At 71.6% G+C, this 230,686-nt stretch carries 177 protein-coding genes, 1 tRNA gene, 5 pseudogenes and 1 riboswitch; of the genes and pseudogenes, 107 read left to right on the top strand and 76 right to left on the bottom strand.

Annotated elements, in window-relative coordinates; translation table 11 throughout:
* Nucleotides 1–408: 408 nt before the first annotated feature.
* The 3 genes from ACLJWH_RS21985 (at nt 409) to ACLJWH_RS21975 (ending at nt 5,146) form a co-directional block, all read left to right on the top strand.
* Entirely contained in the window at nt 409–1,650 is a 1,242-nt protein-coding gene (locus ACLJWH_RS21985) for an IS256 family transposase (protein ID WP_411143448.1), read from the top strand.
* A 1,073-nt stretch (nt 1,651–2,723) separates the two neighbouring features.
* Entirely contained in the window at nt 2,724–3,902 is a 1,179-nt protein-coding gene (locus ACLJWH_RS21980) for a pyridoxal phosphate-dependent aminotransferase (RefSeq protein ID WP_411143447.1), read from the top strand.
* A gap of 221 nt (nt 3,903–4,123) precedes the next feature.
* On the top strand, nt 4,124–5,146 hold the full coding sequence (locus tag ACLJWH_RS21975; RefSeq protein WP_411143446.1) for an alpha/beta hydrolase family protein: 1,023 nt from the start codon (nt 4,124–4,126) through the stop codon (nt 5,144–5,146).
* A gap of 99 nt (nt 5,147–5,245) precedes the next feature.
* Here ACLJWH_RS21975 and ACLJWH_RS21970 read toward each other — a convergent pair whose 3' ends face one another.
* The 6 genes from ACLJWH_RS21970 to dnaK form a co-directional block, all read right to left on the bottom strand.
* Nucleotides 5,246–5,782 carry a YbjN domain-containing protein gene (locus ACLJWH_RS21970; RefSeq protein ID WP_052858429.1) on the bottom strand — a complete coding sequence of 179 codons (537 nt, stop codon included), beginning with the start codon at nt 5,780–5,782 and terminating at the stop codon, nt 5,246–5,248.
* A gap of 234 nt (nt 5,783–6,016) precedes the next feature.
* Nucleotides 6,017–8,650 (bottom strand): ATP-dependent chaperone ClpB, encoded by a 2,634-nt coding sequence (clpB, locus tag ACLJWH_RS21965; protein WP_411143445.1) that lies wholly within the window; start codon nt 8,648–8,650, stop codon nt 6,017–6,019.
* A gap of 408 nt (nt 8,651–9,058) precedes the next feature.
* The gene (locus tag ACLJWH_RS21960) at nt 9,059–9,511 is read right to left on the bottom strand and encodes a heat shock protein transcriptional repressor HspR (RefSeq protein ID WP_411143444.1); all 453 of its coding nucleotides are present in this window, start codon (nt 9,509–9,511) and stop codon (nt 9,059–9,061) included.
* A 1-nt stretch (nt 9,512) separates the two neighbouring features.
* Complete coding sequence (gene dnaJ, locus ACLJWH_RS21955; RefSeq protein ID WP_411143443.1) at nt 9,513–10,685, bottom strand: molecular chaperone DnaJ; 1,173 nt, start codon at nt 10,683–10,685, stop codon at nt 9,513–9,515.
* A gap of 45 nt (nt 10,686–10,730) precedes the next feature.
* Nucleotides 10,731–11,402 carry a nucleotide exchange factor GrpE gene (gene grpE, locus ACLJWH_RS21950; protein ID WP_411143442.1) on the bottom strand — a complete coding sequence of 224 codons (672 nt, stop codon included), beginning with the start codon at nt 11,400–11,402 and terminating at the stop codon, nt 10,731–10,733.
* Nucleotides 11,399–13,258 carry a molecular chaperone DnaK gene (gene dnaK / locus ACLJWH_RS21945; protein WP_411143441.1) on the bottom strand — a complete coding sequence of 620 codons (1,860 nt, stop codon included), beginning with the start codon at nt 13,256–13,258 and terminating at the stop codon, nt 11,399–11,401. Before dnaK ends, grpE begins: the two co-directional genes overlap by 4 nt.
* Before the next feature lie 277 nt (nt 13,259–13,535).
* On the opposite strand from dnaK, the gene ACLJWH_RS21940 reads away from it, so the two are divergent.
* From ACLJWH_RS21940 to ACLJWH_RS21925, 4 genes are all read left to right on the top strand, one after another.
* On the top strand, nt 13,536–15,794 hold the full coding sequence (locus ACLJWH_RS21940; RefSeq protein WP_411143440.1) for a (Fe-S)-binding protein: 2,259 nt from the start codon (nt 13,536–13,538) through the stop codon (nt 15,792–15,794).
* 285 nt (nt 15,795–16,079) lie between these two features.
* Nucleotides 16,080–16,916 carry a trypsin-like serine peptidase gene (locus tag ACLJWH_RS21935; protein WP_411143439.1) on the top strand — a complete coding sequence of 279 codons (837 nt, stop codon included), beginning with the start codon at nt 16,080–16,082 and terminating at the stop codon, nt 16,914–16,916.
* A 515-nt stretch (nt 16,917–17,431) separates the two neighbouring features.
* Entirely contained in the window at nt 17,432–18,115 is a 684-nt protein-coding gene (locus ACLJWH_RS21930; RefSeq protein ID WP_411143438.1) for a transglycosylase family protein, read from the top strand.
* Between the two features lie 604 nt (nt 18,116–18,719).
* Entirely contained in the window at nt 18,720–19,679 is a 960-nt protein-coding gene (locus ACLJWH_RS21925) for a Yip1 family protein (protein ID WP_411143437.1), read from the top strand.
* Between the two features lie 154 nt (nt 19,680–19,833).
* On the opposite strand, the gene ACLJWH_RS21920 is transcribed toward ACLJWH_RS21925, so the two are convergent.
* The 3 genes from ACLJWH_RS21920 to dcd form a co-directional block, all read right to left on the bottom strand.
* Nucleotides 19,834–21,387, bottom strand: coding sequence for a ricin-type beta-trefoil lectin domain protein (locus tag ACLJWH_RS21920; protein WP_411143436.1), 1,554 nt, complete (start codon nt 21,385–21,387; stop codon nt 19,834–19,836).
* 245 nt (nt 21,388–21,632) lie between these two features.
* Entirely contained in the window at nt 21,633–22,130 is a 498-nt protein-coding gene (locus ACLJWH_RS21915) for a phosphoribosyltransferase (RefSeq protein ID WP_411143435.1), read from the bottom strand.
* 153 nt (nt 22,131–22,283) lie between these two features.
* On the bottom strand, nt 22,284–22,859 hold the full coding sequence (gene dcd, locus ACLJWH_RS21910; protein WP_411143434.1) for a dCTP deaminase: 576 nt from the start codon (nt 22,857–22,859) through the stop codon (nt 22,284–22,286).
* Nucleotides 22,860–23,459: 600 nt separating this feature from the next.
* On the opposite strand from dcd, the gene ACLJWH_RS21905 reads away from it, so the two are divergent.
* The 14 genes and pseudogenes from ACLJWH_RS21905 to ACLJWH_RS21840 all read left to right on the top strand — a co-directional run bounded on the left by ACLJWH_RS21905 (nt 23,460) and on the right by ACLJWH_RS21840 (nt 34,704).
* A tRNA-Gly gene (locus ACLJWH_RS21905) sits at nt 23,460–23,533 on the top strand.
* Nucleotides 23,534–24,279: 746 nt separating this feature from the next.
* A complete protein-coding gene (locus tag ACLJWH_RS21900; RefSeq protein WP_411143433.1) occupies nt 24,280–24,774 on the top strand; it encodes a hypothetical protein in 495 nt (164 codons plus the stop codon).
* A 2-nt stretch (nt 24,775–24,776) separates the two neighbouring features.
* Nucleotides 24,777–25,280: a glycosyltransferase gene (locus tag ACLJWH_RS21895; protein WP_411143432.1), complete on the top strand. Its 504-nt coding sequence runs from the start codon at nt 24,777–24,779 to the stop codon at nt 25,278–25,280.
* A complete protein-coding gene (locus tag ACLJWH_RS21890) occupies nt 25,277–26,869 on the top strand; it encodes a hypothetical protein (protein ID WP_411143431.1) in 1,593 nt (530 codons plus the stop codon). The genes ACLJWH_RS21895 and ACLJWH_RS21890 overlap by 4 nt, the downstream gene beginning before the upstream one ends.
* A 43-nt stretch (nt 26,870–26,912) precedes the next feature.
* Complete coding sequence (locus ACLJWH_RS21885) at nt 26,913–27,395, top strand: NUDIX domain-containing protein (RefSeq protein WP_411143430.1); 483 nt, start codon at nt 26,913–26,915, stop codon at nt 27,393–27,395.
* A gap of 26 nt (nt 27,396–27,421) precedes the next feature.
* Nucleotides 27,422–27,985: pseudogene (locus ACLJWH_RS21880) on the top strand (phosphotransferase family protein); the annotation flags it as partial.
* A gap of 585 nt (nt 27,986–28,570) precedes the next feature.
* Nucleotides 28,571–28,969: a hypothetical protein gene (locus ACLJWH_RS21875; protein WP_411143429.1), complete on the top strand. Its 399-nt coding sequence runs from the start codon at nt 28,571–28,573 to the stop codon at nt 28,967–28,969.
* Nucleotides 28,970–29,785 carry an MFS transporter gene (locus ACLJWH_RS21870; protein ID WP_411143526.1) on the top strand — a complete coding sequence of 272 codons (816 nt, stop codon included), beginning with the start codon at nt 28,970–28,972 and terminating at the stop codon, nt 29,783–29,785.
* A 198-nt stretch (nt 29,786–29,983) separates the two neighbouring features.
* Nucleotides 29,984–30,070 (top strand): annotated as a pseudogene (locus ACLJWH_RS21865) (IS5/IS1182 family transposase); the annotation flags it as partial.
* A gap of 361 nt (nt 30,071–30,431) precedes the next feature.
* Entirely contained in the window at nt 30,432–30,635 is a 204-nt protein-coding gene (locus ACLJWH_RS21860; RefSeq protein WP_411143428.1) for a cold-shock protein, read from the top strand.
* Between the two features lie 313 nt (nt 30,636–30,948).
* Nucleotides 30,949–32,466 carry a DEAD/DEAH box helicase gene (locus tag ACLJWH_RS21855; RefSeq protein ID WP_411143427.1) on the top strand — a complete coding sequence of 506 codons (1,518 nt, stop codon included), beginning with the start codon at nt 30,949–30,951 and terminating at the stop codon, nt 32,464–32,466.
* A 46-nt stretch (nt 32,467–32,512) separates the two neighbouring features.
* Nucleotides 32,513–32,920 carry a CBS domain-containing protein gene (locus tag ACLJWH_RS21850; RefSeq protein WP_411143426.1) on the top strand — a complete coding sequence of 136 codons (408 nt, stop codon included), beginning with the start codon at nt 32,513–32,515 and terminating at the stop codon, nt 32,918–32,920.
* A 55-nt stretch (nt 32,921–32,975) separates the two neighbouring features.
* Nucleotides 32,976–33,287: an SCO5918 family protein gene (locus ACLJWH_RS21845; protein ID WP_411124576.1), complete on the top strand. Its 312-nt coding sequence runs from the start codon at nt 32,976–32,978 to the stop codon at nt 33,285–33,287.
* A 1,078-nt stretch (nt 33,288–34,365) separates the two neighbouring features.
* Entirely contained in the window at nt 34,366–34,704 is a 339-nt protein-coding gene (locus ACLJWH_RS21840; protein WP_411143425.1) for a MerR family transcriptional regulator, read from the top strand.
* Between the two features lie 394 nt (nt 34,705–35,098).
* On the opposite strand, the gene ACLJWH_RS21835 is transcribed toward ACLJWH_RS21840, so the two are convergent.
* Nucleotides 35,099–35,584 (bottom strand): DUF5994 family protein, encoded by a 486-nt coding sequence (locus ACLJWH_RS21835; protein ID WP_411143424.1) that lies wholly within the window; start codon nt 35,582–35,584, stop codon nt 35,099–35,101.
* A 281-nt stretch (nt 35,585–35,865) separates the two neighbouring features.
* On the opposite strand from ACLJWH_RS21835, the gene ACLJWH_RS21830 reads away from it, so the two are divergent.
* The 3 genes from ACLJWH_RS21830 to ACLJWH_RS21820 all read left to right on the top strand — a co-directional run bounded on the left by ACLJWH_RS21830 (nt 35,866) and on the right by ACLJWH_RS21820 (nt 37,324).
* Nucleotides 35,866–36,447 (top strand): DUF5994 family protein, encoded by a 582-nt coding sequence (locus ACLJWH_RS21830; protein ID WP_411143423.1) that lies wholly within the window; start codon nt 35,866–35,868, stop codon nt 36,445–36,447.
* 264 nt (nt 36,448–36,711) lie between these two features.
* On the top strand, nt 36,712–37,014 hold the full coding sequence (locus tag ACLJWH_RS21825) for a hypothetical protein (RefSeq protein ID WP_411143422.1): 303 nt from the start codon (nt 36,712–36,714) through the stop codon (nt 37,012–37,014).
* Nucleotides 37,015–37,051: 37 nt separating this feature from the next.
* A complete protein-coding gene (locus ACLJWH_RS21820; protein ID WP_411143421.1) occupies nt 37,052–37,324 on the top strand; it encodes a hypothetical protein in 273 nt (90 codons plus the stop codon).
* 453 nt (nt 37,325–37,777) lie between these two features.
* On the opposite strand, the pseudogene ACLJWH_RS21815 reads toward ACLJWH_RS21820, so the two are convergent.
* The 3 genes and pseudogenes from ACLJWH_RS21815 to ACLJWH_RS21805 form a co-directional block, all read right to left on the bottom strand.
* Nucleotides 37,778–38,293, bottom strand: a pseudogene (locus ACLJWH_RS21815) (site-specific integrase); the annotation flags it as partial.
* A gap of 190 nt (nt 38,294–38,483) precedes the next feature.
* Nucleotides 38,484–38,810 (bottom strand): hypothetical protein, encoded by a 327-nt coding sequence (locus tag ACLJWH_RS21810; RefSeq protein WP_411143420.1) that lies wholly within the window; start codon nt 38,808–38,810, stop codon nt 38,484–38,486.
* The gene (locus ACLJWH_RS21805; RefSeq protein WP_411143419.1) at nt 38,807–40,024 is read right to left on the bottom strand and encodes a Shedu anti-phage system protein SduA domain-containing protein; all 1,218 of its coding nucleotides are present in this window, start codon (nt 40,022–40,024) and stop codon (nt 38,807–38,809) included. The genes ACLJWH_RS21810 and ACLJWH_RS21805 overlap by 4 nt, the downstream gene beginning before the upstream one ends.
* A gap of 844 nt (nt 40,025–40,868) precedes the next feature.
* On the opposite strand from ACLJWH_RS21805, the pseudogene ACLJWH_RS21800 reads away from it, so the two are divergent.
* The 7 genes and pseudogenes from ACLJWH_RS21800 to ACLJWH_RS21770 all read left to right on the top strand — a co-directional run.
* A pseudogene (locus ACLJWH_RS21800) lies at nt 40,869–41,003 on the top strand (hypothetical protein); the annotation flags it as partial.
* Nucleotides 41,004–41,112: 109 nt separating this feature from the next.
* Nucleotides 41,113–41,286 carry a hypothetical protein gene (locus tag ACLJWH_RS21795; RefSeq protein ID WP_411143534.1) on the top strand — a complete coding sequence of 58 codons (174 nt, stop codon included), beginning with the start codon at nt 41,113–41,115 and terminating at the stop codon, nt 41,284–41,286.
* 77 nt (nt 41,287–41,363) lie between these two features.
* Entirely contained in the window at nt 41,364–41,681 is a 318-nt protein-coding gene (locus ACLJWH_RS21790; protein WP_411143525.1) for a WXG100 family type VII secretion target, read from the top strand.
* The gene (locus ACLJWH_RS21785; RefSeq protein ID WP_411143418.1) at nt 41,681–42,997 is read left to right on the top strand and encodes a hypothetical protein; all 1,317 of its coding nucleotides are present in this window, start codon (nt 41,681–41,683) and stop codon (nt 42,995–42,997) included. Before ACLJWH_RS21790 ends, ACLJWH_RS21785 begins: the two co-directional genes overlap by 1 nt.
* 22 nt (nt 42,998–43,019) lie before the next feature.
* Entirely contained in the window at nt 43,020–43,403 is a 384-nt protein-coding gene (locus ACLJWH_RS21780; RefSeq protein WP_411143417.1) for a hypothetical protein, read from the top strand.
* A gap of 1,560 nt (nt 43,404–44,963) precedes the next feature.
* Nucleotides 44,964–46,940 carry a hypothetical protein gene (locus ACLJWH_RS21775; protein WP_411143416.1) on the top strand — a complete coding sequence of 659 codons (1,977 nt, stop codon included), beginning with the start codon at nt 44,964–44,966 and terminating at the stop codon, nt 46,938–46,940.
* Between the two features lie 29 nt (nt 46,941–46,969).
* Nucleotides 46,970–47,344, top strand: a complete 375-nt coding sequence (locus ACLJWH_RS21770) for a hypothetical protein (protein ID WP_411143415.1) — start codon at nt 46,970–46,972, stop codon at nt 47,342–47,344.
* Nucleotides 47,345–48,081: 737 nt separating this feature from the next.
* Here the strand turns inward: ACLJWH_RS21770 and ACLJWH_RS21765 are convergent.
* Entirely contained in the window at nt 48,082–48,780 is a 699-nt protein-coding gene (locus ACLJWH_RS21765; RefSeq protein WP_411143414.1) for a TetR/AcrR family transcriptional regulator, read from the bottom strand.
* Nucleotides 48,781–48,868: 88 nt separating this feature from the next.
* Here ACLJWH_RS21765 and ACLJWH_RS21760 point away from each other — a divergent pair, with 88 nt between their 5' ends.
* The 3 genes from ACLJWH_RS21760 (at nt 48,869) to ACLJWH_RS21750 (ending at nt 53,174) form a co-directional block, all read left to right on the top strand.
* Nucleotides 48,869–50,320: a purine-cytosine permease family protein gene (locus ACLJWH_RS21760; protein WP_411143413.1), complete on the top strand. Its 1,452-nt coding sequence runs from the start codon at nt 48,869–48,871 to the stop codon at nt 50,318–50,320.
* Between the two features lie 119 nt (nt 50,321–50,439).
* Complete coding sequence (locus ACLJWH_RS21755; RefSeq protein WP_411143412.1) at nt 50,440–52,071, top strand: amidohydrolase; 1,632 nt, start codon at nt 50,440–50,442, stop codon at nt 52,069–52,071.
* Complete coding sequence (locus ACLJWH_RS21750) at nt 52,068–53,174, top strand: C45 family autoproteolytic acyltransferase/hydolase (protein WP_411143411.1); 1,107 nt, start codon at nt 52,068–52,070, stop codon at nt 53,172–53,174. The genes ACLJWH_RS21755 and ACLJWH_RS21750 overlap by 4 nt, the downstream gene beginning before the upstream one ends.
* A gap of 61 nt (nt 53,175–53,235) precedes the next feature.
* Here ACLJWH_RS21750 and ACLJWH_RS21745 read toward each other — a convergent pair whose 3' ends face one another.
* The 8 genes from ACLJWH_RS21745 to ACLJWH_RS21710 form a co-directional block, all read right to left on the bottom strand.
* The gene (locus ACLJWH_RS21745; protein ID WP_411143410.1) at nt 53,236–54,918 is read right to left on the bottom strand and encodes an ABC transporter family substrate-binding protein; all 1,683 of its coding nucleotides are present in this window, start codon (nt 54,916–54,918) and stop codon (nt 53,236–53,238) included.
* Nucleotides 54,919–55,036: 118 nt separating this feature from the next.
* A complete protein-coding gene (locus ACLJWH_RS21740; RefSeq protein WP_411143409.1) occupies nt 55,037–57,124 on the bottom strand; it encodes a dipeptide ABC transporter ATP-binding protein in 2,088 nt (695 codons plus the stop codon).
* Complete coding sequence (locus tag ACLJWH_RS21735; protein ID WP_411143408.1) at nt 57,121–58,074, bottom strand: ABC transporter permease; 954 nt, start codon at nt 58,072–58,074, stop codon at nt 57,121–57,123. The genes ACLJWH_RS21740 and ACLJWH_RS21735 overlap by 4 nt, the downstream gene beginning before the upstream one ends.
* 1 nt (nt 58,075) lies before the next feature.
* Complete coding sequence (locus ACLJWH_RS21730; RefSeq protein ID WP_411143407.1) at nt 58,076–59,059, bottom strand: ABC transporter permease; 984 nt, start codon at nt 59,057–59,059, stop codon at nt 58,076–58,078.
* Between the two features lie 294 nt (nt 59,060–59,353).
* Nucleotides 59,354–61,105 (bottom strand): ABC transporter ATP-binding protein, encoded by a 1,752-nt coding sequence (locus tag ACLJWH_RS21725; protein WP_411143406.1) that lies wholly within the window; start codon nt 61,103–61,105, stop codon nt 59,354–59,356.
* A 109-nt stretch (nt 61,106–61,214) separates the two neighbouring features.
* Nucleotides 61,215–61,475 (bottom strand): lasso peptide biosynthesis PqqD family chaperone, encoded by a 261-nt coding sequence (locus ACLJWH_RS21720; RefSeq protein WP_411143405.1) that lies wholly within the window; start codon nt 61,473–61,475, stop codon nt 61,215–61,217.
* 78 nt (nt 61,476–61,553) lie between these two features.
* Nucleotides 61,554–61,991 (bottom strand): lasso peptide biosynthesis B2 protein, encoded by a 438-nt coding sequence (locus ACLJWH_RS21715; protein ID WP_411143404.1) that lies wholly within the window; start codon nt 61,989–61,991, stop codon nt 61,554–61,556.
* Entirely contained in the window at nt 61,988–63,889 is a 1,902-nt protein-coding gene (locus ACLJWH_RS21710; protein ID WP_411143403.1) for an asparagine synthase-related protein, read from the bottom strand. The genes ACLJWH_RS21715 and ACLJWH_RS21710 overlap by 4 nt, the downstream gene beginning before the upstream one ends.
* Nucleotides 63,890–64,721: 832 nt before the next feature.
* Between ACLJWH_RS21710 and ACLJWH_RS21705 the strand changes: the two genes are divergently transcribed.
* Entirely contained in the window at nt 64,722–64,859 is a 138-nt protein-coding gene (locus tag ACLJWH_RS21705; RefSeq protein ID WP_411143402.1) for a lasso RiPP family leader peptide-containing protein, read from the top strand.
* A 464-nt stretch (nt 64,860–65,323) separates the two neighbouring features.
* On the opposite strand, the gene ACLJWH_RS21700 is transcribed toward ACLJWH_RS21705, so the two are convergent.
* Nucleotides 65,324–66,622 carry an erythromycin esterase family protein gene (locus ACLJWH_RS21700; RefSeq protein WP_411143401.1) on the bottom strand — a complete coding sequence of 433 codons (1,299 nt, stop codon included), beginning with the start codon at nt 66,620–66,622 and terminating at the stop codon, nt 65,324–65,326.
* Between the two features lie 590 nt (nt 66,623–67,212).
* On the opposite strand from ACLJWH_RS21700, the gene ACLJWH_RS21695 reads away from it, so the two are divergent.
* A complete protein-coding gene (locus ACLJWH_RS21695) occupies nt 67,213–67,893 on the top strand; it encodes a lytic transglycosylase domain-containing protein (protein ID WP_411143400.1) in 681 nt (226 codons plus the stop codon).
* Nucleotides 67,894–68,003: 110 nt separating this feature from the next.
* The gene (locus ACLJWH_RS21690) at nt 68,004–69,104 is read left to right on the top strand and encodes a TerD family protein (protein WP_411143399.1); all 1,101 of its coding nucleotides are present in this window, start codon (nt 68,004–68,006) and stop codon (nt 69,102–69,104) included.
* 162 nt (nt 69,105–69,266) lie between these two features.
* On the opposite strand, the gene ACLJWH_RS21685 is transcribed toward ACLJWH_RS21690, so the two are convergent.
* The 5 genes from ACLJWH_RS21685 to ACLJWH_RS21665 all read right to left on the bottom strand — a co-directional run bounded on the left by ACLJWH_RS21685 (nt 69,267) and on the right by ACLJWH_RS21665 (nt 75,751).
* Nucleotides 69,267–70,124 carry a carbohydrate-binding protein gene (locus tag ACLJWH_RS21685; RefSeq protein ID WP_411143398.1) on the bottom strand — a complete coding sequence of 286 codons (858 nt, stop codon included), beginning with the start codon at nt 70,122–70,124 and terminating at the stop codon, nt 69,267–69,269.
* 39 nt (nt 70,125–70,163) lie between these two features.
* Complete coding sequence (locus ACLJWH_RS21680; RefSeq protein ID WP_411143397.1) at nt 70,164–71,036, bottom strand: AraC family transcriptional regulator; 873 nt, start codon at nt 71,034–71,036, stop codon at nt 70,164–70,166.
* 298 nt (nt 71,037–71,334) lie between these two features.
* Nucleotides 71,335–72,054, bottom strand: a complete 720-nt coding sequence (locus tag ACLJWH_RS21675; RefSeq protein WP_411143396.1) for a DUF4232 domain-containing protein — start codon at nt 72,052–72,054, stop codon at nt 71,335–71,337.
* 595 nt (nt 72,055–72,649) lie between these two features.
* The gene (locus tag ACLJWH_RS21670) at nt 72,650–73,768 is read right to left on the bottom strand and encodes a beta family protein (RefSeq protein WP_411143395.1); all 1,119 of its coding nucleotides are present in this window, start codon (nt 73,766–73,768) and stop codon (nt 72,650–72,652) included.
* 522 nt (nt 73,769–74,290) lie between these two features.
* Nucleotides 74,291–75,751, bottom strand: coding sequence for an alpha/beta hydrolase (locus ACLJWH_RS21665; RefSeq protein ID WP_411143524.1), 1,461 nt, complete (start codon nt 75,749–75,751; stop codon nt 74,291–74,293).
* A gap of 399 nt (nt 75,752–76,150) precedes the next feature.
* Here ACLJWH_RS21665 and ACLJWH_RS21660 point away from each other — a divergent pair, with 399 nt between their 5' ends.
* A complete protein-coding gene (locus ACLJWH_RS21660; protein ID WP_411143394.1) occupies nt 76,151–76,678 on the top strand; it encodes a DinB family protein in 528 nt (175 codons plus the stop codon).
* Between the two features lie 15 nt (nt 76,679–76,693).
* On the opposite strand, the gene ACLJWH_RS21655 is transcribed toward ACLJWH_RS21660, so the two are convergent.
* Complete coding sequence (locus ACLJWH_RS21655; RefSeq protein ID WP_411143393.1) at nt 76,694–77,098, bottom strand: hypothetical protein; 405 nt, start codon at nt 77,096–77,098, stop codon at nt 76,694–76,696.
* A 405-nt stretch (nt 77,099–77,503) separates the two neighbouring features.
* Here ACLJWH_RS21655 and ACLJWH_RS21650 point away from each other — a divergent pair, with 405 nt between their 5' ends.
* Nucleotides 77,504–78,112, top strand: coding sequence for a DUF6058 family natural product biosynthesis protein (locus ACLJWH_RS21650; RefSeq protein WP_411143523.1), 609 nt, complete (start codon nt 77,504–77,506; stop codon nt 78,110–78,112).
* A gap of 28 nt (nt 78,113–78,140) precedes the next feature.
* Here the strand turns inward: ACLJWH_RS21650 and ACLJWH_RS21645 are convergent, their stop codons facing one another.
* From ACLJWH_RS21645 to ACLJWH_RS21635, 3 genes are all read right to left on the bottom strand, one after another.
* The gene (locus ACLJWH_RS21645; protein ID WP_411143392.1) at nt 78,141–78,389 is read right to left on the bottom strand and encodes a hypothetical protein; all 249 of its coding nucleotides are present in this window, start codon (nt 78,387–78,389) and stop codon (nt 78,141–78,143) included.
* A gap of 85 nt (nt 78,390–78,474) precedes the next feature.
* Nucleotides 78,475–79,215, bottom strand: coding sequence for a PP2C family protein-serine/threonine phosphatase (locus ACLJWH_RS21640; RefSeq protein WP_411143391.1), 741 nt, complete (start codon nt 79,213–79,215; stop codon nt 78,475–78,477).
* A gap of 288 nt (nt 79,216–79,503) precedes the next feature.
* The gene (locus ACLJWH_RS21635; protein WP_411143390.1) at nt 79,504–80,772 is read right to left on the bottom strand and encodes a site-2 protease family protein; all 1,269 of its coding nucleotides are present in this window, start codon (nt 80,770–80,772) and stop codon (nt 79,504–79,506) included.
* A 408-nt stretch (nt 80,773–81,180) separates the two neighbouring features.
* Between ACLJWH_RS21635 and ACLJWH_RS21630 the strand changes: the two genes are divergently transcribed.
* From ACLJWH_RS21630 to cas2e, 9 genes are all read left to right on the top strand, one after another.
* Nucleotides 81,181–81,474 carry a hypothetical protein gene (locus ACLJWH_RS21630; RefSeq protein WP_411143389.1) on the top strand — a complete coding sequence of 98 codons (294 nt, stop codon included), beginning with the start codon at nt 81,181–81,183 and terminating at the stop codon, nt 81,472–81,474.
* 620 nt (nt 81,475–82,094) lie between these two features.
* Nucleotides 82,095–82,280, top strand: coding sequence for a hypothetical protein (locus tag ACLJWH_RS21625; protein WP_411143388.1), 186 nt, complete (start codon nt 82,095–82,097; stop codon nt 82,278–82,280).
* A 262-nt stretch (nt 82,281–82,542) separates the two neighbouring features.
* On the top strand, nt 82,543–87,270 hold the full coding sequence (casA, locus tag ACLJWH_RS21620) for a type I-E CRISPR-associated protein Cse1/CasA (protein WP_411143387.1): 4,728 nt from the start codon (nt 82,543–82,545) through the stop codon (nt 87,268–87,270).
* Entirely contained in the window at nt 87,267–88,022 is a 756-nt protein-coding gene (casB, locus tag ACLJWH_RS21615; protein WP_411143386.1) for a type I-E CRISPR-associated protein Cse2/CasB, read from the top strand. The genes casA and casB overlap by 4 nt, the downstream gene beginning before the upstream one ends.
* A 74-nt stretch (nt 88,023–88,096) precedes the next feature.
* Complete coding sequence (gene cas7e / locus ACLJWH_RS21610) at nt 88,097–89,302, top strand: type I-E CRISPR-associated protein Cas7/Cse4/CasC (RefSeq protein WP_411143385.1); 1,206 nt, start codon at nt 88,097–88,099, stop codon at nt 89,300–89,302.
* Nucleotides 89,299–90,042: a type I-E CRISPR-associated protein Cas5/CasD gene (gene cas5e, locus ACLJWH_RS21605; protein ID WP_411143384.1), complete on the top strand. Its 744-nt coding sequence runs from the start codon at nt 89,299–89,301 to the stop codon at nt 90,040–90,042. Before cas7e ends, cas5e begins: the two co-directional genes overlap by 4 nt.
* Nucleotides 90,042–90,758 carry a type I-E CRISPR-associated protein Cas6/Cse3/CasE gene (cas6e, locus tag ACLJWH_RS21600; RefSeq protein WP_411143383.1) on the top strand — a complete coding sequence of 239 codons (717 nt, stop codon included), beginning with the start codon at nt 90,042–90,044 and terminating at the stop codon, nt 90,756–90,758. The genes cas5e and cas6e overlap by 1 nt, the downstream gene beginning before the upstream one ends.
* A 3-nt stretch (nt 90,759–90,761) precedes the next feature.
* Entirely contained in the window at nt 90,762–91,712 is a 951-nt protein-coding gene (cas1e, locus tag ACLJWH_RS21595; protein WP_411143382.1) for a type I-E CRISPR-associated endonuclease Cas1e, read from the top strand.
* A complete protein-coding gene (cas2e, locus tag ACLJWH_RS21590; protein WP_411143381.1) occupies nt 91,709–92,086 on the top strand; it encodes a type I-E CRISPR-associated endoribonuclease Cas2e in 378 nt (125 codons plus the stop codon). The genes cas1e and cas2e overlap by 4 nt, the downstream gene beginning before the upstream one ends.
* Before the next feature lie 573 nt (nt 92,087–92,659).
* On the opposite strand, the gene ACLJWH_RS21585 is transcribed toward cas2e, so the two are convergent.
* Together ACLJWH_RS21585 and ACLJWH_RS21580 are read right to left on the bottom strand one after the other, a co-directional pair.
* Nucleotides 92,660–93,217 (bottom strand): GNAT family N-acetyltransferase, encoded by a 558-nt coding sequence (locus tag ACLJWH_RS21585; RefSeq protein ID WP_411143380.1) that lies wholly within the window; start codon nt 93,215–93,217, stop codon nt 92,660–92,662.
* A complete protein-coding gene (locus ACLJWH_RS21580) occupies nt 93,214–94,470 on the bottom strand; it encodes an XRE family transcriptional regulator (protein ID WP_411143379.1) in 1,257 nt (418 codons plus the stop codon). Before ACLJWH_RS21580 ends, ACLJWH_RS21585 begins: the two co-directional genes overlap by 4 nt.
* 650 nt (nt 94,471–95,120) lie before the next feature.
* Here ACLJWH_RS21580 and ACLJWH_RS21575 point away from each other — a divergent pair.
* On the top strand, nt 95,121–95,435 hold the full coding sequence (locus tag ACLJWH_RS21575) for a hypothetical protein (RefSeq protein ID WP_411143378.1): 315 nt from the start codon (nt 95,121–95,123) through the stop codon (nt 95,433–95,435).
* 576 nt (nt 95,436–96,011) lie between these two features.
* Here ACLJWH_RS21575 and ACLJWH_RS21570 read toward each other — a convergent pair.
* The 5 genes from ACLJWH_RS21570 to ACLJWH_RS21550 form a co-directional block, all read right to left on the bottom strand.
* Nucleotides 96,012–96,905: an NAD(P)H-binding protein gene (locus ACLJWH_RS21570; protein ID WP_411143377.1), complete on the bottom strand. Its 894-nt coding sequence runs from the start codon at nt 96,903–96,905 to the stop codon at nt 96,012–96,014.
* A gap of 178 nt (nt 96,906–97,083) precedes the next feature.
* A complete protein-coding gene (locus tag ACLJWH_RS21565; protein WP_411143376.1) occupies nt 97,084–97,764 on the bottom strand; it encodes a response regulator in 681 nt (226 codons plus the stop codon).
* Complete coding sequence (locus ACLJWH_RS21560; RefSeq protein ID WP_411143375.1) at nt 97,689–99,011, bottom strand: sensor histidine kinase; 1,323 nt, start codon at nt 99,009–99,011, stop codon at nt 97,689–97,691. The genes ACLJWH_RS21565 and ACLJWH_RS21560 overlap by 76 nt, the downstream gene beginning before the upstream one ends.
* Before the next feature lie 203 nt (nt 99,012–99,214).
* Complete coding sequence (locus ACLJWH_RS21555) at nt 99,215–101,842, bottom strand: FtsX-like permease family protein (protein WP_411143374.1); 2,628 nt, start codon at nt 101,840–101,842, stop codon at nt 99,215–99,217.
* A gap of 8 nt (nt 101,843–101,850) precedes the next feature.
* Complete coding sequence (locus tag ACLJWH_RS21550; protein WP_411143373.1) at nt 101,851–102,597, bottom strand: ABC transporter ATP-binding protein; 747 nt, start codon at nt 102,595–102,597, stop codon at nt 101,851–101,853.
* A 420-nt stretch (nt 102,598–103,017) separates the two neighbouring features.
* Here ACLJWH_RS21550 and ACLJWH_RS21545 point away from each other — a divergent pair, with 420 nt between their 5' ends.
* From ACLJWH_RS21545 to ACLJWH_RS21530, 4 genes are all read left to right on the top strand, one after another.
* Nucleotides 103,018–104,031, top strand: coding sequence for a class I SAM-dependent methyltransferase (locus ACLJWH_RS21545; protein ID WP_411143372.1), 1,014 nt, complete (start codon nt 103,018–103,020; stop codon nt 104,029–104,031).
* A 35-nt stretch (nt 104,032–104,066) separates the two neighbouring features.
* Nucleotides 104,067–105,089 (top strand): histidinol-phosphate transaminase, encoded by a 1,023-nt coding sequence (locus ACLJWH_RS21540; RefSeq protein ID WP_411143371.1) that lies wholly within the window; start codon nt 104,067–104,069, stop codon nt 105,087–105,089.
* Between the two features lie 95 nt (nt 105,090–105,184).
* On the top strand, nt 105,185–105,394 hold the full coding sequence (locus ACLJWH_RS21535) for an MbtH family protein (protein ID WP_411143370.1): 210 nt from the start codon (nt 105,185–105,187) through the stop codon (nt 105,392–105,394).
* 66 nt (nt 105,395–105,460) lie between these two features.
* Nucleotides 105,461–106,435, top strand: a complete 975-nt coding sequence (locus ACLJWH_RS21530; RefSeq protein ID WP_411143369.1) for a TauD/TfdA family dioxygenase — start codon at nt 105,461–105,463, stop codon at nt 106,433–106,435.
* Between the two features lie 66 nt (nt 106,436–106,501).
* On the opposite strand, the gene ACLJWH_RS21525 is transcribed toward ACLJWH_RS21530, so the two are convergent.
* Nucleotides 106,502–107,410 (bottom strand): ArsR/SmtB family transcription factor, encoded by a 909-nt coding sequence (locus tag ACLJWH_RS21525; RefSeq protein ID WP_411143368.1) that lies wholly within the window; start codon nt 107,408–107,410, stop codon nt 106,502–106,504.
* Nucleotides 107,411–108,303: 893 nt separating this feature from the next.
* On the opposite strand from ACLJWH_RS21525, the gene ACLJWH_RS21520 reads away from it, so the two are divergent.
* Nucleotides 108,304–109,023: a DUF4097 family beta strand repeat-containing protein gene (locus ACLJWH_RS21520; RefSeq protein ID WP_411143367.1), complete on the top strand. Its 720-nt coding sequence runs from the start codon at nt 108,304–108,306 to the stop codon at nt 109,021–109,023.
* Nucleotides 109,024–109,155: 132 nt separating this feature from the next.
* On the opposite strand, the gene ACLJWH_RS21515 is transcribed toward ACLJWH_RS21520, so the two are convergent.
* From ACLJWH_RS21515 to ACLJWH_RS21480, 8 genes are all read right to left on the bottom strand, one after another.
* Nucleotides 109,156–110,511, bottom strand: coding sequence for an MFS transporter (locus ACLJWH_RS21515; protein WP_411143366.1), 1,356 nt, complete (start codon nt 110,509–110,511; stop codon nt 109,156–109,158).
* Nucleotides 110,512–122,964: an amino acid adenylation domain-containing protein gene (locus tag ACLJWH_RS21510; protein ID WP_411143365.1), complete on the bottom strand. Its 12,453-nt coding sequence runs from the start codon at nt 122,962–122,964 to the stop codon at nt 110,512–110,514. It lies immediately after the preceding gene.
* A 59-nt stretch (nt 122,965–123,023) separates the two neighbouring features.
* A complete protein-coding gene (locus ACLJWH_RS21505; RefSeq protein ID WP_411143364.1) occupies nt 123,024–132,737 on the bottom strand; it encodes an amino acid adenylation domain-containing protein in 9,714 nt (3,237 codons plus the stop codon).
* Nucleotides 132,738–132,959: 222 nt separating this feature from the next.
* Complete coding sequence (locus ACLJWH_RS21500; RefSeq protein WP_411143363.1) at nt 132,960–134,285, bottom strand: serine hydrolase domain-containing protein; 1,326 nt, start codon at nt 134,283–134,285, stop codon at nt 132,960–132,962.
* A gap of 882 nt (nt 134,286–135,167) precedes the next feature.
* A complete protein-coding gene (locus ACLJWH_RS21495) occupies nt 135,168–135,737 on the bottom strand; it encodes a DUF6344 domain-containing protein (protein ID WP_411143362.1) in 570 nt (189 codons plus the stop codon).
* 387 nt (nt 135,738–136,124) lie between these two features.
* The gene (locus ACLJWH_RS21490; RefSeq protein WP_411143361.1) at nt 136,125–136,547 is read right to left on the bottom strand and encodes a DUF5994 family protein; all 423 of its coding nucleotides are present in this window, start codon (nt 136,545–136,547) and stop codon (nt 136,125–136,127) included.
* A 140-nt stretch (nt 136,548–136,687) separates the two neighbouring features.
* Nucleotides 136,688–137,590, bottom strand: coding sequence for an acyl-CoA desaturase (locus ACLJWH_RS21485; RefSeq protein ID WP_411143522.1), 903 nt, complete (start codon nt 137,588–137,590; stop codon nt 136,688–136,690).
* A 185-nt stretch (nt 137,591–137,775) separates the two neighbouring features.
* On the bottom strand, nt 137,776–138,039 hold the full coding sequence (locus ACLJWH_RS21480) for a hypothetical protein (RefSeq protein ID WP_411143360.1): 264 nt from the start codon (nt 138,037–138,039) through the stop codon (nt 137,776–137,778).
* Between the two features lie 284 nt (nt 138,040–138,323).
* Here ACLJWH_RS21480 and ACLJWH_RS21475 point away from each other — a divergent pair, with 284 nt between their 5' ends.
* Complete coding sequence (locus ACLJWH_RS21475; RefSeq protein ID WP_411143359.1) at nt 138,324–138,779, top strand: tellurite resistance TerB family protein; 456 nt, start codon at nt 138,324–138,326, stop codon at nt 138,777–138,779.
* A 93-nt stretch (nt 138,780–138,872) separates the two neighbouring features.
* Here ACLJWH_RS21475 and ACLJWH_RS21470 read toward each other — a convergent pair whose 3' ends face one another.
* Entirely contained in the window at nt 138,873–139,448 is a 576-nt protein-coding gene (locus ACLJWH_RS21470) for a TerD family protein (protein WP_381674801.1), read from the bottom strand.
* A gap of 470 nt (nt 139,449–139,918) precedes the next feature.
* On the opposite strand from ACLJWH_RS21470, the gene ACLJWH_RS21465 reads away from it, so the two are divergent.
* The 4 genes from ACLJWH_RS21465 (at nt 139,919) to ACLJWH_RS21450 (ending at nt 143,416) form a co-directional block, all read left to right on the top strand.
* Nucleotides 139,919–140,341 (top strand): BlaI/MecI/CopY family transcriptional regulator, encoded by a 423-nt coding sequence (locus ACLJWH_RS21465; protein ID WP_411143521.1) that lies wholly within the window; start codon nt 139,919–139,921, stop codon nt 140,339–140,341.
* A gap of 3 nt (nt 140,342–140,344) precedes the next feature.
* Nucleotides 140,345–141,310: a M56 family metallopeptidase gene (locus tag ACLJWH_RS21460; protein ID WP_411143358.1), complete on the top strand. Its 966-nt coding sequence runs from the start codon at nt 140,345–140,347 to the stop codon at nt 141,308–141,310.
* Between the two features lie 213 nt (nt 141,311–141,523).
* The gene (locus ACLJWH_RS21455; protein WP_411143357.1) at nt 141,524–141,772 is read left to right on the top strand and encodes a hypothetical protein; all 249 of its coding nucleotides are present in this window, start codon (nt 141,524–141,526) and stop codon (nt 141,770–141,772) included.
* A gap of 306 nt (nt 141,773–142,078) precedes the next feature.
* Nucleotides 142,079–143,416 (top strand): LCP family protein, encoded by a 1,338-nt coding sequence (locus ACLJWH_RS21450; protein WP_411143520.1) that lies wholly within the window; start codon nt 142,079–142,081, stop codon nt 143,414–143,416.
* 33 nt (nt 143,417–143,449) lie between these two features.
* Here ACLJWH_RS21450 and ACLJWH_RS21445 read toward each other — a convergent pair whose 3' ends face one another.
* Nucleotides 143,450–143,722 (bottom strand): DUF1876 domain-containing protein, encoded by a 273-nt coding sequence (locus tag ACLJWH_RS21445; RefSeq protein WP_411143356.1) that lies wholly within the window; start codon nt 143,720–143,722, stop codon nt 143,450–143,452.
* A gap of 210 nt (nt 143,723–143,932) precedes the next feature.
* Nucleotides 143,933–147,592 (bottom strand): cobaltochelatase subunit CobN, encoded by a 3,660-nt coding sequence (gene cobN, locus ACLJWH_RS21440; protein WP_411143354.1) that lies wholly within the window; start codon nt 147,590–147,592, stop codon nt 143,933–143,935.
* A gap of 53 nt (nt 147,593–147,645) precedes the next feature.
* A riboswitch (cobalamin riboswitch) is annotated at nt 147,646–147,718 on the bottom strand.
* A 163-nt stretch (nt 147,719–147,881) separates the two neighbouring features.
* On the opposite strand from cobN, the gene cobG reads away from it, so the two are divergent.
* The 3 genes from cobG to ACLJWH_RS21425 all read left to right on the top strand — a co-directional run bounded on the left by cobG (nt 147,882) and on the right by ACLJWH_RS21425 (nt 151,703).
* The gene (cobG, locus tag ACLJWH_RS21435) at nt 147,882–149,435 is read left to right on the top strand and encodes a precorrin-3B synthase (protein WP_411143352.1); all 1,554 of its coding nucleotides are present in this window, start codon (nt 147,882–147,884) and stop codon (nt 149,433–149,435) included.
* Nucleotides 149,436–149,499: 64 nt separating this feature from the next.
* On the top strand, nt 149,500–150,126 hold the full coding sequence (locus tag ACLJWH_RS21430; protein WP_052861114.1) for a precorrin-8X methylmutase: 627 nt from the start codon (nt 149,500–149,502) through the stop codon (nt 150,124–150,126).
* Complete coding sequence (locus tag ACLJWH_RS21425) at nt 150,123–151,703, top strand: precorrin-2 C(20)-methyltransferase (RefSeq protein ID WP_411143351.1); 1,581 nt, start codon at nt 150,123–150,125, stop codon at nt 151,701–151,703. The genes ACLJWH_RS21430 and ACLJWH_RS21425 overlap by 4 nt, the downstream gene beginning before the upstream one ends.
* Before the next feature lie 3 nt (nt 151,704–151,706).
* Here the strand turns inward: ACLJWH_RS21425 and ACLJWH_RS21420 are convergent, their stop codons facing one another.
* Genes ACLJWH_RS21420 through ACLJWH_RS21410 form a run of 3 tightly spaced genes read right to left on the bottom strand, consistent with a single transcriptional unit; the run spans nt 151,707 to nt 152,976 of the window.
* Complete coding sequence (locus tag ACLJWH_RS21420; RefSeq protein WP_411143350.1) at nt 151,707–151,916, bottom strand: DUF397 domain-containing protein; 210 nt, start codon at nt 151,914–151,916, stop codon at nt 151,707–151,709.
* A gap of 17 nt (nt 151,917–151,933) precedes the next feature.
* Nucleotides 151,934–152,158, bottom strand: a complete 225-nt coding sequence (locus ACLJWH_RS21415) for a DUF397 domain-containing protein (RefSeq protein ID WP_411143349.1) — start codon at nt 152,156–152,158, stop codon at nt 151,934–151,936.
* Nucleotides 152,155–152,976, bottom strand: a complete 822-nt coding sequence (locus ACLJWH_RS21410; protein WP_411143348.1) for a helix-turn-helix domain-containing protein — start codon at nt 152,974–152,976, stop codon at nt 152,155–152,157. The genes ACLJWH_RS21415 and ACLJWH_RS21410 overlap by 4 nt, the downstream gene beginning before the upstream one ends.
* Before the next feature lie 197 nt (nt 152,977–153,173).
* Here ACLJWH_RS21410 and ACLJWH_RS21405 point away from each other — a divergent pair, with 197 nt between their 5' ends.
* Entirely contained in the window at nt 153,174–153,329 is a 156-nt protein-coding gene (locus tag ACLJWH_RS21405) for a hypothetical protein (protein WP_411143347.1), read from the top strand.
* A gap of 281 nt (nt 153,330–153,610) precedes the next feature.
* Here the strand turns inward: ACLJWH_RS21405 and ACLJWH_RS21400 are convergent, their stop codons facing one another.
* A complete protein-coding gene (locus ACLJWH_RS21400) occupies nt 153,611–154,402 on the bottom strand; it encodes a cobalt-precorrin-6A reductase (protein WP_411143346.1) in 792 nt (263 codons plus the stop codon).
* Nucleotides 154,403–154,515: 113 nt separating this feature from the next.
* On the opposite strand from ACLJWH_RS21400, the gene ACLJWH_RS21395 reads away from it, so the two are divergent.
* Nucleotides 154,516–155,757 (top strand): cobalt-precorrin-5B (C(1))-methyltransferase, encoded by a 1,242-nt coding sequence (locus ACLJWH_RS21395; protein ID WP_411143345.1) that lies wholly within the window; start codon nt 154,516–154,518, stop codon nt 155,755–155,757.
* Nucleotides 155,758–155,979: 222 nt separating this feature from the next.
* Here the strand turns inward: ACLJWH_RS21395 and cobM are convergent, their stop codons facing one another.
* Together cobM and cbiT are read right to left on the bottom strand one after the other, a co-directional pair.
* Nucleotides 155,980–156,795, bottom strand: a complete 816-nt coding sequence (gene cobM, locus ACLJWH_RS21390; protein ID WP_411143344.1) for a precorrin-4 C(11)-methyltransferase — start codon at nt 156,793–156,795, stop codon at nt 155,980–155,982.
* Nucleotides 156,792–158,396: a precorrin-6Y C5,15-methyltransferase (decarboxylating) subunit CbiT gene (gene cbiT / locus ACLJWH_RS21385; protein ID WP_411143343.1), complete on the bottom strand. Its 1,605-nt coding sequence runs from the start codon at nt 158,394–158,396 to the stop codon at nt 156,792–156,794. Before cbiT ends, cobM begins: the two co-directional genes overlap by 4 nt.
* A 395-nt stretch (nt 158,397–158,791) precedes the next feature.
* On the opposite strand from cbiT, the gene tsaD reads away from it, so the two are divergent.
* The gene (gene tsaD, locus ACLJWH_RS21380; protein WP_411143342.1) at nt 158,792–159,946 is read left to right on the top strand and encodes a tRNA (adenosine(37)-N6)-threonylcarbamoyltransferase complex transferase subunit TsaD; all 1,155 of its coding nucleotides are present in this window, start codon (nt 158,792–158,794) and stop codon (nt 159,944–159,946) included.
* A 303-nt stretch (nt 159,947–160,249) separates the two neighbouring features.
* On the opposite strand, the gene ACLJWH_RS21375 is transcribed toward tsaD, so the two are convergent.
* The gene (locus ACLJWH_RS21375; protein ID WP_411143341.1) at nt 160,250–161,008 is read right to left on the bottom strand and encodes a DeoR/GlpR family DNA-binding transcription regulator; all 759 of its coding nucleotides are present in this window, start codon (nt 161,006–161,008) and stop codon (nt 160,250–160,252) included.
* A gap of 334 nt (nt 161,009–161,342) precedes the next feature.
* Here ACLJWH_RS21375 and ACLJWH_RS21370 point away from each other — a divergent pair, with 334 nt between their 5' ends.
* The 3 genes from ACLJWH_RS21370 (at nt 161,343) to ACLJWH_RS21360 (ending at nt 164,648) form a co-directional block, all read left to right on the top strand.
* The gene (locus ACLJWH_RS21370) at nt 161,343–162,482 is read left to right on the top strand and encodes an MFS transporter (protein ID WP_411143519.1); all 1,140 of its coding nucleotides are present in this window, start codon (nt 161,343–161,345) and stop codon (nt 162,480–162,482) included.
* A gap of 247 nt (nt 162,483–162,729) precedes the next feature.
* The gene (locus tag ACLJWH_RS21365) at nt 162,730–164,010 is read left to right on the top strand and encodes a hypothetical protein (RefSeq protein WP_411143340.1); all 1,281 of its coding nucleotides are present in this window, start codon (nt 162,730–162,732) and stop codon (nt 164,008–164,010) included.
* Entirely contained in the window at nt 164,007–164,648 is a 642-nt protein-coding gene (locus tag ACLJWH_RS21360; RefSeq protein ID WP_411143339.1) for a hypothetical protein, read from the top strand. The genes ACLJWH_RS21365 and ACLJWH_RS21360 overlap by 4 nt, the downstream gene beginning before the upstream one ends.
* Here ACLJWH_RS21360 and ACLJWH_RS21355 read toward each other — a convergent pair.
* Nucleotides 164,641–166,809 (bottom strand): tetratricopeptide repeat protein, encoded by a 2,169-nt coding sequence (locus tag ACLJWH_RS21355; RefSeq protein ID WP_411143338.1) that lies wholly within the window; start codon nt 166,807–166,809, stop codon nt 164,641–164,643. The genes ACLJWH_RS21360 and ACLJWH_RS21355 overlap by 8 nt on opposite strands.
* 238 nt (nt 166,810–167,047) lie before the next feature.
* On the opposite strand from ACLJWH_RS21355, the gene ACLJWH_RS21350 reads away from it, so the two are divergent.
* From ACLJWH_RS21350 to ACLJWH_RS21335, 4 genes are all read left to right on the top strand, one after another.
* Nucleotides 167,048–170,401 (top strand): AfsR/SARP family transcriptional regulator, encoded by a 3,354-nt coding sequence (locus tag ACLJWH_RS21350; protein ID WP_411143337.1) that lies wholly within the window; start codon nt 167,048–167,050, stop codon nt 170,399–170,401.
* A gap of 138 nt (nt 170,402–170,539) precedes the next feature.
* Entirely contained in the window at nt 170,540–170,734 is a 195-nt protein-coding gene (locus tag ACLJWH_RS21345; RefSeq protein WP_411143336.1) for a hypothetical protein, read from the top strand.
* A gap of 249 nt (nt 170,735–170,983) precedes the next feature.
* Complete coding sequence (locus ACLJWH_RS21340) at nt 170,984–172,012, top strand: cation diffusion facilitator family transporter (protein WP_411143335.1); 1,029 nt, start codon at nt 170,984–170,986, stop codon at nt 172,010–172,012.
* Nucleotides 172,013–172,094: 82 nt separating this feature from the next.
* Nucleotides 172,095–172,604 (top strand): hypothetical protein, encoded by a 510-nt coding sequence (locus ACLJWH_RS21335; protein ID WP_411143334.1) that lies wholly within the window; start codon nt 172,095–172,097, stop codon nt 172,602–172,604.
* A 195-nt stretch (nt 172,605–172,799) separates the two neighbouring features.
* Here ACLJWH_RS21335 and ACLJWH_RS21330 read toward each other — a convergent pair whose 3' ends face one another.
* The 5 genes from ACLJWH_RS21330 to ACLJWH_RS21310 form a co-directional block, all read right to left on the bottom strand.
* The gene (locus ACLJWH_RS21330) at nt 172,800–173,741 is read right to left on the bottom strand and encodes an NADP-dependent oxidoreductase (protein WP_411143333.1); all 942 of its coding nucleotides are present in this window, start codon (nt 173,739–173,741) and stop codon (nt 172,800–172,802) included.
* A gap of 239 nt (nt 173,742–173,980) precedes the next feature.
* Entirely contained in the window at nt 173,981–175,177 is a 1,197-nt protein-coding gene (locus tag ACLJWH_RS21325) for an ABC transporter permease (RefSeq protein ID WP_411143332.1), read from the bottom strand.
* The gene (locus tag ACLJWH_RS21320) at nt 175,174–176,091 is read right to left on the bottom strand and encodes an ABC transporter ATP-binding protein (protein ID WP_411143331.1); all 918 of its coding nucleotides are present in this window, start codon (nt 176,089–176,091) and stop codon (nt 175,174–175,176) included. The genes ACLJWH_RS21325 and ACLJWH_RS21320 overlap by 4 nt, the downstream gene beginning before the upstream one ends.
* A complete protein-coding gene (locus tag ACLJWH_RS21315; protein WP_411143330.1) occupies nt 176,088–177,194 on the bottom strand; it encodes a peptidoglycan-binding protein in 1,107 nt (368 codons plus the stop codon). The genes ACLJWH_RS21320 and ACLJWH_RS21315 overlap by 4 nt, the downstream gene beginning before the upstream one ends.
* Nucleotides 177,184–177,696, bottom strand: coding sequence for a hypothetical protein (locus ACLJWH_RS21310; RefSeq protein ID WP_411143329.1), 513 nt, complete (start codon nt 177,694–177,696; stop codon nt 177,184–177,186). Before ACLJWH_RS21310 ends, ACLJWH_RS21315 begins: the two co-directional genes overlap by 11 nt.
* 203 nt (nt 177,697–177,899) lie before the next feature.
* Between ACLJWH_RS21310 and ACLJWH_RS21305 the strand changes: the two genes are divergently transcribed.
* The 3 genes from ACLJWH_RS21305 (at nt 177,900) to ACLJWH_RS21295 (ending at nt 181,211) form a co-directional block, all read left to right on the top strand.
* Nucleotides 177,900–178,637 carry a response regulator transcription factor gene (locus ACLJWH_RS21305; protein WP_411143328.1) on the top strand — a complete coding sequence of 246 codons (738 nt, stop codon included), beginning with the start codon at nt 177,900–177,902 and terminating at the stop codon, nt 178,635–178,637.
* Entirely contained in the window at nt 178,634–179,893 is a 1,260-nt protein-coding gene (locus ACLJWH_RS21300; RefSeq protein WP_411143327.1) for a sensor histidine kinase, read from the top strand. The genes ACLJWH_RS21305 and ACLJWH_RS21300 overlap by 4 nt, the downstream gene beginning before the upstream one ends.
* 160 nt (nt 179,894–180,053) lie before the next feature.
* On the top strand, nt 180,054–181,211 hold the full coding sequence (locus tag ACLJWH_RS21295) for an ABC transporter ATP-binding protein (protein WP_411143326.1): 1,158 nt from the start codon (nt 180,054–180,056) through the stop codon (nt 181,209–181,211).
* 56 nt (nt 181,212–181,267) lie between these two features.
* Here ACLJWH_RS21295 and ACLJWH_RS21290 read toward each other — a convergent pair whose 3' ends face one another.
* The 3 genes from ACLJWH_RS21290 to ACLJWH_RS21280 are packed head-to-tail and all read right to left on the bottom strand — an operon-like array spanning nt 181,268 to nt 183,659.
* The gene (locus ACLJWH_RS21290; RefSeq protein ID WP_411143325.1) at nt 181,268–182,239 is read right to left on the bottom strand and encodes an ABC transporter substrate-binding protein; all 972 of its coding nucleotides are present in this window, start codon (nt 182,237–182,239) and stop codon (nt 181,268–181,270) included.
* The gene (locus tag ACLJWH_RS21285) at nt 182,236–182,910 is read right to left on the bottom strand and encodes an ABC transporter permease (protein WP_411143324.1); all 675 of its coding nucleotides are present in this window, start codon (nt 182,908–182,910) and stop codon (nt 182,236–182,238) included. The genes ACLJWH_RS21290 and ACLJWH_RS21285 overlap by 4 nt, the downstream gene beginning before the upstream one ends.
* Nucleotides 182,907–183,659, bottom strand: a complete 753-nt coding sequence (locus tag ACLJWH_RS21280) for an ABC transporter permease (RefSeq protein WP_411143323.1) — start codon at nt 183,657–183,659, stop codon at nt 182,907–182,909. Before ACLJWH_RS21280 ends, ACLJWH_RS21285 begins: the two co-directional genes overlap by 4 nt.
* A gap of 277 nt (nt 183,660–183,936) precedes the next feature.
* Between ACLJWH_RS21280 and ACLJWH_RS21275 the strand changes: the two genes are divergently transcribed.
* Nucleotides 183,937–184,764 (top strand): polysaccharide deacetylase family protein, encoded by an 828-nt coding sequence (locus tag ACLJWH_RS21275; protein ID WP_411143322.1) that lies wholly within the window; start codon nt 183,937–183,939, stop codon nt 184,762–184,764.
* A gap of 187 nt (nt 184,765–184,951) precedes the next feature.
* On the opposite strand, the gene ACLJWH_RS21270 is transcribed toward ACLJWH_RS21275, so the two are convergent.
* Nucleotides 184,952–186,238: an alpha/beta hydrolase gene (locus ACLJWH_RS21270; RefSeq protein ID WP_411143321.1), complete on the bottom strand. Its 1,287-nt coding sequence runs from the start codon at nt 186,236–186,238 to the stop codon at nt 184,952–184,954.
* Nucleotides 186,239–186,862: 624 nt separating this feature from the next.
* Between ACLJWH_RS21270 and ACLJWH_RS21265 the strand changes: the two genes are divergently transcribed.
* The 9 genes from ACLJWH_RS21265 to ACLJWH_RS21225 all read left to right on the top strand — a co-directional run bounded on the left by ACLJWH_RS21265 (nt 186,863) and on the right by ACLJWH_RS21225 (nt 199,349).
* Nucleotides 186,863–188,467, top strand: coding sequence for a VWA domain-containing protein (locus ACLJWH_RS21265; RefSeq protein WP_411143320.1), 1,605 nt, complete (start codon nt 186,863–186,865; stop codon nt 188,465–188,467).
* A 458-nt stretch (nt 188,468–188,925) separates the two neighbouring features.
* Complete coding sequence (locus ACLJWH_RS21260; RefSeq protein WP_411143319.1) at nt 188,926–190,635, top strand: MFS transporter; 1,710 nt, start codon at nt 188,926–188,928, stop codon at nt 190,633–190,635.
* 249 nt (nt 190,636–190,884) lie between these two features.
* The gene (gene metG / locus ACLJWH_RS21255) at nt 190,885–192,615 is read left to right on the top strand and encodes a methionine--tRNA ligase (RefSeq protein WP_411143318.1); all 1,731 of its coding nucleotides are present in this window, start codon (nt 190,885–190,887) and stop codon (nt 192,613–192,615) included.
* A gap of 215 nt (nt 192,616–192,830) precedes the next feature.
* Entirely contained in the window at nt 192,831–193,547 is a 717-nt protein-coding gene (locus tag ACLJWH_RS21250) for a helix-turn-helix transcriptional regulator (protein ID WP_411143317.1), read from the top strand.
* A 55-nt stretch (nt 193,548–193,602) separates the two neighbouring features.
* Nucleotides 193,603–194,283 carry a DUF4255 domain-containing protein gene (locus ACLJWH_RS21245; protein WP_411143316.1) on the top strand — a complete coding sequence of 227 codons (681 nt, stop codon included), beginning with the start codon at nt 193,603–193,605 and terminating at the stop codon, nt 194,281–194,283.
* Nucleotides 194,280–196,505 carry an ATP-binding protein gene (locus tag ACLJWH_RS21240; RefSeq protein WP_411143315.1) on the top strand — a complete coding sequence of 742 codons (2,226 nt, stop codon included), beginning with the start codon at nt 194,280–194,282 and terminating at the stop codon, nt 196,503–196,505. The genes ACLJWH_RS21245 and ACLJWH_RS21240 overlap by 4 nt, the downstream gene beginning before the upstream one ends.
* Nucleotides 196,506–196,814: 309 nt before the next feature.
* On the top strand, nt 196,815–197,102 hold the full coding sequence (locus ACLJWH_RS21235; RefSeq protein WP_411143314.1) for a polyprenyl synthetase: 288 nt from the start codon (nt 196,815–196,817) through the stop codon (nt 197,100–197,102).
* Nucleotides 197,095–198,150 (top strand): polyprenyl synthetase family protein, encoded by a 1,056-nt coding sequence (locus ACLJWH_RS21230; protein WP_411143313.1) that lies wholly within the window; start codon nt 197,095–197,097, stop codon nt 198,148–198,150. The genes ACLJWH_RS21235 and ACLJWH_RS21230 overlap by 8 nt, the downstream gene beginning before the upstream one ends.
* Nucleotides 198,151–198,170: 20 nt before the next feature.
* Entirely contained in the window at nt 198,171–199,349 is a 1,179-nt protein-coding gene (locus tag ACLJWH_RS21225) for an oxygenase MpaB family protein (protein ID WP_411143312.1), read from the top strand.
* An 82-nt stretch (nt 199,350–199,431) separates the two neighbouring features.
* On the opposite strand, the gene ACLJWH_RS21220 is transcribed toward ACLJWH_RS21225, so the two are convergent.
* Both ACLJWH_RS21220 and ACLJWH_RS21215 read right to left on the bottom strand, forming a co-directional pair.
* On the bottom strand, nt 199,432–200,808 hold the full coding sequence (locus ACLJWH_RS21220; protein ID WP_411143311.1) for a hypothetical protein: 1,377 nt from the start codon (nt 200,806–200,808) through the stop codon (nt 199,432–199,434).
* A gap of 154 nt (nt 200,809–200,962) precedes the next feature.
* Nucleotides 200,963–204,658 carry an AfsR/SARP family transcriptional regulator gene (locus ACLJWH_RS21215; RefSeq protein ID WP_411143310.1) on the bottom strand — a complete coding sequence of 1,232 codons (3,696 nt, stop codon included), beginning with the start codon at nt 204,656–204,658 and terminating at the stop codon, nt 200,963–200,965.
* Nucleotides 204,659–205,687: 1,029 nt separating this feature from the next.
* Between ACLJWH_RS21215 and ACLJWH_RS21210 the strand changes: the two genes are divergently transcribed.
* The 14 genes from ACLJWH_RS21210 (at nt 205,688) to ACLJWH_RS21145 (ending at nt 222,255) form a co-directional block, all read left to right on the top strand.
* The gene (locus ACLJWH_RS21210; RefSeq protein ID WP_411143309.1) at nt 205,688–207,214 is read left to right on the top strand and encodes a hypothetical protein; all 1,527 of its coding nucleotides are present in this window, start codon (nt 205,688–205,690) and stop codon (nt 207,212–207,214) included.
* Between the two features lie 92 nt (nt 207,215–207,306).
* Nucleotides 207,307–208,896, top strand: a complete 1,590-nt coding sequence (locus tag ACLJWH_RS21205; RefSeq protein ID WP_411143308.1) for a phage tail sheath family protein — start codon at nt 207,307–207,309, stop codon at nt 208,894–208,896.
* A gap of 145 nt (nt 208,897–209,041) precedes the next feature.
* The gene (locus tag ACLJWH_RS21200) at nt 209,042–209,485 is read left to right on the top strand and encodes a phage tail protein (protein ID WP_052860100.1); all 444 of its coding nucleotides are present in this window, start codon (nt 209,042–209,044) and stop codon (nt 209,483–209,485) included.
* On the top strand, nt 209,485–209,898 hold the full coding sequence (locus ACLJWH_RS21195; protein ID WP_411143307.1) for a hypothetical protein: 414 nt from the start codon (nt 209,485–209,487) through the stop codon (nt 209,896–209,898). Before ACLJWH_RS21200 ends, ACLJWH_RS21195 begins: the two co-directional genes overlap by 1 nt.
* Complete coding sequence (locus tag ACLJWH_RS21190) at nt 209,895–210,062, top strand: DUF6760 family protein (RefSeq protein ID WP_411143306.1); 168 nt, start codon at nt 209,895–209,897, stop codon at nt 210,060–210,062. The genes ACLJWH_RS21195 and ACLJWH_RS21190 overlap by 4 nt, the downstream gene beginning before the upstream one ends.
* A 2,283-nt stretch (nt 210,063–212,345) precedes the next feature.
* Nucleotides 212,346–213,977, top strand: coding sequence for a hypothetical protein (locus tag ACLJWH_RS21185; RefSeq protein WP_411143305.1), 1,632 nt, complete (start codon nt 212,346–212,348; stop codon nt 213,975–213,977).
* A gap of 63 nt (nt 213,978–214,040) precedes the next feature.
* Nucleotides 214,041–214,478 (top strand): phage tail protein, encoded by a 438-nt coding sequence (locus ACLJWH_RS21180; protein WP_411143304.1) that lies wholly within the window; start codon nt 214,041–214,043, stop codon nt 214,476–214,478.
* Nucleotide 214,479: 1 nt separating this feature from the next.
* Complete coding sequence (locus tag ACLJWH_RS21175) at nt 214,480–215,250, top strand: LysM peptidoglycan-binding domain-containing protein (protein ID WP_411143303.1); 771 nt, start codon at nt 214,480–214,482, stop codon at nt 215,248–215,250.
* Nucleotides 215,247–217,094 (top strand): VgrG-related protein, encoded by a 1,848-nt coding sequence (locus ACLJWH_RS21170; RefSeq protein WP_411143302.1) that lies wholly within the window; start codon nt 215,247–215,249, stop codon nt 217,092–217,094. The genes ACLJWH_RS21175 and ACLJWH_RS21170 overlap by 4 nt, the downstream gene beginning before the upstream one ends.
* 152 nt (nt 217,095–217,246) lie before the next feature.
* Nucleotides 217,247–217,684: a GPW/gp25 family protein gene (locus ACLJWH_RS21165; protein ID WP_411143301.1), complete on the top strand. Its 438-nt coding sequence runs from the start codon at nt 217,247–217,249 to the stop codon at nt 217,682–217,684.
* Complete coding sequence (locus ACLJWH_RS21160; RefSeq protein ID WP_411143300.1) at nt 217,684–219,639, top strand: putative baseplate assembly protein; 1,956 nt, start codon at nt 217,684–217,686, stop codon at nt 219,637–219,639. The genes ACLJWH_RS21165 and ACLJWH_RS21160 overlap by 1 nt, the downstream gene beginning before the upstream one ends.
* A complete protein-coding gene (locus tag ACLJWH_RS21155; RefSeq protein ID WP_411143299.1) occupies nt 219,636–220,298 on the top strand; it encodes a phage tail protein in 663 nt (220 codons plus the stop codon). Before ACLJWH_RS21160 ends, ACLJWH_RS21155 begins: the two co-directional genes overlap by 4 nt.
* A 2-nt stretch (nt 220,299–220,300) precedes the next feature.
* Nucleotides 220,301–221,644 carry an NADase-type glycan-binding domain-containing protein gene (locus ACLJWH_RS21150; protein ID WP_411143298.1) on the top strand — a complete coding sequence of 448 codons (1,344 nt, stop codon included), beginning with the start codon at nt 220,301–220,303 and terminating at the stop codon, nt 221,642–221,644.
* 80 nt (nt 221,645–221,724) lie between these two features.
* A complete protein-coding gene (locus ACLJWH_RS21145) occupies nt 221,725–222,255 on the top strand; it encodes a DinB family protein (protein WP_411143297.1) in 531 nt (176 codons plus the stop codon).
* 12 nt (nt 222,256–222,267) lie between these two features.
* Here ACLJWH_RS21145 and ACLJWH_RS21140 read toward each other — a convergent pair whose 3' ends face one another.
* Together ACLJWH_RS21140 and ACLJWH_RS21135 are read right to left on the bottom strand one after the other, a co-directional pair.
* Entirely contained in the window at nt 222,268–222,699 is a 432-nt protein-coding gene (locus ACLJWH_RS21140) for an ATP-binding protein (protein ID WP_411143296.1), read from the bottom strand.
* Complete coding sequence (locus tag ACLJWH_RS21135) at nt 222,696–222,950, bottom strand: hypothetical protein (RefSeq protein ID WP_411143295.1); 255 nt, start codon at nt 222,948–222,950, stop codon at nt 222,696–222,698. The genes ACLJWH_RS21140 and ACLJWH_RS21135 overlap by 4 nt, the downstream gene beginning before the upstream one ends.
* Nucleotides 222,951–223,062: 112 nt before the next feature.
* Between ACLJWH_RS21135 and ACLJWH_RS21130 the strand changes: the two genes are divergently transcribed.
* The 3 genes from ACLJWH_RS21130 (at nt 223,063) to ACLJWH_RS21120 (ending at nt 225,305) form a co-directional block, all read left to right on the top strand.
* Nucleotides 223,063–223,938, top strand: coding sequence for a helix-turn-helix domain-containing protein (locus ACLJWH_RS21130; RefSeq protein WP_411143294.1), 876 nt, complete (start codon nt 223,063–223,065; stop codon nt 223,936–223,938).
* Entirely contained in the window at nt 223,895–224,278 is a 384-nt protein-coding gene (locus ACLJWH_RS21125) for a DUF397 domain-containing protein (RefSeq protein WP_411143293.1), read from the top strand. The genes ACLJWH_RS21130 and ACLJWH_RS21125 overlap by 44 nt, the downstream gene beginning before the upstream one ends.
* Before the next feature lie 214 nt (nt 224,279–224,492).
* Complete coding sequence (locus tag ACLJWH_RS21120; RefSeq protein WP_411143292.1) at nt 224,493–225,305, top strand: heparin lyase I family protein; 813 nt, start codon at nt 224,493–224,495, stop codon at nt 225,303–225,305.
* 14 nt (nt 225,306–225,319) lie between these two features.
* Here the strand turns inward: ACLJWH_RS21120 and ACLJWH_RS21115 are convergent, their stop codons facing one another.
* Entirely contained in the window at nt 225,320–225,463 is a 144-nt protein-coding gene (locus ACLJWH_RS21115; RefSeq protein WP_411143291.1) for a hypothetical protein, read from the bottom strand.
* A 74-nt stretch (nt 225,464–225,537) separates the two neighbouring features.
* Here ACLJWH_RS21115 and ACLJWH_RS21110 point away from each other — a divergent pair.
* A pseudogene (locus ACLJWH_RS21110) lies at nt 225,538–225,660 on the top strand (XRE family transcriptional regulator); the annotation flags it as partial.
* A gap of 88 nt (nt 225,661–225,748) precedes the next feature.
* On the top strand, nt 225,749–225,976 hold the full coding sequence (locus ACLJWH_RS21105; protein ID WP_411143290.1) for a DUF397 domain-containing protein: 228 nt from the start codon (nt 225,749–225,751) through the stop codon (nt 225,974–225,976).
* Between the two features lie 82 nt (nt 225,977–226,058).
* Here the strand turns inward: ACLJWH_RS21105 and ACLJWH_RS21100 are convergent, their stop codons facing one another.
* On the bottom strand, nt 226,059–226,409 hold the full coding sequence (locus ACLJWH_RS21100; protein ID WP_411143289.1) for a hypothetical protein: 351 nt from the start codon (nt 226,407–226,409) through the stop codon (nt 226,059–226,061).
* A 486-nt stretch (nt 226,410–226,895) separates the two neighbouring features.
* Nucleotides 226,896–227,681, bottom strand: coding sequence for a DUF4232 domain-containing protein (locus ACLJWH_RS21095; RefSeq protein WP_411143288.1), 786 nt, complete (start codon nt 227,679–227,681; stop codon nt 226,896–226,898).
* Between the two features lie 435 nt (nt 227,682–228,116).
* On the opposite strand from ACLJWH_RS21095, the gene ACLJWH_RS21090 reads away from it, so the two are divergent.
* Complete coding sequence (locus ACLJWH_RS21090) at nt 228,117–228,854, top strand: VOC family protein (RefSeq protein WP_411143287.1); 738 nt, start codon at nt 228,117–228,119, stop codon at nt 228,852–228,854.
* Between the two features lie 407 nt (nt 228,855–229,261).
* Here ACLJWH_RS21090 and ACLJWH_RS21085 read toward each other — a convergent pair whose 3' ends face one another.
* Nucleotides 229,262–229,468 carry a hypothetical protein gene (locus ACLJWH_RS21085; protein ID WP_411143286.1) on the bottom strand — a complete coding sequence of 69 codons (207 nt, stop codon included), beginning with the start codon at nt 229,466–229,468 and terminating at the stop codon, nt 229,262–229,264.
* A gap of 179 nt (nt 229,469–229,647) precedes the next feature.
* Between ACLJWH_RS21085 and ACLJWH_RS21080 the strand changes: the two genes are divergently transcribed.
* Together ACLJWH_RS21080 and ACLJWH_RS21075 are read left to right on the top strand one after the other, a co-directional pair.
* Nucleotides 229,648–230,154, top strand: a complete 507-nt coding sequence (locus ACLJWH_RS21080) for a hypothetical protein (RefSeq protein ID WP_411143285.1) — start codon at nt 229,648–229,650, stop codon at nt 230,152–230,154.
* A complete protein-coding gene (locus ACLJWH_RS21075) occupies nt 230,151–230,525 on the top strand; it encodes a transcriptional regulator (protein WP_411143284.1) in 375 nt (124 codons plus the stop codon). Before ACLJWH_RS21080 ends, ACLJWH_RS21075 begins: the two co-directional genes overlap by 4 nt.
* Nucleotides 230,526–230,686: the final 161 nt, after the last annotated feature.

The raw sequence follows: 230,686 nt of genomic DNA, 5'->3' as shown, positions 1-230,686 counted from the left end.
CCCCAGACCCCTCCCCATTGCTCTGCGTCGAACTCGCACCGACCTGCACTGGCTACCAGGGCGTCGCAGGGCGGCCCGTTTTCACGCTCAGTAGGGGGAGGCGGTCAGGGAGGGAGGGAGTTCTCCCTCACCGCCTCCCTCACCCCCACCTCCCCAGCCTGATCAGCGCATACACCCACCGAGGGAGGCAAGGGAGGCCCCCCGCCACACCCCCGGAAGGGCCTGAAAACCGGGCCTCGGAAGGGTGCCCCGCCTCCCTCCCGATGGTGTCCCGCCGGTTGGTGCAGCCGATCAGGGTGAGGGTGTGCGCCGGGGCGCGTGCTTGTGTGGGTTGCGCTCCCTGCCTGTGGAGCGGGCCACCGTGCAACTCTCCGAAGTGAACTGCCAGTTCAACGCGGGAGGTGCAGGGTGGCCCTGTCCCAGCATGACCTACTCCGACTACTGGAGTCACTACGCTCAGCGGACGGGCTCGAACTCGTCCGGTCGGTGGCCGAGCGGATGCTCCAAGAACTCATCGAGGCCGAGGCCACCGCGAAGATCGGTGCGGAGTGGAACGAGCACACCGAAACACGCACCGCCTATCGCAGCGGCCACCGGGACAAGACGCTGACCACGCAGGCCGGGGACCTGGACCTGGCGATCCCCAAGCTGCGGTCGGGGAGCTTCTTCCCCGTACTGCTGGAGCGGCGGCGCCGGATCGACCAGGCCCTGTACGCCGTGATCATGGAGGCATACGTCCACGGCGTGTCCACCCGCTCGGTCGACGACCTGGTCAAGGCCCTCGGCGCGGACACCGGGATCTCCAAGAGCGAGGTCTCGCGGATCTGCCAGGACCTGGACGGCCAGCTGACCGCGTTCCGCACCCGTCCCCTGGACCATGTCCGGTTCCCGTACATGTACCTGGACGCGACCTACTGCAAGGCAAGGGTCGAGCACCAGATCGTCTCCCGGGCCGTGGTCATCGCCACCGGCATCACCGAGGACGGCGGCCGCGAGGTACTGGGCGTGATGGTCGGCGACAGCGAGACCGAGGTGTTCTGGAGCGAGTTCCTGCGTCACCTGCGCGAACGCGGACTGGCCGGCGTCCGGCTCGTGATCGGCGACCACCACAGCGGCCTGGTCAAGGCCATCCGCAAGGTCATGCTCGGAGCCGCCTACCAGCGCTGCCGCGTTCACTTCCTGCGCAACGTCTTCGGCGTGATCAACAAGGACGCGGCGGAGATGGTCGCCGCGACGATCCGCACGATTTTCGCCCAGCCCGCCGCCGACCTCGTGCGCACCCAGCTCGACACCGTCGCCGACATGCTCGGCACACAGTTCCCCAAGGTCAAAGCGATGCTGATCGAGGCGAAGGACGACCTGACCGCCTTCGCGGTCTTCCCGGACCGGCACTGGAAGAAGATCCAGTCGACCAACCCGCTGGAGCGGCTCAACCGCGAGGTCAAACGCCGCACCGACGTCGTCCAGGTCTTCCCCAACGACGCCGCCCTCCTGCGGCTGGTCACCGCCGTGCTCTTCGAACTGCACGACGAATGGATCGCCTTCCCCCGACGCTACCTGCCCGAGGGAAGCATGGACCAGATCTACCCCACCGAGCGCCCCGAAAGCGCCCCCGCACTACCCAACACCACCAACACGCCCACCAGCTGATCGCTTACACCACACCAAGGGACACGATCTCCCTCCCTGCCACGGAGAGTCAGCTGCGGGCATCCCGGCTGCCAGACACGGCCGGACTTCGTTCGGCAGTGGACGCCGGACGAAGTCCGGCGCGACAGAGCGACAAGACAAGGGCAAGAAGGACGCCCTTCGGGCGACATCCCTTGGGGCGCCCGCGGCCGGGAGGGGCTGGGCCCGGCCGGCGGCGTCCGGCCCTGTGTTGAGCCGGGCTGAGCCGGGCATGAGCCGGGCAACCCACACTCGTGATCATGCCCCTGACCTGGGGTTGAGCCGGGTGAGCCGGGTGAGCCGGGCAAATCCAAAAAGTTTCCGCCGCAAGAGGAAGAACCGCCAGCCGGCACGACAGCGGGGGTGCTAGACCTAGCGGGGCTGGGTGCTAGGTCTAGCACCCCCGCTAGCACCCCATACCGTGCCTGACCAGCGGCCTAGCGTCTAGCAGCGCCCGCTCCAAGACCCCAGCTCTGCGCCGAACCGGGGCCTCGGAGGCGGCGGACTGTTGCTAGCAGGCCAGGCGGGTGTCACTGAGGCAGGAAGCCAGGCACGGCCGGACTCGTTCGGCAGCGGGTACTGAACAAGTCCGTCGCGACAAGCGACCGGACAAAGGCAAGAAGGACGCCCTTCGGGCGACATCCCTTGGGGCGCCCGCGGCCGGGAGGGGCTGGGCCCGGCCGGCGGCGTCCGGCCCTGTGTTGAGCCGGGCTGAGCCGGGCATGAGCCGGGCATGAGCCGGGCAACCCACACTCGTGATCATGCCCCTGACCTGGGGTTGAGCCGGGTGAGCCGGGTGAGCCGGGCAAATCCAAAAAGTTTCCGCCGCAAGAGGAAGAACCGCCAGCCGGCACGACAGCGGGCCGATGCTGGATAGCTCTCCGGGCCTTTACCGGGCCGTCTGTGGGCCGTGGAAGGGCGCCCAACAACGACCAACAACGACAAGTGACGACGGCTCTTCCCCTGCTCAGAATTGGCGACTTGGGTTTCGGCGCAGTTGCCCATCCGTGAAGCACAGTTGAGGAACTCCAGAGGTTCGGCGCAGGATGGCGCGCATGGACCGACCGCTGCTCAACCGCCGCCTCGCCGAGTTCGGAACGACGATCTTTGCCGAAATGTCGGCACTCGCCGTACGGACCGGCGCCATCAACCTCGGACAGGGGTTCCCCGACACCGACGGGCCGGAGGAGGTCCGGGAGGCGGCGGTGCGCGCCTTGCGCGACGGCCGCGGCAATCAGTACCCGCCGGGCCCCGGAATCCCCGAACTGCGCACCGCCGTCGCCGCCCACCAGGAGCGCTTCTACGGCCACCTCGGCCTCTCCTACGACCCCGACACCGAGGTCCTGGTCACCGCGGGCGCCACCGAGGCCATCGCCGCCTCACTGCTCGCGCTGCTGGAGCCCGGCGACGAGGTCATCGCCCTGGAGCCGTACTACGACTCGTACGCCGCCTGCATCGCGATGGCCGGCGGCACCCGCGTCCCGGTCACCCTGCGCCCGGACCCCGAAAGCGGCTCGTACGCCCTCGACCTGGACGAACTACGGGACGCCGTCACCGACCGCACCCGCCTCATCCTCCTCAACACGCCCCACAACCCCACCGGCACCGTCCTGACCCGCGACGCACTGGCCGAGGTCGCCCGCCTCGCCTGCGAGCGCGAGCTGCTCGTGATCACCGACGAGGTCTATGAGCACCTCGTGTTCGAGGGCGAGCACCTCCCGCTCGCCTCCTTCCCGGGGATGCGCGAGCGGACCGTCACCATCGGCTCGGCCGGCAAGACCTTCTCCTTCACCGGCTGGAAGGTCGGCTGGGTCACCGCCACCCCGGAGCTGGTCGGCGCCGTCCGCTCCGCCAAGCAGTTCCTCACCTATGTCTCCGCCGGCCCCTTCCAGTACGCCGTCGCCGAAGCGCTCGCCCTCCCCGACAGCTACTACACCGGCCTCCGCGACGACCTGCGCGCCAAACGCGACATCCTCGCCACCGGCCTCACCGACGCCGGTTTCCAGGTCTTCCGCCCCTCCGGCACCTACTTCATCACCACCGACATCCGCCCCCTCGGCTTCGACGACGGCTTCGCCTTCTGCCGCACCCTCCCCGAGCGCGCGGGCGTCGTCGCCATCCCCAACGCCGTCTTCTACGACCACCAGGACCAGGGCGCACCGTTCGTCCGCTTCGCCTTCTGCAAGCAGGAGAAGGTGCTCCAGGAGGCCGTCACCCGCCTCCAGCGCCTCTGACGGATACCGCTCCGGCCCGTCCCCCACGGCCCGCCGCCCCCACGGGCGGCGGGCCGTCGTATGTGGTGCCGCCGTCACCACCGCGCCCGCACTTCGCCTCCCCCTCGGACCCGGACCACCGCCGCCACCAGCGCCCGTCCGACACCTCGGGCGCGCCCGCCTCCATAGTATGCTCAAATAAAATACGAACGTTTTTAATACGAGCGATTGAGGTTGGATAGATGCGAAGGCGTAGATGGATCTGGGGTTCGCTGCTCACCGTGGTGGTGCTGCTGGTCGGCGCCGGCGGCTGGGTGGTCTACCAGAACGAGTACGACATCAAGGAGGAGCAGGTGAAGATCACGGGCGGTAAGCAGCCGCTGAACGGGGTCCTCGCCCGCCCGGCCGGGGGGAAGGGTCCGCACGGACTGGTCGTGTTCGTGCACGGGGACGGGCCGCAGAACGCCACCCACGACACCTTCTACCGGCCGATCTGGGAGGCGATGGCCAAGGCCGGTTACGCGACCCTGTCCTGGGACAAGCCGGGCATCAACGGCGCGCCCGGCAACTGGCTGGACCAGAGCATCCAGGACCGGGCCGACGAGACGGTGGCGGCGATCGCCTGGGCCAAGACCCAGCCCGGCATCGACCCCGAGCGGATCGGTCTGTGGGGCGCCAGCCAGGCCGGCTGGGTCATGCCCAAGGCCGCCCGGCAATCGTCCGACGTGCGCTTCGTCATCGGCGTCGCGCCCGCCATGAACTGGCTCGAGCAGGGCCGCTACGACCTGGTCGCCACGCTCCGGGACCGGAACGCCTCGGCGGACGAGATCAAGAAGGCGGTCGCCGAGAGCGACAAGAACCTGAACGCCCTGCGCAGCAGTGAGACGTACGAGGAGTACAAGGCCAAGGGCGGCGATGTCACCGGCCTCACACCGGACCGCTGGGCCTTCAACCGCCGGAACTACCTGTCGGACGTGAGTGCCGACCTGGCCGAGGTCAAGGTGCCGGTACTGCTGTTCCTCGGCGGGCGTGACATCCACGTCGACAGCGACGACACCGAGGCCGGGTACCGGAAGCTGCTCACCGCGCCGGGGCAGCTCACGGTGAAGCGCTACGAGGACTCGACCCACAACATCGTCCCCAAGGACATCGAGGACTCGGAGCTCAAGAGCACGTTCCTCGCCATCGCCGCGCCGCGCTCGCTCTTCACCCCGGGCTATCTCGACGAACAGGAGAAGTTCCTGGCCTCGATCGGCCGGAAATAAGTGGCACGCGCTGTCCCGGCCCATCCCCCGTACAGCACGCGGGCCCCCGGAGCCGATCGCTCCAGGGGCCCGCGCAGCCGGGATCCGTGCCGTCGGGACTCAGTCCTCGTCGTCGTCCGGCTTCTTGTCGGAGTCGCCTTCGAGCTCGGACTCCAGGCCCAGCTGCTCGACGATCCACTTGTCGAATTCGATCGAGGCGCGAACCCAGCTGACCGTGCTCGACACGAAGTGCTCAAGGGCGACACCGGTGCCGATCAGCATCGATGCCTCACCGATCAGACGGACGGTGCCGTCGTCGTGGGTGTGGGTGTACGCCTTGGGCCACAGCGTCCGGCGGTTCCAGTCGTCGATCGCCTCCAGCAGCTTGACCTTGTCGTCGATGCCGTGGGCGCGGTCGTAGAACGTACGGACGGAGAAGATCTGCTGCTCTTCCTCGCCACGGAACATGAAGTACGTACGGAACTGCTCCCACGGGGCAGCGAGGTCACCCTCCTCGTCGACTACGTACTTCAGCTCCATCTGGTCGAGGAGCTGCTTCACCAGGTCCTGGTCGGGCACGACGGGACCCTCAGGCCCCGACGGCTGCGGTTCGGGCTGGCCCCCGAAATTCGGAATCGAGGACGGGTCGATGCTCACCGTGGAATTCCCTTCGTATGGTCTGCGCCATCCTCCACCATCTCCGCCCCATCCTGGCAAGCCCGGTCCCGGCTGGGGTCGGCGCTCCATCCGTTGGGTGAGCTGCCCCACCCCACCGGACGGGTCGCGGAAGCGGCCGGACGGGAACGGGGCCGGGCCCGCCGCCCACCAGGACCGCGGGCCCGGCCGCACAGTTTCCGGCGGGCCCAACCGCACGGCTTCCGGCGTGCGCGGTCAGCGCACCGGCCGCACCGACAGGTGATCCCCCGCCACCTCCACCCGTACCGTGTCGCCGTCCTGCACCTCGCCCGAGAGGATGGCGCGGGCGAGCTGGTCGCCGATGGCCGTCTGGACCAGGCGGCGCAGCGGGCGGGCGCCGTAGGACAGGTCCGGCAGGGACGTCGCGGCGGCACCCGGGGCCGGTTCCTGGCCGAGCCAGGCGAGCCAGGTCAGGGCGCCGTCGGTGACGTCCAGGGTGAGCCGGCGGTCGGCGAGCCGGCGCTGGAGGTGGTCGATCTGGATCTGCGCGATCCGCTGGAGCTGGTCCGTGCCGAGCGGGTGGAAGACCACCAGGTCGTCCAGCCGGTTGAGGAACTCCGGACGGAAGGAGGCCCGTACGGTCTCCAGCACCTTCTCCCGCTTCTGCTCCTCCTTCAGCAGCGGGTCCATCAGGAAGTTGGACCCGAGGTTGGAGGTGAGGATGAGGATGGCGTTACGAAAATCGACCGTGCGGCCCTGGCCGTCGGTGAGCCGGCCGTCGTCGAGGACCTGGAGCAGCACATCGAAGACCTCGTGGTGCGCCTTCTCCACCTCGTCCAGCAGGACGACGCTGTACGGGCGGCGGCGGACCGCCTCCGTCAGCTGACCGCCCTCCTCGTAGCCGACATAGCCGGGCGGCGCGCCGACCAGCCGGGCGACGCTGTGCTTCTCGCCGTACTCGCTCATGTCGATACGGACCATCGCCCGCTCGTCGTCGAAGAGGAAGTCCGCGAGCGCCTTGGCCAGCTCGGTCTTGCCGACGCCCGTCGGGCCGAGGAAGAGGAACGAGCCGGTGGGCCGGTCCGGGTCGGCGATACCGGCGCGGGTACGCCGCACGGCGTCCGACACGGCCCGTACCGCCTCGGTCTGGCCGATCAGCCGCTTGCCCAGCTCGTCCTCCATGCGCAGCAGCTTCTGCGTCTCGCCTTCGAGGAGCCGGCCGGCCGGGATACCCGTCCAGGAGCCGACCACGTCCGCGATGTCGTCCGGGCCGACCTCCTCCTTGACCATCGACTCCTTGGACGCCTCCTGCTCGGCCTCCGCCTCGGCGGCCTCCGCGAGCTCCCGCTCCAGCCCCGGGATCTCGCCGTAGAGCAGCTTGGAGGCGGTGTCGAAGTCACCGTCGCGCTGCGCGCGCTCGGCCTGGCCGCGCAGATCGTCGAGCCGCTCCTTGAGCTCACCGACGCGGTTGAGGCCCTGCTTCTCCTTCTCCCAGCGGGCGGTCAGGCCGCGCAGCTCCTCCTCCTTGTCGGCGAGGTCCTTGCGCAGTTTCTCCAGCCGCTGGACGGAGCCGGCGTCGGTCTCGTTCCGGAGCGCCAGTTCCTCCATCTTGAGCCGGTCCACGGCGCGCTGGAGCTCATCGATCTCGACGGGTGACGAGTCGATCTCCATCCGGAGCCGGGAGGCGGCCTCGTCGACCAGGTCGATGGCCTTGTCGGGGAGGAAGCGGGAGGTGATGTAACGGTCGGAGAGGGTGGCGGCGGCGACCAGCGCGGAGTCCGCGATCTGCACCTTGTGGTGCGCCTCGTAGCGCCCCTTGAGGCCGCGCAGGATCGCGACGGTGTCCTCCACGCTCGGCTCGGCGACCAGCACCTGCTGGAAGCGCCGCTCCAGCGCCGCGTCCTTCTCGATCCGCTCGCGGTACTCGTCCAGCGTCGTCGCGCCGACCATCCGCAGCTCACCGCGGGCCAGCATCGGCTTGAGCATGTTGCCGGCGTCCATCGCGGAATCGCCGCCGGCGCCCGCGCCCACGACGGTGTGCAGCTCGTCGATGAAGGTGATGATCTGGCCGTCGCTGGACTTGATCTCGGCGAGGACGGTCTTCAGCCGCTCCTCGAACTCACCGCGGTACTTCGCGCCCGCGACCATCGCGCCCAGGTCCAGCGAGACCAGGCGCTTGTTGCGCAGCGACTCGGGCACATCGCCCTTGACGATCCGCTGGGCGAGGCCCTCGACGACGGCGGTCTTGCCGACGCCCGGCTCGCCGATCAGCACCGGGTTGTTCTTCGTGCGCCGCGACAGGACCTGCACCACCCGGCGGATCTCCTGGTCCCGGCCGATGACCGGGTCGAGCTTGCCCTCGCGGGCGGCCGCCGTGAAGTCCGTACCGAACTTCTCCAGCGCCTTGTACGTGCCCTCCGGGTCCGCGGTGGTCACCCGCTGCCCGCCCCGGCTCGTCTCGAAGGCGGCCAGCAGCTTCTTGGCGGTGGCCCCCTGCTGCGCCAGCAGCTCGCCGGTCCTGCCGCCCTTCGCGGCGATGCCGATCAGGAGGTGCTCGGTGGAGATGTACGCGTCGCCGAGCTCCTTGGCGCGCTGCGCGGCGTCCGCGATGACGGCGAGCAGCTCGCGGTCCGGCTGCGGCGGCGCGACGGTGGAACCCTGCACGCTGGGCAGCCCCGCGAGCTGCCGCTCGGCGCCGGAGCGCAGCACGGCGGCGTCGGCCTCGACGGCCGACAGCAGGTCCATGATGTTCGCATTGTCTTCGGCCCGCCCGGCCAGAAGCGCGAGCAGCAGATGCGCGGACGTCATATCCGCATTCCCGGCGGTGATCGCCCGCTCATTGGCGGCGCTCAGCGCCTCCCGGCTCTTGTTGGTCAGCTCGGCGTCCACGTCCTCGCGATCCTCCTCGTACTCGTCCTGTACTCGTTCCGCCGCCAGCCGCGGCCATCACACCGACTCTGCACTTACCACCGTGCGATAAGTTGAGCCTACTCCACTCAAGGTTGAAGCGCGACGTCAACATCACCTTCAGCGACCCCCTACTGCGAGTGAATCGACCCGAACGCGCCTTCGCCACCGCTGCCGCCCGGCAACAGTGCATCAAGATCAAGAACAACCGTCGCCACCGGCGCGGGCCGCCGTGTGCCGGGTGGGCCGCAACCGCCGCGCGACGCGGGAAGGCATCGCACGGACCGGGACCGGCCACAGATCGGCACGGACCGGAAAACGCGAACAGGGCCGGGGATCACCCGGCCCTGCTCGCGTGTGTCACGGATGCGCCGTACGGCACCCGGCCCGTTACTCGGGCCGCTTGGGCCGCCACACCACCAGCGCGCTGGCCTGCTGCACATCCTGGTACGGCACCAGATCGCGGCGGTAGGACGCGTGCACCGCCGCCTCCCGCTGCCGTATCGCGCTGGCCGCACCCTCCACGGCGCCCTGGAGCTCGGCGACCCGCTGCTGGAGCGCGGCGACCTGGTTCTCCAGCTCGATGATGCGCTTGATGCCGGCGAGGTTGATGCCCTCGTTCTGGGACAGCTGCTGCACCGTACGGAGCAGCTCGATGTCCCGGGCCGAGTAGCGGCGGCCCCGCCCGGCCGTCCGGTCGGGTGAGACCAGACCCAGCCGGTCGTACTGCCGCAGGGTCTGCGGATGCAGGCCGGAGAGCTGAGCCGCGACGGAGATGACGTACACCGGCGACTCATCGGTCAGTTCATAGGGGTTACGACGCTGCCCGCCCCGGCTGTCCATCTCAAGCTCCCTTCGCGGCCTTGAAAAGCTCCTCCCGCGGGTCCGCTCCCGCGGTCGCCTCCCGGTAGGACTCCAGCGACTCCTTCGCCTTGTCGCCGAGCTCCTTGGGGACGGTCACCTCGATGGTGACCAGCAGGTCACCCCGGGTGCCGTCCTTGCGGGTCGCGCCCTTGCCCCGGGCCCGCATGGTGCGGCCGTTGGGCGTCCCGGCCGGCAGCTTCAGCGTCACCGGCGGGCCGCCCAGCGTCGGCACCTTGACCTCGCCGCCGAGCGCCGCCTCCGGGAAGGTGACCGGCACCGTGACGGTGAGGTTGTCGCCCTTGCGGCCGAAGACCGGGTGGGCGTCGACATGCACCACGACATAGAGATCGCCCGCCGGACCGCCCTGCTCACCGGGGGTGCCCTTACCGCGCAGCCGGATGCGCTGCCCGTCGGAGACACCCGCGGGGATACGGACCTGCATGGTGCGCGAACTCGTCGCGCGCCCGCTGCCCTTGCAGACCTCGCAGGGGTCCTGGGCGATCAGGCCCCGGCCCTTGCAGTCGGCGCACGGGTCGGTGAGCGAGAAGCCGCCGCCCGCGCCCCGGCTGACCTGTCCGGTGCCGACGCAGGTCGGGCAGACCCGCGGCGTACCGTTCTTGTCGCCGGTGCCCGAACACGCCTTGCACGGCGCCTGGCTGGACATCCGCAGCGGAACCGTGGCCCCGTCGACCGCCTCGGTGAAGCTGAGCGTCACCTCGGACTCGACGTCCTGACCACGGCGCGGCTGCGTACGGGTGCCCGCGCCGCCGCGGTTGAACAGACCGCCGAACACGTCCCCGAGCCCGCCGCCGAAGCCGCCGGCACCGCCGCTCTGACCCTGCGAACCCCCGAAGAGGTCGCCCAGGTCGAAGTTGAAGCTGCCGCCCCCGCCGGGACCGGGACGGTAGCCGCCGTTGCCGAACAGCGCGCGCGCGTCGTCGTACTCCTTGCGGCGCTTGGCGTCACCCAGGATGTCGTTCGCCTCGGAGATCTCCTTGAAGCGCTCCTCGGCCTTGTCGTCACCCTTGTTGGCGTCCGGGTGGAACTCGCGGGCGAGCTTGCGGTACGCCTTCTTGATCTCCGCCTCGGTGGCATCCTTCGGGACGCCGAGGACCTTGTAATAGTCCTTCTCCACGAAGTCCTTGGTGCTCATCCTCGACGTCCCTCCTCTCGCACGGTGTTCTCTGGTGTCCTCACGTCAGCCCTCTTCCGGGCCACCGCTCTCCTCGTCCGAAGCCTTCGCGTCCTCTTCGGCGGGGGACTTGGTGGCCTGCGCGCCCGGCTGCGGCTCGGCGACGGCGACCCGCGCGGGGCGGATCGTCCGTTCACCGATGCGGTACCCGGGTTGCAGGATCGCGACGCACGTCGTCTCGGTGACATCCGGTGCGTACGAGTGCATCAGGGCCTCGTGGATCGTCGGGTCGAAGGGCTCGCCCTCCTTGCCGAACTGCTGAAGCCCCAGCTTGGCGACCGCGGTCTCCAGCGAGTCGGCCACCGACTTGAAGCCGCCGACCAGTTCGCCGTGCTCGCCGGCGCGGCCGATGTCGTCGAGGACGGGCAGGAGCTCGGCCAGGAGGTTCGCCGCGGCGATCTCCTTGACCGCGACCCGGTCCCGCTCCACCCGACGGCGGTAGTTCTGGTACTCCGCCTGGAGCCGCTGGAGGTCCGCCGTACGCTCGGTGAGCGCCGTACGCGCCTGGTCCAGCTGCGCCGTGAGAGCGATGTCCTGAGCTTGCTTGTCGTCCCCGGCCGGGGCCGAGCCCGCCTTGTCGGCGGACTCGGCACGCGCCGTGCCGTCAGAGTTACCTGCGGACTCGGTGTCGGAGGGGACGTCGGGCTTCTTCTCGAAGCCCGGGGTCTCCTCCGTCACGCGGCACCGTCCTTCTTCGGCTTCTCGTCGTCGACGATCTCGGCGTCCACGACATCGTCCTCGGCCTTGGCCTGCTGGCCACCCGCGGCACCGGCGGCACCCGCGGCACCGCCACCGGCGGCCTGGGCGTCGGCGTACATGGCCTGGCCCAGCTTCTGGGAGACGGCCGCGACCTTCTCCGTGGCGGTGCGGATCTCGGCCGAGTCCTCGCCCTTGAGCTTCTCCTTCAGCTCGGCGACGGCGGTCTCGACCTCGGTCTTGACCTCGGCGGGGACCTTGTCCTCGTTGTCCTTGAGGAACTTCTCGGTCTGGTAGACGAGCTGCTCACCCTGGTTACGGGACTCGGCGGCCTCGCGGCGCTTGTGGTCCTCGTCCGCGTAGCGCTCGGCTTCCTCGCGCATCCGGTCGACCTCGTCCTTCGGCAGCGAGGAGCCGCCGGTGACGGTCATCTTCTGCTCCTTGCCCGTGCCCAGGTCCTTCGCGGTCACGTGCATGATGCCGTTGGCGTCGATGTCGAAGGAGACCTCGATCTGCGGGACACCGCGCGGGGCCGGCGGCAGACCGGTCAGCTCGAACATCCCGAGCTTCTTGTTGTACGCCGCGATCTCGCGCTCGCCCTGGTAGACCTGGATCTGCACGGAGGGCTGGTTGTCCTCGGCGGTGGTGAAGATCTCGGACCGCTTGGTCGGGATCGTCGTGTTCCGCTCGATCAGCTTGGTCATGATGCCGCCCTTGGTCTCGATACCAAGCGACAGCGGGGTGACGTCCAGCAGCAGGACGTCCTTGACCTCGCCCTTGAGGACACCGGCCTGGAGGGTGGCGCCGATGGCGACGACCTCGTCCGGGTTGACGCCCTTGTTGGCTTCCTTGCCGCCGGTCATCTCCTTGACGAGCTCGGCGACGGCCGGCATACGGGTCGAACCGCCGACCAGGACCACGTGGTCGATCTCGGACAGGTTGATACCCGCGTCCTTGATGACGTTGTGGAACGGGGTCTTGCAGCGCTCCAGGAGGTCCGCGGTGAGCTGCTGGAACTGCGCCCGGGTGAGCTTCTCGTCCAGGTGCAGCGGGCCCTCGGCGGAGGCGGTGATGTAAGGCAGGTTGATCGTCGTCTCGGTGGAGGACGACAGCTCGATCTTCGCCTTCTCGGCGGCCTCGCGCAGGCGCTGGAGCGCCATCTTGTCCTTGGCGAGGTCGACGCCGTGGCCGTTCTGGAACTGCTTGACCAGGTAGTCGACGACGCGCTGGTCCCAGTCGTCACCACCGAGGTGGTTGTCACCGTTGGTGGCCTTCACCTCGACGACGCCGTCGCCGATCTCCAGCAGCGAGACGTCGAAGGTGCCGCCACCGAGGTCGAAGACCAGGATGGTCTGGTCGTCCTTCTCCAGGCCGTAGGCGAGCGCGGCCGCGGTGGGCTCGTTGACGATACGCAGGACGTTCAGTCCCGCGATCTCGCCGGCCTCCTTGGTGGCCTGACGCTCGGAGTCGTTGAAGTACGCCGGGACGGTGATGACCGCGTCCACGACCTTCTCGCCCAGGTACGCCTCGGCGTCACGCTTCAGCTTCTGCAGGATGAAGGCGCTCATCTGCTGCGGGTTGAAGCCCTTGCCGTCGATCTCGATCTTCCAGTCGGTGCCCATGTGGCGCTTGACCGACCGGATGGTCCTGTCGACGTTGGTGACCGCCTGGCGCTTCGCGACCTCGCCGACGAGCACCTCGCCGTTCTTGGCGAAGGCGACGACGGACGGCGTGGTCCTGGCGCCCTCGGCGTTGGTGATGACGGTGGGCTCACCGCCTTCGAGAACACTGACGACGGAGTTCGTCGTGCCCAGGTCGATGCCGACCGCACGTGCCATTTCGATTCCTCCAGCTGACTTGAGTGGAACAGGCTCAAGCATGCGACACGGAGAGGAAACCTGTCAACAGACCTGAGCGGAGCCCGCTCAACTTTTATATCGCGCTTATCGTCACCGCTGTGTCACCGAAGACGCCAGGGGCGCTCCTCAGGGTTGCCTGCGCGACGCAGATCACCGGCCGGGCGGCTTCATGGGGCCCGGGATACTGGGTAATCTCAGCGCAGACCTGAAAAGTTACCGCTTAGTAATTCCGCTCTCGCAGGCACGAGGAGCCCCCATGCAACTCGCCGCGATCATCGTGTCGCTGGTCCTCATCGCGGTCGGCGTCGCACTGTTCTGCCGCGCCATCTTGCAGATCTACCGCTTCGTACGGCTCGGCCAGCCCGTACCCGCCGGCACCCGGACCGACGACCCCAAGCAACGCACGGTCACGGTGGTCAAGGAGTTCCTCGGCCACACCCGGATGAACCGCTGGGGCGTCGTCGGCGTCGCGCACTGGTTCGTGGCGGTGGGCTTCTTCTCCCTGCTGCTGACGATCGTCAACGCCATCGGCCAGCTCTTCCGGGCCGACTGGCTGATCCCGGTGATCGGCGACTGGCTGCCGTACGAGATCTTCACCGAGTTCCTCGGCCTGATGACGACGGCCGGCATCCTCGTCCTGATCGTCATCCGGCAGCTGAGCAAGCCCGGCAAGGCGGGCCGCAAATCCCGCTTCACCGGCTCCAACTTCGGCCAGGCGTACTTCGTCGAGGCCGTCATCCTCATCGTCGGCCTGTCGATCATGACGCTGCGCGCCCTGGAAGGCGTCCAGCACGGCGTCGAGGGTTACGAGGCCGGGTTCTTCGCCTCCTACCCGCTGATCCTGGCGTTCAAGGGACTCAGCCTCGGCACGATCCAGAACCTCACCTACCTCGTCGCGATGATCAAGATCGGGACATCCTTCATCTGGATGATCACGGTCGCCCTCAAGACCGACATGGGCGTGGCCTGGCACCGCTTCCTGGCCTTCCCCAACATCTGGTTCAAGCGCGAGGCGTCCGGCGATGTGGCGCTCGGCGCGCTCCAGCCGATGACCAGCGAGGGCAAGCCGATCGACTTCGAGGACCCGGGCGAGGACGACCAGTTCGGTGTCTCACAGATCGAGCACTTCTCCTGGAAGGGCCTGCTCGACTTCTCCACCTGCACCGAATGCGGCCGCTGCCAGTCGCAGTGCCCCGCCTGGAACACCGGTAAGCCGCTGTCGCCGAAGCTGCTCATCATGTCGCTGCGCGACCATGCGCACGCCAAGGCGCCGTACCTCCTGGCGGGCGGCGGCAAGGACGCGGAGGGCAACGAGAAGGCGAGCGCCGAGCAGCTCGCCGACGTACCGGCCGCCGCACTGGCCGAGGCCGAGCGCCCGCTGATCGGCACCCTCGAAGAGAACGGCGTGATCGACCCGGACGTCCTGTGGTCCTGCACCACCTGCGGCGCCTGCGTCGAGCAGTGCCCGGTCGACATCGAGCACATCGACCACATCGTCGACATGCGCCGCTACCAGGTCATGATCGAGTCGTCGTTCCCCTCCGAGGCCGGGACGATGCTCAAGAACCTGGAGAAGAAGGGCAACCCCTGGGGCCTGGCGAAGAAGCAGCGACTGGCGTGGACCAAGGAGGTCGACTTCGAGGTCCCGGTCGTCGGCAAGGACATCGAGGACCTCACCGAGGTCGATTACCTCTACTGGGTCGGCTGCGCCGGCGCCCTGGAGGACCGGGCCAAGAAGACCACCAAGGCGTTCGCGGAGCTGCTGAACATCGCGGGCGTGCAGTTCGCCATCATGGGCGGCGACGAGGCGTGCACCGGCGACTCCGCCCGCCGCCTGGGCAACGAGTTCCTCTTCCAGCAGCTCGGCCAGCAGAACGTCGAGATGCTGAACGCGGCGTTCGGCGAGGACGCCGACGAGGGCGTGACGGTCCCCCAGGCCAAGAAGAAGATCGTCGCGACCTGCCCGCACTGCTTCAACACCCTCGCGAACGAGTACCCCCAGCTGGGCGGCGAGTTCGAGGTCATCCACCACACCCAGCTGCTCCAGCACCTCATCGACGAGGGCAAGCTCGTCCCCGTCACCCCGGTCGAGGGTCTGATCACGTACCACGACCCCTGCTACCTGGGCCGCCACAACAAGGTCTACACACCGCCGCGCGAGATCATCGCCAAGGTGCCGGGCCTGCGCAACGAGGAGATGCACCGCCACAAGGAGCGCGGCTTCTGCTGCGGCGCCGGCGGCGCGCGGATGTGGATGGAGGAGCGGATCGGCAAGCGCGTCAACAACGAGCGCGTCGACGAGGCCCTCTCCCTCAACCCCGACATCGTCTCCACCGCCTGCCCGTTCTGCCTCGTCATGCTCACCGACTCGGTGAACGCCAAGAAGAACGACGGCGAGGCCAAGGAGTCCATCCAGGTCGTGGACGTGGCCCAGCTGCTGCTGGACTCCGTCAAGACCCCCGCCGACCCGGCGGACGACCCGGAACCGGCGGACACACCGGAGCCGGTGAAGTAGGCGAAACAGCGGCAGCACCCCTTGCCGACGGCCGGTCCCGCAGCACGCGGGACCGGCCGTCGGTGCGTACGGCGCGGGCACATCGGCGAACATGGCGGTACGCATGACGGCGAACCCGACGGCGGACATGACACCGGACATGACAGCGAACCGGCAACGAACCCGGCAACGAACCCGGCAACGGGCACAACAACCGGGCACCACAACTGATACGGCAGCAGAGCAACGGCAGTGACAAGCAGTAACAGCGGTAGCAGCGGCAGCAGGGTGGGGCACGGCACGGGTATGCGTACGGACAGGCCGCTCGGCGCCCTTCTCACCCGCCCCTTCGGTATCCCGCTCGCACTCCTCGCCGTCCTGCTCACCGCCTGTGCGGGCACCCCGGCACCCCCGCCGTCCGACACCCGCCCCAGCCCCCGCCCGTCGGCCACGCCCGTCGCCGCCGTCCCCTCCGTCGGCGTCCTGACCAGCGAAGGCGACCACTGGTGCACGGCGAGCGTGGTGGACAGCCCGCAGGGCAATGTGATCGCCACCGCCGCCCACTGCGTCTTCTTCCAGGAGGAGGACGAGCAGGACGGTTACGAGGCCGGGTACTTCGACGGCGACCTGGAGTTCGCCCCGCAGTACTCCGGCGCCGCCCCCGGCCGTTACCCGTACGGGAAGTGGCGGGTCACCGGCATCCACGTCAACACCCTGTGGAAAGACGAGAACGAGGACCAGGGCGACTACGCCTTCCTGACCGTCGCTCGGGACGCCCGCGGCCGCACCCTCCAGGAGGTCGTCGGCGCCGCCGTCCCCGACTGGTCCTCCGGCCCGCGCCGCCGCGTCACCGTCATCGGCTACCCCAACGAGGACCACAACCCCGGTAACCGCCCCGTCTCCTGCACCACCCGCACCCGCCGCGACACCGACGAGCCGTACATGGTGCGGATGGACTGCGCCGGTCTCTGGAGCGGCACCAGCGGCAGCCCCTGGCTCGCCGACCACGGCGGCCCGGACCGCCCCGGGCGCCTGATCGGCATACTGAGCGGCGGCGACACCGACCGCGAATCGGTGGCGGTGCTCTTCGACCACCGGGCCCACGACCTGTACGAGCGGGCGGCGCGGGCCGGCGCGACCTGAGGATCCGGGTGGCGGCCACGGGACGGGACCGAGGCGCGGTACCCCGTCGCCGGCCGACGTCACCCCCGTACCGGGTGCCCCAGCCGCACCGGCAGCCCGAACGGTGTGCGGCACTGCGCCGCCCGGAGGGGACCGTGCGCGGTGTGTGGGGACCCCCGCCGCGCGCGTGCCCCGAGTCCGGCGAATGCGCTCGGCGGCCGGCCCGGTTCGCCCGGATGATCGATACGCCCGGGGCCCTTACGCCTCCGCCCGTACGGGTGCGCCCCTACGGTCAGGCGGGTGCGCGACGCGGAGGCATCGCCCCGTCACCGGCGTCAAGAGGGCAGGCCGAACGGCGACGGCGCTACCGCGCGCTCTGCCGAGGCGAACTCCGGGCGTGGTTGTCTCTGGACCGTCGAATTCATGGCGTCCCGCATAACTCACCGCACGGACAGCGAAAAACGGTGCACCGCGGCGGCGTCACGTTTCCTGAATAGCCGCCAGGAAACTGCGCGGCGAGCGACGGGAGCAAGCGAATGGAATTTCCTCAAGCATCGGAATCGACCGTCCGGAGTGAATTCCGAAACCGCGGGGTCCGGAGCGTCACGGCGGCAGCCGTCCTGCTGGCGGCCGGCGCACTGAACCTGGCGGCCGAAGGGCCCGCCGAGGCCCGGAGCGGCAGGACATGGGACCTCCTGGCCGGGTGCGAGAGCGGCGGAAACTGGCATACCGATACGGGGAACGGATTCTCCGGAGGGTTACAGATCGCCCATCCCACCTGGCGCTCCAACGGCGGCAGCACGTACGCGTCACGCGCGGCGCGGGCGACCAGGCAGCAGCAGATCCAGGTGGCGGAACGGGTACTGGCCCGGCAGGGGTGGCGCGCCTGGCCCGCCTGCTCGGCCTCGCTGGGGCTCGGCTCGGCCACTCCGCACGGCGCCACGCCGCACACCACCGCACCGTCCCGAGAAGCCGCCGAGACCGCCCCCGGGCCGCTCCGGCACTCGCCGTCCCGGAAAAGCCGGGACGAGGCGGGGCGCCACCGGAAAACCGCCGAATCCGTCGTCGTCAATGCGGGCGACACGGTGAGCGGTATCGCGTACGCGCACGGAATGGACTGGCAGGAATTCTACCGCCAGAACCGCCGGACAATCGGCGCGGATCCGAACCTCATCTTCCCCGGCATGCGGCTGAACGTACGGCACACCGGCACCGACTGAACGCATTCCGGAACACCCCGGCATTCCCTCGTCCGCCTTCGGGGGAATGCCGGGAGGGGGGTCCTGGGCGGGAGCGCAGGCCGGCCGTCCGCTGATCGGCGGATGGTCGGCCCGCGCTCCCGCCCACCAGCACCATCCCACTCCAACTCGCATGCCGCACCCATGAGTTGGCGCCCCACCCGCCTCGGCATGAGCGTTCAGCACGTCGATATCGGTTGCCCGGCGCCACACCGTGCCCCGACCATCACCACACCCGGCCACGCCCCACCGCCACCGCCCGGCCGCCCCACCCCCGCCCCGGCCCCGCCTCCCGCTCTCCCCCCAGCACCGGCCGCCCCCCACCTCACCCGCACAGCCCAACCCCACAACCCGCCCCGCCCGCCCCGGAGCGGCCGCCGCCACCCCGCCCGCTCCCGCAGAGCACGCCCCTCCCGTAGCACTCCCGTACCCCTCCTCCCGCAGGTCCTCCTCCCCCGGACCCGTCCCCCCTCCCGGATTCCCCTAGGGGATGTCACAGGTCGGCGGCAAACCCCCGCCCGATGTCCCAGCTCCCGCACCCAGGTTGCGCAGACCAGGTAGTTTCGATGACGTGGCTGGATTCAGGATGGGTCGCGGACGGGATGCCCGCTCCGCGCAGGACGGACAGCAGCAGGGGCAGCAGGCGCCGTACGGACAGCAAGAGCCGTACGGACAGCAGCCCCCGCCTCCGCACGGACAGTGGCAGCAGCAGCCGCCGCCGCAACCACCGCAGCAGTACGGCGGCCAACCGCAGGGACCGCCCCCGGGCCGGGCCTACGGGCAGCAGGGCGAGCCCGAGTACTTCGGCGACGGCGGTTACCCGCCCCAGCCGCAGTCCTACGCGCCGTACGCCGACAGCGGCGCCCCGGGTCACACCCAGCAGTTCAGCGTCGGCGAGGCCCCGTACGCCGATCAGTACGCCGGCCCCGGGGGGAACGGCCCCGACAGCCAGTACGCCGACGGCGGCGTGTACCGCGCCGGTCAGACCACAGCGCCGCCGGCCGGGCCCCGGCTGCACTGGAAGCAACTGCTGTCCGGCATCGTGCTGCGCCCCGATCCCACGTTCTGGCAGATGCGGGACCACAAGATGTGGGGCCCGGCGCTGACCGTCACCCTGCTCTACGGCCTGCTCGCGGTCTTCGGCTTCGACCGGGCCCGCGAGGACGTGCTGCACGCCACCCTCTCCAACAGCATCCCGTGGGTGCTGATCACCGGCGTGATGTTCGTCATCGGCGGCCTGATCCTGGGCGCGGTCACCCACACCATGGCCCGCCAGCTCGGCGGCGACGGTGCCTGGGCCCCGACCATCGGCCTGTCCATGCTGATCATGTCGATCTCGGACGCGCCCCGGCTGCTCTTCGCGATGTTCCTCGGCGGCGACAGCACCCTGGTGCAGATGCTGGGCTGGCTGACCTGGCTCGCGGGCGGCTATCTCCTGACCTCCATGGTCGGCAAGTCGCACGACCTGCCGTGGCCCAAGGCCCTGGGCGCCTCCGCGATCCAGCTGGTCGCCCTGCTCGCCCTGGTGAAGCTCGGCACGCTGTAGGCCCCGCCCACCGCGCCGCCCTCCCCACCCCCGCCCCGGCCCCACGACAAAGGGCCCCGTTCCGAGGACTCGGAACGGGGCCCTTCGCCATACCCTCCGGACCGCGCTCTTCCCGTTCGCCGCCGGGCGGGCCGCCGACCGTCCGCGCGCTCCGCTAGGCGAACCGCTGGCCCGCCGACCCGTCGCACGGCTGGAGCCGCAGCGGGTCCTTCGCCGCGCCCAGCGTCAGGCAGAGCGACTGCGCGGCCGCCGGCCGGACCGTACCGCCGTCCGCCCGTACGAACTGCTGGTTGGCCGCGCCCGAGCAGTTCCAGAGAATCAGCCCGGCGCCCCGCTCATACCGCGCGCCCGGCACGTCCAGGCACCGGTCCTGGGTCAGCTCCACATGCAGCGACCGGTGATCCTGGTCGTACCACCAGCCCTGATTGCGCTGCCCGTTGCAGTCCCAGCCGCCGACGGCCGTACCGTTCCCGCTGGCCGCGCCGTTCGCGTCCACGCAGCTGCCGGTGGCGGCGTTCTTGATCGGCCGGTACGCGTCGTCCCAGGCCACGGGGTACAGCTTCGGCTGCCCGGTGCTCGCCGAATCGGCGCAGGACGCCTCGCGCAGCCCCGCCGCGTACAGCTGCGTCAGGCAGGAGGCGAAGGCGCCGTGACCGCGCGCGTTCGGGTGGAAGGACTGCCGCACCGAGTTCGCATCCGGCGGGAAGGGGTTGGAGATGTTCACGTACAGCCCGCGGGCCCAGGTGTCCTCCATGCACACCTCGTGCCCGTGGAAGAGCCGCGAGGCATCGAGGTAGGTGGCCCCGGAGTCCGCCGCGGCCTTCCGCACGCCCTTCTCGAAGGCGGGCACGGCGGTGTTGCGCCCCCAGGCCGAGTCGGAGGTGTAGCCCGTGCAGCCGCCCGGGATCTTGCCGGGAAAGTTCGGGTTGTCCGTCACATCCGGCCCGATCGGACTGGGATACGACATCACCACGAGCTTGTAGTCGCCGTCCGCGTACCCCGCGTCCCGCATCACGGTCCGCAGATCGCCGACTGTCCCCTCGACCTTCGGCACCAGCCCGTCGACCCGCGCCTGCCACCCCGGTGTGTACTTCGGCTCGCAGGTGCCCTGCAACAGGAACCACCGCGTGACGCAGTCCGTCATCACGGGCCCGAACTGGAGATCGTCATTGGCGCCCGCCACCAGCAGGACCATCTTCAGCCGGGTGTTGCGGGCCGCGATCGCCAGGCTGTCGCTCTGCACCAGCTCATCGGCGTACTGCTTGCTGCCGCCGATCCGGATGTTGCCGGTGTACGCGCCGGAACAGGCGACGTTGTACGTCACATCCGCCGCGATCCCGGTCCGGTGGATCGCCGAGTCCGGCGACCGGTGGCACCAGTTGGCCGGCCCGTCCGTACCAGGCTCGTACGTCCCGACACCCTCACCGGAGATCTCGCTGTCACCCAGCGAGATCAACGAGGTCTTGCGCTCGCCGAGCGGCCGCTCGGCCGGGTCGCCGTAGAGCTTCGCCGCCTGCTGCGCCCGGATCTTCTCCAGCTCGGGCGGCAGCGGTTTCACGGCCGCCGCGGAGCCGGGCGCCGCGACCGCCGCGGTCGCCGTGGCCTCGGCGGCGGTGCTCACCCCGCCCATCGACGCCGATACGGTCAGTGCCGCGGCCAGCGTCGCGACGACGGTCATCAGCCGTCGCCCACGTCTCGGACGCACCATGGGGCCTCCCCTCCGGTCTGCTGTTACCGCCGGTTTCTACTCGGAGGTAGTCACCGGCGGAACACCCGGAACGGAAATGGCCGAAAGCACACCGCGACGGACGGCCGCCCGCCCCGCCCCTGCGCGGATCGCCCGCCAACTCCCGTACGCGGCACGGGAGATCACCCGCGCCACCGCACTCCACCTGCCGGGAGCCCGGCCCGCCCACCGCGCCTCAGGCGTCGAGGGCCGGCGCCGCCCGCACGTCAGGCGTCGAGGACCTGGTTCTCCCGCCGCACGACCGGCGGCTCGACGCTCCACGGGAAGTTGATCCACTCGTCCGTGCGCTGCCACACGTACTCGCACTTCACCAGCGAATGCGACTTCTCGTAGATCACCGCGCTGCGCACCTCCGCCACGGTTCCCTGGCAGAAGTCGTGCACCAGCTTCAGGGTCTTGCCGGTGTCGGCGACGTCGTCCGCGATCAGTACCTTCTTCTGCGAGAAGTCGATCGCGTTCGGCACCGGCGCCAGCATGACCGGCATCTCCAACGTCGTCCCGACCCCGGTGTAGAACTCCACATTCACCAGGTGGATGTTCTTGCAGTCCAGCGCGTACGCCAGGCCACCCGCGACGAAGACGCCACCGCGGGCGATCGACAGCACGACATCGGGCTCGTAGCCGTCGTCCGCGATCGTCTGCGCCAGCTCGCGGATCGCACCGCCGAAGCGCTCGTACGTCAGGTTCTCCCGCACGTCACTCACGTATCTCTCTCAGATCTCTCAGATCCCTCGGACCGCTCTCCGGCCTTCGCCGGCCGCCGAGACCGCTCCCCCTGCTCCCGGGACCATTCCTTGGTCTCCGGGGCCCTGCCTTCTTCTCGTCCGGCGCGCGGGTGCCCACCCGCCGGCGCCTGCTCACACCTGCGTACGGTGAAAGTTCTGGAACGACCGCGACGGGGTCGGGCCGCGCTGCCCCTGGTAGCGGGAGCCGTAGTGCGCGGAGCCGTACGGGTGCTCGGCCGCCGAGGTCAGCCGGAACATGCACAGCTGCCCGATCTTCATCCCCGGCCACAGCTTGATCGGCAGCGTCGCGACATTGCTCAGCTCCAGCGTGACGTGCCCGCTGAACCCGGGGTCGATGAACCCGGCGGTCGAATGCGTCAGCAGCCCCAGCCGTCCCAGCGAGCTCTTGCCTTCCAGCCGCGAGGCCAGGTCCTCCGGCAGCGTGATGACCTCGTACGTCGAGGCGAGCACGAACTCACCGGGGTGCAGGATGAACGCCTCGTCCCCCTCCGGCACGACCTCACGGGTCAGATCGGCCTGCTCGACGGCGGGGTCGATGTGCGGGTAGCGGTGATTCTCGAACACCCGGAAGTAGCGATCGAGCCGCACGTCAATGCTCGACGGCTGCACCATCGATGCGTCGTAGGGGTCGATGCGCACCCGACCTGCGTCGATCTCGGCCCGGATGTCCTTGTCTGAGAGAAGCACGCAGACGAGGATACGCGCCCGCACCACCCCCACCGCACGACGAGGGCCCGGCCCCCACCGGGACCGGACCCTCGCCCACAGCCTCCACCGGCTTCCGCCCGCTTCGGTCTGCTTCCGCCTGCTTCCGTCTTCCGCAAGCTCCCGCTACGGCGGCGCCGCTACCTCACTCCGGCGCCGCTGCACCACCACGGCCGACTACCGCTTCGCGTACTCCACCGGCACCGAGTGCCGCAGTCGAGCACAGCGTGGGCAGCGCAACAGCCGTCCGGGCCCGAGCCGGTCAGTGGTCTGCATGGGGAACGAAGCGGTGCTGAACACGTGCCCTTCGGCACAACGTACGACGGTGCGCTCCATCAAGTCCCTCTCCCAAGTGCGTGGACAACAATTGCCACATTAGGGGATGAACTGGGCGCCGCCACACGCGGCACTCCGACGCCCCACCGTACGCCCCAACTCCCGCACCCCACGCCCGCATCCCACCCCGCACCCCCGGGCCGACCACCCCTCCCGGACACCCCCACCCGCACCCATCACACCGCGACCAGGCCATGGGGTAGAGTGTGCTGCGATGCTCCGCCTTCAATCGAGGCGGCTCTTTACGCGGGTGTAGTTTAATGGTAGAACATGAGCTTCCCAAGCTCAGAGCGCGGGTTCGATTCCCGTCACCCGCTCCATATGGAAGCCCCAGGTCAGCGGCCTGGGGCTTTTTTGTTGTCTAGACCTCCCAGGGGCCGGCGTGCCCTCCACGTGCCCCAACTCGCCTGCGTGCCCCGGCTGGAGAGCCGCCAACGCATCAACGTCGCCCCCTCACCACGGTCTACGTCTCAAATCGCGAGACGCGCTTTTCGTGACCTGCGCCACTCCGTCGTGGCTAGTCGGCAAATTCGCAGAACTAAACGGCGGTTGCCCACGTGAGCCGTTACCCGATCCCCGCCGGCGGGTCGGGGGGAGTTGGGCACGTCATGTGCTCTGCAGGGGCCGCGACTTCATTCGCACTGGGCCCTGCGGAAACGTCGAAATCCACGCGCGATGAGAACTGCTTGCGTCGGCTGATCACGAGCAGAACTCCCCGCCGGGATGCCTTCTGGCTCGACTTCCCCGTGCGCACCTGCCTGCCCAGGCTCCTCAAGCGCTCGTTCCAGCGCGCAGCCCGCGGCGAGGAACTGTTCGCCGGAAACAGGGAGACCTTCCGGCACCTGTTCGCCCGCGACTCGATCCTCATCTGGGGCCCGGCCCACCACCGCAAGCACCGCCAGCGCTGGCAACACTGTCGCGACCCCGCCGGGGCCCCTGGCCTGCCCGTGCTGCGTCTCGTCCGGCCCCGAGCCGTTGCACCATGCCTCCGTGGCCACAGCTTGTTGCCTGATACTCCGAATCGGGAGACGTCGTGCCGCACACCGTGATCGCTTCAGCTGTCCGAGTGCCGTGGCACAGCCGGCACGGGGGTTACGACCGCCTTCTCGACTACTTGCCCGAAGCCCGCCGCATCACCGTGCCGCGGAGCACCACCGGCCAGAAGACCGCCGCAGCAGCCCACCACCTCGTACGCCGCCGGTGCCCCCTGCCCTTCTACCCCGCCGAACACTTCGCCACGGACTGGCGCGTCCTCACCCGCCGAGGCCCCGCCCATGTCCTCTACGGGGACGAACAATTCTGGCTCTCCCGCCACCGGCCAGGCCCCACCGCCGTCACCTACCACCAGCCACCCGCGCAACTGGCCCGCTTCATGACGGCCACGGCCTGGCGGAAGCTCGCCCCGCGCGCGAACCAGATCATCACCCTCGCCCCGACCAGCAGGCGTTCTTCTGTGATTACCTGCCCGCAGAGCGCGTCCGCCTCGTCCCCCACGGCATCGACACCGGCGCCTTCACCCCCGCCGGCCTACCTGCCGTCTCCTCCCGGCCGCTGGTCCTGACCGTGGGCTGGTGGCTACGCGACTGGGAGGTCCTGGACACCGTCCACGCCCAGCTCCACCACCGATACGGCCACGACGTCGAACTCCTCGTCGTCACCCGCCAGGCCAACCAACGCACCTGGCACCCGGCAGCCTGCGTACTGGAAGGCATCACCGAGCTCACCCTCGCCCAGCTCTACCGCCGCGCCGCGGTCGTCCTGCTGCCGCTCACCGACGCCACCGCCAACAACGCCCTCCTGGAAGCCCTGGCCTGCGGCACCCCCGTGGTCACCACCGACGCCGGCGGCATCCCCCACTACACCGGCGCCGGCCCAGCCGCCGTGCTCACCCCACCCGGCGACGGACCGGCCGCCACCGAGGCGGTCGACAAACTCCTCAGCGAGTTCGGCACCGCCGACCACGCCCTACGACGAGCCGCAGCCCGCGAACGCGCCGAACTCTTCTCCTGGCCACGCATCGCGGAGCAAATCCGTGCCGTCCACCGCCTACTGGAGGCCGAACGATGACCGCCGCCGGCCTCTGGCTCCACCTCGCCGTCCCAGCGCTGCTCACCCTGCTGCTGGCCCGCTCGCTATGGGCACTTGTCGCCGTCGAACTCTCCGCGCGCTGGCTACTGGCCAACTCCAACCAGGGCCACGCCCCTGCAGGGGAGGAAACGCCCTGGCTGGTCGTCCTGCTGCCCATGCTGCGCGAACAGGCCATCGCCGACGAGACGATCAGCGCCTTCAGCTCTCTCGATTACCCACCAGGCCGTGCGGCCGTCGTCATCATCACCACGGAGCGAGAAGAGAACGCCCGCCGCCGCGACCGCGCCCGCCTCCCCGCCCTGAGCGCCACCCGCCACCTCACCGAGGCACAGCTGCACGGACTGTTCCCCCGCCCCCGCTGCCGCCACATCGCCCACGAGATCAACACCGCCCCCGCCGACAAACGCCTCGCCATCCTCACCGAGCTGTACGACGCCCAGCCCACCACCCGCGAGACCGTGGCCGCCCTCGTCGAACACCGGCCAACCACCGGCCTACGCCTGGTGCACCGCCACCAGCCCGACAGCGGCGGCCGCAAAGCCGGCCAGCTCAATCACGCCGCCGAACACCTCGACGAGATCCTCGGCCCACTCGGCTGGCACGACGAGCACGACGCGGACAGCACGTACCTCTGCGTCTACGACGCCGACGCGATCCCCGACGTCCGCACCCTCCACGCCTTCGCCAAGGCCGCTACCTGCCACCAGGCCCACACACGCCGACCACCTGCGCTGATCCAGCAGCAGCGGCTCCCCCTCCTGGCTCGCCACCCGTTCCCACCCGGGCCCACCGGCCTGCTCCTGACAGAGGAATGGATCTACCAACTCCGCCGCTCACTCGGCATCGAGCTCGCGCGGATCCGCCTCAACCACTGGCTCTCCTCCGCCCGCCTCCCACCCGCCATGGGCGCCCTACTGCGGCCGATGATCTACGGCGTCGGCTGCGGCATGACGGTCCACCTGCCAGCCGTCCGAGCCCTGGGCGGTTTCCCCGAACCGATGGAGGACCTCGGCACCGGCCACCGCTTGTCCCTCCTCGGTGCCGGCATCGCACCAGCCACCGTCGCGGTCCTCGATGAGCCCTACACCGAGCCACACGGCCTGGCCAATCTCCACGCCCTCGCCTTCCGCACGTCAGCCCGCCCAGACCGACACGCGAAGGCCATCGCCCACCTGCCCAGCACCCTCTCCCGCACCAGCAAGAGACTCCTGATATTCCGGGAATGGGCCGACGAGATCGCCTGGGTGGCTGGCGCCCCACTGATCACCGCCGCGGTCATCACCTCATGGTGGGCCGGTCCCGTGTGGGCCGTCATCGCCCTCGCCGGCGTCCTGCTGCACGGTCCCGTCGTCACCGCCCGCCTGCTCCATCTGACCCCGCCACTCCACACCGCTGTACTCCCCACCACCAGCCACATCGCGGCAGCTCCGCAGTCCACCCGCAGCCGCCGCGCCGCGCTGATCGCCGCCAGCCCCGTCCAACCGTTCATCCGCCTCGTCGGCCCCTGGCGGATGATCCTCCGCCGCATCGCTCGCCGCCCGACCACCTTCGGCAAGACTGAACGCTGAAACACCCATCGCCCAGAGGACAAAAGGAAGTTGGACCAGCACCGTGACCGACCCCGTCACCCCGGAAATCCGCACCTCCGCCAAAGCCGTCGTCCTCCACGACGACCATGTCCTCCTCATGCGGGCCAAGTGGGACGACCAGGAGTGCTACTTCCTCCCCGGAGGCGGTCAACACCCTGGGGAAAACCTCAGCGACGCCGTCCGCCGCGAAGTCGACGAGGAAACCGGTCTGACCGTCAGCGTCGACCGGCTGTTGTGGCTGCGCGAATACATCGGCGCCAACCACGATCACCCCGTGCAGGAAGCCAAGACCCACCGCATCGAAGCGATCTTCCTGTGCACCGCGACCAGCGACCCTCACCAACTCGGCGGCCACGCCCAAGACGACGTCCAAACCGGCCTGGAATGGGTGCCGCTGCACAAAATCGAGTCCCTCAACCTGCTGCCACACGCCATCCGGCAGCCCATCGCCGCCCTCACAAAACCGCTCCCGACCCCCGATGCCTATCTCGGCGACGTCTCCTGACGCCGCCATGCACGGCATAGACGAACGTGTGCCGCCCAGTGCGCGTGAAATCACCACCGGCCAGGCCAACCGCGTCTGGTCGGTGGACGCACCCACCCCGTACATCCTCAAGCACTACGGCGACCCCACCCGCGCCCGCCAACGAAGCCGCCGCACTACGCCTCCTCGCCACGCACCACACCCCAGGTCCACGCCTACTCGCCGCGGACCTGGAAGCCACCCCCGCGTGGACGGCACAGACCGCAGTCCCAGGTAAGCCCGTGCCAGCCGACCGCTTCCTGGATGAACTCGCTGAACCACTGGCCGTCGTGCACCGCATGCCGGGCACCCACTTCGGCCGCCTCGCAGGCGCCCGACGACACCGCACATGGTCCGGCTACCTCCACGGCCGTCTGCGACGGTACGCAGAGGTCGCACCAGACCTTGACCCCGTAGCTCGGCACCTTCACCAGAGGATCGAGCTCGCCGACATGCACGTCCGGCCAGTGCTCCTGCACCACGACCTGCAGCCGAGCCACCTCCTGCACGAAGCGGCGGGCGGCCGGCTCCTCATCGACTGGGAGCTAGCCATCTGCGGCGACAGGCACTCCGACCTAGGCCGCTTAGCCGTACGCCTCGGCCTGGACGACCCCACGCCCGTCCTCGCGCTGGCCGAACACTCCGATCCCTCTGCCGAAGGCCGGCTCCATCTCTACTGGCATATCCATCTACTCGCCGACGCCGCGCTGAGTACCGACCCAGCCGTTCGAGAGCGAGCCGTTGCGAGGATGCCGAATACGGCCTGAGTCCAGGCTGGCCCGTCCTGCCATGACAGGGACGAGAGCCCCTGGCGGCGCGGCCGGACTGGGTCCCAATACCAGCCTCTGCCTCGGCGAGCACGATGTCGAGTGCGTCCCAGAATGCGCTTGGCGTGCTCAGCGACTGCCTGCTGGAGGTGGTGAGCGTAGTGGCGCTTCGCCTGCTGGGCGTGCCGGTGCTTGCGGTGCCACGTCGACCATGTCGCCATCCCGTTTCTGCGGTGCCTTTGCTCAATCGGAGCGTGTGCGGGCTGAACTTGGTGTCCAGTTCGGTGTGTAGTGATCAGGGTGGCCCGCGGAATGGCCGTGGCGGGATTGCCGTAGCGCGTTTCCTGGCGCACCAATCATCTGGGAGAGCTCGTGTTGACGAGGGGCCTTGTGCGCAAATACCGGCTGCTTTTCGCGGTGCCGGGTTCCCGGCTGTCGGCCGTCGCCACCTTGACCGGTAGGTTCCAGCCGGGCATGTATGCAGTGGCCTTGCTGGCGCTGGCTTCGAGTCATCTCGACTACGGCGCCGCTACCTTGGTGGTAGCGGCCTCTTCGATTGGCGCGATGACCAGTCCGCTACGGGGCAGGCTGCTCGACCGGTATTCCTACGCTGTGGTGTTGTGGCCGTTGCTCGTACTGCACATCGGTGCTCTGGTGTTGTTCGTCGTCGGCGCGCAGGCAGATGCCGGGGCTCCGGCGCTGTTCTGCCTCGCGACGCTGGCGTCCGTCAGTCTGCCGCCCGTCGGAACCTTCAACCGGGTGATCTGGCGAAGGAAGCTCCCGGGTTAACTGCGGACGACCGCACTGGCCCTGGATGCCGTCCTCACGGACTTCGGTTTCATGGTCGGTCCGGTCGCGGCGGTTGCCCTGGCGCGCGGTATCGCGCCGGAAGCCGCTGTGCTGGTTTGCGGGCTGCTCGTGACGACCGCGGTGCCGCTGGCCTTGTACGGGGCTGGCGCTCGGGCCCCCGAGGAAGCCTCTCCGCGCAGGCACTGGACGGGCCCTTTGCGGTCATCTGCCTTGTGCCAGGTTTTCAGCGTCGCGTTCTGTTTCTTCCTCGGCGTAAACGTCCTGGAGGTCTCGTTGGCGGCCTATGGACGGGAGGGCGAAGTGACCTTGGCCGGCGGGACACTGCTGAGCCTCATCGCCATGGCCAGCATGGCGGGCGGCGTGCTGCTCGGCGGGCTCCCCACCCCGGCTGCCCGACGCCTGACACAGCCCACCGTGCCGCTGGGTGGAAGCGCGGTATGTCTTCTCTTTCTGGTGGGTGCCTACTTCATGCACCCCATCCTGGTGGCGTTGGCCTGCCTGCCCGTCGGTTTCTGCCTCGGCCCTTGCTTCGCCTCCGTGTACGGTGCGGCCGCAGATCACGCATCCAAGGGCGAGAAAGCGGAGACGCAGTCCTGGGTGGCCAGCGCGATGATGGCCGGTGGTGCGCTCGGAGCGGCAGTGGGCGGCTGGATCCTGGCACACGGCGGGCCGACCGGCGCACTGCTGCTGACGACGGCGGCATGGGCGGCCGGGGCCATCTGCGGGGCGCGCCTCACATCCCTGTGCCCGGCCGCGGAAGGTGTACACGTCGCCCCAGTAGTGTCGGCCGGCTGAGAGGCCGCCTTCCCTCGCGTTCCCGTTACGTGTGATGGACAGCCCCCAGGTGGCGCATCCGCACGATTTCGACGAGGAGGACCGGCTCGGTGTCGCCGGGAAAGGCGATGAACAAGGTCGCTGCCTCGGCCGCTCATCCGCGTGCCCTGAACTGCCGGACCGGTGCACTCGCGCCCCGCGCGGCGGGCCGGTGGCGCCGGTCAACGCATTGCCCGCAATGGCATCGAACCCTCACACCGGCTCGGCAGGCACCGCTGGGTCGTCGAGCGCACGGTGTCCTGGCTGGCCGGCGGCCATCAGGTCACCTGGGCCATCGACATAACCGGCGGTGAGCCCGCCCTGCTGCTGGCCCTGCTCGTCAACCAATATCTATGCCCGCGGTCCAAGAATTTGATGGACCCCGCGAGGAGACTTTTTACCACCGCACATAGGGTGGAAATATTTAGCGCACACAAGCCACCGCAGCATGCTACTGTCGATCTCGGTTGCAGTTTTGGTTCCCAAAATCTTCAAGCGTCTCCAGCCGGCCTCCGCGCCACTGAGGAGCGCTTTATATTTCCCGGCCATTCTCCGGGCGGGGCATCATCGCGGCGACACGGTGTCCGCACGGTGCGGATTCCGGTGTAATGCCCCAAGGAGATATGACATGGCCACTGGCACCGTGAAGTGGTTCAACGCGGCAAAGGGCTTCGGCTTCATCGAGCAGGACGGTGGCGGCGCCGACGTGTTCGCCCACTTCTCGAACATCGCAGCCGAAGGCTTCCGTGAGCTGCTCGAAGGCCAGAAGGTGACCTTCGACATCGCGCAGGGCCAGAAGGGCCCGACGGCCGAGAACATTGTTCCCACCTGACACTGACGCGCATTTTGTAGCTGGGGCCCGCATCCCTCGGGGTGCAGACCCCAGCTGCACACATTTCCCCGCGGTGGTTTCTCCTGCGGGACGCAGGATTTCGGGTCGCGCCCTCCCCGCAGTCGCGCCCCTCGACCGCCGTCACTGGATTTCACATCCACCGGACGTCGCCTATTTCAGCGCCTGGGCCTGTACGGATTTCCCGTAGGCCAAATACGCTTTCGCATTCCATTCGGCCCGGTCTCGCAATTCCCAGCGCCGCTTTTCTGCTGCGGGAGTTCCTTGATGCGTGCCGTATCAAGGAAGGTTCTGAATGAACCCCGCACGTAGGAACGAGCGCTCCTCTCGCACCCGCAGCCGCACCGGCGGCCCCACTTTCGGCACGGGCGGCTCCGGTTCGCCTCGGGGCGGCCGCTTCGGCTCGTCCACGCCGAGCCGTTCCGGAAGCCCGAGCCGCTCGGGCGGCCGCGGCCGCCGGCCCGCCGCGGTCCAGGGCGAGTTCGCCCCACCCAAGACGATCACCCCCGCGCTGCCCGCGGTCGACGCCTTCGCCGACCTGGACATGCCCGGGGAACTGCTGGCCGCCCTCGGCGCGCAGGGCGTGACCGTGCCCTTCCCGATCCAGGGCGCCACCCTGCCCAACACCCTGGCCGGCCGTGACGTCCTCGGCCGCGGCCGCACCGGATCCGGCAAGACCCTCGCCTTCGGCCTCGCCCTGCTGGCACGCACCGCCGGGCAGCGCGCCGAGCCCCGCCAGCCGCTCGCTCTCGTACTCGTCCCCACCCGCGAGCTGGCTCAGCAGGTGACCGACGCCCTCACCCCGTACGCCCGCTCCGTGAAACTGCGTCTGACCACGGTCGTCGGCGGCATGTCGATCGGCAAGCAGGCCGGCGCGCTGCGCGGAGGCGCGGAGGTCGTCGTGGCCACGCCAGGCCGGTTGAAAGACCTCATCGACCGCGGTGACTGCCGGCTGAACCAGGTCGCAATCACCGTCCTCGACGAAGCCGACCAGATGGCCGACATGGGCTTCATGCCCCAGGTCACCGCCCTGCTCGACCAGGTACGCCCGGAAGGCCAGCGAATGCTCTTCTCCGCCACCCTGGACCGCAACGTCGACCTGCTGGTGCGTCGCTACCTGACCGACCCGGTCGTGCACTCCGTCGACCCGTCCGCCGGCGCGGTGACGACGATGGAGCACCACGTGCTGCACGTCCACGGCGCCGACAAGCAGCGGATGACGACGCAGATCGCGGCGCGCGAAGGCCGGGTCATGATGTTCCTGGACACCAAGCACGCCGTCGACCACCTGACCGAACACCTGCTCAGCAGCGGAGTACGAGCCGCCGCGCTGCACGGCGGGAAGTCCCAGCCCCAGCGCACCCGAACGCTCGCCCAGTTCAAGACCGGCCACGTCACCGTGCTGGTCGCGACCAACGTGGCGGCGCGCGGCATCCACGTCGACAACCTCGACCTCGTCGTCAACATCGACCCGCCGACCGACCACAAGGACTACCTCCACCGCGGCGGCCGCACCGCCCGCGCCGGCGAGTCCGGCAGCGTCGTCACCCTGGTCACCCCGAACCAGCGCCGTGACATGACCCGTCTGATGGCCACCGCCGGGATCACCCCGCAGACCACCCAGGTCCGCCCGGGCGAAGAGTCACTACACCACATCACCGGCGCCCAGGACCCTTCCGGGATCCCGGTCACCATCACCGCACCCGTGACCGAGCGGCCCCGGCGCAGCAGCGCATCCCGCGGCCGACGCAGGCCCCTCCCGGCTACCCGGCGCATGAACGGGCGGCAGTCCTCCTTCGACGCGGCGGCCTGAGAACCACTTGATCAGGAAACTGACCCACCTCTGCAGGAGGCACGTTGTGACGTTGATCCAGATGCAGGACCGCTCGGCACAGGGCAACCCCGTGCACCGGATGGTGGTCGACGCCATGGAGTCGGACGTTCCGCAAGTCTGTGACGACATGACCGTCGAAGTGGCCTGGTCTGTCATGGCCGGCGCCCGCACGGGTCATCTGCTCGTCTGCGACGAGGACGACCTGTGCACCGGGGTGGTCACCCAGGCCCAGCTCGCCGCCGTCCATGAGCGCGACACGTACACGGACCGGCTCCGGCTGCGCGATGTCCTCGGCGAACGCGAGCCGTTCGCCTCACCCCTGACCACGACGGTCGAGGCCGAGCACGTGATGCGCCATCGCCGGCCGGAGTCGGCCCTGCCCGTTGTCGACGAACAAGGCTGCCCTTCGGTCGTCCTCGCCCTCGCACGCTGAACCGCCTCACGACCGCAGTTCCGACGTGACCGTCCCCTTCCTCCTGTGAGGCATCATGCGCTGTGTCATCGCCCGTTTCCCGTTCGACCTGACCAAGAGCGGTGTCCTGGAATCGATGAAGGGCGTCAAGCCCGAGCAGGTCACCGGCGAGTCCGTGACCATAGGCCGCCGCACCTACCCCGCCAAGCAGGTCGGCCAGATCATCACCCGCCAGGACCGACGCGACTTCAGCGCCGGCGAAGTTCTCCGAGCCATGACGCAGCTCGGCTTCACCTGCCGCGTCCTGCCCAGGGCCACCGTGCCGACGCGCCCCCTCACCCCGCTCCAGCAGGCGTCCGCGATGCTCGGCGTACCGGTGACCGTCTGACGCCTGAGCGATGGGCACGGCACTGGCTGCCACCCGAGCAGCGAGGAGGGCCCGACTGGCACGTGCCGGTCGGGCCCTCCTGCGACCCCGCCAGCGGTCGCGCCCCTGGCGAGTAGGGCACTCCACGCCTCGCCGCCAGAGGCGCGCCGGGTGACCGCAGTCGCTCGGGCGAAGCGATGGACCAAGCCGGAAGTAGTAGTCGAAGCACTGTGCATCGGCGACACACCGAGCCCCCGCGTTCGGCTGCCGCCACGCCCGTGGGCCTGACCAGCAGTGATGGCCGCCCTGCATACCTGGGACCACCATGGGCAGCTAGCTCAGCCCGAGGCGCACGAAAATCTATGATGACCGAAGTAGACATTGGGCGGTGGCGTGGTTATGGTTTCTCTCGTAGCCAGAGAGACCGAAGGGCTCGGCAGAGACGAACTGCCGGGCAGCAGTACATGCAGTTGCAGTTCGCAGGGCGGTGCGGTGGTGGAGTTCCGAAGCCAGGGTTGTTGCAGGACGGCGACGGGGCTGACGACCGGACCGGGTGGCCCGCAGTCATCAGGGGCTGCCAGGAGCAGTACCGCAGTTAACGCAGTGGCAGTACCCGCAGTTCGCAGTACCAGCAGTGCAGTCAGTGAGCGGTACCTCGGTAAAGGCGTCGGCTGCGGGCGCGCGTACCGGGAAGTTCGGCAGTGGGGTTCCAAGCCAGAGCAGATGCAGGATGGGCAACGGGGCTGGCTGCCGAAGAGTGGCGCTGTGACAGGCCACCAGCAGTGCGCAGTAGAGCAGCACCAGCAGTACGCAGTACCCCGCTTCACCAGCAGTTGATCAATGAGGAAGAACGGAGGAGCCAGACGCCATCAGGATCGCCCGGGCCGAAGGCTGAGCCCGGGTACCGCAGGACATCGATAGTGAGGTGGTCTCCGGTCAAGCAACCGCGATCCCCGCACTCCCGGCAGCAACTCGGCCGGGGCGGCGGAAACAGGAGGTCGGCGCAGTATCAGGGCCGACAGATGGTGTAGTAGTTCCTTCGGGGCCCTGGTGCCGTACGGCACCAGGGCCCCTCCATGCGTTCCATGAGAGAGGTGCAATGACAGCAGACGACTCGTTCGGCCGTCTTGACGACGACGACTACCCCGCCTACACGATGGGCCGGGCCGCCGCCATGCTCGGCACCACCCAGAGCTTCCTGCGCGCCATCGGCGAGGCCCGCCTGATCACCCCGCTGCGCTCCGAGGGCGGACATCGTCGCTACTCCCGCTACCAACTGCGCATCGCGGCACGCGCCCGGGAACTCGTCGACCAGGGCACCCCCATCGAGGCCGCCTGCCGCATCATCATCCTTGAGGACCAGCTCGAAGAAGCCCAGCGCATCAACGCCGAATACCGCCGCGCCGCCGAGTCGCCCCCGCCGCCGGCCTCGGACTGAGGTGAACTCGCCAGCCGTCGGATACGACCCGGAGCCCTGACGAAGGCGTACTCATGCGCGGATGCCCGTGGGAGATCCGCGCCCGTGGCAGCGCCGCGCATGGTGCCAGGTGGGTGCCGTGCACCGCCCGGCTGGAGCACTTCCCGGTTCCTTCCGCACCCCCGACACCCGGGACGACCCAACCCATCGGCCCCTCGATGGGCGCCAATTACGCCGTAGACCCGCCCTCTCCTGGCTCACCACCGCAGACCGTCCATCGGCACCGGCGCTCACGGAGAAGGGGCTGATGGATGATCAGCCCCGTACGAACCGAACGAGAGGCAGGACCGAGGCGGGCCTCCGGTCGCCCCAACTCCCTTAAGAGTCCTGGACGGAAGACCTCTGGCACCACGTGTCACGCGTCAGGCCCCGGATCGTCAACGGTGGCGACGAGGAGTTGCGTGGCCTGGGTGAGGTTGTCGGCGCGGACCGCTCGGGCCATGGCGATGCGGGCGGCGTCGGGCGTGGTACCCGGGGGGACGACCAGGAGTGCGAAGTGGTCGTTGTGGCCGCGGGTGATGAGGACAGTGTCGTCGCCGACCGGGTCGGAGTCGATGTGTACGACGCGGTCGTCGATGACCAGGCGGGTCGGGAGTCCGGTCCAGGCGTCGGCGTCGAGGCCGACGCGGGTGATGGGGCCCAGGTATTCTGTCAGGGCCTTGATCAGGGCGGGCAGCTCGGCCGTGATGTCCTTGGACCGCGGCCACCACGCACCGTCGAGGATGCCGGTCCGGGACTGGGTGGTTTCCATACGGAGCACGGCCGTACCCAGTTTCACCGCCTGGTGGATCGAGTCCGGAAGAAGCAGCGGTGCGGGGCGGGGAGTGTCGGAGTCGGCCATAGCGGTCCGCCCCTCTCGGAGACGCGGGCGCGGCCGTCGACAGCACGACGCCCTGCCCGTGCCTTCACGGTACGCCTCTCACCTGCTCGATGCCGCTGCCGGCGGCCCGCGGTGACCGGGCTCCCGGAAATTGCCTGATCACGAAACGGTTCGGGCCCCTCTTGCAGGAGTATGTTCGAAGAACCGGGAGCAATTCGAACACCAGCTCCACGCAGGTGCCGTTCCCGGCGATCGCCGAACACCGGGCTGCCGACGGGCAGCCCGGGGGCAGGTTTCGCGCCATGACTACGCTCCTCGACCTCACCACGCCGCGCGACCTCGCCCCCGTACTTCCGGCGCGTCTGTCGCTCACCCCGAAGACCACGCTCGCGGGCCAGCTGGACGGCACCTGGTGGCCCCACTCCCGCGACCTCGCCGCCGAGCTCCCGCCGCTGGCAACAGCCCTGGACGAACCCTGGGGCCGTATCACCCGCGTCACCGTGAACCCCACCCGCTGGCCCGTCATCCCTCATAAGGTCCCCGCCGCCGGCCACACCCTGCACGTCGCATGGTTCACCGAGCAGGACCCGGACAAGCTGATCCTGCTCTCCCTCACCATGGGCCGCTGCGATCTCCTGGTGATCCCGCCCGAGACCGAGCCCGCCGCGGCCGCCCGGCTGATGGCTGCCGCCGCGATCCCCGGGAGCGTCCTCAAGGCCGGAGCCCTGCTGGCCAACGAAGCCGCCATCGGACGCGATATGAGGGACACCCGACGCCCGGAGGACAGCTGGGAGGACGAGGGCGGCTCATGCATATCCCTCTACGGGCGGCCGCTCGGACTGCCCGTCATGCCCTTCCCCGTGCCAGGCGACACGTGGAGGTGAGGGGCAGGGAGCCCGTCGTCCTCATCACGGCTCCCCAGCACGACGCACGCCTCGCCGCCTGCCACATCAGCGTCGCGCTGCGGGGTGCCCGCAGATGGAGCCACCGCACGCGGCAGCGGTCGGTGCCGGGAGATGGCGGGGCTGCCGACCCTACGCGCACCTCCCGATGACCCGTACCTTCCTCCGATCCGGGGCAGCGCCTGGTGGGCCCAGGCGCCCACCCGCCGAAGCACCGCCTCCAGCCGAAAGGGCCACCCCCCCCTCTTGAAACTGATCGAGACCTACACCGACACCGGCGCCGGCACCGACGCTCGCACCCTCCCGGCGGCTGGCCATGCGGAAGTCCGCATCGTCGCGGCCTCCTCCGAGGCCGCCCGCGCCGTCGCCGAGGTCCTGCGCCGCTGCTTCGCCAGCACCGAACAGCGCAGCTACCCGGCTCGGCACGGCGGCACCCGGCTTCACCTCACCGTCGACACGGAATCCGCCCCCGAACCCGCCCTCCCCTGGCTGGCCAGCAGCACACCGCCCGCCGGCAGCCGCATCAACACCCACGCCGACGAGATCTGACGGCCACGGGCCCCGAACCTGCAGGAGAGGAGTGGTCATGGCGACCCTCCGCGAGCGAAAGAGCTACCGCGAGCAGATCCTCGGGGCACTGTACGAAGCCGGCGAAGGCAACCGCCTCCTCGGAATGACCGGAACCCGGCTCGCCCACGACCTCGACATCCCGGAACAGGACCTCGCCGCCGCCTGTACCTACCTGGCGAGTGAGGGCCTGATCACCGTCGACTGGGACCCCGGCAACATCCCCGCCATGGTCACGCTCACCCACCAGGGCATCCGGCTCATGGAGGCCGAGGAGGAGAAGCGCGGCTGAGAGTGCCAACGCTTGCGCCCGCAACGCGGGCTCACGGACGATGCGGGAAGAGTCACGGCGCCCCACACGGCGGGCGCGGTGAACCGTGTCATCCCGACGTCCGCCGGGGGCGTGCCCCAAGCGTGCCCTTCGGAGTGGTGAACAGCGGTCAACACAGGTGCCAGGAGTACCCGCAGACAGCACATACACCGGAAAGAAATACCAGGTCAGCAGCCCTATCGACCACCAAGGCGGCAATGATTCCCAAGCTCAGAGCGCGGGTTCGATTCCCGTCACCCGCTCCACAACGAAGGCCCTGGTCGGAGACCAGGGCCTTGTTTGTCGTCTAGACCGCTTCGGGCCCGCGTGCCATACGCGCTGTAACGGGACGTCAGATGGAGTTCCCACGCGCGGTCCGCGACCAGGCAACATTGCGCGGTCTCGAACACCGGGACGCGCATCGAGTGATCCACGTCACCTCCTTCGTGCGCTTTCCGGCGACGCCGGGAACGGGGGTGGGAGCTGGTGAACGGTGGCAGCCGCGCCGTCCTCCGGGCCTCGGGCAGCCACCGCACGCCGACGGCGGACATCGGCGTCGATGTCGTCGGCGAGCTTACGCTGGTGGGCCTTGGTGGAGTGCTGGTAGATGAGCTGGGCCCGCTCGGAGGACTGGCCGGCGCGGACCATGAGGTCCTTCAGCTTGGCTCCGGTGTCGGCGGCCAGGGTGTTGCCGGTGTGCCGGAGGTCGTAGAAGCGGAACTCCTTCGGCATGCCGACCGCGTCGCGGGCCTTGCGCCACTTCCGGCCGAAGGTCGTGCCTCGGAGGGCCGCCCCCTTCTCACCCACGAAGACGAGGCCGTCGGGACCGTCCTGGGCGAACCACTCCAGGTGCCGGCGGACATCGAGGAGGATGAAGCCGGGCAGCATGATCTCCCGCTTGCCCGCACGGGACTTGGGGTCGCCGATCACCCGACGGCCGGTGTTCAGCTGTTGGTCAAGGCAGGCGGGATCAGCGAAGACGCGTCAGCAGGCACGCTCTTCCACTCGGATCACGGGGCGTAGAGAACTCCATGATCTTGGAAGCCGCGCCTGTCCCACTCCGGCCCCGCCACTCACCTGACGGACCACCACGAACCGGGCGTCACGCGACTACGCCGAAGCCCTGTCTCAGAGCGGCGTGTCAGCCACGCTTCTGACGCAGGTGGCGGGAGGCAGCAAGGCATGAGGACAGCCATGTCGCCTCATTGCGATCAATGATCAGGTCGCCGACGGTGATCACCCCGTCCATCACGCTGCCGACCCGTACTGAGTGGTCGCCGACGCGGAACATCTGCCAGTCGGCGTCGCTGTGCCAGAACCGGGCGGTCTTCTCTCCCCGGCGCTGGGCGAAGACGAGCTCTTCTCCGTGCTCGTTGAGAAAGTAGCCGACGTAGTCCTTGCCTGTAATCACGCCACCGCACAGGCGGGCCAGCAGCTGTTCGATCGCAGGCCGGTTGTCTTCGGTCATGCCGTGGGCTCCTCGGTCTGGTCAGGATCCTGCTGCGCCGACGCGAGGGCCAGCATCCGGGCTGCTGACTCCAGCAGGGTTTCGTACGTGATCACTTCAATGCGTGCCGCGTGTGTGTTGTAGGTGCGGAGTGTCTCCGCGATGTCCTGGGGGGTAATGCCCCCACTGACGAAGCGCGGGTGCCCGATCACAACCGTCGCCGAGGCTCTACGGGTATCGACTCCATGGTCCGCGAGAATGGCCTTGCGGTTCTCGTCCATGGTGCGGAGGTAATTCTGCGCCTGCGACACCGCGTGGTGGGCCGCGGCACCCAACATGAGGTGGCCGCTGCGGCGAATCACCAGGTCCTTGATGTTGGCACGCTTGAGTTCCACCACGTGAAGAGACCCATCACCACGCAGAAGCGGGATATCCAGAATCGTGTCCGCGGTGTACTGCCTACGTGCCAGTTCTGCCACGTAGGCACCGCCGAAGATCCACTCCTGATTCTTCAGACGGGCGTGGAGGGCGGTCTCCGAGCTCGTCTCGTCCTCCACCACAGCACGCAGAGCGTCGAGACCCGCTCGCCGGGCCTTCAGCTCCAGCAACTGAGCGAGCAACCCCGCGTCGGCATCCGCGAGGAAGTCGCCCACCATCCGCGCCGCCTCGGTCGAGGCCGGTCGCGGCAGGTTCCTCAGGACCAGCTCCATGTGCCCGTACTGCTGGAGTCGCCTCCTCTCTCGAGTGGGCAGCCGAATCCCACCCTCCCCCGTACCGAGGCCCAAGTAGTCCACGGACAGGGCTATACCGCGAAAGAGGTCCCGCGCATCGGCCACCGTCGCCTCGGGGTTGTCCTTGGAGAGGGCGTCCAAAACGGCCACCGCTCGATCGGCGCCCATGGCCACCAGCCTGCGCATGCCTTCCTCGCTACGATGCCGAGCATTCTCGTCGTAGTAGTTCTCCAGGATTTCGAGGAACAGTTCGCCTCCGGCGTAGGCGGCGAAGCGCTGGAACCGCTGCGCAAGAGCGAAGTCTCCGAGCAGGAGCGATTCTTGGGCAACATCCTCCAAAGCGTTCACCAACGGCCTGCCCTTGCCGTACCCGGTCCCGCCGAAGGCAGGACCCATGATGCGCAGCACTGCATTGATGCGCTCCAGCACGCTCGGGTGCTCAGTGAGCTCCCGAGCCCCGCTGACCATCTGCCAGAGCGTGAAACCGGAACGGAATGTCGTCATGCGGTGACCTTAGAAGGAGGCACTGACAACGACGCCGGGTTGAGTGGATCGTGGCCAGACCGGCTCGATCAAACGAGTCTCCGCAGGGTGGGAGACCCTCCGCGCTCTGTGCCCCAACCGTGTCCCTGGGAGCGGTGAACAGCAGCCCCAGGTCCGAGACCTGAGGTTCCGCCGTTGTCTCGATCTGACGTCTCGCCCCGGCAGGAGGTGTCACCGACGCACCCGCGCGCCACCCAAGGGGGCGTGCCACTACGTGCCAGTAGAGGCGGTGAACAGCGGACAACAGGGGAGCCGCCAGACGCTGAAGAGACGGACCGAGTCGACATTTCCGCAAGTCAGGACCCATGCATGGGTCAAGCGCCGGGTGCTTCCCAAGCTCAGAGCGCGGGTTCGATTCCCGTCACCCGCTCCAACGACTAAGGCCCAGCTAAGGGACTGGGCCTTCGCGTTGTCTAGACCACGCTAGGCGTTTCGTGCCAGTTGCGTGCCCGATGAGATCCCGGCGGTCGAGGCGGTCGAGGCGGTCGAGGACAAGCTGGTGGATGAGGTTGTTGAGCGGCTGATGGACCGCGTGGATGCCTCGGGCCTTTCCTGCTGGGTGACGGCGGGCTGCTGGCGGAGGCGAAGCGGGTCGTGCTGGAGCGGGCCTGGGCACGGAGATGACCGGCCACCTCGGATACGGGAAGCGGGATCCGGCAGACCGCGGCTCGGGCAATAGCCGCAGCGGAACATCGCTGAAGGCGGTGCTGACCGATGCCGGGGGCAGTAGCGCCGGCCGTTGTGAGGGACCCTGAGGGGGCCTTCGAACGCCAGGCGGTTTGCAGGCCAGCGGTATCCCGCTATCGTGCGGACCTGGCAAGCTGCATGGAGCGAATTCACCGCCTACCCCGCCTTCCTGCCGGAGGTAAGGAAGGTCGTCTACTCGACGAACCCGGTCGATTCGATCGGCTCACGGATGCGGAAAGCGGGCTGCACCTGCGGGCACTTGCCCTCCGAGCAGGCCGCGTTGAAGGTGCTCCACCTCGCCGTCCGCGAACAGGTCACCCAAGGCACGCGATATCACATACGCCACGGCACACTGCAAGAAGGTGCAGAACCAGCTCTCACTCTTCTTCTTCCTCTTCCTCTTCCTCTTCCTCTTCCTCTTCCTCTTCCTCTTCCTCTTCCTCTTCCTCTTCCTCTTCCTCTTCCTCTTCCTCTTCCTCTTCCTCTTCTTCTTCTTCGAGGACCGACTCAACACCAGGCAAAAATCAAGGACTTAGACAAAGTTCCGTACACGCCCACTATCATCAGCGGCTCGCGATGGGTTACGAGAACAAGGCCAAGGGGGAAGCACGGCATGGCTGGCGACGGCTTTGACGTCGATACCGATCAACTCAAGACTGCCACTCCGACGTTCCACCGGGAGTCGGTCGTTTTGGAACGGGCGACGGCCAAGCTCCGGCAAGGGCTCGACGGGCTGGGGGAGCCGTGGGGCGGTGACGAGCAGGGCGAGATGTTCGAGCACGTCTACGCCCCGCACCGGGCGCAGATCGAGAAGGCGTCCGCGGCCTTGGGCAAGGGCCTGTCAAGCATCACCAAGGCCATGAACGACATGGCGGCCAATCACGAGGACGCAGACCGGTCGGCCAAGTCCGGCTTAGCGGACGGTAAGTGATGGGCGCTGCCGACAAGGCCAAAGAGATCGTCCAGGACCTCACCGGCATGTGGTGGCCGGAGTGCGATGAGGACGAGTTACGCGAAGCCGCGCGGGCCTGGCGTATGTATGCGGACGATGTCGAGGACTGCACGGCGGCCTGCCACAAGAAAACCCAGGATGTCATCGACAACAACAAGGGCGCCGGCATCGAGGCGTTCTGCGCGTTCTGGAAGAAGTACCACGGTGGCGGCAAGGGCTATCTGGGCGATGTCGCCTCCGCTGCACGGGACATGGCCAAGGCCCTGGACAAGTTCGCCGACCAGATCGCCGAGGCGAAGAAGAAGATCGAGCACGAGCTGGAGATCGCCGGGGCGGTGCTCGTGGCCGGGACGGCGCTGGCCCTCTTCACCGGCGGTATCAGCGAACTCGCCGCCGCGGGCGCCACCGAGGCGATCGTCGCCGCGGCCGGCACGGCAGGCGTTGCCGTCTCCGCAACCGTCGCCGAGATCGCCGGCACCGTTCTGGCCACCGCCGCCATCGGCGGCGTCGAAGCCATCACGGTGGATGTGGTCGTCGCCCAGGGCGGCCGGAATCTGCTCGGGGAACAGCGCGGCATCAACCTCCAGGAGGCCAGCGCCGCCGGCACGGCTGGCGTGCTCTTGGGTGGGGCCTTGGGAGCTGGGGCCCGCGTGGCATCAGGTGTCGCCAAGGGGGCGAGCGCAGAATCTGCCCTCGGCGCGACCAGGCTCGAATTTGAGGGGATCGACTCCCTGCACGTGCCAAGGGCTGGCTCGCTCAATATGAGCCGCCACTACGATGCCCGGGTTGCCCCTGACTCCACGATTCCCGAGCCGCCCAAGAACGAAGGCGATGCTCATCTTGCCGCCGGTGACCCTGTGTACTACCACCCCGGCTCGACGGGAATCGGCTACGACTCGGCAACCCTGAAGAACCTTGACTGGGTGAAGCCGAAGGACGGTTTCCACGACGTCGTCATCCATGGCAATGATCGCGGATTCTTCGAGCCGGGCCGCGTCAACGCGCACGGCAACGGATTCTCTGGAGGAAACACACATCCGGCGCAGATCGCGGAGGCTATCCGGAACAACCCCAGCTACGACGGCGGCCCGGCCAGGCTCGTATCCTGCCATTCGGGAACGGCTGGTGAGGGCGTGAGCGTCACGCCGGCAGCGCAACAGGTAGCAAACGAACTGCGCGTCCCTGTCATGGCACCCACCAACAAGGTGGGCGTGATGAGGGGCGCCGGTGCCGGCCAGGAGCCGATCATCTTCGGCGGCGGCTATTGGCGTACCTTCCTTCCCATAGTCCAGTGAGCACAGACACCAAGGACCCTCGATGAAGATTCTCGGTCATTACGAAGAGCTGTGGTTGGAGCGCGCTGGCACTCCCGACGGGAAACTCCAGGACTTCACGCGCGAGACAGGCGAACCGGACGAGGACCAGATCGTGCAGTATCTCCGTGCCGGTGAAGAGCTGTTCTCGGCGATGGGAACCGTCGGCGACATCCTGGGATCGGACGAGCGCATCCTGGGCGGGGACTCCGTCTTCACCGATGGCGAATGGATCTGGCGCGGGGACCTGTGGTTCTACCTGGGCCGCTACCACGTGCGCCTGCCGGACGAGTTCGTCACCCGAGTCCGCGAGCAGCGGTACGCCCTGCCCGCCCTGGATGAGGCGCGCCTGATTGCCCTGTCTGATGAGTTGCACGAAATTCTCTGAAACTGGCGACGAAATCGAGAGCAGTACCGGCACGCCTCCGCTCCGGCGACATGGCCGGAGCGGAGGCGTCTTTCGCCTCGCGCACCGGGGCCGCTCAGGAACTCTGCGAGTGCCCGCGTCGACGGCAGTGGATACGGCCGAGGTTCCGGGTCACGCAGCGCATCCGCGATCAGTTCATCGGCGCACTGTCCGAGCCAGAAGCCGACTGCCGGAGCCGTCCGGTCGGACCGGACCCGGCCTTCTCCTAAGCGATGATGCCGGCCCGATTCGACTCCAGGAGCGTGAGCCACACCATGCGCAGCGAGACGAGCGCATGCCGAACACGGCAAGTTGAGCGCCGCGGTCGACGACCGTGCGCACCAGCCGCTGCGGCTCGGGCCCCACGGTCCAGAGGGGCGGATCGTCCCAGATGAACCGTGCGCCCGCAGGAACGACAGACCGCCCGCCAGGCGCGCATACTCCGAACCACCTCATTCCCGTCCCCCCGTTCATTGGGCTGCAACGAAATGGCGGCCTCCCCCACGGGAAGAGCCGCCACCGAATTCATCAGCTCTACTGGTACCGCTTGTTTTCGGTGCTGCCCCCTGGCGGTGCTATCGGCCCGAGGAAGGGGCATTCATTCTCGGGCCGGTCGGGCCCAGCCCCGACGGCGGCGCCGAGTGCCCGGACTGTCGAGATCTGGAGCGTGTGCCCTACCGCCTGCACGGGTTCGATATCCGGTGCGGAGAACCGATGCCGCCCCCTGCTCACCGATGGCCACGGCACCAGCCGGTGCATGCGGAGACTCATGGGGGTCACTCCCGTGCTGCTGTGGGCAAGGGCCCGCCGGCACCGGCCACGCGCGCACGGTGGGTAGGCCATGCACGCGGGTAGCGGCTCAGCACGAGCCCACGGCGCCGTTACCACACTCAACGCAATTGAAGGCATCGCAGACGGACTTCGCATCCTGGGGCGCCATTCGGGCTGAGCCGCGCGCCCCGGGGTAAGCCGTAGCAGTGCCGCCCCTGTCCGCATGGAGCACCACGATGGAGGCGATGAGATGAAGCGCCGCAGCCCGTGGTCCGGCGGGCACGGAGCCGAAATGACTTCGCAGTCGCGAGCTGCGGGCTCAGCTGATCCGCAAAGGTGATGCCTGGCACGCCCATGTCAGCCGTGGCGGGCCTTGCGCCCGCACGTATGGGGCGTCGCTGCTCGAGACAGTAGAGCTTCCCTGATCTAGCCAGCGAACGAACGATCTCGGCCGGTTTCGTTCACGGACCGTCAGTCGCTTCCTACGCCGAGTAGCGTGCTCCCGTCAACGCCGCCGATCTTGACGTACCTGATGCCTGCGCTTGCGGACTGCGATCCGCAACCGTACGCGCCCTGCTCATCGCGCATGCCCCCACGGCGAACGGCACGAAGGCTTCCGGACTCGCCAGTTCGACGCCGCCACCGCGCGCAGCGACCGAGGTCCTGCGGGCCGGGGACGGGTGCGCGGCCTCCTCGATGGTCGCCGCAGCACGCGCTCTTTTTCCCCTGGGGCGCTTGGGTGCGTACCGGGTCGTTCGTAGGAGCATGCGCATGAGCAAGGCCGCCGATCGGAACCGCAGTGGGCCAGACGAGATTCCCGTCATCCCGGTAACCGGACCGCGCCACGCCGGCAAAGACTTCGTGCACCGAGTCCCGCCCACCTCGCAGACTACGAAGAGCCAGCGGCACCTGGCAGATCTGGCCCAGGTAAAGCTCTCCTCGGAATTGCTGGAGCGGCTGACTCACATCGCCGTGGAGCCCGATGCCTTGGCCAGTGTCAGGCCGGAGCGCCACCGTGTGGAGTCCGGCTGGCTGTACTCCATCAGCACCCGGGTCTACAGCCCCCTGATCTCCATCGCAGTGGAGAACGATCGGCTACTGGCTGATGCCCAGTACGCCGCGGACCCGGACGGAAGGAAGTCTCGGCCCGCCCTGTCCATGCCTGAACCGCATCGCGAACATGCTGCCTTGGTTCACGGTGACGCGTTCGAGGACCTGATGGAGTCCGTGGACCGGGCCGCAGTCAAGGTGAGAAACGAGAACCCTCAGGAGGTCGGCGAGCGGCTGGTGGAGCGCCCGCTGATGCTTGTCGCGGCCCTGCTCCGTATGCCGGGAGGCCAAGGAGGGACCGAGTTCACGGCGGTGGACGGCAACTCCCGGCTGGTGTCCTGCTGGGCCAAGATCTCGGTCGAACAAGGCTGGCTGGACGACGGCAAGAGCGCTGCGCCCACTCTGCCGGCTCCCTCCGACCTGATGCGACTGCCGCTGGCGAAGCGGCGGGATCTCGTACGGAAGATCATCAAGGCGGCCTATCGGAAGTTGGACGAGCCCCGATCCTCGATCGAGGGCCGCAACAAAGCCGCTATGGCCCTCAATGCCCTGACCGTCCCGGTGCAGATCATCGTTGGCTACGAGGACGATGACGCCACCCTTGGGATGAAGCGCTTCCCGGCCGCGGTGCGCTCTCTCCTGTTGAGCATGAACGTGGGAGTCAAGCCGTTTGGAAACGGGGCGCGCAACGCCGTTGTGGCGGAGGAGATCGTGGCGGGTTTGTACGCCGAGGGGCACCTTGGAGACCTGTTCACTGATCCTGAAGCCACTCGCGACGTGCTCCTGGGGCGGGGTCGGGTAGCGGAGGCCATGAGCAAACTCAGACTCGACCCGTCTCTCCGTGACCTGCGGTTTGCTTTCGTCATTCAGCAGTTCACGCGCAAGGATCCCGAGTTCACCGCGCTGATGCGTACAAAGCTTCAGGTGCCGGGCGCCTACATCAAGTATCGCAATGGCCCCGTGGTGGAGCTCGCTCTCCGTTCCTACTCCGTGAGCAAGGAGCCAAGGGAGATCACTTCGATCCGCGCGGCGCTCGAAACCCAGTGCCTGTGGCAGGAGTTGGTGGATCATCCCTGGTCGCTGGAGAATCTCGGTTCTGACGAGGCAATAGACACCCTGCACATGCGAGCGAGGAAGGGCGAGCAGGAAGCACTGGCACAGCTCGGCGTCCTGGGCATGATTGCGATGGTGACAACCGGGCATCTCAATGCCCCGCGTGGGTCGGCGGAGGAGATCGTGGGCGGCAAGACCATCTCGCGTGGACCGGTCGCGCAGATCGTCACGAAGCTGTTGGAGACCGAGGCGGGCCATGCGCTACTGGCTGACGCGGTGAAGCGATCTCGGGCAGGGCAACCTCTGCGCTGGTGGGATGCGGAACGCAGGGAACTCGTGGAGCAACCGGACGGCTGGAGAGGCACCACTTTCGACGCGAATCTCCGCTACGCGGTGCGTCATGGGTTCGATGTGAATGGCGATGTCCCGAACCCGGCCAAGCAGGAGGGCACTCGGTTGACGGTGTTCCAGCAGTCCGTCGTCACCGCCAAAGAGAGACTGATGGATCTCATCGAGCTGCGTGAGGAGAACGGCACGGTCGAGAAGCTGGCTTGGGTGGAAGTCGAGGCGCATCTGAAGATCCTCGACCGGATGAAGGAGAAGTTGCTGGCGATCACCGAGCAGTCCACGTTGGGGCGCTGGTGACGGATTCGCTGTGGACTGGTGTTGTCCCAATGACCCAGGAACGTTATGCGCTCCTGGCCCAGCATGCGGGGCCCTGGCTCGAAGAGTTTCGGGACGCGCCGGTCCCCGTCGGCACTGACACCGGGTACGAGATTCGAGCCCTCTACATCGCGGTTGCGTGGGACGGCACCGCCATCTACTGCGGACGCACCCGCCCCCGGCGTCCGCTGCGGAGCGGGGCAGCGGCAGCGCGGATCGGCCAACACCTGCGCGAGGAATCCAAGCGCGCCCAGTGGACTGCGTACTGGGTCCTGCCACTGCGCGCCGACACTCCGGATGCCGAGGTCGACCGTCTGGAAGCAGTGGTCGCCCCGAGCCTTGGCCTGCCGCGGCGCCGACGCTCCCGACGCCGTCGGCTCACGTAGCCGAGCCCTGGGGCCGCCCGGTTCTCCATAGCTGGGCGGCCTACGGGATTGCTGGTCAGTCACCCGCTGCGTGAGCGGCTGGTGTGCAACAGATCGTTCAGCGGCGGATCCTGCGTCGGGGTAAATGCCCTCTGACCAGGTGAAGACCGCCCGCGTCGGACCATGAGGGAGCGTCGATCACGGGCCGCCGGGACTTTCGATCCACTAGCCCCCGCATTCGCGCACCTCACCACCGGCGCAGCCCCGCCGTACCCCTCAGCACCTGGATCAGGCCCACACGAGTCGCCTACGCCCCCATCCCATCGCAGGCCAGCCCCCTCCCCAGCCCTTTACCGTGGTGCACCAGGATCGGCAGCGGTCAAATCGGCTGCCTCCGGCAAGGCTCCCGCACCCAGATAGTCACAGTTCAGAGGGGCATGGCGCCCTGAGGCGCCGTTGCTTCCCAAGCCCGGACCGCAGTTTCGATTCCCGCCACCCGCGCCAAGCGAAAGCCCCAGGTCAGCACCTGAGGCTTAGCTGTCGTCCAGACCATGTCCGGGCCCCATCGCCTCGTCCGGGACCTCGGCGTCAAGCCGGCCATCGCCCGCCGTGGCGCCGAACACGGCTCCGGCTCGGTGCCCAACACCGGTTCGTAGAAGGCGCATTCGCTGTGACATGGTTTTTCTTGCTCCATCACCGCCGAAACCACGACAGAGCCGTTGACCGGGCAAACCCGCCATTCGCCAGCGTTCCGCGGCTCAACCCAGCGGCTGTTTCCGCGCCCCACGCCGCCCCCGGATGGGCCGTTCCGTCGGCTCCGGCGATGTGGCGCGCATGCGGAGGGTGCCCTCGGGGAGGTCGAGCAGGCGTTCCGCGGTGGTGATCGCCATGTCGTCGAGTGCCGGGTGGTCCAGCTGGGTGTCGTCGTTGGCGTAGGCGCCGAGGCCGTCGATGGTGACCAGGAGGTGCAGGGCGACGCCGAGGGCGTCGTCGGTCGTGAAGTCCCCGGCCCGGTGGCCTTCTTCGAGGAGGTCGGCGAGGGCGGTGCGTGTCGCCGACTCCTGGGTGGTCACCGCCGATCGCAGTCCGGGCTTGAATCTGCTGAGGTGCCGCGCGTTGAGCCACAGGCGGCTGAGGTCGCGGTACTCGCCGTCGGTGAGGCGCACGAGGAAGCGCGCGAGCCGTTCGACCGGGGGGAGTTCGTGCTCGTCGGGTGGCAGGAGTGACTCGCGCTCGTCCGTCGCCGCGTGGGTGAACGCCTCGCTCACGAGGTCGTCCGCGGCCGGGAAGTAGTGGCCGATGAGTCCGGGGCGGACGCCCAGTTCGTCGGCGATGCGCCGGAGCGTGATGCGCTCCAGCCCCTCCGCCAGCGCGATGCCCGCCGCGGTCCGCACGATTTCCGCGCGGCGCTCGCCGGGCGGCTTCCGGATTCGGGTCGCCTCAGGTCTTGACGTCATGGGGGACACCGTATTGGGTAATCGACCAACACACAGTTGGTCGCATACCCAATAGCGCTGCACGGTCGGCGCCCTCCGAGAGGCCCCGATGACGACGACACCACCCGCCTCCTGTACGAGGTCCCTCGGCGAGCGCGGCTCCGAGCGCGCGGGGCAGCTGGAAACACGGGGCATCGAGCTGATCCCCGCGGACGAGCGCGGCGGGCGGCCCCGTCAGCTGTTCGCGGTCTGGGCGGCGCCGAACGTCAGCTATCTGAGCTTCGTCGTCGGCGCCACGCTGATCCTCATGGGGCTCACGCTCCCGCAGGCCATCGGCGTGATCCTCGTCGGGAACCTGCTGTGGATCTGTACGGGCACCGTCGCGGCGAGCGGCCCGGTGGCCGGTACGAGCGGGTCGGTCATCTCGCGTGCGATGTACGGGGTGGTCGGCAACAAGTTCGTGCTGGTCCTGACCGGTTGGCTCATCGCCGCGGCCTACCTCGCCCTGAACTGGTCGGCCGCCTCGGTCGCGGGCATCGGGCTGGCGGGCCGGTTCGGCCTGCCCAGCGATTCAGCCACCGACGCGACCGTCATCTGCGTCATCGCCGGGGGAACACTCCTGATCGCGATCTTCGGGTACGCGACGATCGTCCGCCTCTACACCGCACTCAGCGTCCTGCTGACCGTCGTGTTCGTCGTCGTCACGGGGTACGTGCTCGCCGGAACCGACTGGTCCTACGCGCCGGCCGAGCCGCTCAAGGGGACCGCCCTCGCCGCGGCACTCGGCGCGGGGTTCACGATCATCGCCTCCACGCCGCTCTCGTACAGCAACAGCCCCGACCTCGCCCGCTATCTCCCCCGCGGCAGCAGCCCGGTCGCCATCGCGGGGTGGACGGCCTTCGGCGCGTACCTGCCGAGCACCGTCTTCACCACCGTCGGCGCGCTCGCGGCCACCGGCCTCGACATGAGCGACCCGGAAGCCGCGCTGGAGAGCGTCCTGCCTGGCTGGTTCATCCCCGTCTTCGTCATCGCGGTCGTCGTCAGCACCATGACGAACAACGGCATGACGGCCTACAGCGCCGGCCTGTCCATCCAGTCGGTCGGCGTCCGTCTCGCGCGCATCCCGGCGGTGCTGGTCATCGGCCTCCTCGGCACCGCCATGACGCTCTACGCGATCCTCGTCTTCGACTTCCTGACCAGCGTCAACGCCATGCTCCAACTCGTGGTCGTGGTGACCGGACCGGCCATGGCGGTGGCCGTGACCGACCTGGTCCTGCGGCGCAACCGGTACCGCGGGGCCGACCTCCTCGGACAGCGGCGCGGTGGCCCGTACTGGTACCACCGCGGCGTCCACTGGGCCGGCGTCCTCGCGCTCGTCGCCGGTGGCCTCGCCTCCGCGATGTGGGCGCACACCAGCCTCTGGACCGGCCCGGTCGCCAGGGCGCTGGGCAATGTCGACCTGGCGATTCCGTCCGGCATGACCGCCGCTGCCGCCGCCTACTGGGCGCTGACCCGCGCCCTTCGCAGCATCCCGCGCGACGGACGCGCGTCCTCGGGGTGATCCCGCGCGCACCGTCGCGCCGCGTACCGTCCCCCGCGAAGGAGCCGCCCCCGTCCACCGAATCCGCGCATCGACCGCGGCAAGACCAGCTCGACCGCAGCAAGACCCGAAGGAAACCTGTGCACGCCGACGTCATCCTGTTCGCCCGCCACGTCGAGAACCTGACCGGGGAGACCCACCGTCCGTCCGCGAACGCGGTCGCGATCGCCGACGGCCGCATCATCGCCGTCGGCGACGCGTCGTCCGTCGCACCGCTGCGCGGTCCCGGCACGGCCGTCCACGAGTTCCCGGGCGCCGCGATCCTGCCCGGCCTCACCGACGTCCACGCCCACCCCGTCTGGGGGTCGATCGAGATCGGCAGCGGCGTGGACCTGTCCGGCGCGTCGACTCTCGCCCAGGTGTGCACCCGCCTGGCCGAGGTCGCGGACGCACGGCCGACGGACGAGTGGATCACCGGATACGACCTCGATGTGAACGTATTCGACGGCGACCCGGCCGGGCGCGTCCTCGCGGAGCGTTTCCCCGGGCGGCCGGTCTCGCTGATGACGCGCGACGCGCACGCGCTCGTCGTGAGCCCCCGCGCCGTGGAACTCGTCGGCCTGACCGGCCGCGAGACGTTCACCGACGCCTCGTCGATCGAGGTCGGACCGGACGGCCGCCCGACCGGGTACGTGGTCGAACTCCAGGCGATGGACCTGGTGTTCGCCCACTATCCCGAGGTGCCCGTGGCCACCGCCGCCGAGTACGTACGCCACCAGCTCGAACAGCTCGCCCGCAGCGGCCTCACCGGCCTGCACGCGCTCGACTTCGCCGACCCCTCCGAAGCGGTGTACCGGCACATCGAGGAACACGGGGACCTGCCGCTGCGCATCCGCTGCTCTCCGCTGGTGCCGGCCGACTCGTCCCCGGACGTGTGGCAGCGGATCGCCGGTCTCCAGGGCCGGCACGGGCGGCGCTGGCACGTCGAGGGTGCGAAGTTCATGCTCGACGGGACGGCCGACAACGGCACGGCGTGGTTCGAGACCCCGGACACCCACGGCGAGAACCGCAGACCGCTGTGGCGCGACATCGACGCCTACCGCGCCGCGATGCGGTTCTTCACCGACCGCGGCATCCCGACCGCTACCCATGCCATCGGCGACCGGGCCGTCCGGTTCGCCCTGCACGTCATCGAGGAAGCCGGCCGGGCCGCCCGCGCCCCGCACCGTATCGAGCACCTGGAGTCCCTCCCCGACGACCTGCTGGGCCGGTTCGCGGAACTCGACGTCGTGGCGAGCCTCCAGCCCGTGCACGCGACCCGGCACACGCGCGCCGACGGCACCGACAACTGGTCGCGCCGCATCGGGCCCGACCGTGCCGCGCACGGCTGGCGCACCCGCGATCTCCTGGACCACGGCGCCGTCGTGGCACTCGGCTCCGACTGGCCCATCGGCCCCGGCGACCCGCGCATCGGCCTGGCCGACTGCCAGTTGCGCCGCCCGGTCGAGGAGCCGCAGGTGGCACCCGTACAGCCCGGTCAGGCGCTCTCCGCGCGGGAGGCGTACACCGGGATGACCGCCGCCGCGGCGTACGCCGCCGGTGCGTCCGGCGAACTCGGGCGGATCGCCCCGGGCTGCCTCGCCGACCTCACCGTCTTCGCGGCCAACCCCCTCGGCCTCGCCCCCGACGCACAGCCCGGCAACGCCGTCCTCGCCACAGTCGTCGGCGGTGCGGTGCAACTCCACCCGAACACCGCGAAAGGACGCTCATGACCACCACGTCGATCCCCCGCCCCGCACACCGCCGCCATATCGAGGTCGCCGACGCCGACCCGCACGAGCGCGGCGTCGCCCGCGGCGCGCACCTGCGCGACGGCATCCCCGCCGCCATCGAGGTGTACGACCGGCTCTTCGCGCTCGGCGGCATCACTCCCGCCCAGGTACGCGAGGACGCCGAGCGCGCCCTCGACACCATCGGACGGTTCCGCGCGGGAGCGCGCGCCGAGATCGAAGGCGTCGCACGGGGGTCCGGCACCGAGCCGTGGCGTATCGCCGCCCTCAACGCGCGCACCGAGATCCTGGCCCGCAGCGCCACCGTGCCGCCCGGCGAATGCACCACGATCGTGCGCCACGTCGTCGGCGACAGCGGCTCGGCGCCGCGCACGTTCGGCGTCCAGACGTGGGACTGGCACATAGAACTGAGCGCGCTGTGGCACACGCTCGACACGCGCGGCGGCCGGCACGGCTACGTCGGTCTCACGGAGAACGGCATCCTCGGCAAGATAGGCGTCAACAGCGCCGGTCTCGCCCTGCACTTCAACATCCTCGGGCACACCCGCGACGGCATCGGCGGCATCCCCATGCATGTGCTCGCGGCGATCGTCCTCGAAGAGGCGGGCGGCGTCGCCGAGGCCGTCGAGATCATCCGTGCCGCGCCCCTCGCCTCGTCCGGGTCGTTCGCACTCTTCGACGCGACGGCGGCGGTCCTCCTCGACCTGAGCCCCGTCGGCGTCTTCGCCGTGCGGCCCGAACACGGCACGCTCGTGCGCACCAACCACTTCCTGACGCCGGCCCCCGCCGCGGCCGAGAAGACCTGGCTCTACCAGCCCGATTCGGGCGAGCGTTACGACTTCGTCCGCGCCCGTCTCGCGCGCACGGAGCCGCCGGCCACCCCCGACGAGCTCGCGGGCTGCCTCGTGACGGGGGACGGCGAGCCGCCGGTGACCTGCGTGCCCGACCTGGACCAGCCACTCGGCCAACGCTGGGCGAGCCTCGCGACCGTCACCCTCGAACCGGCGACGCGCACCGCCAGGGTGCTCGACGGCACACCCGCAGATATCGGCACCCGTGACTGGCGCGTGCTGACCGCCGGCTGATCCCGGCCGGTGCCGCCCGCGGGCGCGCGGCCGGTGGTGGCAGGGCGCCCGCGAGCGCGCGTCACTTCTCCCAGCCGACCGTCTCCGGGAGGGGGGTGTGGAAGATGGTCGCGCCGACGTTGGCGAGGCCCTTCTTCACGCCGTAGGTCGAGGGGCCGCTGAACAGCGGGAGGAAGGCGTACTGCTGGAGCGCCTTCTTCTCCACCTTGTTGACCGCCGCGGCCTGCTTGTCGAGGTCGGCGATCCCGGTGGTGGCGCGGATCTCCTTGTCCAGGGCCGGGGTACCCGAACCGGAGATGTTGGCGTCCCGGTCCGAGCAGTAGAAGTCGCACAGATAGCGGGCACCGAACGGGTCCATGGAGCGGTTGCCCGAGAGGAAGAGGTCGAACCTGCGCTCGCTGATGGTCTTGGCGAAGTCGGCGTCGTCGCCCTTCTTGATGACGAGGTGGATGCCGGCGGGCTTCAGCATGGCGGCGAAGGCACCGGCGGTGGCCTTGCCCAGCGGGTCGTCGCCGAGGAGCGTGTAGCCGACTTCGAGCTTCTTGCCGTTCTTGACGCGGATGCCGTCCGCCCCGGGCTGCCAGCCCGCCGCGTCGAGCGTCTTCCTGGCCTCGTCCGGCGCGTACTTCAGCACGGCCGCGACGTTGTCCTCGTAGCCCTTCTGGAAGCTGTACAGCACGGCCGAGCCGGGCAGCGGCTCCTTGTAGTCGAGCCCCTGGAACTGGATCCGCGCGATCTGCGGGCGGTCGATGCTCTCCACGACGGCCTTGCGGACGGCCTGCTCCGAAAGGACCGGGGATTTCGTGTTGAAGTGGAGCGAGTACTCGAAGGGGCTGCCGCCGCTGCGGATCTCCGTGCCCTTGAGTCCCTTGATCTGCTTGAGGCTCTCCGCGTCGACGGCGGAGGTGTAGTCGACCTGACCGTTCTTGAACGCGTTGACCGCCGCCGTCGACTCCAGGTTGACGTAGACGCGCTTGTCGAGCTTGCCCTTCTTGCCCCACCACTTCGGGTTGCGGACGAAGGTGATGTTGCCCGAGTGCGTGTCCCACGTGCCGACCGTGTACGGACCCGCGCCCCACTCCGGATGGGCCTGCTTGACGTACGCCTTGTTGAAGTTGTCGACCGTGGCGGCCTTGGGGTGCAGGAAGGTGGTGAACAGGGTCGGCCAGGAGGCGTTGGCACCCTTGAAGCTGATGACGGCCTGCTTGGCGTTCTCGCCCTGCTCGACCGAGGTGATCCGGTCGTAGCCGTCCGTGGAGGAGGCGGCGAAGTCCTTGTCCGAGCCGTTGTTGGCCTTCCAGGTGGCGTCGATCGCAGTCCAGTCGATCGGTGTGCCGTCGTTGAACGTGGCCTTCGGGTTGATCGTCAGGGTGACCTTCTGGTCGCCGCCCTCGACGGTGACCTTCACGTCGCTGTAGTAGTCGGGGTTGTACCGCACCTCACCGGTGGGCGAGTACGTGATCGCATCGGCGTTGTACCAGCCCCAGACCCGGGACGCGGTCAGCGTGGCATTGACGTTGAACGGGTTGCCCTGGTCGTCGAAGGTCCCGACCGTGGTGTAGGTGCCACCGTCCTTGACCTTGTCGTACGGCTGGGGGTTGTAGTCGACGGCGGCCGACGCGGCCTTGGGCACGCCGTTCTCGTCCGCCCCTGCCGCGTCCTTCCCGGTGGGGGACTGGCACGCGGTGGCGGCGACGGCGATGGCGGCGACGAGGGCGACGGGGAGGACCAGCCTTGCGCGCATGGCGAAATGGTTCCTTCTGGTTCGGTGGAGCGGAAAGAGCGGAAAGGGGCAGCCCGGTGGCGGGCCGGGCGCCCGCCCGGAGCCGGGGAGGAGCGGTCCCGGCAGGTCGGAGGTGGTCTCAGACGGCGTGACAGGCGTACTGGTGGCCGGGCTGCTCGGCCACCGGGACCGGCACGGGGCGTTCCGTACGACAGCGCCGGCGCACGTCCTCGCCGGCGAGCCGGTAGAGCGGGCAGCGGTCCACGAAGACACACCCCGCGGGCACCCGGGTGGCGCTCGGCTGCTCGCCCGCCAGCACCACGCGTTCCCGGGTGCGTTCCCGCTGCGGATCGGGCACCGGAATCGCGGACAGCAGCGCCCGGGTGTACGGGTGCCGCGGATCGGAGAAGATCGTCTCGGTGTCCCCGGTCTCGACGATGTGCCCCAGGTACATCACCGCGATGCGGTCGGAGATGTACCGGACCACGGCCAGGTCGTGGGCGACCACGAGGTAGGCGAGCGCGAGTTCGCGCTTGAGCCGTGCCAGGAGGTTGATCACCCCGGCCTGCACCGACACGTCGAGGGCCGAGAGCGGTTCGTCGAGGACGAGCAGCCGCGGCTCCGTCGCCAGGGCACGGGCGATGCCGACCCGCTGGCGTTGGCCGCCGGAGAGCGCGGCCGGGAAACGGTCGCTCACCGCCTCGTCCAGACCGACCAGGGCCAGCAGTTCCCGGATACGGGAGCGGATCGACTCCCGGTCCCGTCCGATGGCCTGCAAGGGTTCGGCGAGCAGCTGGAAGACGGGCAGCCGCGGGTCCAGGGCGCCCAGCGGGTCCTGCATGACGATCTGTACGTCCCGCCGCAGCTCCCGTACCCGCGCGGCCGAACCGACCGCACCGACATCGGTGCCGGCGATCTCGATCCGCCCGCCCTCGGGCCGCTTGAGCCGGAGGATCTCCAGCAGTGTCGTGGTCTTGCCGCTGCCCGACTCACCGACCAGGCCCAGGGTCTCCCCGGCACGCAGCTCGAAGCTCACCCGGTTGACGGCGTGCAGCGTCCCGACCCGGCGCTTGAGGACGGCGCCCCTGGTGACCGGGAAGGTCTTGACGAGGTCCTCGACGCGGAGCACCACATCGCCGGTCCCGGCGCGCTCGGAGTGGGCATCCCGGTCGCCGCGCGCGACGGTCCCGGCGGGGTCCAGCGATCCGTCGGCCACCTCGTCGGCGCGCAGGCAGGCCACGTCCCCGTGCCCGGTGATCTCGCGCAGCTCGGGTTCGGCGGCCCGGCACGCGTCGAGTGCGACGGCACACCGGTTCGCGAAGGGGCAGCCGGCCGGGAGTCCCACCAGGGCGGGCGGCTCCCCGCCGATCGGGACCAGCGGCCGGGGCACCCCGCTGTCCACGGTCGGTACGGCGGCGAGCAGCCTGGCGGTGTACGGCATGACCGGCCGGCGGAACAGTTCCGCCACGTCCGCCCGCTCCACGAAGCGGCCCGCGTACATGACGGCGATGTCGTCCGCGTGGCCGGCGACGACCCCGAGGTCGTGGGTGATGAGGACGAGCCCGGCGCCCGTCTCCTCCTGCGCCAGTCGCAGGACGTCGAGGATCTGGGCCTGCACGGTGACGTCGAGGGCGGTGGTGGGCTCGTCGGCGACGAGCACGGACGGTTTGTTGGCGATCGCCAGGGCGATGACGACGCGCTGGCGCATCCCGCCGGAGAACTCGTGCGGAAAGGATCTGGCCCGGTTGCGCGGGTCGGGGATACCGACGAGATCGAGCAGTTCGACGGCCTGTTCCCAGGCTGCCCGCTTCGTCAGGTCCTGGTGGATCCGCAGGGTGTCGGAGAGCAGTCTGCCCACGGAGAAGATCGGCGTGAGCGCGGAGAGCGGGTCCTGGAAGACCATGCCGATGGACTTGCCGCGGACGTCGGAGAGCGCCTTGTCGCCGAGGCCGGCCAGGTCACGTCCGCCGAGCAGCACCTGGCCCGTCAGGTCTGCGGAGGGCGGCAGCAGACCCATGATGCCCATCGCGGTGGCCGACTTGCCCGAGCCCGACTCGCCGACGATGCCGAGGGTACGGCCCGGCAGGAGGTCGAAGCTGACGCCGCGCACCGCCTCGACGGGCCCGGCCTCGGAGGGGAAGGAGATCCGCAGGTCCCGCACCGAGAGCACGGGAGTGGTGGTGCCGGCCGGCGGTGCCGTCCTGGGCAGGGTCGTCGCAGGTGTCATCGTCGGCCTCCAGCGGCGCCGGTCACGGAGGTGGGGTCCAGGGCGTCCCGCAGTCCGTCGCCGACGAAGGTCATCGACACGGTGAGCAGGACGACCAGGCCCGCGGGGAAGGCGAAGAGCCAGGGGGCACTCGTGACGGTGCCCGCGCCGTCCGCGAGCATCGTGCCGAGGGAGACGTCCGGGGTCTGGACGCCGAACCCGAGGAAGGAGAGGGCGGTTTCGCTCAGTACGGTCGCGACGACCCCGAGCGTCAGGTTGACGATCAGGAGCGAGCCGAGGTTGGGGATGAGGTGCCGCAGGATGATGCGCGGCGCGCTGACGCCCATGAACTCGGCCGCCGTCACATAGTCCCGTTCACGCAGTGAGGTCGACACCGACCAGATCACCCGGGCCGTGGACATCCAGCCGAACACCGTCAGGACGACGATGAGGACCCGCCAGTCGCCGGCGAGGCGGTGGGACACCAGGGCCAGGATGAGGAACGAGGGGACGACCAGCAGGAAGTGGATGACGGCGAGCGTCACCCGCTCGACACGGCCGCCGAAGTACGCGGCGCCGGAGCCGATGACCGCGGCGACGACGACGGTCAGCACGGAGACGCTCACCGCGATCACCAGGGAGCGCTGGAGTCCGTGCACGGCGGAGGCGTAGACATCGTTGCCACCCTGATTGGTGCCGAACCAGTGGAGGGCGCTCGGCGGCTGGGTGAGTGCGGCGAAGTCCGCGTCGGAGTAGGTGTACGGCGTGAACAGCCCGCCGAACACGCTGAACAGCACCAGCAGGACGAAGATCAGCACACCCGCGACCGCGAGGCGGTTGCGCAGGAAGCGCCGCAGATAGAGCCGGCCGAGGCCGAGGTTCCGGCCGTTCTTCCGCGTGGGGGGCGCCGCTCCCGGCGCCTGGTCCGCCGCCGCACCGGATGCGGCACCGGCGGTCACGTCCGTGGCCACGTCAGCTCACCCGCACTCTCGGGTCGAGGAGGACCGTGGCGATGTCCGCGAGGATCGCGCCGATCGCGGTCAGGGCGGCCGCGAAGGCGGCTGTCGCGACGGCGCCGTGCACGTCGTTCTTGCTGATGGTCTGGATGAAGTAGCGGCCCATACCGTTCCAGCCGAAGATCGTCTCGGTGACGACGGCCCCGGTGAAGATGGCCGGGACGCTGAACGCCACGGACGTCGCCGTCGGGATGAGCGCGGTCCGCAGGGCGTGCCGGCGGATCGCCTGGGCCCGGGTGAGCCCGCCGGCGCGGGCGGTGCGGACGAAGTCGGCGTTGATCGTGTCGAGCAGCAGGGAGCGCTGCGTCAGGTGATATCCGACGTACCCCATCAGGGTCAGGGTCAGGGTCGGCAGGATCAGATGCAGGAAGCGGTCCCCGATCGTCGGGAGCAGCCCCTCGACGTTCGGTGAGTTCTCCCCGGCGACGTAGAGGAAGTGCAGCCCGGCGTGCTGGTTCAGCCAGATGGCGACGAAGACCACGGCGAGCGCGGCGACGGACGTCGGGATGTTGAACACGGCGATGGAGACGGCCTGGGACACCCGGTCGGCCCAGCCGTACTGCCGCGATGCCGTGTACACACCCAGCGTGACGCCGATCACCACGGACAGGATCGTCGCGATGACGACCAACTCCGCGCTGACGAGGGACCGGTAGCCGATCTCCCCGTTGACGGAGACACCGGTGGGGGACTTTCCCCAGTCGAAGTCGAGGACCACGGAGGTGAGCCAGTCCCACCACCGCCGCACCACCGGCACCTGCGGGTCCAGGTTGTACGGCGCGAGAGCCCGGCCGATCTGCGCCTCGCTCCGGACGGGCCGCAGCTCCTTGAAGTTCGACCGCGGGTCCAGGAACCAACTGGCCAGGAAATACGTGGCGTTCGTCGCGACCACGATCATCAGCAGCCACCCCGCCGCCTTGCGCGTCACATAGCGCACCACGCGCGCCACCTCCCCCGCCCACGCACGAGGCGCGCCGCGGAGGCGCCGGGTCTGAGGGACGTATGCATGCGCCGTGGAGCCTTCTGGGGAGACGGAATATAAGCACAAACGTGCGATCGCCAGTCTGGTCCGCGCTCCGGCGCCGGCACCAGACCTGGACTGTTTCTGCCACGAGGCTGAAATACGGCTGTAGCAAACGGTGAGATCCCGCTGATCTCGGACAATGCGTGGCTACGGGGCCGGGGCGGAACGGTCCGTGTCGCAGCCCGGCCCGGGTTCCGAGCGGGGTGGCGGTCAGGACCGGCGTACTCCGTTGACGCCGGCGGTGCCGCCGACGAGTTGCTGGAATCCCGGGTGGCTGCGGAGGAGTTCGGCGTACGTTCCGGTGGCGTGTGCCGTGCCGTCGGAGAGCATGACGACGGTGTCGGCCGCTTCGATGGTGGACATCCGGTGGGCGATGACGAGAAGGGCGCATTCCCGCCGCAGGTCGTGCATATTGACCGTCAAGGCAGCCTCGTTGGCGGGGTCGAGGTGGGCGGTGGGTTCGTCCATCAGCAGCAGGCGGGGACGGGCCAGGACCGCTCGGGCGATGGCGATGCGCTGGCGTTCGCCGCTGGACAGCCGCACACCGCGCTCACCGACCTCGGTGTCGAGCCCGGCCGGCAGACGGTGGACCTTGTGCGTGAGGTTGACGAGGCCGAGGACCTGCCACAGCCTGTCGTCGGTGGCGTCCGGGGCGGCGTAGCAGAGGTTGTCCCGCAAGGTGCCGTGCAGGATCGGGCAGTCCTGTTCGACCCAGCCGATGTGCGAGCGCCACTCCTTGAGGCCGAGGTCCGTGGCCGGCTGACCGTCGATCCGGATGCTGCCGCTCCACGGCTCGTAGAACCGGTTGATCAGCGCGAAGGCGGTCGACTTGCCGGCCCCGGACGGGCCGACCAGGGCGACCAGCGCATGAGGGGGAACGGTCAGCGACAGTCCCCGGAGCACCGGCGTGTCGGGGCTGTATCCGAACCGCAGATCACGGATCTCCAGCGACGCGGCCGAGGGTGCGCGGTGGGGCGGTTGCCGCCACCGCGTGCCGCGGCTGACCGTGGGGGTGGTGCTGTCCTCGGTGGGGAGCGCGTAGACCTCCTGGATGCGCTCGGTGGCGCCCTTGGCCCTGTTCACCGAGGCGATGCCCGCCATCAGCTCGGTGAGGGGCCCCCCGAGCTGGGTGGCGTACAGCAGCATCGCCACGAGGGCGCCGAGCGAGAGGGCCCCTCGGTCGACCCGGGCCGCACCGACCAGCAGGATCAGGACGAAGGCGGCGTTGATGGCCAGCTGGGCCGCGGGAGCGATCGTCGCCGTGAGCCGGGCGCTGTGCACCGCGGCGTCGTAGGCCCGGTGGGACAGTGCGGCGAGGTGGTCGATCTCCCGTTGTTCGGCGCGGTTGGCCCGGACGGTGCGCAGGGCCGACAGGGCTCGTTCCAGTCCGGCCGAGATCGCTCCGACGGCGGTCTGCAACGTCATCGACACGCGGCCGATCCTCGCCGACAGCCCGTTGATCACGATGCCGGCGGTGAGCAGTACGCCCAGGATGAGCAGCATCAGCACCGGATCCATCACGAACATGGCGACGACGCTCCCCAGGGCGACGCACAGGTTGGTGGCGATCTGGACGGAGACATGCGTCAGCGCCTCGCGCAGCGCGGCCACGTCCGTCGAGGCGCGTGCCATGAGGTCGCCCACGCGCAGGTGGTCGAAGGCCCGCATCTGGATCCGCAGCAGGTGCGAGACCAGTCCGGTGCGCATGCCCAGTACGAACCGTTCGCCGGTGCGCTCCAGCAGGAAGGCGGCGAAGGCGCCGATCATCGCCTGGGCCAGCAGCAGCAGGACGAGGACGGCGACGGGGCGGAGGAGCGGCCGGTGCGCGGTGAGCGCGTCGACCACCCCCTTGGCCGCCAAGGGCTGCGCGACGCCCACGGCGGCCGCGATCAAGGTGAGGAGGAGGGCTGCCCCCAGGGGGCGCCGCTGCCCCTGGGTCAGGGTCCACAGCTGTCGAAGCATCGCGTGCGCGGCTCCTTTTCCGGCCCGTCGCCGGGCCGTCGCGACGAGCGGGTTCGGGGCGGGACGGCCGGCACCGCGCGGGGCGCGGTGCCGGGGCCGGGTCCGGGTGTCAGCCGGCCTCCACCAGTCCGGACGTCCGGAGCTGTTCGGTCACCGCCGTGAGGTCCTCGTGCGCCTGGGCCGGTGCGATGTCGAACCGGTCCGCGAACTCCTCGGCGACCTGATCCATGGTGCATCCGGCCAGCAGGCGCCGTAGTGCGTAGGCACCGGTCCGGTTGAGCTGCCAGTAGTGCCCGGTGCGCTCGCTGAGCAGCACCGCGCCGTCGTCGGTGTCGGTGGCGACCGTGTGGGCGGTGAGACGGAGCGTCATGTGGTCCTCCGGGCGTGGGAACGGCGCGGGAGCGGCATGGGAGCAGTGTGGGAGCGACGTGGCACGGCCTGGGCGCGGCTATCGGGCCGCGCGCTTGGGCGGGCGGGGGGCGACGGTGAGCAGCGGCCGGTAGTAGCCGTCGGGGTACGGCTCGTCGATCACCTGGCCGTCGGCCTCGATCCAGGCGTGCGCGGCGAACGGCGTCGTACGCACACCGGTCTGCCAGGTGGGCCACACTCCCCTGAAGCGGCACAGCACGGCTGCCGCGACCGACCGCTGTAGGCAGTTGTGGACGGCGCAGTGCAGGCTGACCGCGACGACCGCGGCGCGGGCCGCGGATGCCTGCGCCGCGGTACCCGGACGGGCGCCGACGCGCAGCACCTCAAGGATGGCGCGCAGATACCTGGGCGGCAGTTTGGCCAGCGGCAGGGCGATGGCCACGGCGGTCAGCGGCAGCACGCGACGGTGCAGGGGCAGCCGGACGCGCGGCGGCAGCGCGCAGGGCGGACTGGTCATGGCCTCTCCTCGGAGTTGGGGACACGGTGCAGGCGGCGGGCGTCGTCACGGGCGGGGCCGGCGGGCGCCGGTGTGCCGGTGGGGCGGGCCGCGGTGGGGCGGGCCGCGATCTCCCGCAGCCACAGCTCGGCGCCGAGCGTCGCTTCCAGCTGGGCGGACCAGACGTCGCCGGATGTGGGCGGTGTGAGCAAGGTGGTCCGCAGACCGGCCCGGTCGATCAGGCCGCGGCGCGCCAGCAGCGAGTCCTCGAACAGCTCCAGCAGGTCGGGAACGTGGTCCTGCAAGGCACGGTCGACGGACTCCTCGCAGTCGCCCTTGGTGGTCCGGTCCAGGATCACGTCGGGTACGAGACCGCGCAGCGCCGTGGCCAGCACCGGCTTGTACCGCCAGGGGGTGTAGCGCTCGTGGGGACGGATCGCCAGCACCGCCTCGACCACCCGGTCGTCCAGGTAGGGCAGCTCCAGACGCAGCCCCTCGGCGGCGTACTCGCGGGAGAGCAGCCGGAGTGCGGGTCCCGCACTGCGCAGCATGGTGAGGGCCTCGTGCTGCCCCCGGTCCGGCGCCAGGGGGGCGACCTGATCCGCCACGCCGTAGAAGACCGTCCGCGTGGTCTTCACCGCGTCCGGGGTGGCCCACGGCGTCGCCGGGATCCGCTCCCCCCAGCCCAGCGACGGAGCCGGGCTCAACGGCATGGGACGGCCGAGGTGATCGGCGCACCGTCGCCACCACGCGCCGAGGCTCTCCCCGCGCAACAGCCCGGACAGACTGGCCCCCAGCGGCCAGCGGTGCAGCGCCCGATGGGCGCGCAGTTGCCGCAGGGCGGTCACCGGGCGGCGGCGGAAGAGCGTGTGCAGGTAGGCGCCGCTGCCGGTGAACAGCTCATCGGCCCCGTGCCCGGCCAGGTGCCGGGTGGCGCCGTGCTCGACCAGCAGCAGGATCTCGGAGCGGATGGCGTTCATCCCCCGGGTGAGCGCCCGCGGGGCTTCCGTGTCCGGCAGCGAGTACGGCGGGGCGAACACGGGGGGCGCGTCGGCCTCCGGCACGGTCAGGTGCTCGGCGTGCTCCAGCGCACGCTCGGCCTGGGCGGCGTACCGGGGGTCGTCGTTGATCGCGCTGCCGCCGGTCCAGCGGAAGGTCAGCAGGTCGGGGCGGTGTTCGGCGGCGAGAAAGCACAGCGAGGTGGAATCCATGCCGCCCGACAGATCCGCGGACAGCCGGCCCCGGTGGGGTTGTCGCTGGGCCACGGCCTCCCGCAGGCTCTCGCGCACCCGGGCCGCTCCCTGCGCCAGGGACAGCTCCGGCTTCGGCGGATGCCACCAGCGCACCGTACGGGCCGCGCCGTCACTGGGCATCATCAGGTAGGAGTCCGAGGCCACTTGGTCCACGCCGCGCCACCAGCTGCGCTCGTTCAGCGGCGCGAAGAACATCCCGTACGTCACGCTCGCCGCGAGCAGGTCCTCGTCCGGCTCCGCACCGATCGCCCCGGCCAGCACGTCGGCCCGGTCGCCGGCGACCGGCACATCGCCCACCCGGGCGGCGAACACGCAGCGGGTCCCGGTGACGGTGCCCTGGAACCGCACCTGGCCGTGGACGGACGCCACCAGGTGAGCGCTGCCGGGAAGCCGGCGGGCCAGCCGGTCCAGATCCGGCAGGCCGCGTACCGGGGAGACCAGCGCGGACAGCCGTTCCGGCGTGATCAGGCTCGCACCGAACACCGCCACCCGCACCGGGCCCGCATCGGCCACCACCAGGTCCTCCGGGGCCCACGAGCCGGCCAGCCACGGCCGCCCGGAAGCATGGGTCACCCGCCGCGGCGCCTCGGCACAGACTTTGCGGTGCGCCCACGCGCCGCCCGGTGAGTCCGGGAAGACCACAAGGTTGTCGTTCAGCAACTGCACATACCTCACCACCAGGTATCAAGGCGCCATCCGCGCCGCCGGCATCGCGTCCACCGCCACCCGCACACCGGTCCCGGCCGGCCACGCGGCTGCCCTGTCAGCGCCTCACCCGCAGGCGGCGACACCAACACCGCACGCGGGCAACGCGCGCGGGCCCTGCACCGCCGCACCGCGCGACGAACGCCGTACCGCCCTGGCGACGCCGTGGAAGGCGGCCCCTGCGACCGGCCTGCCGCCGAGCTGACCGAGGCGATCGATCGGCGCGGCGATCCCGGTCGACCGCCGCTTCGGCCAGAGCGCGACGGCCGCCGGAGAACCGTGCGCCACCGAAGGAAGGCCGCGCAACTGGGCACAGTTGACATCGCGCCATAAGCGTGACGGAAAGGAAGTTGACCTCTGCCACTACCGTGACGGAAAGAGACTCATGGGGTTTCCTTTTCGATGACTGATTCCATCGAGTCCGCGCCGGCGGTGCGCGCATGGAAAATAATTTAAATACCGTTCAATATGCCATTCGGACACCCGGCCGAATCTCGTTTCCCTTTTCCCCGTCGGACGAAACGGCAGGCCAGCGGGCGGGGTGACACGGACTTCCGGCCGCCGTCCCGGCGTTCCCCGCACACCGCACTTCGACCACACCCGGACCCGCCTCCCGCCTCGTTCGATGCACACATGAACGGTCAACCATTTTTCTGGCTGCTCCACGCAAGCGGGAGCGACGCCGGATTCATGGATGGCGGAAATTACGATGATGAGGTGGACACCCCGAATGGAAGCCGGTTACATGATTCAGCGTCATTCCGGGCTCAACCGAGTTGTATGGGAGAAAGCCATGGCAAAGAACAAGCAGCGGCCGGAGCGTTACGTGCCGCCCGCCCTCGCCAAGGTCGGCCACTTCACCAAGGACACAGACGGAACCGTCTACACGCTGAAGGACGCCACGACCCTCGGCTTCAAGAAGCCCAAGTAACACAGCCGGCGGGCATCGACTGACCGACGGACGAACGCCTTACCCGGCCCTGCACCGGACTTCGCCCTCGTACTTCCGCGAAAGTACGAGGGCGAAAGCTTCCGGAGCAGGGCCGGGTATCGCACAACAGCCTTCTTACGAGCCCGACTTGCAGCGCGGCCGCCGCATCGATTCGTTCACCGGGGCGTAGGAAAAAATTCGCGTAAAAGTCACGGCAATGGGATTTCTTGCGCCATCGGGCGGCGGGGCGAACGGGCCGTCGGCAAAAGGGCCTTGCACCAGAATTCCGCACGCGCGTATGCCGCTCCTGGACGGATAATTGACAGCGCGCCGAGTGCCGTCTCGCGCGAGTGCGCCTCCCACGACCGGTAGCGGCTACTCCGAGGCCCCGCCCCCAACTCCGTTCGTACCAGGGCGGGCGGCGACTCCCGGGCAGAGGCCCCGCCCGCCCTGGTGCGAGGCGGTCAGAAGGGCACCGTGCGGTCCCGGGTGACCGTCGGAACGGCGAGTACGGCATCGAACGCCGCGGGGACCTGAGTGCTCAGAGTGGAACTCTGGGACCGGATCGCGTTGAGCAGCGGTACCCCCTGGGCGTCGCGCGGTGCGTGGCGCAGATCGGTCAGGGTGATCCGGTCGGCGAGTCCGGCGTCGGTGAGAGCCGCCTCGACACTGCCGGGCCCGGCGGGCTCCAGGTCAGCTTCGGCGAGGGTGAAGCCGACCGCGGCACTCTGGTCCGGGTACATCTCCGGCACATGGTCGGCGGTGTGGACGAAGGCCACCGTGCGGTAGTCCCGGCCGAGCATCCGCTGAAGATGCAGCCCCATGGGCAGCGCGGTGAGCCCGCCGCCGAGCTCCAGCTCCGTCTTGTGGATGTGGCTGTTGTGCGCCGCGAGGACGATCCGCGTCCCCGGTTCGGCGTGGTCCAGGTGCCAGCGCACCGATTCGGCAAGGTAGATCTCCCGTACCGACAGATCCGCTGCCAGGCCCCGGCCGGCGAGCAGGGCGTGCATCGCCTGGAACATGTAGTCGGTGTGGCAGGCCGCCGCCACCTGACGCCTGGCGATGTCGAAGCGGGTCTGGCCGCTGCGGGCGACATGGAGCGGTTCGGCGGCGCGCAGCCGCAGCGACAGCCGCGCCAGTGTGGCGGTCAGCTCGTTCTGCTCGGCGGTCGTCAGACCGGCCCACGCCGGCCCGGCCGCGGCGCCGGAGCCGCAGCCCCGGAGGAACCGGTCGCTGATCTCCAGGACCGTCTCGACGAGCGGGAGCGCGTCGGGGTCGACCTCGCGCAGGTAGCGGGCCACCGGCTCCAGGGCGGGCCGTAGCGCCCCGCCGGCTCCGGGGAGGTCGAGGCCGGCGAAGCGCAACGGGTGGGCGCCGGTGCGGTTGTGGTGGCGCAGCCAGTGCATGAGGTCGGCGGCGCCCCATTCGGCGGCGGCCCGGCTCACCTTCGCCAGGTCGCCGTCGTCCCCCTCGCCCCGCAGCCAGCGGTCGAGCGGGAAGGCTTCGCTGAAGCCGAACTCCATGGCGAACACGGTGAATCCGCAGCGCTCGGCGAGAAAGCGCAGCACGCGTCGGCGGGCGCGGGAGAACTCCTCGACGAAGTGGGCGCCCTCGCCGATCGCGACGACCCGGGCATCACCGACGATCTCCCGGAGCCCTTCGAGGTCGTCGAGGGGCTGCCGCGGATCGAGGGTGGCCAGGGTGGCGGAGTGCGCGCGGAACCAATCGGCGAGCACGGCACGGGAAGAAGGCTGAACAGGCACGGTGGGAGCTCATTTCTCGGCTCGGGGGTTCAGGACACAGCCGCTCGTCCGCACGCGGCGTACGCAGCGACCCGACGATGCGCAGACGCGACCAACCGACGCCGGGCCACCGGGCCAACGGCGCACCGCGTCTGCCGATGAACCCCGTCAGAGAAAATTGCTGAATAGTGCCATGCCCGGAACCTAACATCGGGCTTCGAACGCACCCACACGGATATTCCGGCGCTGGTTCGCAGGGCGGCAACGCCTGACCCGCAAGAACCACACCCTGGATCAGAGGGCCAACTCCCCGGCTGCGCCCCTGCGTTGTCCGGACCGTTCCACGCCACTCGGGCCTGCCGCATGGCCGCCGCGCGCAGGTCGCATGGCCGATTCGACCCGGCCCGGATCCTCCCTCCCCCCACTGCTCACAGGAGCGTCGCGGAGACCACGAACGCGTCGGTCCGGAGCGGCCGTGCCGAAGAGCGTTCCACGCGCTCTCCCCCGTCCGCATTCCGTGCATCGCCTCCCCCTCGCCATAATTCACCCCTTGCGCAATCCTGGGACCAGCGGCGACGTCACCGTGGCGGACGCCTGAGAGAGAGCGGCAGATGGCTGAGGCACGGATGCGATGGCGCTGGATCGCTGTGCCGGTCCTTGCCCTGGCCGTCTGGGCCATGGCCCGCACGGGTCAGACCCCACAGTCCCCCGCCACACCCCACGCGGCGGCGCCCACCGCCTCCCCCACGCCCACCCCCTCCACCACACCCGGCGCCGGCAGCCACACCACCCCCTCCCCCTCCTCGGTCTACGACCCCGCCGACTACGCCGCGCAGGTCCGTGACCACGCCGACAAGGCAGGCATCGCACCGCGGCTGCTGATGGCGATCCTGTACAACGAGGCGTACAAGCCGCACGACCCGGACCTGGAGCGTGCCTGGCAGCGCCACAAGCCCGATGCGGCGTTCGGCATCGCCAACATGCATCGCGCCGCCTTCGAGGAGACCCGGCGGGGCCGGGATTTCGCCGGCCGGAAGTGGGAGGAACTGCCCGATGACCGGGACCTGGCCATCGAGGCGGCCGCCTGGCATCTGCACGACCTGTCACGCCGGCTGCCCGCGCGGTGGCCCGCCTCGTACTCACGGGATGAGTTGCTGGCACTGGGCTACAACGCGGGGGCGGGCAACATGCTGGTGTTCGCGCGTGGTGTGACGCCCGGCGCACAGGCCCAGTCGTATCTGGACCGCCTGCACGACAACTGGGGCAACGCCGGGAAAGCCGTCGCCTCCTGAGCCACGATCCGGCCGTTGCTTCAGGAATTGCGCAGACCGGGAACCATGCCGTTTTCCGCCGCGTTGGAGCCGAAGAACACCGGACACCAGGACAGTTGTGGAGGAAGCACATGAGTGTTGCCCTGGCCAAGGGCGGCAATGTGTCGCTCGGCAAACAGGCCCCCGGCCTGACCGCGGTGACCGTCGGGCTGGGCTGGCAGGTGGACGCCACCGGAGGGGCCGGCTTCGATCTGGACGCCAGTGCCCTGCTGTGCGCCCAGTCCGGCAAGGTCCTCTCCGACCAGCACTTCGTCTTCTTCAACAACCTCCGCAGCCCCGACGGTTCGGTGCGGCACTCCGGGAGCGACCGGACAAGCGGGAGCGGCGGGGACGACGAGCAGATCCACGTCGACCTGAGCGCGGTTCCCCCCGAGGTGGCGAAGATCGTCTTCCCGGTCTCCGTTTACGAAGCCGAGCAGCGCGGCCAGAACTTCGGCCAGCTCCGCAGCGCCCACATCCGCGTGGTCGACCGGACCAGCGGCACCGAAATCACCCGCTACGACCTGCGGAGCGAGGCCGCCACCGAGACCGCGATGCTCTTCGGTGAGCTCTACCGCCACGGCTCGGACTGGAAGTTCCGCGCCGTCGGCCAGGGCTACGCCTCCGGACTCGCCGGCATCGCCCAGGACTTCGGCGTCGACGTGCTGCGTCCGGAACCGGCCGCCGAAGCCCCGGCCCCGGTTCCCACCCCGCCCCCCGCACCGCCCGCTCCCCCGGTGGCGGCGGCCGCCACCGGCTCTCCGGCGCTCGGGCAAGGCTCCGCCACCACACCACAGCAAGTGACAGGGAGTTCCCCCATGACGTGCTTCTTCGACCCCGGACACGGCGTCGGCATATCGCCCGTGACCTGGTCCCCGCAGTGGGGTGTCCCGCGTCAGATCCAGGCGTGCGGTGGCTGCGCCCAGCGTGTGCAGACCACGCCGCCGCCGTACTACACCGCGCCCCAGGCGGGGTACCCGCAGCAGGGCTATGCGCAGCCGGCACCACAGGGCTACGCGCAGCCGGTACAGCAGGACCACCCGCACCAGGACCAGCAGCAGGGCCGCCGCTTCGGCACCGGCGCGCTGATCGGCGCCGGCGCGGCCGGCCTGGTCGGCGGCGCGCTGCTGAACGAGGCGTTCGATGACGACGAGCCCCACACGGTCATCAACAACTACTACGACGAAGACTGAGCCACCGTCCGGCGCCCGGCCGAGGTGGGCGATTCGGCCCGCCGGCCCGGCCACCGACCGGCCCCCCTCCGCCGCCCGCACGCCATCGGCGCCCCGGCGGGAAGAGCACGGCGCGCCCCCGTCCCGTGGGTGGGGCGCGCCGCGCGTATCTGCCGGCCGGGGTCAGACGCGCTGCCAGAGGGCCGGGGCGGACGGCGGCTCCCAGCCCGTGCGGGCCGTGTGCGTCTGGCGGCACCGGTAGGTCGTGCCGGCGTAGGTGACCTGGTCGCCGGTCCGGTAGTCGGTGCCCGCCGCCCACGTTCCGCCGGGGGCCGTGGGCCCGCCGGTGGGCTGCTGGCCGACGTTGAGGACGACGTCGAAGGTCGCCTCCTTGGCCGGGCCGGCCTGGCGGACGTTCATCACCAGGGCCGGGTCGAAGATCGGGTCGGTCTGGTTGCGCGGCTCGCCGGGGAAGTACAGCTGGGTGGTGAGGATCTCCTCGTGCGGCGCCTGGACCTTGACGTGGAGGTGCCGGGTACGGCCCGGATACAGGCCCGGCACGATCGTCTCCAGCGTGAAGGCGCCCCGCGCGTCGGTGAACTGGTGCCCGCGGAGCCGGAACCCGGTGTTGTCGTACTCGCCGTTCGTGTCCGCCTGCCAGAAGTCGAGCAGGGCGTGGGCGATGGGCCGGCAGGTCACGCCGAAGACGTAGCCGCTGACCGTCAGGCGGGTACCCGGCAGGCCCGGCTCCAGCAGTGACGTCCGCTCCGGCGAATCCGGCTTGAAGTAGGGGCCTTCGATCTGCGGTGGCGTCGGGTCGTCGCCGTCGTCGCAGAACGGCGTGGGGGTCAGCGGCTGCTGTGCCGTCCCCGCGTCCCGGGCCAGGGCGACGCCGCCGAGCAGCATCGGCAGCGGCACCGCCGCCAGCGCGGCCTTGAGCAGTCTCTTACGGCTGATCCCCGGGCGTTCGTCCTGCGATGACACGTGTGCGTCCTGCGGTGGTACGGATGCGTCCTGCGGTGGTACGTGTGCGTCCTCCATGGGGTCCTCCTCGGAAGTCGTTGACGTACCCGGACGACGCTAGGCGGACAGGCCGGAGGGGTCGATGGACTCGCTACGGTGAACGTGGTGAATCCCCGGTGACCCGCGGCGGAACTCGCCGGGGCTGACGCCCGTCTCGCGGCGAAAGAACCGGCAGAAGTAGGCCGGATCGGTGAATCCCGCATGGCGCGCCACCTGGCGGACGGTCAACTCCGTGCTGGCGAGCAGGCGTTTGGCCTCCAGTGTGCGGGCGGCGCGGATCAGCCGGCCCGGGGTGCGGCCCGTGCTCTGCTTGACCGCCTCGGTCAGATAGCCGACGGTCACACCGAGGTGTCCGGCGCAGGCGCTCACGGACAGTTCGGCGCCGCCGGGCCGGGCGATGAGCTGGGCGAACTCCCGTGACACCACGGAGGCCCGGCCCGCCTCCAGTTCCGCCTCCGTTCCCGCGCGGCGTCCGCCGGGGAGCCGTACCGCCCGGGTGAGCAGCACATGCAGATGCGCCTGGAGCACCGAGATGAAGCCCTCGTCCCGCTGGTCGAACTCCTCCCGCATCTCCCGCACCAGCGCGCGGAGCCGGGCCGCCTCCCCGCCGTCCAGGCGCAGCCAGGGGCGTTCACCGAGCCGGCGCAGCAACTGCCGGTCCTCCGGGTGCGCGAGCAGGAAGTCGTCGGTGAACAGGATCACCCAGCCGCGCAGTCCCGACGCCCGCTCCCAGTAGTGCACCTGACCGGGGGAGATGACGCACAGCTGCGGAGGCAGCAGCGGCAGCCGGGTGAGATCGACGACGTGGTGGCCGGTGCCCCCGGTGACGTACACGATCTCGTGGAAGGTGTGCCGGTGCGGGAAGTCGGCCCGGGAGAGAGGCCCGATCGTGTCGAAGGACCCGATGGCGAACGGCAGGATTCCCGGCATGGGCACTTCCAGCCGGTGTAACGGCACGGGGTCGTCCGACCGGAGCCGCGCCTGCTCCCGCGTCCCTCGCATCACCCGCACAGCGTACGGCGGCGGAGCGCGGCCGTCCGTAGGGCAACCGGTCAGGTCGTCCGTCGTCGCCCGTTGTCGCCCGTTGTCGCCCGTCATCAACGGTCGAGGAGACGCGGGACCGCACGAGCGGTGCCGGGGCCCCTCCCGGACACCCACCCGTTCCCGGCACTCGCCGCCGTCACCATCATCGCCGTCGCCGTCGCCGTCGCCGGGAGCGGAGCCACGGTCAGTGGCTGTCGATGCCGTCGAAAGGCACGGCGTCCTTCGCGGAGGTGTGCCAGTTGGTGACGATCGGCCTGTCGACGGTCATCGCGTCGACCGGGAGGCTCACCGGGTTCGGGTCGCCCTTGCCGACGCCGACGATGATGCTCTTCAGTTCCTTGCCGTTCTCGTTGTTGGTGGTCTTCGGGTTCACCCCGGCATAGGCGGTGGTGCCCCCGCTCAGCGTCACCTGCTGCCCGACGGACTGCTCCGCCGGGCCCGCCTCGGTGCCGTCGGATCCGAAGGCCACCACCGGAAGCTCGGCGGGCAGCGAGCAGGTGATGCCCGGCTTGGCCTTCGCCATGACCAGGATGTAGCCGCCGGCCTGGCTCTCCGACCGGGTGCTCCAGGAGATGTCGTTGGCGCCGCAGACCTGCCCGTAACCGCTCTTGTCGCCGCTGCCGGAGGAGTGGACGGTGCCGGAGCCGGTGCTCTTCCTGCCCGACTTGCTCGACTTGGCCTCCGCCTCGGAGCCCTTGGCGGAGTCGTGACCGCTGCCCGTACCGGTGGTGTTCTGGCCGGTGTCGGCGGCCGACTCGGGCGCGGCGGCCTCACCGGCGACGGACGCGGCGGAAGAAGGGACCTGCGCGGCGCCCGTGTCCTTGTCCTGGCAGGCGGTCAACGACAGGGCCGCGGCGAGGGCGGTGGCGGCCAGGACGGTGGTGCGGATGTGGTTCTTGCGCATGGATGTTCTTCCCGTGTTGGTGGAGAGGGGGTTGGAGAGGGGGTTGGAGAGGGGTCTGCCGGGCGCACCCGACGGTGTGCCGGTGGCGCGGTGTGCTCGGCGAGGAGCCGGAGCGCGTCGACGGCGAGGAGGCGGCCGTATCGCGTCGGCCACGGCATCGGGTCGTATTCGGTGCCGAGGGGGTGAGCGACACTGCTTCCCGAACCGGGGCTGCTGTCGGGTCACAGCTTTCGGGGTGCCCGACCCGGGGTGCAACGGGCCACCGGAAGAATGGGACACCGGAACGGCAATATGCCCTCTGACCTGCGGAAACTACCTACTCCTGGAATGGCGTTCGGGTACGGTCCGGGAGCGGAGGAGGCGCGGAGGGGAGATCGCGGCGGAGCGGCAGGCGCGCCGAGGAACGCCAGGTGCCGCGGCGCCGGGTACGGAATCCCGGTCGCCCACCCGACCTCCTGCCCGTCTGCCCGCCTGCCCGCCTGCCCGCCTGAGGAGAGGCGCGCCACACCCGGCTCTGGAGAGATGCACCGACTTGCCCGCACTGTCCGCACTGTCCGCGCCGTCTGCGCCGCCTGCGCCGCCTGCGCCGTCCGAGTTACCGGAGTTGCCGGAGTTGCCGGAGTTGTTCGGGGACGTAGGTCAGATGCTGGATATGCCCTTGCTTCACCCACGTTTCGGCGTTGCCGGGGTTCTTGTTGGACGGATCGGCCGCTCGCTCTTCGAGCCAGCGCTCCGCCGCACTGGCGCCCGGCCGGAAGGGCGCGTACTTCGTGATCTTCCGGGCGATGCGGTCCAGGCAGCTCGCCTCGCCCCGGGCCCGGTAGGCGCCCTTACCGACGAGAAAGTGCTCGTCGAGGGTGTAGCGGAGCTTCTCGAAGATGTCGAGCGGGCCGGTCTCGACGGGGTCGTCGCAGCTGCGGGGGTGGAGGGTCGAGTAGTCCCCGTAGACGAGCCCGCCGCCCCGCAGGCCGTCACCCGTCCCGCCCGAGCGCAGCGCCGTCCATACCAGCCACTCGGCGCGCGCGACCATGACGACCTCGTGACGCTTCAGCCCCTCGTCGCTGTACGGGAAGGATCCGCCGGTCAGGACGGTGGTCCGCCACGGAGCGAGATCGGCGAGCAGGGTCAGGGCACGGCGCGCCCGCGCTTCGGCGGTATCGGCATCGGACACATGGCGGAGGTCGATCAACAGGTCGGTCCGCTCGGGCCGCACACCGGTCCGGTTCAGCAGCTCGGCGCACCGGTCCCGCACTTCGTCGGCCAGGGCGGCCGACGAGTCCGCGGGTATCCGTACACCCAGTGCGCTGTCCCATTTCCTGGCCGCCGCACCGGCCGCCGCCTGCTGGGCCGGCCCGCGTTCCGGGCCGGTCACGGGGCGCAGCGCGGTCCCGAACAGGTCGGACGCGAGGACGTCCCATACGTGTTCCTGGACGAGTTCCGGGGTGTCCTCGGCCCATCGCGCGTCCACCCAGCCGGGGCGCATGCCGTGCCGGATGCGCAGGGTGTCGGCGATGGAGTGGAGGTGGCGGGCCAGGGCCACCGGGTCGTCGGGGATGCGGCCGCCCGCGGACAGCGGGTCCGCCGGGCGTTTGATCCGCGGCGGAATCACCCATAGGGGCTCGATGCTCGGCTCGCCGGGAGACCCGGCCTCCGCGAGGGCCGTGAAAGCCGCGCGTCTCGCCGGGAGGACCGGTACGTACGTCCGTACGTCCACCGGAACGTGCCGAGGTGCCCCCGACGCCGACGCCGCAGCAGACACTGCCGTCCCCCCGCCCGCCCCTTACCGGAAGGTGCCTGATCGGAGGGTGCCCGCGCCGGAACAATCACGAAAGGGCGCGTTTCAGGTCATGGTCCCTAATACGCCAAGATCGGGCGCAGTACGTCAAGATCGGGGCGTAGTGGGCCGGAAGCCGGGCGTAGTAGACCGGGAGCCGGGCGTAGTAAGCGGGGTGCCGGGCGTAGTAGCGGAGAGCCGGGCGAAGTAGCGGGGAGCCGGGCGAAGTAGCGGGGAGCCGGGCGAAGTACACGGGGACGCTCCGGGCCGGAGCCCAGCGAATCCGTGGCCCCGGCCCTGGCCCTGGCCCTGGCCCTGGCCCTGGGCCCCCTTTCCGCCGGGCCCCCTCACCCGTCCCCATACCGGATCAGCACAACGAACCAGCACAACGAACCAGCACAACGAACCAGCACGCCGGAACAGCACCCCGAATCAGTCGGCCCAGAATCGGTCCGCGCGGGATCAGTCGGCGCAGAACACGTCCCCCGTCGGCCGTCGGCCGGTCGTGAGGAAGGCGGTGACGGCGCGGTCGGCGCAGGCGTTGCCGTTGGCCAGGTAGACGCCGTGGCCGCCGTGGCCGACCGTCACGAGGCGGGCCCGGTCGCCGAGGGCCGAGCGCATCTTCAGGGCGCCGGAGTACGGGGTGGTCGGGTCCCGGAGGTTCTGGATCATCAGGATGTCGGGCGGGCCCTCGGCGGTGATCCGGGTGGGCTTCTCCGCCGGCGCGTCCTTCCAGAAGGCGCAGGGCGAGACGTTCGCCGTCATCCCGGCCGTGAGCGGGTGCCGGACGCGGTCGGTGGCCACCGCGCGCGCATACGAGGGGACCGTCCCCCGCCAGCGCACGTCGTTGCAGATGGTCGCGATCACGACCGCCGCGTCCTCGTCCCGCAGGGGCTCGGCCAGGTCGGCGGGCAGGACCGGTTCGCCCGCCGGGTCCTGGGCCGCCTGGACGAGCCGGGCCAGCTGGGGAAAGGAGCCATTGCCGGACAGGGCGTTCTGGAGGGCCTGCCGCAGCAGGTTGCCGGTCAGCGGAACCCCCGCCGTGGTCGAATCCTTCGGTTTCCGGTCCAGCTTCGCCGCGAGAGCGAGGAACAACGACCTTACGTCCTCGGGCCGTTCGGCCAGCCGCAGCCCCTCGCCCTGCCGGGCCGGGTCCGCCGCCCAGGCCGCGAAGTCCGGGAACCGGTCGTCCACGCCGACCGCCATGTTCGCCAGCCAGCCCTGCGCCACCCGGCCCGGGTCGGGGTCGCCGTTGCTGTCCAGGACCCAGCGGTCGGTGTGCTGCGGGTACTTCTGCGCGTACACGGCCGCTACGTACGTCCCGTACGAGACGCCCCAGGCCGACAGTTTCCGCTCGCCCAGCGCCTGGCGGAAGCGGTCGATGTCGCGCACCTCGTTCGCGGTGGAGAAGCCGCGCAGCACGGCGCCGCCGTGTCGGCCGCACGCGTCGGCGATACGCCGGGACCGGGCGACGTTCTCCGTGATCTCGCCGTCCGGTCCCGGCCAGGACCGCAGGTTCACCAGATAGCGGTCGTCCGGGGCGAGTTCGCAGCTCGCCTTCGTGCTGCCGCCCAGCCCGCGCGGGTCGAGCGCGACGATGTCGTACGCGCCCGCCATCTCCTTCCGCAGCACCTCCCCCCTCTGCGCCAGCTGCCGCGCCCCGGACCCGCCCGGCCCGCCGGGGATCACCAGCAGCGTCCCCCGCCGCGCCGCGGGCCGCTCACTGCGGAGGCGGTACACCGCGAGGGTGAGCTGCGGGCCGTCCGGATCGCGGTAGTCGACCGGCGCGGGCAGCTCCGCGCACTCCCGCCCGGCGGGGCCGTTGGGCTCGTCGCAGGGGCGCCAGGTGAGTGCCGGGGCGGCGGCGGTGGCAGCGGCGGGGACAGCAGTGACGGCAGTGACGGCATCTTCGGCGCGGGACATCGGCGCGGTCGCGGTCGCGGACGCGGACGCGGTCACGGACGCAGCCGCAGGGGCAGGGGCAGGCGTACGTGTAGGCGTAGGCGCATTCGTATGGGTAGGCGCAGTCGTATGTGCAGGCGCAGTCGTATGTGCAGGCGCAGTCGTATGCGCAGGCGCGGTCGTATGCGCAGGCGCAGTCGCGGCGACGACCGTGGCGGAGAGCACGAGGAGAAGTGCCGTACTGGGGTAAGTGGGCATGTCACAAGGGTTGTTGAGGGGATTGCCCACGCCCATCCGGCAGCCACCATGCCAGTGGTGGGGTTAGCCCCCGCGCGCGGACCGCCGGACCATGACCCGCACGACGACTCCCTGCGCCCGGTCCCGTGTGCCCGCGCCGGTACCTGTGCGAGGGTGGCGCGTATGGGCACGACACCGGACGGGCGGCCGATCCCGCCCCCGCACGCCGATGAACGGGCCATGCTGGAGAGCTGGTTGGAGTTTCACCGCGCCACGCTCGCGCTGAAGTGCGCGGGACTCGACGACCGACAGCTGCGGACGGCCTCGGTGGCGCCGTCATCGATGACGCTGCTCGGCCTGGTCCAGCATCTGACGGAGGTGGAACGGAACTGGTTCCAGCGGGTGTTCGCGGGCCGGGACGTGCCACTCGTCCACGCGTCAGAAACGGGGGACAGTTTCGCGCTCGCCCCGGACCGCAGCGCCGACGAGGTACTGGCCGCCTGGCGCACGGAAGTCGCCCGGAGCCGTGCGGCGATCGTCGCCGCTTCGCTGGACGACCCCGGCGAGCTCTCGGCGCAGCTGGCCGCGCACGTCGGGAGCCGGGAGGTTTCGCTGCGCTGGATCCTGGTCCACCTGATCGAGGAGTACGCGCGTCACAACGGCCATGCGGATCTCCTCAGGGAGCGCATCGACGGCGCCACAGGCGCTTGAGACGCCCCCGCCCCCTCAGTCCCACACCACGGACCATACGGCCGCCCCGGCCGGCACCGCGGGGACATCCCGGTAGGTGTCCACCAGGCCCGGCAGGACACCGCTGGCCGCACATCCCTCGGCCCACGCCGCGCAGGACGCCTCGTCCGCCGTGGTGCAGACAGCGACGGCCTCGGCGGTGAGCACCTCCATATCGATGGTCTCCGGGTGCGGTTGGACCCGTACCCATCGGACGTCCGGACGCTGTTCGATCGCGCGCAACCGCGCGGCCAGCACCGCCAGCGGCGGGCGCCCGTATCCCCATTGGTTGGGCGCGAGGGACTCCTCGTCCGTATTGCCCTCGAAGAACTCGTCCAGCGTGAGCAGGGGCATCGGGCCTCGCTCACCGGAACGCTCGACTACCTGAGTCGCGGAGATCACGAACGCGATCGTCGCACATGCTTTCGATTTACGCCATGGATGAGAACTACGGATGAGGACTCTGGGTGAGAACTGCGGATGAGAACTGTGGACGTGCACCGGTCCGCGGGGAGCGGACCGCACCGGGAGCCGTCCCCGCCCCGCATCCACGCATACCGGCCGCACGGTTCGGCGGGGACCGAACCATCAGGTCGGTAACGTCCGGACACGGCGCGGGAAGCGTCCGTATGCGAGATGCGCAATGACCGCCGATGGCCGCTGATGGCCGCCGACGGCCACTGATGACCGCTGATGACCGCTCATGGCCGCGTAACGGCCATGAGGGCAGCCAAGAGGGCGGCGAAGACGGTGACGAAAGGGATGGTGACGAAAGGGATGGTGACGTGGACGACGGAGGGGATCCCCCTGCCGCAGGCGGACCTGAAGCGGCAACTGGCTAACCGCTTCCGCGAGGTCAATGGTGATCACCCGATGACGGCGGCCGACGACGCGTACGTCAGCGCGCAGTACGCCGTCCTGGCGGAGCTGTGCACCGACCGCCGTGACGCCGTGGAGGTCCGCCGCCTCATGCTGGAGCGGCGCCTCCCGCTTCCCGGGTATCTGCGCTCCGACGGCGCCGAGATGGTGCCGGCCGATCTGTTCGCCCTCGCCGACGAGGCGGGCGGTACGGAGCGGCTGCCCGCCTGGTTCACCGCTCACTGGACCGATCCGGCCACTGCCGAGGAGGAGTGGCAGGCGTACCTGAGCGGGCAGTACGTGTGTCTGCGCTCCGTCACCCCGGCCACCATCCAGCGCAAGGGCCGGCTCACGGCGGCCATCGGCGCCGCGCCCGGCGAGCCCGATGCCGGGACCACCCGGTGGGCCGTACGACTGCACGCCCTCATCGACGAACTCGACGCGCTGGAGCCCGCGTTCACGTCCTATGACCGCCTGCGCTTCGGCGGCCCGACATCGCGTGACACCTGCATCGACGCGATGCGTGCGCGTTTTCCACGCCCTGCGCGAGTGCGGTAGCCGGCGTTCCGTCCGTCCCGGGTACCGCTCATTCCCAAGTACCGCTCCACTGCCCCGTCACGCGGAACCAGAGCCCCGGGGCATAGGTCGAATCGACAACAGGGGCTTCGCCCTTCGCCACCCGCAGGACCCGCACCGCGCCACTGGGGAGTACGTCGTACTCGTAGCTGACCTGCGCGGCGCCCTCCGTGACGTCGACGTAAGAGACATCCACGGCGCTCGGATCCGCGTATTCCCCAGGAGGCCGGTTCTCCACCAATTTTATGAAGACGCCCATGTCTTGACGGTAAAGCCGGCGTGGCCTTCTCGCACGGCGGGCGGTCTCCGATACGGCCGGTCCGGCGCCGTCGGCCGCTGTTCGCCTACTCACCGATGCGGATGAGCGCGAGCGTGATGTTGTCCGGGCCGCCCGCCTCGATGGCGGACTTCCACAGTTCGAACGCGGCCCGGCCGCCGTCGTGGGCCCGCAGCAGGTCGTCGATGGCCTCCTCCGGCACCGGGTCGGTCAGACCGTCCGTACACACCAGATAGCGATCGCCCACGGCGAGCGGTGACGTCGTGACGTGCGGCGTGATGGCGCTGAACCGGGGAGCCCCGCCGAGCGCCTGCGTGACGATCGGCGTGCTGCGCTGCCCCGGCGGCAGCGGCGGGCTGTCGTCCAGGCTCACCTGCCGCAGCCCGTCCGGCGACGCACCGAGCACCCGGCTGTCGCCGACGTTGAACACCAGCAGGGACTCCGGCAGTACGACGGCACCCGCGACGGTGGTGCCCATGGTGAGCAGCGCCGGATCGCGGTCGGCGGCCACGTACACCGCGTGATTGCAGACCTTCAGGGCGTCACGGACGGCTTCCTCACTGTCGAGGGCGGGACCGGACGAGGCCAGTTGCCGGACGACCAGCGCACTGGCCACCTCACCCGCCGGCTGGCCGCCCATACCGTCGGCGACCGCGACGACGAGCGGACTGCCGAGGGGGAACACCAGCGTCTGCGGATTCTCGGTCACGGTGCCGCACAACGTCCATGGACCGGCCACCAGGCTGTCCTCGTTGTGATCGCGGATCAGCCCGGTGTGGCTCAGAGCAGTCACTGTGATGTACGGCATCGGCGTGTCCCGCCTCTCCACGACAGCAGTCGCGTCCCGCACCACCATTGTGGCGCCGCGAACGGCCGACCGCCCTCGCAGTGGTGGGCGAGCGCCCTCGCAGGGTGGCGACGAGCGTCCTCGCAGGGTGGCGGCGACCGCTTTCGCAGGACGTCGGCTCCCGGGCACCCGGGCGCCCCGGTTGCCGTCGTGCCGGGGCAAGGTCACGTACCCGGTCCCGTACGCCCGGCCCCGCGCGCTCCGCCCCGTCCCCCTCCCGCACCCACGCGCTCAGCCCCGTCAGCCCTGTCAGCCCCGCCCGCTGCCGCCCCAGCCCCAGCCGCTGCCGCTGCCGCTGCCGCTCTGATCGCTATCACTATCGCTACCGCTCCGATCGCCGTCACCCCGGTGTTCACCCCGGTGTCCGGCTCCCCGTCCGCTGCCTGCCCGTCCCCCGTCGCCGAGTCTCAGCGTGTGCCGCTGCATCAGCCGGGAGATGTCCTTCCCGGTGACGATCCCCACCAGCTGCCCCGCCTCCACGACGAGGATGCGCATACCGGTACCCAGGCGGATCTTGTCGAGTGCCGCGCTCAGCAGTTCGTCCGGAGCGGCGACCGCGCACTGGGACAGCGGAGTCGCCACCTCGCGCACCCGCAGCGTCTCCCGGCGCACTCCCGGTACCGCCGCGAGCCTGCGCAGCTGCACGATTCCGCTGGGACGGCCCTCGAAGTCGAGCAGCGGCAGAGCGGAGTGGTGGCTCTTCACGGCCACCTCGTCGATGAACCGCTGGGCGGTCAGCCAGTCGGCCCCGGTCGCCACCGGGCTGGACATGGCATCGGCCACCCGCACCCCCCGCAGCGCGGTGTCGAGCGCCGTACGCCGCCGTTCCGACGCGGCGGCGAGCATGATGAACAGGCCGACGAAGACGAGCCACAGCCCGCTCGGCGCACCCCGCAGGACGGATATCCAGCCGACGGCCACCAGCAGCACGCCCATGACCTGGCCGGCCCGGGAAGCCGCCAGATCCGCACGTTCCCGGTCTCCGGTGCGCCACCACAGCAACGCCTGCACCACCCGTCCGCCGTCCAGCGGGACGGCGGGCAGCAGGTTGAACACTCCCAGGAACAGGTTCGCCCAGCCGAGCCACACCAGGACGACGGCGGGCACCGACCAGCCGTACAGCGCGTGCAGCCCGATCGCCGCGCCGACCGCGGCGCCCCCGATGACCAGGCTGGTCAGCGGCCCGCTCACCGCCACCAGGAACGCCGCCGCGGCGGTCCGCGGCCGCCCCATCCGCGTCATACCGCCCAGCGCCCACAGCGTCACGTCCTCGACGTTGATCTTCTTCCAGCGGGCGGTCGCGGCGTGCGCCGTCTCGTGGAGCAGCAGGCTGCCCATGAGCAGCGCGGCCCCTACGACACCGGCGAGGGCGTATACGGCGTCCGAGCGCCCCGGAGTCCACAGGGGGAGGGTCTCCCGGCCGAGCCCGTACGCGAACAGCACCACCAGCAGCGGCACACTCCAGTGCATCCGCAGGGGTACCCCGACAACACGTCCGACACGGACCGAGCCGTTCATCGTCGTCTCCCGCCCGCTCGGCACCCGGCCCCTCCGAGCAGGACCTGGCGACCTGCACTCCGTGAACCGGGCAGCACGGCACTCACCACAATTGTCACTCGCGCGGCCGCACACGGTCGGCCGACGTCCCCGGGAACCACGCCGCACCCGCCGGCCCGGCGATTTCCCCTGCTTCCCGCCGCTTCCCACGGCTTTCCGAAGCTTCCCGCTCTGCCACGTCGCCGCTCCGCCACGTCGGTGGTCTCCGTTCCGGCACCCCGCCACGCGAGCGGGCACCCGCCCGGGTACGCACCTGGGCACCTGGATACGCGCCCGGGAACCCACCCCATCCGGACCGGACGTATCTACGCTGGACGTAACGCGGCTGAACGTACGGACGGCAGCGGACGGCACTACGGGAGGTGCGTCATGGCCACGGGCCGGAGCCACCACTTCCACCTGGATCTGGGTGACCACTCGATCACCGTGAACATCGGACCCGGCAGCGACGGAGAGATAGAGCTCCTGGTCAACGGCAAAGTCGTCGCCTACCAGAAGGAGCACGGCCCCGGCGTGACCCTGCTGACCGGCGAACTCCCCGACGAGCCCGCCCGCCCCTTCCGCGTCCGCGTACGCGAACCGCACCTCATCCCGTCCGGCCCCCGCTCCACGCTGGAACTGGACGGCACGGAATGGCCTATGCCGGAGCGGGCTGTGCTTTGAGACGCCGCGCGGGGGCCGGGGGCTCCGGCGGGTGCGCTCCAGGCGGCGGCGCTGTGCGTTCCCGCAAGCGCGCTGGTCTCCGGGGTCGTACTCGCTTACGTTGGTGACGGACCTGTCCCCGCGCGCGGGGGTGGTCCCAACCCGATTCTCACCCGGACTGTCGTCGTCGGGTGGTCCCCGCGGGTGCGGGGGTGGTCCCTTGAACGCCATTCCCATTTAGAGACGACCGAAGTGGTCCCCGCGGGTGCGGGGGTGGTCCCTAGGGCGGGCAGTGGTACGTCGTCACTGGTACACGTCATCCCCGCGCCTGCGGGGCTTCTCCCCACCGACGAGGCTTCACTCCCCACGAGCCAATTCAACTATCGCAACTAGGGAGCGCATTGCTTACGTGGCAATGAACCCAAGAATTTGAAGATCGCCAGTGGAACAGTACCTCCAAGATCTTCAGCCAAAGTCAGGACACCCCCAGAGGCCACCCCCTACCGTCAGTTGAGTACGCAGCGGCACAGGCGGATCGCAGCCTCGCGCCGGATCGACCACGCCTGAAGGCAGCTGATCCGTCACGGCGAGCGCAAGGTCCCGGCCGCATCCTCACAGTGCTCAGCACCCAAGGAGAGATCTTGTTAGGCAAAATCGCCCACGACGATCAGGACGGCGGGCGTTCCGCCGACGTCCTTCAGCTGCTCATGGCCCTGGTCGCAGCAGGGCCTTTCACTCCCTCACCCCTCGCACCATGGGTCTGGGGTATCGCGGTGATCGTGGTGGTGGTCCTGGTCGTCCCTGGGGCGAGGCAGTGCCGCAGCTGAGCGGCACGGCCCCGTTGCGGCCGACACATCCGTAACACCCGAACCACTACGGGCACGGGTACCGGTACGGCACGGGTCGGCAGCCACCGCCGGGTGTGGCTGCCGACCCTGCGTGGCGTCGGGTGAGCGTCAAGTGAATCGCTCACCCGCCCCCGAGATGAATGTGATCAATTGCAGCCATCTTCTTTCGAAGCATGCCCTTTCCATGCCCCTTTTCGGAACATCGATCACCGGCGAGGGTCCAGCCATGTCCAATACGCCTATGAATCAGGATCGCCCCACGTCCGGGGCGCCCTTCGATCGCCTGTCCGCCGCCGCACGGCTGGCCTGGGGCAAGCACGATCGAGGGACCGAGGAATGGCTGCCGTTGTGGCGGCATATGGCGGACAGCGCCGCCGTCGCGGGGAAGTTGTGGGACGAGTGGGTTCCGGGCAATGTCAAAGCGCTCGTCGCCGAGGTACTGCCGGACGGGGCGGACGACGCGCGTCGGCTCGCGGTCTACCTTGCGTGCGTACATGACATAGGCAAGTGTTCGCCCGCCTTCGCCTGCCAGGTGGACGGCCTCGCGGATCGTATGCGGGCGGCGGGCCTGGACATGCCGTACCAGAAGCAGTTCGGCACCGACCGTCGCATGGCACCGCACGGGCTGGCCGGTCAACTGCTGCTCCAGGAGTGGCTTGCCGAGCGGTTCGGGTGGAGCGGCCGGGCCTCCGGGCAGTTCGCCGTCGTGGCCGGTGGGCACCATGGGACACCCCCGGATCACCAGCAGATCCACGACCTCCGCCTGCATCCGCGCCTGCTGCGCACCCCGGGAGCGAGCGAGAACAACTGGCGTGCGGCGCAGTACGAGTTACTGGATGCCTGCGCGGTGACCGCTGGGGTCACGGACCGGTTCCCGCACTGGCGGTCCGTGCGCCTGCCGCAACCGGTGCAGGTGGTGCTGACCGCCGTGGTGATCGTCTCCGACTGGATAGCCAGCTCGGCCGAGTTGTTTCCGTACGACCCGTCCTCGTGGTCGCTGCCGGACGGGTCCGGAGAGGCGCGGCGGCTCGCGGCCGCCTGGGCGGGGATCGACCTGCCGGGACCATGGGCGCCGGGCGAACCGGCCGGGTCCGCGGCCGAGTTGTTCACATCCCGTTTCGACCTGCCGGACGGCGCGGTGATCAGACCGGTGCAGGAGGCGGCCGTGCGGATGGCGCGCCAGTTGCCCGCCGGGGGGCTGCTGATCATCGAAGCGCCCATGGGCGAGGGCAAGACGGAGGCGGCCTTCGCGGCGGCGGAGATCCTGGCGGCCCGGACCGGGGCCGGTGGCTGCCTGGTGGCGCTGCCGACCCGGGCCACGGGAGACGCCATGTTCCCCCGCCTGCTGAACTGGCTGGCGCACCTGCCCTCGGACGGCCCCCGGTCCGTCGTCCTGGCCCACGCCAAGTCCGCGCTCAATGACGTCTGGGCGGGGCTGTTGCGAGCCGGTCACCGGACGATCGCCGCGGTCGAACCGGACAGCCCGGACGCGGTCGCGGCCGCCGGCCGGGCCCGGCGGTCCAGCCCCGCCGGGCTGCACGCGCACCAGTGGCTGCGAGGGCGGAAGAAGGCGCTGCTCGCCTCGTTCGCCGTGGGCACCATCGACCAGGTGCTCTTCGCGGGACTCAAGAGCCGGCATCTGGCCCTGCGGCACCTCGCCGTCGCGGGCAAGGTCGTCATCATCGACGAAGTCCACGCCTACGACGCCTATATGAACGCGTATCTGGACCGGGTACTGGAGTGGCTGGCCGCCTACCGGGTGCCCGTGGTGCTGCTCTCCGCGACCCTGCCCGCGGGCCGGCGGCGGGAGCTGGCCGCGGCGTACGCCGGGGAGGCCGACGCCGGGCACGTCGGCACCGGAGACGTCGGGGGCGGAGCCGACGGGGGTGCGCTGGACGTACCCGACGACGCCTACCCCCTGATCACCGCCGTGGCACCCGGCGCACCGATTCGGGTGGCGCGGCCGCCGGCCGCCTCGGGACGCCGTACCGAGGTCGCCCTGGAGCGGCTGGACGACGACCTGGCCTCGCTGGTGCGACGGCTGGGCGACGAACTGCGCGACGGCGGCTGCGCGTTGGTGGTGCGCAATACCGTCGACCGGGTACTGGAGGCGGCCGGGCGACTGCGGGACCACTTCGGTGCGGACGCGGTGACCGTGGCGCACTCCCGGTTCCTGGCGGCCGACCGGGCCCGCAAGGACACCGAACTGCGGACGCGTTTCGGACCCGGTGGCGAGCGTCCCGCCGGGCCGCACATCGTCGTGGCCAGCCAGGTGGTCGAGCAGTCGCTGGACGTCGACTTCGACCTGCTGGTCACCGATCTGGCCCCGGTGGACCTGGTCCTCCAGCGCATGGGACGGCTGCACCGCCATCCGCGCCCCCGCCCGCCCCGGCTGGCACAGGCCCGCTGCCTGGTGACCGGCGTGGACTGGCAGGCCGACCCGCCCGAGCCCGTACCCGGCTCGCTCGGCGTCTACCAGGGGCCGCACACCCTCCTGCGGGCGCTCGCCGTTCTCGGCCCGCACCTGGACGGCGCGCCGCTCGTACTGCCGGACCACATCAGCCCACTGGTCCAGAGCGCCTACGGGGACCGGCCGGTCGGCCCCGAGCGCTGGGCCACCGCCCTGGCCGACAGCCGTCAGGCGTATCTGACCCGGCTCGCCGGGAAGCGGCAGTGTGCCGAGGTGTTCCGGCTCGGCCCCGTACGCCGGGCCGGGCGGCCGGTGTTCGGCTGGCTGGACGCGAACGCCGGGGACGTGGACGACAGCCGCGCCGGCCGGGCCCAGGTACGGGACAGCGAGGAGAGCCTGGAGGTCCTGGTCGTCCAGCGGCAGCGGGACGGCGGGCTGACCACCGTCGGCTGGCTGGACGGTGGGCGGGGCGGGCTGGCGCTGCCCGAGCACGCCCCGCCGACGCGCCGGGCGGCCGAGGCCGTCGCTGCGAGCGCGCTGACCCTGCCCTGGCAGTTCTCCAAGCCATGGGCGATCGACCGGACCATCGCCGAGCTGGAGCGATTCCGGGTTCCGGCCTGGCAGGTGAAGGAATGCCCTTGGCTGGCAGGCGAGTTGCTGCTGGTTCTCGACGAGGATTGTCAGACCCGTCTGGCAGGCTTCGACGTGCGATACAGCCGTGCCGACGGACTCGTGGTGACACCTGTCGGCGAACAGGAGGCAAACGTGCCGAATCCCCCGCCGCCCCCCTTACCGTCCCCCTCCTTCGATCTGGTCTCCCGGCCCTGGCTGCCGGCCCAGCGCCTGGACGGGACGACGGTGGAGCTGTCGCTGCTGGAGGTCTTCACGCAGGCGAATGAGCTGCGGCGCCTGGTGGGCGATCTGCCCACACAGGAGTTCGCGCTGCTCAGACTGGTGCTGGCGATCCTCCATGACGCAGTGGAGGGCCCCGCCGAGCTGGCGGACTGGGAGGAGCTGTGGGAGTCGGCGGACCCCTTCGCGGCCGTACCGGGCTACCTCGACCGGCACCGCAACCGCTTCGACCTGCTCGCCGCGGAGCGGCCGTTCTTCCAGGTGGCGGGGTTGCACACGGCGAAGCACGAGATCGCCTCGCTGAACCGCATCGTCGCCGACGTACCCAACGGCGAACCGTTCTTCGCCATGCGCCGGCCCGGCGCGGACCGCCTCGGCCTCGCCGAGGCAGCCCGGTGGCTGGTGCACGCCCACGCTTTCGACCCGTCCGGCATCAAGTCCGGTATGGCGGGCGACGACCGGGCCAAGGGCGGAAAGGTCTACCCGCAGGGCGTCGGCTGGGCGGGCAATCTCGGCGGCGTCCTCGCCGAGGGCCGCACCCTGCGCGACACACTGCTGCTGAACCTGATCGCGACGGACGAGGGCATCCTCACGACGGACCGGAAACAGGACCTGCCGGCCTGGCGCCGCGAACCGCCCGGTCCCGGCCCGTCCCCGGCGGATCCGTCCGTCCGCCGGCCCAGCGGCCCGCGTGACCTCTACACCTGGCAGTCCCGGCGTCTGCTGCTGTACACCGAGGACGGCACCGTCACCGGCGTCGTCCTCGGCTACGGAGACCCGCTCGCCCCGCACGACCGCTGGATGTCGGAGCCCATGACGGGCTGGCGGCGCAGCCCGGCGCAGGAGAAGAAGCAGGGGCGTCCCCTCGTCTACCTGCCGCGTCAGCACGACCCCGCCCGCGCCGCCTGGCGGGGCCTGGCGAGCCTGCTCTTCGCCCAGCGGTCGGACACCGACGACGCAGGGCGGGGGACCGCGCAGAGCCTGCCGCCGGGCGTGGTGAAGTGGCTCGCCCTGCTCACCACCGAAGGGGTGCTCCCCGAGGAGTCGCTCATCCGTACCCGCCTCATCGGGGCGGTGTACGGCACCCAGCAGTCCGTGGTGGACGAGGTGGTCGACGACGGGGTCACGCTCCCCGTCGTACTCCTCCACGAGGAGCATCCGGTCTACGGCGCGACGGCGGTCGCCGCGGTCGCGGATGCCGAGCAGGGGGTGACCGCGCTGGGGCATCTCGCGGGCAACCTGGCGCGCGCCGCGGGATCGGAGCCGTCCCCGCCCTCGGCGGCCGCCCGGGACCTGGGGTTCGGGGCGCTCGACGGTCCGTACCGGCAGTGGCTGCGGACGCTGGGCGAGCACGCCGACCCGGACGCGGCTCGGGCCCGGTGGCGGACCACCGCGCACCGCATCATCCGCAGTCTCGGCCGGCAACTGCTCGACACCGCCGGCCCGGCCGCCGCGGAGGGCCGGGTCACCGAGGTACCCGGAATCGGCAGACGGTGGGTAGACGACTCCCGTGCCGACCTGTGGTTCCGGAGCCGCCTCAACAAGGTGCTGCCCGCAGCAGAACCGCGCCCGCAGAAGCATCCACAGGGGCATTCTCCGGGGCATCCGCAGGGGCAGGAGGTCTCGCGGGACGCACCCCCGGACGCGTCATCCGCAAAACCCCCGGCCACCCACCCCGACGAGAACCCCACGGAGCCCGTCGTATGACCACCACCGACCAACGGCCCGAATCCGCACGGCCGGCCGGCTCCGCCCCGCCCGGCCGCGACCGCTCCCCCTGTCCGGCCGGACAGGCCACCGCCCGCTGCATCCTGCGGCTCCAGCGCCTGTACCGCCAGGACAACCCCGCCGCCGTGGCGAACCTCGCCAGGCTGCGGCGCGGTGCCGGACGGACGGCACACACGGTCCAGGACCACTGGGGACTCGGCGGGCTGGAGGAGCTGGCCGACATCCTCGCCGACGGCCGGACCCCCGTACGCCGTGCGCACGCCGAGGAGGCGGTGTACCTCGCCGTGACGCTCTGGGCCCTGCACCAGCAGTCCATCCGCGACGGCGATATGCACCGCCCCCGGTGGACCTTGGGCCGCGCGGTCCGCACCCTCATGCAGGAGAAGAACGGGTCCGGCCCGGACGACGAACTGAACGATCCGCTCCGCAAACGGCTCGTCCGTGTCGGTACCGCCGAATCGATCGAATCGATCGCCGTACGGCTACGGGAGATCGTCCTGCTGCTCCGGAACGCGCAGGTACCGCTCGACTACGGGCGCCTCGCCGATCAGCTCTACCGCTGGCAGTCGCGCACCGAACGCGCCGCCGTACGGCGGGAGTGGGGCCGGGAGTTCCATCTCGCACCGCGCACCGGCAAGAGCGCGTCGCCGAGCGAGGGCGACACGGGCGACGCCGTCGATCTGTCCCTGGGCCCCGACGAGGAAGACGACGGTTACGGCCCCGGAGAGTGACCGCTCCCCCACCGACCATGAATTCCTTGTCCCCGCAATCTCCCGCACTGACCGCGAAAAGGAACTGAGCATTCGTGACCCGGACCATTCTCGACATCCATATCCTCCAGACCGTCCCGCCGAGCAATCTCAACCGGGACGACACCGGAACGCCCAAGTCCGCCGTCTACGGCGGCGTACGGCGGGCCCGCGTCTCCAGTCAGGCGTGGAAACGTGCCACGCGCCGGGCGTTCGTGGACCTGCTCGACGCATCCGAGCTGGGTGTCCGGACGAAGAAGGTCGCCGAGGTACTGGCCGAGCGCATCACCGCCCTCGACCCTTCGGTGTCGAAGACCGCGGCGTGGGAGCTCGCCGCGGAGACCATGCGCACGGCGACCGGATCCAAGATCGAGGTCCCCAAGCGCAAGACCAAGGACAAGGAAGGCGCGGAGAACGAAACCGCTCCTGAATCCGCGTATCTGATGTTCCTGAGCGGGCGCCAGATCAACGCTCTCGCCGGGCTGGCGGTCGAGGGCGCCGAGGGCGGTGACCTCAAGTCGCTCAAGGAATTCCTCAAGGCAAAGGAGAACAAGGCGCGCGCCCGGCAGTTGGCCGACACCGAGCACTCGGTGGACATCGCCCTTTTCGGCCGTATGGTCGCCGACTCGACCGACCTCAATGTGGATGCGGCCGCCCAGGTGGCGCACGCCCTGAGCGTCCACGCGGTGGAGGTCGAATCGGACTACTTCACCGCCGTGGACGACCGGAACACCGACGCCGAAATGGGCGCCGGCATGATCGGCTCCGTCGACTTCAACTCGGCGACCCTCTACCGCTATGCCGCGGTCGACGTCGACCGGCTCCAGGAGAACCTGGGCGCCGGCCTGCGCGAGGGCCGGTCGTCCGCCGAACCCACCCGCCGTGCCGTAGCCGCCTTCCTCGAAGGTTTCATCACCTCGCTGCCCACCGGGAAGATCAACACCTTCGGCAACCACACGCTGCCCGCCGCCGTGGTCGTCAAGCTCCGCTCCCGGCGCCCGATCAGCTTCGTCGCCGCCTTCGAGGAGCCGGTGACGGCAGGCGAGGCGGGCGGCTTCCTGCGCCGGAGCTGCGATCAGCTCGCGAAGCACGTACCCGATCTGGAGCGCATGTACGGACTCGCCGATGGCGGCCAGAGCTGGGTGCTGCGGATCGGCGCGGAGACCGAGGCACTCGCCGCCCTCGGCACCGAGGTGACACTGCCCGGCCTGGTGACGGCCGTGGGCGATGCCGTGACCGCCCGGCTGGAGCCCGGGGCATGAGCGTGCTGCTGCTGCGGCTCGCGGGGCCCCTCCAGGCGTGGGGGTCCGCGGCCCGCTTCACCCGCCGTACCACCGAGAACGCGCCCACGAAGAGCGGCGTCCTCGGCCTGCTCGCCGCGGCCCAGGGTCGTACCCGGGACGCGGGCCTCTCCGACCTGGCGGCGCTGGAGTTCGGCGTACGGATCGATCAACCCGGGGTCCGGCTACGCGATTTCCAGACCGCCCACCACGCCGACTCGGACAAGGCCATGCCGCTGTCGGAACGCTTCTATCTCGCGGACGCGGTCTTCGTGGCGGGCGTGGCGGGTGAGCCGCAACTCCTCCACGCGCTGTATGAAGCGCTGCTGGAGCCGGTCTTCCTGCCCTATCTCGGGCGCCGCTCCTGTCCCCCCGCGCAGCCGGTGACGATATCGGAGCCCCTGGACACCGACCTCGAAACCGCCTTGCGGGAAGCGCCCTGGGAGGCATCCGAGCGGTACCGGAAGCGATATGCCAACTCCGTTCGCCATGCCCATGGTTCACGCCCCGGCCCACCGCAGCTGGAGATCCTGCTCGACTGCCCGGCCGGCGAGGTCCCGGACATCACGCTGCGCGACCTTCCACTGAGTTTCGACCCGCGCCATCGGCAGTACGGGCTGCGCGGTATCCGCGGAACGCACGGAACACCGCCCTCGTCGTCCCCACCCCCACCGCACGATCCGACCACTGTGCTTCTGCCCGCCGCACCGAGGAACACCTGATGTACCTGACCCGCTTCCGCGTCAACACCGCGCGATCCGAGGCCCGGCGGCTGCTCGGTTCCCCCCACCTCCTGCACGGCGCGGTGAACATGTCCTTCCCCACGCCCCCGCCCCGGGACGGATCGGGCCCCCGGGTGCTGTGGCGCGTCGACCGCGACTCACCCGCCGAGACGCTGCTGTTCATCGTCAGCCCGGCCCGGCCCGACCTGACCCATCTGGTCGAGCAGGCAGGCTGGCCGGCCTCGGACGGCCCCGGCTGGACGACGTTCGCGTACGGGACGTTCCTCACCGCACTCACCGAGGGGGACACCTGGGGGTTCCGACTCACGGCGAACCCCGTGCACCACATCCATCACCCGGACGACAAGGAGGGCGCGCGCACCAAGCGGGCCGCCCATCAGACCCCGTACCACCAGATGCGGTGGCTACTGGAGCGGCAGGAACGCGCGGGATTCGAGGTGGTGCGGAAACCGGTGGAACGCCGGCTCCTGGAGCGGGGCGACGAGCACGAACTGATCGTCCGCGACCAGCGCCCCTTGCAGTTCCGCAGGCCCCCGTCGAAGACGGGCCGTGATGACGTCCGCTTCACCAGGGTCACCTTCGACGGACGGCTCCGGGTCACCGATCCCGACACCTTCCGCCGCACGCTCACTCATGGTCTGGGCAAGGCCAAGGCGTACGGCTGCGGTCTGATGACGCTCGCCCCGGTGCGGTGACCGATGAGCACTGTCAGCCGCCGGGGCGCCTCCTCGCCCCGTGAACTCGCCCGGGTCGGCGACCGCCTCTCCTTCGTCTACCTGGAGCGGTGCACCGTCCATCGCGACTCCCACGCGATCACGGCGGAGGACGCGGACGGCACCACGCACATCCCGTCCGCCACCATCGGGACGCTCCTGCTCGGCCCGGGGACGCGTATCACCCACCAGGCGATGGCCGTCCTCGGTGACTCCGGCGCGGGTGTGGCGTGGGTCGGCGAGCACGGGGTGCGCTACTACGCGGGCGGACGGGCCCTGACCCGTTCGTCGGGCCTGGTCGAGGCCCAGGCCACCGCGTGGGCGAACCGGCGCACCCGGCTGGAGGTGGCCCGCGCCATGTACCGCCTGCGCTTCCCGGACGAGGACCCCGCCGGCCGTACCCGGCAGGATCTCCTCCTCATGGAGGGCCGGCGGCTGAAGGACTGCTACCGCCGCGAGTCGGCCCGCACCGGAGTCCCCTGGCGCCGCCGCGAGTACCACCGCGACGACTTCTCGGCCGGCGACGCACCGAACCAGGGCGTCACCGCGGCGGCCCAGTGCATGTACGGAATCGCCCACGCCGTCGTCGCGGCCCTCGGCTGCTCCCCCGGTCTCGGCTTCGTCCACTCCGGTCACGAGCGGTCGTTCGTCCTCGATGTGGCCGACCTGTACAAGACCGAGATCGCCATCCCGGCCGCGTTCGACGCGGCGGCCGAGGGCGCGGAGGACGTCGCGACGCGGACCCGCCGCATGCTCCGGGACCGCATCAACGAAGCCGGCTTGCTCGACCGCTGCGTCCGGGACATCAAGAGCCTGCTCGGCTACGACGGGTCGCGCGACACGGCCGACTCGTCCCAGGACCGCGTAACCCTTCAGTCCGACGGCGACCGCCACGTCGAGGGCGGCCGCAACTACGGGGACGAGATCATCTGGTGACCGTCATCGTCCTCACCAACTGCCCGGTCGCCCTGCGCGGTCTGCTCACCCGCTGGCTCCTGGAAATCTCCCCGGGCATCTTCCTCGGCGCCCCCTCCACCCGCATCCGCGAGTCCCTGTGGAAGGAAGTCCGCCAATACGCGGGCCAGGGCCGCGCCCTGCTCGCCTACCAGACCAACAACGAACAGGGCTACACATTCGAAACCCACGACCACTCATGGCACCCCACCGACCACGAGGGCCTGACCCTGATCCACCGCCCGGCCTCAAAGGCACCACGCGCGGCGCAACGGACACCGGATGGGCCGACGCCGGATGTCCCACGCCAAGGCTGGAGCAAGGCATCCAAGCGGCGGAGGTACGGGGGGAGGTAGAAGGGCACGGTGCCGCGCTGGGCGGTAGGGGCGGGGGAGCGGCATATGTCGAGGGGATGACGGGGGTGGTGTTCGGCGGGGATGGTTGCTGGGGGTGTCGGGAGTTCCGTGTTGTCTGCGAGGTGAGGAGATGGGGGGTATGTCGGAATCCGTGAAAGTGAGTAAATAGGGGTGCATGGCTGGTTGAAAGGCCAGGTGAGGGCTTGTGGTCCCCGCGGGTGCGGGGGTGGTCCCCACCCCCTGACGTGAACTTTGTTCGCGAAGTAGTGGTCCCCGCGGGTGCGGGGGTGGTCCCTGGCCAACGATGGAGACGAGTGGACGCAGCTTGTGGTCCCCGCGGGTGCGGGGGTGGCCCCGGGGTGCTCGCCCCGGTGGGGTGGGTCCTGATGTGGTCCCCGCGTGTGCGGTGGCGGCCCTCAACGCCGCAGATATTGGAGAACCCCAAGCGCAAGGGCCTCTATGGCCGCTTCGAAACCGAGAAGCATCGGTGGGAGGAGGCGACTACGGGCCTCGGCCGGGGCGAAGAATTCAATCTCCGATAGGTCGTCGTCGTGTGGGCAAGACAATGGTTGGTCAGGGATTCTGGACGCGATGGGATACCGGGCGTCCCATGCACGTCAGTTGCGGCGCGTCCGGTGACAGCGGCTGCTGATGGCCGATCGTTTCGTACCCCCAGCGCTCATACAGCGCCTGGACCTTCCCGCCTCCGGCCGCTCCGTTCACGCAGAGAGTGGTGTAGCGCTCGGCGCGAGATTTCAGTAGGTCGTCGTGGAGCCGTTGAGCAATACCCTGGCCGCGCCATTTCTGTACCACGCCGATTTCCTTGATGGCGACTACCGGTCCGGCGGTGTAGATGTTCGGAGGCGGCGAAGTCAGCCTGGTCCACCACCGGTTACCCGGCTCGATGGTGTTGGCGTAGGCGTAGCCGACGGCCTCGCCGTGCTCATAGGCGATCGCCGCCTCCCACCCCGGCTCGGCGCCATGACGGTCGAGCCGCTCGGCAAACGTGGTGAGTTTGTAGTTCGGTAGATGCAACAGCTCGGCCCGTACGTCTGCGTACACACCAATCAGCGTCTCCCGGATGTCGGAAAGGTCGGTGAAGCTGCGCAGGGTGATGGTCTCAACGGTCATGTGACGGCCTCTCGCTGATGCTGCTCGAAGGTGCGGGTGTGGACGCTGCGCGGCGCGAACTTGTGCAAGTCGGCGCTGAAGGTGGTGAGCATCCCGGCGACACGGGGATGCCGGGCAGCGTCGCGGGGGATGCCCATTGCCGTCTCGACAGCAGGGCCTACATCGTGCTGTCCGAGCTGGGCACGGGCGAGCCGGGCCGTGGTGATCGCACGGGAACGCTTCATATGCGGAAGCAGTGCAGACATGGAGCGGTGCGCGCGGGCTTCAGCGTCCTCCCACATTCCCAATGCCAGGTAGGCCACCAAAGCAAGGGAATCCAGCTCTGACGGCCCGTAAAACGCGCGCAGCCATACCGGCCGGGGCATTCCGTCGTCGGCGCGGGCCAGGCCGTCTTCCGCATACCCGAGAGCCCGCCGCACGGCCACTCGGCCGCCTGCCAGGCCCTGGATCGCGGCGTGCCGGGCGTGCCCAAGGGAAGCGAACAGCGGATCACGACGAGCGATAGGGAGGCCGCGAGCAACGTCGTTCGCTGCGAGGCCGTCCGCAGGACGCCCCATGTGCCGATAGAGCGTTCCAGCATGCGACCAGATACGGAACTGGATTGCCTGGTCTCCTGACATTCTGGCGAGACTCGATGCACGGTCGAAGTGGCGTTGCGCCTCGTCGAAGCGGCGGCCGTCAATGGCCGCCCACATCGCTGAGGACAGAAACGCAGCGGCCGATCCGTACAACCGCTCCCGTACCCGCTGACTCGCAGTGCCGGAACGCTCAAGAGTTAACACCTCCTCGGCGAGAGCGGCGGCCTCGTGCTCGATGACGGCCCTTCCGCCATGCCGGTGATCGCTGGCGACAATCTCCGCGAACTTACGGTTCAGCCGTTCCACATCAGATATGCCGATGCGCCGGGCCGGCGGAGTCGAAGCGGCGACGGTGGCAGCGCCGGCGGCGAGGAAAGTGCGGCGGTTCACGGAGTCCTCCTGCGAGGGTGACGGGGCTGGAGTGCTGCGCCCCCTCGGCACAAAACCTAGTTCGGTCGCAGCCAGGCCAGTGACGCTCTCCAGCGCCGTACGGGTGACCGCCTTGGGCCATTTGACGCGTCCGGCTTTCCAGTCCCGTACGGATGAACCGTCCAGTCCCCCGGGATGTCCGGTGAGATCGCAGATCGCCGCATTGACGGTCTCCGCCAAGGAGTTGGAGCTATGGCCATGTGTTTCCATCCGTGCGACCAGCGCATCATTTCGAGTCGCTGCCATGGATTCATGGTAGTGGCGGTGAAGGCTCTGCGGCTGGCAAAAGAACGGTCAAATCACCCTAGGGACGCGTGGGCAAGAGATACCTGATCGCCCTAACCAAACGTGCCTCGGGCGCAGTTGAGTGGATTGCAGCGGATCCTTCCCCCGCCTCCGTTGGGGACGGGTTCGCATCGAAGACGCCTCGGAGAGGATCCATCGATGCCGACGCCACCGCCCCGTCCCTTCCAGTTCCTCATCGGAGCGGCTGTTGTTGACACGACCATCTCCGAGGTCGGCGAAGCCAAAGTGGTCTGCGGCGAATTTCTCTTGCTGAGACCGGCTGTTGGGGCTCCGTGGGATGCGCTCGCGAATTGGTGCCGGCCCTGCAACCCTTCAAGAGGCCAGGAATCTCACCGCCTTTCAGAAAACCGAAGTTGGCGGCCGACGGAAGATCACCCGTGAAACCTGACCAGCGCCGCGCCGTCACGTATCTGACGTGCCTGGCGGCCCTGTCCTTCGTGCTCGCCGTCGGCATCTCCGGCAGCCACCACGGCTGACACCCCCGGCAGGGCCTCCTCCACCACGTAGTACCTCGTTCGGCCCCGGCCCTGCGCCCTTACCTAGGTGCGTGGGCGAGTGACAGTTCATCGACAGCGTGAGGACCTCCCCCCATGACCACGCACACACCCATGCAGCCCCTCGGACTGGGGCACTGGAAACACCCCCTTCTCGGCCGCCGCGTGATCGACCACGCCCACGACGACCGCATCGGCGTCCTCCGTGCCATCGCTCCCGATGCGAAGGCCAGCACCCGCCTCATCATCGGGATTCCCGACACACCCCCCGTGGCGTGGCTTGCCCCCGTGGCCGGTGGCGTGGAGTGGACGACGGAAACCGAGGCGATCGAGGCCGCAAACCCGGAGATCTCGACGACGGCGCACAGCGCTGATGGACAGGCCGATAGCTCACATCGCGATCAACCATGACCCAATCCCGTCCAGAGATCTATCTCTGAATACCGAGACCCCCGGCTTCCTCAGCCGGGCGTGCTCCTCGCGGAGGGCCCCACCAACCTACGCGGCCCCCATCCCCCTTTGTTGCGAAGTTTCCGAGGATGCAGCAGGGAGCACGGAGCGGGGCGTCCAGAACCCTATGGGGGAGAATACGGGCGCCCCGTTCAAATCGTCTGACTTTGAGGGGGGTTAGATGAGTTACGAGTCGCTTTTCACGCGAGAGCACGGCGTGATTTTCATGCGGCGCATGTCTGGGCCAAGGCCCGCAAGGCGCAAGTGAGCCGGGGTATTCAGCGGACAGCCCCGACGCCAAGAAAGGCCCCGAGCGAGGTACCGGCGAGAGAGCGGTTCCAGCCCCCTGCTCACACCGGGGCCGTCCCGCGTCTCACATCTCGCGATTCGGTTAGCCAACGCGATTCGGTTGGCCAATATCCCTTGGTGTTCCGTGCGTACGACCTGACGTCGTCGCGGATCCGTCGTATCCCCGGCGCGGGCGGTAGTCGTATCTCCGGCGCGGGCGGTAACGGCTGCTCCGCTTCCCCCGTCGGGTCAGACGTCCCAGACCCCCGCAGCGGCGGCCTCGCGGGCGAAGTCGGCGAAATCGCGGGGCTTGCGGCCGAGGACCTCCTCGACGCCGTTGACGAGGTGGGCGTTGCGGCCGTCGAGGATCAGGCTGAGCAGGTCGGCGAACTCGGCCGGGGCCCCGGCAGCCTCCAGTCCGGCGCGGAACTCGTCGAGGGTGACGGGGACGTAGCTGATCTGCCGGCCGGTGGCCCGGGACAGTTCGGCGGCCGCGTCGCGGAAGCTCAGCGGCCGGGGGCCGGACAGTTCGTAGGTCTTGCCGATGTGCCGGGGGTCGGCGAGGACGGCGGTGACCACGTCGGCGATGTCGTCGGCGTCCACGAACGGCTCGACGGCCTCACCGGTCGGCAGGACGAGTTCACCGGAGAGGACCGGCTCCAGGAAGAAGTCCTCGCTGAAGTTCTGGTGGAACCAGCTCGCGCGCACGACCGTCCAGTCCGCGCCGGACGCCTTCAGCCGGTCCTCGCTGGCGTGGGCACGCTCCTCGCCGCGGGCGGAGAGCAGCACCAGCCGCCGCGCGCCGCGGTCGACGGCGAGCCGCGCGAACTCCTCGACGGTCTCGGCCGCACCGGGAAAGCCGAGGTCCGGGGAGTAGGTGACGTAGACGGCGCCCACGCCCTCCAGTGCGGCCTGCCAGGTGGCGGGGTCCTCCCAGACGAAGGGGCGGTCGGCGCTGCGGGATCCGATCCGTACGGCCTGCCCCTGCGCGGTGAGACGCGCCGCGACCCGGCGGCCGGTCTTGCCCGTACCGCCGAGGACGAGTGTGAGCGGTGCCGCGCCCCGGGTGACCTGCGTGTCCCGGATGACCTGCGTGTCCCGGATGACCTGCGTGTTCTGAGCCTTCTGAGCGTTCTGAGTCATGTCGACAGTCAAGTTCGTCCCGGTGGGCCGGGACATGGCCGAGAGGCTCGGGTCCATGTGCGTGCGTTCATGTTCACGTTCGCGGGGGCTTACGCCGGACGGAACGGAGGAAGCAGGACGGGACGAAGGGGCCGGTAGGGATGGACAGCGCAGGAACGGCCGCCGCGCGCCCAGGGCGTTACTCGTCCCGCAGATACGCCAGGACGGCGAGCACCCGCCGGTTCCCGTCGTCGGGGGACAGTCCGAGCTTGGTGAAGATGTTGCCGATGTGTTTGGCCACCGCGCCGTCGCTGATGTTCAGCGCGTCGCGCACCATCGCGTTGGAGTAGCCGTGCGCCATCAGCCCGAGCACCTCCTGTTCGCGGGCGGACAGCAGCTGCGACTGATGGCGCCGGTCGCGCTCCATCAGCATGTGCTGGACTACCTGGGGGTCGATCACCATGGCTCCTGCGGCGACGCGTTCGACGGCCTGGGCGAATTCGCTGAGTTCGCCGATCCGGTCCTTGAGCAGGTAGCCCAGGCCGGCCCGGCTCTGGCGGTGCGGCGCCCGGCTGGGGGTGAACAGTTCTTTGGCGTAGGCGTTGGCGATGTACTGGGAGAGGACCAGGACGGGCAGGTCCGGGTCGCGTTTGCGCAGCTGGATGGTGGCGCGCAGCCCGTCGTCACCGTGCCCCGGGGGCATCCGTACGTCGGTGACGACGATGTCCGGGGAACACTCGCCCACGGCGGTGAGCAGGGAGTCGGCGTCCCCGACGGCGCGGACCACCTGATGGCCGAACTTGTTCAGCAGCTCGACGATCCCTTCGCGGACGAGGGCCGAGTCCTCTGCGAGGACGATACGGAGTGGCTGTACTGGCACGGAATCTCCAGGCTGAGGGCGGTGGGACCACCGGCGGGGCTGGCCAGCGTCAGTCTTCCATCGACCACCGCGACCCGGTCGGACAAGCCCTGGAGTCCGCCGCCGTCGCGCAGTGCGGCACCGCCGACGCCGTCGTCGGTGACCGTGACGGCCAGCCGGCCCGCGGCCAGCCGGCCGTGCACGGAGGCGGCCGCGGCCCCGCTGTGCTTGGCCACATTGGTGAGCGCTTCGCTGATGAAGAAGTAGGCGGTGGCCTCGATCTGCGCGGGCAGCCGCCCGGCCAGCTCCACATCGACGGAGACCGGCACCCGGCAGCGGACCGCGACCTCGGACACCGCCGCGGCGATGCCGTGATCGGTGAGGACCTGCGGGTGGATGCCGCGGATCAGGTCGCGCAGTTCGCCCAGCGCCTGCTTCGCCTCGCGCCGGGCCCGGGAGACCAGTTCGCCGCCCTTTCCGGCCCCCGCGCCGCCGGCGCCGAACTCCAGCTCGGCCAGGCCCAGCGTCATGACCAGCGCCACGAGGTGCTGTTGCGCCCCGTCGTGCAGATCGCGCTCGATACGGCGCCGCTCGGCCTCGAAGGCGTCGGCCATCCGGGCCCGCGAGCGGGTCAACTCCACGACCTGGTCGGTCTGTTCGCCTTCCTTGGGGGCCAGCATCAGCCGGACGAACCAGGACTGGGCGGCCGCCGCCACGCCCAGGATGTACGCGGCCACCGGCAGCGCGGCGATCCCGATGCCGGTGAGCACCAGCGCCTCGGGCTGCGCGGAGGAGACGGCCACGAAGACCGGGGCGACGATCAGCGCGACCAGCAGGCCGGTCATCGTCAGCAGTGCCAGGTCCACGAAGGAGAGCAACATCGCGAACACCACGGCGTAGCTGAACTCCCGCCAGGTCGCGGGCTCCCGCAGCCGGGCGGTCAGCCACGGCCACAGCCCCGGCCGGGCGACGGCACCGTGCGGACTGCCCGGCCGGTCCGCGTACTGCCCGTCCAGCAGCCGCAGCCGGCGGCGCTCCAGCGCGGCCAGCGGGATGCCCAGGAGCAACGAGCCCGCCAGCATGACCAGCCCGATGCCCAGCACCGACAGCAGCAGCCCGCATACCAGCACGCCACCCAGCACGATCAGGGCGGCCAGCCCGAGGAGAGCGGAGGTGGCGAGGTAGGCGAGCGAACGCCAGGGCGCCGCGGAGGTGAGGAAGCCGACCGGGCTCTCGGTCACGGCCCGCCAGGTGGGAGAGGAGCTCATCGCCCCCACACTAAGGGCCGGTCCGGGCCCGTGGAGAGCGTCCGGGCGGGGTCCGCACGGGCCCGCCCACCGCACCGTGTCCCGGGCGGGGCGGGCGCAGGCGGGCGCCCCGCCCGGGAAGGCGCCGGCCAGCGGCCGGTCCGGCAGGTTCCGTGCGGGGGACACGGACTGCCGGACCGGCCGGTCCATGGGCAACGGGCGGCTCATCCCACGCCCGTCAGCACCGGCTCCTGCACGCCGGGCGCATCGGCCTGCTCCGCGCGGCCGCCGGCGGAGCGCAGCTGGATCAGGGTGGGCACGAGCGTGGCGAGCATGGCCACCACCAGGCAGCCGGCCAGCACCGATCCCATCTCCCACCACGGCACGGGGAATTCGGCACCCTCACCGGACTCGGACAGTGCCCGGCTCATGCCGAGCATCGTCACCCCGTCCGCGAGCACACCCAGCACCCCGCCCACGACCACCACGGTCAGCGTCTCCCACACGACGGTGCGCAGCACCTGCGGCCGGGTCGCGCCGAGCTTGCGCAGCAGGGTGATGCCCTCGGCCCGCTCCCCGGCGGCCATGACCAGGGTGTTGGCGATGGCGATACCGGTGTAGAGCATCGCCATGCCGAGCAGGACCAGGACCAGGATGTGGCCCTCCTCCTGCGCGGCGGAGGCCCGCCGCGCCAGCCAGTCGTCGCGGTCGTACGCGGCCGCGCCGTACGCGTCCGCGATCTTTCCCGCGGCGCTCGTCACGGCGGCGCGGTCCGCGCCCGGTGCCAACGACAGGTAGGCGGTGTTCGCCATCGCGTCGGGCGCGTGCCGGACCAGCGTGTCCCGCGGGAAGAGCACCGCGGGCAGGCCCGCGGACGAGCTGATCACCGCGGCGACCTTCACCCGTACCTTCGTGGCGTCGGCGAGGTACACCTCGACGTCGTCGCCCGCCCGCCAGCCCAGCTGCCCGGCGACCAGTTTCGTCACCGCGATCGCGTCGCCCCGCAGGTCGCCCAGCGAACCCTTGACGGTGTCCAGCCGGATGGCGCCGGACAGGTTCGCCGGATCCACCGCACCGATACCGCTGGACATGACGTAACTGGAGCCGACGAGGAAGCCGCTGGTCTCGGCGGCCGGCGAGGCGGCCCGTACCCCGGGTACCGAGGACAGTTCGCGCAGCGCGGTGGTGGGCAGGCCCGTGCCACCGTCGGCGGCGACCACCACATCGGCCTTCAGATGTGCGCGGTCGTCGGCGATGGTGGTCGCCGAACTCGCGTTGGTGACGCCGACGATGGAACCGGCGACGGCCACCGTGACCAGGATGGGGGCGGCGGCCGACGCGGTCCTGCGCACGGCGGCGCGGGCGTTGTCGCCGGCCAGTGCCCCGGTGACGTGGGTCACCGCGGCCAGCGGGAAGGTCGCCAGCCGCACCAGCGGCGGGACGAGCAGCGGCGCGAACGCCACCATCGCCACCACGAGGATCTCGGTCAGCACCAGCGAGATCACCACGGCGCCGTCACTGCCCGCCTGCGGCAGCATGACCAGCAGCAGTACGGACAGCGCCAGGAACAGCGAACCGGTGATCCAGCGGCCCGGCGTCATCACCCGGGTCTCCACCGCGGAGTCCCGCATGGTCTCGGCCGGGCGGACCTTCGCGGCCCGCCGCGAGGCGGCGAACACGCCGAGCAGCGCCACGCCGAGCCCGACGAAGAAGCTGATCAGCAGGATCGGGGGCGACGCGGGGACGTCGAAGTCCTTGGGCGCCATACCGAAGTACGACAGGACCGAGGCGAGCAGCCGGCCGCCGAAGATCCCGATGCCGCAGCCCGTGACCGAGGCGACGACGCCCAGCACCGCCGACTCCGCCATGATCATGCGGCGTACCTGGGGCGGTGTGGCGCCCACGGTGCGCAGCAGCGCCAGTTCCCTGCTGCGCTGCGCGATGGCGAAGGCGAAGGTGCCCGACACCACGAAGATCGAGACGAAGCCGGCGATCACCGCCATGACGGCGAGCAGCGTGGCGACGTCCCCGAGCGCCGCGGCGCGGGCGGCGGCGGCCGGATCGCCGCCCTTGGCGGCGCCGGTGGCGGCCTTGAGGGTCTTGTCCGGCAGCGCGGTGTGGACCCGGTCGGCCAGGGCCGTGGCAGCCGTGGCAGAGGTGCCGGGCGCGGCGAGGACGGCCACCGCATCGGCCCGGTCCGGGTCGGCCGACAGCCGCTGCGCGGTGTCGTCGGCGAAGAAGACGGTGGCCTCGCCGGGCACGCCGTCCTTGCCGGGGGGCGCCGCGATACCCGCGACGGCCATCTGCACCCGGCCCTGCGGGGTCACCACGGAGACCTTGTCACCGACGTCCGCCCCGGCACGTTCGGCCACCGAGGCGGCGACCACCACCTGGCCGCCGCCGACGGGCGCGTGGCCCCGGGTGAGATGGAAGGGCGTCAGCTGGGCGCTCGACCAGCCGTGACCGACCGGGCGGTCCTCGGCATCACCGGTGTGGCCGGCCACCACCCGGGCGGGCAGCGAACGGTCGATGACGACCTGCCGCACGCCGGGCACCGCGCGCACCGCGTCGGCGGTCTTCTGTACGTCCTTGAGACGGTGCGGGGAGGTGGCGGTCTGCCGCTGGTCGTACGCGCCGTCCCCGGAACCGAAGTCGACGGTGAAGGACTGGCCGGCCCGCACCACGACGGCTGCCGCGTCATAGCGGCCGGGGCTGCCGGGCTTCGACGTGCCCCGGGTGGCGTCGAGGACCTGGCCGGTACTGGCGATCAGTGCGACGCCGAGCGCCAGCGCGATGAACGTGCCGACGAACAGCGTCCATCTGGTGCGCAGGGTCGAAAGAGCGATGGACATCATGGGTTTCAGCCGCCCAGCCGTGCCATGTGCTCGCTCACCGCGGCCACCGTCGGGCCCATCAGTTCACCGTGCACCGCGCCGTCGGACAGGAAGAGCACCCGGTCCGCCCAGGAGGCGGCGACCGGGTCGTGGGTGACCATGACCACCGTCTGCCCGGCGTGGTCCACCACGGACCGCAGCAGCGTCAGCACCTCACGGCTGGTGTTGGTGTCCAGGGCGCCGGTCGGCTCGTCGGCGAACAGCACGTCGGGCTGGCTGATCAGGGCGCGGGCGATGGCCACCCGCTGCTGCTGGCCGCCGGACATCTCCGACGGCCGATGGCCGCCCCGGTCGCCCAGGCCCACCTGCTGGAGCGCGGCGTCCACCTGCGCGCGGCCCGGGTTCCGCCCGGCCAGCCGCATCGGCAGCGCCACGTTCTTGCGGGCGTTCAGCGACGGCATGAGATTGAAGGACTGGAAGACGAAACCGATCCGCTCCCGGCGCAGCTTGGTCAGCTCCGTCTCGGACAGCGCGCTGATGTCGGTGTCGCCGATGAACACCCGGCCCGAGGTGGGGCGGTCCAGGCCCGCCGCGCACTGGAGCAGAGTGCTCTTGCCCGAGCCCGAGGGGCCCATCACCGCGGTGAACGACCCCCGGGCGAAGCCGCAGTGGACACCGCGCAGGGCGGGCACCTGGCTGTCGCCACGGCCGTACAGCCGGACCACCGCGCTGAGTGTCACGGCCTGCTGGACACCGATTCCGGTGACGGACACATCTCCTCCTTCGCCTCGCTCCCCGTGCACGGTCGCGTCCACGGCGTGCCGCCCAGTCAAGCGGGGCGGGCCGTGCCGCGCACTGGCGTTGCGTCCCGTCTTCCGGGTGGAGAAAACTCCACCCGGTCATCCCCGAACGGACAGGGAACGGACGGGGACCGGGCTTCCGACGCGGTGGCGGACGCTGGGCCGCGGGCGCGATTTCACCGCCGGCCGGGCACCGTGGGAAGCGGATTCCGGTGCTCACCGGGACCTGCTTCTTTTCGCGTCAGCTTACAGAGGTGGCGTCGCGGTCCGCGTCGAACGACAGTAAGCCACTGGAAGCGGCGGACGAACGGTGAGATCGGCACGATCGTCGGCCGTTGCGGCATCGCGTGATGAATTCGCGAACCTTCACAGAAGACGGGGGAAACGGTCAGCATGAGCGACGGAATCACCGGGCACACCATCGAGTACAAGCGGTCTGCGGAACTTTTCAATTCGAGCATTGCCACCTGGGCGGTGAGCGCGGCCTGGGACATCGGAATCTTCCGGGTGCTGGACGGGGCCGATTCCTTCGACATTCCCTCGTACGCAGCGGAGAAGGGCCTGCACGAACCCTCGCTGCGGGCCACTGTCCGCGCGTTGACGTACGCGGAGGTGGTGGAGGTCGACGGGGACCGCGTCACCCGCGGCGCGACCTTCGAGGAATTCTCCCGGGCCAAGGGCCTTTTCCAGTGGCTGACCAAGGGCTACGGCTCGCTGTTCCAGCGCATGGGCGAGGTGACGCACACCGCCGGCCGTGGCGATGACTTCATCCGGCGCGATGCGACCGCCGTGAGCATCGCCTGCCGTGACGTGAACGAGGTCTTCATGGACGAGGCGTTCTTCAACGCCCTGGCCGGCCTGGAGTTCTCGGTCGCCGCCGACCTCGGCTGCGGCAGCGGTGAGCGGCTGGTGCAGCTCGCCCGGCGCGACCCGACGGTGCGCTGTGTGGGCATCGACATCGCCAAGGGCGCCATCGACGTCGGCGAGAAGGCACTGGCCGAGAGCGGGATGCAGCACCGGGTCAAGCTGATCCAGGGCGATGCCAGAAAGCTCAGCCAGTACCCGGAGTTCAAGGACGTCGATCTGATGACGTCCTATCTCATGGGTCATGACTTCTGGCCCCGGGAGGACTGTGTGGCGCTGCTGCGCAGCATCCGGACCGAGCTTCCCAATCTCAAGTATTTTCTGCTGGCCGACACCCACCGTGACACCACGAACCAGATCTCCGACATCCCGCTCTTCACTCTGGGATTCGAGACGGCACACGCGCTGATGGGCCAGTACATACCCAGCCTTGAGGAATGGGAGTCGGTCTTCGAAGAGGCCGGCTGGAAGTGCACCGCGCAGCACGCGTACAGCACGCCGTCGAGCACCGTCATCTTCCAGCTGGAGCCGGTTTCCGCCTGACGTGGAAATCCGCAGAGCAAAGAGGACGGAAGCCCGTGCCACACACCACTGACATACCCGCGCCGCTGCATCGGCTGGCATTGAACGAAACGCCGTACCCACCCCTCCCGGAGGTGCGCAAGGCCCTGGCGGATTCCGTCACCGAGATCAACCGCTATCCGCAGTTCTACGCGGACGGTCTGATGGAAATCGTCGCCGCATGGCGCGGGGTCCCCGTCGAATCCGTCATCATCGGCAGCGGTTCGGTCGGCGTCGCCCTACAGACCCTCCAGGCGTACATCAAGGAACCCGGCGATCAAGTCCTCTACGCCTGGCGGGCGTTCGACGCCTACCCGATCATCGCCGACATGGCGGGGGCCGAGCGCGTCGAGGTCCCGCTGACCGCCGACGGGGAGCAGGACCTGGCGAAGATGGCGGCAGCGGTGACCGACCGGACCCGCGTGGTGATCCTCTGCAACCCGCACAACCCCACCGGCACCACCATCGGCCGCGCGGCCCTCGACGACTTCCTGGCGTCGCTCCCCGGCGGTGTGCTGGTGATCCTCGACGAGGCGTACACCGAATTCGCCGCCGACGCCGTCGATCTGCCGCAGGGGCTGGACCTGGTGCGCGCGGGGCACCCCGTGCTGAGCCTGCGCACCTTCTCCAAGGCGTACGGCCTCGCCGGGCTGCGCATCGGCTACGGCATCGCCTCGCCCGAGGTCGTCAAGCGGGTGCGGCCCACATCCGTTCCGTACAGCATCAGCGAGCTGGCCCGCGTCGCCATCGCGGCCTCCATCGGTGCCGAGGCGGACCTCGTCCGGCGGATCGCCACGATCAGCGCCGAACGGGCCCGGGTGCAGGCGGAGTTGCGTTCCCAGGGCTGGCGCGTGCTGGAGAGCCGGGCGAACTTCGTCTGGCTCGACGAGCCGGTTCGCGCCGAGGCGTTCCACACGTCGTGCGCCGACCGGGGCGCACAGGTGCGGCTCTACCCCGGCGAGGGCATCCGGCTGACGATCGGCACCGCCGAGGCCAACGACCTCGTCCTGGCCGCGGCCCGGGAGCTCGCCGCCGGCTGACCCGCCGCGCCCCTTTCCCCTCCGCGCCGGCCAGGCGCGCCCACCCTGCCCGCGGGACACCGTTCCCGGCGGGCCGTGATCCGGAAGGAACCACCATGGCCAACCCGTTCGAGGACGCGGACGGCAGCTACCTGGTGCTGGTCAACGACGAGGGCCAGCACTCCCTGTGGCCGGACTTCATCGAGGTCCCCGCGGGCTGGACGGTCGCCCACGGCAAGGACAGCCGCGCGGCGTGCGTCGCGTACATCAATGCCCACTGGACCGATATGCGGCCCGCGAGCCTGGTGCGGCGGACGGCGGCCTGACGGCCGTACCACGGGGCGGTCCGGGCCGGGCCGCCCGCGGGTCTTTCGCAGGACTGGAGAAGTCAAGTGCACAAGCTGGTGTTGACCGCTGAGGAGCGGGAGAGCATCGACGCCCTCATCGACGGCATCGTGGCCGACGACGAGTGGGACCCGATGGCGGCCATGGACCGTGCCGCCGTGGCGGCGCCGTCACTGCCCCGGCGCCTGCGCGCGTTCCTCTCGGAGGCGCGCGCCGCGGAATGGGACGTGACCGTCGTGTCCGGTCTCCCGATCCACCCCGACCTTCCCCCCACGCCCACCGGGTGGGACCGCGCCGCGAAGTCCGGTGCGGGCCATCGCGAGGAGGTGGCGCTGCTGTTGTGCGGCACCGCGCTGGGCGATCCGTTCGGCTGGGAGAGCCAGCAGGACGGCCGTATCGTCCACGACGTCTGCCCGGCCCCCGGCATGGAGTCCTCGCTGACCAGCGCCAGCAGCGCCAAGACGCTGTCGCTGCACACCGAGGACGTCTTCCACCCGTGCCGCGCCGACTACGTCTCACTCCTTTGCTTGCGCAATCCGGATGCGGTGGGAACAACGGTGACCCGGGTCGGTTCCCTGGAATTCCCGGAGACCTTGCGGAGCATCCTCTCGGAACCCCGATTCCGCTTCTACCCGGACGATTCACATACCGGAAGTTCGCGTTCGGCGAACGCGTCGGACGACGCCGGCGGCCCGCCCGGCGGAACGACCGGGCCGGTGCTCTTCGGTCCTGCGCGAACTCCCTATCTACGTTTCGACATCGACTTCATGTCGGGTGAGGACACGGCGGCCACCGAGGCCATGGGCGCCACCCAGGAAGTCCTGAGCGATGCGGCGGGCCGAGTCGCCCTCCAGCCCGGTGACGCGGTATTCATCGACAACTATCAAGTGGTGCACGGGCGTGAGCCTTTTGCCGCCCGCTATGACGGTGCGGACCGCTGGCTGAAGCGCCTCAATATCAGCCGGGACATCCGCCGTCTGTATGCGGGCAGCGCGAACCGCTCCCGGATCATCCCCGCCTGACCGACCGCGCACCACCCTCGCGCGACGGCCGCCGGCCCGGTACGGACCGGCGGCCGCGGCGCACCGTCACCGGCACGGCACCGGCTCGGGCAGCGGACCGCGCAGCCAGTCGCCGGACGTCTCCTCCGCACTGCTCACGCCGCGGTCACGCAGCAGCGCCCGCCCCAGCGGGGTGAGTTCGTGCCGTGCGGTGTTCCGGTCGCGCTGGGTGGTGATCAGCCCGGCGCCGCGCAGGACGGCGGTGTGCTGGCTGGCGCCGGGCCCCGATATGCCCAGCCGGCGGGCGAGTTCCCCCGTGGTGCGGCTGACGACCAGCGCCTCCAGCGCGCTGGCCCGGGTGGTGCCGACCAGCGCCGCCAGGGCTTGTCCGTCGTCCTCCGGCTCCGCCCAGAACGCCTCGGGATCGGATACCGGGCCGGTCGGCAGCAGCAGCGGATGCCCCTGAGGGCCGGCCATGTCCAGCAGGTGCCCCTGCCGCTGCGGCAGGAACAGCGAGGGGACCAGCAGCAGCCCCCGGCCGTCGAGCCGGATGTCCCCGTCCTGTTCGTGCGGAAGCTCCAGTACCGGCGTGGACCAGTGGCCGCCGCCCCCCAGATGGGACAGCAGGTGCTCGACGCCCCCGATGGCCAGCATCCGTTCCAGTGCCGCCTGTTCGGCCTGCACATGGGCGCGGATACGGGACCAGTACGGCGCCACGGCGATCCGCCAGAAGTCGTGGACGGCGCCCGCCAGCCGCTCCGCGGTCTCCCCGATCCGCACGAGCGCGATCCGGGACTCCTGAGCCCGGCCCTGCAACAGCCTCAGCAGCAGACCGGGAGAAGGAAACAATTGGGAAAGCTTTTTGAGCAGGACAAGGTTTCCGCCCAGCTTCGGATATATCTTGAGCCGCCACTGGGCCAGTTCCGGTGAACCGGGGCTCTCCAGTGTCCGCAGTGCGAAGTACGTTTCGACGTGTGGCGCAACCGTCGTGCTCACGCGTAAGCGCAACAGGTCATCGAGCGTGCAGTGGATGCGTTGCGAGGAGACACGGGAGATACGTCTTCCAGCACTCATAGAAATCAGTCTCTGCCTCCTGCACCTGCACGCCGGGAGCTGGTTGTGATATCCGGCGGAGCAGGTACGTGTGGGGCTGACCTGGGAGGTCGCATCATGAATGCAATGACCTGCGCACCGCAGTGTGTTCCGTCGCCCCGTTCCGGAACCCCCCCGTTACCGAACTGCTTTCGCAGATTATCCGATGCCGATGGGTAGCGCTACCTCCACCCCCCTGAGATCTGTGTCAAGTTTGCAATCTGGAACTTGGCCGGCTTTCGTCCCTCTTTCGCGTCCCGCCACCACCTGTTCCCGCACCCGGACACGTCGGCGGGCGCCGTGTGGCACGGCCGTGCCTCACCGGCCGTTCCCGGCGCCGCCTTCCCCGCGGGTCGCCGGCAAGCTGGCCTGAACCTCACGGTGCACCGGCCCGGAATCGGCGGACGGTCCCACTCCGGTCACGGCACCGCCGTCGTCAGCGAACTCCCTGTCACGGCGCCGGAGTTACCGACGCTGCCGTGGCGGCCGCACCGAGCGGCGACACCACCCTGAGGCCCGCCGGCACCGGACGCAGAGCCCGGCACGCGAGTTGCCCCGTGGCGGCAACCGCCCCCTCGGGGAAGGCACAAGGTCTCGAACCCTGCTGCGAGACATCGCTTTTCGGCCACATTGGAGGATTCGGGCGCGGGCATCCGTAGAGTGGATCGCCAGCGGCCCGGCCGGTGGGCGGGGCCGTGAAATGAAGTGTCGCCATATCGCAGAGGCGGGGGGACCGCCGTCTGTTAGGGGGAGCAATGTTGCAGCGTGCGCGCCTGATTCCCGCTGTGCTGGGGGCCGTGGTCGTGTCTCTCGCCGTGAGTTCGTGCGGTGTGGCCAAGGACGGTGAGAGCAAGAGTGACGAGAAGAACTTCGATTACTCCGGAAAGAAGCTCTCCATCAGGGCGACCAATTCCACGGTACGGCTGAAACCCGGGGACGGTGACGGCAAAATCCGCGTGGCGCGGACACTCAAGGGGAAGGCCGGGGACGCGGGCAACTCCGAGTGGTCCCTGAACGGGTCCACGCTGACCCTGCGGACCGAATGCAACGGTATCTCCCTCTCCTGTGAGGCGAGTTACACCGTGACGGTGCCGAAGGGCGCGTCCGTGTCGCTGGAGAGCACCGCGGGGCCGGTCAGCGCGGAGGGGCTCACGCAGCCTCTGGACATCCGGGTCAAGGACGCTTCGGCAGAGGTCGAGAACATCTCCGGGAAACTGGGGATGAACGTATCCGGCGGCAATGCGTCGGCGACGGGCATCGCGTCGGAGGAATTCACCGCCACGACGTCCAACGGGCGGGTGAAGGCCACGTTCGAGGCGGCGCCGCGGAAGATCACCGCATCGGCCGGGAACGGGAATGTGAACGTCACGCTGCCGAAGGGCGCCGAGAAGTACCGGGTGACGACGAAGGCGACGAACGGGCAGGCCCATTCCGCGGTGCCGAACACCAAGGGCAGCGAGCGGAGCATCGAGCTGACGAGCCAGAACGGCAGTGTCCGGGTGGACCGGGCGGAGTAGCGTCCGCCGCCGCCCCGGACGGGACGGACGAAGAGCGGGGACGGACGAAGAGCGGGACGGACGAAGGGCGGAACCCGGTGGCCGGATGCCGACGGGTCCCGCCCTTCGTCGTGCCGTGGGGTGGTACGGCGGTCAGCGGGTGTCGGGGGTGCCCGCCGTGGCTTCGCTCCGGCCGGGCCCGTCCGCCGCGGGCCCGTCCTCGCCGGGCGGGTCGGCCGCGAGAGCGCCGAAGCCCCGGAGGGTCGGGCTGAGCGTCACGGTGACGGCCAGTACGGCGATGCCGAAGGTGGACAGCAGGATCGCCCAGCGGGCGCCGGCCCATTCCATGAGCAGCCCGCCCACCATGGGGCCGAGCGCCGTCGAGATACCCGCGATCAGTCCGATGACGCCGCTCAGCCGGCCCCGCAGACGGTCCGGGGTGATCAGCAACTGGTAGGTGCCGACGGCGGTGTTGGCGGTCGGCGCGAGGAAGGCGATGCCCGCCAGCACCAGGCCCAGCACGATGCCGTCGCCGGTGGTGAGGGTGACCGGCGCCAGGACCGCCATCGCCCAGAAGGGCAGCGCCACCGACGCCCGCGGGCCGAGCCGCACGTACAGGCGCGGCGCGGCGAGAGCGCCGAGCAGCCCGCCCGCGCCGAACATCGCGGCCATCACACCGATCTTCGCCGACGGCACACCGCTCTGCTGGGCCACCACGATGATGACCAGGTACAGGACCTGGAACAGGAAGTTCACCGCGACCGCGCACATCGCGGTCACCCGGATCAGGCGGTGGCCCCAGACCCACTTCAGGCCCTCCAGCAGCTCCCCGCGGAAATTCGCGGGCGGCGCCCCCTCCGCCGGCCGCGCCGGCTTCGGCAGACGGACGAAGAGCAGCATGCAGAACGACACGACGTGGGTCAGCGCGTCCACGGCGAAGGGCAGCACCCGCTTCACGCCGAACAGCGCGCCGCTGAGCGAGGTGCCGACGAGGTTGCCGATCGAGTTGCGGGCGTGATTCATCGACACCGCGGTCGCCAACTGGTCCGGCGGCACGACATGCGGCAGGGACGCCTCCTCCGCGGGGTCGAACAGGGCGCTGCACACACCGAGCACCGCGGCGACCACGACCATGTGCCAGATCGCGACCGTGCCCGTCCAGACCGTCCAGATCAGCCAGCCGAGCGCCACCGCACGGACGGCCTCGCAGGTCAGCATCACCGCTTTGCGGTTCCACCGGTCCACCAGTGTGCCGCCCGGCAGGCCGGCGAGCAGTTGGGCGGTCGCGTTCGCGCCCTGCACCAGGCCCGCCGTACCGGGTGACCCCGTCACGGCGAGCACCAGCAGCGGGAAGGCCATGGTGGAGGCGTTGAAACCGACCTCGGTCAGTGACCGGCTGATCCACAGGATGTTGTAGTCGCGGTTGCGCCACAGGGGCGTGGACCGGCGGGGCGGATCCCGCCGGTCCGACGGGTGCTGTGACGGTTGCGACGCTCGCGTCCGGGTCATTTAGCGGGCGCTCCGCTTCCGGCCGGTGACGGCCTCACAGTGCCGTGCGATACCGCACAGCGCTTCCTCGAAGGACTGGGCCAGCTTCCGCACCGTGCCCGGGTCGAAGACGTTGGTCGAGTAGTGCCAGGTGAATTCCAGGCGCCCGTCCACGGCGCTGCCCACCACCTCCAGGAGGTGGGTGGCGCGCTCGGCCGGACTCTGGTCCTGGCCGATCGCACCGTGCTGGGTGTGGATCACACCGCGCGGGCTGCCGGATGCCTGTCCCGGTGCCGCGCTCTCGTACTGGCCGAGGTAGTTGAAGACCGTTTCGGCCTCCTTGAGCGCGGCGAGCGCGGTGCCGGGCGTGCCCTGCGGGGCGAGGTGCCGCAGCGCCCCGTACGCCAGGCCGTTGTCCCGGACCGCGCGCAGCTCACGGCGGACCGACTTCATCAGCCGTGACCAGTCGGACCCGGCGCCGGGGGCGGCGGTGTCCGCCGGGACGGTGAGCAGCGCCGGGTGGACGCTGGTGAACCAGCCGACCGTACGGGACAGGTCCACACCGTCGAAGATCTCCTCCCGGCCGTGGCTCTCCACATCGACGACGACCCGCTCCCGGCCCGTCCACCGGGACAGCGTCTGCGCGAGCGCGCCGAGCAGCACATCGCCGATCCGGGTGCGGAAGACGGTGGGGGCCGACCGCAGCAGCAGGGCCGTCTCCGCCTCACCCACCGAGGTGGTGGCGGTCGCGCCGGTGTCGGCGGAGTTGGGCCCGGGACCGTCGACGGGCAGCGGCTCGGCGGCGCGCAGCACCTCGCTCCAGTGGTCCGCCTCGTGGTCCAGGCCGCCGTTCACGGTGTGCTCGGTCAGCCGCCGCGACCACTCCTGGAACGAAGTGGTGCGCGCGCCCAGGGTGATGGTCTCGCCCCGGACCGCCTGCCGGTAGCCGCGCTCCAGGTCGTCCAGCAGGATGCGCCAGGACACCGCGTCGACGACGAGATGGTGCACGGTGAGGAACAGCCGGCTGCGGCTGCCCGGTGCGCCGGTGAACAGAACGCCCTTGAGCAGCGGGCCGTGCGACAGGTCGAAGCTCTGCTGGACCTCGACCGCGGTGCGCTCGATGACGTCCGCCCGCTCGCCGGGGCCCACGGCGGACAGGTCGTGGCGGCGGAGCAGCTCGTGCGGCGGGACCGGCTCGGGGGGCGCGCTCTCCTGGTGCCAGCCCTCCTCGTCGCGGGTGTAGCGCATCCGCAGCGCGTCGTGGTGCGCGGGCAGCGCGGCGAGCGCCGCGGCGAGGGCGCTCTCGTCCACCTCCTCGACCAGTTCCAGCAGCGTCGACTGGTTGAAGTGGTGCGGGTGGTCGCGGGTGTCGAAGAACCAGTGCTGGGACGGGGTGAGCGGCACCGGGCCGACGACCGGCCCCGGGTCGCCCGCGTCCGGTGCGCCGTCCTCCTCCCGTGTCACCACGGTGGCGAGTTCGGCGACGGACTGGTGCAGGAACAGGTCCTTGGCACTCATCCGCAGGCCCGCCTCCCTGGCCCGGGACACGGCCTGGATGCTCAGGATGGAGTCACCGCCGATGTCGAAGAACCGGTCCGTGGCGCCGACCCGCTCCAGGCCGAGCACCTCGGCCCAGATCCCGGCGAGAGTGCGCTGCACGTCGGTGGCGGGCGCCACGTAGGTGTGCTCGCCGTCCGCCTGGAAGTCCGGGGCGGGCAGCGCCGCGCGGTCCACCTTGCCGTTGGGGCTCAGCGGGAGACTGCCGAGCACCGTGAACGCGGACGGGACCATGTAGCCGGGCAGCGCGGCGGCGAGGTGGGCGCGCAGCTCCGCCGCGTCCGGGGCCGGGCCGCTGTGCGCATGGCCCACCGCGTACGCCACCAGGCGCTTGTGGCCGGTCTCCGACGCGACGGCGATCACCGCGGCCTCCGCGACCCCCGGGTGGCCCAGCAGGGCGGCTTCGACCTCGGCGAGTTCGATGCGGAAGCCGCGGACCTTGACCTGGTTGTCGTCCCGGCCGACGAACTCCAGATTGCCGTCCGGCCGCCAGCGCACCACGTCACCCGTCCGGTAGAGCCGCTCGCCCGGGGCGCCGAACGGCGAGGCGACGAAGCGCTCCGCGGTCAGGTCGGGGCGGCCCAGGTAGCCGCGGCCCAGGCCGGTGCCGGCGATGTACAGCTCACCGGGGCGGCCCGCGGGGACCGGGCGCAGCCAGCGGTCCAGCACGTACAGCCGCACACCTGCCATCGGCCGGCCGATGGGCAGGCTCTCCGCGCCGCCCGGGTCGCCGCCCTGGAAGACGGTGGCGACCAGGGTGGTCTCGCTGGGCCCGTAGATGTTGAAGAAGTCGCCGTGCGCGGCCCATTTGCCGGCCAGCTCGACCGGGCAGGCGTCACCCGCGGCGCCCACGGCCCGCAGGCCGGGCAGGGCGGCCGGGTCGAGGGCGGACAGCAGCGCGGGCGGCGTCATCAGCACCGTCGCGTGCTGCCGCCGGATCTCGTCGGCCAGGTCCCCGGCCGCCTCCGACTGCGTCAGGCAGAGGGTGGCCCCGGACAGCAGTGTGACGAAGATGTCCGACACCCCGCCGTCGAAGCTGAACGACAGATGCTGCAACAGCCGGTCGCCGGGACCGAGCCGGAACTTGGCGACGAAGTCGTCGACCAGGTGGCACAGCGACCGGTGCGCGATCATCACGCCCTTGGGGCGTCCGGTGGAGCCCGAGGTGTAGACGACGTACGCGAGCGCGTCCGGGCCGCCGGGGACGGGCGGGGCGGTGACCGGGTGCCGGGAGATCTCCGGCAGGTCCCGGTCCAGGCAGATGATCTCGGCGCCGGTCGGCGGGAGGTGGCCGAGCAGCGCCTCCTGGGTCAGCAGGACGGGTGCCGCGGTCTGCTCGGACATCATCGTCAGCCGCTCGGCCGGGTAGCCCGGGTCCAGCGGTACGTACGCGCCGCCGGCCTTGACCGCGGCCAGCGCGCCGACGACTGCCTCCGGGCCGCGGCGGGCGCAGACCCCCACCAGGACGTCGGGGCCCACGCCCCGCTCGATCAGATGATGCGCCAACTGGTTCGCCCTGGCGTCGAGTTGCGCATACGTCAGCACATCGTCGCCATTGATCACGGCGGGCGCGTCGGGGGTGCGGCGGACCTGCTCGGCGAACATCTCGTCCGCCCGCAGCCGCGCGGGCACCGACCGCCCCGAGTCGTTCCACCGCGCGAGCCGGTCCCGCTCCTCCTCGGGCAGCCCGCCGACCGATGCCAGCGGGCGGTCCGGGGCGTCCGCGAGGGCCGCCATCAGGGCCTGGAGCTGGGCGGCCATCCGCCGGGCGGTCCCGGCGTCGAACAGGTCGGTGTTGTACTGGAGGCCGCCCGCGAGACCGCCGTCCACCTCCTCGAACTGGATCGTCACATCGAAGCTGGAGGTGGCGGAGGGCAGCGCGAACTCCTCGATGCGCAGCCCGGCGAGCGCCGGTGGCGCGGCCGGGGTGTTCTGGAGCACGACCATCGCCTGGAACAACGGTGAGCGGCTGGGGTCGCGTTCCGGGGCGAGCACCTCCACGAGCCGCTCGAAGGGCACGTCCTGGTGGGCGAACCCGTCCACGACGGTCTCCCGCACCCGGGCCAGGAAGTCGGTGAAGCGCTCCCGCTCGTCGATGCGGGAGCGCACCACCAGCGTGTTGACGAAGAACCCGACCAGCGGCTCCAGTTCGACCCGGTCCCGACCCGACGTCACGGTGCCCACCGCGATGTCATCCTGGTCGCTGTAGCGGGCGAGCAGCAGCTGGCAGGCGGCGGTGAGGGCCATGAACAGCGTCGCGTCCTGCCCGGCGGCCAGCTCCTTGAACCGCTCGGTGACCCGCTCGGGGATGCGGAAGTCGAGGATCGCGCCGTTCTTGGACTGCACGGCGGGCCTGCGGCGGTCGGTGGGCAGTTCCAGCGGCGGCACGTCCGCCAGCCGCTCCCGCCAGTAGTCGAGCTGCCGCGCGCTCTCCTCGGAGTCCCCCAGCGCGCGCTGCCAGACCGCGAAGTCGGCGTACTGCACGGCCAGTTCCGCGAGGTCGGCGCGCGTACCGCGCAGCCGCGCCCGGTACATCGCCTCCAGATCGCGGACGATGACCGACGACGACCAGCCGTCGGTGACGATGTGGTGCAGGCACAGCGCCAGCACATGGTCGGCCTCGCCGAGGCGTACCAGCGTGGCCCGCAGGAGGGGACCGCGCCGCAGGTCGAAGGGGGTGGCGGTCTGTTCCCGCAGCAGCCGGTCGAGTGCCGCGTCCCGCTCGGCCGCGGGCAGCGCGGAGAGGTCGGTCAGCGGCACCGGCACCGGAGCGGCGGGCCGGACGATCTGGACGCCTCTGCCGTCCACGGTGTCGAAGACGGTCCGCAGCGACTCGTGCCGCTCGACGAGGTCGGCCAGCGCCCGGCGCAGCGCGTCGGCGTCCAGCGGGCCGCGCAGCCGCAGACCGGTCGGTGAGAGGTACTCGGTGCCGCCGGGCTCGTACGCGTCCATGAACCACAGTCGCTGCTGGGAGAACGACAGCGGCAGCGCGCCGTCGCGGGCCACGGCGGGTATCCGGTCGGCGGCCCCGGGACCGGCGCCGCCGGGGACGGCCGCGGCCAGCCCGGCGACAGTGGGCGTGGTGAACATCGCCCGGGGCGAGAGGCCGACGCCGAAGGCGGCGCGCAGGCGGGAGGTGATCTGGATGCTGAGGATCGAGTCGCCACCGAGCTCGAAGAAGTTGTCGTGCACGCCGACCCGCTCCAGGCCGAGTGTCTCGGCCCAGATGGCGGCGATCCGCTCCTCCGTCGCGTCGCGCGGTGCCACCTGGTCGGCGGTCGCGTCCGCGTGGCCGTCGGGCGCCGGCAGGGCCTTGCGGTCCACCTTGCCGCTGGGGGTGTACGGAAGCGCCTGCCTGGTCACGAACCGCGCCGGGACCATGTGGTCGGGCAGGTCCGCGAGGAGGGCGGCGCGCAGTTCGGCGCCGGTGACGTGGCCGGTGCCGGACGCCGGCACGACATGGCCGACCAGCAGGGTGCGGCCGCCGTCGCGGTGCACGGTGACGGCGGCCTCGCGCACCGAGGGCAGCGCCGACAGCGCCGCCTCGACCTCACCGAGCTCCACCCGGAATCCGCGGATCTTGACCTGGTCGTCGGCGCGGCCCAGGAACTCCAGGTTGCCGTCCGGGCGGAACCGCACCCGGTCGCCGGTGCGGTACAGCCGGGCGCCGGGCGTGAACGGGTCGGCGACGAACCGCTCGGCGGTCAGCTCCGGCCTGCCCCAGTAGCCGCGGCTCACCCCGTCCCCGCCGACGAACAGCTCCCCGCCGACGCCCACCGGCACCGGGTTGAGGTCATCGTCGAGGACGTACACCCTGGTGTTGGCCAGCGGGCGGCCGATCGGCACGAACGCGCCGTCGCCGAGCACCTCGGCGGTCGGGGTCAGCACTGTGGCGTCGATGGTCACCTCCGTCGCGCCGTAGGCGTTGACGACAAGGGTGTCCGGGTCGAGATGGTCCAGCAGCCGCAGGCAGTCGCCGGAGCGCCAGCCCTCGGAGCCGACGGACAGCAGCTTCAGCCGCGGCAGCCGGGTGCCGCGCAGAGCGACCTCCGAGACCAGTGCGTTGGCCAGGGTCGGGACCAGTTCGAGGGCGTCGCCGCCGGTTCGTTCGATGAGTTCGAGGAGCCGGGGCGGGTCGGTGACCACCTCGGCGGGGCAGATCGTCAGGCAGCCGCCGAACGGCAGCGACCGCAGCAGGTCGGCGAAGAACAGGTCGACGGAGAGGCTGGTGACCGAGACGAAGTTCAGCCGCAGCTCGGAGAGCCGGTAGCGGTCCTCCCAGGCGTCGAGGATGTAGCAGAGCTGGCGGTGCTCGACCATGACGCCCTTGGGACGTCCGGTGGAGCCCGAGGTGTAGATGACGTATGCCAGGTCACCGGGGCCCGCGCCGGAATCGGGCGCGCCCGGCGGGTAGCTGCCGGGCTGCGGCAGGTCGGTGTCCAGGCGCACGATCCGCGGGCCGCCCGTGCCCTCGCCGGCAGGCCGGGGCGCGGCGTGTTCGGACCGGGTCAGCAGCACCGGTATGCCGGAGTCCTCGACCATGAACGCGAGCCGGTCGGCCGGGTATTCGGGGTCCAGCGGCACATATGCGCCGCCCGCCTTGAGGATGCCGAGGAGGCCGACGGCCATGTCGGGGCCACGGTCGACGTGCAGCCCGACCAGGACGCCGGGCCGCACGCCCAGCGCACACAGGTGGTGCGCCAGGTGGTTGGCGCGTTCTTCCAGTTCGCGAAAGGTGAGGGTGGTCTCCCGGTGGCGGACGGCCGGTGCGTCGGGGGTGCGGGCGGCCTGCTCGGCGAAGAGTTCGTGCACCGCGCGGTCGGCGGCGCGCTCGCGTACGGTGCCGGTGCCCTGCCGGAGCAGCTCCGCGCGCTGCTGCCCGGTCAGCCACGGCAGCCGGGACAGCGGCCGGTCCGGGTCGGCGGCGGTCTCGGTGAGCAGCACGTCGAGCTGACCGGCCAGCCGCCGGGCGGTCGTGGCGTCGAAGAGCTGTGGATCGTAGGCCAGTTCGAAGCGGAGCCGGTCGTCGCGGTGGGCGCTCAGGCTGAGCGGGAAGGTGTTGGTGTCCAGGGCGTCCACGTCGCGGATGCGCAGCCCGTGTCCGGCCGCGCCGCCGTCCTGGAGCGGGTAGTTCTCGAAGACGACGATGCTGTCGAAGAGGCCGGTGCCCGCCGGGACCTCGCTCCAGGACTGGAGCCGGCTCAGGCCCGCGTACTCGTAGGGCCGGGCCTCCACCTGCTCGGCCTGGAACTCCTGCAACCACCGCGCGAGCGGCTGCTGCGGCGCCACCCGGGCGCGGACCGGCACGGTGTTGATGAACAGGCCGACCATGGACTCCACGCCGGGCAGCTCGGCCGGGCGGCCGGAGACCGTCGCACCGAACACGACGTCCCGTGATCCGCTGTGGCGCGAGAGCAGCAGCGCCCAGGCGCCCTGGACCAGGGTGCTCAGCGTCAGCCGGTGCTCCCTGGCCACCGCCGCCAGCCGCTCGGTGAGACCGGTGGACAAGGCGAAGGTGACCGGCTCGGACGACTGGGCGCGGTGTGCCTCGGCCGGCTGCCGGTCGTAGGGCAGCGGGGTGGGCGCGTCGAAACCCGCGAGGGCGGCGCGCCAGTGGGCCTCCGCCGCGTCGGCGTCCTGTGCCACCAGCCAGGCGACGTAGTCGCCGAAGGGACGGGGGGTGTCCGCCCGCAGCTCCTGTCCCGCGACCGCGGCCGCGTATTCGTCGCCCACCGCGGCGAAGACGGCGGCGGTGCTCCAGCCGTCCAGCAGCAGATGACTCGATGTCCACACCAGGCGGACGGTGTCGTCGGTGACGCGGATGACCGTCAGCCGGATCAGCGGGGGGACGGCGAGGTCGAGCCCGAGCGCGCGGTCCCGCTCCAGCAGCTCCCGCAGCAGCGTCTCCTGCTCGGCCCCGGTACAGTCGCGCCAGTCGTGCCGGCCGACCGGGACCGTCATCTCGCGGTGGACGACCTGCACCGGCTCGGTGAGCTGTTCCCAGACGACGGCGGTGCGCAGCGCGGGGGTGCGGTCCACCACCCGCTGCCAGGCCGCGGCCAGCGCGTCCGGGTCGGACACGCCCTCCAGCAGCAGGGCGAGCTGGTTGAAGTACGACCGGGAGGAGGGGTCCATCAGCCGGTGGAAGAGCATGCCGTGCTGCATCGGCGTGAGCGGGTAGATGTCCTCGACGGTGCGGCCGTCGCCGGCCAGCCCGTCCACCTCGTCCTGGGTCAGGCGCGTGAGCGGGAAGTCGGACGGGGTGCAGCCCCCGGCGCCGGGCGCCAGGCAGTGGCCGACGATCTCCCCCAGGGCGGCGATCACTTCGTCCGCCAGCCGCTGCACGGTCCGCTCGTCGTGCACGTGCGAGGAGTAGAACCAGGTGAAGTCCAGGCTGCCGTCCTCCACCACCCCGACCACGTCGAGGAGGTGGGGACGCAGCTCGTCGGCGTCCGGCGCGTCCGAAAGGCCGTCCAGCCGGGCCCGGACCAGACCGCCGTCCCCGGCGGCGTCGAAGCGGCCGTGGTAGTTGAACGACACCTGGGGCGTGGGGTCCTGGAGCAGGGCGCGGGCCGGTGAGCCGTCCGCGGCGAGCCGGCGCAGCGCGTCGTAGCCGAGGCCGTTGCCGGGTATCGCGCGCAGCTGTTCCTTGACCGAGGTGACCGTCTCGCGCCAGCCGTTCCCGGCGGCGGTCCGTACGGCGACGGGGTACAGGGTGGTGAACCAGCCGACCGTACGGGACAGGTCGGCGCCCTCGATGAGCTCCTCGCGGCCGTGGCCCTCCATGGCGAGCACGATCCGCTCACTGCCCGCCCAGCGGTTCAGGACCGTGCCGACGGCGCTCAGCAGCAGGTCGTTGACGCGGGTCCGGTAGACCGGCGGCACCCGGCGCAGCAGCGCGTCGGTCCGCTCACGGCCCAGGGAGGCGCGGACGCCGCGCACCGAGCCCGCGGTGTTGGCACCGTCGTGATCCACCGGAACCGCTCCGCGGCCGCCCTCGAACACGCCGCTCCAGTGGGCGAGTTCACCGTCCAGACGGCCCGCGCGTACGTGGTCGCGCAGGTGGCGCGCCCAGGTCCCGAACCCGGTCCCGGCCGGTCCGAGGTCGACGGCGCCGCCCGCGCGGGCCTGCTCGTAGGCCCGCTCCAGGTCCTCCAGGAGGATGCGCCAGGAGACGCCGTCCACCGCCATGTGGTGTGCGGACAGGAACAGTTGCCGGCCCGTGTCCGCGCCCGTGTCGAAGAGGACCGCGCCGAACAGCGGACCGTGCTCCAGGCTGAACCCGGCGCGCAGCGCGTCGGCGGCCGCCCGCCGGGCGGCCTCCCGGTGCGGGGCGGGCACCTCGGACAGGTCGAGCCGCCGGAAGACCTCCGCGGTCTCCGACGCGGCCACGTCCTGCGTCCAGCGGTCGCCGTCGCGGGTGAACCGGGCCCGCAGCATGGGGTGATGGGCCACCAGCGCCCCGACGGCGGTGCGCAGCGCGGCGGCGTCGGCCCCGGGGTCGAGGTCGACGTACAGCGACATGGTGAGGCGGTCGGGTCCTGCCTGATACGTGTCGAAGAACCAGTCCTGGACGGGGGTCAGCGGCGCGGGCCCGACCGGGTCCGGCGCAGACGCGGCCGGTGCGCCGGTGCCGGGCCCGGCGGCGACGCGCTGCGCGAGCCGGGCGACGGTCTGGTGCAGGAAGACGTCCTTCGAGGCGAGCCGCAGCCCGGCCCGGCGGGCCCGGGAGACGGTCTGGATGCTGAGGATGGAGTCGCCGCCGAGGTCGAAGAAGTTGTCGTCGACACCGACCCGCTCCAGGCCCAGCAGTTCGGCCCAGATGCCGGCCAGGGTCTCCTCGACGGCGGTGCGCGGCGCGGTGTACCCGGCCGCGTCCCGGGCCGGGTTCGCGGGCGCGGGCAGCGCCGCGTGGTCGAGTTTTCCGTTGGGGGTCAGCGGCAGCGCGTCGAGGACGACGACGGCGGCCGGGACCATGTACTCGGGCAGCGCAGCGGCGGTGTGCTCCCGGACGTCCTGCGGGCTCGGTGCGGCACCGTCGGCGGGCACGACATAGCCGGTCAGCCGCGGGTGGCCGGCCGCGTCCTCGCGCACCGTGACGGCGGCCCGCGCCACCTGCGGGTGGGCGAGCAGGGCCGATTCGATCTCGCCCAGTTCGATGCGGTAGCCGCGGATCTTGACCTGGTCGTCGGTGCGGCCCAGGAACTCCAGTTCTCCGTCGGGCCGCCACCGGGCGAGGTCTCCGGTGCGGTACATCCGGGTGCCGGCCGGACCGTAGGGGTCGGCGACGAAGCGTTCGGCGGTCAGCGCGGGCCGCCGCACATAGCCGCGGGCCAGTCCGCTACCGGCGATGTACAGCTCGCCCGGCACCCCGACGGGCACCGGCCGCAGGGCGCTGTCGAGGACGTGGATCCGGGCGTTGGCGCGCGGGCGGCCGATCGGGACGGCGCCGGGCGCGGGCACGTCGTCCGGGCGGACGCGGTATTCCATGCAGCCGACGGTCGCCTCGGTCGGGCCGTACTCGTTGACGACGGTGGTGCCCGGATGCCGCACCCGCCACTGCTCCAGGGCCTCGCCGATCAGCTGTTCACCGCCGATGACCAGTTCCCCGGCCGGCTGGAGCTGGCGCGGAGTGCTCGCCAGCAGGGCGAGGTGCGACGGAGTGACCTTCAGAAGCGAGCAGGCACCGGCCGCCGTGGGCAGCTGCTCGTCCGTGTCCTCCAGTCCGCTGATCAGTACCCGACCGCCGCTGATGAGCGGGGTGTAGAGGGCGGTGACGGTGAGGTCGAAGGTGACCGGCGAGTGCAGTACGGCGGTGCCGGCCGCACCCGGGTAGGCATCGGCGGCCCAGCCGACGTAGTCGGCGAAGGAGCGGTGCGCGATCACCACGCCCTTGGGACGGCCGGTGGACCCCGAGGTGTAGATGACATACGCGGGATGGTCCGGGTCCAAGGGCACCGTGCGCTCACCGTCCAGCACCGCACCGCACGGCAGGTCCGCGCCCAGGCCCTGGGCACCGGCACCGTCGAGGAGCGTGCGCTCCACCGCGGCGGGCAGCGTGGCGTACGCGGCGGAGTCCGCGAGCACCAGGCTGGGCGCGGCGTCCGCCAGGACGTACGCGATGCGGTCGGCCGGGTGGTCCGGATCGACGGGGACGTAGGCGGCGCCCGCCTTGAGGACGCCCAGCAGCGTGACGACCAGGTCGGTGCCCGGAGTGGCGGCGACGGCCACCAGCTGCTCGGGGCCGACGCCCCGGCGGATCAGGGCGCGCGCCACGCGGTTGGCCCGCTCGTCCAGCTCCCGGTAGGTGAGGGTGTCCCGGCCGCAGACCAGGGCGGTGGCGCGCGGGGAGCGGGCGGCCTGGTCGTCCAGGAGCCGTACCACGGTGGCGGCGCGGGGGGTGGCCCGCGGGCCGGTGGCGGCCCGCAGCAGGGCGGCCCGCTCGTCGTCGGCGAGCCACGGCAGATCGCGCACCGGACGCCGCGGCGCGGCCGCCACGCCGGACAGCAGCACCCGCAGGTGCCCGGCCATCCGGGCGATGGACGGGGCGTCCCACAGGTCCGTGGCGTACTCGATCGAGCAGGACAGGCCGGCGTCGTCGGCACCCGTGCCGCCCCGCGCGTCCTGGAACTCGACGGTCAGGTCGAAGTTCGCGGAGGTACGGGGCGCCTGGTAGGCCGCGACCTGGAGGCCGGGCAGTGCGGGCAGCCGCTCGGGGCCGCTCTGTAGCACGACCAGCGTCTGGAACAGCGGTGTACGGCCCGGGTCGCGCTCCGGGCGCAACGCCTCCACCAGGCGGTCGAACGGCACCTCGTCGTTGGCGAACGCGTCCAGCACGGTGTCCTTGACCTCGGCCAGGAACTCCGTGAACGCGGCGCCGTCGTCCACGGTCGACCGCAGCACCACCGTGTTCACGAAGAAGCCCACCATGCGGCTGAGTTCGGGCCGGTTGCGGCCGGAGGTGACGGTGCCCACCGCGACGTCCCGCTGCCCCGCGTAGCGGGCGAACAACACCTGGCAGGCGGCCACCAGCACGGTGTAGAGGGTGGTGCCCTGCTCGCGGGCCAGCTTCCGCAGCCCCTCGGCGACGTCCGCCGGCAAGGTGATGTCGTGGACGGCTCCCGCGCCCGACCGTGACTGCGGCCGGGGCCGGTCGCCGGGCAGATCCAGCGGACCGAGACCGGCGAGCCGGCCGCGCCAGTAGCCGAGGTGCTCGTCCAGCCACTGAGCGGTCATCCGCTGCCGCTGCCAGGCCGCGAAGTCCGCGTACTGGACGTCCTGCGCGGGCAGTTCGGCGGCGGTGCCGGCCAGGCGCCCCGCGTAGAGCGCGCCGAGCTCGTCGAGCAGGACGCCGGTGGACCAGCCGTCGGTGACGATGTGGTGGGCGCACAGCACCAGCACGTGCTCGTCCGGCGCCACCCGCACCAGCACCGGCCGGAACAGCGGGCCGGTGCGCAGGTCGAAGGGCCGGTCGACCTCCGCGCGGACGACGGCGTCCAGCCGCTCCCGCGCGGCGGCCGGGTCCGCCTGTTCCGCCAGGTCGATCAGCGGGAGGGGCACGTCGTACGGCGCCCGGACCGCCTGTACGGGTTCGTCGCCCACCCGGTCGAAGACGGTGCGCAGCGCCTCGTGGCGGGCCACCAGGTCGCGGAGCGCGCCGGTGAGGGCGGCGGTGTCGAGGGGGCCGGTCAGCCGGAGTCCGGCGACGGAGTTGTACTCCGTGGAGTCCGGGTCCAGTTCGTGCAGCAGCCAGAGTCTGCGCTGGGCGGCGGAGAGCGGCAGCGGCGCTCCGTCGCGGGGGACGGCCGGGATGTCCGCCGTCGTGCGGGCGCCACCCGCGAGGCGGCGGCGCAGCTGTTCCTGGAGGTGCGCGGGCAGGGCTGCGATGCGGTCCTTGTGCGGGTCCGGCGCGTTCACTTCGTGTCTCTCCCGGGTGTGCTGGAAGTCGGAAAGCTCATGGGGGCGGGTCAGCGGGCCTAGGTGGTCGGCGACCCGTCGCCTTCGGGACCCGCCAGGGCGGCCTGCTCCAGTTCGGCGAGGATCCGGTCCTCGACGACCAGGGCGAGCTGGGCCACGGTGGGTGCGGTCATCACGTCACGGGGTGACAGGTCGAGGCCGAACGCCACCTTCATGCGCAGCACGGTCTGGATGCTGAGGATGGAGTCGCCGCCGAGGTCGAAGAAGTTGTCGTGGATACCGACGCGTTCGACGCCGAGGAGGGCGGACCACAGGTCGGCGAGGGCCTCCTCGGTGGGCGTGCCCGGGGGGACGTGGTCATCGGCGCCCGCCCTCGTCCGTGGCTCGGGGAGCGCCGCCCGGTCGAGTTTTCCGTTGGGGGTCAGCGGCAGCGCGTCGAGGACGACGACGGCGGCCGGGACCATGTAGCCGGGCAGCGACAGGGCGATGTGCTCCCGTAGTTCCCCCGGGTCCGGCTGCCGGCCCTCGGCGGGCACGACGTAGCCGGCCAGCCGCTGGTGGCCGGAGTCGCCGCCCTCGCCGCCGAGGGCGATCACCACGGCCTCGGCGACCAACGGGTGGGCGAGCAGGGCCGATTCGATCTCGCCCAGTTCGATGCGGTAGCCGCGGATCTTGACCTGGTCGTCGGTGCGGCCCAGGAACTCCAGTTCTCCGTCGGGCCGCCACCGGGCGAGGTCTCCGGTGCGGTACATCCGGGTGCCGGCCGGACCGTAGGGGTCGGCGACGAAGCGTTCGGCGGTCAGGGCGGGCCGCCGCACATAGCCGCGGGCCAGTCCGGTACCGGCGATGTACAGCTCGCCCGGCACCCCGGCGGGCACCGGCCGCAGACCGGCGTCCAGGACGCGGACGAGGGTGTTGCCGCGGGCGCGGCCGATGGGCACCGGGCCGGGTTCGCTGCGCTCACCGGGTTCGATCCGGTACTCCATGCAGCCGACGGTCGCCTCGGTCGGGCCGTACTCGTTGACGACGGTGACGCGCGGGTGCGTCCGGCGCCACTGTTCGAGCACCTCACCGGTCAACTGCTCACCGCCGACCACCAGGTGGCCGGACGGCAGCAGCTCGTCGGCGAGGGTACCCAGCAGCGCCAGGTGCGAGGGGGTCACCTTCAGCAGGGAGCACGCGGGCGCCCGGCCGGAGGCCGCCGCGGCGTCCTCCAGTCCGCTGATCAGTACCCGACCGCCGCTGATGAGCGGGGTGTAGAGGGCGGTGACGGTGAGGTCGAAGGTGACCGGCGAGTGCAGTACGGCGGTGCCGGCCGCACCCGGGTAGGCATCGGCGGCCCAGCCGACGTAGTCGGCGAAGGAACGGTGCGCGATCACCACGCCCTTGGGACGGCCGGTGGACCCCGAGGTGTAGATGACATACGCGGGATGGTCCGGGTCCAGCGGCACCGTGCGCTCACCGTCCAGCACCGGACCGCAGGCACGCGCGGCCCCCGGCCCGGTGTGGCCCGCGCCGTCGACGAGCAGCCGCCCGTCGGCCGGAACCACCGCCCGGGACGCGGAGTCGGCGAGGACCAGGACGGGCGCGGCGTCCGCCAGGACGTACGCGATGCGGTCGGCCGGGTGGTCCGGGTCGACGGGGACGTAGGCGGCGCCCGCCTTGAGGACGCCCAGCAGCGCGACGACCAGATCCACCGACGGGACCACGGCCACCGCCACCAGGTCCTCCGGACCGATACCGCGGGCGATCAGCTCCCGCGCCAGCCTGTTGGAACGCTCGTCCAGCTCCCGGTAGGAGACCGTCTCCCGGCCGTGGACGAGCGCGGTGGCCTCCGGGGTCCGGGCGGCCTGCGCCGCCAGCAGCCGCACCATCGTGCCGGCGCCCGCGTCGCGTACCGGGCCGGCACCGTTGGCCAGCAGCGCCCGGTACTCGTCCGGTGCCAGCCACGGCAGTTCCCGCAGCGTCCGTCCGGGGGCCGCCGCCGCCCCCGACAGCACCTCCCGCAGCCGGCCGGACAGCACCCGCACCGACTCCTCGTCGAACAGGGCCGGATCGTAGGCGAAGCTGAACGTCAGCCGCTCTCCCGGGTACACCGTCACGGCCAGCGGGTAGTTGGTCGTCTCGACCTCGGCGTACAGGTCACGCAGCCGCAGTCCGTGCGCGTGGCCGGCCCGCTCGTCGATCGGATAGTTCTCGAAGATGATGACGCTCTCGAAGAGACCGCCGCCGTTCGGCACCTCGGCGACGGCCTGGACGCGCGCCAGCGGCAGATGCTCATGGCCACGGGACTCGGCCTGCGCGTCCTGGAGCCGCGTCAGCCAGGACATCAGCGGGGCACTGTCCGCCACCTCGACGCGTACCGGCAGGGTGTTGATGAAGATCCCGTGGATGGCCTCCGCCCCGGCCAGCTCGGCCGGACGGCCGGAGACGGTCGCGCCGAACACGACGTCCCGCTCCCCGCTGTAGCGCGACAACAGCAGCGCCCAGGCCCCCTGCACCAGGGAGTTGACCGTCAGCCGGTGCTCTCTGGCCAGGGCGTTCAGCCCGGCGGTCAGTTCCGGGGTCAGCTCCAGGCCCAGCCGCCCGGACGAGCGGCTGTGGTGGTTGCGGACCGGCTGCCGGTCGTAGGGCAGCGCGGTGGGTGCGGCGAAGCCCCGCAGCGCCCGGCGCCAGAACTCCTCGGCGGTCCCGGTGTCCTGCTCCGCGAGCCACGCCACGTGGTCACGGAACGCCGGACGGAAGGGCAGCGCCGGTTCCGTCGCGCTCCGCAGTGCGCCGTAGCACTCGAATACGTCGGACAGCACCTGGAAGGCGCTCCAGCCGTCCAGCAGCAGATGGTGGAAGGTCCACAGCACCTGGACCGCGTCACCGGGCAGCGTGGCGAGGGTCACCCGCATCAGCGGGGCGGTCGACAGGTCCAGGCCCGCCGCGCGGTCCCGGTCGAACAGCTCGTCCCGCGCGGCGCGCCGTGCGTCGTCCCCCGCCAGGCCGCGCCAGTCGAGGTGGCCGACCGGTAGCGTCACCGGACGGTGCACGGCCTGCAACGGCTCGGTGAGCCCGTCGCGGACGACCCGGGTGCGCAGCACCGGGGTGCGGTCCACGACCTGCTGCCAGGCCCGGCCGAACAGCCGCGGATCGGCCACGCCGTCCAGCACGAAGGAAATCTGCTCCACGTACAGCGGCTGGTCCGGTTCGGCCATGCTGTGGAAGAGCATGCCGCTCTGCATCGGGGTCAGCGGATAGAGATCCTCCAGGGCGCGGCCGTCACCGGCCACCCGGTCGAGGGCGGCCTGGTCGAGCCCGGCCAGCGGGAAATCGGAGGGCGTGACACCACCGGAGGCGGGGTCGGCGCAGTGCCGGACGATCTCCCGCAGCGCCTCGGCGGTGTGCTGCGCCAGCCGGTCCACGGTGGCCTCGTCGTGCACGTTCGCCGAGTAGTACCAGGTCATCGCCAGCCGGCCGGACTCCACCCGGCTCACCGCGTCCAGCAGGTGCGGCCGCTGCTCCCCGGGGTGCCCGGTGAGCTGGACGCCCTCGCCACCGGGCCGCAGCAGCGCACCGGCGTCGGTGCCGGTCGTGGTGTCGAACCGGCCGAGGTAGTTGAAGCTGATCGCCGGCCCGGCCCGCCCCGCCCGGCCCAGGGGGCTGTCCGGCCCGCCCAGGTGGCGCAGTGCGCCGTGGCCCAGGCCGCGCCCGGGGACGGCCCGCAGCTGTTCCTTGACGGACTTGATCGTGGTGGCCCAGTCCGCGTCGGGGTCGACGGTGAGTCCCACCGGGTACAGGCTGGTGAACCAGCCGACGGTGCGCGTCAGGTCGATGTCGTCGAAGAGCTGCTCGCGTCCGTGGCCCTCCAGTTCGAGGAGCGTGCGCGGGCTGCCCGTCCACCGGGCGAGCTCCCGGCCGTAGGCACTGAGCAGGATGTCGTCGACGCGGGTGCGGTAGACCGCGGGGACCTGCTGGAGCAGGGCCCGGGTCTCCTCGGTGGTCAGCAGGACGGTCACGGTCCGGAGGGAGCCGACGGTGTTGGGACCCTCGCCGTCGGTCGGCAGCTCCCCGGAGCCGTCCGGGCCGTCGGCGGCAGCGGTGACGGCGTCCCAGTGGCCGGCCTCCGCCGCGAATCCGCCGTCGGCGGTGTGCCGCGCCAGCCGCAGGGCCCATTCCCGGAACGAGGTGGTGCCCGGCCCCAGGTCGATGGCCCGGCCGGCCGCGGCCTGCCGGTAGCCGGTGTCGAGGTCCTCGGTCAGGATCCGCCAGGACACGCCGTCGACGACCAGGTGATGGGCGCTCAGCAGGAGCTGGGGGGCGCGCCCGGTGCCCCGCTCGAAGAGGACGGCGGTGAACTTGCGGTCGTCCTCCAGACGGGCCCCGGGGTGCGGCCCCTCGGCCCGAGCGCGCACCGCCGCGTCCTGCTCGGCGGGGTCCAGCGCGGACAGATCGACGGTGTGCAGCGGTGCGTCGTCGTCGCCCGCCGGAACGGTGTGCTGCCGCCACTGCCCGCCGGTACGGGTGTAGCGGCTGCGCAGTGCGTCGTGCCGGCGGGGCAGCTCGGCGACGGCGGCGGCCACCGCGGCGCGGTCGGCGGCCGGGTCCAGTTCGAGGACCACGTACTGGTCGAAGTGCTCGGGGCCGGTCCGGTGGTGGGCGAAGAACCAGTGCTGGACCGGCGTCAGCGGTACGTCGCCGGTGGCCTCGGGCCGGCGGCGCGCGGCCTCGTCGGCGGCTTCGTCCGGGACCGCCGCGGCGGCCAGCGACGCGACGGTCTGCCGTAGGAAGACGTCCTTGGAGTGCACGGTCAGACCCGCGGCGCGGGCCCGGGAGACGACCTGCATGCTCAGGATGGAGTCGCCGCCGAGCGCGAAGAAGTTGTCCTCGGCGCCGACCTTCTCGACCCCCAGGACGTCCGCCCAGATCCCGGCGAGCGTCTCCTCGGCACGGCCGCGCGGCGCGACGTAGTCACCCGCGTCCACCGGCATGGCGTCGGGGGTGGGGAGGGCGCGGTGGTCGAGTTTTCCGGCGGGGGTGAGCGGGAGGCGGTCCAGGGTGATGAAGGCGCTGGGGATCATGTGGGCGGGCAGGGTCCTGCCGAGGACGTCGCGCAGTGCGGTGGCGTCGGGCGCGTCGGCACCGGGTGCGGCGACGGTGTAGGCGACCAGCCGTCGGGGACCGGAGTCCGGCTGGACGGCGACGACGGCGGCCGAGCCGACGCCGGGATGGGCCAGCAGCGCGGAGCGCACCTCACCGGGCTCGATACGGAAACCGCGGATCTTGACCTGGTCATCGGCCCGGCCCAGGAACTCCAGAGCACCCGAGGGCAGCACACGGGCCAGGTCCCCCGTCCGGTAAAGACGTTCACCAGGACTGAAGGGAGAGGCGATGAACCGTTCGGCCGTCAGATCGGGCCGCCCGAGATAGCCGAGAGCCAGCCCGTCCCCGCCGATCCACAGTTCACCGGGGATGCCCGGCGCGACCGGCGCCATCCGTGCGTCGAGGACGTGCACCGTGGTGTGCGCGATCGGGTGTCCGATCGGCACCGAGGGGCGCCGGGTGTCCTCCGGGGTGACGCGGTGGGAGCTCGCGAAGACCATGCTCTCCACCGGGCCGTAGCCGTTGACCAGCCGCAGTCCGGGGAATTCGGCCAGCACGCGGGCGACGTGCGCGGACGAGGCGGCCTCACCGCCGGTGATCACCTGCTCGACGGAGCCCAGGACGGCCGGGTACTCGTCGGCCATCACGTTGAACAGGCTCGCGGACAGCCACAGCGTGGTGATGCCGTGCGCGGCGATCAGCTCGGAGATCACCTCGGGGTCGGGCGCCGAGCCGGGGTGCAACACACAGGTCCCGCCGTGCAGCAGCGGACCCCACAGCTCCAGGGCGAAGGCGTCCCAGGACATCGGGGCGGCCTGCAACCAGACGTGGCGGGGGCCGAACTCCACGAAGTCCTGGCCGCGCACCACCCGGACCGCCGCCCGGTGCGGGGAAACCACGCCCTTGGGGCGGCCCGTCGATCCGGAGGTGAACATGACGCAGGCCGGATCCGAAGGACCGGCCGCACACGGCAGATCACCCGACTCCTGCGCCTCGACAGCGATCCGGTCAGCGTCAGCATCCAGAGACACCAAAGAACGCCCGCCGACAGGCAACCGCCCCGCCAGCACCCCCTCACTCACCACAACAGAAGCCCCCGTGTCATCAAGGAGCCCAGCAAGACGCTCATCCGGAAAAGCAGGATCCAGCAACGCATAAGCCGCACCGGCCTTGAGCACCGCCAGCAACGCCGTCACCAGCTGCGGACCACGCTCCAGACACACCGCCACGAACGTGCCCACACCCGCACCCCGCGCCACCAGAACCCGCGCCAACCGATTCGCCCGCTCGTTCAACTCCCGGTAAGTGACCCCCACCCCACCGAAAACCAGCGCCGTCGCCTCCGGCACCCGCACCGCCCGCTCCTGAAACACCTCATGCAGACAACGGTCCGGCGCATCGCCCTCGGCACGGTCGCCGGCGGCGGGTATCAGGGCGGCGGGTACCAGGGCGCCGCGCTCCTCGGCCGCGGACAGGAGCGGGAGTTGGCCCATCGGCCGGTGCGGCGCGTCCACCACGCTCTCGAAAAGGGTGCGCAGATAGCCGCCCATGGTCTCGATCGTGGCAGCGTCGAACAGCTCGGTGCTGTACTCGATCACGCAGTCCAGCCCGCCGTTCCGCGGCCAGAACTCCACGAACAGGTCGAACCGCGAGTGGTACCGGGGGAGCGCGTACTCGGTGATCCGCAGCCCGTCGGCGTCCGGTAGCTCCGGCAGCCCCTGCTGGAGCGCCACCACGACCTGGACCAGTGGATTCCGGCTGAGGTCCCGGTCGGGGGAGACCGCCTCGACCACCCGGTCGAACGGCACGTCTTCGGCGTCGAATGCCTCCAGCACCGTCGTCCGCACCTCGCCGAGGAATCCGGCGAAGTCCTGTGCGGGGTCCACCTCGGCACGCAGCACGAGGGTGTTCACGAAGAAGCCGACCAGTTGCTCCAGGTCGGGATGCGCACGCCCGGACGATGCGGTACCGATCGCCACGTCCGTCTCGCCGCTGTAGCGCGACAGCAGCAGCTGGACGCCCGCGGCCAGTGTCATGAACAGCGTCGCGCCGCTCTCCTTGCCCAGCTTGCGCAGGGCCTCGACCAGCGGTGCGGGAAGTACGCAGCGGTGTGCCGCGCCGCTGGTCGCGCGGACCGCCGAGCGGGTGCGGTCGACGGGCAGCCGCAGCGGGGTGATGCCGTCGAGCTTGCGCTTCCAGTAGGCGAGTTGGGCATCGGCCGCCGGGCCCGACAGGCGTGCGCGCTGCCACACGGAGAAGTCGGCGTACCGCGTCGGCAGGGCGGGCAGCGCCGCGTCCGCGGGGGCGGCCTCGTCGCGCGCCGCCGCGTAGAGGGCGGCCAGCTCCTCGACGAGCACCCGCATGGACCATCCGTCGGTGACGATGTGGTGCAGGGTGAGGACCAGTACATGGTCTCCGCCGGCCAGCCGGATCAGCAGGGTCCGGAACGGCGGGCCCTGCCGGAGGTCGAACGGCAGCTCGGCGTCCGCGGGCAGCAGCCGGTCCAGCTCCGCCCGGCGCCCGTCCTCGCCCGGGTCGTCCGGGTCGTCCGGGTCGTCCGGACCGGGCAGGGACACGGTACGCAGCAGCGGTTCCAGGGTGGTGTGCACGGTCTGCACACCACGGCCGTCGACGGCGTCGAAGGTGGTGCGCAGCGTCTCGTGCCGGGCGGCCAGCGCGTTCAGGGCGCCGCGCAGCGCGGTGCCGTCCAGCGGACCGGACAGCCGCAGCCCGACAGAGGTGTTGTACTCGACGGCGCCGTGCTCGAACTCGTAGAGGAACCACAGGCGTTGCTGGGCGTAGGAGAGCGGCAGCGCACCGTCGCGCGGCGCCGCCGGGATCGGGGTGTGGCCCACGTCGCCGGGGTTCGCACCGGCCGCACCGGTCCCGGCGAGGGACGCCGCGAGGCCGGCGACGGTGGGCGCGCCGAACAGGGCCCGGGGCGGCACCGGCACACCGAGCGCGGCGCGGGCCCGGGAGACGATCCGCATGCTCAGGATGGAGTCGCCGCCGAGCGCGAAGAAGTCGTCCTCGACACCGACCCGTGCCACCCCCAGCACCTCGGACCAGATCCCCGCGAGGGCGGCCTCCCGCGCGGTGCGCGGGGCGACGTACTGGGCGGCCGACCCGTTCCAGTCGGGGGTGGGGAGGGCGCGGTGGTCGAGTTTTCCGGCGGGGGTGAGCGGGAGGCGGTCCAGGGTGATGAAGGCGCTGGGGATCATGTGGGCGGGCAGGGTCCTGCCGAGGGCGTCGCGCAGTGCGGTGGCGTCGGGCGCGTCGGCACCGGGTGCGGCGACGGTGTAGGCGACCAGCCGTCGGGGACCGGAGTCCGGCTGGACGGCGACGACGGCGGCCGAGCCGACGCCGGGATGGGCCAGCAGCGCGGAGCGCACCTCACCGGGCTCGATACGGAAACCGCGGATCTTGACCTGGTCATCGGCCCGCCCCAGGAACTCCAGAGCACCCGAGGGCAGCACACGGGCCAGGTCCCCCGTCCGGTAAAGACGATCACCAGAACCGAAAGGGGACGCCACGAACCGCTCGGCCGTCAGATCGGGCCGCCCGAGATAGCCGAGAGCCAGCCCGTCCCCGCCGATCCACAACTCGCCCGCCGCGCCGTCCGGCACCGGGCGCAGCCGCTCGTCGAGGAGGTGCACCGTGGTGTGCGCGATGGCCGTGCCGATCGGGACCGTCCTCCCGTCCGGGTCCGCCTCGGTGACGCGGTGACAGGTGGCGAAGATCATGCTCTCCACCGGGCCGTAGCAGTGGACGAGCGTCACGTCGGGGTGGGCGCGCAGCAGCCGGCCCATATGCCCCGGGGAGACCGCTTCGCCGCCGGTCAGCACCTCGCGCAGCGAGCCCAGGACGGCCGGGTACTCGTCGGCCATCACGTTGAACAGGCTCGTCGAGAGGAAACAGGTGGTGATGCCGTGCGCGGCGACCAGTTCGGAGATCACCTCGGGGTCGGGCGCCGAGCCGGGGTGCAGCACACAGGTCCCGCCATGCAGCAGCGGACCCCACAGCTCCAGGGCGAAGGCGTCCCAGGACATCGGGGCCGCCTGCAACCAGATCCGGTCGGGACCGAAGTCCAGGAAGTCCTGGCCGAAGAAGATCCGCACGGCGGCCCGGTGCGGGGCGACCACGCCCTTGGGGCGGCCGGTCGATCCGGAGGTGAACATGACGCAGGCCGGATCCGAAGGACCGGCCGCACACGGCAGATCACCCGACTCCTGCGCCTCGACAGCGATCCGGTCAGCGTCAGCATCCAGGGACACCAAAGAACGCCCGCCGACAGGCAACCGCCCCGCCAGCACCCCCTCACTCACCACAACAGAAGCCCCCGTGTCATCAAGGAGCCCAGCAAGACGCTCATCCGGAAAAGCAGGATCCAGCAACGCATAAGCCGCACCGGCCTTGAGCACCGCCAGCAACGCCGTCACCAGCTGCGGACCACGCTCCAGACACACCGCCACGAACGTGCCCACACCCGCACCCCGCGCCACCAGAACCCGCGCCAACCGATTCGCCCGCTCGTTCAACTCCCGGTAAGTGACCCCCACCCCACCGAAAACCAGCGCCGTCGCCTCCGGCACCCGCACCGCCCGCTCCTGAAACACCTCATGCAGACAACGGTCGGTGGGGGACGTGCCGGCCGGGTCCTGGAAGGGCCTGCCTTCCACGGCCATCGGTCGCGAGGATGCCGTACCGCGTTCCATGTTCCCTCTTCCGGGTTCGGTGCGGGGACACGTCACCCAGGGGTACGGGGACATGCCGCCAGGAGAAAAATGCGCTCGTTGCTCGGGGGCCCCGTCCTCGGTGCCCTGCCCACCGCCCCGTACGCCGCCGCGCTCGCGGGCGGGACGGCGTACGGGGCGGTGGCGCCGTCCGGTGGCCGGTGGCCGGTGCCGCTAGACGCGTTGTGCGCGCCGTCCGGTGACCTGGATCTGGTCGATGCCGCCGGTCCGCGGGTCCTCAAGGAAGCGGCCGAGGTAGACCATGCCGCCGTCGGCCAGCTCCCGCAGGGTGAAGCAGAGCCCCTCGTGGACCGTGATACGGGCGAACGGCTCGCCGTCCAGGCGCAGCGTCAGCTCGCCCCCGTCCCCCGGGCCGACCAGGTATTCGGTCTCACCGTTGACATAGCGGCCCAGGCAACCAGGGGGCGCCGGGATCTTCTCCCGGGGGTCGCGGAAGGCGGAGTACGCGTAACTGGCCACGTCCAGGCCGAGTTCCCGCAGGTCCTCCAGAAGGCTCTCCCACATCGCCATACCGGTGTGGGCGTTCGTGGTCAGCGCGACGACGGTGCCGCCCGCCGGGTCGACCCGCAGATGGCAGGAGGTGCCGTCGGCGGTGCCGTCGTGGCCGGTCCAGTACGCGCCGTCGTCGGCGCGGTACAGCGACAGGCCGAGTCCCCAGCCGTCGGCGAGTCCGAACGGTTCGGCCCCTGGCACACCGACCCGCATCCCGGCCAGCGCGTCCGGCTCCAGCAGACCCGGCACGCCGTCCGCGTCGTCGGTGTGCAGCAGGCCGAAGGCCAGCAGGTCCAGGGCGCTGAGCGCGAGCGCCCCGGCCGGCGCCTCGATGACGGGCAGCGTCTGACGGACCGGCACCGCACGGCCCGGCGCGGTCCGGGCCGCGTGTCCGGGGACATACGGCCGGTCCGAGGGACCCGCGATATAGGCGGGCTCGATGTCCAGCGGCCGCAGCAGAAAACTCTCCAGCGCCTCCCGCCAGTCCATCCGGGCGGCCTTCTCGGCGAGCATGCCGATGACGGTATAGCCGACGTTGGAGTACGAGAACGACGAACCGAACGTCCCGATGGGCTCCATCCGGGCGCAGTCGGCAAGGTAGCCGCGGCGGGTGGCGCCGGCCAGGCTGTCGGAGTCGCGGCCGGGCGGCAGTCCGCCGCTGTGGCTGAGCAGCTGGCGCAGCGTCGTCGCCTCGCCGAACCGGGCACCCGGCACCCGTAGCTCGGTCAGGACCTCGGCCACCGGGGCATCGAGTTCCAGGTCGCCGTCGTCGACCAGCAGCATGGCCAGCGCGGCGGTGAACGCCTTGGTGATCGAACCGACCGGGAATTTGGCGTCCCCGGTCACCGCCACGCCCCCCGCGGTCGTTTCCTCACCGAACACGAAGGAATGGCTCTCGCCCTTGTGGTGCAGGGCGAACTGCCCGCCCGGAACACCGTGTTCGCGTGCGAGCGCGGGCAATCGCCCGGACAGCTCTTCCACGTTCATCTATTCCCCCTGAAGGCACCGGCGGCGCACCGGGACGGTGGCGCCGCCATTGCCTGCTTTACCCGTACTGGTCCCGTGGCCGCGCGGAACGGGCACGCTGTCCAGGGCAGGACGGTCCGGCCCCGGCACGCCCTGTCCCGCCCAGCGGGCCTGCCCACCCACCTTCGCCTCGCGCCGGTCCGGCGCGCCACCTTCGTAAGCTGACGCGAAATGAGCGGGGTGGCGACGGACGGGACGGACCGTGCCGCGCACTGGCGCTACGTCCCGTCTTCCGGGTGGCGAAAACTCCACCACGCACCGCTCGAAGCCGCCGTGCGGGTCATCGCCCGCGACGGCGCCGGCGCGGGGGGCGAGGGGCGACGGGCCCGTCCAGGAGGCCCCGTCCAAAGTACGTCGTACAGAAAAAGTGACAGCCGGTCGTCCCGCTTCACAAGGCCGGACTCGTCCTGGCGATCGCCGGTGGCGCGCGGAGGCTCCGTTCGCGCTGCTGGGGCTCGACAAGAAGGCGAAGAAATAGCGACGCAATGCGGGATCCGCGGCGCGATGCGGGATCCGGGACGCAATGCGGGATCCACGGCGCGCTCGGCGTGTCCGTATGCCTGGGCCCGGCGGCACATTCCGCTCGGAATAAAATGGAGTTACCCGTAAATGACGTTACCGGTAAATGAAGTCACTGGAACATCCGCCGCATAGGGCAGTTCTCGTCTCGTATCTTTCCGTGGTCCACCGGGAAAAGCACCGGGACCGCTCGCGTGCCCTCGTTCACCTGGATCAGCTCTCCGGCGCGGAGAGGTCACGCGCCGTTCCGTCCTGACGCCGTCCCCCGCCATCGCGGCCGAGGACACCACGGCCCGCTGTCATGGATGTTGCCGGGCCCGCCGCTCAAGCCGTGCAGTCCGTGTGCTCCCGGCGGCGGGCCGCCGGGATGGCCGGGGGGAGCGCGTCCGGGTGGACGTCGGTGTGCAGCGCGGCCCCGGCGGGGACGGTGTGCAGCGACTCGGCGCCGGTGGCCAGGCGGCTGCGCGAGGTGGGCGAGGAGCCGTGCGCCTCGGCCCTGATGCGCTGTTTGATCGTGGGTGGCAGCTGCGTCGTGGCGGCCAACGACAGGTCGTACGCGCCGAGTTCGTACGCACCGAGTTCGTACCGTGGTGCGCAGATACGGACCGGAGCGGTGCGGGTGGCCACCTCCGGTTCGCGGTCCGGCACGGGGGCGGCGGTGCACGGCTCATGGCCGGTGGTGCGCGGCGCGGCGCCGGCGGTGTCCGCTCCGGGGAGCGCGGCGGGCGGCGCGGCGCTCGTGGCGGCCGACGGCGCGGCGCAGGGGGCCGGCGCGTACCGCGCGGCCTCTCTGCGGGCCGCCGACGCCGGGGCGGAGACGCCCAGTGAGGCCAGCAATCTGCCGAGTACGGCAAGGCATACCGCCCAGAACTTCATGACCTTGGTCGCAGCCACGGCCCCTCGCTTTCGGTAGGGATCTCGCCGGGAGATCCATGAGTGATCCGCACCCGGATCCACGGGTGATCTGGTGCGTTTTCTTATGATGAGTACGCAATGCGAGGATGCGAGGAGCGACGCCCCGGTTCGGCGTTCTTCGGATGAACACCACCCGTACGCAGTAGCCGGACCCTTCGGATCCGTCGCGGACCTGGCCGGATACCCCGGCCAACCGATCGGGTCGCCGCCGTTCCGGACGCGTCGGGCGGGGTGCCACGGGGTGCGCGGCGCGGATTCCCGGGTTATGCCCGTCGGTGTGGCTGATGCCTGCGCCGTCGCCGGTGCCGCGGCAACGGCACCACCTCGCACCGCACCGGGCGCCCCCGCCCGCCGAAGCCCCCCGTCTCAGGCCGGGGTCAGATCGTCGGCGCCGGCCGCGGCGGCGGCCAGGACGCGGACGGCCTCGGGTTCCGGGGTGTCGGGGGGTACGACCAGCAGGTCCCAGCGGCCGTTGCCCGGGGAGACCAGGCAGATGGTGTGCGGGCCCGGCCGTTCGGCGGTCCTGCGCAGCCGGACGACATGGCCGGCGACGAGCGTGTGGCCGGGCAGCGCGGACCACATCGGGCCGTTCACCGTGGCGTGCGTGATCCGCGGCCAGTCGAACGGCAACGCGGCCAGCAGCTCCGGCAGTTCGGCCACGAGATCGGCGGAGTGCGGCCACCAGGCTCCGTCGATGCGCCGCGGGACACCGCGGTTCGGTGCGATGGCCAGACGGGAGACGGGCGGCGGGCCCGGGTGTTCGGGTACGGCCCCGAGAACGGCGGTCATGATGACTCCGTGAGTTGATGGACGGCCCCGAAGGGCCGGAGGAGTACGCGGACCCGGCCCCCGCCCCGTTCCGGCACCGCGGCGCCGGAACACCGGGACACCGGCGCGCCGCGGCCCGTCCCAGGCCGTAGCGGCGTGCCCTAGGCACGCTCCGTTTCGATCCGACGGGTTTCGATACGACGGGCGGCGACCCGGGCGGGGTCGGGCCACCGCACATCCCGTACCCAGCCGAGGCGTTCGAAGAGCCGGATGACGGCGGCGGACGGGTCGAGCTGGCCGCGGTCCACACCGTGCCGGGCGCAGGTCGGGTCGGCGTGGTGCAGGTTGTGCCAGCTCTCGCCGAACGAGAGCAGGGCCAGCGGCCACAGATTGGTCGCCCGGTCGTGCCGCCGGGTGCGGAACGGCCGCTCGCCGATCACATGGCAGAGCGAGTTCACGCTCCAGGCGACGTGGTGCAGCAGGGCTATCCGCAGGAAGCCCGCCCACAGCAGGGCGGTGAGGCCGGCGACCCAGGTACCGCCGATGGCCCAGCCCAGCGCGAACGGCAGCGCGAGGGTGACCACGCAGAGCACCGGGAACGCCCGGCTCACCGCGCGGATGCCGCGGTCGGCGAGCAGATCGGGGGCGAAGTGCTCGGGCGAAGTGGGGTCGTTGCCGAAGAGCCAGCCGATGTGCGAGTGGACCAGGCCGCGCAGCTGGCCGCGGAGGCTGGTGCCGTAGCGGTAGGGGGAGTGCGGATCGCCGGGGCGGTCGGTGAAGGCGTGGTGTCTGCGGTGGGTGGCGACCCAGTCGATGACATCGCCCTGGAAGCTCAGCGATCCGGCGACGGCGAGCGCGATCCGCAGCGCGGGGACGGCGGTGTAGCTGCCGTGGGTGAGGCCGCGGTGGAAGCCGACGGTGACGCCCAGGCCCGTGACGACGTAGAAGACGGCCGCGAGCACGAGATCGGTGGGGCCCACGACGCTGCCCCACAGCAGCGGGACGGCGAGCCCGAGGCCGACGAACGGGGCGATGACGATGAGGGCGGTCACCGTCACATACATCCGCCGGCCGCCGCTCGCCGGGGCCTCGCCGCCGGTGGGGAACGGCGACGTCCCGTCGTACTCCGTGGCGGCGGTACGGCGGGCGCTCGCGTCCGGGGAGTCCCTCACCGGACGGCCGGCCCTGTCGTCGCTGGTCACTGGTCTGCTCGGCTCACTCGCCCTTACCGTGCACCGGCCGGTGCCGCTCACCGGCCGTCGTCGCCCGCCTCGGGGACGTCCGCTCCGGGGTCGCCCGGCTGGGTACGCGGCGGGGGCCCGCCCACGTGCGCCCCGGGGTGGGCGCCGCCGCCGTGCGGCCACTTGCGCATCCGCAGCCGGAACGACGGGAGCAGGGACGCGTACTTGTGCGTGGCGAGCCGGCCGGCCTGCTGGGCGTTGACCCGGGCGATGAAGAGCACGCCCAGGACGAACAGTCCCAGCAGGACGACCACGGTCAACAGGATCTGCATGACGGCCCACCCACCTCACCGGGGCGACGTCTCCACTCACTGGAACGACATCTCCACCGTACTCGCACCCGGCCCGAAATTCCGTCGCTACAGGGGCAATGCCATACGAAGCGGACGAGGCGGAGGCGGCGCCCCCACCGCATCCGCGAGGTTGTAGATTTTACTTCCGCATGACCCACGCATTGCCCAGGCGAATCGCTCCCGCCCTTGGCCCCAGGTCAGGTCCGGTTGCCGCGGACGGCCGCTCGGGCGATGCACGACGCGGAAACGACAAGGAGATCCAGATGGCTCTGTGGGACCGGATCAAGGATTCCGCCCAGACGATGCAGACCCAGCTCGTCGCCAAGAAGAACGACCTCAAGAGCGGCGCCTTCCGGGACGCGAGCATGGCGATGTGCGCCCTGGTGGCCGCCGCGGACGGCTCCATCGACCCGGCCGAGCGCCGGCGGGTCGCGCAGCTCATCGGCACCAACGAGGTGCTCCAGAACTTCCCCGCGGACGATCTCCAGCGCCGGTTCGACGCCTACCTGGACAAGCTGACCGCCGACTTCGACTTCGGCAAGGTCAGCGTGATGCAGGAGATCGGCAAGGTGAAGAAGAAGCCGGTCGAGGCACGGGCCGTGATCCAGATCGGCATCGTCATCGGCGGCGCCGACGGCGACTTCGACAAGACGGAGCAGGCCGTGGTGCGCGAGGTCTGCTTCGCGCTGGACATCACCCCGGCCGAGTTCGACCTCTGAACCGTCTTCCGCACCGAAAAGCCGGAGAGGGGGGTGGCCGCCGCCACCCCCCTCTCCGCTGCCGCGGCGCTCGCCGCGGCGCCGGACTCACCGTCAGACGTTGACCCCGAAGTCGGCCGCGATGCCCGCCAGGCCGGACGCGTAGCCCTGGCCCACCGCGCGGAACTTCCACTCCGCACCGTTCCGGTAGAGCTCGCCGAAGACCATCGCGGTCTCGGTCGAGGCATCCTCGCTCAGGTCGTAGCGGGCCAGCTCCGCGCCGCCCGTCTGGTTGATCACGCGGATGTACGCGTTACGGACCTGGCCGAAGCTCTGCCCGCGGGTCTGCGCCTCGTGGATGGAGACCGGGAAGACGATCTTCGCGATCTCGGCGGGCACGCTCGACAGCGTGATGTTGATGGCCTCGTCGTCCCCCTCGCCCTCACCGGTCAGGTTGTCACCGGTGTGCTGCACCGAGCCGTCGGGGCTGGTGAGGTTGTTGTAGAAGACGAAGTGCTGGTCCGAGGCGACCTTGCCGGCCTCGGTGCACAGCAGGGCACTGGCGTCCAGGTCGTAGTCCGCGCCCGTTGTCGTCCGCACATCCCAGCCGAGGGCGACCGTGACCGCGTTCAGTCCGGGCGCTTCCTTCGACAGAGAGACGTTGCCGCCCTTGGCCAGCGAGACTCCCATGGCTTCCCTCCAGGTGTTGCCTGCGTTCCGGCGATGTCACCCACCGGTATGTCCCCGTGCGATTGCTGGAAATCTACAGGACTGTAGAAGTTGGCGCGGGGAACCGGCCGTCCCGCGCGACATCGGCCGGCGGCGGTGGCGCGCGCCCGCGCCCGCCCCGGACCCACGCCTGCCTGCGTGACACCGGCCGCGTACGGACGGCCGGTACCGGACCGCGAGCGCCGCACGGCCCGCGCCCCGGCACCTCCGGGCCGTAAAATGTCCGGGTGCCCCGGCCTCACGGGGCACCCGGCGCGACGGGAGGCGACGGTATGGGCGGGCACCCCTTCGGCGAGACCCCCGGCGATTCCGCCGGCAGTTCCCCCGGCGAACCCGCCGGCACATCCTTCGGCGGACCGTCCGGCGACCGCCCCGACGATTCCGCCGACGACGCGGGCCGCGACCGCGCCCGCCGGCGCGGACAGGGCGAGCTGGAGGCCCAGGTGCTGGCCGCGCTGCACCACGCGCCCGGCCCGGCCACCGCCGCCTGGGTCCAGGAACGGCTCGGCGGCGACCTCGCGTACACCACCGTGATGACGATCCTCTCCCGGCTGCACGCCAAACAGGCCGTCACCCGCGAACGGGCCGGCCGCGCCTACGTCTGGACCCCGGCCGCCGACGAGGCCGGGCTGGCCGCGCTGCGGATGCGCCGCGTCCTGGACGGCGAACCGGACCGCGACGCCGTCCTGACCAGCTTCGTCTCCACCCTCTCCACACACGACGAAGAGCTGCTGCGCAGCCTCCTCGCCGCCGCCGGCCCCGCATCCGGCCGCGCGCCCGGCCCGGCCCGCCGCTCCCCGGGCCACCACCCCGCCACCGGCCACCGCCCCTCGGACGAAGCGCGCGGAGGCTGAGCGGTGGGCGTCTTCGTGTTCCTGCCGCTCGTCCTGCCGCTCACCGCGCTGCCGATCGCCAGGCTCGCGGCACAGCACCTCCACCCGCGCGCCACCACCCGCCTGCTGACGCTGCTCTCCGCCGTCCTCGGCCTGTGCAGCACGCTCTGCCTGGCGCTGCTGGTGGTGGTCGGTACGGCCCAGCTGCCCGGCAACCCGCTGCCCGACGGCTGGTCGGACCCGGAGGTACGGGCCGCGGTGCCGTTCGCCGAGATCGCCGGTACCGCCGCGATCGCCGCACTGGCCGCCGCGCTGGCCGCCGGCGGCACCGCGGTGCGCCGGCACGGCCGCGTGCTGACCCGTACGCACCGCGCGCTGGACGGCCTGCCGCCCGGCGCGGACCCCGCGGTGCTGCCGGACGACGATCCGTACGCGTACGCGGTGCCCGGCACCCCCGGCCGGCCCGGCAAGCCCGCCCGGCCCGGCCGGATCGCGGTCTCGCGCGGCATGCTGCGCAGCCTGGACGACGCCGAACGGCAGGCCCTCTTCGCCCACGAGCGGGCCCACCTGAACCACCGTCACCACCGCTACCTGCTCACCGTACGGCTGGCCGGCTGCGTCAACCCGCTGCTCCTGCCGCTGCGTTCGGCGGTCGCGTTCAGCACCGAGCGCTGGGCGGACGAGGAGGCCGCCCGGGTCGTCGGCGACCGGCTGCTGACCGCCCGCGCGGTGGGCAAAGCGGCACTGATCACGCGCTCCGCGCGCCTGCCGGAACTGGCGCACTTCGCGGCGCCCGAACCGGGCCCCGTACCGCGCCGGGTCGCGGCGCTGCTGGCGCCCGTACCACCGGCCCGCGGCTGGCCGCCGGCGCTGACCCCGGTGGGCCTCGCCGCCCTGATCGCCGCCGCGGGCACGGCCGCCTCCGCCCTCTCCTCGCTGAACTCGGCGGTGGCGCTCTTCCTCGTGCTGAAGGCCGCGACGCCGCTGTGAGGGCGGTGGCGCCGCCCTACGGACGGTGGCGCTCCCCCGCCCACGATCTACACCCCGGTGCGATCATTCGTCCCCGTATCCCGCCGTCCCCCCGTACTCTGTGACCCTTCACCACTGTGACCCGTCGCACATGGACGAACTTCTACAGCGTTGTAGAAGCTGCCGGTACAGTTGCGCGGACCACATGCGCAACCTGCGCGGCCGGAGGGGGAGATGGCGACGAGGTGCGGACTCCTGACCTGGGACTGCCCGCCTCCAGAAGCGGAGGTGCGATGGGTCTATCAGCCCGTGGAGGTCCAATACCCGGACGGAACCTGGGAAGTGGGCCGGATCAGCGCCTGGTGGACGGACGACGCGGACATCCTGTGGTGCCGGCTGCGCACCCCGTCCGGCGGTGCCCGTCCGCAGTGGACCCGCTACGACCCGGAAGCCGTACAGCTGCTCCCCAGCACCGGTATCTGACCCGGCCGCGCTCCGCGCCGCGGTGCCGCCCGCACTTTTCCGCCTCTCCCGGAACGTCTTCGCCGGCACAACCGTCTTCCCCGTCAGCACCGCTGCCGCCCGCGGCCGACGATGCCGCTCCCTCTTCCGCGAAGCACCTGAACCACCAGAAGGACCAGAAGGGCCACCGGCGTGCATGACAGGCAGACGACTCGACGGGCCAACCCCACCTCCGGCCCGTCCCGCCGCAAGGCCGCGGCTCCTTCCCGCAAGGCGGACCGCAACTCCCGTGCGGCCGGCGGCTCCCGTAAGGCGGGCAAGGTGCGGATGACCCGCCGCGGCCGCATCCTGGCCTGGACCGGCGGTGTCCTCGGTGTCGTCCTGCTGGGCGCGGGCGGCACCGGCTTCTGGGTCTACCAGCATCTGGACGGCAACATCCAGGGCGCGGACGTCGGCAGCCGCCTCGGCGGCGACCGGCCCGCCAATCTCAGCCCCGGCTCCAAGAACATCCTGGTCGTCGGCTCCGACAGCCGCGCGGGCATGGGCGACAAGTACGGCAAGGGCCTGGAGACCATGCAGTCGGACACCCTGATGGTGCTGCACATCTCGGCCGACCGTAAGTGGGCGACCGCGGTGTCCTTCCCGCGTGACTCCTGGGTGCAGATCCCCGCCTGCGACCGCGGCGACGGCACCAAGTCCAAACCGCACCACTTCAAGATCAACGAGGCGTTCTCCATCGGCGGCCTCAGCGGCGAAGTCGCCAACGCCGCGGCCTGCACCATCAAGACCGTCGAGAAGAGCACCGGACTGCGCATCGACCACTTCACCTCGGTCGACTTCCAGGGCTTCAAGGGCATGGTCAACGCCCTGGACGGGATAGAGGTCTGTCCCAAGCAGGCCATCCACGACGTCAAGGCGCACCTCGACCTGGAAGCGGGCTGCCAGACCGTCAAGGACGAGAAGGCCCTCGGCTACGTCCGCACCCGCTACAGCGTCGGCGACGGCTCCGACCTCGGACGGATCGGCCGCCAGCAGGAGTTCATGAAGGCCCTCGCCGCCAAGGCGCAGTCCAAGCTCACCAGCCCCGGTGACCTCTACGGCTTCCTGGACTCGGCCACCAAGTCCATCACCACCGACAAGGAACTGGCCGGCCTCAAACCGCTCTACGACCTCGCCGCGACCGTCAAGGACATCCCCCAGGACCGTCTCACGTTCCTGACCGTCCCCAACTACCCGCGCGAAGCCGACATCCCCACCGACAAGGCCAACGTGGTCTGGCAGTACCCGCAGGCCGGCGACCTGTTCAGCGATCTCGCCCACGACCGCGAGGTCGGCGAGGCCGGCAAGAAGAAGTTCGAAGAGGCCGCCAAGTCCCCGGTCACCGCCCGCTCCGTACGCCTGCACGTGCTCAACGGCACCGACGGCAAGGGCCGCGCCGCCATCGCCGCCGGCGAGCTGCGCAAACTCGGCTTCACCGTCGTCTACACCGACAATGGCAGCCGCACCGAGAAGACCCTCATCACCTACCCCGCCGGCCTCAAGACCCAGGCGGAGATCCTCGCCGCCCGCCTCCCCGGCACCAAGGCCACGGAATCGGCCGACGCGGCACCGGGCGTGGTGACGGTGACGGTGGGGTCGGACTTCTCCGAGCTGCTCGGGAGCTGAGGCGCCCGCCGCCCCCGGAACGGGGCGGCGGCGTCAGGGGCGCAGCCGCTCGACGGGTTTGTGGGTGTGCGCCTCGATGTCGTCCGCGGCGGCGTTCAGCAGCTGATGGCTGAGGTGGGACAGCGCCCGTGCCACCGCCAGCTCGTCCCCGATGGCGGGGACGTTCTCGTCCGCCGGATTGCACAGGGCGGTCCCGTTGCCGACGAGCGGTGCGCCGTTGGCGCCGCTCAGCCGGGCCTCGGCGGAGACCTCGCTGTCGGTCTCGGTGATGTCGATCTGGGCCTGCCAACTCTTGGTGCCGGTCACCGGAAGCCTCCTCGCGCAGCGCGTACGGTGCCCCCCTGAAATCGTCGCACCAAGGCAGGCGGGCCACATCCGGAAGCCTGACCGTGACCGCGCGGTCACGGGGTGAGCCGGGGCCGGCGAGGGGCCTCGCCCCATATCCGCCACCCCGGCGCCCTCGGGACGGCCCCGGCCCGCCGGACCTGCCGGGCCCGGCCGGAGCGGCCCCGCCCCTCAGTCCTGCCCGTCCCCGTCCTCGCCCTCCAGCTCGCCCTCCGTCTCCAGGAACGCCGTACGCAGCGCGGCCAGCGTCGCCGCGTCCGGCTTCTCCCACATACCGCGGGATTCGGCCTCCAGGAGGCGTTCGGCGATGCCGTGCAGGGCCCAGGGGTTGGCCTCCTGGAGGAAGGCGCGGTTCTCGGGGTCGAGCACGTAGGTCTGGGCGAGCTTGTCGTACATCCAGTCGGCGACGACGCCGGTGGTCGCGTCGTAGCCGAAGAGGTAGTCGACGGTGGCGGCGAGTTCGAAGGCGCCCTTGTAGCCGTGGCGGCGCATCGCCTCGATCCAGCGGGGGTTGACCACGCGGGCGCGGAAGACCCGGGAGGTCTCCTCGACGAGGGTGCGGGTGCGGACCGTCTCGGGGCGGGTGGAGTCGCCGATGTACGCCTCGGGGGCGGTGCCCTTCAGCGCGCGGACGGTGGCGACCATACCGCCGTGGTACTGGAAGTAGTCGTCGGAGTCCGCGATGTCGTGCTCGCGGGTGTCGGTGTTCTTGGCGGCGACGGCGATCCGCTTGTAGGCCGTCTCCATCTCGTCCCGGGCCGGGCGGCCTTCGAGACCGCGGCCGTACGCGTAGCCGCCCCAGACGGTGTAGACCTCGGCGAGGTCCGCGTCGGTGCGCCAGTCGCGGCTGTCGATGAGCTGGAGGAGGCCCGCGCCGTAGGTGCCGGGGCGGGAGCCGAAGATGCGGGTGGTGGCGCGGCGTTCGTCGCCGTGCGCGGCGAGGTCGGCCTGGGCGTGGGCGCGGATGAAGTTGTCCCCGGCCGGCTCGTCCAGCCCGGCGGCCAGCTGTACGGCGTCGTCCAGGAGGCCGATGACGTGCGGGAACGCATCGCGGAAGAAGCCGCTGATACGCAGGGTGACGTCGATACGGGGGCGGCCCAGCTCCGCGAGCGGGATCGGCTCCAGGCCCGTGACGCGGCGCGAGGCGTCGTCCCAGACCGGGCGGACGCCGAGCAGCGCCAGCGCCTCCGCCACATCGTCGCCGGAGGTCCGCATGGCGCTGGTGCCCCACAGGGAGAGGCCGACGGAGGTGGGCCAGTCGCCGTTGTCGGTGCGGTAGCGCTCCAGGAGGGAGTCGGCCAGCGCCTGACCGGTCTCCCAGGCCAGCCGGGAGGGGACCGCCTTCGGGTCGACGGAGTAGAAGTTACGGCCGGTCGGCAGGACGTTGACCAGACCGCGCAGCGGCGAGCCGGAGGGACCCGCCGGGACGAAGCCGCCGTTGAGGGCGTGCACGGCGTGGTCGATCTCGTCGGTGGTGGCGGCGAGCCGGGGCACCACCTCGCGGGCCGCGAAGGTGAGGATCGCGGCCACCGGCTCCCGCTGCTCGGCGGGGAGCGCGGCGGCCAGCGGCGCGACGGCGGACTCGTCCCAGGCGGCGTCCTCCATCGCCTGGACGAGGGCGCGGGCACGCTCCTCGGTGTCGTCGGCGGCGGTACGGGTGGCCGCGGACTCGTCCAGGCCGAGCGCCTCGCGCAGACCGGGCAGCGCGGAGGTGCCGCCCCAGATCTGCCGGGCGCGCAGTATCGCGAGGACGAGGTTGACCCGCGCCGCACCGGTCGGCGCGCCGCCCAGGACGTGCAGCCCGTCGCGGATCTGGGCGTCCTTGACCTCGCAGAGCCAGCCGTCGACGTGCAGCAGGAAGTCGTCGAAGCCGTCGTCCTCCGGGCGGGCTTCGAGGCCCAGGTCGTGGTCGAGCTTGGCGGCCTGGATCAGCGTCCAGATCTGGGCGCGGATGGCGGGCAGCTTGGCCGGGTCCATCGCGGAGATCGCCGCGTACTCGTCCAGGAGCTGTTCGAGGCGCGCGATGTCGCCGTAGGACTCGGCGCGGGCCATCGGCGGGACGAGGTGGTCGACCAGGGTCGCGTGCACCCGGCGCTTGGCCTGGGTGCCCTCGCCCGGGTCGTTGACCAGGAAGGGGTAGATGAGGGGGAGGTCGCCGAGCGCGGCGTCCGGACCGCAGGCGGCGGAGAGGCCGGCGTTCTTGCCGGGCAGCCACTCCAGGTTGCCGTGCTTGCCCAGGTGCACCATCGCGTCGGCGCCGAACCCGCCGTCCTCCTGGCCGGCCGCGATCCACCGGTAGGCCGCCAGGTAGTGGTGCGAGGGCGGCAGATCGGGGTCGTGGTAGATCGCGATCGGGTTCTCGCCGAAGCCGCGCGGCGGCTGGATGAGGATCAGGAGATTGCCGCGGCGCAGCGCGGCCAGGACGATATCGCCCTCGGGATCGCGGCCGGGCTCCCCGGCGCCGCTCGTGTCGAGGAACATCCGGCCGGGCGGCGGCCCCCAGTGCTCCTCCACCGCCTCGCGCAGCTCCTGCGGCAGCGTGGCGTACCAGCGCTTGTAGTCGGCGGCCGGGATCCGGACCGGGTTGCGGGCCAGCTGCTCCTCGGTGAGCCACTCCTGGTCGTGGCCGCCCGCCTCGATGAGGGCGTAGATCAGCTCGTCGCCGTCGCCGGAGGCGAGGCCGGGCACCTCTTCGGCGCCGAAGTCGTAGCCGTCCGCCCGGAGGCGGCGCAGCAGCGCGACGGCGCTGGCCGGGGTGTCCAGACCGACCGCGTTGCCGATCCGGGAGTGCTTGGTGGGGTACGCGGACAGGACGAGCGCCAGGCGCTTGTCGGCGGCCGGGATGTGGCGCAGCCGGGCGTGGCGGACGGCGATCCCGGCGACCCGGGCGGCCCGCTCGGGGTCGGCGACGTACACCGGCAGCCCGTCCTCGTCGACCTCCTTGAAGGAGAACGGGACGGTGATCAGCCGCCCGTCGAACTCGGGCACCGCGATCTGGGAGGCGGCGTCCAGCGGGGAGAGCCCCTCGTCGTTCTCCGCCCAGGAGGCGCGCGAACCGGTCAGGCAGAGCGCCTGGAGGATCGGTACGTCCAGGGCGGCGAGCGCGCCCGCGTCCCAGGACTCGTCGTCCCCGCCGGCCGACGCCTCGGCGGGCCTGGTGCCGCCGGCCGCCAGGACGGTGGTGACGATGGCGTCGACCGGCCGCAGCGCGTCGATCAGCTCCGGCTCGGGGGCCCGCAGCGAGGCGACGAAGAGCGGCAGCGGACGGCCGCCGGCCCGCTCGATCTGGGTGCAGAGCGCGTCCACGAAGCCGGTGTTGCCGCTCATGTGGTGGGCGCGGTAGTAGAGCACGGCGATGCGGGGGCGGGGGCCGGTCCCGTCGGCGTCTTCCGTAGCGGTGGGCCGGGCCAGCTCTCCCCAGGTCGGGGCGGGCGCCGGCGGTTCGAAGCCGTGGCCGGTCAGCAGCACGGTGTCGGACAGGAAGCTCGCCAGCTGGCCGAGGTTGGCCGGGCCGCCGTGCGCGAGGTAGGCGTGCGCCTCGGCCGCGATGCCGACCGGGACCGTGGACGCCTCCATGAGCTGGGCGTCGGGCGCCTGTTCACCGGTCAGGACGACGACCGGCCGGTCCTGCGCGAGCAGCACGTCCAGGCCCTCCTGCCAGGCCCGGATGCCGCCGAGCAGGCGGACGACGACCAGGTCGGTGCCGTCCAGCAGCGCGGGCAGCTCGGCGAGGTCGAGGCGGGCGGGGTTGGCGAGCCGGAACGGCACCGGACCGGCGGCCGCACGGGCACTGAGCAGGTCGGTGTCGGAGGTCGACAGCAGCAGAATCATGCGGCGTCATGCCTTCCTCGGGGTCCGCGCCCCGGGCGGTGTACGGACGGCGGGAGTTCCTGGCTCGCCCGGTGGTGGCCGGGTTCACAGTGGCGGGACCGCGCCGGATTCTCACCGGGCTTCCTCCCTGGCGCCGTCGCTGGCGTCCGGCGGGTCAGCCGACCCGCCGACCTGCATAGTAAGGGCTGCGTCCAGCGCGTGGGAGCCCGCCCACGGAGCCGTCTCCCGGCTCCCGCACCCGGCCCGCCTCCGGGGTCCGCCGCCCCCCGACGTCGGTATGCTCGCCGCCATGCCGCCCTCCCCCTCGAATACGCCCCAAGCGGCCGAACCGCCCATACGGGACCGCGGTGACGCCTGCCCGGGAGCGCTGCGGCTGCACTCCGCCGCCGACGGCCGGCTCGCCCGAGTACGCCTGCCCGCCGGTGATTTGACGGTACGTCAGGCAACGGCGCTGGCCGACGCGGCCGAGCGGCTCGGTGACGGCCACCTCTCCCTCACCTCCCGCGGCAACGCGGAGCTCCGCGGCCTCCCGGACGACTGCGGCCAGGAGCTGGCCGGCGCGCTGCGCGCCGCCGGTCTGCTCCCCGCCGAACGCCACGAACGCATCCGCAACATCCTCGTCTCCCCGCTCGCCGGACTCGACCAGCACGCCCCCGCTGACGTGCGGTTGTGGGCCCGGCAGCTGGACGCCGCGCTCTGCGCGAGCGCCTGGACACCGGCCCTCTCCGGCCGGTTCCTCTTCGTCCTGGACGACGGCCGGGGCGATGTGGCGGCGCTCGGCGGCGATGTGACCTTGGTCGCAGAATCGGGCGTCGCGGGATCCGGGGTCGCGGAGACGGGTGCGGCGGGAGACCCGTGGGGGGCGGGTGCGGGAGGTACCGAGGGAGCCGAGGAAGCCGAGGGCTCCGGAGGCAGCCGCGGCGGTGCCCTGCTGTACGTCGGCGACGACCCGGCGGCGCTGCGGATCGCCGGGCAGGACGTACCGCGCGCCGCGCTCACCGCCGCCGCGGCCTTCCTCGCCGCCGCCGAGGCGAGCGGCACCGGCGCCTGGCGCGTCCGCGAACTCCCCGCCACCCACGCGCTGACCGCCCACGACACGGCGGCCCGGCTGCGGGCGGCGGGCATCGAAGCGGAGTACGTGACGGAGTCCGCCGCCGGGGCGCGGCCGCCCGGTCCCACGGCGGCGACAGGCGCGGACCGCACCGTCCCCGGCATCCCCGTCCCCGGCATCGTCGAAGGTCCCGGCGGCCGGCGGGCGCTCTCGCTGCTCGCGCCGCTGGGCCGGCTGACCGTCGCCCAGTGGCGCCTGCTGACCGCCGTCGCGGCCACCGACGGTACGGGCGAACTGCGGACGACCCCCTGGCGCGGCGTGCTCGTCCCCGGCCTGTCCGCCGCGACGGCCGCGCCCCGGCTGCGCGAGCTGGCCGCCGCCGGGCTCATCACCACCCCCGACTCCCCCTGGCACCGGATCGGCGCCTGCACCGGCCGCCCCGGCTGCGCCAAGTCCCGCGCCGACGTACGCGCCGACGCGGCGGCGGCCATCGGCACCACGGCCGCCGGTCCCGGCCTGCCCGTCCACTGGTCCGGGTGCGAGCGCCGCTGCGGCCATCCGCACGGGACCTGGGTGGACGTCCTGGCGACGGGCGAGGGCTACCGGGTGTCCGTCGCGGGTCCCGGAACGGCCGGACCCGCCACCGCCGCCCCCGTACCTGTACCCGTACTCCAGGTCCCCACCGTCATCACCACAGCGACTGCGGCCACGGTCGCGGCGGCGACGACGGCGGCGGCGGCGGCGGGGACAGCGGAACCACCCGCCGCACCCACCTCGCACGCGACCCCATAACCCACCCACCTCCCCCACTCCCACATCCACCTCCACTTCCATCCCACCCCACCCCGAGGGCACAGTGTTCGACTACGAGAAGGACGGGGCGGCGATCTACCGCCAGTCCTTTGCCACCATCCGCGCCGAGGCGGACCTCGCCGGGCTGCCCGCCGACGTCAGTCAGGTCGCGGTCCGCATGATCCACGCCTGCGGCATGGTCGACCTCGTACGCGACCTGGCCTTCACCCCCGAGGTGGTGGCGAACGCCCGCGCCGCGCTGCGCGCCGGCGCGCCGATCCTGTGCGACGCCAACATGGTCGCCAGCGGCGTCACCCGTAAGCGGCTGCCGGCCGGCAACGACGTGCTGTGCACGCTGACCGACCCGTCCGTACCGGACCTGGCCGCCCGGATGGGGACGACCCGCAGCGCCGCCGCGATGGAACTGTGGCGGGACCGGATGGCGGGCGCCGTGGTCGCCGTGGGCAACGCCCCCACCGCGCTCTTCCGCCTGCTGGAGATGATCGAGGAGGGCGCGCCGCGCCCCGCAGCGGTCATCGGTATCCCCGTCGGCTTCATCGGCGCGGCCGAGTCCAAGGACGCGCTCATCGCCCATCCGGCGCGGCTGGACCACATCGTGGTGCGCGGGCGGCGGGGCGGCAGCGCGATGGCCGCCGCCGCGATCAACGCCATAGCGAGCGAGGAAGAATGAGCGAGACCGTGAGCGAGCAGCAGGGCGCGGGGCAGCCCGGGGACGAGGCCGGAGGCCGTCTGTACGGGGTGGGGCTCGGCCCCGGCGACCCGTCGCTGATGACCCTGCGGGCCGTGCAGGTGATCGCCGAGGCCGATGTCATCGCGTACCACAGCGCCCGGCACGGCCGCTCGATCGCGCGCTCCATCGCCGCCGGACACCTCCGCGCCGACCACATCGAGGAAGCGCTGGTCTACCCGGTCACCACCGAGTCGACCGACCACCCCGGCGGCTACCGGGGCGCGCTGGACGAGTTCTACGAGGCGTCCGCGGCCCGGCTCGCCGCGCATCTCGACGCGGGCCGCACGGTCGCCGTCATCTCCGAGGGCGATCCGCTCTTCTACGGCTCGTACCAGCACATGCACAAGCGGCTGGCCGACCGCTATCCGACCGAGGTCATCCCCGGCGTCACCTCCGTCAGCGCCGCCGCGGCCCGCCTCGGCACCCCGCTCGTGGAGGCGGACGAGGTCCTGACGATCCTGCCCGGCACCCTGCCGGAGGAGGAGCTGACGGCTCGTCTCGCGGCCACCGACGCCGCCGTCGTGATGAAGCTCGGCCGCACCTTCCCCACCGTCCGGCGGGCGCTGGAACGCTCCGGCCGGATGCCGGAGGCGCGCTATGTCGAGCGCGCCACCATGGCCGGTGAACGCACCGACCGGCTCGCCGCCATCGACGCCGACTCCGTCCCGTACTTCTCCGTGGCCGTCGTCCCCAGCCGGATCGCCGGCCTGACCCCGGACCCGGCCACTGCGTCTACCCCTGCCCCTGCCGCGGCTCCCGAGGCCGGTCCCGGTGAGGTCGTGGTCGTCGGCACCGGTCCGGCCGGGCCCCTCTGGCTCACCCCGGAGTCGCGCGGCGCGCTGGCCGCCGCCGAGGACCTCGTCGGCTACACCACCTACCTGGACCGGGTGCCGGTACGCCCCGGCCAGCTCCGCCACGGCTCCGACAACAAGGTCGAGTCCGAACGCGCCGAACTCGCCCTCGACCTGGCCCGGCGCGGCCGCCGGGTGGCCGTGGTCTCCGGCGGCGACCCGGGCGTCTTCGCGATGGCCACCGCCGTCCTGGAGGTCGCCTCCCAGGACCCGTACCGGTCCGTCCCCGTACGCGTCCTGCCGGGCGTCACCGCCGCCAACGCCGCCGCGGCCCGCGCCGGCGCCCCGCTCGGCCACGACTACGCGGTCATCTCCCTCTCCGACCGCCTCAAGCCCTGGGAGGTCATCGCCGAACGCCTGCGCTCGGCGGTCGCCGCCGATCTGGTCCTCGCCCTCTACAACCCCGGCTCCCGCAGCCGCACCTGGCAGGTGGCCAAGGCCCGCGAACTCCTCCTGGAACACCGCGCCCCGGACACCCCGGTCGTCCTCGCCCGCGACGTCGGCGGCCCCGAGGAATCCGTCCGCACGGTCCACCTGACCGACCTCGACCCCACCCAGGTCGACATGCGCACGATCCTGCTGATCGGCTCCTCCCAGACCCAGGCGGTCCGCCGCGACGACGGCACGGAGATCGTCTGGACGCCGCGGCGGTACCCGGAGGCGTGAGGGTCAGGGGCGGCGGTCGGCCTTCAGATCGTTGACGAAGGCCGACCACGCCCCGGCGGGGAAGAGCAGCACGCCTGCTTCGGGGTTCTTGCTGTCGCGGACGGGGACCGCGCAGGGGAGGCCGTCGGCGATCTCGACGCAGTTGTCGGCCCCAGCGTCGCTGTAGCTGCTCTTGCGCCACGCGGCGCCGGCCAGGTCCAGTCTTACCGTCATGGCCTGTGCTCCCTCCATCAGCTGCCGGATGAATAGGGACGACGGTCGGCCTTCACCTCACTGATGAAGGCCGACCACGCCTCGACGGGGAAGAGCAGCACGTCCCCGCCGGGGTTCTTGCTGTCACGGACGGGGACGGTGGCGGGGTAACTGTCGGCGACCTCGATGCAGTTCGAGGCTCCGCCGTCGCTGTAGCTGCTCTTGCGCCACGCAGAGCCGGCCAGGTCGGGAAGTATCTTCATGGCTTGCTGTCCTCCACCAACTGCTGGATGAATGCTGCGGAATCGAGCGGCGAAAGGGCCAAGTCCCGAACGTATTCATAGGACATACGGTGTCTGGCGATCTTCTCCGGATCTTCGACCAGACCTCCGGACTTGTTGCCTTCAAGGTAGGCGACAGTGCTCCCGTCCGCTTTCCAGAGCAACGTGAGCGAGCCACCGAGCAGGTCGTGATCTCCAGCGGTGAACGGGAGCACCTGAATGGTGATGTTCCGTTCCTCGGATGCGTCCAGGAGGCGGACCAGCTGGTCGTGCCAGATCTTGCGGTCCGGCGTCGGGCGCCGCAGAGCTGACTCGTCGAGAAGGAACCGGAAGCTGGGCGGCGGGTCGCGGCGCAGCATCTCCTGCCTGCCCAGGCGAATGGCGACCAACTCCTCCAACCGCTCCGGGCCGATGGGCGCCGGCGACGAGGACATCACCGTCCGGGCGTACGCCTCCGTCTGAAGCAAACCGGGGATGTTCATCACATACTTGTGCATGATGACGGCCTTGGCCTCATGCTGCATGAACAGCTGGTACGTGTCCTTGAAGGCGTCCTGGCGCGCGAGCTTCCACAGTCCCGCCAACAGCCCCTCCGTGCCGTACACCCGGTCCAGCGCTTCCATGACCGGCAACTTCGAGATGCGGTCGCCGGTCTCCAATCGGTTCAGGTACGTACGGTCGTAGTTCGTGCCCTCGGCCAACTTCGCCAAAGACAGACCTGCCACTCTTCGCAACCGGCAGAGTTCACGGGCCAGCAACTCGTGCGCAAAATCCTCGATCACGAAATCTCGTTCGACCATCCTCAACTCCCTTGTTGTCCTGCACAGCGGCAACACCAACTGTGCATGGAGACCGGTCCTGATCCGCAACTCTAGGACTACATAAGGGCGTTAGCGGCCCAGTCAGGATACGAACCGAGCAGAGGCGAGAAATGGCGAATGAAGGCACCGCAGCCGGAAAGGTCCGAGAAGCCGAGGAGGCCCGTGATGAACTGCGTGTGACATTGAAGAGCGTAGGCGTCACGCTGCCATCCCTGTCCCTCGACGCGGTATCCCTGGCCGGGAATTACCCGCGGCCCCTCGTGGACCTGGGCCGTTGCGCGCCGGAGATCGCCCGTCAGCTCGCGGCGGCACTGCGTAAAAGCCCGACGTGAGCGGCATGCGCGACGTAAGTGGCGCGAGAGGCGAGACCGACGGCGCGAAATCCGACGATGCCCGAGCGGCAGAAGCTGCCCGACGCCTCGAAGAACTCAAGGAAAGAGTTCGCGAGGCCAATCGGCAGAGCGCCAATCGGCCTCGCTGAGCCACCGCAGCCGGTTACTCATGCTCAAACCGTCGCATTGATGTGATGGCGCCCGAGCCGACTCACCTCAACAGAGCTCAGTCCAGCTCACGGCAGCCCGGCACAGCCCACCTCGGCTCGGCTCGGCTCACCTCAGGCGAATAGGCGGCGCACCCAGTTCACGGCCTCCGCCGGATCCGTCGCGACCGGCACCCCCTCCGGGGCCGGGGGGCGGCGGACGAGGACGACCGGGATGCCCGCCTCGCGCGCCGCCGTCAGTTTCGGGGCGGTCGCGGCGGCGCCGCTGTCCTTGGTGACCAGGACGTCGATACGGTGGCGGCGCAGCAGCTCGCGTTCGCCGTCGAGAGTGAAGGGGCCCCGGTCGAGGAGGGTCCGCATCAGGGGCGGGTGCGGGGGCTCGGGTGCGTCCACGGAACGTACGAGGAACCAGAGGCCGCTCAGGTGCGCGAAGTGGGCCAGCCCCATCCGGCCGGTGGTGAGGAAGACGCGGGTGCCGAGGGCGGGGAGGGCGGCGGCCGCCTCGTCCAGGGACGTGACCTGGTGCCAGTCGTCGCCCGGACCCGGGACCCAGCCGGGCCTGCGGACGGCCAGCAGGGGAACATGGGCGGTAGCGGCGGCTTCGGCCGCGTTGTGACTGATCGTGCCGGCGAAAGGATGGGTGGCATCGATGAGCGCGTCCACCGCGTGCTCGCGCAGCCAGCGGGCGAGGCCCTCGGGGCCGCCGAACCCTCCGATGCGGACGTCCCCGGCGGGCAGCCGCGGCGCGGCGACCCGGCCGGCGAGGGAGGTCGTGACCTGCGGTGCGAGGGGCGACGCGACCAGGTCGGCGGCCAGGCGGCGGGCCTCCGTGGTGCCGCCGAGGATCAGCAGATGGGGCACCGGGCGCGGCGCGGGGCGGGACACCGGGCGGGCTGCGGCGTTCATGGGGTGCGGGGTCCTCGGTAACGGGTTCGGCAGTCGCGGGTGCGCCGGTCACGGAGGTACCGGCCGTCGGTGCTCCGGTCGCGGGTGCGTCCGTGGCGGTTGCGGGTGCGTCCGTGGCTGAGGCGCAACCGAAGGGTACGGGAGGGCGCAGCGCTCAGCTCGCGCACACCGGGCTGCGGCCCGGCTGGACGACCGGCGCCTGTGCGACGGCCGCGAGTACGGCCGCGTACACCGCGCTGCTGACCGGCGATTTCCCGGATCCGGTCACCATCACGCTGCCCAGGGGGCAGACACCCGCCTTCGCCCTCGCCGTGGAGGAGCTGGGGCCGGTGGAGGAGCTGGGGCTACCGAGCGAGTCGGGGCCACTGGGCGCGCCAGGGACGACGCGGGGACGGAGCACCGTACGGAGCGCCGTACGGAGCGCCATGGCAGGCGTGGTGAAGGACGCCGGGGATGATCCCGATGTGACGCATGGTGCGCTGATCCGCGCCCGGGTGCGGGCGCTGCCGGCCGGTTCCGGTGTGGTGTTCAAGGCGGGGCCGGGAGTGGGGACGGTCACGCGCCCCGGGCTGCCCCTGGACGTCGGGGAGCCCGCGATCAACCCCGTCCCCCGGCAGCTGATCCGCGAGCATCTGGCCGCGGTCGCCGCCCGCTGCGGCGGGAGCGGGGACGTCGAGGTCGAGATCTCGGTCGATCACGGTGCGGAGATCGCCCGGAGCACCTGGAATCCGCGGCTCGGCATCCTCGGCGGGCTGTCGATCCTGGGCACCACCGGGATCGTCGTCCCGTACTCCTGCTCCGCCTGGATCGACTCCATCCGGCGCGGGGTGGACGTGGCGCGGGCGGCGGGGCGGCGGCATGTGGCCGGGTGCACCGGTTCGACGTCGGAGAAGACGGTCGTCGCCCTCCACCACCTCCCCGAGGACGCGCTCCTGGACATGGGCGACTTCGCGGGCGCGGTGCTCAAGTACATCCGCCGCCACCCCGTCGACCGCCTCACCCTCTGCGGCGGCTTCGCCAAGCTGTCCAAGCTGGCGGCCGGGCATCTCGATCTGCACTCCGCGCGCTCCCAGGTGGACAAGGGCTTCCTCGCCGAACTGGCCCGCCGCGGCGGCGCCGAGGACTCCCTGGCCACCGCCGTCGCCGAGGCCAACACCGGCCTCGCGGCCCTCCAGCTCTGCGCGGCGGCCGGCGTCCCCCTCGGCGACCTGGTCGCCGCCACGGCCCGCGACGAGGCCCTCGCCGTACTCCGCGGCGCCCCCGTCGCGGTCGACGTCATCTGCATCGACCGGGCGGGGATGGTGGTGGGCCGGGCGGAGGCCCGGGGACCGGGAGGTCTGCGGGGCAACGCCTGAACGTGTTCCGCACACCGGGCGGCCCGGCGCCCCCTGCCGAGGACGCGGCCCGGCGCCCTCTGCCGAGGACGGCGGGCCCACAAGCCTCCGGCCCCGGCCCCGGCCTCGGCGTCCACATCGGCCGGTGGTCGGTACCCGGCAGGACGCCCGGCGGACCCTCCGGCCCCGGCATCCGCACCGGCCGCGGCCCGTCCCCGAGCGGGTGACGGGCACGTACGCGGTCTACGGGGCATCCACCGCCGACGCATCGGCCCGCGCGTCCCCCGCCGCCCCGCAAGCCCCCGCCCCCGCCGCGTGCGGGCGTTCGCGGTCGGTCGAGTAGAGGTGGCTGTCGCGGAACTGGGCGGCGGCGAGGGTGCGGCCGACCAGGATGACGGCCGTGCGGACGATGCCGGCCGCCTTCACCTGGGCGGCGATGTCGGCGAGGGTCCCGCGCAGGACCAGCTCGTCGGGGCGGGAGGCCATCGCGACGACGGCGGCCGGGCAGTCGGCTCCGTAGTGCGGCAGCAGTTCGTCGACCACCCGGTCCACGTACATCGCGGCCAGGTGCAGGACGAGCAGCGCGCCGCTGCGGCCGAGGGTGGCGAGGTCCTCGCCCTCGGGCATGGGGGTGGCGCGCTGGGCGACGCGGGTGAGGATGACGGTCTGGCCGACGGTCGGCACGGTCAGCTCGCGCTTGAGCGCGGCGGCCGCGGCGGCGAACGCCGGGACGCCCGGCACGACCTCGTACGGCACACCGGCCGCGTCCAGGCGGCGCATCTGTTCGGCGACGGCGCTGAAGACGGACGGGTCACCGGAGTGCAGCCGGGCGACGTCGTGGCCCTCCTCATGGGCCCGGACCACCTCCCCGGTGATCGTGTCGAGGTCCAGCTGCGCGGTATCGATGAGGCGGGCGCCGGGCGGGCACTCGGCGAGCAGTTCGCGCGGCACCAGGCTGCCCGCGTACAGGCAGACCCCGCAGGCGGCCAGGGTGCGGGCGCCGCGCACGGTGATCAGGTCGGCGGCGCCGGGGCCCGCCCCGATGAAATAGACGGTCATCGTGGGTCTTCGCTCTCGTGAGGGAGGGGGTTCGCGGGGAGGGGGTTCGCGGGGAGGGGGTTCGCGGGGAGGGGGGTGCGGGTCCGGGGCGTACCGGGCGGTTTGACCGCCGTCCACTGGGTGACCGGCATCGCCTGCCGCCAGCCGGTGAAGCCGCCGACCGGCACCGCGTGCGCGACGGCCAGCCGCACCAGTTCGCCGCCGTGCCGCCGGTACCAGTCGGCGAGCAGCGCCTCGGACTCCAGCGTCACCGTGTTGGCGACGATCCGGCCGCCCTCGGGCAGCGCGTCCCAGCACGCGGCCAGCAGGCCGGGAACGGTCAGCCCGCCGCCGATGAACACCGCGTCCGGCGTCGGCAGACCGTCCAGCGCCGCGGGCGCGCGCCCGGTGACGACGCGCAGCGCGGGGACGCCGAGCGCGCGGGCGTTACGGCCGATCCGCTCGGCCCGTACGGGATCGCGTTCGACGGTGACCGCCCGGCAGCCGCGGTGTGCACGCAGCCACTCGATGGCGATGGAGCCGGAGCCGCCGCCGATGTCCCACAGCAGTTCGCCGGGGGCGGGCGCCAGCGCGGCGAGGGTGGCGGCGCGGACATGGCGCTTGGTGAGCTGGCCGTCGTGCTCGTACGCCGCGTCGGGCAGCCCCGGCACGGCCGACAGCCGCAGCGTGCCGGGCTCCCGGACACAGTCCAGGGCGATGACGTTCAGCGGGTCGATGTCCGTCGCGGAGTGGTGGTGGGGGTGATCGTCGGCGTTCCCGGAGTGGACATGGGCCCAGTCCGCCGCCGTGCCCTCGGCGGTCCGCTCGCGGTCGCCGCCGAGCTGTTGCAGGACCCGCATCCGGGTCGGGCCGTAGCCGTGCGCGCGCAGCAGCGTCGCGACCTCGGCGGGGGTGCCGGCGCCCGCGGAGAGCACCAGCACCCGGCGGCCGTCGTAGAGGGCGGCGAGCAGGTTCTCGGCGGGCCGCCCGACGAGCGTGACGACCTCGGTCTCCTCCACCGGCCACCCGAGCCGGGCGCAGGCGTACGAGACGGAGGAGGGGTGCGGCAGCACCCGCAGCCCCGGGGAGGCCGGGGACGCCGGGGACGCCGGGGACGCCGGGAACGCCGGGGACGCTGGGAAGGCCGAGGAGGCAGCGGAAACCGGAGCGCGGGACGTCTTCGGCAGCGGCTCTGCCGACGCCTCGGTCGGCGCCTCGGTCGGCGCCTCCGCCGGTCCCTCCGCCAGTCCCTCCGTCAGCACCTCCCTCAGTCCCTCCGTCAGCACCTCCGTCAGCGTCCGCCCGATCCCGTAGAACATCGGGTCGCCGCTGGCCAGGACGGCAATCCTGCGGCCGGCGTGCGCGGCGAGCAGACCGGGGACGGCCGGGCGCAGCGGCGAGGGCCAGGAGACCCGTTCCCCGGCGCACTCCGCCGGCAGCAGCGCGAGCTGCCGCGCCCCGCCGATCAGCGTCTCGGCGGTGCGCAGCGCCTCCTGGGACGCGGCGGGCAGACCGTCCCAGCCGTCGGCCCCGATACCCACGACGGTCACCGCCGGCGGTACGGGGGCGGACGGTACGGAGGCGGGCGGTACGGACGGGGTGGGTCGGGCGGCGGGTGCCATCGGCCCGGACGGTGTCGTCGGCCCAGGTGGTGCGGGGGTCACTGCCGAATACCTCGGGAATCGCCGTACGAGTCGTACGAGCCGTACGCGCCGTAGAAGCCGTAGGAGAGTCGTAGAAGCCGTGCGGTCGTACGAATCAGGTGGACGGGGTCGGGTCCGAACTCTACTGACCGGCGCTGCCGACCGGACCGCCGCCGCCCCACCGGCCCCACCGGCCCCGGCAGAGCCCGGCCCGCCCCGGCACACTCCTTGTCGCCCAGCCTTATCGCTCAGCCTTGTCGCCCAGCCGCACCGCCCCACCGCCTAATTGCCCCACCGCCTTATTGCCTAGACTTCGCAATTACTGAATCCATGCAAGAAGACTGCCCAAGAAGACTGTGCAAGAAGGGACGCCGATGCCGACGAAGAAGTGGTCCGCGGGTTCGCCGCGGGGCCGGGCCACCGGCTCCGCGCGCGGGCGCACCACCGGCTCCCCGGTCGTGCTGGGTATCGAGTCCTCCTGTGACGAGACCGGCGCGGGCCTGGTGCGCGACGGGCGGCTGCTCGGGCACGCGCTGGCGTCGAGCATGGACGAGCACGCCCGGTTCGGCGGGGTCGTGCCGGAGATCGCCGCGCGCGCCCATGTGCACGCCCTGACGCCCGTGGTGCGCGAGGCCCTGGACGACGCGGGGCTGACGGCCGCCGACATCGGGGCGGTCGCGGTGACCACCGGTCCGGGGCTCTCCGGTGCGCTCCAGGTGGGGCTGGCCGGTGCGAAGGGGCTGGCGTACGCGCTCGGCGTCCCGCTGTACGGCGTCCACCACCTGGCCGGGCATGTCGCCGCCGACACCCTCGAACACGGCCCGCTGCCCGACCCCTGCATGGTGCTGATCGTCTCCGGCGGCCACACCTCGCTCCTGCTCGTACGCGATCTGGCCCGCGACCCGATCGTGCACCTCGGCGACACCCTGGACGACGCAGCCGGGGAGTGCTTCGACAAGGTCGCCCGGGTCTTCGGGCTGCCCTATCCGGGCGGCCCGGCCATCGACCGGACCGCGCGCGCGGGGGATCCGCGCGCGGTCCCCTTCCCCCGCCCGCTCACCACGGGCCCGCGCGAAAACCGCTTCACGTTCTCCTTCTCGGGCCTGAAGACCGCGGCGGCCCGCTGGGCGGAACGCCATCGCGCCGCCGGGCTGCCCCTCCCGCTCGCCGACGGCGCGGCCTCGCTCCAGGAGGCGGTCGCCGACGTCCTCACCCGCAAGGCGGTGGCCGCCTGCACCGAACACGGCGTAGGGACCCTGGTCGTGGTCGGCGGCGTGGCCGCCAACTCGCGGGTCCGCGCACTGGCCCAGGAACGCTGCGCCGCGGCCGGTATCACCCTGCGCGTACCGCCACTGCGGCTCTGCACCGACAACGGCGCGATGATCGCCGCCGTCGGCGACCTCCTGGTCCGCGCGGGCGCCGACCCGGCCCCGTTGGACGTCTCGATCGACCCGTCGGCGCCGCTGGAGTACGCGGCGCTCCACCCGGTGGCGCGGGGGCTGCACCCGGGGCCGCACCCGGTGCCGTAGGGGCCGCACCCGGCGGCGTAGGTGCCGGACCCGGCGGCGTGTGGCTGCCCCGCTGGCATGTGGCTGCCCCGCTGGCGTGCGGCTGCCCCGCTGGCGTGCGGCTGCCCCGCTGGCGTGCGGCTGCCCCGCTGAGGTGCGGGCTCCCCGAACACGGCGTCCGTGCCGAGGTGCGGGCTCCCCGGGCGCGGTGTCCGTGTCGAGGTGCGTGCTCCCCGAACACGGCGTCCCGCTGAGGAGCGGGCCCCCGAACACGGCGTCCCCGCGTCCCCGCTGAGGTGCGGGCTCCCCCGACACGGCGTCCGTCTACACCCGCCGTACCGCCACCCCCGCCGCGGTCAGGGCGTCCACGGCCTCGTCCGGCGCGGCCGTGTCGGTCACCACGACGTCGAGGGCGGTGGCGGCCGCGACGAAGGCCAGCGCCGTACGGGAGAGCTTCGCCGCGTCGGCGACCGCGATCACCCGGCGGGCCGAGGCCATCGCGGCGCGTTTGATCGCCGCGTCGGCCAGGTCGTACGCGGTCAGCCCGTCCCCCGCTGTCAGCCCGCAGCAGCCGATGACGGCGGTGTCGAAGCGCAGCGCGGCCAGTGATGCCTCGGCGAGCGGGCCGGTCACCGCCAGTTCGCCGGGCCGGGGCTCGCCGCCCGGCAGCAGCAGCTTGAGCGTGGGGGCACCGGCCAGGACGTTGGCGGCGTGCAGCGAGAGCGGCAGCGCGGTGAGCGGGCGGTCGCGCAGCGCCTTGGCGACCTCCAGGCAGGTCGTACCGCTGTCGATGAGGACGGACTCACCGTCGGCGATCTGCCCGGCCACCTCGGCGGCGATCCGCTCCTTGACGTCCAGGCCCTCCCGGACGCGCAGGGCGAACGGCGGCCCCTCACCGCGCAGTACGAGGCTTCTGGCGCCACCGCGGTAGCGCTCCAGTACGCCCTGTTCCGCCAGGTGCTCCAGATCGCGCCGGATGGTCATCTCCGAGGCGCCGGTGAGCGCGGCCAGTTCCGTGACGCTCAGCCGCTCGGACTCACGCAGGGCCTGGGTGATCAAAGTGAGCCGGTCAGTACTCGACATCCCCGCATACATCCCCGTATCGCACATCCATAACGTTCATAAGTCAAGCTAGCGAACATGATATGCGTTCGTTAGCCTCCGGAAGATGAACACTTCGGGTTCCCCTTCCCCCTCGCCCTCCTCCCCGTCCTCCTCCCCGTCTTCCTCGTCCTCCCCTTCCGGCCCCGCTCCCGCCACGGCCCCCGCCGCCCCGCCGGACCGCGACGGCCGTCCACCGACCGGACCACCGGCCGGACCACCGGCCGAGTCGCCGGCTGCCCCGCCGGACCGCAGGCTGCGCGCGGCCCGCCTGGCCACCTTCGGGTTCTTCGGGCTCAACGGCTTCGTCATGGGCATGTGGATCGTGCACATCCCGGCCATCGAGCACCGGACCGGCGTCACCCACGCCGTGCTGGGCTGGCTGCTGCTCTTCCTCGGCGGCGGCGCGTTCGCCGGGATGCAGCTCTGCGGCCCGCTCACCGACCGGTTCGGCAGCCACCGCGTCGTCCCCGCGGGCGGGCTGCTGTGCAGCGCCGCGCTCGTCCTGCCGGGCCTGGCCCAGGGGCCGTGGGCGCTGGCGGCGGCGCTGCTGGTACTGGGCTTCGGCAACGGCTGCCTGGACGTCGGCATGAACACCCACGCCGTCCATGTGGAGCGCCGGTACGGACGGCCCGTCATGTCCGCCTTCCACGCGGTGTTCTCCGTCGGCGGGGTGCTCGCCGCGCTGGTCGGCGCCCAAACGCTCAGCTGGGGCTGGAGCGTGCCCGTCACGCTGAGCTGTATCGCGGCTCTCGGCGTGGCCGTCACGCTGGTCACCACCACGGGGCTGCTGCGGCCGCGGACGGACGGCCCGGCCCCCGGGGGCGGGCCCGCGGACCAGAGCCTCGCCGAGGACGCGAACGGCCACGGAGACGGCGCCGCCGCCCTCGGCGGGAAGTCCGGCAAGCGCCGTACGCCCTCCCGCATCTGGGCGCTCGCCGTACTGGCACTGGCCCTGATGCTCTGCGAAGGCGTCGCGAACGACTGGAGCGCGCTGCACCTCCGGGACGTGCTGGACGCCCCGGCCGCGACGGCGGCGCTCGCCTACGGTGCCTTCGCCACGGCGATGACCGTCGGCAGGTTCGCCACCGACCGCGTCGTCACCCGGATCGGCCCGGTGCGCCTGGTCCGCTACGGCACGGCCCTGGCCGCCGCCGGACTCGTGGCCACCGCGCTCTCCCCGTGGATCCCCCTCGCGCTGGCCGGCTGGACGGTCTTCGGCATCGGCCTCTCCGGCTGCATCCCGCAGTTCTTCAGCGCCGCAGGCCACGCCGACGCGGGCGCCTCCGGGGCGAACGTCTCCCGGGTGGCCGGCCTGGGCTACCTCGGCGTGCTCGCCGGCCCCGCCGTCATCGGCCCGCTGACCCAGGCCGTCCCGCTCAACCTCACGTTCTTCCTGCCGGTGGCCCTGTGCGTCGTGGCGGCCTGCACGGCGGGGGTTGTCCGCGCGAAGTGAGCAACGCGCAGCAAACCACGTCACACCACGTCGGCCGGCGTTAAGCAAGCAGCACGGAGTGAACGACGTGTAGCAAAGGTGCGAAGTAAACCAACTCCCGCCGCCACTACGGGAGTCAACACGCCACAGGCAAGGTTTCCGCAAGGATGCGGCAAGCCTTTCGCCGGCCTCCCCGGGCATGACCCCCGCCAGCCGGCCGCCGGCCATCGCGGCGGCCGGCCGGACCGATCACACATGGGGGGATGCCGTGACGGCACTGGGCACGTTCGAAAAGGATCCATACCACCGCCACAACGTACGCGAATGGCTCACACTTACGGGCCGCAAGCGGATTCTGTTCGTCGCACACACCCTGACGTACGCGAAGCGGCTGCAAGAGGTGTGCGCACTGCTGGAGTCGGACCTGCGGATCCAGATGGTGTTCACCACGCCGCCGCACCCGTTCAGCGACGGCGTGGCGCAGTTTCTCCACCGGCTCGGCAGCGCGGTGCTGCCCTGGAGCGAAGCGGTCCGGATGGAGTTCGATCTCGCGTTGGCGGCGGGACCGCGAGGCATGGGCGAGATCCGGGCGCCCCTGATCACGCTGCCGCACGGCGCCAACTACCTCAAGCGCGTCACCGAGGGATCGGACACCCGGGTGGCGGGGCTGGGGCGGCAGGACATCGTCCCGGACGGCCGGGAGCTGCCCGCCGCGGTGGTCCTGCCCCACCGGGACCACCTCGGCGAGCTGGCGCACTCCTGCCCGGAGGCCCTGCCGGTGGCGGCCGTGATCGGCGACCCCGTCCACGACCGCATCGTGGCCAGCCTCCCGCTGCGCCGCGCCTACCGCCGGGCGCTCGGCCTCCGGAAGGGGCAACGGCTCGCCGCCGTCGTCTCCACCTGGGGCAGGCGTTCCTCCTTCGGGTCCATCGAGTCCCTGCTGCCACGGCTGCTGGGCGAGCTGGCGGGGAAGAACCGCCGGGTGGCCGTCCTGGTCCACCCCAACGTCTGGTCCGGACACGGCGCCTGGCAGGTACGGTCCTGGCTGGCGCAGTGCGAACAGCGCGGCATCGCGGTGGTACCGCCGGAGGCGGACTGGCGGCCGGTACTGATCGCGGCGGACTGGATCATCGGCGACCACGGCTCGGTGACCTTGTACGGGACGCTGACCAAGGCCCCGATCCTGCTGGCCGCCTCGCCCGAGCAGGAGATCAACCCCGCCTCACCGGCCGCCGCGCTCGCGCTGACGGCCCCGGCACTGTCCCCCGCGCACTCCCTCAAGAGCCAGCTGGCGTACGCCGCGGTCGAGTACCAGCGCCAGCAGCGGACGGAGTACGCGGCCATCGCCGCGCGCATCACCTCCGAACCGGGGCGGTTCAGCCAGAACATGCGCAGGCTGCTCTACCGCATCCTCGGCCTCGGCCAGCCCGCGCACCCGGCCACCACCCGGCAACTGCCCCTGCCACCGCGGCTGGCGGCGTGGGCCGGCGCATCCGGCCCACGGGACCTGGGAACGGACCGGGACCTGGGAACGGAGGTATCGGCATGACGAGTTCACGGCACGCCGCCCGGACGGAGCGGGGCCGGACGGAGTCGGGTCATACGGACTGGGCCTACCGGGGTCGGCGGACGGTGCGGATACAAGCGGGGCTGCCCGGTGTCCGGTCCGCCGCCGGTCTCCCCCGCTCCGTACCGGCGCTCGCGCTGTTCGCCGCGACGCACACCGGCGGGTACCTCGCGGTGGCCCGCATCGCCGGGGTCACCGGGGCCACCGGAGGGAACGGGGCCCCGCCGGACGTCACGGAACCACCGGGCCTCGCGCCACCACCGGACGACATCGACGAGCACTTCGCCGTGGATGCCGAATCCGGTGCGGCGGACCGCTGGCTGGACTGCGCGGACGTACTGCACGGACACCGGCCCCGGCCGGAGCGGGCCGCACTGCGCTGGGCCGAGAACGTACTGACCCGTCGCACCGGCTGCCGGCTCGCCGCGCTCCCGCTGCCCGACGGCGGCTGGGCGGTCGCGGAACGCACCGGCAGCCGCCTGCTGCTGCCCACGACGGCGCCCGGTCGGCCGCTGACGCCCATGGAGTGTTCCCTGGTGGCGTCGTGTCTGCACGGGCTGCTGGTGGCGGGCGATGTCGAAGAGGCGCTGCTCTCCCTCACCGTGCTGCCGGTCAGCTAGGACGGTCCCCAGGGGGATCTGCTGGATCCGCTGGATCCGACAGCCCGGCCAGCAGATCCCCCACCCGCCGCGCGTCGGACGGGCTCTGTCGCTCGTACAAGGCCCGGGAACGCTCGTAGAAACCCCGCGCGACAGCGATGTCGGCCTGTTCCCGGGCACAGGTGCCGAGCAGCTCCAGCGTTCTGGCCTGCCAGTGCGCGGCGCCCGCCGCCTCGAACACCGCGCCCGCTTCGGCGAGTTGGGCCACGCCCGACTCGTACGCACCGGTCAGCACGCGGGCCCGGCCGAGGAGGGCGAGCGCCCGCGCGGCGTCGTAGGGGTCGTCCACCGCGAGCAGCGTTTCATGAGCCCGCGCGAGATACTCCGCGGCCTGCCGGCCGGTCCGCGCCCCGGACCGCTCCGCGTCCCCGCTCGCCAGGGCCATCTCGCCCAGCACGATCCGCGACAGGGCAGCTCCCCGCGGATAGCCGACCGCCTCCCACCTGTCTATCGCCCGTGCCAGACAGGACCTGGCCGCCCCGGCGCGGCCGGCCTGCCAGTGGGCCGTGCCGAGCCCGTGCAGCGCCTGGCCCTCGTCCCGTACATCCCCGGCCTCGCGGGCGGCGTCGAGCGACCAGGTGAACCATGTGATGGCCTCCTCGACGCGGCCGGCGGCGTTGAACCCGATGGCGCCGGAATTGAGCATCTGCCGTTCCGCCGTACGGTTTCCGGCCCGCCGCGCGGCGCGCAGACCGGTGTCGTGCGCGTCCGTCCACAGCTCGAAGTAACGCAGCCGGTGGAACAACGGCCACATGGCGTCGACGAGTTGCCAGGCGAGGTCGTCCCACTGCCGCGCGTAGGCGGCGTGCACGGCGGCCAGCAGGTCGTTCCGGTGGGCTTCGAGCCAGCTCAGCGCGTCGGTCCCGCGGGCGAAGGGAAGGGGCAGCTCCGGCGGGAATCCGTACTCCCTGGGCAGGGTGAACTGGCGCGGGGACAGCAGCCGCTGGGCCTCCGTCGCGGTGGCCAGAAACCAGTCGCACACCCGCCGCAACGTCTCGTCGCGGACCGCCATGCTCTCCTCGGTCCGCCCGCGTTCCTCGGCGTGCAGCCGGACCAGATCGTGGAAACGGTAGGCGTCCGCGCCGATGTCCTCGACCAGATTGGCCTCCACCAGCGCATCGAGCAGCCGGCCCGCCTCCGCCAGGGGGATCGCGCAGGCCGACGCCGCGATACGGGCCTCGAAGGTGCGGACCGGCAGCAGCGCGAGGCGCCGGTAGAGCCGCCTGACGTCAGCGGTCAGCACGCCGTACGACTCGTCCAGTGCGTGGTACACCGAGGACTCCGACTCCCCTTCTATCGCCAGCGCCGCCAGCCGGCCGCGCTCCTGGGCGAGCGCGTCCACCATGGCGCTCATCGGCTGCCGGGGTCTGGAGGCGAGGCGCGCGGACGCCAGGCAGACCGCCAGGGGCAGCCCGGCACAGAGCGAGACCACCTCGTCCGCCTCGCTGGGCTCGCTCTCGACACGGTCCTGGCCGATCCCCCGGGACAGGATCTCCACGGCGGCTGCCCGGTCCAGCAGGCCGAGTTGGTAGTAGAGCGCACCGTCGGCGCGCAGGCCGGTGAGCCGGTGTCTGCTGGTCGCGACGACCAGGCCGCCCTGGCCGCCGGGGAGCAGCGGACGGGCCTGGGCGGCGGAGAAGACGTTGTCGAGCATGATGGCGATACGCAGCGCCGCGGTGACCGAACGCCACAGCGCGGTCCGCTCCCCCGGGTCGGCCGGCACCGGCCCGACGCCGAGCGCCCGCAGGAATTGGCCGAGTATTTCGCCGGGCGCGGCCGGACCCTCCGGTGAGTGGCCGCGCAGATCCGCATACAACTGGCCGTCCGGAAACCTGTCCACCGCGTCTCTCAGCCACCGCGACACCAGCGCCGTCTTGCCTATACCGGCCGTCCCGCTGACCACGATCAGCGGTGTGGCGGTGTCCGGGCAGCGCGCGTAGAGCTCGTCCAGGGCCGACAGCTCCCGCTCACGGTTGGTGAAGTGCGGGGAGACGGGGAGCAGTTGGCGCGGTACGGGGAGAGCCGGCGCGACGGCCCCCGAGTAGATGTGAAGCCCGCCGCTGACGGCGCCGGCCTGGACGCTCGGCCCGTTGATCCAGGCCGAACCCCCTATGGCGTTCACATCCCGGTGCATCCGCGCCCCCGTCCCCCTGCCGCCATGCTCCGTGTCCGCCTGCCGCTTACCCCCCTTGCTCCCTTTTTGATCACATCAGCACTACCCACGAACGGCCAAGAAGAGTCCGCTCCCGACCCCAACAGGCCGAATTCAGTCGCCTGTTGGGGTCACCCCTGGCCACCCCCTTCGGCGAGTGACATGCTCACAACGGTGGTGGGCTGCGCCGACATAGGGGGAGGCGCCGGTGGAAATCTTCGTGCTCGGTCCCGTCTGTCTCGGATCGCAGCAACGCCGGATCGCTCTGGGCTCCGACAAGGAACGGTGCATCCTTGCCTCACTGGCCTTGGCGGCGGGCCGCCCCGTGGCCCTGGGCGCCCTCGTCAGCCGCCTCTGGGACGGCGATCCGCCCGACAAGGCACGCCAGGCCGTCCACACCTACGTCTCACGTATCCGCAGGACCCTCCGCCGGGCCCAGGCGAGTACCAGCACCCCCGACGATGCGCGGACCGGCCGCGCCACCGACGCGAAGACCGGCACCACCGCGCCCGCCATCACCCACCACGCCCACACCTACACCCTCGACGCCGATCCGGACTGCGTCGACTGGCACCGTTTCCAGCGCCTCGCCGCACAGGCCCGGTCGCTGTCCGACGACGGGAACGACGAAGCCGCCGCCGCCCTGCTGCACGAGGCGGAGCGGCTCTGGCACGGCGAGGCCCTCGCCGGGCTGCCGGGCAACTGGTCCGAGCGGATGCGTACGAGCCTCGCGGAGAAACGGCTCGGCGTCACCTCGTCGCGTATCGCCATGGAGCTGCGGCTGCGGCGCTTCACCGATCTCCTCGGCGACCTGTCCGCCCTCGTCGGCCAGTACCCGGACGACGAGCGCCTGGTGAACGACCTCATGGTGGCGTACTACGGCTGCGGACGGCACGCGGACGCCCTGCGCGTCTTCGAGGAGGCGCGCCGCCGGCTGCGGGCGGAACTCAGCGCCGTTCCGGGCGAGGAACTGACCCGTACCCACCGGCACATCCTGCACCGCGGCCCCCTGGAGGCCCTCCTCCCGGGCTCCGCCGCGGACCACGGAGACCCCTCCGCCACACCGCCCCGTAACCTCCCCCGCCACATCCCCCTCATCGGCCGGCACACGGAAATGCGGCGGCTGCGGGCCGCCGTCGACGCGGTCATGAACAGCGGCAGCGGTACAGGCACGGGAGCCGGATCCGGTACGGACGCGGGTGGTGGCCGTGGCGGTAGCGGTAGCCGTATCGGTGGCAGTGGCAGTTGCGGCCATATCGTGGCGTTAGAGGCAATTTCCGGCATGGCCGGGGTCGGCAAGACCGCCATGGCCGTGAGCGCGGCCCACCTGCTCGGCGAGCGGTTCCCCGACGGGCAGCTGTACATCGACCTGCGGGCGCACACCCAGGTCCAGGACCCGCTGAGCGCGGGCGCGGCGCTCGCGGTGCTGCTCCGCCTGATGGGGGTCCCGGCCGGGGGCATCCCCTCCGACATCGAGGAACGCACCGCCCTGTGGCGCACCATCCTGACGCGCCGGCGCGTGGTCATCGTCCTCGACGACGCGGCCGACGCCGCCCAGGTCCGGCCGCTGCTCCCCGGCGCCTCCCCGTCCCTCGTCATCATCACCAGCCGCCGCCGGCTCTCCGGGCTGCCCGGTGCCCGCGCGCTCGCCCTGGACGTGCTGCCGCCGGACGACGCGGTCGCGCTCTTCAGGGAGTTCGCCGGCGCGGACCGCACGCGGGAATCGGACGTCCGGGAAATCGCCCGCATCGTCGGCCTCTGCGGCTATCTGCCGCTGGCGATCGAGATCGTCGCCAACCGTTTCAGCGCCCGGCCCTCGTGGACCCTGCGTATTCTTCGCGACCGGCTCTCCCGAGGGCCCGGCCGGCTCGGCGAATTCCGGGACGGGCACTCGGAGATCGCCCGCGCATTCGAACTCTCCTATCAGACCCTGACCGTTGATCAGCGAGCCATGTTCCGCCGGCTCGGACTCCACCTCGGTGCGGAGTTCGGGCCGCATGCCGCGGCTGCCCTGACCGGGCTGCCGCTCGACCAGGCCGAATGGCACCTCGAAACACTCCTGCGCTGCCATCTGCTCCAGGAACCCGCGCCCAACCGGTACCGATTTCATGATCTGTTGGGGGAGTACGCGCGCGTCCTCGCATTCTCCGAGGACAGCGAAGAAGAGCGTGACGCCGCCCTGCGCCGCCTGATCGACTTCTATCTCTTCGCCGCGGTCCGGGCCGATACGCTCCTCTACCCACGGCGCTTCCGCCTGCCGGTCCAGGAAATGGCCGATCTCGCCCTCTCCCCGCTGCCGATCTGGCACTCCGCCGAGGACGCCAAGGACTGGCTGACCACCGAGCGGTCCAACCTGCTGACCGCCGAGCGGCACGCCCGTACCCACGGGGCGCCCGACCGGGCCGCACTGCTCAGCCATGCGCTGGCCGGTTTCCTGGACGCCGAATGCCACTGGACGGACACCGTCCGCATGCACCGGCACGCCGTTGACCACTGGGAACGGGCCGACGACCGGCGTGCGTTACGGCTCGCCCTGCTCGACCTCAGCGCGACCCACGCGAACACCAGCGACTACGCCCACGCGGCGGAGGCCGGCCGACGGGCGCTGGCGCTGGCCCGTGCCGCCGACGACACGGACACCACGGCAGAGGCGCTCCGCGCCCTGGGCGTCCTGCACTGGCACCTCGGAAAGAACGACGAAGCGCTCGCCCTCTACAAGGAGACCCTGGAGATCCACCGGGCCTCGGGAAACGCCTGGGACCTGGCCAGAAGCCAGAACAACATCGCCATTTCGTTCCTCTTCCTCGGCGATCACCACCGGGCCCGCAAATACTTCTGCCAGGCCATCGAGAATTTCCAGAAACTGGGCGACCAGCGAAACCTGGCGAAGACCTTGAATAATTTCGGCGATTTACATACACAAATGGGCGAGCAGGGGCTCGCTCGCCAGACTTACGAGGAATCCCTCCGCATCGCGAAACGCATCGGAAGCCTTTCCGACCAGGCAACGGTCCAGGTAAATCTGGCCGGCCTCCTGGCCGCCACCGGAGACGAACTGGCGCTGGACATGTACCAGGAATGCCTCTTCATCTTCCGGCGGCTCGGCGACCGGAAGAACGAGGCGAACAGCTTGATCGGACTGGGCAAGGCCCACCACCTCTTCGGCCGTCCCGCCGAGGCCGCCACGTACCACGGGAAGGCGCTGGAGCTGGCCCGCAACATCGGCGCGGCCCACGAGGAGGTCGAATCCCTGCGACGGCTGGGCCAGGCGGAGGCCGAGATGCAGCAGCTGCCGGACGCCGCCGAGCATCTGGAAGCGGCGATCGCCGCAGCCCGCCGGATGCGCTCCCCGGGGGAAGAGGCCAGGGCGGCGGACACGCTGGCCGCGGTCCGCATTCACGAAGGCCGCGCCGAATCCGCTCGCACGTTGTGGCAACAGGCGTACGACATTTTCTCGTCGTTCGACCGGGGCGAGGCGGCTCGCATTGGAAAATATCTGAGCGATATGGCAACGTCATATTCGCCTGGCAAAAAGAATGCGGACCTACCCGACGGATCATGAAACATATCCGTACACGCCGATCCGGCCCCTTTGCGTACGCCGCATCTTTACGCTTTTGCGTTGCCAATCCTCACCGTGATAATCCTCTGCTCCGAAGAACTCATTTCGCATCCGAGGATTCACGTGAAAAAACACATCATGGCCTGTGCCGCTACCGCTGCAATTGCGAGCGCCGTCTTCATCGGGGCACAGCAGACCACGGCTTCGGCCGCGACGGCGGCGGACTCGGCCGGTGCTCCCCGCGCCATAGCCGGTACGGCCCAGGAGCAGCGCTCGTCCCCCGCCTCCGCTGACGAGCAGGTCTGCATCCCGACCGTGGCGCGCCCGGCCTGAAGCTCTGCAATCCCGGCGCCGGCCGTCGTCACCTGACGACGGCCGGCGCCGTGGCCTTTGGGCGACGTACAAGGGGTGCCGACGGACCGTCGCACTCCGTTTCCGCTCCCCCCGCCAAAACCGTCCGCACCGCTGTGACCAGGCACGATAGCCCGTTCGGCGGTAATGACAACGGTCACCGGTGCAGCCTTTGGATCTTTCGCCGAAGTGCGGTTTGCTTCCCAGCGACGACCCAGGAAGGAGCGCGCCATGACCGAGCACGCCCACGGGCACGACGAGGGCACCGCCCACGCGCACAGCCATTCGCACGCCGTCTCGCCGGACGCCGACCGGCGCTGGCTGCGCGCCGCGCTCATCCTGCTCACCGCGTACATGACGGTCGAAGTCGTCATCGGCTTCGTGGCGCAGTCGCTGGCGCTGATCTCGGACGCCGCCCATATGCTCACCGACGCGGTCTCGATCGTGCTCGCCCTGATCGCGATGCGGCTGGCCGCCAAACCGGCCCGCGGCGGCTACACCTACGGCCTCAAGCGCGCCGAGATCCTCTCCGCCCAGGCCAACGGCCTCACGCTGCTGCTGCTCTCCGTCTGGCTGGGGTACGAGGCGATCGTCCGGCTGATCTCGCCCCCCGCGGTCACCGGCGGGCTGGTGCTGATCACCGCGCTGTCCGGTGTCGTGGTGAACCTCATCTGCACCTGGATGCTCTCCAAGGCCAACCGCGCCAGCCTGAACATCGAGGGCGCCTACCAGCACATCCTGACCGACCTGTTCGGCTTCATCGCCACCGCGGTCTCCGGTCTGATCGTGCTGACCACCGGCTTCGAACGGGCCGACGCGATCGCCTCGCTCGTGGTCGTCGCGCTGATGCTGAAGGCCGGTACGGGGCTGGTCCGCGAGTCCGGCCGGATCTTCATGGAGGCCGCGCCGGCCGGTATCGACCCGGACGCGCTGGGCGATCACCTGGTCGCGGCCGACGAGGTCGTCGAGATCCACGACCTGCACATCTGGCAGATCACCTCCGGGCAGTCGGCGCTCTCCGCGCACATCCTGGTGGCGCCGGGCGGCGACTGCCACAAGGTCCGCCGCTCCCTCCAGGAGTTGCTGAGCGCGGAGTACGGCATCACGCACGCCACCCTCCAGGTCGACCACGTCGGCGAGCAGGGCTCCGCCGACGACGTACTGCGGCTGACCGCCGGCCCCGCGCCCGGCCCCCTCCCCGCCGAGCACTGCGAGGACACCCACGGCCCCGTCCACCGGCCGGGCCCGCACCGGCACTGAGCCCGCCCCGCGGAACCGCCAGGCACCGCCCGCCGCCCCGCGGGACCGCCGGGCGCCGCTCGCCGTCGCGGTGTCGGTGGAGGTGACCGACGGTGTCGATCACGCCGACGCCGGTCAGCGGCTCGACTACCGCGTCACCGTCCACAACCTGGGCGCCACCGGACTGCCCGGCACCCGTGTCGAGCAGCAGATGCCCGCCACCACGGCCGCGGCGACGGCGGACGGCGGCACCGTCGTGGACGACGGGACGGGGGCGCGGAAGGCCGTCTGGCGAACGGATCTGGGCGCGTACGACGAGCGGGTCTTCACCGCCTCGGCCACCCTCGGCGAGCGCCCCACCCCCGCCGGTACGACCGCCCCGGGCACCCTGCGGGCCGCCGTCACCGTCTGCGTCTACGTGTACGGCCAGGCCGCCCCCACCGCCTGTTCCGGCGATCTGGACGATCTGCCCGAGACCCACCCGGAAGGCCCCGGCACCGGCCTGGTGTGGTGGGCGGTGGCCCTCGGGGTCTGCGCCGTACTCGCCCCGGGCGTACGCCGCGCCGTCCGCCGCCGCCGTGGTGGAAGGGGTGGCGGCGGTGGCAGCACGTGACCTGGGGCGGCGGTGCCCGTGCCCGGCGGGGGCCGGATCCGCGGAGTGCCGCCCCGGGGCCGTCCGGCGGCGGGGATACGAGGTGGCACCGCCTCCGGACCCTCGCCCGCGGGCGGTCGGCCGCCCGGGTGGTGGGCGGCCGTCCGCCGTCGGAGCGTCCCGAGTCCGCTCCGGTCCTGAGGTCGCGGGGCGCCGTCAGATGGCCAGCACCGTTTTGCCCCGGGCGCGGCCCGTGCGGCTGGCCGTCAGGGCTCCGGGGGCCTCCTCCAGGGAGACTTCGCTGCCGACGAGGACGGTCAGGCGGCCCGCGTCGACGTGGCCCGCGAGGATCTCCAGGAGTTGCGGGGAAGGGCGGTTGACGAAGTTGAAGCCGCGCAGGTTGTGCTCGGTCAGGTCGTCCGCGTCGGCCGAGCCGATGGTGGAGACGGCCGTGCCGCCGTCCCGTACGATCCGGGTCATCTCGCTGAACTCCCCGGGGCCGCTGATCAGGTCGATCAGTACGTCCACGCCGTCCGGATGGGCCGCCAGAACCTGTTCGGCGACCTGGCCCGCGGTGTGGTCGACGGTCTCGGCGGCGCCCAGGTTCCGCATCAGTTCCGCCATCGCGGGCCGCGCGGTGGCGATCACCTCGGCGCCGCGGCCGGCCGCCAGCTGAGTGGCGAAGGTGCCGACCCCGCCGGTCGCGCCGACGATCAGTACCCGCCGGCCCTCGCTGACGCGGGTCTCCTCGACCAGGTTGTACGCCGTCATCCCGGCCGTCGGCAGCGCCGCCGAGGTCGCGTAGGTGACGCTGCGGGCGGCCGGTGCGAGCGACGCCTCGGTGGCCACCGCGAAGTCGGCGTACGAACCGCCGCCCCGCTCCACCCGCTGGAACTGGCCGAACACCGGGTCGCCGACCGTGAACCGCCGTACGCCGGTCCCGACGGCGGCCACTTCACCCGCCCCGTCCGACCCCATGACCAGCGGGAAGACGGTCGGCATGGCGTCCCCGAAGATGCCGTCGGCGATCTTCCAGTCGATGGGGTTGACCCCGGCTGCGGACAGCCGTACCAGGACCTCACCCGGCCCTGGTTCGGGCTGTGGCAGATCCATGAGCTGTGGCTGTTCACCGAATGCGCTGACTGCTACGGCTCTCATCGTGGCGTTCCCTTCCACCCTTCGACCGGAGGCCGGTGTGGATCGTAAGCACGCCGGTGGGGCCGGATGCGGCAGGACGAGAGGCGGTGCCCCGGAAGCAACTCGTACGGCCCCGCGCCCGGCCGGGTCCGGCCCCCGCCGGGCGCGGGTGCCACGCAGTCTCCCCCGTCCGCGACGGCCCCGGGTCCTGTCCCGCGCGGTGCACCGGACAGGACCCGCGCGGCACCGGACGCGGTGGCCTAAACGGCCTGCAAGGCGAGCGTCGGGGAGAGCCGGGCGGCCCGTACCGCCGGGTAGAGGCCGGCGATCGTGCCGATCACCAGGGTCGCGCCGAAGCCGCCGCCGACCGCCCACAGGGGCACCACCCACGGCATACCGCCCGAGGCCGCGAAGACATAGGTCGCGGCCGCGCCCAGGATGATGCCGGCGATGCCGCCGAGCCCCGAGAGCAGCAGGGACTCGGTCACGAACTGGATCCGGACCTGGCCGCGGGTGGCGCCCATCGAGCGCCGCAGCCCGATCTCGTGGCGGCGCTCCAGCACCGAGATGATCATGGTGTTGGCGACTCCGACGCCACCCACCAGCAGCGCCACCCCGCCCAGTCCGAGCAGCAGGTTGGTGAACGCGCCCTCGGTCGCCGCCTTGGCCTGGAGCGCCGAGGACGGGTCGGTGACCTGGATGTTGCTCGGGTTCTCCGGGTCGACGGTGCGCGGGATCAGGTCGCGTACGCCGCGCACGGAGGCGTCGGTGGACCGCTCGTAGATCGACGTGGGGTGGCCGTCGAAGCCGAGCAGCTTGCCCGCGGCCGACCAGCCGACCAGGGCGGACCGCTCGATCTCCGGGGCCAGCGGCAGCGGGCCGAGGATGCCGACGACGGTGAAGTACCGGCCGTCGATGTAGACCTGCTGACCGGGCTCGGTGATGCCGAGGCGCTCGGCGCTGACGTGGCCGAGCACGACGGAGGGATAGCGGCCGTTGGCGCCGTTGAGCCAGGTGCCGGACGCCATCGCCCCGCGCAGCACCTTCAGCAGCCCCTCGTCCGCGGCCTTGAGCGTGATACCGCCGGACTCCTCCGCCGGGATCTTCTCGCTGCGCCGCACCGCCTGGGGCAGATCACCGGTGGCGCCGACCTGCTGCACCCCGTCGATCCGCCCCACCATGCCGGGGGCCTCCTTCGGCAGTTTCACCTCCTCGCCGAACATCCCCTGACCGGGCGAGGCGACCAGCATATTGGTGCCCAACGCGTCCAGCTTCTCCAGGAGTTGGGCCTTGCTGGAGGCGGAGATGCCGACCACCGCGATCATCGTCGCGATGCCGATGGCGATGCCGAGGGCGGACAGGACGACCCGCATGGGGCGGGTACGGAGCCCGGCCGAGCCGACGTGCAGGACGTCGCGCGGGCCGAGGGACGCCGGGGAGAGCCTGGTACGCCTCACCGCTCGGCGCTCCGGATGCCGGGGTGCCCGGTGCCGGACGCCCTGCGTTTCCCGGTGGGGGCCGCACGCCCCTCGTCCGCGACCACCTGGCCGTCCCGGATCCGTACCTGGCGCGGCAGCTCCGCGGCGATCTCGCTGTCGTGAGTGATGACGGCGATGGTGGCGCCCTCCTTGTTGAGGTCGTGCAGCAGCGCCATGACGGCCTCGCCGGAGGCGGAGTCCAGCGCGCCGGTCGGCTCGTCCGCCAGCAGCAGATCGGGTTCGCCGACCACCGCCCGCGCGATGGCCACCCGCTGTTTCTGGCCGCCCGACAGTTCGTGCGGGCGGTGCGTCATCCGGTCCGCGAGGCCCACCCGGTCCAGCGCGACCGCTGCCCGGCGGCGCCGCTCGGCGCGCGGCAGCCCGGAGTAGAGCAGCCCCTCGGCGACGTTGTCCTGCGCGCTGATACCGGGCACCAGGTGGAAGGACTGGAAGACGAAGCCGATGTGCTGGGCGCGCAGCGCGGAGAGCCGGCGGTCGGTCAGCGTGGCGACGTCATGGCCCGCGATGGTGACCGAGCCCGCGGTCGGCCGGTCCAGGGTGCCGATGATGTGCAGCAGGGTGGACTTGCCGGAGCCGGACGGGCCGACGATGGCCAGCAGTTCCGCACGCGCCACCCGCAGGTCCACCCCGCGCAGCGCGGCGACCCCGCCCGGGTACTCCTTGGTGACGCCGGCCAGCTCGACGACGTGATCGGGGGCACCGGTGAAGCCGTCGGCGGCGCCCGCGACGTGGCCGGCGAGGTCGACGGCGGATCCGATGCCCGCGGCGCCGACGGCGGATCCGGTGCCGGCAGGACCGACGGCGTGCCCGGTGGGGCACGTGCCGGGGTCTGCCGGGCCGGGGGCGGCGTCGTCCGTGGTGCCGCTGCTCATGACTTCGGCACCCCGACCTTCATGCCCTGCTTCAGACCGCCGCCGGACACCTCGACCCTGCCCTGTCCGAACATGCCCAGCTTCACGGGTACGTCGCGCGCCGTGCCGCCGTCGACGACCTGCACGGCGAAGCCGCCGTCGGGCAGCGCGAGCAGCGCGTTGACCGGGACCGTCAGCACGTTCTTGCGCACCTCGCCGACCACGTCGACGGTGACCGGTGACTGGTCGAAGGCGGTGACCTCGCCGGGGTCCGCGAAGGTGATCCGGGCAGTGATCTTGGGGGTCTTGCTCTGCGGGTCGCTGCCCTCCTCGGTGACGGTCCGGTCGACCGAGGCGACCTTGCCGCGGGCGGTGCCGCCGCCGGGCAGGTTCACGATGACCTCGGTGCCCACCTTCGCCAGGTCCGCCTGCGCGACATCGAGCTTGATCTTGACCTCCCGCGCGGACCCGGTGGTGGTCAGCAGCGGCCGGCCGGGCGCGGCCTGGTCACCGACCGCCGCGTCCTTGCTCTTGATCCGCACCGCACCCGGCTGGAAGGAGATCTGGTCGGGCCCGGTGGTACCGGTCTGCTTGAGGCCGTGCGCCTTCTGCCAGCGCTTGACGGCGTCGGCGGTGCCCGCGGTGAACTCCTCGTCCACGGCCAGCCCGGTCCCGTGGCCCAGCGCGCGCAGATTCTCCTTCAGCTGCTTGACGTCCTCGCCCTTGTCACCCTGCTTGAGGGCCCGGTACATCGGCTTGTCGCCGTACATCAGCCGGACCTTGTGGCCGTCCACCTCGTAGAGCGCGCCGTCCCGCTGCACCGTGGAGCCGGTGTCCGGCAGCCAGGTCAGGATGCCGGCCGCGCCACCGTTGACCTTGCGTTCCTTGGTGTAGCCGAGCGTCCCGTCGACCTGGGTGCTGCTGCTGAGGTCCTGCCGCTCGACGGAGCCGGTCGCCGGCGGCAACGCGCCCTTGCCCTGCTGCTGTCCGTCGTCCTGGCGGCCGGTGACCGAGGCGATGGCCGCGCCGCCGCCGGCCAGCAGGGCGACGATCACCAGCGCGGAGATCAGATACTTCTTCTTCCGGCCGCGCCGCGGGGCCGGCCCCTGCTCCTCATCCGGCATTCTGGCCACCGCACGCCTTGTTGGCCTTGTCGAACTTCTTCTTCTCCTCGCCCTGCGGGACGGGCATCGCCTTCGACATCATCCCGTCCCCTTCGAACTTCGGGTCGGGCATATTGAAGCCGTTCTCCCGCATACAGCGGGCGAACTTCAGCGCCTTGTCCTTGTCCGCCTGGGTCGGCCCGTCCTTTCCGGCGTTGGGGCTGGTGCTCTTGCACGCCTCGATTGCCTTCTTCATCTTCGCCTGGTCGACGTTCCCGTCGATCCCGATGGCCATACCGCGAGGGTCCTGCCCCGGCTTGGGCTCCTCGACCTTCACACCGTGGTCCCGCAGGCACTGACGGTGCTTGTAGGCCAGGTCCGCTTCCTTGCCCTTGCCGCCCGCGTCCGAGCCGCCGGCCCCCGCGTCCTTGGTCCCGCCGTCCCCACCGGAGCAGGCCGTGGCGAATATCGCCAGGCCCGCCGCCAACGATGCCGCCGCCAGTGACGCCTTGCGCTGCCTCATGATTTTCCTCCGTGCCGAATACGGGTGAGCCCGACGCGGCAGAGGCTGGCACGGAGCCGCATTTCGTTTCCTTAACCGATCACCGGCCGCTCCTTGACCGATCACCGGCCACAGATCACCGGACGCGGGAATTCGCCCCTCCGCACACCGGCGGAGTGCACCTTTACTTTGTCGAAAGGTGCACCTCGGGTACACATGACCCCATGCGCGTTCTGGTGGTGGAGGACGAGGAATTCCTCGCGGAAATGATCGCCGCGGGGCTGCGCCGCGATGCCGTCGCGGCCGATGTCGCCCACGACGGCCAAGCGGCGCTGGCGAAGCTGCGGCTCGGCGCCTACGACGTGCTCATCCTGGACCGGGACCTGCCCGGTCTGCACGGCGACGAGGTCTGCCGTCATGTCGTCCAGCAGGGACTGCTGACCCGGGTGCTGATGCTCACCGCGTCCGGCACCGTCCGCGACCGGGTGGACGGCCTGGGCCTGGGCGCCGACGACTACCTCACCAAACCGTTCGCGTACGAGGAGCTGCTGGCCCGGGTCCTGGCCCTCGGCCGGCGCGCCCGTCCCGCGCTGCCGCCGGTCATCGAGCGGGCCGGAGTCGCCGTCGACACCGCGCGCCGGCAGGCCGTCCGCGACGGCCGGCCGCTCGCGCTGTCCCGCAAGGAATTCGCGGTCCTGGAAGTGCTGCTGCGCGCCCAAGGCGCGGTGGTCAGCGGCGACGACCTGATCGAGGAGGTCTGGGAGGAACACACCAGCTACCGCACCAACGCGGTCCGCGTCACCCTCAGCAAACTGCGCGCCAAGCTCGGCGACCCGCCGGTGATCGAGACGGTGCCGGGCGCGGGCTACCGGCTGGGCGGAGCACGGCCGGACGGCGACGGGCCGGGGCCGGACGACCGCCACGGGGCGGCTGACGGTCTCCGGCCGGGCACCGCCCGATGAGCGCCTTCCCCGCCGGCCGCCGACTGCTGCCGCGCCGGCTGCTCGGCCGCCGCTGGTTCCCCGGCAGCGAACGCGTACGGCTCACCGCCCTCTACGGCGGGCTGCTGGTGCTGGCCGGTGCGATGCTCATCGCGCTGGTCTACTTCCTTCTGCGGAGCGGCCTGTACTCCAGCCTGAGCCTGGCGGTCACCTCCACCTCCGCCGCCACCCGCCGGATGGGCCCTGCCTCCGACGCCACCGGCCCGCTCACCCAAGGTCTCGCCGTGGCACCCGCCTCGCCGTACCCCCAGGGCCCGGACGAGCCCAGCCTCTACAGCGCCACCAAGGTCATCACCGATGCCACCGAACACGCCGCCCTCAGCCAGCTGCTGACCGTCTCGCTGATCGCCCTGCTGGTCTTCACCATCCTCTCGGTGGCGCTGGCCTGGTGGATGGCCGGCCGGGTGCTGCGCCCGGTCTCCGTGATCACCACCACCGCCCGCCGGCTGTCCGCCGCCAACCTGCACGAGCGCATCGCGCTGGACGCGCCGCCCGGCGAACTCAAGCAGCTCGCCGACACCTTCGACGGCATGCTCGACCGCATAGAGCACCTGGTCTCCGCGCAGCAGCGGTTCGCCGCCAACGCCGCGCACGAGCTGCGCACCCCGCTGGCCGTGCAGCGCGCGGCGGCCGAGATCGGCCTGGCCGACCCGGACCCGGCCAACGTACGGCGCATCCGCGGCAAGCTGATCGAGGTCGCCGACGACAGCCAGCAGCTGATCGAGGGCCTGCTGCTGCTCTCCGTCTCCGACCAGGGCCTGGAACGCCGGGAGCCGGTCGCGCTCGGCGATCTCGCCAAGACCGTGGCCGCCGAATACGCCGACGACGCCTGGGGGCGCGGCGTGACCCTCGCCACCGACATCCGTCCCCTGACCGTCGACGGCGATCCCGTGCTGCTGACCCACCTCGTACGCAATCTGGTCGGCAACGCCGTACGTCACAACCACTCCGACGGCCGGATCACCCTCGGCATCGACGGCCGCACCCTGGTGATCACCAACACCGGCCCCGCCGTATCCGCCGAGTCCGTCCCGTATCTCTTCGAACCGTTCCGCCGTCTGGAGGCTCGCCGGCACGGTCCCGGCGAGGGCGCCGGACTCGGCCTGTCGATCGTCGCCTCCATCGCCCGCGCGCACGCCGCCACGGCCGAGGCCGACCCCAACCCGGGCGGCGGTCTGACGGTCCGGGTGACCTTCCCCGCCCACCTGCCCGTCTGAACCCGGGCCGCCGCCGCGCCGGTTTCACGTGAAACCGTCGGCCGGACCGCCCACGTGCCGCTTGCCCGCATGACCGGCCGGCCCGCACGGACCGATCGTCGGCATAGCCCGATTGCCCGTATGAGGGGACCGGTCGCGGGCTGCGGGATTCAATGAACCAATGATCCGGTTCGAGTCCGTCACCAAGTGCTACCCCGACGGGACCCTCGCCGTCGACGACCTCTCCTTCGAGGTGGGCGCGGGCGAGCTGGTGACCCTCGTCGGGCCGTCCGGCTGCGGCAAGACGACGACCATGATGATGGTCAACCGGCTCCTCGACCCCACCCACGGACGGATCTTCGTGGACGGCGCGGACATCTCCGGAGTCGATCCGGTCACGCTGCGCCGCCGGATCGGCTACGTCATCCAGCAGACCGGACTCTTCCCGCACCGCACCGTCCTCGACAACACCGCGACCGTGCCCGTCCTGAGCGGCTGGAAGAAGGCCAGGGCGCGGGCGCGGGCGGCCGAGCTCCTGGACCTGGTCGGCCTGGACCCGGCCGTCTACGGACCGCGCTATCCCGAGCAGCTGTCCGGCGGCCAGCGGCAGCGCGTCGGCGTCGCCCGCGCGCTGGCCGCCGACCCGCCCGTGCTCCTCATGGACGAGCCGTTCGGCGCCGTCGATCCGGTGGTCCGTGACCGGTTGCAGAAGGAGTTCCTGCGGCTCCAGGCGGAGCTGCACAAAACGGTGCTGCTGGTCACCCATGACATCGAGGAAGCCGTCCGGCTCGGCGACCGGATCGCGGTCTACGGGGCGGGCCGCATCGAGCAGTACGACACCCCGGCGAGCGTACTGGGCGCCCCGGCCTCCCCCTATGTCGCCGAATTCGTCGGCACCGACCGGGCGTTGAAACAGCTCTCGGTGACCGGTATCGACCACACCGACCTGGAACGCCCGCCGTTCGCCCACCTCGACGAACCGGCCGACCGGGCAGCGGCCCGGATGCGCGCGGACGGTGCCCGGTGGGCCGTGGTGCTGGACGCGGACGGCGCGCTGCACGGCTGGGTGGGCAGGGACGAGATGTCCGGCGCGCCCGGCACCGTCGCCGACCAGGCCCGCCGGATGGAGGCGTGGGTACCGGTGACCGGCACGCTCAAGCAGGCGTTCAGCGAGATGCTCAAACACGACGCGGGCTGGATCGCGGTCCTGGACGGCCCCCGCTTCCTCGGCGTGCTGACCCCGACCAAACTCCATGAGGCGCTGCGCCGCACCATCGGCTCGGGCGGACGCGGCGTACCGCGGGAACGGGCGGAGGTGGACTCGGTACCCACGGAGTAGGGCCCGGCGCCCCGGCCGATACCCGCAGTCTCTCCGCACGGCATCTCCGCCTCCCCTCACCTCTCCTTCTCCGTCAACAGTCCTTTGGACTTCAGGTAGTTGCGGGCCACGTCCGCCGGCAGCCGCCGCCAGCTGTCGACCTGTTCGTCGAGGTCCGCCAGGTCGGCGGTGGTCAGCACGGCGTTGAGCCGGTTCAGCGCGGCGGCGGCCCGTGCGCTGCCGGCCCGTGCGCGGTTGACGACGGGGACGACGTAATCGGCGTTCTGGAGCTTCTTGTCGTCGGTGAGCAGCACCAGGCCGAACCGGTCGAGGGTGGCGTCCGTGCCGGTGGTCAGGACCATCTGGTCCTGACCGTCCTGTACGGCCTGTTTGGCGGGCGTGGTGCCGACGCCCTTCGGATCGATGGCGGTCACCTCGATGCCGTACGTCTTCTTCAGCCCCGGCGCGCAGAACGGCCGCCGGACACATTCGTCACCCGCCGCCAGCCGCACCGGCAGCTTGGCCCGGCCCAGGTCGCTGAGGGTCCTGAGCCGGTGCTCGGCGGCGTATGCCGCGCTCACCGCGAAGGCGTTCCGGTCGACGGCCCGGCCGGGGGCGAGCACGGTCAGACCGCGTGGGGCGGCGAGCCGGCGCAGCGCGGCCATGGTGGTGCCGAGGTCCGGTGCGGCGACCGGCGCCGCGTGCGGCCCCTTCTCCTTGGCGTTGAGCCAGTCCGCGAAGGTGGCGGCGTACTCCGCGACGACGTCGATCTGCCCGGCCTCCAGCGCGGGTTCGTACAGTTCGCGGTTGCCGACGGTGACGATGTCGGTTTGGTAGCCGGCCGCGCCGAGCAGCGCCGCGTACATCTGGGCGAGCAGCTCGCTCTCGGTGAAACCGGCCGAGCCGATGGACAGCTCGTGGCTGTCGCCGGGCGGGACGGTGACCGCGTCACGGTTCTCCAGGGCGGGCCCGCTGGTGCAGGCGGTGCAGAGCGTGAGTACGAGCAGCAGGACGAGCGGGTACGGGCCCGGCGTCCGGCGGGCGCTCATCGCGGCCGCCCGCGCGACCGGGCCGGCGCCAGCCGCTGCCCGGCCACGAAGGCGGCCTCCACCAGCAGCGCGAACACCGCGACGAGCACCGCGCCGGCCACCACCTGCGGGGTGCTGGCGAGATTGAACCCCGCGGTGATGATCCGGCCGAGCCCGCCGCCGCCCACCAGCGCGGCCAGGGTGGCGGTCGCGACCAGCTGAACGGCGGCGATCCGCACACCGGTCAGCACCAGCGGGAAGGCCAGCGGCACCTCGACCCGCCACACCAGCTGCGGTCCGGTCATCCCCATCCCCCGGGCGGCCCGCACCACGTCCTGGTCCACCGTGCGCATCCCGACATAGGCGTTGGTCAGCAGCGGCGGGACGGCGAAGAGCACCAGCGCGATGACCGTCGGCAGCTCCCCGTACCGCCCGAGGGGGGTGAGCAGGAGGAGTACGAGGACGGCGAAGGTCGGCACCGCGCGGCCGACGTTGGCGAGGTTGACGGCGAGCGCGCCGCCGCGGCCGAGGTGGCCCAGCGTCAGCGCGACCGGCAGCGCGATCAGTGCGCTGACGGCCAGGCAGACGACGGTGAGGAGGAGGTGTTCGACGAGGCGGTGCCAGACGCCGTTCTCACCGGACCAGTTGGCGGCGGTGGTCAGCCAGGTCCCTACCTCGGTGAGCGTGTTCACGTCCGCCGCCCGGTGGCGGCCGGCAGCCGTCCGCCGTCACGGTCCGCCGGCCGGGCGCGGGGCGGCCGCCGCCGTGCGCCCGCCCGCCGCCACGGGGTGAGCAGCCGCTCAGCGCCGAGCAGCAGCAGGTCGAAGACGACCGCGATGAGCACGCACAGCACGGACGCGGTGAGGACCTGGGCCTTGAAGAAGGAGTTCATACCGGCGTAGATGAGGTTGCCCAGACCGCCGTGCCCGACGATCGCGCCGACGGTGGTGAGCGCCACGGCCGACACGGTGGCGATCCGCAGCCCGGCCATCGCGGCGGGCAGCGCCAACGGCAGCTCGACGGCGAACAGTTGGCGCAGCGGTCCGTAGCCCATCCCGCGGGCGGCCTCCTTGGCCTCCGCGGGGACGCCGTCGAGGCCCGCCAGGATGTTCCGGACGAGCAGGGTGAGCGAGTAGAGGGTGAGGCCGGCCACGACGAGCGTGGCGGAGAGCCCGTAGAGCGGCAGCAGCAGGGAGAACATCGCCAGCGAGGGGATCGTGTAGAGCACGGTGGTGATGCCCAGCACCGGTCCGCGCGCCCAGCGCCTGCGGCGGGCCAGCAGCGCCAGCGGGAGGGCGATCAGCAGCCCGAGGAGTACGGAGATCACCGTCAGCTGGACGTGCTCGGCCACCGCGTCGAGCAGGATCTGGCGGCGGGAACCGAGGTAGTCGCCGCAGATCCAGTCGTTGCGGGCCAGGCAGTCGTCCGGCGGTGCGGTCACGGTACGAGTCCACCGTGGGGCGCCGGAGGTGTCGCGCGGGGCACGGCCGAACGGGGGTGCGCGCGGCCGTCGGCCACCGACCGGCATAGGCCACCAAACACCACCCGATCACCCCATACCGCCACACCCAACCCCGTAAGCCCCACACCCCCACCCGCCTATACACCCGGTGTGTACCACCTGCGTATAGTTCCCTGGGCCGCCGTCCCCCCGGCGTCAGCGCCACCGGCCCAGGCCGCGGCCCGTACCACCGCCCGTGTTCGAAGAGAGAGCTCGCATGCCGAAGAAGATGTCCGCGGCCCGCGGCAAGTCCATAGCCGGGCTGCTGGCCGCCACCTCCCTGGTCCTGGCGCTCAGCAGCTGCGCCACGTTCGACGTCACCGCGCCGGTGGACGCCCGGAACGACGCACCGGCCGCCAAGGTGAAGGACAAGGACGCCCAGCTCGCCAGGGATGCGAAGAGCGGCGCCGAGGACGACGCGGCGGCCGCCGACGTCGACTGCCGCAAGGCCAAGTGCGTCGCCCTCACCTTCGACGCCGGCCCCAGCGAGAACACCCCCCGGCTGCTGGACATCCTGAAGCAGGAGAAGGTGCACGCGACCTTCTTCATGCTCGGCAAGAACCACGTCGCCGACCGCCCCGCCGAAGTGAAGCGGATCGACGCCGAGGGCCATGAGCTGGCCAATCACACCTGGTCGCACCAGATCCTCACCGAGATCAAGCCGGAAGAGGTCAAGCGGGAGCTGTCCCGGGTCCAGGACGCGGTCCAGGAGATCACCGGCAAGAAGCCCAAGCTGATGCGCCCGCCGCAGGGCAAGACCGACCAGATGGTCTCCGATGTCAGCCGCGATCTCGGTCTGGCGCAGGTCCTGTGGAGCGTGACCGCCAAGGACTACCAGACGAACGACTCCGCCCTGATCACCAAGCGGGTCCTCGAACAGACCAAGCGCGACGGCATCATCCTGCTGCACGACATCTACCAGGGCACCGTGCCGGCCGTCCCCGGCATCATCAAGGAACTGAAGAACCGCGGCTTCACGATCGTCACGGTCTCCCAGCTCCTGTCCCCCGCGACACCCGAGCCGGGCATGGTCTACCGCCCGTAACGCACCGGCGCCGACACTGCGGGACGGCAGGGCCGGAACGACACGGCGGGACGACAAGGGCAGGACGGCACGGCGAAGGGGGCGCCGGACAGCTCCTGCGCCCCCTCGCGGCCCTTCTCCGGCGCCCCGTCCGGCACGCCGCCACGCGCGCCGTCCCGGTCCCGCGACCGCGCGCGCAGTCGCCGCCCTACCCCTGCGACCGCTCCGCCGCCACCCGCTTCCGCTCGGCCGTACCGTTCGACGAGGCGGGCGCGGCGGGCGCCTTCGGCCCGTCCGGGCCCGGCTTGCTCTTCACCGGGACCGACTCCACGTCCTGCGGGAACGTCAGCTGCTGGCTCTGCCACTCCAGCGCCGGCACGATCTCGCGCAGCCACGTCGAGAACTGGTGGCTGCCCTCCGGCAGGATGATCGAGTCGACCTTCATCGGCTCCTTCACCGCGTGGATGAACTTCATGGTCTCGCCGTAGTCCGGCTCCCCCTTGCGGCTGCTCGCCACCAGCGCCGAGACCTGCGGCGCGGGCAGGTTCTTCAGCCGCCACAGCAGATCGTGCTCACGCTCGCGCTGCGCCCCGGCCTCGCCGGAACCGAAGAGGCTGCCGGTGGTGAGGTCGTCCTGGATGGCGTAGTCACCGGAGAGCGAGACCGCCGAGGTGTACGCCTGCGGATTGCGCATGGCCAGCTGGAGCGAGCAGGTGCCCCCGGACGAGTATCCGAACGCGCCCCAGGCACTGGGGTCGTGGCCGACGCGGTACGCCGACTTCATGGCGTCCGGCAGGTCCTTGGCGAAGAAGGTCTCGGCCTGCGGCCCGCCCGGTACGTCCACGCACTCGGTGTCCCGCGGCGGCGCGATCGTCGGCCGGAGCATCACGATCACGGTCGGCTGCATCTTTCCTTCCGCGATCAGCCGGCCCGCGTTCTGCGGCACCTGGAGGTGCTGCGCGAGATTCATGATGCCGCCCGGATAACCGCTGATGACGACCATGACGGGGAACCGCTGCCGACGGAACTGCGGCTGGAAATACTGCGGCGGAAGATAGACGAACGCCGGATTGATGGCCCGCGTCCGGCGGCCGAGGATGCGGACGGACTCGACCTTGCCGACCTTGTCGACGGGGCCCTGCGGAAGGCCCGTCACGCGGTCGAGCCCCTGCGGGCCCGCCGCCTGGACCAGCTCGCCCTTGGCATTCCCGACGGAGGCGTACTGCCCCTCGCCGCCCTGGCTCACGGACACCGGGGCCTTGTCGTTGTTGCCCAGCAATTCGTCCCAGCTGCCGTAGAACTCGAAGCTCGCGTTCACGGCGAGCGCGAGTGCGCACACGATCGATACCTGGGTCACCACGATGGCGCCGAGTCTGCCGAGTACGGGCCGTACGCCTTGCCGCGAAAGGCGAGGCCACAGCCACACCGTGGCGGCCACACAGACCAACGCCGACACGATCACCGTGTATTCGAGCGACTGACTGGTCAGCCCCATGCGCCCACATCTCCCGTCACCCTCGATAAGGGTTCTTGCCTGCTTTTACCGGCCGCCAAGAGGGACAACGGACGGCTCCGGCAATGGTCACCGGAGAAGACGGGGCCACCTGCGCCGCGGATACCCGGCCGGCCTTCTTCTTACCGTCCCTTGCCCACTCTTACCGGCCTCTTGCCTCGCCGTTTCCCCGGCGTGACGTGCGCTGAACTCCAGCGTGATGTGGGCGGAACTCCGGCGGGGCGCGGACCTTCGGACCGTCGGACGGGCAGGCCGCGGCCGGGGCCCCTGCCCCGGCCGCCCCCCATCACCACAGCGACCGGAACAGAGATCACCGGAGCGCCACAAAGAATGTGAACTCGCCGCGAATACCCGACCGCTCACCGAGTACGCACCAAGTGCGTCCATAAGAAAGCACCTGCACACCACGTGCGTAATTCCCGTCCGGCAAACCGCCCCACGGCCGAAACCACCTCCGCCCCCACACCCCGGCAGCCCACCACGCGCGGCGCGAGATCCCACGACCAGGCCGGTGCAGGCCGCTACCCTTACGTATCCGTCCTGGTCAGGGACATGTCTGTGTTTCACGGACATTCGCCGCACCCACCACGCAAGAGAGGTCCGCCGATGGGCATTCGGAGTCTGCTGCGCAACGCATTCGGTCGCTCCAAGGCGACCCGTGAAGAAACCGGCGGAGCACCGAGCGGTGCGGACGCGCCGGAGTCGGCGACAATCCCGGAGGCCCGCGAGGAGTCCGCCCCGGGAGCCGTCACCCCCGAGGCCGAGGTCCCCGCCGCCCGCACCGCCCCGTCCGGGCCCCCCAAGCCGGACCGGGCACCGAAGACGGCCACCCTGCCCGCCCAGGGCAGCCCGGTCGACATCAGCGCCGCCAAAAGCCACCTCACCCACAGCGGCGACAGCAACAACAGCGGTAACGGCAGTAGCAGTAGTAGCAGCAGCAGCAGTGAAAGCCTCGGCAAGGCGGATGACGCAAAGGCCGATGCGGCCACCGTCCCGGCGCCCGTCGAGGCCCCCGAGGTCCGCGAGGCCCCCGAGGCCCCCGAGGCCCCCGAGGCAGTCAAGGAACCGGCCCCGGCCGCCCAGGAGCCCGAGGTCACCACCACCGCCGACCTGGTGAGCCAGGCTTTCGACAACCCCGCACCGGTCACGGCCCCGGCCCCCGAACCGGCCGCCGAAACCGCGAAGCCGGCGGCGGCACCGGAGACGGAGCCCGAAGCGGCGGCGGCGACACCGGAAACGGGTCCCGAAGCAGCGGCGGAGCCCGAATCCGCACCGGAGCCGATCCCGACGGCCGAGCCGAAAGCCGAGCCGGCGGCCGAGCCGAAAACCGAGCCGAAAACCGAGCCGGCAGCCGAGGCGACGCCCGAGGCCGCGCCGGAGCAGCGGCAACCCGCCCCGGAGACCAACTCAGCACACCACGAGGACGAAGCCCCCACTCCCGCCTCCCCCGCGGCCGCCCCGTCCGCCGCCTCCTCCCCCTCCCCCGACACCTCCCCGTCCTCCCTCAGCGGGCTCGAATCCACCGCCCCCGGTCTCGTCAGCCTCTACACGGCCGCGGGCGCCACCCTGGAGAAGCACGGTCTGGACACCCAGCGCGCCGTCGTCTATCTGGTCCTCGACCGCTCCGGCTCGATGCGCAACTACTACAAGGACGGCACCGTCCAGCACCTCGCCGAGCAGGCCCTCGGCCTCTCCGCCCACCTGGACGACGGCACCGTTCCGGTCGTCTTCTTCTCCACCGATGTCGACGGCACCGCCGACCTGGACCTGGCCAACTACCAGGGCCGCATCGAGGAGTTGCACGCCGGGCTCGGCCACATGGGCCGGACGAACTACCACTGGGCCATCACCGAGGTCGTCGACCACTACAAGAAGTCCGGCGCCACCGCCCCCGCCTTCGTCATCTTCCAGACCGACGGCGCCCCCACTTCCAAGCCGGCCGCGGAGAAGGCCCTCTGCGAGGCGGCGGGCCTGCCGGTCTTCTGGCAGTTCATCGGCTTCGGCGACCCGGACGCCAAGGGCTTCGACTTCCTGCGCAAGCTGGACGATCTGACCGTCCCGGACCGGCGCGCGGTCGACAACGCCGGCTTCTTCCACGCCGGCCGTGAGCCCCGTGGCCTCTCCGCCGACGAGTTCTACCAGCAGCTCATGGTCGAATTCCCCGAGTGGCTGACCGAGGCCCGCACCGCCGGCGTCCTCAAGGACAACTGACGGCACCCCAGCCCCCGTTCACCACCCCTCCGGCCGCGGCCGGGCCCCACCGGGCCCACCGCGGCCGTTGCCGTTCCCGCCCTCGCCGCCCGGCACCCTTCGAACGCATGGTCAGTGGCGCATGACAGGGTGATACCGATCGCTGACGCGGGGCCGCCGCCGCGGGGCTCCGGCCGCGGCCCCGCGGCGGCCGGTCAGCCCAGGACGCTGCCGGAGGAGTCCGCGTCGAGGGATCGTCGATCGCGACGGACCGCTGAAGCCGTTCGGCCAGGCCGTCCACGATGGACCGGAGATCATCGTCGGCCACCGGCGAGCCCTCCCTCGCATCAGGGCCGACGTACCGCCGGGCACGCGTGGCCACCCCGCCCCGGCGCCCCGCGTGACCGGCCGCCTCCGCTCCGCCACCGGGGGCCCGCCGCCATCGGGCGGGCTCCGCGCCCGCTGCCTACGCTGAGTGGATGGAGTGCCCAAGGCCGGACGGGGTCGCGGGGTCCGCGCCGGATCCGCGGCGCTGGTGGGGGCTCGTGGTGATCGCGCTGGCGCAGCTGATGGTGGTGCTGGACTCGACGATCGTCAACATCGCGCTGCCGTCCGCCCAGCGGGAACTGGGCATGTCGGACACGAACCGGCAGTGGGTGATCACCGCGTACACGCTCGCCTTCGGCGGTCTGCTGCTGCTGGGCGGTCGGATCGCCGACCTGGTGGGGCGGAAGACGACCTTCATGGTGGGCCTGGTCGGATTCGCGGTCGCCTCGGGGCTCGGCGGTGCGGCGACCGGCTCCGGGCTGCTGTTCGGGGCGCGGGCGCTACAGGGCGCCTTCGCCGCGCTGCTGGCCCCGTCCGCGCTCTCGCTGCTGACCACGACGTTCACCCTCGGCAAGGAGCGCGGCAAGGCGTTCGGGATCTACGGCGCCATCGCGGGCGGCGGCTCGGCGATCGGACTGATCGCCGGCGGTCTGCTCACCGAGTACCTGGACTGGCGCTGGTGCCTGTACGTGAACGTCCCGGTCGCGGCCGTCGCGCTGACCGGTGCGTCCGTCGTCCTGCGCGACCGGCCCGGCCGCCGCCACGCCCGGCTGGACGTACCGGGTGCGGCGCTCGGCTGCGGCGGGCTGGTCGCGCTCGTCTACGGGTGCAGCGAGGCCGGGCCGCGGGGCTGGAGCAGCGGGCCGGTGCTCGGGCTGCTGGCGGGCGGCGCGGCCCTGCTGGCCCTGTTCGCCTGGTGGCAGACGCGGGCCCGCCACCCGCTGCTGCCGCCGCACATCGTGCGCGACCGCACCCGGGCCGGGTCCTTCCTGACCATGGCGCTGACCGTCATCGCCATGTTCGGCATGTTCCTGTTCATGACGTACTACTTCCAGGTCGTGCTCGGCTACTCGCCGGTCAAGACCGGTATGGCGTTCCTTCCGCTGACGGTGACGATCGTCGTCGGTTCGACGCAGATATCGGCCCGGCTGCTGCACCGCCTCGCGCCCCGCCTGCTGATGGTGCCGGGCGCGCTGCTGGTCTCCGCGGGGCTGTATCTGCTGACGTTCCTGACCGCCCGGTCCGCGTACGCCACGCACGTCCTGCCCGCCGAACTCCTCGTCGGCCTCGGTATGAGTCTGGTCTTCATGCCGGTGACGGCGACCGCGACGAAGGGGGTGGCGCCGCACGACGCCGGTGTCACGTCCGCGACGGTCAACACCGCGCAGCAGGTGGGCGGTTCGATCGGTACGGCGCTGCTGAACACGATCGCGACCTCGGCCACCGCCACCTATCTCACGTCCCGTCTCGCGGACGCGGCCCGCCGTAACGGGGGCGGGGCCGTCCCGCCCGCCCAGCGGGCGGCGATCGTGCACGACGGGGTGGTGCACGGGTTCACCGTGGCGATCGGCATCGGGGCGGCGATCATGCTGCTGACCGCCGCCGTCGCCGGGCTGATGGTCACGGCCCGGCCCCCGCGGCCCGGCCCCGGGCCGGACGGGGGAGGCGCGGCGGGGGTGCGGGACGGAGCCGTGGTGCACGAGGAGCACAGCGAGCACGGGGAGCACGGGGAGCACGGGGAGCACGGGGAGCACGGGGAAGAGGGAGGAGACAGGGAAGAAGGGGAAGAGGGGAAAGACGGGGAACACGAGGCGGAAGGCGCCCGTGGGTCGGTGCGGCGGCCCTCGGCGGACCCCGGGTAGCGGCCTCGGGACGTACCGCTCCCGTACGTATCCCGTACGTATCCCGTACGCATCCGTACGTACGTAGATCACCCCGCCCGACTGCCCGTCCGGCTGCCCGTCCGGCTGCCCGCCCGACTCCCCCGGCTCCCCCGGGCCTCCCCGCCGGTCCCGGAAAAGCCGGGTGGGCGCCCGCACCCCGTCCAGTACGATATTGACGTTCCGTAAAGCAAATCCTCACTCACCGTAGCGACTTGGGAGCAGCCGGCAATGGCTCGACACCTCATCACCAGCGCCCTTCCGTACATCAACGGGATCAAGCACCTGGGCAACATGGTGGGGTCCATGCTCCCGGCCGATGTGTACGCCCGGTACCTGCGGCAGCGCGGGCACGACGTGCTCTACATCTGCGCGACGGACGAGCACGGCACGCCCGCCGAGCTGGCCGCGAAGGCCGCCGGACAGTCGGTCGACGCGTTCTGCGGTGCGCAGCACGACGCGCAGAAGGCGATCTACGACGGCTTCGCGCTGCGGTTCGACCACTTCGGCCGCAGCTCGTCGCGGCAGAACGTCGAGCTGACCCAGCACTTCGCCCGCAAGCTGCACGAGAACGGCTTCATCGAGGAGCGGGCGATCCGCCAGGTCTTCTCCCTCGCCGACGACCGCTTCCTGCCCGACCGCTACATCGTCGGCACCTGCCCGCACTGCGGCTACGACAAGGCGCGCGGCGACCAGTGCGAGAACTGCACCCGCGTCCTGGACCCGACCGATCTGATCGAGTCCCGTTCGGCGATCAGCGGCAGCGCTGAGCTGGAGGTGCGGGAGACCACGCATCTCTTCCTGCTCCAGTCCAAGCTCCAGGCCGAGGTCGAGCAGTGGATCGACGCCAACAGCGCGGAGTGGCCGACGCTGGCCTCGTCGATCGCGCGCAAGTGGCTGACCGAGGGCCTCCAGGACCGCGCGATCACCCGGGACCTCGACTGGGGCGTGCCGGTGCCCGCCGATGTGTGGCCCGAGCTGGCGGCCGAGGGCAAGGTCTTCTACGTCTGGTTCGACGCGCCGATCGAGTACATCGCGGCGACGAAGGAGTGGGCGGACGCGGGCGGGACGGACGGCGACCGCGACTGGAAGTCGTGGTGGTACGAGGCCGGCGACGTCCGCTACACGGAGTTCATGGCCAAGGACAACGTCCCGTTCCACTCGGTGATGTTCCCGGCCACCCAGATCGGCACCCGCGAGCCCTGGAAGAAGGTCGACTTCCTCAAGGCTTTCAACTGGCTGAACTACTACGGCGGGAAGTTCTCCACCTCCCAGCAGCGCGGCATCTTCACGGACGCGGCGCTGGAGCTGCTGCCGGCCGACTACTGGCGCTACTTCCTGATCGCCAATGCCCCGGAGTCCGACGACACCTCCTTCACCTGGGAGCTGTTCTCCTCCTCGGTCAACAAGGACCTGGCGGACACGCTGGGCAACTTCGTCAACCGGGTGCTGTCGTTCTCCCGCAAGCGGTTCGGGGACGACGTCCCGGCGGGCGCGGCGGCCGGCCCGGCGGAGCAGAAGCTGGGCGAGGAGATCGCCGGGCTGCTGGCGGAGTACGAGGGTCATCTGGAGGCCCTCCAGTTCCGCAAGGCGGCGGCCGCGCTGCGTGCCCTGTGGAGCGCGGGCAACTCCTACCTGGAGGAGAAGGCCCCCTGGCTGGAGATCAAGACCGACAAGGAAGCGGCGGCGCTGACGCTGCGCACGGCGATGAACCTGATCCACCTGTACGCGGTGGTCTCCGAGCCGTTCATCCCGGCGTCCGCGCAGGCGATGCGGAGCGCGTTCGCGCTGCCGGACGACACGGCCGCCTGGGTCACCCAGGAGGAGGCCAAGGCGCTGGCCTCGGTGCCCGCCGGGACGGCCTTCACGGTGCCGCCGGTGCTCTTCGCGAAGATCACCGAGGACGATCTGGAGTCGTACCGCGCGCGGTTCGGCGGCGGCGAGGAGACCGCGGGCGCCTGAGCCCCGGATCCGCCCGGCCGCTCCGGCTGATCGTGCGGCGGGCTTGACGTCCGCGTCAGGGCCCGGAACCGTGGACCCGGTTCCGGGCCCTGCGCACACGCCGCGGGCCCCGCGTACAGCGCCCGCACCGCGGCGTTGATTCGCCTGTAATCGCCTGTTGAACGCTCTGGTGCACCCTGTCTCCGTCGGTACGAGAGGGAAGACAGGGAACGCCAGTGCTCGAAGAACGTGTCACGGTGACCGTCCACGCCTCCGATCCGCTGAGCCGGGCCGGAGTGATAAGCCACCTCCAGCATCAGCCTTCCCTCGAACTCCTCCAGGGCCCGGTCACCACCGGCCATGGCACGGGCACCGGCCCCGGCAAGGACCGGGGCGACGCCGTGGACCCGCATCCGGACAGGACCGCCGCGACCCCCGGAACGGTCGCCGTCATGATCGTCGACCGGCTCGACGACATCGCCACGGCCGAGCTGCGCCGGCTGGTGCGCGGCGGCGAGCAGCGCGTGGTGCTGGTCGCCCGTGAGCTGCGCGAACCGGAGCTGATGACGGTCGTGGAGTGCGGCATCCGGGCCATCCTCTGGCGCCATCAGGCCACCCCGCAGCGGCTGCTCCGCGCGGTGCGCTGCGCGGCCCGCGACGAGGGCGAACTGCCTCCGGACCTGATCGGGCGGCTGCTCACCCAGGTCGGCAGGCTGCGGCGCTCGGTGGTGGAGACCACGGCGGGCGCGGCGGTGCCGACGCTCGGGATGGCGCCGCGCGAGGTCGATGTGCTGCGGCTGGTGGCCGAGGGCATGGACACCCGGCAGATCTCCGAGAAGCTCTCCTACTCCGAGCGCACCGTCAAGAACGTCCTGCACGCCCTGATGACACGGCTGCAACTGAACAACCGCGCGCACGCCGTCGCGTACGCGCTGCGAGAGGGCTACATCTGATGCGTACCTGTACGGGAACCGGCAGCGCCGGCGCGGGACAGCCGGGAGGACCGGCGTGATCCACGAGGTCGACGAGGCCATCCGGCGCATACTGCGCGGCGGGGCGCTGCCGGACGGACTGGGCGAGGTCGCGTTCGAGGCCCCGACCCGCGATTGGGCGGCGCGGCGCAACGCCCCCACGCTCAACACCTATCTGTACGACATCCGCGAGGAGGTGGCCCGGCGCGAGCGCGGGGCCTTCGCCGAACGGGACGCGGACGGCGTGGTGGTCCGCCGGCGGCAGCCGCCGCGGTGGTTCCGGCTGTCCTACCTGGTCACGGCCTGGACGACCCGGCCACTGGACGAACACCGGCTGCTGGCGGGCGCGTTGGCGTGTCTGCTGCCGCACGAGATCCTGCCGGCCGCCGCGCTCACCGACGCGCTCACCGCACTGCGGGCTCCGCTCCCGGTCTCCATCGCGGTGCCGCCGGCCGAGTCCCGTTCCATCGCGGACGTCTGGTCGGCGCTGGGCGGGGAGCTCAAACCGTCCCTGGACCTGGTGATCATGGTGCCCTTCCCGGTGTCGCCCACGTACCCCGTCGCCCCGCCGGTCACCGAGGGCGCGGTCGCGGTCGTCCGCGGGCTGCACGGCGAACCGGACGACTCCCAGCCCCGCATGCTGCGGACCACACCCGGGGGCACACCCGGGGGCACGCCCGGAGCCGTGTCCGGTGCCGGGAACAAGGCTGACGGATGAGCGGGACGACGGCGCCGGCGGGCGGCGCGGCGCGGGATCTGCTGGTCCGGCTCGCCGGGCTGCGCAGCCGGGTGGCCGCACTGGTCGAACTGCGCAGCGCCGACGACCCGACGGCCACGGATCCGCTGCGCGGGCTGTATGTGACCCCGGAACGCGCCAGGGAACTTGCGGCCACGCGGACGGACGCGGACGGGCACCCGGGGGCGGCGGCGCAGCCGGGGGCGGCGGCGGACGAGGGGGACGGCCAGGGCGCCGGACCCCTGCCGGAGGCCGGTCGACTCGGGCCGGTGGCGCAGCGGTTCGACCTGCTGGCCCGGGAGTTCGGGCTGACGGAACTCGACGCGCACATCCTGCTGTGCGCCCTGGCGCCCGACGTGGACCGGGGCTTCGAGCCGCTGTACGGCTATCTCAACGACGACGTCGGGCGGCGGCGCGCCACGGTCGCGCTCGCCCTGGACCTGGCGGGCACCGGTCCGTACGACCCGGCGGCCCGCGCCCGCTTCCACCCGTCCGCGCCCCTGACGTCCGGCGCGCTGATCGCCGTCGAGGACGCGGACCGGCCGCTGCCGGGGCGCGCACTGCGGGTGCCCGAGCGGGTGGTCGCCCACCTCCTCGGGGACGATGCGCTGGACCCCGAACTGACGGGCCACGAGGTGACGTTGCTGCCGGCGCGGCCGGGCGACGGGGCGGCCGGTGGCACCGACGGCGACGGCCCCGCGGAAGCGGGACTCGGCGGCGACGGCGGCAGTGACAGCGGCGGCAGCGGCGATGACGGGTTCGCCGCGCGGCTCGGTGCGTTCGTCGTGGCGCGGTCGGCCCCGGTGTATCTGCGGGAGCGGCGGAGCGACGGGGCCGCCGAGCTGGCGGCCGGTGCACTGTGCGGCGCCGGACTGCCCGTACTGCGCTACCGGCCGGACGGCGCGCCGCGGCACGAGCCGGACCCGGTGGACGCCACGGCGGCACCGGCCACCCCGGCATCCGCCGGGGTCTCCCCCACGGCCGCGGCGGCGCTGCTGCGCGAGGCCCGGCTGCGGGGCGCCGCGCTCGTCGTGGGCCCGCTGCCGGAGCGCCCCGCGGGGCTCGTGCGGGCGCTGGCGTCGGCCGGGGTGCCCGTGGTGTTCCACGGCGGCGAGCCCTGCGACCCGCAGTGGCTGCCCGACGCGGGGCTGCTCGCGCTGGACGCCCCGGCGGGCGGTGCCACACCGGCGCTCTGGCGCGCCGCACTCGCCCCGCGGGACGGCGACCTGGGTCCGGCCGAGCTGGCCGAGGCCGTCGCACCGTACCGGCTGGGCCCGGCCGGGATCCGGGGCGCGGCCCGGACGGCGGGCGCGCTCGCCGCGTTCGACGGGACGCCGCTGACCGTCGCGCACATCCAGCACAGTGCGCGGCAGCAGTCCGCACCGCTGCTGGGACGGCACGCGCGCCGGGTACGTCCGGCCGTCTCCTTCGCCGACCTGGTCCTGCCGCCCGAACCCCTGGAGCTGCTGCACGAGCTGGCGCACCGGGCCCGGCACCGGGAGCAGGTGCTGGGTACGTGGGGGCTGCGGACCGGCGGCGGCCGCGGCCGGGGGGTGACGTCCCTGTTCGCCGGGGAGTCCGGCACCGGCAAGACGCACGCCGCCGAGGTCGTGGCCGGTGCGCTCGGCCTGGACCTCTATGTGGTGGACCTGTCGTCGGTCGTCGACAAGTACGTCGGCGAGACGGAGAAGAACCTGGAGCGGATCTTCGTCGAGGCCGACCACACGGACGCGGTGCTGCTCTTCGACGAGGCCGACGCCGTCTTCGGCAAACGGTCGGACGTCAAGAGCTCGCACGACCGGTATGCCAACCTCGAAAGCGCCTATCTGCTCCAGCGGCTGGAGTCCTTCGGCGGGATCGCCGTGCTCACCACCAACCTGCGGGCCAATATCGACGAGGCGTTCACCCGGCGTCTCGACCTGGTGGTCGACTTCCCGTTCCCGGACCCCGAACAGCGGCTCACGCTCTGGCTCCGCTGCCTGCGGTCCGTGCCCTGCGCCCCGGATCTCACCGTCGAGCTCGAACTCTGCGCGAAGGAGTTCGAACTGTCCGGCGGGGCCATCCGGTCCGCCGCGGTGACCGCCGGCTATCTGGCGGCGGGCCGCGGCGAGGCGGTGTCGGCGGCGGATGTCCAGGCCGGGGCGCGGCGCGAGTACCGGAAGATGGGGCGGCTGGTGCCGGGGGGTTCACCGAGCTGGGAGTGAGGCGCCCGGGGCGGGCCGGACGCCCCGCCGCCTGTCCGGCCCGAAGCGACTCCCCGGCCCCGAAAGGACTGCCTACCACCCGCACCGGCCGCACGAGTTGGTCTCCGGGATTAATCACTCGATGTGGTATTCGCCGCGCCCGCGCCGGGCAGTGCACGGCAGTGTTCGTAGGGACCGGGCTGTCCGCACGGTCGTCGACGCCGGCCGTACAGCCGTAGCGCCACCGGGCCGTGGAGCCACAGGGTCGTGCAGCCACGGGGCCGTGGAGCCGTATACGAGCCGTCGTCCGGACGAGGAGGGGGACGACGGATGTCGGCGGAGAGCGGTGACACCGCTCCGGGCGGTGCCCGGGGGACCGAGGCGGCGTATCTGGCCGCCGGGCTGGCCGATCTCGCGCTCAGCGGCGCGGCATCGGCGCTGCGCGGGCTGCGGGGGCTGCTGGGGCGGTCGGATCTGGCCGAGCTGGCCCAGGACGGGGAGGCGGACCTGAGGGCGCGCGGCCGGCTCGCCCTTCAGCGGTACGCGTCCGTGCCCGAACCCCATATGGAGCTGCTGGCCCGGCGGGCCGCGGCCCGGCGCGGTACGTGCGATGACTGAGGCCCCGCCCGAGCACACCGCCCTCCGAGCCCGGGTCGACGGCGAACTGACGGCGTTCGTGGACCGCGAGATCACCCAACTGATCGCCTTGGACGAGCAGTTGACGCCGCTGGCCGAGGAGTTGCGCAAGGCCACCGCGGAGGGCAAACGCCTGCGGGCCGCCTTCTGTTACTGGGGCTGGCGGGCGGCGGGGCAGCCGGACAGCACCGAGCTGGTCCGGGCGGCCGCGGCCATGGAGCTGGTCCACGCCGCCGCCGTGGTCCACGACGACATCATCGACAACAGCCCCGTACGGCGCGGCGCCCCCACCGCGCACGCCGCGTTGCAGGCGGCACTCACGGGGCGGACGGGGCGCCAGGCCGGTGGCCGGGCACTGGCCATGCTCGCCGGGGATCTGCTGATGTCCTGGGCCGGGCAGCTCTTCCTCTCGTGCGGTCTGCCCGCCGCCTATCTGGCCCGAGCCCGCCCGATGTGGGCCACCCTGGCCCGGGAACTCGTGGCGGGTGAGGCCCTGGAGATCCTGCGCACCGGGTCCCGGCCGCGTACCGAGAGTTCCCTCCAGGTCATCCGCTACAAGACGGCCAAGTACACCGTGGAGCACCCGCTGCACATCGGCGGCCGCCTGGCCGGCGCGGGCCCGGCGCTGCTGGCGGTCTTCAGCGACTACGGGCTGCCGCTGGGGGAGGCGTTCCAGCTCCGGGACGACCTGCTCGGGGTCTTCGGCGACCCGGCGGCCACCGGCAAGTCGAACCTCGACGACCTCGTCGGCCACAAGCCCACCGCCCTCCTGGCGGAGACCTGGCCCGCCGCGACCGCGGCCGAACGCCGGCAGCTGCGCGCCCTGCTCGGCCGCCGCGCCCTCGACCAGGACGGGCTTCAGCAGGTACGCGCCATCATGCGGCGCACCGGAGCGGTCGGACGCGTCGAGGAACTCATCGCCGAACGGGCCGGGGCCGCCATCGCGGCGGTCGCCCGGGGCGGTCTGCCCGCCCCCGCGGAACGGGCGCTGACGCACCTGGTGGATTCCGCCGTCACCCGTACCTCATGACCACCCGAGGAGAGACGCCCGTGCCGTACACCCATCAGTCCATGGACGCGCTGCGCGAGGTGGGCGACGAACTCGCGGACGCGACTGTGGCCGCCCTGTTCGAGCGCGGGGAGGTGGGCACGTTCAACACGCTCATGCGCTGGTTCTCCCGGACCGGCCAGGATCTTCCCGACGGGCTGCCCGAGGTGGCCCGCGAGTACCTCGACGCGACCGGCGCGCCCCCGGCGTGGGTGGACTGGGACGAGATGGAGAAGGCCCGGCTGTTCTTCATCGACAACAACGTGCACATCTCCACCGCGCTGTCCTTCGCCGCGATGCCCGCCTGCTACGTCGTCCCGCACGTCGCCAAGCTCCTCAGCGCCACCCACTCCCTCGACTACCCCTCCCGGCGCATGGCCGAGACCGGCCAGTTCACCGTCTACCTGATGCGCCCCGACGCCTTCGAGGCCGGCGGCCGCTTCATCCCCGCCGCGCAGAAGGTCCGCCTGCTGCACGCCTCCATCCGCCACCACCTGCGCCGCGCGGACCGCTGGGACGTGGCCGGGCTGGGCGTACCGATCTGCCAGGAGGACATGATCGGGGGGCAGCTGATGTTCTCCCTCCAGGTCCTGGACGCCCTGCACCGGCTCGGTATCCATATGTCGGAGGACGGCGCGCGCTCCTACTACTACGCCTGGCGCGTGGTCGGGGCGATGCTCGGCGTCGACCCCGCCCACGCCCCGGCCGACCTGGAGAGCGCCCGGCAGTTCTCCGACCTCTACATGACCCGGCACATGGGCCCCTCGGAGGAGGGCGTGCGGCTGACCCGTCAGCTGATCGACCTCTACGAAGAGGTCGTCCCGGGCACCGTGTTCGACCCGGTGGTCGCCGCCCTGATCCGCTACCTCATCGGCGACACGGCCGCCGACTGGCTCGACGTACCCCGCTCGGCCTGGGACACCCTCGTCAAGGCCGCGCCCGCGCTGCTGGGCGTCCTCGAAAGCCTGGAGGACCGCTCCCCGCTGGCGGCCTGGGCACTGGACCGCCTCGGCGCGCTGACCACCAACCTCGAACTCAGCTCCCTCACCCGCGGCCGGGTCATGCAGTACGCCATCCCCGAGCACCTCAAGAGCGAGTACGGCGTCACCTCCACCGCACCGCGCACCGACCGGTGGACGCCACCGCCGCTGACGGCGCAGCTGCCCGCCCGGGAGAGCTGACGCGGGGCCCGGCAAGGCGCAAGGGCCGCCCCCGAGGCCCGGGGGCGGCCCTTGCGTCACGCCCCGGGTCCGGGGCGGGCGCTCACTTCGCGTCCTCGATCTTCCACTTCTGACCGCCGTACTTGCCGCACTCGCCCGTCAGCGCGCTCTTGTCGTTCTGTGTGTCGCTGAGGCACTCGTTGTTGTCCATGTTGACGAGGCGGAAACGGCCGTCGCCCGCGTCCTCCAGCCGCCACTTCTGGTTCGCGGGCAGCTGCCCCGACTTCACTGCCTGGGGATCGGCATGCCAGATCTGGACGACATTGCTGCCGCCGTTCTTGTCGAGGACCTTGCCCGGGGCGTTGCCGGGCTCCAGGGCGACCGTGTTGTCCTCGGCGTAACGGTGGATGATCCACAGCTGGTTGCGGCCGTACTTGTCACCGGTCAGGTCCGGGCTCTGGCCGACGTAGGTGCCGTCCTTCTGCTGCCCCTCCTTGACCTCCAGGAACCCGCCGGGGTCGAAGTCGCTGCGGAGGGTCTCCAGCTTCGGCCCCTTGTCCTTCTTCTCCCCGCCACCGCCGCCGTCCTTCTTCGGCGGGTCCTTGGGCCCGCTGTCCGCCGGGGGCTTCTCGGCCGGCGGGGCCGACGGCGACGGCGGCGGGGCGCTGGGCATGGGCTTCGCATCCGGCTTGGTCGGCAGCTGTACCTGCGCCTCCGGCTTCTCCTTGGCCTGGGTGGACACCTCGGGCGACGCCCGGAACCACAGCGCCAAGAACGCCACCAGGGCCGCGAGCAGCAGCGACAGCAGCGCCAGCGCCCAGGGCGGCAGCACGGACGGCTGGAGGTAGGTGCCGCGCAGCTCGGTCGGCTGCGGTTCGCCCGCCCGCATCACCGAGACGGTGAACGGATGCTTGCGGGTGGTGCCGAACCAGCTCACCTGGCCCGGCTTGATGGCCAGTTCGGCGAAACCGGCCCGGCCGGGCGCCACCTGGACCGAACTCGGCTCGGCCTCGACGGTGAACGCGTCCCCGTTCTCCCGGCCGGACAGGGAGGTGGTCAGCTCCTGGTTGCCGAGGTTGTCGACGGCGACCGCCGCCTTGGCGCGCCACCGGCCGCGGACGACCAACGGCACCAGTTCGGTGCGGAGTTCGGTGAAGGGACCGACCGTGAGCTGGCCCTCGACGATGTCCGCGGCCTGCGGTGTCTCGCGGGGCATCACCCGCACGCCGAAGGGCGTCGGCCCGGCGACCGCGTCCGGGGTGCGCGGCGGCGCGAACCGCACCTCGGCCGTGCCCTCCGCCCCCGGATACAGCCGCAGCACATCCGGCTCCACCCGTGCCCAGCCCGCCGTGGCACCCACCACCTGTAGGCGGTACTCCTCGACGGTGTCCCCCGTGTTGCGCACTCGCAGCCGTACGCCGGTACCGGAACCCGGCTCGACAGTCGTCGCGGCCGGTTCCAGAGAAGTCCACATACTCACTCAGACAGTCAACTGTCTGTACAGGCGCGGGGCAGCGTCCGTTAGGGCACACCCGGGGGCACGATCGGCTGCCCTATCGTCCGGACCGGCCGACAGACGGCGCGGCCCCGTGATACAGCTGCCGGAACCACCGGAAGCCGCCGGACCGGGCCTGCTACGCCGGTACGTCGGAGCGCAGCAGCCCGTCCGGCAGCGGCTCCTCCAACGGCTCCGCCAGCAGCTCCGCGATACCGGCCGCCTGGTGCGCGCCCCGCCGCCGCAGCGCCGAGCGCGCCGACTCCAGTTCGCGGTGCGCGCCCGCGGTGTCGCCCAGGGCCAGCAGTGCCCGGCCGCGCGCGGCCTGCGCCAGCCCCCGGCAGACGTCGTCCCCGAGGTCGCGTTCGATGGCCAGCGCCTGCGCCGCACAGTCCAGCGCCGCCGTGTCGCGGCCCCGGGCCAGCTCGCAGTGGGCCAGCCGGGCCCAGGCCAGCGCCTCCCAGCGCGGGTTGCCGGCGCACCGGTGATGCCGCTGCGCCTCCCGCAGCTGGGCCGCCGCCTCGCCCGCCCGGCCGTCCGCCAGCAGCCCGCAGCCGGTCTGGTAGTGCACCTGCGCCATCGTCTCGGGGCACCCCAGCTGCCGGGCGCTCGCCAGCGCCTCGGCCATGGCCTGGTACCCCTGACGGCGCTGCCCGAGGACGAGATACGCGCGGGCCAGGTGGGCGCGGACCCGGATCGCGTCGGCCCGCCCGCCGAGCGCCTCGAAGCGCGCGTACGCCTGCCCCAGTACGGGCAGCGCCTCCCCGGCCCGGCCCATGGAGAGCAGCACCATGGCCAGTTCGTGCGCGGCCTCCGCACCGACCAGCCGGTCGCCCGCCCGCTCGGCCAGCCGCAGGCTCTCGCGCAGCATCCGGGCGGACCGCTCATAGGTCTGGGAGCCGTAGGCGGGTGCGCCGAGGAGGCGGAGCGCACGGGCCGTGGCCACCTCGTCGCCGCGCGACCGGGCCCGCTCCACGGCGAGCCGGGCCAGCGGCTCCAGACCGCGGTGGCGTGCGGTGCCGCCGAGGAGGTGGGACCAGGCGGTGAGCAGATCGACGGCCTGGCGCAGCAGGTCGCCGGGGCAGTCGTCCGCGTCGGCGGCATCGGCGGCATTCTCGGTGCCGCGCTCCGCCGCCCCCGCCCACTCGTCACCCGCGCGTTCGACTTCCCGGCCCGCGCCGCGGTGCCGTCCGCCGGCCGGACCGGTGCACCCGTCGGCCTCCGGACCGCCGTCCGCGCGCGGCTCCGCGCCGTCGGCCGGGCCCGGCCCGTAGCGCAGCACCCGGTCCACGAACGCGTACAGCCGCGTGTCCGCGTCGTCCAGCCATTCGCGCGAGCTCGCCGCGTCCAGCAGCTCGCGGCCCGGCATCGCCGGACGGTGCAGCAGGGTCGGCAGGACGCTGTGCGGTTTGCTGTTGCGCACCGCTTCCAGGACGGTGGCCAGGACGAAGTCGAGGAAGCGGCGCCGCGCCTCGCACCGCTCGCGCGGGCTTTCGGTGCGCTCGCTCAGCCGTCGCGCGAAGAGTTTGACCAGGCCGTGGTAGTGGTAGCGGTCGGTGCCCTGGCACTCCAGCAGCCCCGCGTCGACCAGGCGTTCCACCCGCTCCTCCGCCTCGTCCTCGCTGATCCCGCCCAGCAGTACGGCCGCGGCTCCCCGGCAGAACGACGGCATATCGGCGAGGGCCAGGATGCGGAACGTCCGGGCCAGCTCGGGGTCGAGGGCCTCGTAGCCGATCCGGAACGTCGCGTGCACGGCCAGGTCACCGACCCGCAGTTCGTCCAGCCGGCGCCGCTCGTCGCGCAGCCGCGCCGCGAGATCGGCGAGGGTGCGGCCGGGCCGGGCGGCGAGGCGGGCGGCGGCGATGCGCAGCGCGAGCGGCAGTCCGCCGCAGTCCGCGACGAGCTCCCGCGCGGCGGACCGCTCCGCGGCGACCCGGCCGCGGCCCAGCACCGCGGCCAGCAGCCCGACGCCCTCCGCCTCCTCCAGCACGCCCACCTCGACACAGCGCGCACCGGACAGCGCGATCGTCCGCGAACGGCTGGTGACCAGTACCGCGCAGCCCGGTGTGCCGGGCAGCAGCGGCCGGATCTGCGCGGCGTCCTTGGCGCTGTCGAGCAGTATCAGCATCCGGCGGCCCGCGAGCAGCGAACGGTAGAGCGCCGCCAGCTGGTCGAGGCCGTCCGGCAGGGCGCTGTCGGGGACGCCCAGCGCGCCCAGGAACCGGGTCAGTACGTCGGCGGTGTCGGCCGGGACCGGATCGCAGCCGTGCAGATCGACGTACAGCTGGCCGTCCGGGAAACCGGCGCGGGCCTGCTGCGCGACATGGACGGCCAGCGCGGTCTTCCCGGCCCCGCCGAGCCCGGTGAGCACGGCCACCACCGGCGCCCGCCCGGCCGCGGCCCCGTCCAGCAGCTCGTGCAGCCCGGCCGCGAGCTCCCGCCGCCCGGCGAAGTCCGCCATGGCGGAGGGCAGCTGTGCGGGCACGGGGATCCGCTGGGCGGGCGCCGTCGGCTGCCGGGCCGGGATGCCGGAGGGGGCCTCGGCGCGGGGTGCGCGGGGCGGGGCGGCCGCCCCCGGTATCCGCGTGGCCGGTGACTCCGGTGACTCCGGTGAGGTCGATGACGGCAGGGAGGCCGTCGGCGTTCCCGATGCCGGGGACGCGTCCGGTGCCGCCCCGCGCGGTGGGGTCTGCCGGGGCATGCCGGGTGCGGGTACGGCGCCGTTGGCGCGCGCCCCGCGGGGGTCCGGCCTGGTCGCCGGGGCGGACATCGTTGTCCGCGCGCGTGCCGGAGCAACGATCCCCCTCGTACGGCTGGATCGCTGTGTGGGGACCGAGACCGCGGGCCCGGCGGACCCGGCGGAACGGCCGGTCTGTGCTGGTGTCTGCCGCTCCTCCGGTGTCTGCGACTGCGTGCGGCGGGTGGCGGGCGCGCCCGACAGCAACCGGGCGTGCAGGGAGCCGAGTTCCCGTCCCGGCCGGATCCCGAGTTCGGCGTCCAGGAAGCGCCGGGTGGCCTCGTACACGGCCAGCGCGTCCGCCCGGCGGCCGCCCTGGTCCAGTGCCTGCATCAGGAGTCCCTGGGTGCGTTCACGTAACGGCTGCTCGGTGGCGAACGCGCGCAGCGACGCCACGACCTCGGTCGCCCGGCCCAGCTCCAGCGCGCAGGCGAAGGCGTTCTCCTGGGCGGTGACCCGTAGTTCCGAGAGCCGTTCGCGCTGCATCTGCGGGTACGGGCCGGACAGCCCGGCCAGCGGTGTGCCGCCCCACAGCCCGAGGGCGCGGGACAGTTCCTCGTACGCCCCACGGATGTCGCCCCCGGACCGCAGACGGGCCGCGTCTGCCAGCCGCGCCTCGAACTCCGCCGCGTCCAGTGCCTGGACGGGGGTACGCAGCGCATAGCCGTCGCCCTCCGACACCAGCAGCCGCGCGGGCGCACGGGCGCCCCGCTCCGGCTCCAGCAGGGTGCGCAGCCGCGAGACATAGGTCCGCACGGTGCCCATCGCCCGTTTCGGCGGCGCCTGCTCCCACAGCGCGTCGACCATCTCCCACACCGGCACCGCCCGGCCGCCGCGCAGCAGCAGCATCGCCAGCAACACCCGTTGCTGCGGCGAGCCCGCGTTCAGCGCCTGACCGTCCCGCAGCACTCGTACGGATCCCAGGACCTGGAACCGGAACGCACCACGCTCACCGCTCCGGTACTCAGCGCCGTATCCGGGTCCGTGGCCCCCCACGTGCCCGTCCCCGCCCTGGTATCCGGGCCCGTCCGCGTACCCCTCCTCGTACCCCAGCCCGTCCTCGTACCCGTACCGGGTGGCACCCCTGTCCGTGGTCACAGCCTGTCCACCCCTTTGCCCGATTGACCCATGGCACCCCGAGATTCTGCCCTTGCGCACCTACTCAGATGTACCGGACGTACTCGACGTCACCATCGAAGCGTCCTTTTCTTGCAGTGCGGCCATCCCCGTCGGGCGCCGAGAGCCGAGTAACTGCCGGTCATGTTCCCCACGTTCCCAGAACCACGGGGCTTCGCCCCGGCGTTCCCGGTCCCCCTGTGATGCCTGGCACTTCCCCGGAAGGTGCCCGAAAGGGCAGCCGCTGTTGCCCTTTCACCCCTCCGGCACCGTAAACACGCCCCGCGGAATTCACCGCGGCCCGGGACGGCGCCCCACCACCCCGGCCTGCCCTTCCGGTCACCGCGCGCTGCCCGCCGGGACGTCCGCCCGGCTCTGTACCCGGCGCCCCGGACAGGCCATCGTCAACGCCGACACCGGGTCCCTCGCGCCACCGTCCACCGGATACGGACCCCAGCACATCCGGGACGCGGTCAGGGTCCCGGACAGAGGCAGGGCAGAGGCGGGGCAGGGGCACGAACACCGCGACCGGCGTCGCTGCCGGCACCGGAGCTGATACCGGTGCCGATGCCGGGGCCGGGGCATCGACGAGGCGGTGGACCTCGGAGCCGCCGCCGGCCTCCCGCCCCGGGCCGGCCGACGCCGGGGCTCCCCGTTCCGGGCGTCCGGCCTCGGGGCTCCGGGCTCCGGCCGTCGGCCTCGGCGGGGCACCAGGTGACCGAACGGGCAGCACCCTGTGCCCCCACTGACGTCCGTTCGTCTCTACATCCGCACCGGCCCGTACGGGATCGTTGCGGAAATACGGAGCACTGAGCACAGGGTGCGGGGTGCGGAGTCCGTAGCGCGGCGAGGGACGTACGGCGTCGTACGAGGACGAAAACGTACGAGCCCGGAGTACGCGACCAGAGGGCCGCACGCACCGCGAGAGCGGCGAAGAACATACACACCGCGAGAGCGGCCGGGGCCGGACCACGCGTCCGAAGCCGGGAAGCCAGGGGACGGGGGGACACCATGCGGACACCGGGCCACCAGCCCGCGTCCGGGCGCGAACGCGCGGGCGCCAACGCGGCCACCCGCACCCCGGCGCCCGCCGCACGTCCCGCCGCCCCCGGATCCGCGGTCGCCACCGCAGCGGCCCCGTCCGCCGCGTTCACGGTGTCCGGAGCCGCCCGGGTGACGGCGGCCGGACCGGCGGACCGCCTCGCCCCGGGCGCGGCCTGGATGCTCCAGCGGACCGCGGACAGCGGGGGATCGGCCGACGTCATGCGACAGCACGGTCCGGCGAACGGTGCGATACCGGGCCGTGACCAGGACCGGGGCCAGGAGCAGGCCCCGGAACGAGAACCACAGCGGCGGCTCCGCCAGGCCAGTGTGCCGCTGGCCGACCGGCTGCGGGACAAGAACCCGCCGTCCGAGGCCCAGGCGGACATCAGCGAGCTCGCCGCCCGCTACGACGGCCTCGGCGAACGACGGGTGAAGGCGCGGCTCACCGTCCTCGGGGAACTCCGGGACGCCGCCGCCTCCGCGGTGTCCGGCCCGGACCCGCTCAAGGCGCTGCGCGAGGTCGTCGAGCAGGAGACGCGGGCGGTCAGTGACCGGTTCATCGACCTCGCCGATCTCACCAGCCGCAGCGACGGCCCCTACGAGATGATGACGCGCGAGGGTCTGCTGTGGCGCGACCCGGAATTCGAGCACCGCACCGCGGCGGTCCAGAAGTCCGGCCGGGCCTATTTCGAGGAACTCTCCCGGATGAATCTCCAGTCCATGGAGCGGGAGAACGCGAGCAGAAGAGAAAGAGGACGTTTCTCGCTCTTCCAGAAGACCGCCGAGCCCTCATGGATGGCGGACACCCGGGCGAAACTCACCACGGCGCTCGGAAACAGCGTTCTCCATCACTACACGACCGCGGACCGGGCCGCCTCGATGGTCAGCGACCGGGCCATGCGGTCCAGGACGTCCCTGGAACTCGAAGGGCGCGGCGACCGGCACCATACGGCGCCCCACGACGAGCCGGCGCTGGCCAACGACGCGTTCGTCTTCTTCTTCATCGAGGCGCCGGGCTCGCCCTTGTGGGATTCCCGGTTCGCCGGGGGCGGTGATCGCGCCCGGATCTCCCTGAAAATCAAGGAATCCGGTCTCCTCCAGCGCGGCTGGGTCATGCTCGGTGACGTCGCCCGGCGCGATCGCCCCGCCCTGCTGACCGACCGCATGCAGGAATACCGGGCTCCGACGGGCGGCGTCGCGCACAGGTATCCGGACCGCGTCCACCAGAACGTGCTCGTCGGCGCCGACATCATCCCCGGTCTGGCCGAGCGCGCCGTCATGGAAATCGCCCGGATCGAACAGGCCGGTCAGCAACGTGCCACTCGGCTGAAGAAGATGAGCGGCGACGCGTTGATGACGTTCCTGCTGACGGATCTGCTGCGCCCGCAGGCCATGCTGCCGAACTCGGTGCCGATTTCCAGAAAGCACGTCGAACCCGCACCCGGACCCACACCCGGACGCGGACGAGTACCGGTGCCCCGCCCCGACAGCTGAGCACCCGATAGCCGCACCATCCGCAGTACCCGTAGGACCCGCAGTACCCGCAGTAGCCGATCTTCAGCACCGCCCATGAGGAGAGCAACGCCATGCCCACCTACCTGTCCCCCGGCGTATACGTCGAGGAGGTCTCCAGCGGATCGCGCCCGATCGAAGGCATCGGCACGTCCGTCGCCGCCTTCGTCGGGCTGGCGTCCACCGGTCCGGTCAACGAGCCGACGCTGGTGACGAACTGGTCCCAGTACGTGGCCGCCTTCGGCGAGTTCACGGACGGGTACTACCTGGCGCACGCCGTCTACGGGTTCTTCAACAACGGCGGTACCGCCGCCTACGTCGTGCGGGTGGGCGGGTCGTCCGCCGGTGCCGACGAGGCGGGGCAGCCGCAGGCCGTGGCCGCGCCCAAGGAGCTGACGGCGGGCGAGCCGGTCGCGCTCGGCACGTTCAAGGTCGCGGCCATCGCGACGGGTTCGGCGAACAACGGCGCGCTGACCGTCGAGGTGCAGGACGTCGAGGGCGAGAGCGCGGCCGACCGGTTCAAGCTGGTGGTGAAGGACGGCGAGAAGGTCGTCGAGAGCTTCGACGTCAGCTCGAAGAAGACGGCGCGGAACTACGTCGTCACGCAGGTCAAGCAGCGGTCCAAGACCATCACCGTCGAAGAGGCCGCGACCGCCGCGCAGCTGACCAAGCCCGTCGCGCAGTCCGTCACCCTCGTCCCGCCCGTGGCCGTCCCGGTGCCGGCCACCCCGGCGACGGGCGGCGCCGTGGAGCGGCTCAACTCGGGGCAGTTCATCGGCGATTCGGCCGACCGCACCGGTTTCGGCGGCCTGGAGGCGCTGGACGAGGTCAACATGGTCGCCGTACCGGACCTGATGGCCGCCTACCAGCAGGGCCTGATCGACCTGGAGCAGGTCAAGGCGGTCCAGCTCGGCCTGATCTCGCACTGCGAGCTGATGGGCGACCGGATGGCCATCATCGACCCGCCGCCGTCCCTCAACGCCCGCGACATCCGCAAGTGGCGCCAGGAAGTGGCCGGGTACGACTCGCGGTACGCCGCGCTCTACTACCCCTGGATCAAGGTCTTCGACCCGGCGTCGGGCCAGTCCCGCGTCGTTCCCCCGTCCGGTCACATGGCCGGTGTGTGGGCGCGCAACGACTCCGAGCGCGGTGTGCACAAGGCCCCGGCGAACGAGATCGTGCGCGGCGCCGTGGACCTGGAGCTCCAGATCACCCGGGGCGAACAGGATCTGCTCAACCCGGTCGGCGTGAACTGCATCCGGGCCTTCCCCGGGCGCGGTGTCCGGGTGTGGGGCGCGCGGACCCTCGCGTCCGACCCCGCGTGGCGCTACCTGAACGTCCGCCGCTACTTCAACTACCTGGAGGAGTCGATTCTCGTCGGCACCCAGTGGGTGGTGTTCGAGCCGAACGACCAGGCGCTGTGGGCCCGTATCCGCCGCAACATCTCGGCGTTCCTGGTGAACGAGTGGCGCTCGGGCGCACTGTTCGGGCAGCGCCCCGAGGACGCCTTCTACGTGAAGTGTGACGCGGAGACGAACCCCGTCGAGTCCGTCGACCTGGGACGGGTCGTCTGCGAAATCGGTATCGCACCGGTCAAGCCCGCCGAGTTCGTCGTCTTCCGGCTGGCCCAGTTCTCCGGCGGCGGTGGCGAGCTGGAGGAGTAAACCCCCTTCGCGGCCTGAGAAGCGGCTGCGTGCGCAGACCCGGTCCTCGACCGCGTCGCCATCGCAGCCGCCATCACGGTGGCGGTCTCAGTCTCCATCGCAGTCACACAGATCTTTTCGAGAATTCGCACAGGAGTGAAATTCCTTGTCCCTTCAGCCCGGTGATGCGCTCACCTCACACAATTTCGGCCTCCAGATCGACGGCGTGATGGTCGAGTACCTCCAGGAGGTCAGCGGCCTGTCCATGGAGCAGGACGTCATCGAATACCAGCAGGTGTCGGCGGACGGGAAGCCCGTCGTGAAGAAGATGCCCGGCGTGAAGAAGGCCGGCGAGTGCACCGTCACGCGAGGCATGACGCAGAGCGGGGCATTCACGGAGTGGATCAACAAGTCCGTCGCGGGCGACATGGGTTCGGCCCGTAAGAACGCGACCATCATGATGATGGACTACCAGAACTCCCCGGTGAAGCGTTACAACATGCGCAACGCCTGGTGCAGCAAGGTGGAGACCAGCGGCGTCAAGGCGGGCGACGCCGCCGCGCTCACCGAGAAGGTCACGATCGTCTTCGAAGAACTGGTCATCGAGTAATGCGACGGGAAGGCCCGGCCGGAGCGTCGGCCCAACAGGATGTGCTGCGCACGGAATTCGAATTCGAGCTGCCGCGCGGATTCGTGGACGAGTCGGGAACGGTGCACCGCAACGGCACGATGCGGCTGGCCACGGCACGGGACGAACTGATCCCGCTGCGTGACGTACGGGTACGCGAGAACCCGGCCTACCTCTCGGTCGTCCTGCTGGGCCGGGTCATCACCCGGCTCGGCACGCTTCCGGACGTGCACGACGGGACGGTGGAGAACATGTTCGCCTCCGACCTGGCCTTCCTTCAGGACTTCTACCGGCAGATCAACGCGGAGGGCCACACCCGGGCGGCGGTCGCCTGCCCGCACTGTGCGGAGTCCTTCGAGGTGGAGCTGGCCGGGAGCCGCCTGGGGGAATCGTGACGTACGCGGCCGACCGTATCGAGGAGGAAGTCGCTTACCTCGCCTACCACTTCCACTGGGCCATCGGCGACATCCTCGACCTCGAACACGGCGACCGGCGCGCGTACGTGTCACAGATCGCGACCCTCGTCGAGCGGGGCGCGCGAGCCGAAGGGAAGCAGTGACGGGGGATGGGTTTGTTCAGGTGGCGGCGCGGGGAACGGCGCCGGAGTGCCGAGGCCGCGGTGCAGGCCGGTACGGATGCGACGCCGGACACGGCGACTGCGGCGGGCACCTCGGACGCGGCGGCGCCGGGAGTACGGGCCGGGTCGGCGGAGCCGGCTTCCGGGGCGGCTTCGGCGCACCCGGGTGACGGCCGGAGCACGGCCGCGCCCGGGTGGACGGCCCTGCCGCCCGTCCAACGGGTGCTGGCCGCGCCGCGTACCGTCGCGGCGCCGGACTTCGCGCGCTCACTGTCCGCACACCACAACCCGTCCTTCCACGGTGAACTGAGCCACGAAGTACGGGCCGGTGCCCCCGCGGGCGTGCTCGGCGGCGTGCTCACGCCCGTCGCCGGGCAGCCGTCCGCCCTCGACCTGCCGGCGCTTCGCCTGCCGGTCGCGGGACAGCGGGCGGACGACGCCCCGACACCGGCCCCGCAGACGGTCGCGGACGCGGGCACCGGCGCGGGTGTGGGTATGCGGATGGGGCTGCGGACGGGGACGGGGGCGCTGACGACACCCGCGGCATCCACGGCTTCCTCGCCTTCTTCCCCGTCCCCGGCACCGGGGCAACCGGCCCCGGCCCCGGTACAGCGACGGGCGGCGGTGCGCTCTCCGCTCATCTCCGCGCGTCCGGTCCCGCAACCCCCGCGGCAGCTCCGGCCGGCCGGCAGCGCCCCGGCCCCGAAGCCGGAGCGGTCGTCCGGCCCGGCCGGTGCCGCCACCCCGGCGGCGCCGGACGCCCCGGCTGCGGCCGCCGAGGTCCGGCCCCCCAGACTCCCCGGCCCGGTTTCCCCCGCCGGTACCGGGGAACCGGCCGCCGACGCGTCACCACGCGCTTCGGCGGCCGGGGATCCCGCCGCTGTACGGCCCGCAGCACCTGCCAGGGCCGTACAGCGGCGGGTATCGGTACGCCGGGTACGCCGCGCCCCTGAGGCGGGTACGGGCGGCGCCCCGGACGCGGGCCCTGACCCGGCCCCGGCACCTGCCCCTGCCCCTGCCCCTGCCCCGAAGCCTGGGACGGTCCCGAGCCCGGCCCCGGCCAGGAAGTCGGGTGCGGTCCCGGACGCGGGAGCGGTCAAGGGCGCCGACGCACCCGCACCGGGCGCGCGCCCGGGAACCGGCCCTGGTCCGGGACCTGCCCCGGCGGCCCCCGCGCCGTCGAGCGTCCCCGCCACCGCGCCCGTCCCGTCGCCCGCCCCCGTACGCGCCCGGACCGGGAACCGGCCCACAGCTCAGCCCGAGGCGGCTCGGCCCACGCCTGCCCCGGCGCCGCCCGCAGCCACCTCTTCACCTTCTCCCTCGCCGTCGCCCTCTCCCTCGCCCGTCGAGCGGAGTGCGGAGAGCCGTACGCCCCAGCCCGTACAGCGGAGCCGTGGCACGACAGACTCCGGCGTTGCTCCTGGCAAGCCCGCACCGGCCGAAACCGGCGCCACCCCGCCGGTACCGGCCACCCGGGCACTGACCGGGCACCGCCCCGGGCTCGGTACGCCGCTCCCGTCGGCCCCGGCCACGCCGGGCTCCGCACCGGGCGCCGCACCCTCCGCACCCTCCGTACCTTCCGCATCGGCAGGCCCCGCCAGGGCCGCTACCGGTGGCGCCACGCCCCCGGTCCCCGCACCGGTTCCGGCACGCCCGGACAGCCGCGCCCCGCAGCAGGCCCAGCCCGGCCAACCTGTCCAGCCTGTCCAGCGCATCCGCACAACGTCCGCCCGCCGTACGGGACTTGGCGCCCCGCTCCAGCCGAACGCGACCCCGACCACCCCGGCGCCGAACACACAGAGCGCGCCGAACCCGCAGGGGACACCCACTACACCGGTGTCACCCACCACACCGGCGTCACCCGCGTCACCGACGTCACGTGCGTCATCAACATCACGTGCGTCATCGACATCACCGACGCCACCAACGTCACCGGCCATATCAGCCGCACCGGCCTCATCTGCCGCACCGCCGGTGTCCCCTTCCCACCGGGCCGCTCCCGTCGCCCCCTCCTCCGACGCCGCCCCGCGGACCGCCGTACAACGAGCCGCCGCGCCGGGGTCCCCCGCACCGCGGTCAGCCGCTCCGAGCGGGACTCCCCACCGGCCGGCCCCCGCGCCCGCACCGGCACAGCCCTCGGCATCCGGACCGGCCCAGGCACCAGCGACGGCACCAGCACCGACCCCAGCCCCCCTGCGTACGCCCCAGGCCGCCCCCGCGAAAGCCCCCCGGAGCGCGCGCCTGAAGACCCCTCTCGGCGCACCCTTGAACGCACCCCTGAGCGCGCCCGAGAACACGCCCCGGAGCACACCGGAGTCCGCCCCGGCGCCCACGCGGCACACCCCCGGGGACACCAACGCCAAGCCCAACGCCGGTCCCACCGCCACCCGCTCCGCCGAGCCCACGCCCGCGCGGAACTCCGGACCCACCACCGGCGACACCCCCGTCCAGCGCGCCGCGCGGACCACCGGGCAGACCGCCCCGCAGACCGCCGGGCCCACCCCGGACCAGCGCGCGGCCACGCCCGGTACCACCCCGCCCAGTCCGCCCGACCCGCCCTCGGCGCAGCAGGGCCGGTCCGTCGAGCCCGGTGCGGCCCGCAGCGGCCGCCGCCGTCCACTGATCGGCGCACCGATCACGCCCCCGGCGCACCGGCCGGCCGACGCCGCCGCGACCCCGCTTCAGCGCGCCTCGGCACCGGAAGCCGCCACCGGCCGCCCCACGCCGAGCCCGGTCAGCGCCCCGCCGCCGCCCGCCCCGCCCAGGAGTACGCACCGCTCGGCACCCGAGGCCACGGCCACGCCCGCGCAGCCGACCGCGCCCCGGCCCACGGCACCGGAGACCCGCCAACACCCGCTCCCTGCCCAGCCGTTGCCCGTAATCAGCGCACCGGCCACCGGGCCACTCCCTGCCCTCCCCTCGGCCGCCGCACCGGCCCCCGTACAGCGAGCAGCGACCTCCCCGGCGCCCGCCGTGACCGCCATACCCGCCGTACCCGCCACGCCCCCGACCGCCGTGCGGCCCGACCTGCCCACGCGCCCCTCGGCGGGTGAACCCGTGCAGTCGGCCGGGCACCAGGGCCGTACCGACGGGACCCCGACGCTCGTCACCCAGCGCGCCCCCCTCGCGTCCGCCCGGCCCCTCGCCGCCCGCCGCCCGGCCGAAGCCGTCGCGGGGCCGCAGTCGGCGGCGTCACCCGCACCGCCGAAGCGGACGGCTCACCAGGGCGACGCACCCTCGTCCGCGGTACCGCTGCGCACCGCGGGCACCAGCTCACCGATGACCTTCGCCAAGCAGACGCCCACCGTCATCCCCGTACGAACCGGCAACCCCGCAGGCACCGGCGAACCGGCCAGAACCGGCGACCCCGTACGCCCCACCGTGCAACGCCTCGCGACCCAGACCCCGGCCTCGTTCCCCGTTCCGGCCCCGAACACCGCTCACCCCACCGACGCACCCCCCACCCAACGGTCCCCCCTCACCCCACCCCCCGCGCCCGCCACCGCGCCCACCCCCCTGCGCACCCCCACCCCCGCCCCACGCATGTCCATGCCCATGCCCATGCCACTGGCGGCCCCCACCCCTGCCCCCACGCCCCGGCCCGCACCCCTCCCCGCTCCCGTACAGCGCAGCGCCCCCGTCCAGAGAAGCTCAGCCCCCTCCCCCGCGCCCACCCACAAACCACTGCCGCCCCCCATCACCCGCACCGCCGCCACCTCGTCCGCCGCTGCCCCGGCCGCCGCCTCCGCCGATCCCCCGTCCCCTCCCGCCTTCACCTCCGCCGCCGAACTGGACGATCTGGCCCGCCGGTTGGTCGCGCCGCTCTCCCGCCTCCTGCGGGCGGAACTGCGCGGCGACCGGGAACGCATCGGCCGGCTCCGCGACCACGGCCGCTGAGCCCACCCCGTACCACCCGCCCCAGCCCCGCCCGCCCAGCCCACACGAAAGACCCGGCCACCCATGCCCTCCACCAAGGACCCAGGCTCCACCGTCTTCTTCAAGCTGACCATCGACGGCCAGGACCTCGGCCTGTTCAACGGCTGTGACGGCCTCGCCTCCGAGGTCGAGGTCGAGCAGCGCCAGGAGGGCGGCAACAACGGCTTCGTGTGGCAGCTGCCCACCCGGGTGACGTTCTCCACCATCCGTCTCACCCGTCCCCTCACCGCCGACACCTCCCGCGTCGCCGCGTGGATCTCCTCACTGGCCACCGGCATCACCCGGCCCACCGCGCAGATCGCCGCGCTCCGCGCCGACGGCTCGATCGTCGCGCAGTGGGGGCTGGTCGAGGTGCTGCCGGTGCGCTGGCAGGGGCCGACGCTGGACCCGGCCAGCCCGAGTGTGGCCACCGAGACGCTGGAGATCGCGCATCACGGCTTCACCGACGCGGGAGGTGCCTGAGATGGCCGCGCCGACCGGCGGCAAGGCGGGAGCCAGCCTCGTCCGGGCCTCGCTCGCCATCCACCAGCCGCCCACCGACCTCGGCGGGTCCATGGGCGGCCGGATCGGCGAGGTGGAGTTCCAGTTCAATCCGACGCAGATACAGATGGGCCGGGCGGCCAACTGGCAGACCCAGGCCGCCGTCGCCTACGCGCGCGGTGCGCCGCCGCAGTTCACCGGCGCCATGCCGGCCACCCTCCAGCTGGAGGTGTTCCTCGACTCCTCCGGGACACCCAACGGCGGGAAGGTGCAGAAGCAGGTCGAACTGCTGCTGTCGTGCTGTGAGGTGACACCGCAGAGCATCAACACCAAGCGGCCCTCGCCCCCTTGGGTGCGGTTCTCCTGGGGGTCCTTCAACACGGTGCAGTTCGTGGCGTACGTGACCAGCGCCAGCGCCACGTACACCCTCTTCAACCCCACCGGCGAGCCGCTCCGCGCCACCTGTTCCCTCGCGCTCACCGAAGTGTCCATGCCCACCAAGGGGCAGAACCCCACGTCCGGCGCGCTCTCCGCCCGCCGGGTCCACCGGACGGTCGCGGGCGACTCGCTCGCGCTGCTCGCCTGGCGGGAGTACGGGGACGCGACGCGCTGGCGGCGGATCGCCGAGGCGAACGACATCGACGACCCGATGCGGCTGCACCCCGGTACGGAGCTGCTGATCCCGGCGGCGGACGAACACCACGAAGAGCGCGGCAGCGGCCGGAACAGGCACGAGGCGGAGGCCACCCGATGAGCGACAAGACCTACACGAGCGTCCTGCATGTGGAGATCGAGGGCACCCGGCTGCCCGACAAACTCGCCGTCCTCCTCGTCGAGGGCTGGGTGGACGCCAGCGTGAACGTCCCCTCCGCCTTCCAGCTCACCTTCAGCGACCCCGGCGGCGACATCCTGGAGACCTTCCCGCTGATCAAGATCGGGGCGAAGGCGGTGCTGGCCCCGTTCACCGACGGGCAGCGCGGCAAACCCCTGCTCACCGGCGAGATCACCGCGCTCGAAGTGGACGCCGACGCGGGCGGCAAGTCCCTGGTCGTCCGCGGCTACGACCCCGGCCACCGGCTGCTGCGCAACCGGCGCGTGGCGGGCTACCCCCAGATGACCGCCTCCGACATCGTCCGCCGCCTCGCCACCCGCAACAAGCTCACCCTGGGCACCGTCGACTCCACCCCCACCGTCTACGAGCTGGCCACCCAGCCCAACATCACCGACTGGGACTTCCTCACCCGCCTCGCCCAGGAGAACGACGTCCACCTCTCCTTCGACCAGGAGGGGAAGCTGCGGTTCAGCGCCCTGCCGCCGGCCTCCGGCGCGCCCGCCGACACCACCCCGGCCGCGCAGAGCCCGTACGTCCTGGAGTTCGGGCACAACGCGCTGCGCAGCCGGGTCGCCATGACCGCCGCCGGGCAGGTCGACCGGGCGGGCGCGCGCGGCTGGGACATGCGCGCCAAGCGCGCCCTGTCCGCCGAGTCCCCGGCCACCACCAGCGAGGACATCGACGCCGACCTCAAGCCGTCGCAGGTCACCTCGCCCTTCGGCCCGGCCGAGCTGACCTCCACCGGCACCCCCTACACCACCCTGGCCCAGGTCACCCACGCCGCCCGTGCGCTCGCCGACGATGTGACCGCCTCCTTCGCCGAGCTGGAGGTGGCGGTCAAGGGCAATCCGGACCTGCTGCCGGGCCGGCCGGTGGCGCTGAAGGGCGCGGGCTTCCCGTTCGAGGGGAAGTACACCGCGACCGGGGTGCGCCATGTCTTCGAGTCCGGACGGCAGTTCACCACCTGGCTGACCGTCTCCGGACGGCAGTTCCGGTCGCTGTACGGGCTGGCGTCGGGCGGCCCCGAGAGCGCACCCGCACTGCCGGGCGTGGCCATCGCCGAGGTCACCAACGCCAAGGATCCGCTCCGGCTCGGCCGGGTCAAGCTGCGTTTCCCCTGGCTGTCGGAGACCTACGAGAGCGACTGGTGCCGGGTCGCGCAGTTCGGCGGTGTCCGGGGCGGCGGGCTGCTGCTGCCGGAGGTCGGGGACGAGGTGCTGTGCGCCTTCGACCGGGGCTCGCTGGAGCATCCGTACGTCCTGGCCGGGCTCTACAACGGCGTGGACAAGCCCACCCCCGACCCCGACGGCATCGAGCCCGTGGACCCGACCAGCGGCCGGATCAACTGGCGCAGCCTCGCCTCCCGCAGCGGCCACACCGTCGAACTGCTGGACGCCAGGACCCGGATGGCCCGCGGCATCCGGCTGCGTACCGGCGACGGCTCGCTCACCGTCCACCTGGACGAGGCCCGCACCGAGGTGACCGTCCGCAGCGACGGGTCCGTCACCATCACCGGCACCCGCAAGGTGGACATCAAGGCGGGCGGTGACCTGTCGCTGACCGCCGGGGGCTCGCTGAGCCTGCGGGCCGGCGGGTCGGTGGACGTCAAGGCGGGCGCGAAGTTCGACGTGAACGCGGGCGGTATGGCGCAGATCAACGCGGCCGGGACGGTGGGGATCAAGGCCATGGGGCCGGTCACCGTCAACTCGGTCTCGACGGTCAACCTGATGGCCCCGGCCGTCCTCCGCAACGCCATCCCGTTCTGAGCCGGGGCGGGTGCCGGGTGCTTCGAGGGGCGGAAGGGCGAGACGTGGGGCGTGCCGGCCGGAGTACCGGCGTGGCGAAGTGGCGACGCAGCGAGTAGCGAAGTGGCAGCGCGGGGGAATGGCGGGTCGAGGAGCAGTGGGAAGCGTGGGACATGAGTGAGCATTTCGTCGGCGCGGGGTGGGCCTTTCCGCTGCGTACGGACGCGGGCGGCGGGATCGCGCTGGCCCGCCGGGAGCGGGAGATCGAGGAGTCCATCCGGCTGGTGCTGGCCACCGCGCCCGGCGAGCGCCCGATGCGGCCCGAATTCGGCTGTGCCGTCCACGACATGGTCTTCGCGCCGGTCAACGAGGCGACGGCGGGCCGCATCCGCTACGAGGTGCGCTCCTCACTCGACCGCTGGGAGCCGCGCATCGAGGTCCTGGACGTCGAGGTGAGCCCGGCGCCCGAGGACCCGTCCGTCCTCTTCATCGATGTGACCTACGCCGTGCGCGGCACCAACAACCCGCGCAGCCTGGTCTTTCCCTTCTACGTGATCCCGTCCTCCGGAGAGTCCGCCACCGGGTCCCCGGCAACCGAAAGCGATCTGTGATGGCTCTGCCCGCCCCCCACCTCGACGACCGGCGCTTCCAGCAGTTCGTCGACGACGCCAAGCGCTACATCCAGCAGCGCTGTCCGGAGTGGACCGACCACAACGTCTCCGACCCGGGCGTCACCCTGATCGAGGCCGTGGCCCACATGGCCGACCAGCTCGTCTACCGGCTCAACCGGGTGCCGGAGAAGAACCAGCTGGCCTTCCTGGACCTGCTGGGCATCACCCTCTTCCCGCCGTCGGCGGCCCGCGCCGAGGTGACCTTCCGGCTCTCCGCGCCGCAGCCCGAACCGGTCGTCCTGCCCGCCGGTACGGAGGTGGCCACCAGCCGCACCGAGACCGAGGAGGCGGTGGCCTTCGCGACGGACGAGAACCTGACCGTCGTGCCCTGCGAACTCTCCGCCGTACTGCGCCAGGAGTCCGGGGCCGCCCCCGAGGACCGGGGCCAGGACGTCTTCGGCGGCCGCGATGTGCCCGCCTTCGCGGCCGCGCCGCAACCCGGCGACACCCTGCTCTTCGGGCTGTCGGCGGCGGTGCCCCGGTGCATCGCCGTACTGCGGCTGGACAGCCGGGTGGACGGTGTCGGCGTCGACCCGCGTCAGCCGCCGCTCGTCTGGGAGGCGTGGACGGCGGACGGCTGGACCGCCTGCGAGGTGGACGAGGACTCCACCGGCGGCCTGAACCGGCCCGGCGAGGTCGTGCTGCACGTCCCCGCCGGCCACACCGTCTCCCGCGTCGGCCGGACCGACGGCGGCTGGCTGCGCTGCCGGGTCGTGGCCGCCGTCCCCGGCCAGCCCTTCTACAGCAACTCCCCGACCGTACGGGCCGCTTCCGCGTTCACCATCGGCGGGACGACACCCGCCACCCACGCCGAATCCGTACGCGACGAGCCGCTGGGCGAATCGGCGGGCGTGCCCGGTCAGCGGCTGCGCCTGGCGCACGCCCCGGTCGTCGCGGGCCACCCGCCGCTGCTGCTGGAGATCTCCTCGGGCGAGGGCTGGGAGCCGTGGGAGGTGGTCTCCGACTTCGCCTCCTCCGGCCCCGGCGACCGGCACCTCACCCTGGACGCCGCCACCGGGGAGGTCGCCTTCGGCCCCTCCGTACGCCTGCCGGACGGCTCCATGGCGCAGTACGGGGCCGTACCGCCCAAGGGCAGCGCCATCCGGGCGACGCACTACCGCACGGGCGGCGGGCGCACCGGCAATGTGGCGCGCGGCGCGATCCAGGTGCTGCGCAGCTCCATCCCGTACATCGCCGCGGTGGAGAACCGCGAGGCGGCGCGCGGCGGGGTGGACGGCGAGACGGTGCGCGAGGCCAAGGTGCGGGCGCCCATCGCACTGCGCGCCCAGGAGCGTGCGGTAACCGCGCGCGACTACGAGGAACTGGCCCGCCGCGCCGCCCCCGAGGCCGCCCGCATCTGCTGCCTGTCGGTGGACACCCCGCAGGCCGGGGAGAACGCGGTACGGGTGCTGGTCGTCCCGCAGGCCGTGGCCGACCGGGACGGCCGGCTGCGCTTCGAGCAGCTGGTCCCCGGGGACGAACTGCTGGACCGCGTCACCTCCTTCCTCGACGAGCGCCGCCCCCTGGGCACCCGGCTCGCCGTCGGCCCGCCCTTCTACCAGGGCGTCACGGTCGTCGCGACGCTGCACTCCTTCCGGGCGGCGAAGGCCGAGCGGGTACGGACCGAGGCGCTGGACGCCCTGTACGCCTATCTGGACCCGCTGACCGGCGGGGCGCACGGGACGGGCTGGCCGTTCGGCCGCCCGCTGCACTCCGGCGAGATCTTCGCCGCACTGCAACGGGTCCCCGGTGTGGAACTCGTCGACGAGGTCCTGCTGCACCCGGCCGACCCCCTCACCGGCCGCCGCGGCGACGCCACCGACCGCCTCGACCTCGACCCGTCGGCGCTGCTGTTCCCGTTCGACCACCGCATCCGTGTGATCGAGGCCCGATGACCACGCCGTCCCTCTCCTTCTCGAAGGCCACGACGGGCACCCAGGCCCCGCCCTCGTACCGCGGGTCCGTCCCGGACCTCCCCTCCGTGCACCCGCTCGGCGACCAGCTCCCCGGGGTCTACGCCGACGACGACTTCGCCCAGCGGTTCGTCGAGGGCCTGGACGTGGTGCTGGCGCCGCTGTTCAACGTGCTGGACTGCCTGGACGCCTACTTCATGCCCTCGCTCGCCCCCGAGGACTTCGTCGACTGGCTGGCGACCTGGGTCGGCGCGGAACTGGAGGGCACCGAGGCGCTGCCCGTCCGCCGCTACGCGGTGGCCACCGCGGTGGGGCTGCACCGGCTGCGCGGCACCTCCCAGGGTCTGCGCGGCGCCCTCCAACTGGCCTTCGGGGTAACCCCCGAGATCACCGAGAGCGGCGGCGCCACCTGGTCGGCGCGCCCCCTCGGCGGCTTCCCCGGCTCACCCCGCCCCGGCCTCCATGTCACCCTCCGGGTGTCCGACCCGGCCACCGTGGACACCCATCGGGTACGCGCGGTGGTCGCGGCGGCCCGCCCCGCCCATCTCCCCTTCACGGTGGAGGTGACGGGCCCGGCGGCCGCACCGCCGCCGCATGCCCCCGCTTCCCCGCCCGCCCCCTCTGCCCCGGAAGGGATCTGACCATGACCGCCCCCACCACGGCCTGCCCGGACTGCGGCACGCCCGCCCGCCAGACGGGCCAGTCCTTCTGCGACTCCTGCGGCGCCTTCCTCCGCTGGGACACCCCGGCCGGTGCCCGCCCCGGGACGGGCCCCGCACCCGCGGCGGCCCCCGGCGCCGCACCGGGACCGGCGGACGACGACCCGACCCTGCCGATCCCCGCCACACCCGCCACCGACCATCCCACCCCGCCCCAGGGCACACCGCTGCCGTCCGCCGCCGCGCTCCCGGACGGCTCCCCGTCCTTCGGCCCGCCGCAGGGCTTCGGCCCGCCGCCGTCCTACGGCCCCCCGCCGGCCACCGACCCCCGGCAGGGATACGGCGCCGCCGGTGGCCCCGGGGGCGCCCCGGCCACCGGCCCCGCACCCGGTCCGGCAACCGGCTACCCCGGCTACCCCAGCCCCACCGCCCCGGCCGCCTCCGGCCCCCACCCCGAAGAACCGCCCGCGCCCGGGTCCCGCCCCAGCGACACCGCCGTCCGCGCCCTGCTCGTCCCCGTACCGGAGGCGAGCCCCGCCGCACCGCCCCAGGCACCCGGCACGGTCCTGCCCGGCCGCCCCGAGGCCGCCCGCCCGCAGGTGCGGACGCCGCACGCGGCCGTCGGTCCCGAGCAGGGCCCGCCCTGCCCCGGCTGCGGAACCCCGAACGCACCACGGCGCTACTTCTGCCGCAGCTGCACCAGCCTCCTCAAGGACCGCGGGGAGATCCCCGCCGAGGGCCCCTACGCGGGCCAGCGGCCCCGGCTCGCCCGCGGCCGGTCCCGCTGGATCGTCCGCGTGGCGGTGGCCGCCGGGGTGGCGGCCCTGGTGGTCGGCGGCATCTTCGGCGGACCGCCCGCCGCACGGGCCGTCCAGGACCATTTCGCCAAGCGGGTCCCCGTACACCCCACGACCTGGAAAGCCTCGCACTCCGACGCGAAGCAGGGCCCGGACCGCGCCTTCGACGGATACGCCAACACCTGGTGGGGGACGGGCTATTCGGGGAGCGCCGCCGGCCAGTGGCTCGAAGCGGGCTTCGGCCAGCCCACCGACCTGCTCGCCCTCCTGATCACCCCCGGCACCTCACCGCGCGCCGCCCAGGCCGCCGCCCAGGCCCGGCCCCAGGAGTTCGACCTGATCGTCACCGACTCGGCGGGCAAGGCGTACACCTCGCACCACCGGATCAACGACGGCGGTGTGCAGCGGCTCGACGTCCGCGTACGGGACGCGACGACCGTACGGCTGGTGCTGCGCTCCGCGTACGGCGCCACCGGCAACAAGCAAGTGGCCATCGCGGAACTGGAGTTCTTCGGCCGCTCGGCCACGTAGCCCGCGGCCCGGCACCGGGCACCGGGCACCGGGCACCGGGCACCGGGGCGATTGTCAGTGGCGGCTGGGACGCTGTCCCCATGACCACCACCGGCACGACCACCACGGACGATCGCCCCGTCCCGCCCATGACCGCCGACGAGCGCACCACCCTCGAATCCTGGCTCGACTTCCACCGCGCCACCCTCGCCGCGAAATGCGCCGGGCTGGACGACGCGGCAGCCAGGACGCTCTCCGCCGCCCCCTCCCCGATCACCCTGCTCGGCCTGGTCGAGCACCTGGCGGAGGTGGAGCGGACCTGGTTCCGGCGCGTCCTCACGGGCGCCGATCTGCCGACCGTACGCGGCGCCGCCTTCGACCCCACGGTGGCCGACGGCGGCTTCACACCCCCGGCCGACGCCACCCTCGCCGGGACGCTGGCCCTGTGGCAGGAGGAGGTCCGCGCCTCGCGGGCGGCCGCCGCGCACATCCCTCTAGACACCACCGGGGACTTCGGGGGCACCCCGGTCTCCCTGCGCTGGATCTACGTCCACATGATCGAGGAATACGCCCGCCACAACGGCCACGCCGACCTGATCCGGGAACGGATCGACGGCCTGACGGGCGTATGAGACGCCCCGGCATCACCCGCCCGCGAGCACACACCAGACGGTCTTGCCCGCCACCCCCTGCCGCACGCCCCAGCACAGGGCGAGCGCGTCCAGCAGCGCTATCCCCCGCCCGGATTCGTCGTCACCGGCCGCCTGCCGGAGCACGGGCAGGGCACGCGGATCGGGGTCGGTGACCTCCACCCACGTACGGCCGTCCCCGCTCCCCGAGACGCGGACGGTGACGGTGACGGGGGTGCCCTCCCCCAGGTGCCGGATCACATTGCTGAGTATTTCGCTGACACAGAGCTGCACATCGGCACAGGGCCCGCCCAGGTACTCGCGCACGGCGTGCCGCAGCGCGGGCACTTCCTTGGGAAACGCGAGCAGTTCGACGGTCAGCGGCCGCAGCGGGGCGGACGGCGCGGCCGGGGCGGAGGGTGCGGGTGGCTGGGGCGGCGGTGTCACCGGATGGCCGCCCGGACGAGCACCTCGGTCAGCCGCTGCGCGGTCTCCGCGTTGCAGTTGCCGAGCGCGACCAGCGGCGTGCTCCAACCGCCCGCGAAGGACGGCAGATCGACACCGAGCGACGGCAGCGTGATGCCGTTCGCCGCCAGCGCCGCCCGGAGCCGTCCGACGCAGTCGGGGACGTCGGGATGGTGATCGTGATCGTGATCTTGGCCGTGAGCCTGGGCGTGGGTGTGGTGACGGTCGGACATGGGGTGTATGCCTCCCTGTGCGCATTGTGACGAAACGCTCACAGAGTGCCGTGACGCGGCGTAGCGTGAAAGGGTTTCGGACTCCACCGCGCGACCCGTGGAACGGTGAACCATGCCCGCACGCAAAGACATTGACGGCTCCGTGAGCGTCCCCGCCTTCTACGGCAAGGAACTGCGCTGGAAGCGGGAGGCGGCGGGCCTCACTCTCCAGGCGACCGTCGCGAACAGCTTCTACGCGCCGAGCTATCTGAGCGAGATCGAGCGCGGCACGCGCCGGATGCCACTGAGGCTGGCTATCCATGTGGACCGGGTACTGGCGACAGACGGCTACTTCGAACGGTGCTGCAAAGACGTGCAGAAGGCGAAGCGGGGCGGACACGCGGAGTACTTCGCGGACGTCGCGGAGATGGAACAGCACGCGGAGACCATCGAGGAATGGGCGCCGATGCTCGTGCCGGGCCTGTTGCAGACCGAGGCGTACGCGAGGTCGATCGTGCGAGCGGCCATGCCCCGGGCCTCCGGCAAGGAGGTCGAGGAGAAGGTGAACGCCCGGCTGTCACGGGCGGAACTCTTCGACGGGGAGGACCCTCCCGAGTTCTGGGCGATCCTGGACGAACCACTGCTGCGTCGTCGAGTGCTCCCCGCGGAGCGGATGGCTGAGCAGTTGGAGCACATCGCGGACGTGGTCAAGACCACCCATTCCATTCTCCAAGTCGTTCCGGAAACCAGCGCCGCCCACCCCTTCATGATGGGCATGGCCAAGCTCATGACCTTCACGGATGCCCCTCCAGTGGCGTACACCGAGAGCCTGCACAGTGGCCAGCTCATCGACTATCCGGCGCTCGTGAAGGAGTACCGCCAGTCGTACGATCTGCTCAGGGCCGCCGCACTGTCACCTGAGGCGTCCCTGGCCCTGATCCAGGAAGCGGCGGAGGACCATCGAAATGGCAAGGACCGAGATCGACTTGGGCACCGCACAGTGGCGTAAGAGCAGCCACAGCAACGGCACCGGGGGCGACTGCATCGAGGTCGCCGAGGGGTTCGTTGGGGCAGCCCACTGGCGCAAGAGCAGCCACAGCAATGGCGACGGCGGCGACTGCGTCGAAGTGGCAGAAGGCTTCCTCGGTGCCGCCCACTGGCGCAAGAGCAGCCACAGCAATGGCGACGGCGGTAACTGCGTCGAGGTCGCCGACGACCTCCCCGGCATCGTCCCCGTCCGGGACTCCAAGAACCCGGGCGGCCCGGTGGTCGTCATCCCCGCCCCCGCGTGGAACTCCTTCGTCACGGCCGTCAAAACCGGTGCGGCCACCGGCATTCACCGGTCGTGACGGGACGGGGGCCGTCGCGCACCCCGCGTACGGCGTGAAGTCTCAGGTCCTGGAGAATCGCTGAGCGGGCAAGGACCCCGCTCAGCGGACCACCCGGTCCACACCCCCGTTCACTTTCCGCAGATTTCACAAGCGGTTGGGTGTACATCCGGCCAGTGGTCCCGCCACACTTCCTGCTTCCAGCCGCAAGGTCCCCATGGCCACAAGGAGTCAGATGTCTCGCGCCCGAGAAACCCGCAAGTCACCACGGAAAACGGTGGTGACCGTCGGGCTACTGGCGGGTCTGACCACCGCCGTCGCCGCCCTGGCATGGCCGGCCGCGGCGGGCCCCGCCGACGCCAAAGGCACGTCCCAGGCGGCACCGGCCAACGGCCCAGGCGTCACCAACTCGTCCGCACCGAGCGGCAAGGTGCTGTGGACCCCGGACATCAAGGCCGGTCCCGCCACGTTCCCCAGCGTCCAGTGCGCCAAAGGCAACTTCGGGGTGGCGAGCGACGCGGTCAAGGGCAAAGTCTGGCGCGCCCGCCAGGCCGGCGGCCAGGAGCGTTGCGAGGTGGTCGGCCCGACCCTGAAGTCCGGCAGCACCTTCTACTTGGGCTGGTCGTCCAAGGTCGACATCCGGGACAACAACAGCCGTTACGTCTTCCAGCTGAAGTGCAGCCCGAGCAGCGGCACGGCGAACCACCCCATCGAGCTGGACGCCACCAATGGCCGCATCCGCCTCCAGTCGTGGACCTACAAACACGTCGCGGTACCGCTGTGGAGCGCCCCGGTCAAGAACGGCGAATGGCACTCCTACGCCCTGAAGATCCACGCGGGCCGCACCGACGGAACCATCGAGCTGTGGTTCGACGGTGTGAAGCAGAAGTTCGCCAACGGCGCGACGCAGTACACCGGCACCACCTACGACGGCACCTCCGACTACCTCAAGTGGGGCTCGTACCACCCGTCGACCGGCGACGCGACCAACTTGTTCACTTCGCCCCGTATGGCCACGACGCTGGCGGCGGCGACCGCCGGTTCCTGATTCCGGCCGACGCGTCACGACAGGACTTGCGGCCGTAGTCCGTCACGTCCCGCTGCGTCGGTCGTCGGGGTCTGCTGGACGGCGATGAGGGTGATGTCGTCGTCCAGCAGGCTGCCGATGTGGTCGGGTATGACGAGATGGCAGAGCAGCTTGCTCATATCGTTGCCGTAGCCCAGCGCCGTCGCTGCATTACACAGATCCTTACGTGCAATGCAGCAGCCCACCCCTTCATATGGGCGCCACATGGCACTTCACCTTCGACGACGCCCCACCCCTCATGTACACAGAGGGCAGGCACTCCGGCCAGGTCGTCGACGATCCGGCACTCGTGAAGGACTACAAGAAGGACTATGCGAAGTCTTACGGTCGGCTCCGAGCCACCGCGCTGTCGCCGCCGGAGGCTTCCCTCAAAAGGATCGGGCAAGCAGCGAAGGACGATGCAAATGGCAAGCATCCGCGTGGATTTGAGCGCTGCCACCTGGCGAAAGAGCAGCTACAGCAACGGCTCCGGTGGCAACTGCATCGAGGTCGCCGACGACCTCCCCGGCCTCGTCCCCGTCCGGGACTCCAAGAACCCGGACGGCCCGGTGCTCGTCATCCCCGCCCCCGCCTGGAACTCGTTCGTCACAGCCGTCAGGACCGGCGAGGCCACCGGACTCCGCCGGTCCTGACGGGTCAGGACGTCTCCGGTCCATCAATGACCTGAAGCAGCACGACCCGGCCGGGGCATACGCCCGCCAGGCGCGGGGGAGCTCAGCCCTCGCCGTTCCCGTCCGGCTGGCAGTCCTGGCCGAGGACCCACAGGGAGCCTTCGACCCAACCGGTGCGACACCGGTACGACTGACCGGTGTCGTGGTCGGCGATGGTGAAGTCGGAGATCGGGCCCCAGCGGTCGGAGTCGCAGTTCCGCCCGAACACGTCGGGCAGATCCGCGGCCACCTCGCCGCACCGGATCACCTCACCGGCCCGCGTCGCGGCACCGGCTGCGGTGTGCGACGAGGCGGCGGTGGCGGTCACCGGCGCGGCCGTGGCGAGGAACGCCGCGACGGCGCCGGCCGCCAGTGTGCGCAGGCCGGTCCGGCGTACTCGTGGTGATGCAGTCATGACGGTCTCTCCTTGCGGGATGGCCGGGCACCGGACGTGCCCGAACGGGCGTTGGCGCGGGTACGGGCAGCTGATCCGTCGGCCGTGGCGGCGCGACGCACCCGTTCTCGCTGGGCCGTTGACCCTGCTCTTGCCCTATCCCCAGGGGCAGTTGTGACCGCCGAAGATCGCGGCGGCCCACCGACGTCAATCGCGGACGGCCCACCGATGCCTTTCCCCGCCACCTACCGGGGAAGACGGACACACCGGCTAAACCATCCCTTCGTGCGCATAGTCGGACCATGTACGCCGGAACGGGCGGAGCGCGGCAGCCCTCGGGGGGGCGGCCCGGCGCCTGGGGCGCGGCTCCGTATCCGTACAGCGGAAAGTCCGCTGCCCCGGTGTGTGACACCGGGGCAGCGGACTCTCTCGGCAGAGCGTCGGCGGGACGGGTCCGCGCCGGGGTGGTCAACCGGGGTGGTCAGCCGGGGTGGTCAGCCGGGGTGGTCAGCCGATGGGGTTGACGAAGGTGGCGGGGTGGGTGGCGCCGCGCTGGTCGACGAGCTGGCCCCAGGGCCAGTCCAGGGTCAGCGAGGTGGTCTCGTTCGGCGGGGTGACGGCCACGAAGGCGGGCATCCAGAAGCCCTTGTCGTCGTCCTTGGCCAGGGCGACGTTGATCGTGAAGTCGGTGCTGTCCCCGGGCTTGAGGGTGATCGAGCCGTGCTTGGCCGACGAGCGAGCCAGCGACCAGCCCGCCGTGCCGTTCTCGGCCTTGAGGTCCACGCCCGGGAAGCCGCCGATCACGCAGGTGCGGCTGCCCTTGTTGGTCAGCACGATGCTGGTGGTCGTCGCGCCGTCCGCGCCCGGGTCCGGGACCGCGTCGCCGCCCATGGCGAACGCCGCCTTCAGCCCGGAGGTGTGGCAACGCTCGACACCCGAGGCCGCCCGGCCACCACCGGCGGCGGCGTGCCCGGTACCCGACTGCCTGCCCCCAGCGCTCACCTTGGTACCGGCCTGGGTGCCGGTCTTGGTGTCAGCCTTGGCATCGACCTTGGTGTCGGTCTTGGCGCCGGGGTCCGCCTGGGCGTCGGAGCCCTGCGCCCCGGCGGAGGAACCCGTGCCACCGGACTCGGCGGCGGGCACGCCCGTGTCCGTCTGGCCCGCGGCCTTCGTACCGGTGACGTCCAGGCCGGAGCAGGCGGTCAGGCTGAGCCCGGCGACTGCGGTCAGGGCCGCGACGGTGAGACGCAGGGTGCGGCGACGAGCGGTGCGGGCGGTGGCGTTGGAGCTCATTTCGGGTCCCCCAGGGGCAGTCGGTGTCGTTCTCTCCTCGGTACGACACCCACTCTGCTCGGCGCCACTATCGCCAGGCTGCCGCGCCCCTAACACCCGGCTAACACGGTTGCGGCCAAGCCCCACGGGGGCACCACACCGGGTGACATTCCCTGCGGCACGGAAGGAACCGGACCCGGCGGGAACGGGCAGGGGGCGGTCCCGTGCCGGGCCCGGAACCAGGACCCGGTGGCCCACGCGGCGAAGTTCGACGAGGTGCCGCCTGCCGCGGACGTCCGTAGCGTTCTGATGCAGCCACAGCGGGACACCGGTCCGGAACGGGGACTCCGCCGCCGAGACGGCGAGCCGAGCACTGCGGTTGGCGAGCGGGTCGAGCGCTGCTGGGCGACGGTAAAAGCGTTGTCGTGGCAGGGCGGTGTGCATAGGGTCGGCCGCATGGCGACACGGCTTGTTCAGATTGCGATGAATGCCCGGGACGACTCCGCGGTCGGCCGGTTCTGGGCGGAGGCGCTCGGCTGGGGCCTTGCCAGCGAGGGACCCGGCGTGACCAACATCGAACCCGTGGGCCTCGCCTATCCCGACCCCGTCGCCGTCTGCATCGACGTCCTTCGCGTCCCGGAACCCAAGACGACGAAGAACCGTGTGCACATCGACCTCGCCACCACCTCTGCGGCCCATCAGACAGAGCTGGTCGCGCGCCTCCAGGCGCTCGGCGCGACGCCCGCCGACGTGGGCCAGGGCGACGTGCCGTGGACGGTCCTGGCCGATCCGGAGGGCAACGAGTTCTGCGTACTGGAGCCGCGACCGGTCTACCGGGACACCGGGCCGATGGCCGCGGTGGCGGTCGACTGCGCGGATCCGCGGGCCATGGCCCGGTTCTGGGGCGAGGCGATGGACTGGACCCTGCACGAGGTGACCGACGATCACGCGGTGCTGCGCTCCGCCAAGAGTGTCGGCCCGTATCTGGAGTTCCTCCGCACCCCCGACGCGAAGACCGTGAAGAACCGCACCCATCTCGACCTCCGCCCGTACCCCGGTGACGATCAGGCGGCGGAGGCGGCCCGGCTGCGGACTCTCGGCGCCACCGACGTCGACCTCGGCCAGGGCGACGTGCCGTGGACGGTCCTGGCCGACCCGGAGGGCAACGAGTTCTGCCTCCTCACCCCGCACTGACACGGAGCCTCGACGACACCCCGGCACGTAAGCACAAGAGGGGCGCCAACCCAGGTGCTCGCCCCGCCGGCTGAAGCACCCGGCACCACTCGCCAAGCACCACGCCCATTCGCCTAGCACCACGCTGACTCGCCAAGCACCACGCTCACCCGCCAAGCACCACGCTGATTGGCCAAGCACCACGCTCACCCGCCAGGTAGGACGCTCGGTCACCACGCGGCCGCTTGCCGGAACCAAGAGCATCCGACAGGTCAGAGCCGAAGTGCCGCAGGGTGACACGCCCGGACTCGCTCCAGTCCCGCTCCAGTCCCGGTCCGGTCCCAGTCCGGCCACGAGCCCTGGACCGGTCGGCAGGTCGATCCAGCAGGACGATCCACCGGGCCGACCCGCCCGCCGAGCGGGCACGCCTACCGGGCGGGAACGCTCGCGCGGGCGAGTACGGACAGTTCGAACGGACGGAGCACGTCGGCGCGTTCCCACTCCGCGGGGTCCACCGTCTCGCGCTGCCGGACGTACTCAAGCGGCTGGAGCCGGTGCTCAAGCAGGAGGGCGTCCATGTGCTCGGTACTGAGGAAGGTCCGCCAGGGCTCACCCTGCTCGGCTGCCGCGGCCATGACCAGCTCCGCGTAGGACTGACCTGCCTCGTCGCGGAGTTTCGGCCGGCGAGGCCGGATACCGGGACACCATGGACTAGACTTTCCAAAATGGAAAGACCTTGAAAAGATGGCAATCACCAACCGGTGCCCGACAGCCGGCAGCCGGTCGTTTGTCTACGGAGGGCCAGGAACACCCGATGCCAGCGCAGGACAGCAACCCCACCGCACCGTCGAGCCCGGCCGCGCCGCCGGATGACGCGGACGCCGCCGCGCGCGCCCTGCGGGACGCCGGGGCGGCCCGGAACCGGGCCCAGCTCCAGGCGCAGCTCGTACCCGCCTGGTACGGACCGTCGGCCGCGGCCCTGCTGACGGCCTACAGCGTCGGTATGGGCCTGGCCCACGCCGACGGCACCGCCGGCCTGTGGACATGGGCAGGTCTCCCGGCCATCCTGCTCGGCCTCGGGCTCGCCCGGCTCCGCAAGCGGAGTACCGGCGTGCTGGTGGGGCCCTCCGGAGCGCGAAAGCGGGCAATCACCCTCACCGTGCTCGCAGTGGTCCTCCTGGTGTGGGGGTTGTGCCTGCTGCTCGGGCTCGGGGTCCCGGCCACCGTCGCGGTGACGGGCACGACGCTGGGGCTCGGCATCTGGGTCCACTCCGCGCGGCAGAACCTCACAGTCGAGCGGAAACTACGGGAACACGTATGACTCCCGGCGAACCGCCCACGGAGAGCCCGGCCCTCGACGCGACGTTCCGCCACCCCACCCGGCTGACCGTCGCGGCCTTCCTCTCCGCCTGTGACGAGGCCGAGTTCGGGACGGTGCGCGACTACTGCCAGGTATCCGACTCGGTCCTCAGCAAGGCCGCCTCGGCGCTGGAGGCCGTCGGATACCTCGACGTCCGCAAGGGCGCCGTCGGCAGCCGCTTCCGCACCTGGCTCTCCCTCACACCCACCGGACACGAGGCGCTGGCCCGGCATTTGGCGGCCCTCCAGGACATCGCGTCCGCGGCCCGGAGCGCCGGAGCGAGAGCGCGGCGCGAGGCGGCACCGCCCGCGTCACCGTCCCCCGGCGTATAACTCCCCGACGACGCCCCTGGTGCCCCTGGCACTGCTAGTGTGATGCGCCAGAAATTCTGATGGTTAGTTCTGCTCTGTTTGCTGCCTGTCGGCACCGACCTTGGTGAGGTAGTCGGCGAGGGAGCTGAGGATCTCGTCGGCGGTCTTGGTCCAGGTGAAGG

Origin of the sequence: Streptomyces sp. x-80 (assembly GCF_046549095.1) — a bacterium.
Classification (GTDB): Bacteria; Actinomycetota; Actinomycetes; order Streptomycetales; family Streptomycetaceae; genus Streptomyces; species Streptomyces celluloflavus.
The sequence above is the reverse complement of the archived record's forward strand: the minus strand, read 5'-3'. Positions and strand labels throughout refer to the sequence as shown.

Bases quoted from the DNA above. Each gene is read 5' to 3' on its own strand.
- ACLJWH_RS21515 (WP_411143366.1), bottom strand. From the start codon at position 110,511: ATGACCCGGACGCGAGCGTCGCAACCGTCACAGCACCCGTCGGACCGG.
- ACLJWH_RS21310 (WP_411143329.1), bottom strand. From the start codon at position 177,696: ATGAGGCAGCGCAAGGCGTCACTGGCGGCGGCATCGTTGGCGGCGGGC.
- ACLJWH_RS21920 (WP_411143436.1), bottom strand. From the start codon at position 21,387: ATGGTGCGTCCGAGACGTGGGCGACGGCTGATGACCGTCGTCGCGACG.
- ACLJWH_RS21205 (WP_411143308.1), top strand. From the start codon at position 207,307: ATGCCCACCTACCTGTCCCCCGGCGTATACGTCGAGGAGGTCTCCAGC.
- ACLJWH_RS21375 (WP_411143341.1), bottom strand. From the start codon at position 161,008: ATGTCGAGTACTGACCGGCTCACTTTGATCACCCAGGCCCTGCGTGAG.
- ACLJWH_RS21830 (WP_411143423.1), top strand. From the start codon at position 35,866: ATGACTACGCTCCTCGACCTCACCACGCCGCGCGACCTCGCCCCCGTA.
- ACLJWH_RS21340 (WP_411143335.1), top strand. From the start codon at position 170,984: ATGACCGAGCACGCCCACGGGCACGACGAGGGCACCGCCCACGCGCAC.
- ACLJWH_RS21100 (WP_411143289.1), bottom strand. From the start codon at position 226,409: ATGACTGCATCACCACGAGTACGCCGGACCGGCCTGCGCACACTGGCG.
- ACLJWH_RS21505 (WP_411143364.1), bottom strand. From the start codon at position 132,737: ATGGCCGTGGAAGGCAGGCCCTTCCAGGACCCGGCCGGCACGTCCCCC.
- ACLJWH_RS21305 (WP_411143328.1), top strand. From the start codon at position 177,900: ATGCGCGTTCTGGTGGTGGAGGACGAGGAATTCCTCGCGGAAATGATC.
- ACLJWH_RS21750 (WP_411143411.1), top strand. From the start codon at position 52,068: ATGACCACCACGTCGATCCCCCGCCCCGCACACCGCCGCCATATCGAG.
- ACLJWH_RS21775 (WP_411143416.1), top strand. From the start codon at position 44,964: ATGAGCAAGGCCGCCGATCGGAACCGCAGTGGGCCAGACGAGATTCCC.
- ACLJWH_RS21235 (WP_411143314.1), top strand. From the start codon at position 196,815: ATGTCGGCGGAGAGCGGTGACACCGCTCCGGGCGGTGCCCGGGGGACC.
- ACLJWH_RS21370 (WP_411143519.1), top strand. From the start codon at position 161,343: ATGTGGATCGTGCACATCCCGGCCATCGAGCACCGGACCGGCGTCACC.
- ACLJWH_RS21210 (WP_411143309.1), top strand. From the start codon at position 205,688: ATGCGGACACCGGGCCACCAGCCCGCGTCCGGGCGCGAACGCGCGGGC.
- ACLJWH_RS21150 (WP_411143298.1), top strand. From the start codon at position 220,301: ATGACCGCCCCCACCACGGCCTGCCCGGACTGCGGCACGCCCGCCCGC.
- ACLJWH_RS21330 (WP_411143333.1), bottom strand. From the start codon at position 173,741: ATGAGAGCCGTAGCAGTCAGCGCATTCGGTGAACAGCCACAGCTCATG.
- ACLJWH_RS21290 (WP_411143325.1), bottom strand. From the start codon at position 182,239: ATGAGCGCCCGCCGGACGCCGGGCCCGTACCCGCTCGTCCTGCTGCTC.
- ACLJWH_RS21120 (WP_411143292.1), top strand. From the start codon at position 224,493: ATGTCTCGCGCCCGAGAAACCCGCAAGTCACCACGGAAAACGGTGGTG.
- ACLJWH_RS21840 (WP_411143425.1), top strand. From the start codon at position 34,366: ATGACAGCAGACGACTCGTTCGGCCGTCTTGACGACGACGACTACCCC.
- cas5e (WP_411143384.1), top strand. From the start codon at position 89,299: ATGAGCGTGCTGCTGCTGCGGCTCGCGGGGCCCCTCCAGGCGTGGGGG.
- ACLJWH_RS21570 (WP_411143377.1), bottom strand. From the start codon at position 96,905: ATGACTCAGAACGCTCAGAAGGCTCAGAACACGCAGGTCATCCGGGAC.
- ACLJWH_RS21720 (WP_411143405.1), bottom strand. From the start codon at position 61,475: ATGACGCTCCGTCTCACCGCCCACACGGTCGCCACCGACACCGACGAC.
- ACLJWH_RS21680 (WP_411143397.1), bottom strand. From the start codon at position 71,036: ATGCCGGGAATCCTGCCGTTCGCCATCGGGTCCTTCGACACGATCGGG.
- ACLJWH_RS21320 (WP_411143331.1), bottom strand. From the start codon at position 176,091: ATGAGCAGCGGCACCACGGACGACGCCGCCCCCGGCCCGGCAGACCCC.
- ACLJWH_RS21455 (WP_411143357.1), top strand. From the start codon at position 141,524: ATGGCGACGAGGTGCGGACTCCTGACCTGGGACTGCCCGCCTCCAGAA.
- ACLJWH_RS21535 (WP_411143370.1), top strand. From the start codon at position 105,185: ATGGCCAACCCGTTCGAGGACGCGGACGGCAGCTACCTGGTGCTGGTC.
- ACLJWH_RS21715 (WP_411143404.1), bottom strand. From the start codon at position 61,991: ATGACCAGTCCGCCCTGCGCGCTGCCGCCGCGCGTCCGGCTGCCCCTG.
- cbiT (WP_411143343.1), bottom strand. From the start codon at position 158,396: ATGGCACCCGCCGCCCGACCCACCCCGTCCGTACCGCCCGCCTCCGTA.
- ACLJWH_RS21810 (WP_411143420.1), bottom strand. From the start codon at position 38,810: ATGACCGAAGACAACCGGCCTGCGATCGAACAGCTGCTGGCCCGCCTG.
- ACLJWH_RS21490 (WP_411143361.1), bottom strand. From the start codon at position 136,547: ATGACCGCCGTTCTCGGGGCCGTACCCGAACACCCGGGCCCGCCGCCC.
- ACLJWH_RS21410 (WP_411143348.1), bottom strand. From the start codon at position 152,976: ATGGTCGAACGAGATTTCGTGATCGAGGATTTTGCGCACGAGTTGCTG.
- ACLJWH_RS21745 (WP_411143410.1), bottom strand. From the start codon at position 54,918: ATGCGCGCAAGGCTGGTCCTCCCCGTCGCCCTCGTCGCCGCCATCGCC.
- ACLJWH_RS21345 (WP_411143336.1), top strand. From the start codon at position 170,540: ATGGCCTGTGCCGCTACCGCTGCAATTGCGAGCGCCGTCTTCATCGGG.
- ACLJWH_RS21765 (WP_411143414.1), bottom strand. From the start codon at position 48,780: ATGACGTCAAGACCTGAGGCGACCCGAATCCGGAAGCCGCCCGGCGAG.
- ACLJWH_RS21300 (WP_411143327.1), top strand. From the start codon at position 178,634: ATGAGCGCCTTCCCCGCCGGCCGCCGACTGCTGCCGCGCCGGCTGCTC.
- ACLJWH_RS21835 (WP_411143424.1), bottom strand. From the start codon at position 35,584: ATGGCCGACTCCGACACTCCCCGCCCCGCACCGCTGCTTCTTCCGGAC.
- ACLJWH_RS21780 (WP_411143417.1), top strand. From the start codon at position 43,020: ATGAAGATTCTCGGTCATTACGAAGAGCTGTGGTTGGAGCGCGCTGGC.
- ACLJWH_RS21270 (WP_411143321.1), bottom strand. From the start codon at position 186,238: ATGGGGCTGACCAGTCAGTCGCTCGAATACACGGTGATCGTGTCGGCG.
- ACLJWH_RS21080 (WP_411143285.1), top strand. From the start codon at position 229,648: ATGCCAGCGCAGGACAGCAACCCCACCGCACCGTCGAGCCCGGCCGCG.
- ACLJWH_RS21935 (WP_411143439.1), top strand. From the start codon at position 16,080: ATGCGTACGGACAGGCCGCTCGGCGCCCTTCTCACCCGCCCCTTCGGT.
- ACLJWH_RS21085 (WP_411143286.1), bottom strand. From the start codon at position 229,468: ATGGCCGCGGCAGCCGAGCAGGGTGAGCCCTGGCGGACCTTCCTCAGT.
- cobG (WP_411143352.1), top strand. From the start codon at position 147,882: ATGCCGCCCTCCCCCTCGAATACGCCCCAAGCGGCCGAACCGCCCATA.
- ACLJWH_RS21960 (WP_411143444.1), bottom strand. From the start codon at position 9,511: ATGGACAGCCGGGGCGGGCAGCGTCGTAACCCCTATGAACTGACCGAT.
- ACLJWH_RS21095 (WP_411143288.1), bottom strand. From the start codon at position 227,681: ATGAGCTCCAACGCCACCGCCCGCACCGCTCGTCGCCGCACCCTGCGT.
- ACLJWH_RS21275 (WP_411143322.1), top strand. From the start codon at position 183,937: ATGCCGAAGAAGATGTCCGCGGCCCGCGGCAAGTCCATAGCCGGGCTG.
- ACLJWH_RS21770 (WP_411143415.1), top strand. From the start codon at position 46,970: ATGACCCAGGAACGTTATGCGCTCCTGGCCCAGCATGCGGGGCCCTGG.
- ACLJWH_RS21925 (WP_411143437.1), top strand. From the start codon at position 18,720: ATGGGTCGCGGACGGGATGCCCGCTCCGCGCAGGACGGACAGCAGCAG.
- ACLJWH_RS21940 (WP_411143440.1), top strand. From the start codon at position 13,536: ATGCAACTCGCCGCGATCATCGTGTCGCTGGTCCTCATCGCGGTCGGC.
- ACLJWH_RS21260 (WP_411143319.1), top strand. From the start codon at position 188,926: ATGGAGTGCCCAAGGCCGGACGGGGTCGCGGGGTCCGCGCCGGATCCG.
- ACLJWH_RS21485 (WP_411143522.1), bottom strand. From the start codon at position 137,590: ATGTATGTGACGGTGACCGCCCTCATCGTCATCGCCCCGTTCGTCGGC.
- ACLJWH_RS21630 (WP_411143389.1), top strand. From the start codon at position 81,181: ATGGCCACGGGCCGGAGCCACCACTTCCACCTGGATCTGGGTGACCAC.
- ACLJWH_RS21980 (WP_411143447.1), top strand. From the start codon at position 2,724: ATGGACCGACCGCTGCTCAACCGCCGCCTCGCCGAGTTCGGAACGACG.
- ACLJWH_RS21105 (WP_411143290.1), top strand. From the start codon at position 225,749: ATGGCAAGCATCCGCGTGGATTTGAGCGCTGCCACCTGGCGAAAGAGC.
- ACLJWH_RS21640 (WP_411143391.1), bottom strand. From the start codon at position 79,215: ATGCCGTACATCACAGTGACTGCTCTGAGCCACACCGGGCTGATCCGC.
- ACLJWH_RS21195 (WP_411143307.1), top strand. From the start codon at position 209,485: ATGCGACGGGAAGGCCCGGCCGGAGCGTCGGCCCAACAGGATGTGCTG.
- ACLJWH_RS21480 (WP_411143360.1), bottom strand. From the start codon at position 138,039: ATGCAGATCCTGTTGACCGTGGTCGTCCTGCTGGGACTGTTCGTCCTG.
- ACLJWH_RS21635 (WP_411143390.1), bottom strand. From the start codon at position 80,772: ATGAACGGCTCGGTCCGTGTCGGACGTGTTGTCGGGGTACCCCTGCGG.
- ACLJWH_RS21295 (WP_411143326.1), top strand. From the start codon at position 180,054: ATGATCCGGTTCGAGTCCGTCACCAAGTGCTACCCCGACGGGACCCTC.
- dnaK (WP_411143441.1), bottom strand. From the start codon at position 13,258: ATGGCACGTGCGGTCGGCATCGACCTGGGCACGACGAACTCCGTCGTC.
- ACLJWH_RS21360 (WP_411143339.1), top strand. From the start codon at position 164,007: ATGACGAGTTCACGGCACGCCGCCCGGACGGAGCGGGGCCGGACGGAG.
- ACLJWH_RS21240 (WP_411143315.1), top strand. From the start codon at position 194,280: ATGAGCGGGACGACGGCGCCGGCGGGCGGCGCGGCGCGGGATCTGCTG.
- cobN (WP_411143354.1), bottom strand. From the start codon at position 147,592: ATGATTCTGCTGCTGTCGACCTCCGACACCGACCTGCTCAGTGCCCGT.
- ACLJWH_RS21265 (WP_411143320.1), top strand. From the start codon at position 186,863: ATGGGCATTCGGAGTCTGCTGCGCAACGCATTCGGTCGCTCCAAGGCG.
- ACLJWH_RS21585 (WP_411143380.1), bottom strand. From the start codon at position 93,217: ATGACCGTTGAGACCATCACCCTGCGCAGCTTCACCGACCTTTCCGAC.
- ACLJWH_RS21415 (WP_411143349.1), bottom strand. From the start codon at position 152,158: ATGAAGATACTTCCCGACCTGGCCGGCTCTGCGTGGCGCAAGAGCAGC.
- ACLJWH_RS21145 (WP_411143297.1), top strand. From the start codon at position 221,725: ATGACCACCACCGGCACGACCACCACGGACGATCGCCCCGTCCCGCCC.
- ACLJWH_RS21135 (WP_411143295.1), bottom strand. From the start codon at position 222,950: ATGTCCGACCGTCACCACACCCACGCCCAGGCTCACGGCCAAGATCAC.
- cas6e (WP_411143383.1), top strand. From the start codon at position 90,042: ATGTACCTGACCCGCTTCCGCGTCAACACCGCGCGATCCGAGGCCCGG.
- dnaJ (WP_411143443.1), bottom strand. From the start codon at position 10,685: ATGAGCACCAAGGACTTCGTGGAGAAGGACTATTACAAGGTCCTCGGC.
- ACLJWH_RS21420 (WP_411143350.1), bottom strand. From the start codon at position 151,916: ATGACGGTAAGACTGGACCTGGCCGGCGCCGCGTGGCGCAAGAGCAGC.
- cobM (WP_411143344.1), bottom strand. From the start codon at position 156,795: ATGACCGTCTATTTCATCGGGGCGGGCCCCGGCGCCGCCGACCTGATC.
- ACLJWH_RS21790 (WP_411143525.1), top strand. From the start codon at position 41,364: ATGGCTGGCGACGGCTTTGACGTCGATACCGATCAACTCAAGACTGCC.
- ACLJWH_RS21170 (WP_411143302.1), top strand. From the start codon at position 215,247: ATGAGCGACAAGACCTACACGAGCGTCCTGCATGTGGAGATCGAGGGC.
- ACLJWH_RS21075 (WP_411143284.1), top strand. From the start codon at position 230,151: ATGACTCCCGGCGAACCGCCCACGGAGAGCCCGGCCCTCGACGCGACG.
- ACLJWH_RS21425 (WP_411143351.1), top strand. From the start codon at position 150,123: ATGAGCGAGACCGTGAGCGAGCAGCAGGGCGCGGGGCAGCCCGGGGAC.
- ACLJWH_RS21560 (WP_411143375.1), bottom strand. From the start codon at position 99,011: ATGAGCTCCTCTCCCACCTGGCGGGCCGTGACCGAGAGCCCGGTCGGC.
- ACLJWH_RS21155 (WP_411143299.1), top strand. From the start codon at position 219,636: ATGACCACGCCGTCCCTCTCCTTCTCGAAGGCCACGACGGGCACCCAG.
- casB (WP_411143386.1), top strand. From the start codon at position 87,267: ATGACCACCACCGACCAACGGCCCGAATCCGCACGGCCGGCCGGCTCC.
- ACLJWH_RS21890 (WP_411143431.1), top strand. From the start codon at position 25,277: ATGACCGCCGCCGGCCTCTGGCTCCACCTCGCCGTCCCAGCGCTGCTC.
- ACLJWH_RS21175 (WP_411143303.1), top strand. From the start codon at position 214,480: ATGGCCGCGCCGACCGGCGGCAAGGCGGGAGCCAGCCTCGTCCGGGCC.
- ACLJWH_RS21475 (WP_411143359.1), top strand. From the start codon at position 138,324: ATGGCTCTGTGGGACCGGATCAAGGATTCCGCCCAGACGATGCAGACC.
- ACLJWH_RS21580 (WP_411143379.1), bottom strand. From the start codon at position 94,470: ATGGCAGCGACTCGAAATGATGCGCTGGTCGCACGGATGGAAACACAT.
- ACLJWH_RS21675 (WP_411143396.1), bottom strand. From the start codon at position 72,054: ATGCGCAAGAACCACATCCGCACCACCGTCCTGGCCGCCACCGCCCTC.
- ACLJWH_RS21575 (WP_411143378.1), top strand. From the start codon at position 95,121: ATGACCACGCACACACCCATGCAGCCCCTCGGACTGGGGCACTGGAAA.
- ACLJWH_RS21690 (WP_411143399.1), top strand. From the start codon at position 68,004: ATGAGTGTTGCCCTGGCCAAGGGCGGCAATGTGTCGCTCGGCAAACAG.
- ACLJWH_RS21855 (WP_411143427.1), top strand. From the start codon at position 30,949: ATGAACCCCGCACGTAGGAACGAGCGCTCCTCTCGCACCCGCAGCCGC.
- ACLJWH_RS21930 (WP_411143438.1), top strand. From the start codon at position 17,432: ATGGAATTTCCTCAAGCATCGGAATCGACCGTCCGGAGTGAATTCCGA.
- ACLJWH_RS21660 (WP_411143394.1), top strand. From the start codon at position 76,151: ATGGGCACGACACCGGACGGGCGGCCGATCCCGCCCCCGCACGCCGAT.
- ACLJWH_RS21160 (WP_411143300.1), top strand. From the start codon at position 217,684: ATGGCTCTGCCCGCCCCCCACCTCGACGACCGGCGCTTCCAGCAGTTC.
- ACLJWH_RS21845 (WP_411124576.1), top strand. From the start codon at position 32,976: ATGCGCTGTGTCATCGCCCGTTTCCCGTTCGACCTGACCAAGAGCGGT.
- ACLJWH_RS21165 (WP_411143301.1), top strand. From the start codon at position 217,247: ATGAGTGAGCATTTCGTCGGCGCGGGGTGGGCCTTTCCGCTGCGTACG.
- ACLJWH_RS21645 (WP_411143392.1), bottom strand. From the start codon at position 78,389: ATGGGCGTCTTCATAAAATTGGTGGAGAACCGGCCTCCTGGGGAATAC.
- metG (WP_411143318.1), top strand. From the start codon at position 190,885: ATGGCTCGACACCTCATCACCAGCGCCCTTCCGTACATCAACGGGATC.
- ACLJWH_RS21665 (WP_411143524.1), bottom strand. From the start codon at position 75,751: ATGTCCCGCGCCGAAGATGCCGTCACTGCCGTCACTGCTGTCCCCGCC.
- cas1e (WP_411143382.1), top strand. From the start codon at position 90,762: ATGAGCACTGTCAGCCGCCGGGGCGCCTCCTCGCCCCGTGAACTCGCC.
- casA (WP_411143387.1), top strand. From the start codon at position 82,543: ATGAATCAGGATCGCCCCACGTCCGGGGCGCCCTTCGATCGCCTGTCC.
- ACLJWH_RS21130 (WP_411143294.1), top strand. From the start codon at position 223,063: ATGCCCGCACGCAAAGACATTGACGGCTCCGTGAGCGTCCCCGCCTTC.
- ACLJWH_RS21785 (WP_411143418.1), top strand. From the start codon at position 41,681: ATGGGCGCTGCCGACAAGGCCAAAGAGATCGTCCAGGACCTCACCGGC.
- ACLJWH_RS21555 (WP_411143374.1), bottom strand. From the start codon at position 101,842: ATGTCCATCGCTCTTTCGACCCTGCGCACCAGATGGACGCTGTTCGTC.
- ACLJWH_RS21975 (WP_411143446.1), top strand. From the start codon at position 4,124: ATGCGAAGGCGTAGATGGATCTGGGGTTCGCTGCTCACCGTGGTGGTG.
- ACLJWH_RS21860 (WP_411143428.1), top strand. From the start codon at position 30,432: ATGGCCACTGGCACCGTGAAGTGGTTCAACGCGGCAAAGGGCTTCGGC.
- ACLJWH_RS21400 (WP_411143346.1), bottom strand. From the start codon at position 154,402: ATGAACGCCGCAGCCCGCCCGGTGTCCCGCCCCGCGCCGCGCCCGGTG.
- ACLJWH_RS21125 (WP_411143293.1), top strand. From the start codon at position 223,895: ATGGCAAGGACCGAGATCGACTTGGGCACCGCACAGTGGCGTAAGAGC.
- ACLJWH_RS21180 (WP_411143304.1), top strand. From the start codon at position 214,041: ATGCCCTCCACCAAGGACCCAGGCTCCACCGTCTTCTTCAAGCTGACC.
- ACLJWH_RS21805 (WP_411143419.1), bottom strand. From the start codon at position 40,024: ATGACGACATTCCGTTCCGGTTTCACGCTCTGGCAGATGGTCAGCGGG.
- ACLJWH_RS21705 (WP_411143402.1), top strand. From the start codon at position 64,722: ATGGCAAAGAACAAGCAGCGGCCGGAGCGTTACGTGCCGCCCGCCCTC.
- tsaD (WP_411143342.1), top strand. From the start codon at position 158,792: ATGCCGACGAAGAAGTGGTCCGCGGGTTCGCCGCGGGGCCGGGCCACC.
- ACLJWH_RS21695 (WP_411143400.1), top strand. From the start codon at position 67,213: ATGGCTGAGGCACGGATGCGATGGCGCTGGATCGCTGTGCCGGTCCTT.
- ACLJWH_RS21450 (WP_411143520.1), top strand. From the start codon at position 142,079: ATGACCCGCCGCGGCCGCATCCTGGCCTGGACCGGCGGTGTCCTCGGT.
- ACLJWH_RS21820 (WP_411143421.1), top strand. From the start codon at position 37,052: ATGGCGACCCTCCGCGAGCGAAAGAGCTACCGCGAGCAGATCCTCGGG.
- ACLJWH_RS21725 (WP_411143406.1), bottom strand. From the start codon at position 61,105: ATGCTTCGACAGCTGTGGACCCTGACCCAGGGGCAGCGGCGCCCCCTG.
- ACLJWH_RS21115 (WP_411143291.1), bottom strand. From the start codon at position 225,463: ATGAGCAAGCTGCTCTGCCATCTCGTCATACCCGACCACATCGGCAGC.
- ACLJWH_RS21315 (WP_411143330.1), bottom strand. From the start codon at position 177,194: ATGCCGGATGAGGAGCAGGGGCCGGCCCCGCGGCGCGGCCGGAAGAAG.
- ACLJWH_RS21685 (WP_411143398.1), bottom strand. From the start codon at position 70,124: ATGGAGGACGCACACGTACCACCGCAGGACGCATCCGTACCACCGCAG.
- ACLJWH_RS21740 (WP_411143409.1), bottom strand. From the start codon at position 57,124: ATGACACCTGCGACGACCCTGCCCAGGACGGCACCGCCGGCCGGCACC.
- ACLJWH_RS21500 (WP_411143363.1), bottom strand. From the start codon at position 134,285: ATGAACGTGGAAGAGCTGTCCGGGCGATTGCCCGCGCTCGCACGCGAA.
- ACLJWH_RS21760 (WP_411143413.1), top strand. From the start codon at position 48,869: ATGACGACGACACCACCCGCCTCCTGTACGAGGTCCCTCGGCGAGCGC.
- ACLJWH_RS21090 (WP_411143287.1), top strand. From the start codon at position 228,117: ATGGCGACACGGCTTGTTCAGATTGCGATGAATGCCCGGGACGACTCC.
- ACLJWH_RS21230 (WP_411143313.1), top strand. From the start codon at position 197,095: ATGACTGAGGCCCCGCCCGAGCACACCGCCCTCCGAGCCCGGGTCGAC.
- ACLJWH_RS21545 (WP_411143372.1), top strand. From the start codon at position 103,018: ATGAGCGACGGAATCACCGGGCACACCATCGAGTACAAGCGGTCTGCG.
- ACLJWH_RS21470 (WP_381674801.1), bottom strand. From the start codon at position 139,448: ATGGGAGTCTCGCTGGCCAAGGGCGGCAACGTCTCTCTGTCGAAGGAA.